Below are 230,686 nucleotides of genomic sequence, written 5' to 3' on the forward strand. Positions count from 1 at the left end.
TCCGATCAGGATGACATCTGGAATGACGACAAGTTGGAGCATGCGCTGTCTTGGTTGCAGACCGTGCCAGCTGACCGCCCTGGACTTTACTGTGGTCGAACTCAACTGATCGGGGAGGACGGTGCCCACATAGGTTACTCACCTCACTTTCGACTCGCGCCACGCTTCAGTAATGCGCTGGTTCAAAGTATTGCTGGTGGTAACACGATGGTCTTCAATCGGGCTGCCCATTCGCTATTGTGCGAGGCGGGCTCGGAGTTGAATGTCCCTGCGCATGATTGGTGGCTTTATCAGTTGGTGTCAGGTGTGGGCGGTGACGTTTATTACGACCCAGAGCCCAAAATGAAATATAGGCAGCATGCTGAGAATGTGGTTGGCAGCAACTCCGGTTGGCTTGCGCGCTTGATTCGGTTGCGAATGGTTTTTCAAGGGCGCTTTCACGAATGGAACGAGCAAAATATACAGGCGTTGGAGGTCATGCATCATCGGCTGCGCAGTGACAATCAGGTAACGCTTGCTCATTTCAAGGGAGCGCGCAAGCAGAGTATTGTTCGGCGAGTTTCGGGTATGTGGTTGGCGGGGTTGTATCGGCAGACGTTCCTTGGAAATCTAGGGCTTATGCTTGCAACCGTCATGAAAAAAATCTGAACCCCTATGCGCGCTTAGGGGCTCTATGCTAGGAAAAGTGGTCGCCCGCTACTTCTCCATTAGCCCATAGGCGCGTCGCTTGCTCGGCGTTCCAGTGGTGTGTCATTTACGATACATCCATTGCCCTCTGAGCAGGTTATCCAATTCGTTAAAAGGTCATCGGCCATTTTCGTCAGAATGTCAATAAGCAGAGTTCTCAATAATGTATCCAGTTGACGCGAATAAGAATGTAGTGATCGTGCTGGGTATGCATCGTAGTGGCACCAGCGCCATCGCGGCAGGCCTTGAACAGTTAGGTCTGGTGATGGGCAGTTCGTTGTTTCAAGGTGACGAATGGAACCCCAAGGGGTATTTCGAAGAGCGCCGGGTTGTCGAATTTAATAACAGATTGCTGGCCTTATATGATCGTCGCTGGGACTCGCCGCTGCCTCCTAGTCTTGAGCGAGATAGCCGATGGGATGAGTCTGTCGACGAGGCTGTCGATTTGGTTCGAGGTCTATTTGGTGATACGCCCGCTTGGGGATTTAAAGATCCTAGGATGTGTCAGCTTGCGCCGTTTTGGGGGCAAGTGTTCTCTCGATTAAGCGTCAAACCGAAGCTGATGATGGTGGTGCGCAATCCAACTGAGGTTGCGCATTCTCTGGCTCGGCGTGATGGTATTTCCGCTGAGCGAGCAGCGTGGCTGTGGATGACTCACTTGTTCGGAGCGTTGGAGTATCTGGACGTCGCTGAGGACATGAGATTTTTCGCATTTGATCATTTGCTTAATGAACCAGCGGCTTTTTTAACCGACGTTGCAGATTGGTTGAGTTTGACACCTGATCCGGACATCGTTACAAGTTTCGCGAGCGACTTCATTGCCCCTGCGCTGACCCATGGTGCTGATACGAGTCAGGAAACTCTGCCGCCGCTGGTCGTGAAGGCCTATGAGGCTTTATGCAGCGCAATAAAAGTTGGCATGTCTCCGAGGGCTTTCCGAGAGAGCGTTCAGTGGAAGGGGATAATCGGTCAGTATCAATGTGATATCATCCCGGAACTAATTTCCGTACAGAAATTCTTTCAGAATGATCGGCAGCTTTCGGTCATGGAATCACGCATTGGTGCGTTGAGCAAGGGACTGGAAGCGGCCGAAAAAATGGCGCTTGACCGTCTGGACCAGACTCAGAAGCTTGATGCTCAACTGATACAGACCAGCGATGCTCTGGCTCGAGCCGAGCAGATAGTGTTGCGTCAGCAGGAAGAGGCTAAACATAGGGATGATGCATGTTCTCGTCTTCACCGATTCGAATTACTGGCAGTTGAGCGTCTAGAGCAAATGCAAAAGCTTGATGCTCAGATGAACCAGACAAGTGATGCGCTCGCGCGTGCCGAGAAGATCGTGTTTGATCAGCAAGGTGTCATCGAGCGTCAGAACGAGGTGTGCTCGCGATTCCATGAGGTTGAGCTGTTAGCGATTGAGCGTCTGGAGCACATGCAACGGCTTGATGCTCAACTGCTCGAAACAAGTGCAGCGCTCTCCCGTGCAGAGCGGATTGTCCTAGAACAACAGGACGCGTCCCAGCGAACAAATGATGTGCTGGCGCATTTTCAAGAGACGGAACTATTAGCGATCCAGCGCTTGGAGCAAATGCAACAGCTGGATGCCCAATTACTTGAAACGAGCGCAGCACTCAACCGCGCGGAACAAATTGTCAGTGAGCAGCGCGAAGCGTTCGAGCGTACAGCAGAGGTGTCGGCGCGTTTTCGGGAGGCGGAGTTGTTAGCCATCCAGCGTTTGGAGCAAATGCAGAAGTTGGACGCCCAGTTAATGGAAACCAGCACCGCACTCGCACGTGCCGAGCAGATCGTGTTGGACCAGCATCATTTAATCGCACGTCAGGATGAAGCCTGCTCTCGATTCCGTGAAACCGAGCTGTTAGCGATTGAGCGCTTGGAGCAGATGCAAAAGCTCGATGCCCAATTGATTCAAACAAGTGCTGCACTCGCACTCGCTGAGCGGCTTGTAAGCGAACAGCAGGAAGCATCCAAGCGAAGCGATGAGATGCAGTTGCACTTCCAAGAGGCAGAGTCTCTCGCATTTGAGCGTCTGGAGCAGATGCAAAAGCTTGATGCTCAACTCATGCTGACCAGCAATGCTTTGGCTTACGCCGAACAAATCGTGGGGCAGCAGCAAGAGGCATTAGAACTGGCTAATTTACAGGCATCGAATTTCGGTGTGACGCAAGTGATTGCAGCAGAGTCGTTGCAAGACAGACCAGAGCTGGGCCCTAAACTTAAGTAGGTGACTTTGGCTCATGTCGAAGAACTTTGTGGCAATAAATCGATACTGGAACCGATATACATGGATGTAGTTGATCCCAACCTTCAGCGTCTCAAGCAACCTGAGGTACGCTCGACAACCCTAATCTGCCAAATGGATCATTTCGTTCGCCACCCCTATGGTCTGTTCGGCTTCGGGTGGGCGCTTGACCATGAGCATACGATTTTTCAGGCGCACCTTTGCATGGGGTTTGCGGATGGGCGTGTGGAGCGCGTTGCGGTGTCGTTGGGCAGAGCGCGCGAAGACGTCGCTGCAGCGTTTCCGAATAACGATCGCGCGGCCAACTCAGGTTTTATGGTGATTGCCGGTTGGGGCGCCGAGGATCCTGTAAAGGTCGAGCTGGTGTTTGAAATGGCGGCTGGCGCCGTCGGTCGCCACGAACTGGTTCTGTCGGCGCCTGACGCTACACCCAACACTGAAGTCGCGGAAAACATATATCTTGCCAAGCGAGCCTGGGCTTATTTGCGCCGTGGGAATTTTAAAACGCTGATCAGGAAGTGCCTGCGTTATCGCGGGCGCAATCCAGCGCTGCTGAGTCAGGACGAGGTCGCTCTTGCTGCCCGTTTGAAGAACCGCCCATGCCGTTTATTGATTGATCATTCGATGGGCGGCGGCGCCAATCTTTTCCGCGAACGGGTGGCTGCTGATTGGAGGGCGGCAGGTGATACCGTCATCTTGCTCAGCTTTCGCGTGTCCTCAATGCAGACGTTCGTAGAAATTCGGGATCGTAGCGGGTCTTATTCGTGCAAACTCGCGAATTTGGACAGCCTGGCCGAACTGTTAGTGCGTGCAAATCTTAAGGAAGTGTTTTTTAACTGCGCTGTCTCTTTTCCACAGCCCCAAAGCGTCAGGGCGTTCATGCTGGCGTTGAAACAGCGAACCAAGACTAACCTGGTGGTGGCGATACATGAATACTTTCTTGTCTGCCCGTCGCATTTCCTTCTGGATGATAAGGGGCAGTACTGCGGCATACCTTCAGTATCGCGTTGTAATGAGTGCCTGAGTAATCATCCTGATGGATTTGTCTCTCTGGCGGGCGAACGTTCAATTGAACGCTGGCGTGAGATGTGGGGTGAATTGCTGCGTGCAGCTGACGAGATCCGTTGTTTTTCAACTTCATCTCGAACGCTACTTGAGCGCGCTTATCCGGGCCTGGGAGCCCGTGCCAAGCTTTCTCCGCATTATGTGGAGCCGCTGCGCGAAGTTAGCCTCCCAAAACAGCCGCAAAAGTACCTGACGATTGGCGTCATTGGCGCGATTTCCCATCACAAAGGGGCAGGTGTATTGGAGGGGTTGGCCGAAGCTATTCGTCAAGCGGACGCGCCAGTTCGAATTGTCGTAATTGGAAACGTTGATGCGCCTTGTCCTGCGGATGTGGTGAAGGAAACAGGTCCCTATGCACAAGACGATTTGCCAAAGATTGTAGAAAAACATGGCATCAGCATTGCGTTCCTGCCTTCAATTTGCCCTGAAACATTTTCCTTTGTTGCGCATGAAATCCTCTCGATGAAACTTCCATTGATATGTCTCGACCTGGGAGCTCAAGCCGATTTGGTGCGCAGTCTCGACACCGGTTACATCGCAAAACGACAAGATGGGCCGGGCTTGCTCGAGGATATCTTGGCTTTCGATCGTTCTCTTCACCCTTTAAGTCTTAAGGTCATCTCTTGAAAAAAATACATGTTTATACCAGCGCGGCCTGTAATTACATTCCAAAAGTACGGGCATTGGTCGAATCGATTAAAAAATACCATCCTGACTGGGTCGTGCATTTGGCGTTATCGGATGAAGTGCCCGCCGGTTTAGACCTGTCCGCAGAGCCGTTTGATGAAATTCATCCCATCAGCAGCCTCGATATTCCGGATGCAAATGGTTGGGCGTTTTGCCATACCATCGTAGAGCTGTCGACGGCCATCAAGCCGTTCCTTCTTGCTCACCTGCTTGATCGTCCTGACTGTGCAGGGGTGATCTACCTCGACCCTGACACCGTGCTGTTTTCACCACTTAATGACGTGCTGGAAGCTATCCAGCATTCAAATATCGCGCTGACGCCTCATCAAGTGACTCCAGAGCCTAACTTGGCTGCGATCATGGATAACGAAATATCGAGCCTGAAGCACGGTATTTATAATCTGGGCTTCCTCGCGGTAGCCCCTACGGAAATTGGTAAGCAGTTTGCTCGCTGGTGGTCGGATCGCCTTTACTACTTCTGTCGTGCCGAGATTCACAACGGGTTGTTCACCGATCAGCGCTGGATTGATCTCGTGCCGGCGTTCTTTGAAGGCGTATGCATCCTTCGCACGTCGCGCCTGAACGTGGCACCGTGGAACATTACAACTCGCCAGATTACCGGTGAATTGCCAGATAAAGTGTTGGTGGACGGCCAGCCTCTTGGCTTCTATCACTTCACTGGTTTTGACAGCGGTGCGCATAAGACCATGGCTTGGAAAAATGCCGCTGACCAGCCGACCGCGCATGCGTTGATCAAATGGTACACAGAGACTATTGCTGATCTTGGCAAAGACCCTTTGAGCCAAGTGCCTTGGGCATTCTCGCGTTTTGCGGACGGTACCCCTATTCCAAAGGCCGCACGCCTCATTTATCGGGAGCGTCTGGACTTGCAACAAGCGTTTCCGGATCCTTTTGCAACCGAAGGCGGTGGCTATCTGGCTTGGTGGGAGTCCCAGGGACGTGTTGAGTTCCCTGCGTTTTTCGACGCCAAGACGTCGGCCGCTGAGACGTTGCGGGTCACGTCTGCGCTGACTCCAGGATATCAAGCGGGTGGAGTGCCGGCCGTATTCAGTTCCAGTCGCGTCCGTGAACATTTAGGCCAGGCGCTAGACGATCCAAGTCACGGTGTGAAGTTGGCTAAACGTGCGTGGGAAGTGCTGCGTACAGAAGGTGTTCCCGGTATCGTCAAACGTATTTCGCGATGACCCCGATTGCTTGAAAAGGATTAGATGTGATGCCGTTAACGGATGTTAATCAGCAGCGGGAAGGTACGCTTCAAAACAAGAGGGCAAATGCATTGGGCGCTATCAGGGCTGGCCACGTGAGCCGCCTTATCATTTTGCTCACCGCGCTGCTTGCCTGTGCAGCGATTGCTATACATGCGCCAGGGCAAATGTCGATGGACTCCAGCATACAACTGTACGAGGCCTATACAGGGCAGTCCGTGAGTTGGAGTCCGCCGTTCATGTCGGCTTTGCTCCATTGGCTCGGAGGGGGGGAACTCTCAACCGCCATGTTCGTGCTGATCAATGCGGTGCTGCTTTACGGTGCCTTTGCCGCTGTCGCATTGACGATGTTGCAAATACGCGCAGCGTGTGGCTTTGATGAAATTGCTACATGGCGAGTGGTCCTTGCATTCCTGTTGATAATGAACCCGATCATTTTCATTTACGCAGGGATCGTATGGAAGGATGTGTTGTTTGCATCTTTATTAACCGCCGCATGCGCCTGTGCGATTGCCGCCACCGTGGGGTCATCGCTACGTCGTTACTCTTGCATCGGTTTGTCCATCGTCCTGCTTGGCGCTGGCTATCAGGCTCGTCAGCAAGGGGTATTCATGGCGCCGGTACTTTTGCTGTCGCCAATCCTCGCTTATTACTCTTTCAAACCCAGTAGAAAGCTCCTGGCGGCTGCAGTGATTGTCGTGTTGTTCGTGGGCGTTGTCTGGGGTATTCAGCACCAGGTCAACTCCACGATCAAGGGCGCCGATGATCGCGCGAGCTCTGTTGGCTTCCGCGGTATCATGCAGTTTGACTTGGCGGGGATCATCAGTGATTCAAAACGCTCCCCTGGTGATTTTGTTTTCCCGATTACTGAAGAGCAGTTTACTGCGATCAAGGCTGCCTATGATCCAAGCAGAATTGATTTCCTTGATCTGAACCCGGTTGTGCACGACTGGTTGGCGGCCATTCCACCCGAAACTCTACGACAGGCCTGGTGGGCGATGGTTAAACAAAACCCAGGCGCTTATCTGGAGCATCGAGCAACTACCTTTGCAACTTTGCTAGGAATGCGTGGGCTTAATGGTACGTTGCCGGTCTTCGTTGGGGTTGAGGGTCGCCCTGACTACTTCGCAGCGGTTAGCATTAAACAAGGTACAACGCAGCGTGCTCAGAAAGTCTATGACATGGCCGCCTATTTTTTCAATTGGCCAATCTATCGACATTTTTTCTGGATGGGGTTACTAGTTGTTATTGCTGTCGTTGGTGGGCGCAAGACCTTACCCGGTGCTGTAAAGGCGATAGGCGCAAGTATTGCACTCGCTACGATCTTGATGTATGGCTCGTTCCTACCGACCAGTATTGCTTCGGATTTCAGGTACCTGTTTGGGGCAATACCCTTAATCATGGTATTAGGCTTGGTACTATTACTCGGTGTCGAAGAGAAGCGGCAAGCGTAAAGGGTGAGGTTGCAGGATGTTGTCCAGTGTCAGGCTCATTATTAGGTGCGTTGTGGATGATTCGGGCTTTTAACGGTCACACGCGAATGTATGACTGAAAGCCTTCGCTTCAGTGGCTCCTTCTATTTAGAGGAGCCCCTTGGCGGTTTCTGGGATGGCCTTTAGTATTTTACACATTGTGACACTACGACTGCCTATCCACTTTCTACTCGGAAGCAGGTGAGTCGGGTATTAGGAGAGCGGTTATCATTATTTATATTCAACGTGCTGTAACAGTGAATCCAGGAGTCAAGCTATGAACCCGCATGCTCCCCAACCCATATCGATATGGGCGTTGCTGCGTAGTCTGTGGGTGAATCGCCAGTTAATTGGCCAAATGACCAAACGTGAAGTGATAGGTCGTTACAAAGGGTCGTTTCTCGGATTAGGGTGGTCTTTTCTCAACCCTTTACTGATGCTCGCTGTCTACACTTTTGTATTTTCCGTGGTATTCCGCTCTCGTTGGGGAATGGCAGAAAATGGGGTAGAAGAAAGCAAAGCGATGTTTGCTGTCGTGCTTTTTATCGGCATGATTGTCTACGGTCTTTTTGCGGAGATTCTTAACCGTGCCCCGGGCTTGATCGTGGGAAATGTCAACTATGTGAAAAAAGTGGTTTTCCCCCTCGAGATTTTGCCCGTCGTCGCAGCCTGCGCTGCGCTATTTCACGCGTTGGTCAGCTTGACTGTTTGGCTGTTCGCGTACTCCATTCTTATTGATATGCCCGATTGGCATATGTTGTACCTTCCGTTGGTGCTTTTTCCGCTATTGGTTCTTGCACTGGGATTGGCATGGTTTCTCGCATCGCTTGGCGTTTTCCTTCGGGACGTAGGGCAAACGGTGACCATTATTACAACCATGATGATGTTTTTGGCGCCGGTGTTTTTCCCAGTAAAGAACTTGCCGCTGGAATTCCAACCACTCATCATGGCAAACCCTTTGACGTTTATCATTGAGCAAGCCCGAGATGTCTTAATTTGGGGCAAGGCGCCAGACTTTATGGGGCTTTTCCAGTACTTACTCATTGCGTTAGTCGTATTCTGGGCAGGATTTGTATGGTTCCAGAAAATGCGAAAAGGGTTCTCCGATGTGCTCTGATATTGCGATAAAAGTAAGCGGCGTCAGTAAATGCTTTCACATTTACGACAATCCTCGCGACCGGTTTTTACAAATGTTTAATGGTCGACGCAAACAATACTTTAGAGAGTTTTGGGCGCTGCGTGACGTCTCCTTTGCGGTCCGCAAAGGTGAGACCGTGGGTATTATCGGGCGCAACGGTAGCGGCAAGTCCACGTTGTTGCAAATCATCTGTGGTACGTTAACGCCAACCTCAGGGGATGTTCAAACGTCTGGGCGAGTTGCGGCATTGCTAGAGTTGGGGTCCGGCTTTAATCCAGACTTTAGTGGGCGTGAAAACGTCTATATGAATGCTGCTGTGCTCGGGCTGTCACGAGAGGAAACCGATGCACGATTTTCTGAAATAGAAGCGTTCGCTGAGATCGGCAACTTTATTGATCAGCCGGTCAAGACGTATTCAAGTGGGATGATGGTTCGCCTTGCGTTCGCTGTGGCAATTAACGTCGACCCTCAAATTCTTATCGTCGATGAAGCATTGTCGGTAGGGGATGAGCTATTTCAACGCAAATGTTTTGCACGAATCGAGGCGATCAAAGCCAACGGTGCAACAATCCTGTTTGTATCACATTCGGGCAGCGCGATTGTTGAGCTGTGTGATCGCGCCATTCTTTTGGATAATGGCGATAAGCTCACGGAAGGTACGCCTAAAAGCGTTATCGGAAAATATCAAAAACTGCTTTATGCGCCTAGCGAAAAAATTGAGAGTATCCGTGCAGCGGTCAGCAGTGAAGGCGATGTAGCGCTATTGACATTGAACTCAATGTCTGAGCCGGCACAGTCGTCGGCATCGAAGAGTCATGTTGATGAGGTGGAAGAGTTCTATGACCCTCATCTGATTTCCAAAAGTGAATTCGCCTATGAGTCCCATGGTGCGGTCATTCATTTACCGAGGATCGTCGATCTTGCCGGCGAGCCTGTTAATTGTTTGAAGCGCGGGCGTACCTATCGTTACACCTACAAAGTTGAGTTTGCAGTCGCTGCGACGGGTGTGCGCTTTGGCATGATGATCAAAACGTTAGCCGGCGTCGAACTGGGTGGTGCTGCGACCGCTCTAAATCCTCAAGATGCCATCAGTTATGTATCAGCCGGAACTGTGATCCAAGTTGAGTTCGCATTTGAGTGTAACTTGAATCCAGGTACGTATTTCGTGAATGCCGGGGTGTTGGGTGCTATCAAGGAGGGAGAGACCTACCTGCATCGGCTATTGGATGCCTGTTTATTCCGAGTGTTACCGGTTACCGAGCAATTAGCGACCGGGGTTATAGATTTTAAATGTGTTCCCGATGTATTAATCTCCAGTGGCGAAAGTATTCGACACTCGAATAAATAACTCTCATTGGATTTTGAGTGATGGGCAATAATTTGGTATTTCAGGTCTCCAGCGTCAGTTCCGACACGAGAGCCAAGATCAAAGGTCAAAAGCCACTCGTATTATGGTTGACCGGGCTTAGCGGTGCGGGGAAAACTACCGTCGCCAACGCCATTGAAGTGGCGTTGGTTGAGCGGGGTCACCACACCTTTTTGATCGATGGCGACAATGTTCGCCTTGGGTTGTGTCGAGATCTGGCGTTCAGCGATGCCGATCGTGAGGAGAATATCCGGCGTGTAGCAGAGGTATCGCGATTATTCGTTGATGCCGGTCTTATTGTGATCACCTCATTCATCTCTCCGTTCGAGCGAGATCGAACGCTCGCGCGCGAGGTCATCGGCGCTGATGCATTTATTGAGATTTTTATTGATGCACCACTTTCTGAGTGTGAGCGGCGGGACCCAAAGGGGCTTTACGTGAAAGCCCGTAAGGGGTTGATCAAAAAATTCACCGGCATCGACTCTGTTTACGAAGCCCCACGTGCCCCCGATATTCACCTTAATACGTTGGAGCACGACGTGTCGACGCTGGTCTCAAGGGTATTGGCATATCTTGATGAGCGGGAGTTAGCGTAGAAGATTTCAAGACTTTACGATAACAACGATACCCAAAATGATAATGGCAACCCCGGCGAAGTATTGTGGTTGGAAGCGCTCTCCCAATATGAAGTGACTTCCAATCGGTACTAGCACGAATGCAAGTGCCATCAATGGGTAGGCTTTGCCTAATTCAATCTTCTGCAGTACCCATATCCAGGCAATTGTAGTGATGCCATACAGTGCGAAAGCTGAAAATAATGTAATCAGTGTTTTGGTATCAAACCAGCTACCACTTTGATGCAAGGCCGCAGCGCTAAGCTTAAATAGAATTTGCCCGATGGCAATTCCGACAACACAAGCAAACGCTATCAGGTAAATCATGCTGAGTGGTCCTTGTTAGGCAGGATATGTTTTTTGCGTAACACGTGGAAAGCTTGGCGCGGGGAGGATGAAATGTCATGGCCGATGAATGCCAGTAAAAATTGAATTCCGACAATGACAGGTAAAGCGGATAGCATCACAGTGCCGGCTGGTGTCGATACATTGGATTGCATAGACTCGATCCAATGGCTAATGCCGAAGGTTGACCCCGCGACTAACAGTATTATGCCTAGCGGAAGCTCAATCGATGCCAGCGACATGCCGCGAAGGTAATAATTGTAAAAAATGCGTTTGCCGAAGTTTCGGATATGTTTGACGAGAAACTCTCCAATTACTTTGGAGATTTTCAGATTGCTGACTTCATCTTCATACTTGGCATCCATAGGGATGTCAATGACAACGCCGCCCAATGTGTTGAGGCGAAAAAGCATGTCAGTTTCAAAGAAGTAACGCTGGCTTATCTTGTTAAGGGGTAGGTGTTTGGCTATTTCACTGTGAATTGCTGTATAGCCGTTGGTCGGGTCGAATAGCTCCCAATAGCCCGAAGACAATTTCGTCATAAATGACAGGACAGCATTACCGAACAGCCGAATTTTTGGCATTTCGGATATCTTTTCCAAATTGAAAAAGCGATTGCCTTTGGTGTAGTCAGCGTTGCCGGCGATGATGGGAGAGACAAAGTCACTGATCAGGCTGGGGTCCATCTGTCCATCACCGTCGATCTTCACGATGATATCGATTCCATCCGCGATGGCGGCCTTGTAGCCAGTCATCACCGCTCCGCCGACGCCCAGGTTGACGGGGTTGCGCAATACTACTACGCGTTCGTCGGTACAGTGTTCAATAACGAAATCTCCCGATCCATCCGGGCAGCAATCGTCAACTACGTAGATTTTAGAAACTTCCGGCCCGATCAGCCGAATTACGTCTAATATGTGATTCTTCACTTTATAGCTGGGAATCAGAACCGCTATTGTCGTAGCTTGATCAGACACGCGAGTGCTCCATCTCTCATGCAAAAAAAATTGTAAGGGAGCCTAACATATTCAAGTGTAATGAAGAACAGGGATCTGCATTAAAATTCTTTCCTGCCTCACCGTAATATCCTCGGTTGACAACATTAATATTGTTGACTTTAACGTCATGCAAGCAACAAATGTGCGGGAGCCCTATGTTTACGGGCTGGCGTTGATAGCCCTCATCAAGACCCTGCTCATGAAGGTGTAAAACTAGCGCCGAAACGGGTAGCGTGTTTGAACTTGTGAGGAGGTGAAAGGTCGTTCGGGCATTTTATAAGCTCCTTGTCGCTCCCGGACGCGTGAACCAGTTGCTCAAGGGGGCCCGTGACGGTTGACTTTTGACCAGTGGTGTACGGTACCAACGGTTCGCGGGGGCCTGAATACCAGTCCAGTACTGGAGGTCGCGAACCTCTTGGTAAGTAATTCAGCGACAGTGGTATGCAGCAGGTCCGGATTGGGGTGGCGGCCTTTTCCAAAGCGGGAACCAGGTCATTTTGAGACGAGATGGTCGTTAATTAAGGCATCGCGAGTCTGGAAAGACGTCAACAGGATGATACGTTCCGCCATCCAAAATCACATTTGTTTACCAATGCAGTGAATGGTCTTCTTGGCAATCTTTAGCTTCTGAGTTGTTCCGCTAGACACACATTTTTGGCGGTTGGAAGGCAGAGCTTATTGTTTTTTAAATGTAGCGTAACCGCCCGCTCAATTAGCTCAAGCTTGATCGCTTGGGAAACTTAAAGCTCATTGTTGATGAATTGGAAAGGCTATCCAGCATGATGGAGTTTAGGCGCTCTCTTAAGGTTAGGGGGTATCAACTTTAGGGGTTTTGATGTTTTTCAGGGAATCCTTTTCATGTTTCTGTGATCGTTAAGTGCGCCGTAGTCAAAGCTGTTTCTATATGCAAAATTTATTAATCCTGTAGGCATGTATACGTGTCTACTCTGATTTTCTATACGTCTATTTTTCCATTGTTTTTATGTTGTTGTCGCATGTCGGGATTAGATTATATTCGGTTATGATGTATAAAAGTATCAACCCTAATCCACGCATATTTTAAACTCCATTTTGACGATCCCTTAGGTAGCAGGTGAGCTCAGTCTTCGGGTGGAATTCTGGTTCTAAGCAGATGGCAGCATCGTTTTGTTGTGTGCGACTACCGTGACGAGGCGTCATATAGCTAGGGTTGAGTTATAATTGACTAGGCTGAGCCCTCCAGGTATTTTGATTCGGTTCAGCTTTTCTTAAATGTCGACGCCCTGGCTTCAAGTGGTGTGCTATTTTTTATTTCGAGTCCACGTAGTGCACTAAAAGCGAACGTCTGACGGCCAAATGGCAGCTCTCGACATGACGAGTCACGTATGGCGCAAGGTGCTTATGATTGGAGAGCCTGGCACTTTTTTGCGGCCCATACATTCCATTGGAGTGTTCAAATGAGCTTGGACGCAGCGGTCGGTAATTCCCTTGCGTAAGAGACAGATGCCCAGTCTGGCCAAATTGAACTGGCGGATGGCTGCGTTTTTAGCGCAGGAACACCCCTTTGCGACCAATATATTCAGAATGAGTTGAGTTGTTCTGGTTTTGTGGTAGATTGCCGCGAAAAAATCGCTATGGAAGAATGAGAAATGGTATTCAGTTCGGTCGTGTTCATTTTTTACTTCTTGCCTGTTTTTTTGTGCCTGTATTATTTGACGGGCATCAAGAATGCGGTATTGCTGACGGCAAGCGCCATATTTTATGTGTGGGGAGAGGGACTCTATTTATTACTGCTGGTCGCGTTGTTGGCGGTAAACTTTAGTGCGGGGAAAGTAATAGGGGCAGCGGTTGGGCGAAATCGAAAATTAGCGCTGGCTGTGTTTGTTGTTGTGGATTTATTGGTTCTCGGTGTTTTCAAGTATAGCCAGTTCGTTGTTGATATTGTATCCGGGGTAATCGGTGTTGAATCCACTCATATTGGTATGCATTTACCACTGGGTATTTCATTCTTTATTTTTCAGTTAGTGTCTTACCTTGTAGAGGTGTACAGGCGGACGATTCGCCCGGAGACCAGTATTGTTCGCCTTTCCACCTATGTGATGATGTTTCCACATTTGGTTGCGGGTCCGATTGTTAGATACACCGATATCGAAGGAGAGTTGCGTCATCGAACGGTAGGGGTGGAGAAGTTTGGTCTGGGTGTTCAGTACTTTATCGTCGGGCTGTGCCAAAAGGTAATGATCGCAAACTCGGTTGCACCGGCCGCGGACCATTTATTTGGGCTCGATCCATCGGGCGTTACCTTAGCAGTCGCTTGGATTGGCACGCTGGCCTACACATTGCAAATCTACTTTGATTTCTGTGGCTACTCCAATATGGCCATTGGCCTTGCCTTTATGTTGGGGTTCAGGTTTCCCAAAAATTTTGACTATCCTTACTCTTCGAAGTCTATAACCGAATTTTGGCGTCGCTGGCATATGTCCCTATCTTTTTGGTTTAGGGACTATGTCTATATTCCGTTGGGGGGCAGCCGTGGAGGAGAGATTTCAACGGTTCGAAACCTGCTGATAGTTTTTTTTGTCACAGGCCTTTGGCATGGTGCGGCGTGGACTTTCATATTTTGGGGCATGTTTCACGGCTTGTTTGTCGTGCTGGAGAGGGTGTTCTTAAAAGGCATACTCGAAGCGGCTCCCGCTCTACTGGCTCGGGCGTACACTTTGGCTGTAGTCATGGTGGGGTGGGTGTACTTCAGAGCCGATAGTTTTGACCAGGCTTGGATCATCATCAAGGCGCTGGTGGGATTCGGAGGTGCCGTACAAGTATGGCAGCCCATGATGGTCTGGATGACGCCTGAAACAGTCTTGGCCCTCATCGCCGGAGCCATCCTTTCATTTCCTGTTATTCCTTGGTTAGGAACACAGCTTAGGTTAACCAAAGTCAATGGTTCTACGGAGCCTGGCATGCACGGTAGAGATGCGGCGGACGTTCATGCACTGCCAGCCTATTTTCTGCTAGTTGGGTGGGGATGCTGCATGTTCTTGCTTGCCAGCAGTACGCTTAACCCATTTCTTTATTTCCGATTCTAAGGCGTGCATATGAGCCATGTTTCCGAAAGTGTCGAACTGCCAACAGAGACCAAGCTTACGTACCATTGGTGGTTCTTGATTGTTGGCGTGATTCTGATAATGACCGTCGTTCATGTGTTTCCTTTATTCAAAGTTAAGGAACCCGAAATGGCGGAAAACAGGGTGCTGGCGAGCCTCCCTCCTTTTCCGAAAAGTGTTCCTGAATGGGCGGCGTTACCGGCGAAACTGGATGCGTTTGTGATTGACCAGTTTCCACTTCGCACCCAGATGATTACGCGGCTGAATTTTGTCCGATACACGGTGGGTTACTCAGGCTCGAAACGCATCATTGTGGGGCAGAATGGTTGGCTTTTTTATGACGACGGTAGTCATCTGTCTCTGATGTCGGGTAGCCTTATTTTGGACAAACCGAGTGTTGATGCTTGGGTGAGTGGGTTCAGGCAGCGGGTAGATTATCTGAAGAAAAGAGATACGAAGTTTTACTTCATGGTGGCCCCGGTCAAGGAGGATATTTATCCCGAAAATCGACCCAAATGGATGCCTGAAGTTCGCGTGACTACCGAAATCGATGAGATCATCAACGCTTCAAGAAAAGCAGGCTTCGACCAAATTATCGACCCGCGGGAAGCTATTTTCTTGGAGCGCCAAAATCAAAAACTTTATGATGAGTTCGACACGCATTGGACAGGATTGGGTGCCTATATTGCTTATCAGCAGTTAATGACAAGGATGTCTAAAGATTTCGCCGACCTGCAGCCTTTGCCGATGGCCGCCTTTACCCCGGTTCCGGTTACGAAGGCGGGTACTCCGAGAGATTTGTCGTTGATGTTGGGGATATCAGATTTTGTCCCGCACGATCGTGTGTCATTTGCGGGTATGCAGACCCATCCACCCGAAAAAACCACTTTTTTAAGCGATAACCATAGCTGGGTTGCACCGCAGGTTCTTCACACCGAGGCCAAGACTGGAAAAACCCTGCTGCTCCTGAGAGATTCATTTTCAACTGAGTTGCTGCCACTCCTGAAAAAGCATTTTGATACGATCGTGATGGCTCACGTGCAAGATGGTTTTTTTCGAACGGATCTCATTGAACAGTTCAATCCCGATGCCGTTGCAATTGTCGTTATCGAAACGGGAACTCGGCACTCGATGGGGATGATCCCTTCTTTAAGCGAGCCTTGAGAGAGCGTGTTCAACCCCGTTGATCTCCCCCCGAATAGCGATCGTTGAGGTAGTGCCTGGCGGCGGGTACTATCTGGACACTAACTGCAACTAAAATAAGCTGCAGGTGACAAAGTTACTGTACGAGTTCCCTCTGTCAGCGACCGTCGCTATTTTGGTGGTGCTGAGAAGAGGCGGGTATCCGGCGTCGAGCGGGTTCCTTGCGCACCCGTCACATCCCGCGCTTGCCAACCCTGCTCGTTCAGATGGTTGCATGCAGCCACACGATGGTTTTCAATCGGGTGACTTGTGCGTTACTCGTCGAGATGTTTTACACGACGAAGGCTGGGGGGCGGCTGGCCGATGTGGACAGAGGAACCTCGGGCCCGTTCTTGCAACCCTACAGAAAAAGATGTGACTTAATGATTATTTTAGTAACCGGTGGTTCAGGCTTTATCGATGCAGGTTTTGTATCGGGTTGCGTGGAGAATAATTACTCCGGCCAAATGGCATGAGGATTCTTCTGCTGGGCAAAAATGGCCAGGTAGGCTGGGAACTCCAACGCAGTTTGGCGCCTTTGGGTCAAGTCCTGGCGCTGGACTCAAAAAGCCAGGATTACTGCGGTGACTTGGCCGACTTGAAAGGATTGGCGGCCACTGTGCAGCGCTTTGCGCCTGACATAATTGTTAACGCCGCGGCCTACACTGCCGTTGATAAGGCCGAAAGTGAGCCTGAGCAAGCGTTGCGAGTCAACGCTGAGGCTCCGGCAGTATTGGCAGCAGAAGCCCGAAAGCTGAATGCCTTACTGGTGCATTATTCGACTGACTATGTGTTCGCCGGCGACGGCGATACGCCCTGGCAGGAAAGCGACCCGACGGGGCCTCTGAGCGTTTATGGCACTACCAAGCTACAAGGTGAGCACGCCATTCAGACATCTGGTTGCGCGCATCTTATCTTCCGTACAAGTTGGGTGTACGCAGCGCGAGGTAACAACTTCGCCAAAACCATGCTGCGCCTGGCTATCGAGTGTGACAGCCTGAATGTCATCGACGATCAGTTTGGCACGCCGACCGGCGCGGACCTTCTGGCGGATGTCACTGCTCATGCTATCCGCGCGATGCGCATGGACCCTCAACTGGGAGGCGTTTACCATCTTGCGGCTGCAGGCGAGACCACCTGGCACCGCTACGCTCGTTTTGTACTCGAGCAAGCGCAAGCGGCCGGTGTGGTACTCAAGGTTGCGCCTGCATCGATAGGTGCGATTGCGACCACTGCGTATCCGACACCTGCCAAGCGCCCGGGCAACTCTCGACTTAACACTCACAAATTGCAGAATGCCTTCTCACTTCGTTTGCCAGATTGGCAGGGCGGTGTGGCACGGATGCTGATAGAAATTCTAGAGAAATGAAAATGCTCAAACGTAAAGGAATTATTTTGGCGGGTGGTTCGGGCACACGCCTGCACCCTGCGACCCTGGCTATTTCCAAGCAGCTGCTGCCCGTTTATGACAAGCCGATGATTTATTATCCGCTGACCACATTGATGTTGGCAGGTATCCGCGACATTCTGATTATTTCCACGCCGCAGGACACCCCGCGCTTCGAACAGCTTTTGGGGGATGGCAGTAATTGGGGGTTGAATATCTCCTATGCCGTACAAGCATCACCGGACGGCCTGGCCCAAGCGTTCATTATCGGTGAGGAGTTTATTGGTAATGATCTGTCTGCCTTGGTGTTGGGTGACAATATCTACCACGGTCATCATTTTGATGAGCTGCTCAAGAGTGCGATGCTGCGTGAGGACGGCGCCAGCGTTTTTGCCTACCACGTGAACGATCCGGAGCGTTATGGCGTTGTAGATTTTGATGCGCAAGGCAAAGCCATCAGTCTTGAAGAGAAACCGCTGCAACCCAAGTCAAATTACGCGGTAACAGGCCTTTATTTCTACGACCACGACGTCGTTGAAATTGCCAAGAGCATCAAGCCATCACCTCGTGGCGAACTCGAGATTACTGATCTCAACCGTGTTTATATGGAACGCGGCAAGCTGTCGGTGGAAATCATGGGCCGCGGTTATGCATGGCTCGACACCGGCACCCACGATTCGTTGCTGGAGGCCAGTAGTTTCATCGCTACGCTCGAGCATCGTCAGGGGCTTAAAGTGGCTTGCCCCGAAGAGATTGCATTTCGTCAAAAGTGGATTGATGCAGAGCAGTTGGAGATGCTTGCGGCACCGCTTTCTAAAAGCGGTTACGGTAAATACCTGAAGCGCCTGCTGCACGAAAAGATTTTTTAAAGAGCCGACTGTAAGGCGGCATCGTGTGATGTTGCCTTAAGTTTATTTGCCCTGTACCGCCGCCAAGCCGGCTCTGATAACACCTTGGAGACATCGTAAAGATGAAAGCCACTTCCCTCGCCATTCCAGATGTTCTTCTGTTTGAACCGAACGTATTCGGGGACGAGCGCGGTTTTTTCTATGAAAGTTTCAATCAGAAAGTTTTCGAAGAGGCCGTCGGAAAACCTGTTCAATTCGTGCAAGACAACCATTCCAAGTCAGTGCGCGGCGTACTTCGCGGGCTGCATTACCAGATCAAGCAGGCCCAAGGAAAGCTAGTTCGTGTTGTACAAGGAGAAGTCTTTGACGTGGCCGTGGACTTACGTCAAAGCTCGCCTACATTCGGCAAGTGGGTGGGCGCCCACCTCAGTGCCAGTAACCGTGCGCAGCTCTGGATACCGGAAGGGTTCGCCCATGGTTTTGTGGTGCTTTCGGAATCGGCTGAGTTTCTCTACAAAACGACCGATTATTGGGCGCCGGAGCACGAGCGCAGTCTTGCGTGGAATGACGCGCATGTCGCTATTGAGTGGCCGATTTCCGAACCGCCTACACTTTCGGCTAAAGACACAAATGCCAAAAGTTTGGTGGATGCTGAAACCTTCCCTTAGTCGAATCCTCGTTTCAGTAGTCTTAACGCGTCCACTCAGGTTGGGAGTGGACACGAGGGTAATTGGCCGTTTGTTTTGACGATTGTCGGTTCAAAAAAGGGCAGCAAGCCTGCTGACTTTACAGCGCCTTAGTCAATGTGTTCGGCGCAACACCAACCACAACGCCCCCCCAATCAACACCCCCCCATACAAATGCGCCATCGACAACGGCTCCCCCAGCAACAACGCCCCCCACAACACCCCAAACGGCGGAATCATAAACGTCACCGTCATCGACTTCACCGGCCCAATGGACGACAGCAAGCGGAAGTACAGGATGTAGGCAAACGCCGTACACACCAGCCCCAACCCCAGCAACGAAGACCATACCTGCCAACCACCCCAGCTCGCTGGTGGATGGCTGATGGCGCTGTAGGCAAAGAACGGCAGTAAGAAAAGGGTAGCGCCGAGCATGCTGCCCAACGCCGCAAGCCGGCTGTCCAGGCCGCCACGTTGATCGAGCCAGCGCCGCGCAAGGAAACCGGCAAAGCCGTAGCACGTGGTGGCCAGCAGGCAGGCTAGTGCGCCCATCAACAAGTCCAGATCAAAGGCTACCGGCCCGGCACGGGTCAGGACTCCTACGCCAAACAGGCCCAAACACACACCGGCGATTTTCGAAGGGGTCAGGCGTTCACTGAAGAACAACCCGCCAATCAACACGCCCATCAACGGCGTGGTGGCGTTGAAGATCGCCGAGTATCCCGCCGGCAGCACCTGGGCGGCCACGGAATACATAGTCGCGGGAATGCCGGAGTTGATCACGCCGAGCAGCAGCACGGTCTTGAACTTGCCCTGGAAGTCCCAGTTCACGCGCATCATCGTGAGGATCACCAGCAACCCGGCGGCAGCAATCGACACGCGAAAAAACGCAGTCGGCACCGTGCCGATTTCCGGCGCAATGATGCGCATGAACAGGAAGCTGGCGCCCCAAATGGCAGCCAGCCCCAACAGGTACAGGGTGTCGACAGGTCTCACGGAACACTCCTACATCAATAAGGCGGCGAGTGTTGCCCAGTGGCCTGCGCGACACAATCGCTAATTACAGGACAAACCGCGTGACCATGCCGTTGAGGTCCACCGCCAGGCGCGACAATTCGTGGCTGGCCGCCGAGGTCTGGGTGGCACCGGCGGCGGTCTGGGTCGACAGGTCGCGGATGTTCACCAGGCTGCGGTCGACATCGCGGGCCACCAGGGCCTGTTGCTCGGCGGCGCTGGCGATCACCAGGTTGCGTTCACTGATTTGCGAGATGGCGGCGGTGATTTTTTCCAGGGCGCTGCCGGCGTTGTTGGCCCGCTGCAAGGTCTGGCCGGCGTGCTCGGCGCTGCTGTTGAGCGCTTCGACGGTGCCTTGGGTACCTTGCTGGATGCCGTTGATCATCTGCTCGATTTCTTCGGTGGAGTCCTGGGTGCGTTGCGCCAGCGAGCGCACCTCGTCGGCCACCACTGCAAACCCACGCCCGGCCTCACCTGCGCGGGCGGCTTCGATGGCGGCATTCAGCGCCAGCAGGTTGGTTTGCCCGGCGATGCCGCGGATCACTTCCAGCACTTTGCTGATGTCCTGGGCTTGTACGGCCAACCCTTCGGCCTTGTTCGAGGCGCCGAGCACTTCGTCCACCAGGTTCTGGATCGAGCTGATGGTTTCGCTGATCTGGTAATGACCGTGCTTGCTGTCTTCGTCGGAGGCCTTGGATGCCTCGGCGCTGGACACTGCATTGGCCGCGACTTCGTCCACTGCTGCGCTCATCTCGTTGACGGCGGTGGCGGCCTGTTCGATCTCATCGTTCTGCGCTTGCAAGCCACGGGTGCTCTGCTCCATCACCGAACTCATCTCTTCGGCTGCGGACGCCAGTTGCTGCGCCGACTCGCTGATGCCATGGAGGGTGGTGCGCAACTGGTCCTGCATGGTGGCCAGGGCCGTCAACAGTTGCGCCGGTTCGTCGCTGCCTTTGACCACGACGGGCTGGCTCAAATCACCACCGGCAATGGTGCGCGCCACGGCCAGGGCCTGGCCGAGCGGGGCGGTGATGCTGCGGGTCAGCAGCCAGGCGAGCAACAAGGTCGCGATCAGCGCGCACACAATGATCAGGCCGACCACCCACTGCGCGCTGGTATACATCTGCGCCGCCGTGTCTGCTGCGGTTTCCACGCCTTTTTGGTTGAAGGTAATCATGTCCTCCAGGCTTTTATTCAGGAGCGTGCCCTGCGGGCCGAGGCGCGTGCTGAGCAGGTCGATGGCGTCTTGCTGCTGGTCCTTGTCGACCAGCTCCACCATCTGGCTGACGATACTGTTGTAAGTGTTCACATTGATGTTGAGCTGCTTGAGCATGGCGCGTTCGTCGTCGCCGCTGAGCAGGTCTGCGTGGTGCTCCAGCAGGGTGTTGAGTTCGCTGCGCTGGTTGGCGATCAGGCTTTTGCTGTTGTCGCGGATCCGTGATTCGTCGGTGGTCGCCATGCGCATCGACTCCAGGCGGATGCTGGCGATGCAGGCGGCAGCGTCGTGGATATTCTCGATGCTCGGCATCCACGATTCTTCAATCACCAACGCGCTTTCGCGCAGCTTGGCCATCTGCCCCAGGCCAAACATTCCGACGATCACCAGCATGCTGGCCAACACCCCAAAACTCAGGCTGGCGCGCAGACCGATCGGCATATTCCTCAATGACATCTTAGTGCTCCTTAGGCGATTTGAACCGGTTCCCGGGTCGGTCTTCAGACCTTGTTAGGTTGGGAAGGGCGCGCTATATATCAAAGTGCCATCAAGGTGGTAATCGGGGTTTCCCCTAAGTGGTATCAAGGGTGTTACATACGTTGAGAACTCACAGGTTTGCGCGGTTTCCTGGCAATGAGCGTCAAGCCCCGCAGCTCCAGGCCTGTAGCGGTGGGCGGCGCGACTTTATGGTGTTTTTGCTGACCGTACGGTCGATTGGTGAAAACTGAAAATAAATGTACAAATTGCATGAAGTTGTACAGTTCGGATGTGCAAATCATCCTTCTCCTGCCTCGATTCACTGGCTAAGCTCAGGCATCCAGATACCCGTTCGAGGTTTCCCGCATGTCGCCATCCGCCCCTGCCATCGCCCGCATGATCCTCGATGGCTTCGACGATTACCGTGAGCACTTTCGCCAGATCACCGACGGCGCTCGCGAGCGTTTCGAAAAGGCTCAGTGGCAACAAGGGCAGGCGGCGTCGGCGGCGCGGATCAATTTGTATGAAGAGAAGGTCGCTGAAGTCACGGCGCGTCTGCGTGCCCACTTCGATGAGGCGGCGTTGCTGGCAGTGGACGAGTGGCCATTGGTCAAAAGCGCGTACATCGGCCTGATCGACCTGCGCTTTGACGATGAGCTGTCCGAGACCTGGTACAACTCGATCTTTTGCGGGCTGTTCAGCCATGACCTGATCAGCGACGGCTGCATGTTCATCCACACCACGCGGCCCAGCCTGCGCCGGGCACGTGCGGCGCAAACGCGTACCTATAAGCCTGCGGGCGACCTGGCGGCGACGCTGGCGCAGATCTTCGCCGATTACCGCTTCAGCGAAGCCTACGCCGACCTCGACGGCGACCTGCGCCGCCTCCAGGCGCAGTTGCGCGAAAACCTGCCGGATTGGGTGTGCAAAGACCCGCAGCTGAGCATCGAGCTGTTTTCGTCAGTGCTTTACCGGAATAAAGGCGCCTACCTTGTTGGTCGTATTTTTACCCGTGACGAGCAATGGCCCCTGGTGATTCCGTTGTTGCACCGCGAAGGGCGCGGCATCCAGATCGATGCGCTGATCACCGACGAAGCCGATGTGTCGATCATCTTCTCCTTCACGCGCTCCTACTTCATGGTCGATGTGCCGGTGCCGGCCGAGTTTATCGGCTTTCTCAAGCGCATCCTGCCTGGCAAGCATATTGCCGAGCTGTACACCTCGATCGGTTTCTACAAGCACGGCAAGTCGGAGTTCTACCGCGCGTTGATCAACCACCTGGCGACCACCGATGATCAATTCATCATGGCGCCCGGCGTGCGCGGCATGGTTATGAGTGTGTTTACGCTGCCGGGTTTTAACACCGTGTTCAAGATCATCAAGGACCGTTTTTCGCCGTCGAAGAACGTCAACCGCGCCACGGTGATCGAGAAGTACCGGCTGGTTAAAAGCGTTGATCGCGTGGGGCGCATGGCCGACACCCAGGAGTTCGCCGACTTCCGTTTTCCCTTGAGCAAATTCGAGCCCGAATGCCTGGCCGAACTGCTCGAAGTGGCCGCTGGTACGGTGCAAGTGGAGGGCGATACGGTATTGATTCGCCACTGCTGGACCGAGCGGCGCATGACCCCGCTCAACCTCTACCTCGACAACGCCAACCCCGCCCAAGTGCGTGAAGCCCTGGAAGACTACGGCCTGGCGATCAAGCAACTGGCGGCGGCGAACATCTTTCCCGGCGACATGCTGCTGAAGAACTTCGGCGTCACCCGCCACGGTCGTGTGGTGTTCTATGACTATGACGAGATCTGCTTTCTCACCGAAGCCAACTTCCGCCACATCCCCGCACCGCGCACGCCCGAAGATGAAATGGCCTCGGAGCCTTGGTACTCCATCGGCCCACTGGACGTATTCCCGGAAGAGTTCCCGCCGTTCCTGTTTGCCGATGCCGGCCAGCGCAAGCTGTTCGACGAGTTGCATGGCGAGTTGTACAACGCCGACTACTGGAAAGGCCTGCAGGAAGCGATTCGCGCGGGCAAGGTGATTGATGTGTTTCCGTATCGGCGCAAAGACCCGCTGTAAACGCATATACCGTTTGGGAGGAGGCTTGCTCCAATTTAACAACGTCTGTGCGAAGTGGGCTGTTGTGGCGAGCAGGCTTGCCCTGCGTTGGGCTGCGCAGCGGCCCCAAAAACAGACTCAGAGTTCTTTCAGGAGTATCTCGGTGTCTACAATGAGGCTGCTGCGCAGCCCAACGCAGGGCAAGCCTGCTCGCCACAGAGGAGCGTGGGTTAAGACAGTTGCTCCCACATTTGATCCGGTTTACTTAGCCGTCTGCCAGATCAGCTGCTTTTCTGCCACACTTGCCGGCCGTGCATAAATAGACGACCTGCAAAGTACCTGATGACTGACCAAGCGCCCGCTATCGACCAACTGCTCAAAAACCTCGATCACGCCATGCTCGCCGACCGCCACCGCTTGCGGCGCCAGTTGCTTGAGCTGCGCAAGAAGCCCGACGAGGAGAAGCTGGCGCAGTGGGTCACGCGTATGCAGGCGTCCTGCGCCCAAGTCACCGCGCGGCGTGCCAGCCTGCCAGTGATTCGCTATGACGACAGCCTGCCGATCGCGGCCAAGCGTGACGAGATCAAAGAGGCGCTAAACAAGCATCAGGTGCTGATCATTGCCGGCGAAACCGGTTCGGGTAAAACCACCCAGTTGCCGAAGATCTGCCTGGAGATTGGGCGCGGCCAGTACGGCCTGATCGGCCACACCCAGCCGCGCCGGATTGCTGCGCGCAGCGTCGCCAGCCGGGTTGCCGAAGAGCTGGCCACGCCATTGGGCGCGCTGGTCGGCTATCAGGTGCGTTTTGAAGACCAGAGCGATTCCAACACGCTGATCAAGCTGATGACCGACGGCATTTTGCTGGCGGAAACCCAGAACGACCGTTATCTGGAACGCTACGACACCATCATCGTCGACGAAGCCCACGAACGCAGCCTGAACATCGACTTCCTGCTCGGTTACCTGAAAACCCTGTTGCCGCGCCGCCCGGACCTTAAAGTCATCATCACCTCGGCGACCATCGACCTGGAGCGCTTTTCCAAGCACTTCGACGATGCGCCGATTGTCGAGGTCTCGGGCCGCACCTTCCCGGTCGACACCTGGTATCGCCCGTTGACGCTTGAGCAGGACGAGGAGGGTAACCGTGTCGAGGATGACTTGACCGTCGACCAGGCGATTCTCGCCACCCTCGACGAAATTGCCGCCTATGAGCGCAGTGAGCGCCGCAGCCCCGGCGATGTGCTGGTGTTTTTGCCCGGCGAACGCGAGATTCGCGACGCCGCCGACATGCTGCGCAAGGCCCAGCTCAAACACACTGAAATTCTGCCGCTGTACGCGCGCCTGTCGCCGGCCGAACAGCAGCGGATTTTCCAGTCCCACCCAGGTCGCCGCGTGGTGTTGGCGACCAACGTTGCGGAAACCTCGCTGACCGTGCCGGGCATCCGTTATGTGATCGACAGCGGCACCGCGCGCATCAGCCGCTACAGCTACCGCGCCAAGGTGCAGCGCCTGCCGATCGAGGCGATTTCCCAGGCCAGTGCCAACCAGCGTAAAGGCCGCTGCGGCCGGGTTGAGCCGGGCATTTGCATTCGCTTGTACAGCGAAGAAGATTTTATCGGCCGTCCGGAATTTACCGACCCGGAGATCCTGCGCACCAACCTCGCCGCGGTGATCCTGCAGATGCTGCACCTGCGCCTGGGCGAAATCACCGACTTCCCGTTTATCGAACCGCCGGATGGCAAGGCGATCAGCGACGGTTTCAACCTGTTGCAAGAACTCTCGGCAGTCGACCGCAACAGCCAGCTCACGCCGCTGGGCCGCCAACTGGCGCGCTTGCCGGTGGACCCGCGCATGGGCCGCATGCTGCTCGAAGCGGCCAAGCTCGGCAGTTTGCAGGAAGTGTTGATTGTGGCCAGTGCCATGTCGATCCAGGACCCTCGCGAGCGTCCGCCGGAGCGCCAGCAAGCCGCCGATCAGGCCCACGCACAGTGGAAAGATGCAGACTCGGACTTCGCCGGGCTGGTTAATCTGTGGCGCGGCTTTGAAGAACAGCGCCAGGCGTTGACCGCCAGCCCGTTGCGTAACTGGTGCCGCAAGAACTTCCTGAATTACCTGCGCCTGCGCGAGTGGCGTGACTCCCATCGCCAGTTGAGCCTGATCTGCCGCGATATGCAGCTGACCCTCAACAAGGAACCGGCCGACTTTGCGAAACTGCACAAGGCGGTGCTGTCCGGTTTGCTCAGCCAGATCGGGCAAAAAACCGAAGACGGCGATTACCTCGGCGCACGGCAGCGGCGCTTCTGGATTCACCCGTCCTCGGGCATCGGCAAAAAACGTCCGCAATGGCTGATGACCGCCGAACTGGTGGAAACCACCAAGCTGTATGCGCGCATGGTCGCCAAGATCGATGCCGACTGGATCGAGCCGCTGGCCGGGCACCTGATCAAGAAAAACCACTTCGAACCGCACTGGGAAAAGAAGCGCGGCCAAGTGGTGGCGTTTGAGCAGATCACCCTGTTCGGGCTGATTGTGGTCGGGCGCCGGCCGGTACATTACGGGCCGATTGACCCGGTGGTGTCCCGCGAGTTGTTTATTCGTGAAGGTTTGGTACGCGGCGAGATTCAATCCCGCGCCAAGTGCCTCACGGCCAACCAGCAACTGCTGGAACAGCTCGATGAACTGGAGGCCAAGGCCCGTCGTCGCGACATTCTGGCGGATGAAGAAACCCTGTACGCCTTTTATGACGCGCGCTTGCCGGCAGAGATCCACCAGACCGCCACGTTTGACAGTTGGTACAAGGTCAACAGCCAGAAAGACCCGCAACTGCTGATCATGCGTGAAGAAGACGTGCTGGCCCGCGAGGCCAGTGAAGTCACGGCCGCGCATTACCCCGACACCCTGCACCTGGGCGACCTGGAACTGGCCCTGAGTTACCACTTTGAACCCAACCACCCCCGCGACGGCGTAACCCTGCGCGTACCGGCGCCATTGCTGCCGGCGTTGCCGCCCGAGCGCCTGGAGTGGTTGGTGCCGGGTGTGATCGAAGCCAAGTGCATTGCGCTGGTGCGCAACTTGCCCAAGGCGCTGCGCAAGAACTTTGTGCCGGTGCCGGATTTCGTCAAGGCCGCCCTGCAACGTATCGAATTTGGCCAGGGCTCGTTGCCCCAGGCGCTGGGCCGCGAATTGCTGCGCATGACCGGCGCGCGGGTCAGCGATGAAGCCTGGGCCGAGGCGGCGCAGCAGGTGGAAAGCCACCTGAAGATGAACCTGGAGGTGGTTGACGGCCAGGGCAAGTTCCTGGGCGAAGGCCGCGACCTGGCCGAGCTGACCGCACGTTTCGCCGAGGCCAGCCAGGCCGCATTGGCTGTACCGCAAACCGCGAAAAGCCAACAGCCGGTGGAAGCCAAGGTGTTTGCCGCCGTGGCGGAAAAGACCCAGCAAAAGATTGCTGGCCTGTCGATGACGGTGTATCCGGCACTGGTCGAAGAAAACGGCACGGTCAAGGAAGGGCGTTTCTCCACTGCCGCCGAAGCCGAGTTTCAGCACCGCCGCGCCTTGCAGCGCCTGCTCATGCAGCAACTGGCGGAACCGGCAAAATTCCTGCGCGGCAAATTGCCTGGGTTGACTGAGCTGGGCCTGATGTACCGCGAGCTGGGGCGCATTGATGCGCTGGTGGAAGATATTCTGTTGGCCAGCCTCGACACCTGCGTGCTCGAAGGCGAAGCCAGCCTGCCGCGTGACGGCGCGGGTCTGGCTGCGTTGGCCGAACGCAAGCGCGGCAGTTGGACCGAACACGCCGAACGCCTGGCGCGCTTGACCCTGGACGTGCTGAAACTCTGGCATGGCTTGCAGAAACGCTTCAAAGGCAAGATCGACCTGGCCCAGGCGGTGGCGTTGAACGACATCAAACAGCAACTCAGCAACCTGGTGTATCCCGGTTTTGTGCGCGAAACCCCGGCGCAGTGGTTCAAGGAATTGCCGCGCTTTCTCAAGGCCATCGAGCTGCGCTTGGAGAAGTTGCCAAGCCAGGTGCAAAAGGATCGGGTCTGGAGCTCGGAATTGGGCGGCTTGTGGGCGCAGTACCAGAACCGCCTGAACAAACACGCCCAGGAAGGCAAGCGCGACCCGCAGTTGGAACTTTACCGCTGGTGGTTGGAGGAATACAGGGTGTCGCTGTTTGCCCAGCAGTTGGGCACCAAGGTGCCGATTTCCGATAAGCGTTTGAGCAAACAGTGGAGCCTGGTCGAGGCCTGAGTTCTTCCTCGATCCTCCAGGCAACGCCCAACCCCTGTGGGAGCTGGCTTGCCTGCGATGGCATCACCACCGTTTGGCTGATACACCGCAGTGTCTGCATCGCAGGCAAGCCAGCTCCCACAGTGGATTGCGGGGGTTAATCCTGGGGATGGCGCCAAATGCGCGAGGTTGTGGCAAACTTCGCAGTCATAAAGACCGGTAACGCCGCGAAACACTGTGGTGCGATGGGATAAAGCGTTGCCAGTTTGATGCCCGCTGGAGGGTATCGAACGAATTAAAGTTTGGTACGACGGTACCAATATCTTCTCTGCCTGACAGATTTAGAGGAACGACCGTGCATAACGTCGTCATCAGCGGCACTGGCCTGTACACCCCGGCCAACAGCATCTCCAACGAAGAGCTGGTGCAGTCTTTCAATGCTTACGTGCAACAGTTCAATTCAGACAACGCTGCCGCCATCGAGCGCGGTGACGTGCAGGCATTGACCGAGTCCAGCGCCGCCTTTATCGAGAAAGCGTCGGGCATCAAGAGCCGCTTTGTGATGGACAAGGACGGCATCCTTGACCCACAGCGCATGGCCCCGTGCTTGCCCGAGCGCAGCAACGACGAGTGGTCGGTACTCTGCCAGATGGCCGTCGGCGCCGCCGAACAAGCCCTGCAGCGCGCCGGCAAGACCGCCGCCGACATCGATGGCGTGATCGTCGCCTGCTCCAACCTGCAGCGCGCCTACCCGGCCATCGCCATTGAAGTCCAGGAAGCCCTGGGCATTCAGGGTTTCGGCTTCGACATGAACGTAGCGTGTTCCTCGGCCACCTTCGGCATCCAGAACGCGGCCAACAGCATCCAACTGGGCCAGGCCCGGGCGATCCTGATGGTCAACCCGGAAGTCTGCACCGGCCACTTGAATTTTCGCGACCGCGACAGCCATTTCATCTTCGGTGATGCGGCCACGGCGGTGATTCTTGAGCGTGCTGATCTGGCGACCTCCGAGCACCAGTTCGACGTGGTCAGCACCAAGCTGCTGACCAAGTTTTCCAATAACATCCGCAACAATTTCGGTTTCCTCAACCGTACCGCCGAAGAAGGCATCGGCGCGCCGGACAAGCTGTTCGTGCAGGAAGGCCGCAAAGTCTTCCGTGATGTCTGCCCGATGGTTGCCGAGTTGATCGGTGTACACCTGCAAGAAAACCAACTGAGCGTGACCGACGTGAAGCGCTTCTGGCTGCACCAGGCCAACCTGAGCATGAACCACCTGATTGTGAAGAAGCTGCTGGGCCGCGAAGCCTCGGTGGAAGAAGCGCCGGTGATCCTTGATACATACGCCAATACCAGCTCGGCGGGCTCGGTGATCGCGTTTCACACCTATCAGGACGATCTGCCCAAGGGCTCGGTTGCAGTGCTCAGCTCGTTCGGTGCGGGTTACTCGATCGGCAGCGTGATCCTGCGCAAGCGCTAATCTTGTGGGAGCTGGCTTGCCTGCGATGGCATCACTGTGGTGTGACTGATCCACCGAGGTGCCTGCATCGCAGGCAAGCCAGCTCCCACATTGATCCTATTTCCAAGGCAAGATCGAGGTTTGAATGGCAGCAGCGGACGACGCGCACCTGCTTGAACGGCTGCTCAAGGGCGAGCAGCGGGCCTACAAGGAACTGGTCACTACCTATCAGAGCGCCATGCGCGCGGTTGCCTATGCCATTGTCGGCCAGCGCCACGCCGATGAAGTGGTGCAAGACGCCTGGTTGTCAGTGGTACGCAACCTGGCCAAGTTCGAAGGGCGCTCCAGCCTCAAAACCTGGCTGCTGACCATCACCGCCAATTCTGCCAAGGGCCGCTACAAACAGAATCGCCGGGAAGTATTGCTCGACGATTTGCCTTCGCCCCACGGCACCATTGGCGATGACCGCTTCGTCCCCGACGACGGCCACTGGGCCGTTGCGCCTTACGCCTGGCACCAGGACACCCCGGAAGCCTTGCTGACCCAGGATGAACTGCGCAAATGCCTGGAGCATACAATCCTGAGCTTGTCGGAGCTGCAAAGCAGCGTACTGGTGTTGCGTGAACGTCAGGGCCTGGAGTTGGAGGAGATTTGTAATCTTCTGACCCTCTCGCTCTCCAATGTCCGTGTGCTGTTGCATCGAGCACGGCTTAAAGTCTTCGCCACGGTGGAGCATTTTGAGGAAACGGGCGAATGTTGACCTGTAAGGAACAAGTGGCGCGGTCCAGTGACTACCTCGATGGGCAATTGACCTTTCGAGAGCGTTTGCTGGTGCGTCATCACTTGATGTTCTGCCCCAACTGCCGGCGATTTATTCGTCAGATGCGCCTGATGCAGGCGACTTTGAAGATCATGCCGGAGGAGCCGGTAAAGGACGCTGATGCACTGGCTGATCGGCTGGTGGCCGAAAGGCTCAAAGATCAGTAACGGTGGGAAAGAGGCAGGCTCGCGTGGGTGAGTCTAACGGATGATGGGGATCGACCCACCCACGCAAGGCTGTTGAAACCCCCTCGGGCCGTCCTGGCCCAAGGGTTATTGCATGCACATTTAGAACTTGGCTTCAGCATCCAACTGCAAGGTGTTGGTGTTGGCATCACGCTGCGTGCGGCTGGCGTAGTCAGCCTTGGTCAGGAAGTACGTGGCGCCGAGGGCGAAGTTCTTGTCGATGTCGTAGCTGACTTTGAGCTTGTGACCGCGCGAACCGGTGGTGCCGTTGGCGAAGTCCGAATCGGTGAAGGCGCCAACCACTGCATCACGTTGCGTATCGCGGTAGTTGTAGTCCAGGTTGAAACCGAACACCTTGGATTTGGCACCGATCAACCAGGCGGTGTCCTGGTCGGTCACCGCATCGTTGTTTTTCACGTACTGGCCGTAGAACGCCAAAGGCACGGCCAGGCCGCCGATGTCGGCTTGGGCAAAGCCTTCATACAGACGGAATTCGTTGTTGGCCGAGTTGCCGTTGACCGCCAGCGCGCATGGCGTGGTGGTGGTTGTGCAGCGGCTGTCCTTGTCGTTCTGGTAGGCGTAGACGCTGCCGCCCAGGGTCATTTTCAGGTTGTCGGTGAGCGAGAAGCGCGTGCCCAACTGGCCGGAGGTCAGGCGCAGGTCGTGGCGAAATTGCACGCCGTCGCCGTCTACGTTGTCCTTGAGGTTGTAGTTACCCAGGCTGCCGAACAGCTCGGCGCTGCCGCCCAATGGGTACTTGTAGGTGACGGCCAGGCCTTCAGGGTTGATGTCGCTATCCCAGATCACGTCGCCCATGTTTACCCACGGCTGCAGCATCTTGCCGCCGATCACGTGCAGGTTCTTGATCTGGTCCGGGTGGTAGTCGATGTAGCCCAGGTCCAGCCAGATCGACTTCTTGTCGAAGTAGTTGTCCTGGTCCTGGTTGGTGGAGCGCGCGTCGTCGCTGCTGCCGGTGGCTACGCGGATGCCGGTGTCGACCTGGGAGTTGATTTCGGTGTAGGCACCCAGGCGGGCACGGATGCGCTGACGGTCTTTGTCGCGGCCGCCGTTGTTGGATTCGCCCTGGATCTTCACGGTTTCCTGACGGAAGCGCACATCACCCTTGAGCTGAGTGCGTGCGGCCCAGGCCAGCTTCTGATCGAAGACGCTGAGGTCGTTGGTTTTTTTCGCGGTGGCCGCGATCTGCTCGTTGGTCTCTTGTTGAGCTTGCTGTGCGATCTGCTTTTCTTTCTGGTCCTTGGCTAATTCCGTTTGCAGTTCGGTGTACTGCGCAGCGGTGATCTGGCCGTTGGCCTTGAGCATGTCGAGCAATTTAGCGTCGACTGCAGCGCTGGCCGGAACGCTCAGGGCCAGCAACAGGCCGCCACACAGGGCCGCCGCAGTTTTAGTGGAAGCAAGACGCATATCAATCTCCGAAAGTGAGGAGGGATGGCAAACCATCCAGGACACAACCGACCGATGACGGACGGAAAATAGCCGCCTGGTAGAACCAGGCGCTCTAAAAACAGGCGTCAGTATCGCGATCGTTTATGACGGAGTAGTGGCTAAGTGATTTCACCTAGATGACAAATTATTTAATCTGGAACTAATTGTTTCGAGGTTTGTCGCGCTCGTTTCGAGGTGTGCCTGGCGCCGCGATAGGCGATACTCGCCAGGCTTTCACGCCAAGAAACAGTGAGGATGCCGATGCCGCTGCAACGCCTGGACAAGCTGTCTGCAATTGCCCCGCAAGTCTGGGATGCCCTGGTGCCGCAGGCCCAACCCTTTGTGCGGCACGCCTTTCTGAGTGCCCTGGAAGACAGCGCCAGCCTGGGCCCGCAGTCCGGTTGGCAGCCCGAGCATTTGCTGCATTGGGAAGGCGAGCGGCTGGTGGCGGCCTTGCCCAGCTACCGCAAGTGGCACTCCTACGGCGAGTACGTGTTTGATCACGGCTGGGCGGATGCGTGCGCGCGCGCGGGCATCGAGTACTACCCCAAGTTGCTGACGGCGGTGCCGTTCAGTCCGGTGAGTGGCCCACGTTTGTTGGCCAGGAATGCCGAGGACGGGGTTGAACTGCTGGGTAGCTTGCCCGGGTATCTGGAAATCGAAGGGCTCTCCAGTGCCCATATCAACTTCACCGACCCGTTGGCCGATGCCGCATTGGCTGGGCAGGCGGGTTGGTTGCAGCGCCTGGGCTGCCAGTTCCACTGGCAAAACCGCGGCTATCGCGACTTCCAGGACTTCCTCGATGCCTTGAGTTCACGCAAGCGCAAACAAATGCGCAAAGAGCGCGAGCAAGTGGCGGGGCAGGGCATCGATTTTGAATGGTTGCAAGGCCACGAGTTAAGCGAGGCGCAGTGGGATTTTGTTTACGCCTGTTACGCCAACACCTACGCGGTGCGTCGCCAGTCACCCTACCTGACCCGCGCCTTTTTCAGCCTGCTGGCCGAACGCATGCCCGAGGCGATCCGCGTGGTGCTGGCCAAACAAGGCGCACGCCCGGTGGCCATGGCCTTCAGCCTGATCGGTGGCGACAGTTTCTATGGCCGCTACTGGGGCTGCCTCGCGGAGTTCGACCGCCTGCACTTCGAAACCTGCTTCTACCAAGGCATGGACTACGCCATCGCCCACGGCCTGCAACGTTTTGACGCTGGCGCCCAGGGCGAACACAAGTTGATTCGCGGCTTTGAACCGGTGATCACACGGTCATGGCACTACCTGCGCCATCCGGGTTTGAAGAATGCCGTGGAAGACTTCCTGGAGCGCGAGCGGGTTGGGATTCTGGCGTATGCCGAAGAGGCAAGGGCAGCCCTGCCTTATCGGCAGGGCTGAACCCGTTTGCCTCAGGCTGGCTGCTCCTTGCCCAGCCATCGATAGGTCACGCCGCCGATTACAGCACCGAGGATCGGCGCCAGCCAGAACATCCACAACTGCTGGATCGCCCATCCGCCGACGATCAGTGCCGGGCCGGTACTGCGGGCCGGGTTGACCGAAGTGTTGGTCACGGGAATGGAGATCAAGTGGATCAAGGTCAAGGCCAGGCCGATGGCGATGGGTGCAAGACCCGGCGGAGCACGACGGTCGGTGGCGCCGAGGATGATCAGCACGAACATCGCCGTCATCACCAGCTCACAGACAAACCCCGCAGCCATCGAGTAGCCACCCGGCGAATGCTCGCCGTAGCCGTTGGAGGCCAGGCCCGACGCCAGTTCGAACCCCGGCTTGCCACTGGCAATGAAGTACAACAGCGCAGCGGCGACAGTGGCGCCGATTACCTGCGCGACGATGTAAGCCGGTAACTCCCTGGCCGGAAACCGCCCGCCCACGACCAGCCCCACTGACACTGCCGGGTTGAGGTGGCACCCGCTGATATGCCCGATGGCAAACGCCATGGTCAGCACCGTCAGCCCGAAGGCCAGGGCCACACCGAGGAACCCGATCCCGACGGCGGGAAACGCTGCGGCCAACACCGCACTCCCGCAACCGCCCAACACCAGCCAAAACGTACCTAACCCCTCTGTGATTGAACGTTTGAACAAAGACATGCGACACGTCCTTGATAGATAGCTCTACCGAATCAGCAAATCAGTGATGCTCCCTGCAGATTTACTTCAGCGCCCCTCTAGGCACTGCACTGATTACAGCACGCTTTTGATACAAATCCAGGCCATAAAAAAAGCGCCAGGGGCCCGTGGATTAGGGGCTTGGCGCTGATTAAAGGTGGGAGCTGGCTTGCCTGCGATTGCGGTGTGCCAGATAACCAATTCGGTACTGACAGTGCGCTATCGCAGGCAAGCCAGCTCCCACACTGTTTTGCGGTGTGTTTTTAATCGATGCCGACGAACCCACCCGTTTGGTGCTGCCACAACCTGGCATACAAGCCGCCATGGGCCAGCAGTTCGGCATGGCTGCCGGTCTCGGCAATCTGGCCTTTCTCCAGCACTACCAGCCGGTCCATGCGCGCAATGGTCGACAACCGGTGCGCAATCGCAATCACCGTCTTGCCTTGCATTAAGGTCTCCAGGCTTTCCTGAATCGCCGCTTCCACTTCCGAATCGAGTGCCGAGGTGGCCTCGTCCATGATCAGAAGCGGCGCGTCCTTGAGCAGCACCCGCGCAATGGCAATGCGCTGACGTTGCCCGCCCGAGAGTTTCACCCCGCGCTCGCCCACGTGCGCATCCAGCCCTGTGCGCCCTTCGGCATCCGACAGCAGCGGGATGAATTCATCGGCGCGGGCTTTGTGGATGGCGGCGTTGAGTTCCTCATCGGTGGCATCCGGCTTGCCGTACAGCAAGTTGTCACGGATCGAGCGGTGCAGCAGCGAGGTGTCCTGGGTGATCATGCCGATCTGTGCACGCAAGGACTCCTGGGCGACTTCGGCGATGTTCTGGCCGTCGATCAGGATGCGCCCGCCTTGCAGGTCGTACAGGCGCAGCAGCAAGTTGACCAGGGTTGATTTGCCCGCACCGGAGGGGCCGATCAGGCCGATTTTCTCACCGGCCTTGATCTGAAGGTTCAGGCCGCCAATGATCCCGCTCTTTTTGCCATAGTGGAAATCCACCTGCTCGAAACGCACTTCGCCGTGCGGCACGTTCAGGCGCGGGGCATTGTCGCGGTCGGTCACTGCCAGCGGTGCAGCGATGGTTTTCAGGCCGTCCTGCACCATGCCGATGTTTTCGAAGATGCCGTTGACCACCCACATGATCCAGCCGGACATGTTGACGATACGGATCACCAGGCCTGTGGCGAGGGCGATGGCGCCCACCGAAATCAGTGACTGCGTCCACAGCCACAACGCCAGGCCGGTGGTGGTGACGATCAGCACGCCGTTCAAGGTGCAGATCACCACGTCCATGCTGGTGAGCACGCGCGCGGCCAACTGGGTTTTTTCGGTCTGCTCGATGATCGCTTCCTTGGCGTATTCCTGCTCATTTTGCGTATGGGCGAACAGCTTCAAGGTGGTGATGTTGGTGTAGCCGTCGACAATGCGGCCCATCAATTTGGAGCGCGCCTCGGAGGAAATCACCGAGCGTTCTTTCACGCGAGGCACGAAGTAACGCAACGCCAGGCTGTAAAGAATGATCCAGGTGATCAGCGGGATCATCAGGCGCCAGTCCGCCTCGGCAAACAGCACCAGGGCGCTGATGGCGTAGATCGACACATGCCAGATGGCTTCCGCGGTCGCCACTGCCGAATCGCGCAAGGAGTTGCCGGTTTGCATGATGCGCTGGGCAATGCGCCCGGCGAAATCGTTCTGGAAGAAGTTCAAGCTCTGCTTGAGTACGTAGCTATGGTTCTGCCAGCGGATCAGGCTGGTCATGCCGGGGTTGATGGTCTGGTGCACCAGTAAGTCATGCAGGCCATTGAAGATCGGGCGCAGCAGCAGGGCAACCACGGCCATCCAGATCAGCTCGGCGCTGTGAATCTGGAAGAAGTTGGCGGGCGGCGTGCCTTGGGCCAAATCGATAATGCGGCTCAGGTAGCTGAACAATGCCACTTCGATCAACGCGCCGATCAGGCCGACCACCAGCAAGGCGGCAAAACTTGGCCACACCTGGCGCAGGTAGTAGAGGTAGAAGGGCAGGACTTTATCAGGAGGGGCGGCGCTGGGAGCGTCGCGGAAAATGTCGATCAGTTGTTCAAAGCGACGATAGAGCATTCAGTCTGACGCCCGCGTTGCGGGCTCTCCTTTCAAATGCGCACGCGGCGTTGTGGGCCGCGTGCGGAGCTTGCTGCGGACCTCAGTCGATGCGCTTGGCCGACTTGATCACAACAGGATCGATTGGCACGTTCTGCATGCCTTGCTTGGTAGTGGTTTGCGAGTTGACGATGACGTCGACGACGTCCATGCCCTTGACCACCTTGGCGAACACGGCATAACCCGCATCGCGGCCAGGGTCGAGGAAGGCATTGTCAGCCACGTTGATGAAGAATTGGCTGGTGGCCGAATTTGGATCGTTGGTGCGTGCCATCGACAAGGTGCCACGAACGTTATGCAGGCCGTTGCTGGCTTCGTTCTTGATCGGTGCTTCGGTCGGCTTCTGCGACATCTGCGCGGTGAAACCGCCGCCCTGGACCATGAAACCCGGGATCACGCGGTGGAAAATGGTGTTGGTGTAGAAGCCTTTGTCGACATAGGCCAGGAAGTTCTTGGTACTGATCGGCGCCTTGACCGGGTCCAGTTCGATTTCAATGTCGCCATTGGTGGTGGTGATCAGGACGTGAGGGGCCTTGGCAGGCTCAGCAGCCATCAGGTTGGCTGCGAACAATACGGAGCCGGCAAAGAAGGCGATTTTTTTCAGCATGGGTCAGTGATCCTGGGTAGTGGTTTCGACTGTCTTTAGAAAATCGAGCAAGGTAGCGTTAAAGACTTCGGGTTGATCCAAGGGCGTGGCATGGCGGGAATCTTCGATTACCACCAGCCGCGCATCGGGCAGCAGTTTTACATAGTTTTCTTTCTGCGCCACGGGGGTGTAGTCGTGGTCGGCGCTGATGACCAGGGTAGGACAGGTAATTCTGGAAAGTTGTTCCTGCACGCCCCAGCCGACAATCGCATCGAAGCTGGCGAGATAAGCACGTTTGTCGTTTTTTGCCCAGCGTTCGGCCATTTTGCGCCGCAGGTCGGCTTGCTCGGGTTTGGGGAACAGCCGATCGCCCAGCGCTTTGCCGATGGTGGCAAGGCTAAGCACGCGCGCCAGGCTCCAGCGCTTGGCCCATTGCCAGTAATCATCGGCGCTGCGCACCTTGACCTCGGGCGCGCTGTTGACGATGCACAGGCTCTTGACCTGAGCGGGGTCGTCCACGGCCAGCTGGAATGCGATCATGCCGCCCATGGATAAACCCACCACATGGGCGGGCGGCAGGTTCAGGTGTTCGATCAACGCCACCAGATCGAAGGTAAAACCCTGGATGCTGTAGCGTTCGCGGGGTTTGTCGGAGCGACCGTGACCGCGTATATCCACCACGATCAGGCGGTAATGCCGGGCCAGGACCGGAATCTGCAGTTCCCAATCCTGGCTGCTGGAGCCCAGGCCGTGGATCAGGATCAGCGGAGCGCCGTGACCGTATTCCTCGTAATGCAGGCTGCAGCCTTCGTGGTCGAACCAGGCCATGGGTGAACTCCGTCTCAGGCTTGCTGGGGGGCGGCGAAAGGTGCGTCCAGGGGAGCGGTGTCGAAGGTGCGCAACAAATCGATAAGAATCTGCGTGGCCGGCCCCAGGGGTTTGTCTTTGTTCGAGTACAGGTAGAACGTCGGGTTGCGGCTGCCGCCCTTTTCCAATGGCAGCTGCTTGAGCAGGCCATCCTTGAGTTCGCGTTCGATCAGGTGTCGGGGCAACCAGGCGAAGCCCAGGCCGCTGCTGACGAAGGTGGCGGCGGTGGGCAAGCTGCCGACGGTCCAGCGCTGTTCGGCGCCGAGCCAGCCGACGTCGCGCGGCTGCTGGCGGCCAGAGTCACGGATCACCACTTGCATCTGGCTTTCCAGGTCCTGGAAGCTCAACTCGCGGTTCAGGCGATGCAGTGAGTGGTCGGGGTGGGCCACAGCGATAAATTCCACGTCGCTCATTTCGGTGCCCAGGTAGCCTGGAATGATGAAGCCGCTGATGGCCAGGTCCGCCATGCCATCCATCAACAGCTCTTCAACGCCCGACAGCACCTCCTCACGCAGGCGCACGCGGCAGCCACGGCTCTGCGGCATAAAGGCGGTGAGGGCGCGCACCAGGCGTGCATTCGGGTAGGCGGCGTCCACCACCAGGCGTACTTCGGCTTCCCAGCCCTGTTCCATATGGTGGGCGAGGTCTTCCAGCTGGCTGGCGTTTTTGACCAGTTGCCGCGAGCGGCGCAACAGCACTTCACCGGCCTCGGTGAGCACGGCCTTGCGCCCATCGATGCGCAGCAATGGCACGCCGAGCTGGTCTTGCATGCGGGCCACGGTGTAGCTCACCGAGGACTGCGAACGGTGCAGTGCTTCAGCCGCCTGGGCGAAGCCACCGTGGTCGACCACAGCCTGCAGCGTGCGCCATTGATCGAGGGTAACGCGGGGCGCTTTCAAGATGAGCTCCTCTTGTCCTAAGCTGGCGGTCCTTATTGGAGACTGCCGAATGAGAAAATTCTGTTGTGTGTTGCTGGCGCTGCTGCCGATGAGCGCGTTTGCCTATTCCACCGACGTTACTAAAAAGATCGAGGGCGTGAGCATTGACTACAAGGCGTCCGACGTCGACAACGACATCAGTTCGATACAGCTGAATAATTACGGCACCAATGACGCGGTGTGCTCGGTAACCTTCACCAACGGCCCGGAATCGCCGCGTCGCCGAACGGTCACGGTGCCGGCAGGTAAAAGCACCAACACCACGGTCAAATTCACCCGCTCGATTATTAAGATGCGTATCGCCCTGGCATGCGCCCCAAAATAACGCCGCAGCGGAGCATGCCCACAGCAATACTCCGCTTATAAACAAATTTATAGATGGGTTATAGCAGTTTTTTACGCTTTTTTATCGAATTGGCTCTGTTTAATCTTCACTCCATCGTCTTACAGCATTTACAGATGGAGCCTACCCAGCCATGTCCAATGTTCTGATCATCGAAAGCAGCGCCCGCCAGCAGGATTCGATCTCCCGCCAGCTGACTCAACAGTTCATCAGCCAATGGCAGGCCGCCCACCCGGCGGATCAGATCACTGTGCGTGATGTGGCCCTCAACCCGGTTCCGCACCTGGACGCCAACCTGCTCGGCGGCTGGATGAAACCCGCCGACCAGCGCAGCCGCGTCGAGCAGGCGTCCCTGGACCGCTCCAACGAACTGACCGACGAATTGCTCGCCGCCGATGTGCTGGTGATGGCCGCGCCGATGTACAACTTCGCCATTCCCAGCACCCTCAAAGCCTGGCTGGACCACGTGTTGCGTGCCGGTGTGACCTTCAAGTACACCGCCACCGGCCCGCAGGGTTTGCTGACCGGCAAGCGCGCTATTGTGCTGACCGCACGCGGTGGCATCCACACCGGCGCCAGCTCCGACCATCAGGAGCCGTACCTGCGCCAGGTCATGGCCTTTATCGGGATTCATGACGTCACCTTCATTCATGCCGAAGGCGTGAACTTGAGCGGTGACTTCCAGGAGAAGGGCATCAACCACGCCAAAGCGCTGCTGGCACAGGTCGCCTGACGTTTTAATCGTCACATAATCGCGTGGTGTTTATATCGCTCCACGCAAACCCTTCAAGTACGCGTATCGAACCTCCCTTTGCACTTGTTGCTCCTGAGTGCTCCTGCCCGACTGCCGCTTTAGCGAGGTCGGGTTTTTTTTGCCTTGAGTTTCAGTAAACGGCGAAAACCTTTAATGTCCCGCCCATTCGAAACGAGGCGCGCATGGGCTACTTACTGGTTGTCACCCTGATTCAGGCATTTTCCTTCAGCTTGATCGGCGAATACCTCGCCGGTCACGTCGACAGCTACTTCGCCGTGCTGGTGCGCGTGGTATTGGCCGGGTTGATCTTCATCCCGCTGACCCGTTGGCGTTCGGTGGCGCCACCCTTCATGCGCGGCATGTTGCTGATCGGTGCGCTGCAGTTCGGCGTGACCTATGTATGCCTTTACTTGAGCTTTCGCGTACTTACGGTGCCGGAAGTGTTGCTGTTCACCATCCTCACGCCGTTGCACGTGACCCTGATCGAAGACGCGCTTAACCGCCGATTCAACTCTTGGGCGCTGATTGCTGCGCTGGTTGCCGTGGGCGGCGCGGCGGTGATTCGCTTCGACCAGATCACGCCGAACTTCCTGATGGGCTTCTTGCTGCTGCAACTGGCCAACTTCACCTACGCCGCCGGGCAGGTGATGTACAAGCACCTGGTGGCGCGTTATCCGAGCGACCTGCCGCACTACCGGCGCTTCGGCTACTTCTACCTGGGCGCCTTGATCGTGGTGTTGCCGGCATTTCTGCTGTTCGGGAAAAGCAACTTTTTGCCCGAAGCGCCGCTGCAATGGGGCGTGCTGGTGTTCCTTGGGCTGGTCAGCACTGCGCTGGGCATGTACTGGTGGAACAAAGGCGCCTGCCTGGTCAACGGCGGTACATTGGCGGTGATGAACAACCTGCATGTGCCGGTGGGGTTGTTGCTGAACCTGCTGATCTGGAATCAGCACGAGCCGCTGGGGCGCTTGGCGTTGGGAGGTTTGGTGATTCTGGGGGCGGTGTGGATCAGTCGCTTGGGTGTGCGCAAGGTGCCGGTCATAAGCTGATCCAGATGTGGGAGCGGCCCGCGATAGGGGGTGTCAGTCGGCAAATATTTCGACTGGTACACCGCTATCGCGGGCAAGCCCGCTCCCACAGGGAATGGATGGCGTCAGGCAGATTCGTTTTCCAGGGCTGGCAAATGGCTGGCCCCCAACACCGCCGGCACCATCCCCGCGCGCAAATCATTGCCACTCGGCTGCTGATACAGGCTCAAGCCAAACTCCGGCAGCACCGCCAGCAAATAATCAAAGATATCGCCCTGGATGCGCTCGTAATCGGCCCACGCCGTGGTGCGGGTGAAGCAGTAGATTTCCAGCGGCACGCCTTGGGCGGTGGTTTGCATCTGGCGCACCATGCAGGTCATGTTCGGCTGGATGTCCGGGTGGCTTTTCAGGTACGCCAGGGCGTAGGCGCGGAAGGTGCCGAGGTTGGTCATGCGGCGGCGGTTGGCCGACAGTTGCGCACTATGGCCCTGAGCTGCGTTCCAGGCCTTGAGTTCGGCCTGCTTGCGGCTGATGTAGTCGGTGAGCAGGTGTACCTGGGTCATGCGCACTTCTTCGTCGTCGCGCAAAAAGCGCACGCCGCTGGCGTCGATATACAGGCTGCGTTTGATGCGGCGCCCGCCGGAAGCCTGCATGCCGCGCCAGTTTTTGAACGACTCGGACATCAGGCGCCAAGTGGGGATCGAGACAATGGTTTTGTCGAAGTTCTGCACCTTGACCGTGTGCAGGGTGATATCCACCACGTCACCGTCGGCGCCGACCTGAGGCATCTCGATCCAGTCGCCGACCCGCAGCATGTCGTTGCTGGTCAGCTGCACGCTGGCCACAAACGACAGCAGCGTGTCCTTGTACACCAACAAAATCACCGCTGACATTGCACCCAGACCCGAGAGCAGCAACAGCGGCGAACGGTCGATCAAGGTAGCGACGATGATGATCGCGGCGAACACGAACAGCACCATCTTTGCCAACTGCACATAGCCCTTGATCGAGCGGGTGCGGGCATGTTCGGTGCGCGCGTAGATATCCAGCAAGGCGTTGAGCAGGGCGCTCACGGCCAGCGTCATGAACAGGATGGTGAACGCCAGCGCCACATTGCCGATAAACAGGGTGGCGGTCTTGCTCAGGTCGGGTACCAGGTACAGGCCGAACTGGATCACCAGCGAGGGCGTCATTTGCGCCAGGCGGTGGAAGACTTTGTTATGCCGCAGGTCATTGAGCCAGTGCAGCGCCGGTTGCCGGCCGAGCAGTTTGACGGCGTGGAGGATGAGGTAGCGTGCTACCCGTCCGACCAATAGGGCGACTACCAGCAATATCAGCAAACCCAGGCTGGCATGCAGCAGCGGGTGTTCATCGAGGGCGCCCCAAAGGTCTTGGACGTTGAGCCAGAGCTGTTTGATATCCATGGGTAAAACCGATTCTTCTGTAAGACAACACGGGTCGATTAGAGCATTTATGTGCAACAAAGTTGGTTTTGCGGACAAATCTGCTGACAAAAAAGCAGCTGATTAGCCTCGTTCGCGTAAAGAAACTCGGTTTGAGCGCCCGAAACCGTTACCCTATGCAGCTGATATTTTGTATTTCTTCGAGGTAGCACCCGTGTTTTCCCAATTCGCCCTGCACGAACGCCTGCTCAAAGCCGTGGCCGAGCTTAAATTTGTCGAGCCTACGCCTGTGCAAGCAGCGGCCATCCCGCTCGCGCTCCAAGGGCGTGACCTGCGGGTGACGGCACAAACCGGCAGCGGTAAAACCGCCGCTTTCGTCCTGCCGGTGCTGAACCGCCTGATCGGCCCGGCCAAAGTCCGCGTGAGCATCAAGACCCTGATCCTGCTGCCAACCCGCGAACTGGCCCAGCAGACCTTGAAAGAAGTGGAGCGCTTTTCGCAGTTCACCTTCATCAAGTCCGGCATCATCACCGGCGGTGAAGACTTCAAGGTCCAGGCCGCCATGCTGCGCAAGGTGCCCGACATCCTGATCGGCACCCCAGGCCGGATGATCGAGCAACTCAACGCCGGCAACCTCGACCTCAAGGAAGTCGAAGTGCTGGTGCTCGACGAAGCCGACCGCATGCTCGACATGGGCTTTGCCGACGATGTGCAGCGCCTTGTGGCCGAGTGCGTCAATCGCCAGCAGACCATGCTGTTCTCCGCCACCACCGGCGGTTCGACCCTGCGCGATATGGTTGCCAAGGTGCTGAACAACCCTGAGCACTTGCAGGTCAATAACGTCAGCGACCTGAACGCGACCACGCGTCAGCAGATCGTGATGGCCGACCACAACGTACACAAAGAACAGATCCTGAACTGGCTGCTGGCCAACGAGACCTATCAGAAGGCCATCGTCTTCACCAACACCCGTGCAGCAGCCGACCGTATCTACGGTCGCCTGGTGGCTCAGGAATACAAGGCGTTCGTGCTGCACGGCGAGAAAGACCAGAAGGATCGCAAACTGGCCATCGACCGCCTCAAGGCCGGCGGCGTGAAGATCCTGGTCGCCACCGATGTTGCCGCCCGCGGCCTGGACGTGGATGGCCTGGACATGGTCATCAACTTCGACATGCCGCGCAGCGGCGACGAATACGTGCACCGTATTGGTCGTACCGGGCGCGCCGGCAATGATGGTCTGGCGATCTCGCTGATCTGCCACGGCGACTGGAACCTGATGTCGAGTATCGAACGCTACCTCAAGCAGTCGTTCGAGCGCCGCACCATCAAGGAAGTCAAAGGCACCTACACCGGGCCGAAGAAGGTCAAGGCGTCGGGCAAAGCCGTTGGCGTGAAGAAGAAAAAGACCGACGCCAAGGGTGACAAGAAGAAAACCAGCGCCAAGTCGCCAACCAAGCGCAAGATTGCCAACCGGCCGAAGACCGACAACCTGTCGCTCGTCAGCAAGGACGGCATGGCGCCGCTCAAGCGCCGCAAGCCAGAAGCGCCAGCTGCCGAATAAGGCCGCTGATATAAAAAAACCGGACGCTGTCCGGTTTTTTTATGCCCTCAGTTGATCGTTCCTACGCTCTGCGTGGGAATGCCGCCAGGGGCGCTCCGCGTCCCGTTGTGGTGGTTAATTCTTTGCTTTGTCGGCCGCCTCATCCAGCTCCTTGAGGCGCTGGTCAATCAGTTGGCACTTGTCCGGCAGATCCGCGCTGGCAGTCTCCAGGTTCATGTGTTGCAACTCATCGTTGATTTCCTTGGCCCTGGCCGGGTTTTGCTGGGTCAGTTTGGTCACTTCCCTGGCCAGTTGTTCGCGTTTGGCCGTGGCCTCTTCCGGCGTGCAGGCCCAGGCGGGCAGGGCGCTCAGCAGGGCGGCGGCGATGGCCAGGTTCATCAGGGTTTTCATGGTCGGACCTCCTTGGCAGTGGTGTTCAGTTGAGGGCGCGAACGTCTGGAAAGTTCAGAGAAATGACGCTCGTCTATTGGGATGAACGGCCAGTGTCAGGTCATGTCACTACCTATGACGGGCCACTTTTTTAATCTGCCCGCGGGAGTAATCAGGATGACGACTTACAACTGGGATCTGATCGAACGTCTACTGCATGAAGTGCAGAACGGCGAAGGCAGCTTTGCGCCGCGCAAATACGCCGAGCAGGAAGCGGCCGAGAAGGCCACGGCGGGCGAATCCACCGGTAACCTGGACGCGTTGAAAAAGACCGCCGCCGATTACGAAGCGCTGTTGTTCAAACGCGGTTTCATTGAATCGCGCCCGGAAGAAGAGGGCGGCAATGGTGAGAACTTCATCCTCACAGCGCTAGGTGCGCAACTGCTGGCCCTGATCGACAGCTCAATCCCCGGCAACGACCACCCGCGCCAGGTGCTGGACGAGCAGGCCGACGCGCTGGACCCGGCGACGTTCGCCGAGGTGGCTTCCAAGGCGCAGATTGCCTGAAAGAGCACACCCCAAATCAAAATGTGGGAGCGGGCTTGCTCGCGAATACAGTGTGTCAGTCAATAGATTCATCGACTGATTCACCGCATTCGCGAGCAAGCCCGCTTCCACATTTTTAAATCGAGGCTGCCTTGAGGCATTTGAGGGCCTGGAAGTCACTGCGAACCTTGCGGATTTTTTGTGTGAGTATCTGGCGCTGCTGCGCCGTGCTTTCGGCCATCAGGTCGATGATGAGGCTGCGCGCAGCGGCTTCGGTCTGTGCATAGGCGGTGCGGTATTGCGGGGTCCACAGGCTCTCGCGATCCACCAGCAGCTGTTGGATTTTCTGTGGGAAGTCAGCGCTGTGACGCTGCTGCAAGGCGACGATAAATTGCGCCTGCCAATGGGCGCGATTACCGATCCATTCCTGATTCTGTTCACCCAGCGCGATTGACCACGCCGTCACCCGGCTCTGCTGGCGGGGACTCAACGGCCCCATCCACGCATCCAGGCGTTTGCTCATGCGCTCGGCCCGCTCCTTGATCTGCTGGGCCAGTGGCGGTTTGAGGTATTCGTCCTGGCGCTTGCGCAGGTCTTTGGCCAGCGCATCCCCCATGTCTTTGACTTGTTGATCATCCAGGCCCTGCAGCAACTGGATGGCTGACGGGGTGATCTCACGAGCCACCTCGGCGATGGCCTGTTTGGCTTCCACGGTGCGCGCTTGTAGTGCCGCGTCGGTAACCTGGTTGTTGTCGACCATCTGTTGCAGGCGATCAAGCCAGTCAAGGTAACCCGGTAATTGGGTGGTGCAGTGCCAGGCCAGATGTTCCTTGAGGGTGTCATTGAACCAGCTCTTTTGCCCGGCGTTCATGTCCAGGTAGTCGTTGAGCGTCCAGGGGATGATCACATCAAGGTTGCGGTAGGCCAGGCCCACGCGATTGCAGCCGGCGAGCACCAGGCTCAACGTCAGTAATACCACCAGTAATTTGATCCGACGCAGCATGGGCGTGTCCTTTCGCAGGGAGGGTTCATGCATGTGAGCCTGTGCGAGGCGCGACAGTTCAGCCCATCAATAAAACGACCGCGCGGCCTTCAAGGTCAACAGGCCGTCGCATTGCGAATTGTGTCCGGAGTAGGCCGAGCAGTCTCCACCGCTGAGGCTGGAGCCGCTATAGATCAGGTCCAGGTCAACGCCTTTCCATGCGCGGGAGAACTGCACTGACCAGTCGCTGAAGCTGCTGATGTAGCCGCCTTCCACCGCAGTTGGAGTGCCGAGCTGGTGAGTGGTGTACTTCATGCTGACGCCGATGCCGAAGGGCTGTGTACCGCCGAGGTCGGCAAACAGCGTGCTGTCCTGGCGATCCGGATCGTTGCTGAACGACACGCCGAAGCGATTGCCCAGCAGGTTCAAGCCGCCGTAGAACTCCTGGCTGTCGAGCGGGCTGAGCTTGGGGTAGCTGTAGTGGATCATACCGACTTCGTAGCCGAGGGTCTGGTCGAAGGGGCGCTTGAAGCCCATGTAGGAGTCGACTTCGAGGTTGTTGGCCGAGGACAGGCCCATATTGGGCGAAAACTGGCCGAAATACAGGCCGCTGTCGTGGCTCAGGTCCAGGCCGCCGTGGAAGGAATCGCTGCCCGGCGAGGTGGGCTTGACCAGGCCCTGGGCCATGCTGCGGCTGGGCGTGGTGCCTAATTTGAGGTCGAAGTCACCCAGTTCACGCTGAAAAATCTGCGCGTATGCGAGGGGACTTGCTGTAAGGGCTGCGATGAGAAACAAGCAGGGCTTGAGCATGCTTCACTCCATGAAAAGCGAGGAGCAGTAATGAAAAAATCGGACAGATGCCCGTGCTAGACGGGTGCAAGCATACCGGCGAATGCTTCGCGGTGAGCCCCGTTCGTCGATTAGCACATCAAGATAAGTAGCAGGAGGGTGTTTCAGACTCTAGTCCTGGCGCCTTGGAAGGCAAGACGCTTAGGAGCTAGATGCGACGCGCGGGTATTACTTTTTGCCCAGGCTGATCTGCTTGGACGGGCCGAAAGTCTGGCCGCTCACGCCCTTGGCAATTTGCTGGATTTCGCCGCCGGACTTGAGGAAAGCAGCAATTTGGCTGTTGATCGATTCGCTGGTTTCAACGGCGGGAGCTGGCTTTGCTTTGCTGTTGGATGCTTTTACGCGCATGGCGGCCACTAACCTGTAGAAAATTAACTTGGCCAGGCATCGTACAGGAAATACTTGACAATTGCTTGGCAAATATCCTCTGGGAATAACCAAAGCCGATGTAATCGGCCAAAATGTGACCTTGAAATAAGCCCCTAACTTACTGTTTTAACTCGAAACCACAGGGTTTATTCGGCTGCTGCCCGCGGGTAAAATTCGATCGATTGATCAGACGAGCGGGGCGGTGCCATTACGAGGCCACGCCAGCCCGCGATTTTTCAGGCGCACGCGCGTGGCGGGCGCAACTCGGGTAGAATGCCGCCCACGTAACGAAGGTATCTGGAAATGGCTTTAGTCGGGCGCTACAACAGCTTGCAAGTGGTTAAACACACTAACTTTGGTTTGTACCTGGATGGTGCGCAAGATGGCGAAATCCTCTTGCCTAATCGGTATATCCCCAAAGATATTCCCAGTGAAGATGAAGACTGGCTTAACGTTTTCATTTATCTGGATAGCGATGACAAACTTATCGCGACGACTGAAAAGCCGAAAGTTCAAGTCGGCGAATTCGCCAGTTTGAAAGTCGTCGAAGTCAACAGCATCGGCGTATTCCTCGACTGGGGTTTGCCAAAAGACCTGTTGCTGCCGTATTCGGAAGAAAAACGCCAGCTGACTGCGGGTGAATACTGCGTGGTGCACGTCTACCTCGACAAGCACACCAAACGCATCACCGCCACCGCGCGACTTGACCGCTACCTGGATAAGACACCTGCCAACTACCAGGTGGGCCAGGAAGTCGACCTGCTGGTGGCCGAAGCCACCGACATGGGTTTTAAGGCGATCATCAACAACAAGCACTGGGGCCTGATCCACAAGAACGAAGTGTTCAAGTTCCTGCGCCCGGGCAAGGAAGAGAAAGGCTTCATTAAAGAGATTCGCGCCGATGGCAACATCAGCCTGAGCCTGCAACCGGTTGGCCAGGAAGCGGCCTCGAGCCTGAACTCGAAGATCCTCGCCAAGTTGCGTGAAAACAACGGCACCCTGCCGGTCAGCGACAAGAGCGACCCGGCGGTGATCAGCAATTTGTTCGGTGTCAGCAAAGGCAACTTCAAGAAAGCCATTGGTGCGCTCTACAAGCAGGGCCAGATTGTGATTCACGCCGATCGCATTGAACTAAGCTGATCGCGTTTTGCTCTTCTGTAGGTGCCGCTCGGCGCCTATGGAGGCTGCAACCATGACCCGCAAAATACGCTTCGCTTACCTCGGCACCTTACTCGCGTTTCTGGTGCTCGACGGCCTCTGGCTCGGCGTTTTCACGGGCCAGACCTACAGATCCCTGCTCGGCTCGCTGATGCTTGATCAGCCTCGCTTGCTGCCTGCTGTGCTGTTTTATCTGCTGTATGCCCTCGGTTGTGTGGTGTTCGTGGTTTTGCCCAGCGGCAGCTGGCAACGTGCAGCAGGCCTTGGCGCTCTGCTCGGCCTGGTGGCCTACGGCACGTATGACCTGAGCAACTGGGCCACATTGCAAGGTTGGTCAGCCGGGCTGGCCCTGATGGACATGGCCTGGGGCACCTTCCTGACGGCCGTCTGTTGCAGTGTCGGTTATTTGTGTGCACATCGGGTGCGGCATTGATTGTGTACAGGATTGACGTGCACCGTTGCTGAGCATAACCCCCGCCAACAAGCCTTCATAAATCTCTTTGGAACACCGTTTCAGAGGGATTGTGTGCCATTGGCACATATTCTGCTGAATACCTCGTATACAAACCAGGCCGCCTCCCGTATGCACACCGTTACGGCAGCGCAGGCCGGTATTTCGAGGAGCCAAGCGATGACCGAACAATTGCCCAAAGGCTACAGCCCGCGCCTGTATAACCAGGACCTCGGGCCGCTGCCGCAGAAATGGACCTGGTACAACATTTTCGCCTTCTGGATGAGCGACGTGCACAGCGTCGGCGGCTACGTGTTCGCCGCCAGCCTGTTTGCCCTCGGGTTGGCCAGTTGGCAGGTGTTGATCGCCTTGCTCACCGGCATTTGCATCGTGCAGTTGATTGCCAACCTGGTGGCCAAGCCGAGCCAGCAAGCGGCGGTGCCATACCCGGTCATCTGCCGGCTGGCATTTGGCGTGTTTGGGGCGAATATTCCGGCGGTGATTCGCGGCTTGATTGCCGTGGCCTGGTACGGCATCCAGACGTACTTGGCGTCGAGTGCCTTGATTATCGTAGTGCTGCGCTTTTTCCCACAGATGGCGGTGTATGCAGAGCCGCACTTTGCGGGCCTGTCCTACCTGGGCTGGTTTGGCTTCCTCAGCTTATGGACGCTGCAGGCAGCCGTATTCTGGGCCGGCATGGAGTCCATCCGCCGCTTTATCGACTGGGCGGGGCCAGTGGTCTATGCGGTAATGTTTGCCCTGGCCGGCTGGATCGTGTGGAAGGCGGGTTGGGCGAACATCAGTTTCACCCTGGCGGAAAAATCCCTGTCGGGCTGGCAGGCATTTGGCCAAGTGATTGTGGCGACGGCGCTGGTGGTGTCGTACTTCTCCGGGCCTACGCTCAATTTCGGTGATTTCAGCCGCTATTGCCGCAGCATGCACGACGTGCGACGCGGCAATTTCTGGGGGTTGCCGGTTAACTTCCTGGCGTTCTCGCTGGTGACTGTCGTCATCGTTTCGGGCACTTTGCCGGTGTTTGGCGAAATGTTGCATGACCCAATCGCTACGGTTTCGCGCATCGACAACAGCATGGCCGTGCTGCTCGGCGCCTTTGCCTTCGTGACCGCCACCATCGGCATCAACATTGTCGCCAACTTCGTGTCACCCGCGTTTGATTTCGCCAACGTCGCGCCGAGCAAGATCAGTTGGCGCGCAGGTGGCATGATCGCGGCTGTGGCCTCAATCTTTATCACGCCGTGGAACCTGTTCAACAACCCGCTGATGATCCACTACACCCTGGACATTCTCGCTGCGTTTATCGGCCCGCTGTTCGGGATTTTGATTGTGGATTTTTACCTGATCAAAAAGCAGAAAATCGACGTGGATGCCCTGTTCGACGACAGCCCCAACGGCCGTTATTACTACGACGGCGGCGTGAACTGGACCGCCGTCAAAGCCTTGGTGCCTGCGACGCTGGTGGGCGTCGCTATCACCTTCACGCCCGCGTTGCAGGGCATGGCCAACTTTGCCTGGTTTACCGGGTGCTTCCTGGGAGGGCTGTTTTTCCTGGTGCTGGCGCGGCGCGAGCAGGTTCGTGCGCCAACGTCGCTGGTTGCCGGTTGACCAACACCGCGCCCGCCAACACCAAGCCACAGCCGGCGATCACCAGCGCCGGTTGCAGGCCGCCGCTTAAGTGGCTGCTCACCGAGGCCAGCAACGGGCCGCACAATTGGCCAATGGCAAAGCTGGCGGTGAGCAACCCGGTGCTGCGCTGGTAGCCGTGGGGCGCCACCTCGCGCAAACGCGCCATCACCAGTTGCATGCATGCCAGGAACGGCGCACCACACAGCAACACTCCCAGGGCCAGGCCCCAGCCATTGCCCAGCAGGCAGGCGAATACCCCGGCCGCTTGCAGCCACAAAGTCGTCATCAACCAGCGGCGGGTGGTGTTCGGGTCCTTGCGACGCAGGCTCGCCACCACCACACCCAGCGCCGCCGCCAGGCCAAAGCACGGCCAGAACAGGTCGGCTTGCCACGCGCCGTGGAACTGCGCGCTGGCCATCTGCGACAAGAAGGTTGCGGGGATGATGTAGCCCAGGCCATACAAGAAGTAGATCCAGCACAGGTGCGCGATGCTGGCGTTGCTGCCCGCGCTAGTGGCATGGGTCACCGTCACGGTCGGTTTCGGTAAAAAGGGCAGGATGGCCAGCAACATCACCAATGCCACCACGCCATAGACCAGCCACAAGGTCGCAGAGTCTTCGCCCAGTAGATTGGAGCCCAGTGCCAGCAATCCTGTCAGCAGAATCCCCAGGCCAGGCCCGGCAAACACCAATGCTCCCAAACGCGGACGCTCGGCGGCTATTGCCAGCGGCTGGCTCAAACTGGTGATCATTACCAGCGCCCAGGCGCTCGCCACGCCGGTACCAAAGCGCAGCAGCAAATGCGGCCAGAAGCCATGCGCCCAGTACGACCCCAGGGTCAGCAGCACGCACAGCCACAGCCCGCCATACAAACGCGCTTTTATGTGGTGATGGCTGCGGGCGAAGATCGAGTCCACCGCGCCGACGAAATAGCCCAGGTAGTTGGCGGCGGCAATCAGGCCCGCGCCCGTCAGGTCAATCTGCCCCTCGCTGAGCAAATGCGGCATCTGCGGGGTGAGGGCGAAGCGGCCAATGCCCATGGCCATCATCAGGGCGATAAAGCTGGCGGTTAAGCGAATCAGCGGTGACATGTGCAGGTTTCCTACGGGGAAGCGAATGACCTGTAGGCTAAAGCGGATTGACTTTCTGTAAAAATGAATAATAGTGAGTAACTTGTTCAGTTTTGGAGAAAGGTATGGAGTTCAGTCAATTGCGCATCTTCCAGGCCGTGGCGGAAGAGGGCTCCATCACCCGCGCGGCTGAGCGCCTGCATCGCGTGCCCTCGAATCTGTCGACACGGCTCAAGCAAATGGAGGAGCAACTGGGCGTCGAGTTGTTCGTGCGCGAACGCCAGCGCTTGCAGCTTTCTCCCGCAGGCAAAGTGTTGCTGGACTACAGCACTCGACTGCTGGCGCTGCATGATGAAGCCCACGGCGCGGTGCAAGGAGGGCAGCCGGCGGGCGATTTTGTATTGGGCAGCATGTACAGCACGGCCGCAGTGCATTTGCCCAAACTGTTGGCGCGCTATCACAAGGCGTATCCGATGGTGAACCTCCAGGTGCAATCGGCGCCCAGCGGCGAGTTGCTAGAGGGCTTGATCACCGGGCGTCTGGACGCGGCCTTTGTGGATGGCCCGATAACGATCGCGACGCTGGACGGCGTGCCGCTGTGCGAAGAGCGCCTGGTGATCATTTGCGAGGCGGATCACCCGCCCGTGCGTGGCCCCCAGGACGTCGCCGGCCGCTCGGTGTTCACCTTCCGACGCAGTTGCGCCTACCGTGCGCGCCTGGAAACCTGGTTTTCCCACGAGCGTGTGGCCATGGGGCGTGCCATCGAGATCGAGTCTTACCAAGGCATGCTCGCCTGCGTGATCGCCGGTTCCGGCGTGGCATTGATGTCAGAATCGATGCTCGACAGCCTGCCAGGCAAGGACAGCGTGTCCGTTCATCCGTTGACCGGGCCTTTTGCCACTGCTACTACCTGGTTAATGTGGCGCAAGGGCATGCTCGGCGCTAACCTCAATGCATGGATCGATCTGCAACAAGAGGGCAAGGCCGATTTCCTGCAAGACGCGCGCGCGATTGCTTGAACGATCTGTCAGGATTCAGATCAATCCTGTAATAGTTCGTTGTGGTTTCGTTCAAGCATTACGTAAGACTTAGAGCTACTATCACTGTAGGAAAAGGCGACAGAACTCCCGCCTAGCCGCATTACCCTCAAAGGGGGCAACCATGAAAGAGAAAATTCAAAACTGGCTCCACGACCTCGGCGTTGCGCTGGGCCTGATTGAACCGCCACTGCAGCCGATACCGATTCGCACGGATGACGAGCAGCGTCGTCCGCGTCGCCGCTAAGCTCAGTTAGCAACAGGTTTTAGAATGTGGGAGCGGGCTTGCCCGCGATAGCGGTGTATCAGTCGATTTAAAGTTGACTGACACACAGTTATCGCGGGCAAGCCCGCTCCCACAGTCGTTTTGTGCAAGGCAAAAAAACGGGCGCGACATCCGACGTCGCGCCCGCTGAAGAAACCGCTTTAAATCCTGTTACCTGTCAAATGGCCCTGGCCACCGAAGCCTCTGGCCGACGTGACAACAAGCTCACCAATACAAAACTCACCAGCCCAACCGCCAGGCTGTAGTAGATCGGCGTATTCGCGTCCAAGCCGTCTTTGAACATAAACACCAGCGCCGTCACAAAGCCCAATGTCATGGATGCAATGGCGCCGGAGGTGGTGGCGCGCTTCCAGAAAATTGCGCCCATCAGCGGGATCAGCATGCCGCCCACCAGCAGGTTGTAGGCCAGGGTCAGGGCGCTGATCACGTCGTTGACCACCAGCGCGATACCCAGCACGGCGATACCGGTCAGCATCGTAAACAGACGGTTGATGCTCAGGCTCGACTGCTTGCCGCCACGCAGGCGTGGCAGCAGGTCTTCGGTCAGTACGGTGGAAGCGGCGAGCAGGCCGGCGCTGGCGGTGGACATCATCGCGGCCAGTGCGGCGGCGATCACCAGGCCACGGATGCCGTCTGGCAGCGAGGCTTTGACGATGGCGGCGAAGGCGTTGTTGACGTTGTCCAGGTTCGGCAGCAGCACATGCGCGGCCATGCCGATCAGGGCACAGGCCAGGCCGTAGAGGATGCAGTAGAAACCGGCGAACGTGCCTGCGTACTGGGCGACTTTTTCGTCACGGGCGGTGAACACGCGTTGCCAGATGTCCTGGCCGATCAGGATGCCGAAGAAGTAGATCATGAAGTAGGTGATGATCGTGTCCCAGCCGATTTCGGTGAAGCTGAAATTCGACGCCGGCAGCTTGGCCACCAGTTGATCCCAGCCGCCGACGCGGTACAGGCAGATCGGCAGCAGAATAAACATCAGGCCGACGGTCTTGATCACGAACTGCACGATATCGGTAAGGGTCAGCGACCACATGCCGCCGATGGTCGAATACACCACCACCACGCCACCGCCGAGCAGCACCGACACCCAGAACGGCAGGCCGAACAGCACTTGCAGCACGGTGCCGATGGCCAGGATCGAGGTCACGCCGATCATCAGCGCGTAGGCCAGCATGATCACCGCACTCGCTTGGCGGGCCATCGGGTTGTAACGTTTTTCCAGCACCTGGGTGACGGTGAAGATCTTCAACTTGAGCAGCGGCTTGGCCAGGAACAGGTTCAGCGCAATGATCCCTGCGCCCAGTGCGGCGCACAGCCAGAAGCCGGAAATGCCATGCACATAACCCAGGCGCACGGTGCCGACGGTGGATGCACCGCCCAATACGGTGGCGGCCATGGTGCCCATGTACAGCGACGGGCCCAGGTTACGACCGGCCACCAGGTAGTCTTCGTGGGTCTTGGCACGGCGCATGCCGTAATAGCCGAGCACGAGCATGCCGGCGGCGTAGATGAGTACGACGAATAAATCCAAAGCCATGACGGCGGTTCTCCGTTTATTTTTTTAGGCTATTGAGAGGTTTTCTGCAGGAAGGGCACTTGCTGTGGCGAGGGAGCTTGCTCCCGTTCGACAGCGAAGCTGGAGCCGGCTTTTTTAGGGCCGCTCCGCACCCCATCGGGAGCAAGCACCCCAGCGGGAGCAAGCTCCCTCGCCACTACGGCCGGGCCATAGACTTCGGCCGGCTCCGGGAACACACGAAGCAAGGTCAGGTACACCACCGACGCCAGCCCCAGCGTCACCGGCAGGCTGATATCGATGCCATCGGCCAGGTTGCCCAGCGGCCCGACAAACTGCCCCGGCAGGTTGACGAAGCACAGGCCCACCAGTGCGCTCGGGACCCAGGCGCCCAGGCCGCGCCAGTTCCAGCCGTGGCTGAACCAGTAGCGCCCGCCGGTCTCACCGCGAGTGAATACCTGCAAGTCATCCGGGCAGTAGAAACCGCGGCGCACGATCAGGCCGATGATCATCATCACCATCCACGGCGTGGTGCAGGTGATGATCAGCACGGCGAAGGTCGACACGCTCTGCACCAGGTTGGCGGCGAAACGTCCGATAAAGATGAAGGCAATCGACATCACCCCGATCAGCAACGTGGCCTTGACCCGCGACAGCAAGCGCGGGAACACGCTGGACATGTCCAGCCCGGTGCCATACAGCGAGGTGGTGCCGGTGGACATGCCGCCGATCACCGCGATCAGGCACACCGGCAGGAAGAACCAGCTCGGTGATACGGCCAGCAAACCGCCGACATAGTTGTTGGCCGCGATATAGTCCGACGCCTTGATCGCCACGATGGTCGCGGTGGCGAGGCCGAACAGGAACGGAATCAAGGTGGCGATCTGCGCCAGCACGACCGCCAGCATGATGCGCATTTTCGGCGTCTCACGCGGGATGTAGCGCGACCAGTCACCCAGGAACGCGCCGAAGGAAATCGGGTTGCTCATGGCCACCAGCGCCGAGCCGATGAAGGCAGCCCAGAAACCAGCCTGGCCCATGGCGACGCTGCCGGCGAAGTGGCTGTCGAACGCCGGTGCGAACGCGAAGATGCCCAGCAGAAACAGCAGGCTCGCCGCCCACACCGCAATGCGGTTGACCCACAGCATGAAGCGAAAGCCGTAGATGCACACGGTCAGCACCAGCAAGGCAAACAGGCCGTAGGCCAAGCCCAGCGTCAGGTCGGTTTCCGGCAGGCCAATCAGGCGTTTCGCACCACCGACCAGCGCATCACCCGAACTCCACACCGACAGTGAGAAGAAGGCAATCGCCGTCAGCAGCGACAGAAACGAGCCGACAATCCGCCCATGCACACCAAAGTGCGCGCCGGAAGACACGGCGTTGTTGGTGCCATTGATCGGCCCGAACAAGCCCATGGGCGCCAGGATCAGCGCGCCCACCAACACGCCCAGCACAATCGCCCAGACCCCAGCCTGGAACGACAAACCGAACAGCACCGGAAACGAGCCCAGCACGGCGGTGGCAAAGGTGTTGGCACCGCCGAAGATCAGGCGAAACAGATCCTTGGGTCTGGCGGTACGTTCGTGGTCCGGGATCTGTTCGACCCCGTTGGTTTCTATTCTGCGAATACTGTTTTCGTTGTTTTTATTATTCATGATCAGCTCCGATCACATTGGCTAAGGGGGCGGCAGCCCTTCCGGCATAGCGGACAAATGTTCGTGACAGGCCAGCCACAGGCCTTGTTGTTTTAGGTGAGACGCTTGCCGTTTGAAGACAATGGTCTCGCGCTCCTGGCTAAAAAATTGCTCCCCGTTCATGCGCAGCTCGGTGGCCACGTCATGAATAAATATCGCCACGTCACCCTGCAGGCTGACCACGGCATTGCTTGAGCTGCAGGACAGCACTTCAAACCCCTCGTCCGCGCGCCAGCTGTCCCACAACGCCTGGTAGGCATCGCGACTGAGCAGAGGCTGGGGCAGGGTGTAAAACACGAAGCTGGCATCGGCCGTGAACGCGCCAAAGTAAGCCTCGCGGTCATTAGCGGCGAAGGCTGCCACCAGGTCGGCGGCGGCTTTCAGCACCTCTTGGGCGCTCATCAGCGGTGCGCCACGCCGGGCAGTACGCAGAGCATCTCGTACAGCAGGTTGGCGCCGAGCAGCGAGGTGTTGCCGGTGGTGTCGTAAGGCGGCGAAACTTCTACCAGATCACAACCAACCAGGTCGAGGCCCTGGCAACCACGGATGATCTCGATCGCCTGAATAGTGGTCAGCCCGCCGATTTCCGGTGTGCCGGTGCCGGGCGCCCAGGCGGGGTCGATGCCGTCGATATCAAAGCTCAGGTACACCGGGCCGCCACCGACTTTTTCGCGCACTTCGGCCATCAAGGGGGCGAGGGAGTGGTGCCAGCATTCTTCGGCCTGGACCACACGGAAGCCCTGTTTGCGGCTCCAGTTGAAGTCTTCGGCCGTGTAGCCCTGGGCACGCAGGCCGATTTGTACAACACGATCGCAATCGAGCAGGCCTTCTTCCACGGCGCGGCGGAAGGTGGTGCCGTGGGCAATTTTCTCGCCGAACATATGGTCGTTGACGTCAGCGTGGGCATCGATGTGCACCAGCCCGACCTTGCCGTGCTTTTTGTGGATAGCACGCAGGATCGGCAGGGTGATGGTGTGGTCACCGCCCAATGTCATCGGGATTACGTCGTGCTCGAGGATCTCGTCGTAGGCCTCTTCGATGATGCGCACAGCGTCGAGCAGGTTGAAGGTGTTGATCGCCACATCGCCAATGTCCGCAACCGACAGCGAGTCGAACGGTGCGGCGCCGGTGGCCATGTTGTAAGGGCGGATCATCACTGATTCAGCGCGGATTTCACGCGGCCCGAAGCGGGTGCCGGCGCGCAGCGACGTGCCGATATCCAGAGGCACGCCGATAAAGGCAGCATCCAGGCCTTTGGCCGTTTGCAGGTGGGGAAGTCGCATCATGGTGGCGATGCCGGCGAAGCGCGGCATTTCGTTGCCGCCCAGTGGTTGGTGGAAAATCTTGTCCACGGGAGTGCCTCATCGTTGTTTTGTTTATTAGGGGCCGATTCTGCGAAAAGCCCGTGGCGGGAAGAATCGGCAGAGGCAAATACTTAGTTCAGATTTTTCTAAACTAATGCTTGAGTTAAACTCGGCCCAAATGTGGGAGCTGGCTTGCCTGCGATGGCGGCGTTGAATTCACTGTTGCGATCGCAGGCAAGCCAGCCCCCACAGGATTTTTGTGTTCCGCGGAGAACAAATGGCCAACGCCTTGCCCGACCTGAAACTCCTGCGCATCTTCGTCAGCGTCGTGCGCCACCAGGGTTTTGCCAATGCCCAGCACGAACTCAACCTGTCGACGTCGGCCATCAGCACCTACATGAGCCAACTCGAATCGGCCTTGGGCCTGGTGCTGTGCCATCGCGGCCGGGGCGGATTCAGCCTGACCAGCAAAGGCGAGCTGTTCCATCAGGAAACCTTGCGTCTCTTAGGTGAACTCGAAGGCTTCGAGCAATACGCCGCCGCCCTCAAAGGCGAGCTGCGCGGCACCCTCAAGCTGGGCGTGCTGGACTCCACCGTCAGCGACAAGGCCTTGCCGTTCGCCGAAGTGATCGGCGCCTACAGCCTCGAACACCCGGCCGTGCATCTGCATCTGTCGGTGATGAGCCCTTACGAGCTGCAACTGGGCGTGCAGGACAATCGCCTGGACCTGGCCATCGGCGCGTTCTCCAACCGCATGAGCGGGCTGATCTACATGCCGCTGTATCGCGAACAGCACTGGCTGTATTGCAGCACGCGCCACCCGCTGTTCAACGAGCGGCGTATCCCCGAACAAGTGATCACCCAGCAACGCATGGTCGGCCGTGGCTATTGGAGCCAGGCCGAACTGGCGCGGCATGGTTTCAAACACAGCGCGGCCACCGTGGAAAGTATGGAAGCCCAGTTGATCCTGGTGCTGTCCGGCGCCTATATCGGCTACCTGCCCGAGCACTACGCCCAAGCCTGGGCCGACAAGGGTGACTTGCGCGTTTTGTTGCCGGCAACCTTCGGCTACCAGGCGCCGTTTTCCATGATCATGCGCCGTGGCCGCAGTCGCGAACCGCTGATCCAGACTTTCCGCGATCTGCTCAAAGCGCAGCTCAACCAGGCCTGATAAACCATGTCCAGACCCCAATGCCCTCGCTGCCTCAGGCCCGTTACCCACTGTCTGTGCGCGCTGATCCCCAGCCTCGACAGCCGCACACGCATCTTGCTGTTGCAGCACCCGAGTGAGGTCAATCACGCGCTCAATACTGCGCGCTTGGCGGCACTGGGCTTGAACAATGCGCAGTTGGTGGTGGGCGAGGTGTTTGATGACCTGGCCATGCTGTTGAGCCCGCCGGGTTATCAGGCACGCCTGCTGTTCCCGGCGGACGATGCTGAGCCGTTGCAAACCTATACGCCGAGCGATCAACCGCTGTTGCTGGTGGTGCCCGATGGCACTTGGCGCAAGGCGCGCAAGCTGCTGCACCTCAACCCGCTGTTGGCGGCTTTGCCGCGCGTGGCCCTGGCGGGCGAGCGCGTGTCGCGTTATCGGTTACGCAAGGCACCCGGCCCGGGCGCTTTGTCGACGGTGGAAGCAATCGTGCAAGCGTTGCAGGTACTCGAAGCCCCGGCTTCATTTGACGCGTTGCTCAAGCCTTTCGATGCGTTGATCGAAGGCCAGATTGCCGCCATGGGCGAGGCGGTCTACCAGCGTAATCACGTAGAGGCTACATAGCTACCGCCTGGCGTAAGCGCCGCTGATTAGGCTCGTCATTTATCACACCCTTTGAGGGAAAAATGACAGAGCCTGAAGAGACACTCCCACTTCGACCCATGGATACGTTGTCTGCGTATATCCAGGAACAACAAGCCCAAGGGCCGTTGATGACTGGCGCAGAGTGGTCCATAACACGCGTCTTGTTACCTTTGCGCAAGACACTTGAGCGCTTTTTCGGCGGCCTTGATGAGCAAGAGCAGCAAGACTACATACGTTTGCAAAAGGCCTACGTCAGCGCACAAACCACATTCGAAGCGGCTATTAAGCAACTCGGCGCGGACCTTGAAACCACCTTGTTGGCGAGCCTGACTGCAAGGCTGAAAGCACTGGCCGGCAAAGAGGTTGATCCCAAGGTTGCGCGTATCCATACCCGCTATGTGAAACCGGCTGATACATCGACGCCAAACAACCCAACCCTGCGAGTTCCACGCGCGATAGATGACCGCGTGGACAGCGAGGGCCTGTCCAGCGTCACCCTGTGGGAGGCCGCCTGCATGAACTACAGCGGTTTGTCGGGGTGGGGCTTTCCGGGGCATGTCAGCCTGAAGGAGGCCAGCTATCTGGATTCGAATGTCGGAATCAGCGCGGCGGATTTCATCGAGCTGGTGCGCGAACTCAATCTTGGCACCCAATTGCGCACGCGCCTGGACAGCGCGCTGCAGAGCTCCACGCTATTGGGCGCGCAGGTGTTGGCGCTGGCAACTGCAGAACTTGAATTCGCGTTGATAGAGGCCTTGAGGACCACCGACCGGAGCCGGGTTGACCGGGAAAAATACCACGCTGTGGTGGGTGCGTTTTCAGGCGAGTCGCCTTGGGATGTCACTCAAGAAGTGAAACTGTTCATTCCCTATGGCCCGAACAATATCAATGGGACCGAACGCTATGGCCTGTTTGGCGTATACACGGACCTGCCAAGAGGTGACTACCTGAGCATTCCTTATGTGATTTTCTCGGTCAAAGGATGCAAAGGCGCGTTCAGCTATTTCCCCGACCGGCCTGGCGGTGCCCTCAAGCACTACGACAAGTTTTCGGAGGCTGCCAACGAATTTTATGTCGGCTTCAAGGCGTTTCATGCGCGAAAGGAAATGGGGTGGTTGTATCAGTCCATGTCGCTGTCAGACTACGCGCGCTTGAACGCCAGGCCGGCGAAAGAAAGCAGGCCGGAGGAGCTCAATGCATTTGCGCAGTTCTTATACCGGTTGTGCGGGCGTGCAAGCAGGCTTACCCAGGTCAACCACATCGGCTACAAGCGCGATAGCGTTTACAACGCGCCGACAGTCAGCCTCTATCGTTTTTACATCGAGCGTTGCCGAGCCAACCTCAAGGTATTGGCGCATGAAACGCCGGGCGCCATGGCCACCTTGCTTGAGTTTTCCCAGACGCTGTTCGGTGAAATCATCAACCTGCTGTTGATCCCGGTGCCAGGGCCTTTGAAAGGCCTGGGGCGGTTGAGAGCGTTCGCCCTGTTCACTTCAATAGGGCTGACATTTTTACAGGCGCTGCAAGAGGATAGCCGCGCAAACTTGGTGCAATTGGCGATAGATATCGCTGACTTGCTCAGCAGCAGGTTTTTGCACCGACGTTTGGCCCCGACGGTCAGGCGCCGGCATCAAGCGTTGTATAGCCGGCTGGCCCAGCAAAGCAGACTGATGACGACCACTGAGCGCAAGAGTCAGACAGGCGGCCAACTGGTTGAAAAAATGATGGGCGCCACCGACGTACCCACACAAACGTTAGAGCGGATCGTCAGCCTCAGTAATAGCTCGCGAGCCGACCTGGACCAGGTATGGGATGGAGCACCGCCCTCGGCATCGCTGGTTGAGGCGGTGAATCGGTTTAACGTCGACAAGCTGATCGACTGGGCTGCCAAGGGGGCCGACGCTAACCTTCCCGAGGCGGTCGGTGCCGTTGAGATTCTCGCTCCGCTACTCACCCAGCATAAGGATTGGCCGAAAAGCACATCCTTGAGCATTCAAAACCCGCAAGGCGTGGAAGTACGGCGCTATAGCAAACGTGCGGATCACAAGACCACGGCAGTGGTCACGGTCACCGTGTTGGAAAGCGGACTGTTCGCTTATTCAACGCCACGCCGGATCAGCGCTCATTTGCCCCAGGCTATTGTCGATTTGCTACCCGACGTTTTTTTATCGCGCAGGTCGACGTTGGTCGAGCAACTTGCCGATAAAGCCGACGCGTTGCGCATTGATCTGTTTGAGGCACTCACGGTGTATGCCGATACCAGTCGATCCGCGGCCACGGGCGCACCAGCATCAGTGCTTCGATTACTGCCTGACAGCGTTGCCAGCGCTACCCCGCCGCACCCCGTGATTGAGCAGTTACATACCTTGCACCCCGGATTGAGCCGGGCACGGTTGCTGGAAGTGCTGCGCCGAAATCCGTTGTCGGAACATCAGCAGGCACAACTCCTGCAATCGCAACTGCAACCCGAAGCGCTTTACACCGCGCTGCGCTCTGCCCGTCAGGTGGCACGCGCAGAAACCATGGTTGACGGCGTACTCCATCCTCGGCGCTTCAGTCAGAAAATTCAGAACTGGGCTACGGAGTTTGCCGTCCAAGCACTGCGCGACCTGACCGGCCAGGTACTCGTCATCAGCCCTGAAGCGCAAGCGATACCTTATGTTTCACGGGGACCGCTGGACAAAACCATCGTCGTGATCGATCACGGGCGCGGACAGTTCTCGTTGTTTGACATTCAATCCCCCAAACCAAGGTCGACCGAAACCGATGATTTATATCAAACGGTCGTGAGCCAAATCTCTGAAACCGACCTGTTACGGTTGGGGTGGGACGAGCAGGGCGCTGCCTCTCAGTTCCGGCACACAGTCGCCCAGGCCTTGCTCAATAACCGTACGGCCGATGGCAGGTTCTATCCGGCACGCCGTGAGATCGGGCAATACGCCAGCGTTGTCGAGACGTCAAATATGGTGCCCGAGCCTGACGCGCTCGGCCTTTACAGCCCGGGCAACGATCGCTTCGTGTTTATCGAGGGAAATTATTTCAAAGTCATCCAGGGGCAAGGGCTGGTCCCCTGGCGTATTCAACACCCATTGCTGGAGCAGGCCTATGCACCCGTGCTGACCCACAATGGCGCGGGCGCCTGGCGCCACGAATGGGAGAACCCGCTGACCTGGGACGGGCAGAAGCCGTTTTATCGCCTCGGGCCATCGTTTCGTGCGTTGACGCCGGATGCCATTGTGCAGATCCAGCAGATAAGTGGAGTGACGCCGGACATCCTGCGCCGGATGCACGCACGTAATGAACGGCCTCCCGCTATCCTGAGAGAGACCGTCGAGCGCTTCACGATTCATCAGCGGCTCAAGACGCACCTGGAAGGCATGGAGACGCTTGAGGGCACCGCGTTGGGGCGCGATTTCCTTGATGAACTGCTGGGAGAGATTGGGCCGGCCAATGCCGATGCACTGGTCGGGCGCGCCGGAGTCAGCAGGGCGGACCAGGTGTCCGTGCTGGAGGCCAAGGTTATGACCAATAAACCCAGGATGGAGCGGCTTTTTTTCAAGGCGTTGTGTCATAAAAGCGCGCAGTCGTCCGACCCTCTGGCGCAAGTGCTGCAGCGCGACTTTCCCGGTTTGACTGCGGTCATTGCCCAAGACTTGGTGAGTCAGTCCACGCCTGCTGAGCGAAGTAGTCTGGAGGCCGGTCGCGTGCCGTTGACGCTTACGCCACTCGTGCGTTGGTGGTTGCATTCTCTGCGCAAGGCGCGCGCCTTGGAGGGGGTACATATGCCTATCACCGGTGATGAAGACAGCGCGAAATTAATCCTGCGGACACTGTCGGACATCAATGGATGGCCAAAGAACCTGCGGGTCGAGGTGTGGGAAAGAGGGCGTCTGATTGACAGCATCGGCGCCACTGACTCGCCGCATAAGCGTGTGCTGGAGGTGCAGGACGGTCAGTACCAGGCGTACACGGTGCAAATCAACGGCGGGCGCCAACCGATAGGCGGCTACGGTGAGTTTCTGGTGGTTTTGTTAAATGCACTGCCGACGGCGGAGCGCCAGGCCTTGGGCTACACCCATGTGACGGGTGTTGAAGAACTGACACAGGAGATTGCGCGGCGACTGGAAACCCAGCCAGCGCTCGGCGACTCCCGGTTTAATATTGAAAAGCTGCTCGGTATGGAGCCACGCCCCTGGTTTAACCCGCCGCAACGGCTCAGTGATGGGCGTATTGGTTATCCGCTGAGCGGCGATGGCGGTTCAGGTGGCGTAGCGGCTGCGCAGGTGGCGCAGTGGCGCAAGTTGTTTCCGACCAAGACCGATGCAGAGGCGAGTGAGAGAGTCCTCAACCTGGGGGAATCCTTCGCGGAGCGACAGTCCGCCATCAATCAACTTTTTTCTGAACAGGAGGCCTTGAATGCCAGCCTGGAGCGATGGTGCTTGCTGGGCGATAGTGTGAACTTGAGCGCACACCTTCAAGCCTCTGAACGTATTCGACGTTGCTGGAGCCGACAGGAGTCCGTACGTGGTATGCCCTATGAGCTTTACCTCGACGACCTCGCCCTGAATGACCTGCCTGAGACGACTGCGAGCTTTTCCCACGTCGATCTGCTGAGCTTGAGGAACAATCAGTTGCAAACACTGCCGACAGAGTTCCTCCGGTGCTTTGGGTTTCTGCGCGGTCTCTCTGTTGATGGCAACCTGTTGGATCATCTGCCTCAAGGGCTGTCAGAGCTGCGGTATTTGCAACAACTGAATTTGTCGAACAATCGTATTCGGCCCAATTTGCAGGATGTTCTGGGTCTGAAAGAGTTGACACGCCTGACCTGGCTGGACCTGTCCTATAACCCTCTGGGGCAAGGCAGCCGGCTGAACCTGTATCGTCTGAAGGCGTTGGAAGTCCTCAACCTCAAGAATACACACATCCATCAGTTGCCCCGGGGCGCGGTGACTCTGCGACGTCTGAGTACCTTCGATCTGCGCGACAATCAGCTTCATGTACTGACCGAAATGGATCTGGGCCTGAACCTCAATGTCCATCGTGCAATGGATTTGCAGGGCAACGAGTTGGCTGCGAGCACATTGGAGGTGATCCGCCAATACCAACAAAGACCGGGTTACCAGAATGTTCATTTCGGCGTGTCGGACGCTCCACTCACGGTGTTGTCTTCCGTTGACCCCTGGTTGATATCGATTCCCGCCGGCGAGACAGCGCAACGTCGAGCGCTTTGGTCTTTGATCGATGCGAATCGTAATTCCCAGAGCTTTCGCGTGCTGCTAGGGTTTTTTGCCGCCTATCCGCCATTTTTAGCTGCCAAGTATCGAGCATTGCGCGAGGACATCAGCCGCAGAGTCTGGCAATTGATTGACTGCGCCACCCATGACACACACATTGAACGGGTTTTGTTTGAGCAGCCCTTGGAGTACATCCGGGCCCAGGCTGATGGCTGGCTGCTGTGCCTGAATGATCTGGAGCTTGCAGTGTTGCCGTTGCAGATGCTGGCACCAGGCAGTCAAGCCGTGGCAGCAGACTTTTTGAATTATTACCGAGGATCTAATCGGATCGCGTCCATCAAGCAGCGAGCCACTTTAGACTATCCAGCCCATTCAGGCGTTGAACACAGTATGTTCTTGCTGGGTTGTCGGCTCGCCCTGGCGCAGGATCTGAATCTACCCCTGCCGCTCACGATGCGTTTTTCTACACCCGTCGTGGAAATTGATCCGCAGGTGTTGAATGAATATCGCCTGGCCATTATTCGTGATGAGGCTCGAATCAATTGGCCGGATTTACTCAAGGATAAAGAATATTGGGTGACGTTTCTGGAGCTCAAATACCCTTTAATGTTTGAGGCGGCGCGAAGCCCGTACGATGAGCGGTATCAGCAGGCTTTAGAGCAAGTCCAAGTCGGGGATTTGAGCGAAAATGCTTACTTTATCAAGGGGGGCGAGATTGCTGTGGCAATGCTCTCAGCCAAGAATGACCTCGTTCTGCAGTTGACGGCGCAGGAATGGGCGGCATTTGTCGGCAGCGACTGACTGCGCTTATATCTGTATTGAATAAGCACCACACTTTGCGTGATATGGCCCGCCGGCCTTTCCCGGTATGATGTTCGCCCCCGCAGTCTGGATTGCGAATACGCCATGACCTTGCAGTACCCTACAATCGCCGATTGCGTCGGCAACACGCCCCTGGTCCGCTTGCAACGCATGGCGGGTGAAACCAGCAATACCTTGCTGCTCAAGCTCGAAGGCAACAACCCGGCCGGTTCCGTCAAGGACCGCCCGGCGTTGTCGATGATCACCCGCGCCGAGCTGCGTGGGCAGATCAAGCCGGGCGACACCCTGATCGAAGCCACCTCGGGTAACACCGGCATCGCCCTGGCCATGGCCGCGGCGATCAAGGGTTACAAGATGGTCTTGATCATGCCCGACAACGGCAGTGCCGAGCGCAAGGCGGCGATGACCGCCTATGGCGCCCAACTCATCCTGGTCACCCAGGAAGAAGGCATGGAAGGCGCGCGTGACCTCGCTGAGCGCATGGTCGCCGAAGGCCGTGGCGTGGTGCTCGACCAGTTCGCCAACGGCGATAACCCCGAGGCACACTACACCAGCACCGGCCCGGAAATCTGGCGCCAGACCCAAGGCAGCATCACCCATTTCGTCAGTTCCATGGGCACCACCGGCACCATCATGGGTAACTCGCGCTACCTCAAGGAGCAGAACCCGGCGATCCAGATCGTCGGCCTGCAACCGATGGAAGGCGCGGCCATTCCCGGTATCCGTCGTTGGCCTGAAGAGTACCTGCCCAAGATCTACAACGCGACGCGCGTGGACCGCATCATCGACATGGCCCAACGTGAAGCCGAAGACACCACCCGCCGTCTGGCGCGTGAAGAAGGCATCTTCTGTGGCGTGTCCTCCGGTGGCGCTGTGGCCGGTATGTTGCGTCTGTCCAAAGAAGTTGAAAACGCGGTGATCGTCGCGATCATCTGTGACCGAGGCGACCGCTACCTGTCGACCGGCATCTTCGACGAACCCAACTGATGGCCAAGCACGAGAGAGGCCTGCGCTTTCAGCCGACGGGCGGCAGCCGCGCCCCGCAGATTCCGGTGGGCAAGAAGCAACGCCTGACCATCGAGCGCCTGGCTAACGATGGCCGCGGCATTGTGTTCTTTGAAGGCCGCACCTGGTTCGTCAATGGCGCGCTGGCCGGCGAAGAAGTCGAAGCGCGGGTGTTGGGCGCCCACGGCAAAATCGTCGAGGCGCGTACCGAGCGTGTGTTCAAGGCCAGCGAACTGCGTCGCCCGGCACCGTGCGCGCACTTCGGCCGCTGTGGCGGTTGCAGCGTGCAGCACCTGCCCCATGACGAACAACTTGCCCTGAAACAGCGCATGCTCGCCGAGCAACTGACCCGTGTGGCCGGTGTCGAACCGCAAGAGTGGGCGGCACCGTTGAGCGGGCCGGAGTTCGGCTACCGTCGCCGCGCCCGTGTGGCGGTGCGCTGGGATGCCAAGGCCAAACAGCTTGAGGTGGGTTTTCGCGCCGTGGCCAGCCAGGATATCGTCGCTATCGATGATTGCCCGGTGCTGGTACAAGCCTTGCAGCCGATCATGCAGCGTTTGCCGAACATGCTGCGCCGCCTGAGCAAACCACAGGCGTTGGGGCATGTGGAGTTGTTCAGTGGTTCGTCAATTGCCGTGTTGCTGCGGCACATGGCGCCGCTGTCCGAAGCGGACCTGCAGGTATTGAAAGAATTTTGCACCTTCCATGACGCCCAATTGTGGCTGCATGGCGAGGGCCAGCCGGAGCCGGTAGAGCCGGGTCAGGCGCTTGGTTTTAGACTGGCGGCGTGGGATCTGGAACTGGCTTACCGTCCGGGAGATTTTGTCCAGGTCAACGCCGGAGTCAACGATGCGATGGTCGCCCAGGCCCTGGAGTGGTTGGCGCCAAAGGCCGAAGAGCGGGTGCTGGACCTGTTTTGCGGGCTGGGCAACTTTGCCCTGCCACTGGCCAAACAGGTGCGCGAAGTGGTGGCGGTAGAGGGCGTGCAAGCCATGGTCGAGCGGGCAGCGCAGAACGCCGTCAGCAACAATTTGCATAATGTGCAGTTTTTTCAGGCCGATCTGTCCCAACCTTTGACCGACGCGGAGTGGGCCAAACAGGGCTTTTCTGCGGTACTCTTGGACCCACCCCGTGACGGTGCCCTGGAGGTTGTGCGCAAGCTCGCCACCCTGGGGGCCAAGCGCTTGGTGTATGTGTCCTGCAACCCGGCCACGCTGGCGCGGGACACGGTTGAGTTGGTCAAGCAAGGCTACCGGCTAAAACGTGCCGGGATCCTCGACATGTTTCCGCAAACAGCGCATGTCGAGGCCATGGCGTTATTTGAAGCGGGCTAGGATGCCCGTTTAATCCGACTGGCCTGTCGTCTCCTGGGCCGTGACCTGTCAGGGAGTGGTACCTAGCCTAATGGTTGCACCGCTAGGGTTACGCAGCAGGTCAGCGATGATTTTTGGCGCATCCAAGGTGCGTCGTAGGGAAGGTAAGCAAGATGGTACAGGTGAGAGCACACCAGCCGATCAACACCGACGGCAGTATCAATCTCGAGGCATGGCTGGATCATGCCGTCAGTGTCGACCCGGCACTGGACCGTGAAGCCTTGAAAGCAGCCTGCGAGTTCGCTCGTGAGTCTGAACAGCAAGACAATGCGGCCAAGAACCTGTGGGCCGAAGGCACTTCAAGCTTTCGCACCGGGTTGGAAATCGCCGAGATCCTCGCCGATCTCAAGCTGGACCAGGATTCGCTGATCGCCGCCGTGCTTTATCGTGGCGTGCGTGAAGGGCATATCCCGTTGCCGACGGTCAGCCAGCGTTTCGGCGCGGTGGTGGCCAAGCTGATCGACGGCGTGCTGCGCATGGCCGCCATCAGCGCCAGCCTCAGCCCGCGTCAGTCCATGGTGCTGGGCACCCAGGGCCAGGTCGAAAACCTGCGCAAAATGCTGGTGGCCATGGTCGACGACGTGCGCGTCGCGCTGATCAAGCTGGCCGAACGTACCTGCGCGATCCGTGCGGTCAAGACCGCCGACGACGAAAAGCGCAACCGCGTGGCCCGCGAGGTGTTCGACATCTACGCGCCGCTGGCGCACCGCTTGGGCATCGGCCATATCAAGTGGGAGCTGGAGGATTTGTCCTTCCGCTACCTCGAACCCGACCAATACAAACAAATTGCCACGCTGTTGCACGAGCGGCGGCTCGACCGTGAGCGTTTTATCACCGACGTGATGGGCCAACTGCGTTCCGAGTTGCAAGCCACCGGCGTCGACGCCGACATCAGCGGCCGCGCCAAGCACATCTATTCCATTTGGCGCAAAATGCAGCGCAAGGGCCTGGCCTTCAGCCAGATCTACGACGTGCGCGCCGTGCGCGTACTGGTGCCGGAAATGCGCGACTGCTACACCGCGCTGGGCATCGTGCACACGTTGTGGCGGCACATCCCCAAGGAATTCGACGACTACATCGCCAACCCCAAGGAAAACGGCTATCGCTCGCTGCACACCGCCGTGATCGGTCCCGAGGGCAAGGTGCTGGAAGTGCAGATCCGCACCCACGCCATGCACGAAGAGGCCGAGCTTGGAGTTTGCGCGCACTGGCGCTACAAGGGCACCGACGTCAAGGCCGGGTCCAACCAGTACGAAGAGAAGATCTCCTGGTTGCGCCAAGTGCTGGAATGGCACGAAGAACTGGGCGATATCGGCGGCCTGGCCGAGCAACTGCGGGTGGATATCGAGCCGGACCGGGTCTATATCTTCACCCCCGACGGCCACGCCATCGACCTGCCCAAGGGCGCCACGCCGCTGGACTTCGCCTACCGCGTGCACACCGAAATCGGCCACAACTGCCGGGGCGCCAAGATCAACGGGCGCATCGTGCCGCTCAACTACAGCCTGCAAACCGGTGAACAGGTCGAGATCATCACCAGCAAGCACGGCACACCGAGCCGCGACTGGCTGAACCCGAACCTGGGCTACATCACCACATCGCGGGCACGGGCGAAGATCGTTCATTGGTTCAAATTGCAGGCGCGCGACCAGAACGTCGCGGCCGGCAAGACCTTGCTTGAACGCGAATTGGCGCGCCTGGGCCTGCCACAGGTGGACTTCGACAAATTGGCCGAAAAAGCCAACATGAAGATCGCCGAAGACATGTTCGCCGCCCTCGGTGCTGGCGACTTGCGCCTGGCGCAATTGGTCAATCTGGCCCAGCAACTGGTCGAGCCGGAGCGCGGCAGCGAGCAGTTGGAACTGATTCCGCGCAAAGCCACCGGCTACAAGCCTGGCAAGCGCGGTGATATCCAGATCCAGGGCGTGGGCAACCTGATGACGCAAATGGCCGGCTGCTGCCAGCCATTGCCGGGCGATGCCATCGTCGGCTACATCACCCAGGGGCGTGGCGTGAGCATTCACCGCCAGGATTGCGCCTCGGTGCTGCAACTGGGAGGGCGCGAGCCCGAGCGCATCATCCAGGTCAGTTGGGGCCCGGTGCCGGTGCTCACGTATCCGGTGGACATCATCATCCGTGCCTACGACCGTTCCGGTTTGCTGCGTGACGTGTCGCAAGTGCTGCTCAACGAGCGCATCAACGTGCTGGCGGTCAACACCCGCTCGAACAAAGAGGACAACACCGCGTTGATGTCCCTGACCATCGAGATCCCGGGGCTGGACGCGTTGGGGCGGTTGCTGGGGCGGATTTCCCAGTTGCCGAACATCATCGAGACTCGGCGTAATCGCACACCTTGATGCGGTCTGAAAATATCTGTGGGCTGCTTTCTGTGGGAGCCGGGCTTGCCCGCGATGCAGGCGACTCGGTCTGTCTGATAGACCGAGTCGAGGCTGTCGCAGGCAAGCCAGCTCCCACATTAGATCTTCAGCGGTTCCAGACAATGGGCAGAGATTGACCGATGTATTCACTTGAAGACCTGCTGCACCTGATGAATCGCCTGCGCGACCCGCAATACGGGTGCCCGTGGGACATCAAGCAAACCTACGCGACCATCGTGCCGCACACCCTTGAAGAAGCCTACGAGGTTGCCGATGCCATCGAGCGCGGCGACTTTGATCATCTGCAAGGCGAGTTGGGCGACCTGTTGTTCCAGGTGGTGTATTACAGCCAGCTGGCGCGGGAAGAAGGGCGCTTTGAATTTGCCGGGGTAATCGACAGCATTACGCGCAAGCTGGTTCGTCGCCATCCGCACGTATTCCCGACGGGTGATTTGTACGCGCCGCTGGATATTCCCCAGTTAAGCGAAGAACAGGTTAAAGAACGCTGGGAGCAGATCAAGGCCGAGGAGCGCGCAGAAAAATCCGACGCACCCGAGCAATTGTCCCTGCTCGATGACGTACCTGCGGCCTTGCCCGCGTTATCCCGCGCCGCCAAATTGCAAAAGCGCGCCAGCCAGGTAGGTTTCGACTGGCCGGCTGCCTTGCCGGTGGTCGACAACGTGCGTGAAGAGCTGGATGAAGTGCTCGAAGCCATGGCTGATAACGATTCGGTGGCGATCGCCGATGAGGTCGGTGACCTGTTGTTTGCGGCGGTCAACCTGGCCCGTCACCTCAAGGTCGACCCGGAAACCGCGCTGCGTGGCGCCAACGCCAAGTTCGAACGACGTTTCCGATTTATCGAACAGGCATTGCGCGATACGCACAAACCCATAGAAGATTGCACCCTCGAAGAGTTGGACGCCCTGTGGGGCGAAGCCAAACGCCAGGAAAAGAATGTGTCCAGCTGCGGTTGAGCAGTTGCCTAAGTGAGTAAGCACCATGAGCCTTTCCCTTCGCGACCAGTTGCTCAAAGCAGGTCTGGTCAACCAAAAGCAGGCCAAGCAGGTCGGCAAAGACAAACAGAAGCAGCAGCGCCTGGTCCACAAGGGCCAGATCGAGGCTGATGACACCCAGGCGCGCCTGGCCGCCGAAGCGCATGCCGAAAAGGTCAAGCGCGACCAGGAACTGAACCGCCAGCAGCAGGAAAAAGCCGAGGCCAAGGCCCGCACGGCCCAGGTTAAACAACTGATCGAAACCTCGCGCCTGCCCAAGCTGACTACCGAGGACTACTACAACTTCGTGGATGACAAGAAGGTCAAGCGCCTGTCGGTCAACACGTTGATGCGCAACAAACTGAGCAACGGCTCCCTGGCGATCGTGCACCACGGTGGCGGCTACGAGGTGATCCCGCGTGAAGCGGCGCTGAAGATCCAGGAGCGCGCACCAGAGCGTATCGTGCAGCTCAATATCCTCACCGAAAGCCAGGTGCCGGATGAGGACGATCCATACGCGGCCTACCAGATCCCGGATGATCTGATGTGGTAAGGCGTTAAAAACAACAAACCCCGCTCAAAAGGCGGGGTTTGTGTTTTTAACCTGCAGCTTCAGCCGATCACCAATCCACTGCATAACTCACGCTGAAGGTACGCCCTTCAGCGTTCGGGTACGGCGCACGGGCGTTGGCCTGGGCAAACATGTTCTGGTAATTGCGGTTACTGAGGTTGTAGATCGCGCCTTCCAGGCGACCGACTGGCAACCTGACCGAACCGAGCAGATCGACCAGCGTATAACCTTTGATATCGCGGCCGTTGTTGTCTTTGGCCGCGGCGTCATAGTCGGCCAGTTGCATGCCTTGCAGGCGCAGGCTGTAGTCGCCACGGTCATAGCCGACAAAGGCGGTGGTCTTGGCAGGCGAGATACGCGTGGCGGGCAGGTCGATCCATTTGCCGTTTTGCTGGGTCTCGCCTTTGGCGTAGGCGTACGTGCCGCCTACCGACCATTGATCGGTGACGTTGTAGGTCAGGCTGGTTTCGATGCCGCGCACGCGCTCTTTCTGGTTGATCAGGCGCAACACACGGTCATTGGCATCATAGAACTGGGTGACGTCCGAAGTGTTCTCATACGCGGTGACGTTGGCCAGCCACTTGTCCCAGTTGCCACGCCAGCCCAGCTCGTAACTGTCGACCTTGAGGGCTTGGGCGTTCAGGTCCTGGATGTCGTATTTGCTGTTGACGTCCCGCAGGAAGCGCTGGATATCCGGCAGGGAAAACCCCTGGCTGAAATTGACGAACACATCCTGGTTTTCATTCAGGTGGTACACCGCACCCAGGTTATAGAGCGTGTCATCGTATTTGAGGGTGCCGCCCGGCAGCGTGGCGCGGTTGCCGGTCTGCACGATCTCGCCGTAGGCAATGCTGTCGGACACTTCGCTTTCAATCCACTCACGACGTATGCCGCCACGTAAGGTCCAGTCATCGATATCGTAGGACAGCTGACCAAAAATGGCTTTGGTGGCGGTTGCGATGTCCGGGCCCATCTCAAAGGTGGTGCCGGTCTTGGTATAGCTCAGGCCGTTGACCCGGTATTGGTCGCCGCGTTGGCGCGAGGTTTCATGGTCATAGTCGGCGCCCCAGACCAGGTTACCGGTCGCCGAGCCGATGTCCGGCATTTGTGTATCAATCGCTGCCCGCACACCATAGACGTCTTGCACACTGTTGTTGTCGGACACCCCGGCACGACCGCGAGACAGGTCCGGGAAGAACAGTGCATCGGCACGCCGCCAGTAACTTTCGACCTGCAAGCCCTGGCCGTAGAAGTCCTTGTCGGCGTAATTGAGGTTGACCGCCTGGTTGTGGGTGAAGGGTTGGTCATCCAGGTCCAGGCCTTTTACCGCGACGGCAGTGCTGGTGATGCGTGGGTTCTTGGTGTAGCGGGTGTCCTGTTCATCTTTATAGTCTTGCAGCGACAGACTGATCTTCTTGTCGTCATCCAGCTCGTAGCCGAAGCGACCTTGCAGGTCGTAGGTGTCGGTGTCCATGTTGCTGCCCTGGGACGTGTCCTGGGGAATGCGTTTGCCGTTACCGTCGAACTGGTCGTTGCGTTGCACCGTATTGCCCGACACGTACCAGTCCACCGGGCCTTTGCGGCCGGTGGCACTTTGGAAGGCTTCGTAGGAAAACCCCTTGTGGCTGAAATTGTTACCGGCGGTCATGCCGATCTTGCTGCTGAAGGCCAGGTCTTCGCCTTTGTTGCGCTTGGTAATGATGTTTATGATGCCGCCTGAGGCGCCGGCGCCGTAGACGCTGCTGGCGCCGGAAATCACTTCGATGCGCTCGATGCTTTCCGGTGCCACGCTGTTGAGCTGGCGGAAGTTGTCACGCGTGGCGTTCTGGGACACGCCATCAATCAGGATCAGCGTGTTGCGCCCGCGCAGCGTTTGGCCGAAGTTGCTCATGCCACCGCTGGAGGGCGCTATGCCCGGGACCAGTTGCCCGAGGATATCGGCAACCCGGCGTCCTGCTGCTGTCTGCTGGCGGATCTGTGCTTCGTCGATGACCTGCACCGAGCCTGGGATCGCGGCAATGCTGGTTTCACTGCGAGTGGCCGAAACGACCGTCGCCTGCAATTGCAGGTTGGTAGCCGCCGCTGGCGCGTCTTCAGGTTGATCGGCCCAGACAGGCGCGCTTATCGAACCGAGCAGGGGCAGCAGGACGGCCCATTGTGATTTGTTCATGATCTTGCCTTTGAGTTATTAGAAGTATTGACAGAAAAATCGGTAGTCTCAGGTGTTCGGGTGAACGAACGGATGGCGCGGATACCCAGGGCCGCCAAGGCATAGGTCAGTGCCACCAGCCAAAAGCTGTGCGCCAAGCCCACCATTGCCATGCCGACGCCACCCAACAGTGCACCGCACAACGCGCCACCTTTTGCGGCGCTATTGCCCAGGCCCAAGGCAAACCCCTGCTGGCTGGGTGCGACGGTATTGGCGATCAACGTGTAGGCGACCGGTAGCAGCGCGCCTTGCCACACGCCCCACAGCAGCCGGCTGGCGAGGAACCCCAGCCATTCGCCGGCCATCGCCGTGAAGGCCAGCGTCAAGGCGCAAAACCACGTGACCCATTCGATGATGCGTAATGTTTGCGCCGCGGGGTGTCGGTCAAACAGGCGGCCCCACAGCGGCGCGGACAGCGCGAGCGTCAGTGCGCTGGCGGCGTAGCTGGCGCCGATCAGCCAGGCAGGAGCGTGTAGAACATCGGCGACGTACAGGGCATAAAACGGTTGGGGCATCATCTTGGCGGCCTGGATCAGCACGATGATGGCGAGCATTGCGCCGAGCCAGCCTTTGGGCAGTGCCGTAGGCGTTGAGGCGCGTACCGGTCTTGAGCGCGGCGCATCGCTGGGTAGAAACAGGCTGATCAGCGCGCACAGCAGGCAGACCGCCGTGGCGCTGTAGCACAGCAACGCGAAACCGGAAATATCCATCAGCCAGCCACCCAGCACCGGCCCGGCCAGCGAGCCCACGGCGGTGGCCGATTGCAACCGCGCCAGAATGTGCCCGCGCCCACCTTCGGCGCAGTACGCCAGCGCATAGGCTTGGGCTGCTGCAATAAAACCTGCCAGCGCACCTTGCGCCACGCGGATGACCACCAGCAGCCACGGGTCGGTGGTGACAGCGGCCAGCGCCTGGCATACCGCCAGGGCCAGCAGCGCGCGAATGATCATCGGCTTGTGGCCGGTACGATCACCCAGGCGCCCCCACATTGGCGTGAGGATCATCGCCGCCATCATCGGCCCGGCATACACCAGCGATGACAGCAGGCCGGTGTACTGGGCGTTGGCAACGCCCAGCAGTTTCTGGATCTGCAACGGCCAGAAGGGGCCGCTCATCTCCATGGCGCCCATCGACACCAACTGAATCACCACCAACAGGCGCAATGCAGTGTTGTTAGCCGACATTGGCGGCAGTGCTCAGCGGGTTCGGCAGGCGTCCGACGATATCGGCGTGGCTTTCCATCAGGCGCATGCGCATAAACGACTTGGCTGGCCAGTCCTGCTCCAGCAGCGCGGCACGTTCGGTCTGCCAACGTTGGGGTTCGACCTGGCTGCGCAAATCATCGAAACACTCGCGGACCTGGGCTGACAGCTCGTCCCACAGCAGCCCCTCCGGAATATCGAAATGGCGCGCACTGAGCAATACCAGTTCGCCCAAGTGACACATGAACACGGTGTGCAGCAACTTGTCGCGCACGAAGCCGGCATCGTCGTACAAGGTCATCTTCGGGTCGTGCAGTTCGATGTCGAGGCCATGGGCATGCAAGGTCTTGCGGTCGATGCGGATATCACCGAAATCACGCAGCAACAGGCGGTTTGCTTGCCCGTTTGTGCCCATGACCATAAAGGAGTTCTGCTGATGAGCCTCGAAGGCCACGCCATAACGCAAGTACATGCCCAGCAGTGCCGGCACTGCAATCGATGCATAGTCTTTAAAAAACGCCTGCATGGCCTGCGCGTCATCAGCGCCTTTGCTCAGGCGTACCCACTGCTTGAGCAAGGGGTGCCCATGCTGATCAATGGCAAACAGGCTGCCTACCGGAATGGCCATTTCGCCCGGTTCGAGCAGGCTCTGCGGGTTGTCACGGTACAGGACGGCCAGGTGCCGGGAGTGCTCGTCATTGGCAGGTTGTGGTTGGAAATGCACGCCGAGTCGTTCGGGCACGATGCTCAGGATTTTTTGAATGTGTGGCTCGCGTGCCAGGATGGTTTGCAGTAAATGGCTGATCCGTGGCCCCATGCGCGCGGAGCGTGGCGACACTGTGCGCTGCACACTGGTCAAGCGCAGCGACACGGGAAGTTTAACCATTGGCGCGTCGCACCGGCCTTCAGGCAACACGGTCCTGAATGACATGGTGGGGTGGGCGGTGAACGCGACGATGTCGCTCAGCACCAGCAGCCTGTCACCGATTTCATTGGCGAACAGTTGCGGCAGCTCTTGGCGAGCTTGCCAAGGGTGAGCGGGCATCGGCAGGTAGTCGCCAGCCTCAAGGCCTTGAGCGCTTAAGTGCGCTGTCAGTTGGCGGGCGGCCTGCGGGAAGTGGTTTTGCCACCACTGCCAGTAATCTGCAGTACCGGCCAGGCTTTCGACATGGGCGAACTGGCGGTGCAGCGCGCAGAGCAATACCGGAAAGCGCGCCTCGAACTCCGGCGAGAATTCAATAACCTGCTCTGTACCCAAGCCCAACTTCGTCTTGTAGTTGGGGTGCCATGGATGGCCCAAGGTGCCCCACTGCTCGAGTACTGATGTCGGGTTGGAAACGCTTGGGTTGTTCTTGAGGTAGCTGAGCAAATTGTTTTGATGCGCGGGGGCCATTGCGGCGTGCAGCTCGAGGGTCCACTGCTCGTGGAAGGCGAGGCACAGCGTATCGTTGATAAAGCTGTCGTCTATCTCCCGGTTGAGGCGGCTCAAGACGTCTGGGGCGGCAGATGATTCGTGGCTGCTGTTGAGTAATGTCAGCAACTGCGAGGGGAATCGGATTTTTTGTTCGGGCTGGCCAGCGCGCAGGACACTCACCGTGCCGCGCAAATCCCAGCTGGCCATGCGGCCTGGGCGCAGGTGATCAAAACATAGGCGGGTGTGGTCGGGTAGCTCCAGCCAGCAGCGATTGTGTTCGTCATAAGTGCGTGTGGTGGGGTTGAGCAGGCCTTCACGGAACAGGGCTTGGATCAGGCGCTGGAAGCTGCGTTCGGCGGCAGGTGCGAGGGTGTCGATCAGGGCATCAAGCGTGACGTGCTTAGCCAGGAATTGGCGAGTGGAGAGTGCTTCACCCCAGCGTTCCAGCAGTAGTTTTTCCGGTGTGGCGACCTGTCCGTGCATCAAATCGAACTCCTTATCCGTAGGGCTGAGTGAAAAGCGAACGGATACTATCGAGAATCATTACCAAATGTCTATTTGTTGTTACGCTTTTTGCGGAAACGATTATTCAGGGGCGAAAGGAGGGCGGTTCGAAGCCGGAGAGAGCGACCATGCAGGTCTGGAATCAGGGTTGAAGGGGCTAAGTCAGGCTGGTTCAGTGTCTTTGAGGTGACTTGTAGTACGAAGCCTGAGGTTCTGTAGGGTGTATCTGCTTTCATGCGGTCGTGGCAGAACACAGGAAAACGGTGGCTGTTAGAAACGAAAAACCCCGCTCAAAGGCGGGGTTTTTGTGTGTAGGCACACCAGCTGCTGTGTGGGGCTGGGTGACTGGCAGATTTCAGAGTTTCAGGAGCCGTCGGCTTGGCGTTTCATCTCAAGAGATTCGAGCTCGTTTTTATAATTGTGGGCTTCGTTCTCGTTGTGGAACATGCCGACCAGTTGGTCTTGTTGATGTACATCCCAGATGTGAATCCCATGGCCCAGTGCTTCGTGAGACATGTGTGCATCGTCGCGTTCAGTTACTTTTACAGTCATCTGCTTGCTCCAATCTCTGGTTGATCTGCGGCAAGTCGTCGCAGGCCTCTTTTATATGTTTTGTTAGCTTGCTAAGTAAACCGATTTTGCGCGCAACTATTTATTGCAGGAAATGCAACAGTGCTGCAGGCCACGCAAATCGCGACATTGCGTCGCAGGGTGCTGAGTTTTATGACAAAAGTTTCATGTTCGGATGGGCTTAAAGTCTTGTGGTGACCGTGTTGGCCCTATCGCAGGCAAGCCAGCTCCCACATTTGAAATGCATTCACCTGTGGGAGCTGGCTTGCCTGCGATAGCGGTAGTGGTTTCAACACAAAACCTCCAGGCGAAAAAAAGCCCCGCATTCAGCGAGGCTCTTTTTAATCACATCACGGTATCAGCTACCTTTGATAGCCTGGCCATCAACGGTACCGTCCTGCAGCATGATGTTGTATTCCTTGCCGTCGGTTTCCACCTGGCGCAAGGCTACCAAAATGCCGCCCAGGTCCTTGGCAAACCACATCTGGGTGATGCGCTTGCTTTGCGTCGGGTCACGTACACGTTCAACCTTGATCGCATCGATGGCGCCGACCTTGGTCTGGACCTTTTCCGGGCCGATTACGCGGAAGTCGTAGGTGTCGGTGTCGGTGCCTTCAACGACGATGTAGCTCATGCTCTTCTTGCCGGCCGCCACATCGCGTTGCAGTGCCAACTGGTAAGTCGACTTGTCGAGCATGCCGCTTTGCAGGGCGACGTTGACCGGGTCTTTGTTTTCAAAGCCGGTGACTTTCTTGGCCGTCTGGTCGAAGTCCAGGTTGATCTTCTTCGACTTGCCCAGGCCGCCACGCTCGAAGCTGTAGCTCACGGGCTGCAGGGCATCTTTGTCGAGACGGATAACGCTGGTCTCGGTGAGGCTGGCGATCATCATGGACGCCTTGAAATTCAAGGTCCACGAGCCATTGTCATTCTTGACCAGGCTGCGCTCGGCCGAGCCGCTCATGGGCAACTGCTTCCAGTCGGCGGTGTAGCTGGCGGAGAACGGGTGAAGGTCTGCTGCTTGCACAGCGGGCAAGGCGAACAGCGCAAAAGCGAAGAGCAGGGCGCGACGCATAAAATCTCCTAGGTTCGAATCAAGTGGCCGCTGGCCGCGAGTAACTGACCGTCCAATAATGCACCCTGTTCGCCGAGAATCAATCGTCCCTCGGCAAACCAGCGAACAGCCAGCGGGTAAATCCTGTGTTCCTGGGTGTGAACCCGTTGCGCAAGTGTCTGCGCCGAATCTGCAGACTCTACCGGAACCACTGCCTGTACGACCAGAGGCCCGCCATCGAGTTCCTCGGTGACAAAGTGCACGCTGCAGCCATGCTCCGTGTCGCCGGCCTCAAGGGCGCGTTGGTGTGTGTGTAACCCTTTGTATTTGGGCAGCAGGGACGGGTGAATATTGAGCAGGCGCCCTTGGTAGTGCCGCACGAAATCGGCGCTGAGGATGCGCATGAAACCGGCAAGCACCACGAGTTTGGGATTGAAGGCGTCGATCAGTTCGATCAAGGCGCTGTCGAAGGCCTCGCGACCTTCGAAAGCCTTGTGATCCAGGGAGCGGGTGTCGATACCCGCGTCCCTGGCGCGTTGCAGGCCGTAGGCGTCGCTGCGGTTGGAGATCACCGCAGCGATGCGCACCGGGCTATCGCCGGTGCGCGTGCTGTCGATCAGGGCCTGCAAGTTACTGCCGGTGCCGGAGAGCAGCACCACGACATCACAGGTCTCAGGCATCAGTGAGCCTTGAGGTTCTTCAGTTCAACCTGGGCCGCGCCTTCTGGAGCGGTTGCGATCTGGCCGATAACCCAAGGCTGCTCGCCCGCTTCACGCAGTACGTTCAGCGCGGTTTCAACGTGCTCTTGAGCCACGCAGATAACCATGCCTACGCCGCAGTTCAGCACGCGGTGCATTTCGGTTTCGTTGACATTGCCTTGCGCTTGCAGCCAGTCGAACACGGCAGGACGCGTCCAGCTTGCCACGTCGACAATCGCCTGTGCGCCTTTAGGCAGCACGCGCGGGATGTTGTCCAGCAGGCCACCACCGGTGATGTGGGCCATGGCTTTGACGGCGCCGGTGTCCTTGATCAGCTTGAGCAAAGGCTTCACGTAGATGCGGGTCGGGGCCATCAGCAGGTCGGTCAGCGGCTGGCCGTCGAGCTGGGTATTCTCGATGTCGGCGCCGGACACTTCGATGATCTTGCGGATCAGCGAGTAGCCGTTGGAGTGCGGGCCGGACGATGGCAGGGCGAGCAGGGCGTCACCGGCTGCGACTTTGGAACCGTCGATGATTTCAGCTTTTTCGACAACACCGACGCAGAAACCGGCCAGGTCGTAGTCTTCGCCTTCGTACATGCCTGGCATTTCAGCGGTTTCGCCGCCGACCAGAGAGCAACCCGACAGCTCGCAGCCGGCGCCGATGCCGGTGACCACTTGAGCAGCGGTGTCCACGTTCAGCTTGCCGGTGGCGTAGTAGTCGAGGAAGAACAGCGGCTCTGCGCCACACACCACCAGGTCGTTGACGCACATGGCAACCAGGTCAATACCGATGGTGTCGTGCTTGTTCAAGTTCAGCGCCAGGCGCAGCTTGGTGCCCACGCCGTCGGTGCCGGACACCAGCACAGGCTGCTTGTAGCCGGCCGGGATTTCGCAGAGGGCGCCAAAACCGCCCAGGCCGCCCATGACTTCGGGGCGCGCAGTGCGCTTGGCGACGCTCTTGATGCGTTCGACCAATGCTTCACCGGCGTCGATGTCTACACCGGCGTCCTTGTAGCTCAGGGAGGGTTGCTTGCTCATGATCCAGGCCTTTAGGGGGGATTTCTGGGTAACGACCGAGCCGGCAGGCGCTTTTGGTAAAAGGCCCAGCCGCTGACGGTCTGCGAAGGCGCGCGATTTTATCAGGCTTGAGGGGCAGCGGCCATCCTCGGGCCGACGGGCAGGGCCATATAGGTTAAAAAAGCCGGTTAAAAAAATGCTAAACGTGCCGGTAATGGCGTGTATTAAGGTATAGCCTTTAACCCGCTATCGTTATGACAGTACAAAAACTGCCATGACCCTGTGAATGTTTTACCGGCTGCTGTGGTCACAGCCTTGCCAAGCCGAGTTCACGCGGTCTGTTCCAGCCGCTAAATTTGTCGTTCGGGAATCTTCCATGCGTCTGTGTAATTTCTTCTTTGTAGGCTGCTTGTCGTTGGTCAGCCTGGCGAGTCATGCCGAAACCCTCAATGGCCTTTATCAAGTACTTGAACCGGTTGCCAGCCAGTCGCCCCAAGAGCGTGACCAGGCCACCCAGCGCGCGGTGCAAACCCTGGTTATCCGCCTGACCGGCGATGCCAAGGCTGCCGACGGCCCAGGCCTGGCGGCGATTCGCAAAGACCCGCAGCAAATCATCAGCCAATACGGCTACGACGCCGGCCCGCCGGAAAGCCTGCAAGTAGACTTCGACCCTGTGAGCACTGATCGCGCATTGCGTGAGGCCGGCCTGTCGATCTGGGGCAGCAATCGGCCGTCGATCCTCGGCTGGTGGCTCAACGATTCCACTGACGGCAGCAGCCTGGTCGGTGATGGCCAGGCGATAGCCGGTGCACTGCGCCGTGCCGCACAACACCGCGGCTTGCCGTTGCGTTTGCCCTTGGGTGACCTGGATGAGCAGGTCGTCGCCACTGCACCGAATCTGGAAAGTGCCGATGCCACGCCCTTGCGCGCCGCCTCCGAACGCTACGGCGCCGACGCGTTGCTGGCCGTGCACGCGCGCCAGGAAGGCAGCCAGTGGCAGGCCAAATGGCGCCTGTGGCTGGGCGACAAAAGCGAGCAGGGCACCGCCCAGGGCGCTGACACTGGCGCGGTGGCCGATGCCGTGATGTTGGCGGTCAGTCAAAAACTGGCACCGCGTTTTGCCGTCAAGCCAGGTGTGAGCACCGAACAGTTGCTCGAAGTGCAGGGCATGAATCTGGAGCGCTATGCCGCTTTGGGCCATCTGCTCGAACCCTTCGGCGCTCAACCGCAGTTGGTAGATGGCAATCGCATTGTGTACCGGGTCAACGGCAGTGCCGATCAGTTGCGCACTCAGTTGAGCCTGGCCAAGTTGCAGGAAGTGCCTGCGGGCGAAGCGCCGGTTCAACCGCCGGTAGCCGATGGTACGCAGCCGCCGGCTGCCCCGGAGCCCCAGGCGCAGTTACGTTTTCGTTGGTAGGTGATCTTCCTTCTATATAGATAGAAGGAAACAAATGATAGATGGAGTGGTTTATGGCGGATACGCGTCGTTGGGTGTGGCTTGGTGGGGTTGTCCTGCTGTGCGTTTTTGTGTTCTTGCTGCATTCGATCCTGACGCCGTTCCTGGTGGCGTTGCTGCTCGCCTATCTGTTCGATCCCGTGGTGGATCGACTGGAGAAAATCGGCATGTCGCGCACCTGGGGTGTGGTGACGGTGTTTGCGCTGTTCACATTGATCATCACGGTGCTGGTGTTGGTGTTGGTGCCGATGCTGGCCAAGCAGCTGTTCCGTCTCTATGAGCTGGCGCCGCAAATGCTCGACTGGTTGCAGCACACTGCGATGCCGTGGGCTCAGGCCAAGCTGGGGCTGGCGGATGGCTTCTGGAAGTTCGACAAGGTCAAGGCCGCGATCAGTGAGCATATGGGCCAGACCACCGACATTGTCGGTGTGGTGCTCAGCCAGGCCACGGCCTCCAGCCTTGCATTGATCGGCTGGCTGACCAACCTGGTGCTGATCCCGGTGGTGGCGTTCTACCTGCTGCGTGACTGGGACATCATGATGGCCAAGATCCGCAGCCTGCTGCCACGCAATAACGAAGAGCGCATCGTTTCCCTGGCACAAGAGTGCCATGAGGTGCTCGGCGCGTTTGTACGCGGTCAGTTGCTGGTAATGCTGGCGCTGGGGATCATCTATGCCGCCGGCTTGATGGCGATTGGTTTGGAGCTGGGACTGTTGATCGGCTTGATCGCCGGCTTGGCCGCCATCGTGCCGTACATGGGCTTTGTGATTGGCATCGGCGCCGCGCTGGTGGCCGGGCTGTTCCAGTTTGGCGGCGACCTGTACCCGATGCTTGGGATCGTGGCGGTATTCATGGTCGGCCAGGCTTTGGAAGGCATGGTACTGACGCCGTTGCTGGTGGGTGACCGCATTGGCTTGCACCCGGTAGCGGTGATCTTTGCGATCCTGGCGGGTGGTGAGCTGTTTGGCTTTACTGGCATCTTGCTTGCGCTGCCGGTGGCGGCGGTGATCATGGTGTTGGTGCGCCACGTCCATGATCTATATAAGGATTCGGATGCGTATACCGGGGTTGAAGACCCGGACCTGTAACCGTTTCGCAACAAACCCGGCCTAAGCCGGGTTTGTTGTTTCTGGGGCGGGGTGTCAAACAAATTGCGCAAATCGCCCCAAGTTAACGCAAACCTTTGATTTTGCTTGTGGTCTGCTGCATTGTGCGCCCGGCTTCACGGGTATAAACTTTGCAAACTTTACACAGAGGCCACTAACGGTTCGTTTGGAGCCGTTCAGTCAGCATGAAACCGATTCAGCTGCCCTTGGGTGTGCGTCTGCGTGACGACGCCACCTTTATCAATTACTACCCAGGCGCCAATGCCGCTGCACTCGGCTATGTCGAGCGGCTCTGCGAAGCCGACGCCGGGTGGACTGAAAGCCTGATCTATCTGTGGGGCAAACACGGCGTGGGGCGTACCCACCTGTTGCAGGCCGCGTGCCTGCGCTTCGAGCAGATGGGCGAGCCGGCGGTTTACTTGCCGCTGGCTGAGCTGATGGACCGTGGCATCGGCATCTTCGACCACCTTGAGCAATACGAACTGGTGTGTCTGGATGACCTGCAGGCCATCGCCGGCAAGGCAGATTGGGAAGAGGCGCTGTTTCACCTGTTCAACCGCCTGCGTGACAGCGGCCGGCGCTTGTTGATTGCTGCGTCCACCTCGCCGCGTGAGCTGCCGGTGAAACTGGCTGATCTCAAGTCACGCCTGACCCTGGCGCTCATCTTTCAAATGCGCCCACTCTCCGACGAAGACAAGCTGCGTGCCCTGCAATTGCGTGCATCGCGTCGTGGCCTGCACCTGACCGATGAGGTCGGGCACTTTATCCTTACCCGTGGCACCCGCAGCATGAGCGCGTTGTTCGATTTGCTCGAACAGCTCGATCAGGCCTCGCTGCAGGCCCAGCGCAAGCTGACCATTCCGTTTCTCAAGGAAACCCTCGGCTGGTAGCCAGCCCTTGTCCAGTGGGGTTTTCGGCAACTTCCAGGCGCCAGAAAACCTGCGTTTGGGCCGGTTTGGCCACGCAACAGGCATGAATAGGGTGTTAAGGGCTTAGATGTCATAGTCCAAACCAGAAGTCACATAGATCACGATTGAATTTGCAAATCGATGTGATAGAGGGCATAGTCTCGACTTCTTTACACATCAGCCACGGTCGTGCCCATGCTAAATCGCTTTGCACCCCTCGTGCCTCTCGCACTCGTTACCCTGTTGTTTGGTTGCGCCACCCACACTCAAAACGTGGCTGAGCAGCAAAAACCACAGGTTCAAAATCAGGCAAAGTTCGTTGCAGCGCAGTCTTCTACTGTCTATGAAGAAGCTCTTTATAAAGAAGAGCAGGCTACTGAGAAAGAACTGGCTGCCTTCGCCGGCAACAAGCCTTACCAGCTTCCCGTTCTGGCCGACAGCATCCTCGAACGCGGCATGTCCCTGATCGGTACCCGTTACCGTTTCGGCGGTACCTCTGAAGCCGGTTTCGACTGCAGCGGCTTTATCGGCTACCTGTTCCGTGAAGAAGCCGGCATGAACTTGCCACGCTCGACACGCGAAATGATCAACGTGGATGCACCGTTGGTCGCACGCAACAACCTCAAGCCCGGTGATCTGCTTTTCTTTAGTACGGCAGGCCGTGGTCGTGTAAGCCACGCCGGTATCTACTTGGGCGATAACCAGTTTATCCACTCCAGCAGCCGTCGCAGTGGCGGTGTTCGAGTCGACAACCTGGGTGACAGCTACTGGAGCAAAACCTTCATCGAAGCCAAGCGCGCCCTCGCCATGGCCCCGACTACGGTTACCGCTAGTAAGTAAAGTTAAAGTGATACTTGAAGTTTGACGCGTAAGCGCTAGAATCCCTGGACATTGTTGTAATCCGTTCGCGCGAGCTTTGCTTGCGCGTTCTGGTTTTCAGCGTTCGGCAGCGAAAGCCGCATCCAGATCAGGATTGTTCTGCCCATGTCGACCTCAGCCCGCCTCATTCTTCTTGTTTGCGCCGCGCTCCTCAGCGCCTGCGCAAGCCGTCCACCGCCGCCTGCGCCTGTCGCGGTCAAGCCCAGGCCGGTGTTCAACTATTCGACCCAAAATTTCTCGCCAGCTGCCGAAGACGTGCTCTTCCGTGCGCTGGGCCTGGTCGGCACGCCTTACCGTTGGGGCGGCAACACCCCGGACTCCGGGTTCGATTGCAGCGGCCTGATCGGCTTTGTGTACCGTGACGCCGCCGGCATCAGCCTGCCGCGCACCACCCGCGAACTGATCGTGATGCGCGCTCAGGATGTGAGCGAAAACAACCTGCAAACCGGCGACCTGATCTTCTTCGCCACCGGCGGCGGCTCGCGAGTAAGCCACGCAGGTATCTACGTGGGTGAAGGGCGATTCGTACACGCCCCGCAAACGGGCGGTACGGTGAAGTTGGACACCTTGTCCAAGGCCTATTGGCAGAATGCCTACCTGAGCGCCAAGCGCGTGTTGCCGGCAAGCCTGGCGCGTAATCCTTAAGCCACTCGGGCCCAAGTGTCTGAGCCGGCTTGTGTGGGAGCTGGCTTGCCTGCGATTCAGGCGGCTCGGTCTGTCAGTTAAACCGAGGCGATTCCATCGCAGGCAAGCCAGCTCCCACATGGGCCCCATACAAGGCAGTTACTTAACCGCCGACACCCGCCACACCTTATTCCCCACATCATCGGCCACCAGCAAATCCCCTTGCTGATCAATCACCACGCCCACCGGCCGGCCCATGGCTTTTTCGTCTTTATTGAGAAACCCGGTCAGCACGTCCACCGGCTGCCCCTTGGGTTGCCCACCCTCGAACGGCACGAAGATCACCTTGTAGCCACTGTGCGGTTTGCGGTTCCACGAACCATGCTGGCCAATAAAAGCGCCGTTGCTGAACTGTGCCGGGAGTTTACTGCCCTCGGCAAACGTCAACCCAAGGGACGCGGTATGCGGCCCCACGGCATAGTCCGGGGCGATGGCCTTGGCGACCAGGTCGGGGTTTTGCGGTGAGACCCGCACGTCCACATGTTGGCCGTAGTAACTGAAGGGCCAGCCATAAAACGCGCCATCCTTGACCGAGGTGATGTAGTCCGGCACCAGGTCGCTGCCGATTTCGTCGCGCTCGTTGACCGCCGTCCACAGCTTGCCGCTCTGCGGTTCCCAGGCCATGCCATTGGGGTTGCGCAAACCGGAGGCAAAGATACGGTGCTGGCCCGTGGCGCGGTCGACCTCCCAGATCGCCGCTCGGCCTTCCTCCGCCGCCAGGCCATTCTCACCGACATTGCTGTTGGAGCCGACACTCACATACAACCTGCTGCCGTCCTTGCTGGCCACCACATTTTTGGTCCAGTGGTGGTTGATACTGCCGCCCGGCAGGTCGATCACCTTGGTGCCGGCCTCCTTGATCGCGGTTTCACCCGGCTGGTAAGGGAAGCGCAGCAGCTTGTCCGAATCGGCGACGTACAGGTCGTTACCCACCAGGGTCATGCCAAACGGTGAATTGAGGTTCTCCAGAAACACCGTGCGCGTCTCGGCCACGCCATCATGGTCGGCATCGCGCAGCAGTGTGATGCGGTTCGGGCTCGGCACGCCCGCGCCCGCGCGGCCCATGACCTTCTCCATCACCCAGCCACGAATGCCCGTGGCGTCTTCCGGTTTGGGTGGCGAATTGGTTTCGGCTACCAGCACATCCCCGTTAGGCAAAACGTAGAGCCAGCGCGGGTGATCCAGGCCTTCGGCAAATGCCGCTACTTGAGTCCCGGCAGCGGCTGTCGGCTTGGCACCCTCCGGCCAGCCGATCGCCGGGGCGATGTTTACGGTGGGGATCAGGGTTTTGTTCGGCTCCGGCAGGTTGGGCGATGGCCCGGTGCCGTCCGAGACCTGCAGGGTAGAGCTTTCACCGCAGGCGGCGAGGGTGCCTGCCAGCATGATCAGTAAGGCGAGTCTGGTTTTGTACATGGTTTTCTCCTTAATACCTGTAAAGGTAGAGAAGCGCGGCAGTCGGATGGTTCAAGTGCAAGGCCAGCTTTAATTGACGCTCCACCCCCAACCCACTAACCTTCGCGGCTTGTTCCAGGTGCTCTGTGGCCCATGTGCCGACAGAGTGAAACAGGGAAGCCGGTGAGTGAGCGCGTTTGTACACAGCGCAGCCGCAATTCCGGCGCTGCCCCCGCAACGGTAAATGAGTCAAAACGGTGCCTTTTGCCACTGTATCCGCGTGATATGGGAAGGCGCGCCGTTGGCCTGCTCGCGCTATCAGCAGAGCGCCACTCATGAGCCCGGAGACCGGCCTGGATCATCCAACAGCATCACGGTGGGCGATGCTTGGCTGTCTGTTTTTCTTTTTCCTGCCCGCCGTTTTTGTCCAGCCCCAACGGAGAGCTGCCATGACTGATTCCCCCGACCGCGACGAACGCCACCTGGCGCGCATGCTGCGCAAAAAAGCCGTGATCGACGAGCGTATCGCCAATTCCCCAAACGAATGCGGCTTGCTGCTGGTGCTGACCGGTAACGGCAAAGGCAAAAGCAGCTCGGCATTCGGCATGCTCGCCCGCGCCATGGGCCACGGCATGCAGTGCGGCGTGGTGCAGTTCATCAAGGGGCGTAACAGCACCGGCGAAGAGTTGTTCTTCCGGCGTTTCCCCGAGCAAGTGCGTTTCCATGTAATGGGCGAAGGCTTCACCTGGGAAACCCAGGACCGCCAGCGCGACATCGCCGCCGCCGAAGCCGCCTGGGCAGTTTCCCGCGAATTGCTGCAAGACCCGTCCATCGGCCTGGTGGTGCTGGACGAGTTGAACATCGCCCTCAAGCACGGCTACCTCGATCTGGACCAGGTGCTCAGCGACCTGCAGGCCCGCCCACCCATGCAGCACGTTGTGGTGACTGGCCGTGGCGCCAAGCCTGAACTGATCGAAATGGGCGACACCGTCACCGAAATGGGCATGCTCAAGCACGCGTTCCAAGCCGGTATCAAGGCACAGAAGGGCGTCGAACTTTGAATCAGCCCCGTCATTGCCCAGCCGTATTGATCGCCGCACCGGCGTCCGGCCAGGGCAAAACCACCGTCACCGCCGCGCTCGCCCGCTTGCACCGCAACCTGGGGCGCAAGGTGCGCGTGTTCAAATGCGGGCCGGATTTTCTCGACCCGATGATCCACGAGCGCGCCAGCGGTGCGCCGGTGTATCAGTTGGACATGTGGATGGTGGGCGAGCAAGAAAGTCGCCGCTTGCTGTGGGAAGCAGCCGGCGAGGCTGACCTTATTCTCATCGAAGGCGTAATGGGGCTGTTTGACGGCACACCGTCGAGCGCCGACCTGGCGCGGCACTTTGGTGTGCCGGTGCTCGGGGTCATTGATGGCACCGCCATGGCCCAGACCTTTGGTGCCTTGGCCTTGGGCCTGGCGCGCTACCAGCCGGACTTGCCATTCGCCGGTGTGCTGGCCAATCGCGTTGGCACCCTGCGTCATGCGCAGCTGCTCGAGGGCAGCCTCACCGAAGGCCTGCGCTGGTATGGCGCGTTGTCCCGTGAAACCGGGATTGAATTACCGAGTCGTCACCTGGGCCTGGTGCAAGCCAGTGAACTCAATGACCTCGATGCGCGCCTGGACGCCGCAGCCCAGGCGCTGGGCAGCAGCTGCGAAGTGGCGCTGCCGCCGCCGGTGACGTTCGCCGCGCCGCAACTGACTGAGGCTGAGCCGCTGTTGGCCGGTGTGCGTATTGCCGTAGCCCGTGATGAAGCCTTCGCTTTTACCTACGGCGCCAGCCTGGATCTGTTGCGGGCAATGGGCGCTGAGCTGAAGTTTTTCTCGCCGATCCATGATCACCAATTGCCCGACGCCGACAGCCTGTACTTGCCCGGCGGCTATCCCGAATTGCATCACCAGGCACTGTCTGAAAACACCCGGATGCTTGCGGCTATTCGCACCCATCATGCGGCTGGCAAACCACTGTTGGCTGAATGTGGCGGCATGCTCTACCTGCTGGATTCGCTCACCGATGTGGACGGCGCCCGTGCCGAACTGGTCGGCCTGCTGCAAGGCGATGCGGTGATGCAAAAGAAACTTGCCGCCCTGGCCCTGCAAAGTGTCGAGTTGCCCGAAGGCGTGCTGCGCGGCCATACCTATCACCATTCCCTGACCAGCACCGAATGGCAGCCGATTGCCCGCGGCCTGAGCCCCAATGGCGGGCGCGGGGCGGAGGCGGTGTATCGGCAGGGGCGGATGACGGCTTCTTATGTGCACTTTTATTTTCCGTCGAATCCAACGGCGGTGGCCGCACTCTTCGCGCCGAGCATTGAGACCGCTATCGCAGCGATGCGGCGACCCGATAAGCCAGCTCCCACAGGGGAATGCATTGCAAATGTGGGAGCGGGCTTGCCCGCGATAGGGCCATGACGGACAACGCCTATCCCCAAGCCGACCGCGACGCCGTCTACCGCGCCATCGCCGAACGCCGCGACATGCGCCACTTCACCGGCGGCACGGTCGCGCCCGAATTGCTGCACCGCCTGCTCCAGGCCGCACACCAGGCGCCCAGCGTGGGCTTGATGCAACCCTGGCGGTTTATCCGCATCAGCGACCGTCAACTGCGTGGGAATATTCAGCAATTGGTGGAGGAAGAACGCGTGCGCACCGCCGAAGCCCTGGGCGAGCGCTCCGACGAATTCATGAAGCTCAAGGTCGAAGGCATCCACGACTGCGCCGAAGTATTGGTGGCCGCATTGATGGACGACCGCGAGCGCCATATTTTTGGCCGGCGCACCTTGCCGGAGATGGACATGGCGTCGCTGTCCTGCGCGATCCAGAATCTCTGGCTGGCCGCCCGTGTCGAGGGCATTGGTATGGGCTGGGTCTCGCTGTTTGAGCCACAAGCCCTGGCCGACCTGCTGGGCCTGCCGCCCGGCGCCAAACCCCTGGCCGTGTTGTGCCTGGGCCCGGTGGCCGAGTTCTACCCGGCACCGATGTTGCAACTCGAAGGCTGGACCGAACCACGGCCGCTGAGTGACATGTTGTATGAGAATGTGTGGGGAGTGAGTCAATGAGTGTGGCCTTGCTGTGTGTCGCTGCGGTGGCGCTGGATGCGCTACTGGGTGAACCCAGGCGCTGGCATCCGCTGGTGGCGTTCGGCAATTTCGCCGGGCGCATCGAGCAACGTTTCAACACCGGTGGCCGTGGCTGGCGCAGCCACGGCGTGACCGCATGGTTTATCGCCGTGGTGCCGCTGACACTGCTGGCGACCGCGTTATCGTGGGCGCCCTATATCGGCTGGGTCCTGGAAATCCTGGCGCTGTACCTGGCGCTCGGCATGCGCAGCCTGGGTGAACATGTGATCCCGGTTGCGCAGGCGTTGCGCAGCGGTGACCTGGATGAAGCGCGCAAACGTGTGAGTTATCTGGTCAGCCGCCAGACCAGCGAGCTGGACAGCACCGAAGTCGCCCGCGCCGCCACCGAGTCAGTGCTGGAGAACGGCAGCGACGCAGTATTTGCCGCGTTGTTCTGGTTTGTGGTCGCCGGTGTGCCGGGCGTGGTGCTGTACCGCCTGAGCAACACTCTCGACGCCATGTGGGGCTATCGCAACGAACGCTTCGAGCGCTTCGGCTGGGCAGCGGCCAAGATCGACGATGTGCTCAACTATATTCCTGCACGGCTGGTGGCGCTGACCTACGCCGTTTTAGGCAAAACTCGCTTGGCGCTCAGATGCTGGCGCACCCAAGGCCCCACCTGGGACAGTCCCAACGCGGGTCCGGTGATGGCGGCCGGGGCGGGCGCCCTGGGCGTCGAGCTGGGTGGCGCGGCGATCTATCACGGCGAGCTGCATCAGCGTCCGCAGTTGGGCGAAGGCCCGGCCGCCGATGCCGACGCCATCGACCGTGGCTGGCAACTGGTGCAGCGTGGCGTTTGGTTATGGCTGTTGATCCTCTGCGCGGGGGCGCAATTGTATGCTTGAGCACGGTGGGCGCCTGCGTAAGGCGGTGATTGAATACGGGATTGCCGAGGCCGATTGGCTTGACCTGTCCAGCGGCCTCGCGCCCTGGCCCTGGTCGATCCCGGACATCCCGCTGCGCGCCTGGGCGCGTTTGCCGGAAGCCGACGACGGCCTGGAAAAGGCCGCCTGCGACTATTACGGTGCCGCCCACCTGCTGCCGGTGCCGGGCTCCCAGGCCGCGATCCAGCTGCTGCCGCGTCTGCGCCGCTCCGGCAAGGTTGGCGTGTTGTCGCCCTGTTACGCCGAGCACGCCGAAGCCTGGCGCCGCGCCGGGTATGTGGTGCGCGAAGTGCAGGAGCAGGAAGTCGACTTCTTTCTCGACAGCCTTGACGTGCTGGTGGTGGTTAACCCCAACAACCCCACCGGCCTTAGCCTGAGCCCGCAACGCCTGCTGGACTGGCACGCGCGGCTGGCCCAACGCGGCGGTTGGCTGGTGGTGGACGAGGCATTCATGGACGTCACACCAGAGCTCAGCCTGGCCAGCCACACCCATCATGTCGGCCTGATTGTATTGCGCTCGTTCGGCAAATTTTTCGGCCTGGCCGGTGTGCGCCTGGGCTTCGTGCTGGCTGAGCGCCGGTTGCTGCGGCTGTTGGCCGAGCAGGTTGGGCCGTGGGCCGTCAGCGGGCCGACCCGCGTGCTCGGGCAAGTGTGCCTGCGTGATACCGCCGGGCAGGTTCGTCAGCGTGAGCGCTGTGTCGAAGCGGGCCGGCGCTTGTTTGACCTGCTCGAACGCCACGGCTTTCAACCCCACGGTGGCTGCGCCCTGTTCCAGTGGCTGATCACCCCGCACGCCGAACGCATGCATGAATTCATGGCCCAGCGCGGCATTCTGCTGCGCCTGTTTGTCCACGACAGCAGCCTGCGCTTTGGCTTGCCCGATACCGAGGCAGATTGGCTGCGACTCGACGAAGCCCTGGCTGTCTACAAGGAAGCACCATGAGTACGCTGATGGTGCAAGGCACCACCTCCGACGCGGGCAAAAGTACCCTGGTGACCGCGCTGTGTCGCTGGCTGGTGCGCCAAGGCATCGCGGTGGCGCCGTTCAAGCCGCAGAACATGGCGCTCAACAGTGCCGTGACCGCTGAAGGTGGCGAGATCGGCCGCGCCCAGGCGGTGCAAGCCCAGGCCGCCAACCTGGCGCCACACACTGACATGAACCCGGTGCTGCTCAAACCCAACAGCGACACCGGCTCCCAAGTCATCATCCATGGCCGCGCCGTGACCAGCATGAACGCCGTGGCCTATCACGACTATAAAGCCATCGCGATGCAGGCGGTGCTGGCCTCTCACACACGCCTGAGCGCGGCTTACCCGGTGGTGATGGTGGAAGGCGCGGGGTCGCCCGCCGAGATCAATCTGCGCGCCAATGACATTGCCAATATGGGTTTTGCCGAGGCTGTGGATTGCCCGGTGCTACTGATTGCCGACATCAATCGCGGCGGCGTGTTCGCCCACCTGGTCGGCACTCTGGAATTGCTTTCGCCAACCGAACAGGCGCGGGTCAAGGGCTTCATTATCAACCGTTTTCGCGGCGATATCGCCTTGCTGCAGCCTGGCCTCGACTGGTTGGAAGCGCGCACCGGCAAGCCCGTGGTGGGCGTACTGCCCTACGTGATGGACCTGCACCTGGAAGCCGAAGACGGCATCGACCAGCGCCAGATCGACAAGGCCGCCCAAGTGCTCAAGGTGGTGGTGCCGGTATTGCCGCGCATCAGCAACCACACCGATTTCGACCCGCTGCGCCTGCACCCGCAGGTGGATTTGCAGTTTGTCGGGCCGGGCCAGCCGATTCCGCCTGCCGACCTGATTATCCTGCCGGGCTCCAAAAGCGTGCGCAGTGACTTGGCCTATTTGCGCGCCAACGGCTGGGACACTGCCGTGGCGCGGCACTTGCGTTATGGCGGCAAGGTGCTGGGGATTTGCGGCGGCTTGCAGATGCTCGGCGAGCAGCTGCATGACCCGCTCGGGCTGGAAGGGCCGGCTGGCTCCAGTGAAGGCTTGGGGCTGTTGGCGTTCAGTACGACGCTGGAGGAAGAGAAGCAGCTGCGCAATGTGCGTGGGCGCTTGTTGCTGGAAGATGCCGAGGTCAGTGGTTATGAGATCCACGCCGGCGTGACTTGCGGTGAAGCGCTGGCGAACGCCGCCGTGCGGTTGGATGACGGCCGCAGTGACGGCGCCCAGAGTGCCGACGGGCAGATTCTCGGCACCTACCTGCATGGCCTGTTCGAAAGCCCCGCGGCGTGCAGCGCCTTGTTGCGCTGGGCTGGGTTGCAGGATGTGCAGGAGGTGGATTACCACGCCTTGCGCGAGCGCGATATCGAGCGTTTGGCGGACCTGGTGGAAAATCATCTGGATACCGCGTTGTTGCGCAAGCTATGCGGGCTCTGACGGTGTACACCCAGTCCAAATGTGGGAGCTGGCTTGCCTGCGATGGCGGTTTGTCGGTGTACATATCCCTCAGCTGGGTAACGGCCACTTATGGTTCCGCTCTTACAGCGGGTCACTTTTGTAAAGACACAAAAGTAACCAAAAAGTCTTCGCCCCACCACTCGGCACCTCGCCTGGGCTCGGTGTACCCGAACGCAGGCTTGAATCCGTGGGCCGCCGCGATGGGCCATCCTTGGCCCAGCGCGGCTAACCCGGCGTCCTGCCGGGTTACCCACGGATTCAAACCTGCGTTCGGCCAGCGTGGTTTAACGGGGCGACTGAGATCAAAATCAAAAGCCAGATCAAAAGCAGATCTGCCTTTCTGTGGGAGCTGGCTTGCCTGCGATGGCCATGGCTCAGCCACTGCATGCCTACCTGACTCACCCCACTTGCCGCGGCACACCTCAACCTCTCCACCCGCCGAACAAGGTGCCACCCCATGCATCAATTAATCCTCGGCGGTGCCCGCTCCGGCAAAAGCCGCCTGGCCGAAAAACTTGCCAGCGACAGCACCTTGCCCGTCATCTACATCGCCACCAGCCAGCCGCTGGATGGCGAGATGAGCGCGCGCGTCGCGCATCACCGTGCGCGGCGTCCCGATCATTGGGGCCTGATTGAAGAACCCATCGAGCTGGCCCGCGTACTGCGCGAAAACGCTGCTGCCGATCGCTGCCTGCTAGTGGACTGCCTGACCCTGTGGCTCACCAACCTGCTGATGCTCGAAGACCCGGCGCGCCTGGCGCTGGAGCGCGATCAATTGCTGCAAACCCTGGCTGCACTGCCGGGTGAAATCATTTTTGTCAGCAACGAGACCGGAATGGGTGTCGTGCCGCTGGGCGAATTGACTCGCCGCTATGTGGATGAAGCCGGTTGGCTGCATCAAGCCTTGGCCGAGCGGTGTCAGCGTGTTGTCCTGACGGTTGCCGGCCTGCCCCTGACTTTGAAAGGTACTGCGTTATGACTGACACCTGGTGGCTCAACCCTTGTAAGGCTGTCGACGCCTCAGCGTACGAACAAGCGCTGGCGCGCCAGCAACAGCTGACCAAACCGGCCGGTTCGCTCGGCCAGCTCGAAGCTGTAGCGGTGCAACTGGCCGGCCTGCAAGGCCAGGTCAAACCGTTGGTGGACCAAGTGTGGATCGCCATTTTTGCCGGTGACCATGGCGTCGTCGCAGAAGGCGTGTCGGCGTTTCCCCAGGAAGTGACCGGGCAGATGCTGCACAACTTCGTCACTGGCGGCGCAGCCATCAGTGTGTTGGCACGTCAGCTGGATGCGCAGCTGGAAGTGGTCGACCTCGGCACGGTGACGCCCTCGCTGAACCTGCCCGGAGTGCGTCACCTGAACATCGGCGCGGGCACGGCGAATTTCGTCAACGGCCCGGCCATGACTGAAGCTCAGGGCTGCCTGGCGCTACAAGCCGGTCGCGATAGCGCACGCCGTGCATTGGAACGCGGCGCCCAGCTGTTTATCGGTGGTGAAATGGGCATCGGTAATACCACCGCCGCCAGTGCCTTGGCCTGTGCGCTGCTCGATTGCAAGGTCAGCGACCTCACAGGCCCGGGCACCGGTTTGAACGCCCTGGGCGTCAGCCACAAAGTGGCAGTTATCGAGCGCGCACTGGCGCTGCATGCCGGACAGCGCGATGACGCATTGCACACCCTGTTCAACCTCGGCGGGTTTGAAATCGCCGCGCTGGTCGGTGCCTATCTGGCCTGCGCACAAGAAGGCATCGTCGTGCTGGTGGACGGGTTTATCTGCACCGTCGCCGCACTGGTCGCCACGCGCCTGAACCCGGCGTGTCGAGAGTGGCTGGTATTCGGCCATGGTGGCGCCGAGCCGGGCCATCGTCACGTACTGCAAAGCCTCAACGCCGAACCCTTGCTGCAACTCGGCCTGCGCCTGGGCGAGGGCAGTGGTGCGGCGCTGGCGGTGCCGTTGCTGCGCCTTGCGTGTGCGCTGCACGGGCAAATGGCGACATTCGCCGAAGCGGCCGTGGCAGACCGCCCGGCATGACCTTGCACCTGGACCTGTTGCGCCACGGCGAAACCGAGCTGGGCGGCGGCCTGCGCGGCAGCCTCGACGACGCGCTCACCGACAAGGGCTGGGCGCAGATGCGCGCCGCCGTAGCGGAGCAGGGGCCGTGGAATCGCGTGATCAGTTCGCCGTTGCAGCGTTGCGCGCTATTCGCCCAAGAGTTGGGCGCACGCCTGAGTGTGCCGGTGAATCTGGAAAAAGACCTGCAGGAGCTGCACTTCGGCGCGTGGGAAGGGCATAGCGCAGCGGCGCTGATGGAAACCGACGCTGAAGGGTTGGGGCTGTTCTGGGCCGATCCCTACAGCTTCACCCCCCCTGAGGGTGAGCCGGTCAGCGACTTTTCACACCGTGTCCTCAGCGCCGTCTCGCGCTTGCACCAGGCTTATGCTGGTGAGCGCGTGTTGCTGATCAGCCACGGTGGCGTGATGCGTCTGCTATTGGCGCGAGCGCGAGGTTTGCCGCGCGAGCAGTTGTTGAATGTCGAGGTCGGCCATGGTGGGCTGTTCAGCCTGCACGTGGCTGCCGATGGTGTGTTGAAAGAAGGAACCTGACGATGCTGCCGTTCTGGATTGCCCTGCAATTTCTCAGCAGCCTGCCGATTCGTTTGCCGGGCATGCCGCAGCCTCAAGAGCTGGGGCGTTCGCTGCTGTTTTATCCCGTGGTCGGGCTGTTGTTCGGCGTGCTGTTATGGGCGCTGAACAGCGTATTGGCGGGCGCGCCGTTGTTGCTGCATGCCGCCTTATTGCTGACCGCGTGGGTGTTGCTTAGCGGTGGTTTGCACCTGGACGGCCTGGCGGACAGCGCCGATGCCTGGCTCGGTGGTTTTGGCGACCGCGAGCGCACCCTGACCATCATGAAAGACCCGCGCAGCGGGCCGATTGCGGTGGTTACCCTGGGCTTGGTGCTGTTGCTCAAGTTCACCGCGCTGGTGGCGTTGATCGAGCAACGTAATGGCGCGGCATTGATCCTGGCGCCATTGATCGGGCGGGCGTCGATGCTGGCGCTGTTCCTTACCACGCGCTATGTGCGTGCAGGCGGTTTGGGTCAGGCGCTGTCGGACCATTTACCGCGGGTTGTCGGCCAACAGGTGCTGATCCTCAGTGGCCTGGCCTGCATCCTGATCGGCGGTTTCAGCGGCGGCATGGCTGTTCTGCTGGCGGCGCTGTGTTTTATCGGCCTGCGCCAATTGATGGTCAACCGGCTGGGTGGCACCACCGGCGACACAGCTGGCGCACTCCTGGAGTTGCTGGAAGTCGCGGTGTTGATCGGTTTGGCTCTGTAACACTTTCTTGCATTTCCTTAATCGCGGGTATATACACGTTCCATGCTTGCCTCCCAATGTTTATGCACCAACCTGCGACGTGCCGCCCGTGGCGTCAGCAGGCATTACGACGGCGCTCTCGACGGCTTCGGGATCAACGTCGCCCAGTATTCTTTGCTGTGCAACTTGCAGCGTCTCGACCAACCGAGCATTTCCAGCCTGGCCGACGCCATGGGCCTGGATCGCAGCACCTTGGGGCGCAACTTGCGGGTGCTGGAAGGCGAAGGCCTGGTGCAGTTGGTCGAGGGTGATGACTTGCGCAACCGCCTGGTGCTGTTGACGCAAGCCGGCGAAGAACGGCTGGCTGCGGCGTTGCCGGCGTGGGAAGCGGCGCAGCAAAAATTGATTGATCAGTTAGGCGCCGAAAAGCGCGAAACCTTGCTGGCCTTGCTGGATGAACTCGCCTGAGCGCGGGTTTGTTCGATTACAAGCGGGTATATACCCGCGAGCGGAGAATAAGAACATGACCTCGATGTGGCGCACCAGTGGTTGGATCCTTGTGGGGAGTGCGCTGATCCTGGCGTTGTCCTTGGGCGTGCGGCACGGTTTCGGCCTGTTCCTGGCGCCGATGAGCAACGAATTTGGCTGGGGGCGCGAGACGTTTGCCTTCGCCATCGCGCTGCAGAATCTGATTTGGGGCCTTGCGCAGCCGTTCACCGGCGCCCTGGCCGACCGTTTCGGCGCGACCAAAACGGTGTTCGTCGGCGGCGTACTGTACGCCGTGGGCCTGGTGTTGATGGGCATGTCCGATTCGGCGTGGTCATTGTCACTAAGTGCCGGCTTGCTGATTGGTATCGGCCTGTCGGGCACCTCGTTTTCGGTGATTCTCGGCGTGGTGGGCCGCACCGTACCGCCGGAAAAACGCAGCATGGCCATGGGCATCGCCAGCGCCGCAGGCTCTTTTGGTCAGTTCGCCATGGTGCCCGGCACATTGGGCTTGATCGGCTGGCTGGGCTGGTCGGCCGCCTTGTTGGCGCTGGGGCTGATGGTGGCGCTGATTCTGCCGCTGGTGGCGATGCTCAAGGACAAGCCGCTGCCGGTGGTGACTGGCCAGCAAACCTTGCGTGAAGCCTTGAAGGAAGCCTGTTCCCATTCCGGCTTCTGGTTGCTGGCATTCGGCTTTTTTGTGTGCGGTTTCCAGGTGGTGTTTATCGGCGTGCACCTGCCGGCGTATCTGGTCGACCAGCATTTGCCGGCCACGGTGGGCACCACGGTGCTGGCCTTGATCGGTCTGTTTAATGTATTCGGCACCTACACCGCCGGCTGGCTCGGCGGGCGCATGTCCAAGCCGCGCTTGCTTACCGGCCTGTACCTGCTGCGTGCGGTCGTCATTGTGTTGTTCCTGTGGGCGCCGGTCACCGAAATCACGGCCTACCTGTTTGGCATGGCCATGGGCTTTTTGTGGCTGTCTACGGTGCCGCTGACTAATGGCACCGTCGCAACCTTGTTTGGTGTGCGAAACCTCTCGATGCTCGGTGGGATCGTGTTCCTGTTCCACCAAATCGGGTCGTTCCTCGGCGGCTGGTTGGGCGGGGTGGTCTATGATCGAACCGGCAACTACGATTTGATCTGGCAGGTGGCGATTCTGCTGAGCGTGCTCGCCGCCGCGCTGAACTGGCCGGTGCGCGAGCGGCCGGTGGCGCGCTTGCAGGCGCAGATGGAGGCGGCATGAGTGTGACGGCACGGTGTTTGACGGTAGCGGCGCTGGTCGTGCTGATGCTGCTGGCCTGGTGGGGCTGGCAGCGTGGTGGGCTGGCGTTGATGCAACTGGGTATGTCGATCTGTTAAGTTCGTGGTCTGGAAATGTTAAGGACTCACGACATGCAGATGCGCTGGCTTGCAGTACCCGTCCTGATGGCCATTGGCAGTGTTGCCATGGCCGCTGATTGCCCACCGTTGCTTGAGGGCCAATTGCCCAAGCTGCGCGCCAAGGAATCCATCGATTTGTGCCAGCGCTTTGCCGGCAAACCCCTGGTTATCGTCAACACCGCCAGCTTCTGCGGGTTCGCGCCACAGTTCAAAGGCCTCGAAGCCTTGTACCAGCGCTACAAGGGCCAGGGGCTGGAAGTGATTGGCGTGCCGTCCGATGACTTCAAGCAGGAAGCCAAGACCGGTGAAGAGACCGCCAAGGTCTGTTACGTGAATTACGGCGTGACCTTCACCATGACCGAACCGCAAAAAGTCAAAGGACCGGATGCGGTACACCTGTTCAAGGTGCTGGCGCAGCAGACCAGCGCGCCGAAATGGAATTTCTACAAGTACGTGGTCGACCGCCAAGGCAAGGTAATTGCCAACTTCTCCAGTTTGACCAAGCCGGACAGCCCGGACTTGATCAAGGCAGTGGAAGAAGCCTTGGCTTCCAAACCCTGATCGTCGGCGATTAAAAAGCCCCGCCTCCTGTGCAGGAGAGCGGGGCTTTTTTAGATTCAGCTGGCGAGCCGGTCAGGCTCGCAGTGAATCAGAACTTGTAAGTCGCACCCAGGCCGTAACCCCAAGCGCTGTTTTTGTACTCGGCGTTGTAGGCGTTGCCCTTGCCGGTACGGTTGACGTTGACTTCTTCTTCCCACAGGTAGGAGACGGCAGCGTCGATCGTCCAGTCTTCAGTAGGGCTGAAGCCGGCACCAAAGCTGACAGCCTTACGGTCGCCAGTCGGGATACGCACCGAACGGTCGGTGTTGTTGGTAGGCGATTGGTCAACCGAGAAGCCGGTGCGCAGTACCCACTGTTTGTTGACCTGGAACGAAGCACCGATGGCCGAGGCCCAGGTGTCATGCCAGTTCTGTGGCTCGTTGATGCGACCGATCGGGCCAGCCGCGCCACCCAGTGCAGGCGAAACGCCCGAGTTGTTGACGGTGATTTCTTTCAGGCGGCTCCAACGGGTCCATGTGGTACCCGCATACAACGTCCATTGGTCATCCAGCTTGTGGGTGATGGACATGTCGTAGGATTCTGGGGTGGTGATGTTCAACTTGGCGTCAAAACGCCCGCCGTTGAACGGACCAAAACCACGGCCGGAAATATCGGTGTGACCCGACAGGTTGTAGGAAACCTTGGAGGTGTACGTCAGGCCGATGTTGGTGCTCGCCCATGGCGTCACCAGGATACCGACTTTGTAGCCCCATGCGGTGTCATCGCCCTTGATGTCCACCAGGCCATCATTGCGGCCGAAGGTTTGCGCCAGCGGCGTCGACGAGGTCAGGTTACCGCTGATCTTGTTGAACGTCGGGCCGATACCCACGGACACGTATTCGTTGAAGGCGTAGCTGACAGTCGGCTGGAGGGTGACGACTTTAACGTCACTCTTCTTGCCGTAGTAACGGCCGCCGAAGCTGTCTTCGTAGTTGGTGATCAGGCCGAACGGCGCATACACACCCAGGCCGAACGCCAGGTCATCGGTCGCTTTTTTCACGGCAAACAACATCGGGACTTTGGTAAAAGGAACCATGTCACCGTCGTTGCTGCTGCCGGGTGGGCCACCGCTGGTGTTTTTGATATCGGTCTTGGCGTCGATAGCTGCGACACCGGCAGTGATTTGATCGCGCTTGAGGCGTGACATGCCGGCAGGGTTGCCAGCGACAGTGCTTGCATCATCGGCAGATGAGGAGCGGCCGGCGAAACCTGTACCCATCCCACTGATGCTTTGCTCGTTGAGGGCAAAGCCGCTCGCGAACAGTTGGGTGGAGGCCATGGCAACGGCGAGGCTAAGTGTGGTCTTGAGCATTACTTTTTTCATTATTAGAACTCCGTGGTGATCACCGCTGCGGAAAGTAACAATAAATTTAGGTTAGCGCTATAGGCTGTAATGCAGGAGATAGAGCGGTTTTGTAGGACAATCCGACCAGAATCGGGGTTTTTAGCCGAATCTTGCAAAACGCCTGGTCAACAAGTGACCTGATTCATGGATGAAACACAGGTCTGCCAGGCTTGGGTGAAGTCCCGCAGCCGACCTTGTGGGTGAAAAATTTCTTTCCAGATACGTGCCATTGCCAGTACATCGCCCGGCTGCGGCAGGGCAGGGCTGTGCTGCTCCACCAGCAGCCAGGCGATGGCGGTGGCGTAACGCAGATTGACGGTTAACTCAAGCTGGGGCGCACTGAGGAATGCGTGCTGACTGGCCAGGCCGCGTACCAGGCTGGCGCGCTCGGGGTCGCGCGCCAGGTAATGGTCCCAAAGGGCGCGGTGGCGCGGTTCGGTGATGCTGTATAGGCCGTGGCCACGCCGGTCGTGCAGGGCCGAGCCGAGTTCCGACTGGCTGGCAGCAATGCCCAGCAGCAGGGCTTCGGCTGTCGCATCATGGCGGCCGAGGTAAATCAACGTCGGCCGGATCACATAACGACACAATTCGCTGGCGGCGATACCCATACAAGCCTCGGTCCATGAAAGTGGTCGACGGTGCCTGAGAGGGGGCTTGGCAGCTGTGAATCGGATCTCAGGCCCGTCGCAAGCGGATCAAGCCGCTTGAGTTGAAGTGTAGTGTCATATTTACGATGTAAAGGACTGTTTTTAAAACATCTTCTTCATTTAGTTATAACGTTTATATCTATTTGAACTTAGCGAAAATGTTTCAATGCCGAATTTCAGGCAATAAAAAACCCTGCTTTTTAAACAGGGTTTTTGTGTTTCAGCGACTCGGGTCGATCAGGCAGTCAGTGCCTGACGGGTACGCTCGATCACGGCCTGCAGCGGCTCTGCGCTGGAGTATTGATCGGGGTACAGGCGTTCGCTGTGACGAGCGATGCCGTGTTCGTTGACCAGGGTGAAGCTGAAGCAGCCTTTGCGAGCGGCCATGATCAGGCAGTTCATTGGTGCAAAAGCGTTGGTGAGGGTGCGAATGGCATCCTGAGTGTGGATTTGAGCGTTCATATTATTGGTGTTCCTACAAATGACACGGATAAGAACCGTGCAGCGTTAAAACGTTCCAGTAACGTTGATCACCATTGATCAAACGAAGAACCGACTGGAACAAAGCAGCCAGTTTGAAGCGCTATTAAGTTGGCGCGCTTGGGCTGGCAGGTAGGTACTTAGGAGGGCAGGCAGCACAACAGGGGCAAAGGTTCTGGGCCCGGGGTGAAGATCCTGATCAATTTGCAGGTTGGTTCGGTCAGAGTATTGAGACTTCGCGGCACCCTTTGCATGTTCAAAGGTAGTGTCGTCGCAAGTGATACCTGGAAACCATCGAGGTGGTCGGTCCCGTGTTGTTCAGGGGAGTTGTTCGACCAGAATTGACTTTCAGCTTGGTACTAACGCCGCGGATAGTAACGGATCGAAACCGGGAAGGGAAGCGGCTGAGCAAAAAACTTTTATCAGCTGCCTAGAAAACCACGATAGACCAGCACTGTTACGGCGGCCGCCAGCGAGCAGCCCAGCACGTAGGCCGCGAGGGTCAGGCGCCAGGAGCGGCCGGTTTCGATCACCTTCATCACGTCGCGCATGTCATTGATCCGGCCTTCACCCAGCTCGATGCACAGGCTTACCGCAGTAAAGGCCGCTGATAACAGGATGGCGATGGCAAACAACGCCCCGTCAGGCGAGGGCAAAGCTGCATTGATTCCCAATGATGTCGCGCAGATGGCGAGCAGCAACACGGCGAACAACAGGATTCCTTTCATCTGCGCCTACAGGAGAGTGACATCGTTGGTGCAGCAGTGTGGCGAGCGCGGGCGGTTTTGAAAAGTGCTCTGTTTTGCAGGCCGGTTGCTCTGTGGCGGTAACATTTTCGGACAGATTGAAGCAAAAAGTGTCGGCGATATAACCAGTGGATGGGTACTTGTGCACATTCGTTGCGCGGTGTGTAACCACTCTGTCAACTGCCCGCAAGTGCCGTCGTTTGCCTGCAACGAAAATTTAAGTCAATGAAAAACATCGCTTTTTTTTATTGGTGAAAAAATCGTCAGTTTGACTGCGGCCCCCGTTTCATGGGGCTTTGAGCGGGTTCAAGGTGGGTTGTCCACTGAGTTATCCACAGCTTCTGTGGATTGTCCCGAGCGCTTGCTCTAGAACGGGCGTGTAGGATTTATCCAGCTTTACCTGCGCGAAAAAAAGAGTAGAGTGGCGCGCCTTCCAATCTGTCCCACAGTGCTTTATGAAGTTTCGCTCAGTATCACCCTCTGTTACCGATACCCCTCAAACTGTTACCACACCCAAGCGATTTTCGTTGAAGGTTGCCTTGTGGCTGCTCGACAGCCCGCGGCTGGGGCATAACGCCAACATCAAGCACTTCGCCGGACGCTTGCTCAAGCAGCCGGCCCGCGATGGCGTGGTCGCCGCTCAAAGTCGGCTGGGCCAGTTGATGTGCCGCGAGTGCGGCAACGCCCGCGACCGCCGCATAGGCCACGACCTGCTGCGCCTGGCGGCTCGCGCTGGCGACCGCCGCGCCCTGCGCGAGTTGGGGCAGGTCGAAGACTGAGCTGTCCTCAAGCCCCATGCTTGGTTAACCTTGCTCCTTTTCGGTGATGGCAGAAATGGCTATGGTTTTTGACTGGACCAGTATTGCCTTGGGTCTGGCGGGTGCAGCAGTGCCTTTATTGGCCCTGTGCTGGCAGATTCAACGTCGACTGACCGCGCGCATGACCGGTTGGGAGCTGCTCGAAGAGCGCCTGGCAACCGCGCAACTGGCCCAGGAAGGGCTGGCCGCGCAACTGGACGCCAGCCGCGATGAAATCAGCGACCTCAGCCAGGCCAATGCCGCGAAACAGGCCGACCTGGCCGCCATGCGCCGCGAAGTCGAACTGCTGCAAATCGACCGCGATAACGCCCGCGATGCCGCCCATGCCTGGAACCTCGACCGTAGCGCCAAGGAAACCGAGCTGCGCCGCCTCGATGCGCTGTCAGCTGCCTTGCGCGCCGAATTGCGTGAACAACAGGACAGTCATCAACAACGCCTCGCCGACCTGCAAGGTTCGCGCGATGAGTTGCGCGCGCAGTTTGCCGAGCTGGCCGGGAAGATCTTCGATGAGCGTGAGCAGCGTTTCGCCGAAACCAGCCAGGAACGCCTGGGCCAGTTGCTTGACCCACTGAAGGAACGCATCCAGTCCTTCGAAAAGCGTGTGGAAGAAAGCTATCAGAACGAAGCCCGCGAGCGTTTTTCCCTGGCTAAAGAGCTTGAGCGTCTGCAGCAATTGAACCTGCGCCTGTCAGACGAAGCCACCAACCTGACCCGTGCCCTCAAAGGCCAGAAGACCCAGGGCAACTGGGGCGAGCTGATTCTTGAACGGGTACTGGAACATGCCGGGCTGGAGAAGGGCCGCGAGTACCAGACCCAGGTGAGCCTCAAAGGGCCGGACGGCGAGCGCTTCCAGCCGGACGTGCTGATCATGTTGCCGGGCGACAAGCAGGTGGTGGTCGACTCCAAGGTCAGCCTCACGGCCTATCAGCAATACGTCGCGGCAGATGATGAGGTGATTGGCCAGGCGGCCCTCAAGCAGCATGTGCTGTCCCTGCGTAACCACGTCAAAGGCTTGGCCGGCAAGGATTACAAGCGTCTGGAAGGGCTGCACAGCCTGGATTTCGTGTTGCTGTTCGTGCCCATCGAGGCCGCATTTTCCGCCGCCCTGCAGGCCGAGCCGAACCTGTTTCAGGAGGCGTTTGACCGCCATATCGTGATTGTCAGCCCCACGACCTTGCTGGCTACCCTGCGAGTGATCGACAGCCTGTGGAAGCAGGAGCGCCAAAGCCAGAATGCGCGGGAAATTGCCGAACGGGCCGGCTGGCTGTACGACAAATTCGTGCTGTTCATCCAGGACCTGGATGAAGTGGGCAACCGCCTACAACAGTTGGATAAGGCTTACAGCGCGGCGCGTAACAAGCTGACAGATGGGCGTGGGAATCTGGTCAGCCGTACCGAGCAATTGCGGTTGCTGGGTGCGCGTGCGAGTAAAAGTCTGCCAGCGGATTTGCTTGAACGGGCGATGACCGATTCAGACGGTGTGGCGCATCTGCCTGAGTAAATGCAATCCATAATGTGGGGCCGAGTACACTCTGTTTAAAGCGGCAAATGCCGACTCAACAGCGCCCGCAACGCCGCCGGCTTCACCGGCTTGGCCAAGTAATCCAACCCTGCCGCATGCACCTCGGCCACCATCTCCGGTCGCCCATCGGCACTGATCACCACCCCGGGAATCGGTTCTGCCAACTGCGCCCGCAGCCAGCCCATCAGCTCCGTGCCCGTCTCGCCGTGGTCCAGGTGGTAATCCACCAACGCCAGTTGCGGGCGCACGCCCTCGGCCAGCAGTGCCGCGCACTGCGCCTGGTCGGTGGCCGTCCACACTTCGCAGCCCCAGCGCGTCAGCAGGCTGCGCATGCCGATCAGGATGCTTTCCTCGTTATCCACACACAGCACCTGCGCGCCGCTTAATGGCAGTCCATTGTCTGGCGCGATCTTGGCCTGCGGGCTGGCCTGGTTACGCGCCAGCGGCACGCGCACGCTGAACACGCTGCCTTTGCCCGGCCACGAGCGCACGCTCAACGTATGCCCGAGCACGCGGCACAGGCCGTCAGCGATTGCCAAACCCAGGCCCAGACCCTTCTCGGCGCGGGTCTGGTGGCTGTCCAGGCGCTTGAACTCTTCAAAGATGACCTTCTGTTTATCCAGCGGGATGCCAGGGCCACGGTCCCACACTTCCAGGCACAATTCGTCCTTGCGCCTGCGCACGCCCAAAAGCACGGGGCCGTCGGCATAGCGGAACGCGTTGGTGAGAAAATTCTGCAGAATCCGCCTGAGCAACTTGATGTCACTGTCTATCCGCAACCGGCTGCCGCGCAGGCGGAAGCGCAGGTTCTGCTCCTGAGCCAGCGCCTTGAATTCGGCGCCGAGGGTGTCGAACAGCTCGTTGAGCACAAAGGGCTGCCGCTGCGGGTTGATCTTGCCGTTTTCCAGGCGTGAAATATCCAACAAGTCGCTGATCAAGTCTTCGGCCGAGCGCAGCGAGCTGTCCAAATGTTGCACCAATTGCCGCGCGTCGGCAGACAGGCCGTCGTGCTGGTGGGAAAGGGCTGCGGAGAACAGGCGTGCAGCGTTCAAGGGTTGCATCAGGTCGTGGCTGACAGCCGCAAGGAAGCGGGTCTTCGACTGGCTGGCGGATTCGGCCACGCCCTTGGCGTCGGTCAAAGCGACATTGAGCTGGGAAAGCTCATGGGTACGCTCGGTCACCCGTTGCTCAAGGCCTTCGTTGGCCTCGGTCAGCGCCTGCTCGGCCTCCCGGAACGCAGTGATGTCGGTAAAACTCATGACAAACCCACCGCCGGGCATCGGGTTGCCGATCAGCTCAATCACGCGGCCATTCGGGAATAAACGTTCGGAGGTGTGCGCGCGGCCTTGGCGCATCCAATGCAGGCGGCGCGCTACGTGCACCTGGGCCTCACCCGGCCCACACAGGCCGCGCTCGGCGTTGTAGCGAATAATGTCGGCAATCGGCCGGCCCACGCTGATCAGGCCTTCAGGGTAGTTGAACAGCTCCAGGTAGCGGCGGTTCCAGGCCACCAGCTTGAGGGACTGGTCGACCACACTGATGCCTTGGGTGATGTTTTCGATCGCGCCTTGCAGTAATGCGCGGTTGAATTGCAACACCTCGGAGGCTTCGTCGGCGATGCGTACTACGTCCTCCAGCTGCATCTCCCGGCCTTCAATCGCGGCTTTTACCACTGCGCGTGTCGAAGAGGCGCCGAGCACGCCGGCCAGCAGGCGTTCGGTGTGGGCGATCCAGTCGTTATCGGCATTCTGGTTGGGGTTGAAACCTTTGCCTTGGCGATAGGCAAATCGGATAAAGCTCTGCTCGGCGCGTTCCTTGCCGACAAAACGTGCCGCGAGGCTGAGCAGGTCGCTGATTTGCACCGACAGCATCGAGCGCGCATTGGCGCGCTGGCTGATTTCCTGGCCGATAAAGCGCCCGGCCTGCCAATGCTCGGATACCCGTGTGCGCGACAGCATCGAGACCCACACAAACAGCGTGAAATTGCCCGCAAGAGAAAACACAGTACCCAGGGTTAACGAGGTGACGGTGAAACCAAAGGGGTGCGAATGCATCCACGTCAGGCCGGGGAAAAGGCTCAACGACCACCCCAGGCTTTTCGCCGTCACCGGCAGGACCAAGGTGTAGAACCACAAGAAAGTGCCAGCCGCCAAGCCGGCAAATACGCCTCGTCGGTTGGCCTGCTTCCAATACAGCGCGCCAAGCATCGCTGGCGCCAGTTGGGTAACGGCGGCGAACGCGATCTGGCCGATGGTTGCCAGGCTCGCGCTGGAGCCGAGCAGGCGGTAACTCACGTAGGCCAGCAACAGGATGATCACAATGCTGACGCGGCGCACCGACAGCATCCAGTGGCGGAACACTTCGAACGGCCGCTCTGCGCTGGAGCGGCGCAACAGCCACGGCAGCAACATGTCGTTGGAGACCATGGTCGACAAGGCAATGCTCGCCACAATCACCATGCCGGTGGCAGCCGAAGCGCCGCCGATAAACGCCAGCACGGCAAGGGCCGGGTGCGCTTCGGCCATGGGTAGGCTGATCACGTAGGAGTCCGGCAATACCGAGGCGGGCAAGAGCATTTTGCCGCCGAGGGCGATAGGGATGACGAACAGCGCGGCGAGAATCAGGTACGCCGGGAACACCCACTTGGCCAGGCGTAAATCCTGCGGGTCGATGTTCTCTACCACGGTGACGTGAAACTGCCGGGGCAGGCAGATAATCGCCATCATCGCTACGCCGGTCTGCACCACCATCGATGGCCAGTTAATGGTTTCTGTCCAGTATTCCTCAAGGCGCGGGGCGAGCATGGCCTGGCTGAACAGATCGCCAAAACCATCGTATAGGCCGAAGGTCACGAATGCGCCTACCGCCAGAAAGGCGAACAGCTTGACCAGGGATTCAAACGCAATCGCCAGCACCATGCCACGGTGGTGTTCGGTGGCATCGAGGTTGCGGGTACCGAACACAATGGTGAACAGCGCCAATACCAGCGACACGATCAACGCGGTGTCCTGGGCGCGGGTGCCGGTGGTGTCGGGGCCGGAACCGATCAACAGGTTCACGCCCAGCACGATGCCTTTGAGTTGCAGAGCGATATAGGGCAGCACGCCGACCAGGCAGATCAGCGCCACCACCACCGCCAACGATTGGGATTTGCCGTAGCGTGCGGCGATAAAGTCGGCAATGGAGGTGATGTTTTCCTGTTTGCTGATCAGAATCATCTTCTGCAACACCCAAGGTGCCAGCACCAGCAGCAGGACAGGTCCCAGGTAGATTGGTAAAAACGCCCACAGTTGTTCGGCGGCCTGGCCTACGGCGCCGAAGAAGGTCCAACTGGTGCAGTAAACGGCCAGCGACAGGCTGTATACCCAGGCACGTATTCGTGGCGGTAGCGGCGCGTGGCGGCGATCACCGTAAAAGGCGATGGCAAACATAATGGCCATATAGGCCAGGGCAACGGCGGCGATCAGCCCGCTGGACAGCGTCATGGTAACTCCGAGCATAAGAACACCCGGGCATTCCGAGCCCGGTGGGACAGTCTCGCATGATGCTGGGGGTTAGTCAGTGTCGACCAAGGTCGTGTGGGATCGAATGTCGCAGCGCGTGTTCAACGCGGTGGCAGGGTTTTCTGACGCAAGATGTAAATGCTCACCAGCACTGCACTGGTCAGCATAAACCCACGTGCCCAAGGCAGCGGCACCAGGTAGCAGGAAAAACCAATGCTCAGCCACATCAGGCCGATGGCGTAGACCTTGCCCTTGAGCGGAATGCCATTGCCGTCCAGATAGTCTTTGATCCACGGCCCCAGGCGCGGGTGTTCCACCAGCCATTGGTAGAAGCGCGGGGAGCTTCGGGCGAAGCAGGCGGCTGCGAGTAGCAGGAAGGGCGTGGTCGGCAATACCGGCAGGAAGATACCGATCACTCCCAGCGCTACGCTCAGCCAGCCGATGGCCAGCAGCACGTAGCGCAGGAGCAGTGAGCGCTTGCCCATGGGCGTCATGGGCAACCGACTCAGTGGTGACGTGGCTTGAGGATCGCCGGTTTTTCGTCAGGCGCATTGCACAGCAGGTACAAGGCGGTGAGGGCTTCCGGGATCTGTACGATCATGTCGTCCATCAGGTTGGCATCGGCGGCGATGTCGGAGAATTCCGGCTGGTCGTCGAACAGGCCCGAACCGACCATGATCGGCAGCAGCATTTCGCTGACTTCTTCCTCGGCAGTTTCGAACCAGGCGGCTTCGCGCAGGAACACACCTTCCATGAAGCCGATGCACCAGCCGCGCAGGTCGGAGTCATCCGGCTCCTCGCCCAGGTCCAGCTCGCACGGCAGCTCGAATTCCTCATCGGAAGCCAGTTGGCGACCAATGTGGGCCTTGAGGGCCAGCAGGGTGGATTCGATTTCTTCGCGTTGGGCGGCGTCGGCGTAGTGCGGTTCTTCGGCGAACAGCGCGTCGATCCATTCACGGTCGGGCACGACGTCGGCGCAGATCGACAGGGCGGTCAGGTAGCCGTGAGCGGCCACGTAGTCCAGCGCCTCGTCATGCAGCTCATCGGCGTCGAGGAAGGCTTGCAGGCGGGTTAGTTGCTCAGCGAAGGACATTGAAGGGCTACCTTGGGAATAAACGATGCGCAATTCTAGGCTTTCTTGAGCGTCCAGGCCAGCTGCAAGGCATATTTGCCGGGTACTGGAGCGGGGTGACTATTCGTCAGTGGCGCCCTTTGCCAGGTAACGCTCGGGTATACTGCCGCGTTTTGTGATGCCCCTGCAGGCCAAGCGCCAATCCGCGAAAACTTCGCTTACGGATTATTTCCCGTGAAGCGGTGTTTTTTCGGCCAGCCTGTACAGAGGGATTTCGGCACCATTTTGGAGTTTTACATGCTCGAACAGGCTCAACGCGTCCTCAAGGACATCTTCGGCTACGACAGTTTTCGTGGCCGCCAGGGTGCGATCATTGAGCGCGTGGCCAGTGGCGGTGATGCCCTGGTCCTGATGCCTACCGGCGGCGGCAAGTCGCTGTGCTTTCAGGTGCCGGCGCTGTTGCGCAATGGCTTGGCCGTGGTGGTGTCGCCGCTGATCGCGTTAATGGACGATCAGGTCGCCACCCTTGAAGAACTCGGTGTTGCCGCCGCCGCCTTGAACTCCACCTTGAGTGCCGAACAGCAGCGCGAGCTGGCTGCGCGCATCAAGCGCGGTGAAGTGAAGATGCTCTACCTGGCGCCAGAACGGCTGGTGCAGCCACGCATGCTGGCCTTCCTGCAAAGTCTGGAAATTGCGCTGTTCGCCATCGACGAAGCCCACTGCGTGTCGCAATGGGGCCACGATTTCCGTCGCGAATACCTGCAACTGGGCCAACTGGCGGAATTGTTCCCCGACGTGCCGCGCATCGCCCTGACTGCTACCGCCGACAAACGCACCCGCGAAGAAATCGTCGAGCGCCTGCATCTGCAGAACGCCGAGCGCTTTCTGTCGAGCTTCGACCGGCCGAATATTTTTTACCGCATCGTGCCCAAGGAACAACCGCGCAAGCAGTTGCTGGCGTTCCTGTCCGAGCGGCGCAGCGACGCAGGCATCGTGTATTGCCTGTCGCGCAAGAAGGTCGATGAAGTGGCCGCGTTTCTCTGCGAGCAAGGCTACCCGGCGCTGCCGTATCACGCGGGGCTGCCCAATGACACGCGCTCTGCCCATCAGAAGCGCTTCCTCAACGAGGAAGGCCTGATCATGGTGGCCACCATCGCGTTCGGCATGGGCATCGACAAATCCAACGTGCGTTTTGTTGCTCACATGGACCTGCCAAAGTCCCTTGAGGCCTACTACCAGGAAACCGGTCGCGCCGGCCGTGATGGCCTGCCGGCGGATGCCTGGATGGTCTACGGCCTGCAAGACGTGGTGATGCTCAAGCAGATGTTGCAGAACTCCGAAGGCGATGAGCGCCACAAACGCCTGGAACAACACAAGCTCGATGCCATGCTCTCGCTGTGCGAGGAGACCCGCTGCCGCCGTCAGACGCTGCTGGCGTATTTCGACGAGGACATGCCCGAGCCATGCGGGCACTGTGACAATTGCACCGATGGCGTACAGACCTGGGACGCTACCGAGCCTGCGCGCCAGGCGTTGTCGACCATCTACCGTACCGGCCAGCGCTACGGCGTGGGGCATCTGGTGGACGTATTGCTGGGCAAGGACAACGAGAAAGTGCGCAGCTTCGGCCACGAAAAACTCTCGGTGTACGGCGTCGGCAAGGCGCGCGCCGAAGGCGAATGGCGTTCGTTGTTCCGGCAGATGGTCGCGCGCAACCTGGTGGACATCGACATCGAAGGCTACGGCGGCTTGCGCCTGAACGACAGTTGCCGGCCATTGCTCAAGGGCGAGGTGAGCCTGGAGCTGCGCCGCGACCTTAAGCCGCAAACCACCGCAAAAAGCAGCAGCACCAGCCCGGCCAGCCAATTGGTGCGTGGCGAAGAACGCGAACAGTGGGAAGCCTTGCGCACCCTGCGGCGCAAACTGGCGCAGGAACACAGCGTGCCGCCTTACGTCATCTTTCCCGACTCCACGTTGCTGGAGATGTTGCGCGAGCAACCGACCAGCATGGCCGAGATGGCCAAGGTCAGCGGCGTGGGTGCGCGCAAGCTGGAACGCTACGGCCAGGCCTTCCTCGAGGTGCTCGGCGGCCAGGCCGAGGCGCCCAAGGAAGTCGCCGACATCCGCCATGAACTGATCAGCCTGGCACGTGCCGGCATGACCCCGATCCAGATCGCCGGCCAGCTGCAATGCTCGGAAAAAAACGTCTACACCTTGCTGGCTGAATCCATCGGCAAGCAACAGTTGTCGTTGGAGCAGGCCCTTGATTTACCGGAAGATTTGCTCGGTGAAATCCAGGATGCCTTCCTCGACGGAGAAGGCGAATTGCCACCTGTCACGGAGATCGCACCGCTGTTTACCGGGCGTGTTCCTGAGGGGGTTTTGTATTGCGTACGTGCCGCTTTGCAGTCTGAATTCGAAATTTAATGTGCCAATTACGACAATGTAACGAATCAGTACATAGCACCACTTGCCTCCTGGCATGGCTCATGCTTAGCTGACTAATAATTAGCCACATTCTATTTTCAGTCTAAATCATGAGTTTTTTATGCCGTTAACCGAACAACACCGCTTTGGCATGCAGTTGGCGCAAATGTCCCGAGGCTGGCGCGCCGAACTCGACCGCCGTTTGGCGGGGCTGGGCTTGTCCCAGGCGCGTTGGCTGGTGCTGTTGCACCTGGCCCGTTTTGTAGATGCGCCCACCCAGCGTGAACTGGCGCAAAGCGTCGGCGTAGAAGGTCCGACCCTGGCGCGCCTGCTCGACAGCCTTGAAGGCCAGGGCCTGGTGCAGCGCCAGGCGGTACTGGAGGATCGTCGCGCCAAACGCATTCTGTTGTGCGACACCGCCCGTCCGTTGATTGATCAGATCGAAACCATCGCCACGGCCTTGCGCCATGAGTTGTTCGTGGGCGTGGATGAAGAAGATTTGCGCGTGTGCATGCGCGTGCATGGGCACATTCTGGCGAACCTGGAAAAGTCCTGAGGTGTGGCGAGGGAGCTTGCTCCCGCTGGGCTGCGTAGCAGCCCCAAAGCCATCAACCTCGTTGCACCTGAATGATCGCATTCACCGCATTGGGGGCGCTTCGCACCCCAGCGGGAGCAAGCTCCCTCGCCACAGTAGCCTGGCATCCAGCTAGAACGTCTGCCCCAGGTTCAGGTACACCGCCTGCTGCTTGTCATCATTGAACCCATAGCTGAAATTCAGCGGTCCTAACGGCGTATCAAAACCGAGGAAAATACTCGCGGCATTGATATAGCCACTGTCGAACTGATTGTCGTTGTTCCATGCCCGGCCGCGCTCCAGCGAAGCCCCCAGGTACAGCGGGAAATCCAGCGGCAGGTATGAGCGCGGCGTCAGGCGGCGGTAGTACACAGCACGCATCAGGGCGATGTTCTGCCCCGAGATTGAGTCTTCGCGAAAGCCTGATAATTGCCGCGCACCGCCGAGCAGAAAGCTGGAAACCACCACGTCGGATTTATCCAGCGTGCGCCCATAACGACCGCCGAGTATCAAGGTGTCCGGGCCGTGGCTCATGGCCTTGTCCAGCTTGAACTCCCACTGTCGGTAGCGCTGGTCCGAACCCAGGCCGGGCTCGAACTCTCGGAAGGCCAGGCCGATGTCTTCGCCGGTATGGGGGAAGTACACGTTATCCAGCGAATCGAACGAGTACTTGAGCTCATAGAAACCCTCATTGAAGCTCACACTCGGCAAGTCGCGCTCGCCAACACGCACATCTGCCTTGCCCCAGGCTTCACCGACGCCGAAGCGGATCTCGCCGCTATTGCCAATCTGGCGCCCCACGTTCAAACCAAAACCGTAGCGCTCCAGGCGATATTCGGCGATAGGGTCGCTGTCCAGCACCAGGTCGACGTTCTGCGCCTGGGCACTGATATAAGGCGCGACGAAATAGCGCGAGCCCACATCCAGTGGCTGGTAGAACTCGCTGTACAGCTCTTGGCGATCACCAATCTGCACGCGCGTCAGCCATTCGGCGCCAAGGCGGTTGATGCCGTTCATGCGGTAACTGGCGCCGAGGTTGTAAGCGCTGGCGCCGCGCATGTCATCCGACAGGTTCAGGCCCAGGCGCAAATAGTCGGTGCCGCTGCGTTTGCCGCGCGCGCTGATGACCAGGGTATTGTCCTGGCCCTTTTTCACCACGCGGTATTGCACCTGCTCGAAGTAATCCAGGCCGTACAACGTGCCCATGTCGGTTTGCAGGCGGCCCAGGTTCAGCGGCTCGCCCAGGGTTTGGCGGATGTAGTAGCGAATCACGTCGTCACTGACTTTCGAGTCGTTCTCCACCTTGATGGCGGTGATCACCGGCGTGCGTTCGCCCGGGGTGCGGGCCTCAACCAATTGTGGGTCGATCGGTTCGGCGGGGCGCAAATGCGCCAGGCGCACGTCGAGGGCGCGGGTGGCGCGGTAGCCGGCGTCGATCATGTCCTTGGCGCGGCCGAAGTCCGTCACGCCGTAGGCGGCCAGCGGTGGCTGGATCAGCACATCCTTGGGATGCAGGGCCTTGAGTTGTTCTTCTGAGTTGCGCCGGGTCATCAGGGTGATGGACTGGTTGAGCACGTCCACGACCGTCGCCAGTTGCTTGCGTGAGCGCAGCGGCGTGCCGATGTCCACGACGATAGCGATGTCGACGCCCATTTCGCGCGCCACATCCAGTGGGATGTTGTCGGTCATGCCGCCGTCCACCAACAGCCGTCCGTCCAGTTCCACCGGAGCGAACACTGCCGGGATCGACATGCTCGCACGGATCACCTGGGGCAAGTGACCCTTGCTGAACACCACTTTTTCGCCGGTGGTGATGTCGGTGGCCACAGCGCGGAACGGGATTGGCAGCTTGTCGAAGTTACGCGTATTGCTGGAGTGGGCGAACATGCTTTCCAGCAGCAGCGCCAGGTTCTGGCCCTGGATCACGCCGAGCGGCAGGCCAAGGCTGCCGTCATCGCGAAAGCTGAGTTTTTGTTTGACGAGGAAATCGCGGTCATCCTGTTTGCGCCGAAACGGCACATCTTCGCGCGGCGGGGCGTCGGACAATGCCTGCTGCCAGTCGATATTGAGCGCGAGCTTTTCCAGTTCATCGATCTTGTAGCCCGAGGCGTACAGGCCGCCAATCACCGCGCCCATGCTGGTGCCGGCGATAGCATCGATATGGATACCTTGCTCCTCCAGGGCCTTGAGCACGCCAATATGCGCAAGGCCACGGGCGGCACCGCCGGACAGCACCAGGCCGATTTTGGGGCGTGGGCTTTCGACGGCATCGGCGATCAGGGGAAGCAGGCACAGAAACAGGCAGGACAACAGGCGGCGCATCATGAATCTCGAGGCTGGGCGATAAAGGCCGGTATTATAGTCACTCGATCGTCCGTGCCCGATATGTCAGGAACTTCTCTAATTATGTCTGCCAGCAAACCCGAGATCGTCATCACCTATTGCACCCAATGCCAATGGTTGTTGCGCGCGGCGTGGCTGGCCCAGGAATTGTTGAGTACATTTGCCGATGACTTGGGCCGTGTGGCGCTTGAGCCAGCCACCGGCGGGGCGTTTCGCATCACCTGCGACGGTGTGCAGATTTGGGAGCGCAAGGCCGACGGCGGCTTTCCAGAGGCCAAGGTACTCAAGCAGCGCGTGCGCGACCAGATCGACCCGCAGCGCGACCTGGGCCACAACGACCGCCAAGCCTGAAGGCTACGCGGTGGCTGCCGGCTGTTTGGCCTGGCTGGCACTGCCCATCAAGCCTGAGAGCACGATGGCGACAATGATCAGCGCGCCGCCCAGCAGCATGCGCAAGGTCGGGGTTTCGGCAAACAGCAGCCAGGCCACGGTGATGCCGTAGACCGGCTCCATGGCGAACACCACCGAGGCGGTGCGCGCCTTGATCACCGCGAGGCTGGCGACAAACAAGCTATGGGCCAGGCCGGTGCAGAACACCCCGAGCAGACCGATCCACAGCCAGTCAATCGCACGTACATCCGCCAGGCCCGGTGCTGCGACTGGCAGCAGGCACGCCGCGACCACCACGTTCTGGCACAGCGCAGCCTGCACCGCCGGAATGCGCCCGGAGCTGGCGCGGTTGTTCAGCGACAGCAGCGAGAACAACAGGCCCGAGAGAATCCCCCACAGCAGGCCGCCCGTGGCCTGGCTGGCGAGGTCGAAGTCTGGCGTGACCAACACCAGGCCCACCGTGACCAGCGCCACCAGCAACACTTCGTTGGCGCGAATGCGCTCACGGAAGATCAGCCCTTCAAGCATCACGGTAAAGGCCGGGAACGCGGTGAAGCCAAGGGTGGCGACGGCCACCCCGGCGACTTTGACGGCAATGAAGAAGGTCACCCAATGCGCCGCCAGCAGCACGCCACTGACCACGAGGCGACGCCAGTCGCGCATCTCCAGGGTTTTCCAGGTGGTGTTGCTGGCAAATCGCGCAAAGATCGCCAGGGCGATTACGGCAAAGGCGGCGCGGCCAAACACAATGATGGCCGGCGAGGCGGCTGCCAGCTTGCCGAAAACACCAGTGAGGCCAAACATCAGTGCGCCGATATGCAGGGCGCCAAGGGCTGAGCGGGGAGTCATTGCGATCCTTGAAACAACGGGGGTGACAGAATCGCAGTCTAGAGGTTCGAGGGCGCCGGTGTCTGTCGCCGGCCTCGCGAATCTTAGCGCCAGGCTCTCACTACGATCATGCCTTTGGGCAACGAATAACCTGTGGCGAGCAGGCTTGCCCTGCGTTGGGTTGCGAAGCGACCGCAAAAATGGGACTGCTGCGCAGTCCAACGCGGGGCAAGCCCGCTCGCCACCGTGACGGTATTCGCGGTTGGGATCAGCCGCCTGGGCGGTCAGCGTTGATGATTACGATGAGCGGCGTAAGGTGCCCGGTGAGGCGCCAAACTCACGCAACATGGCGGCAGAGAAGGCACTTTGCGAGGCGTAACCGACGCGTTCGGCAATTTCGCCAACAGGCAGCGGCGTCTCGCGCAAAAGTTTCAACGCCATGTGCAGGCGACGGCTACGCAGGTAGTCCATCGGTGTTTGCCCGCACTCGGCCATAAAACGTGCATGCAAGCGCGCCACCGAGAGGTCGGCAATACGCGCCAGATCGGCCACCTGCAACGGGCGCGCAGCGTGGCGTTCGATATGCGCATTGAACGCGGCATACGGCAAACGCTTGCCCGGTAGCGGTTGGGCCAGCGGATGATTGAGACTGGCCAGCAACAACACCGCGCCTTGCTGGGCGATCAGCGGGTCATCCACCGGGCTGTGTGCCAGCCATTGCACCAACTGGCTTTGCCGGGCGTCCAGTGTCAGTCGCGCCGGTTGATCGAGCAGGCGGCGACTGGTGTCGGCGTGCTCGCCCAAGGACTGCGCCACCCAGTGTTCGTCGGGCACATCCAGCACCAGGCAGCGGCTGCCGTCGCGACTGCCGCAGGCATGGTGGGCCGAGAAGGGCAGCACCATCACGCTGCTGGCGTGCACCTGGCTGCCAAGGCCATCGACTTCCAGGTCCAGGTGCCCCGACAACCCGAACACCAGTTGGGCGTGGTCATGGCTGTGGGCGAGCGGCTCTTCAATGTAGTGGCGCAGCGTGAGGGTCGGTCTCATCGCGGTCTCCTGGGCAGCAGGCCCGCAGTCTACAACGCTTCAAGGGCTTTGATCGCTGTCATCAGAATGACGCACAGTTGTCATGGGCTATTAACCGCCTGGGCGCAAGCTCGCGAAAACACCGTCGAGGGATGCCCATGACCAGTGCCGAGTTCGCCAAACCCAGCCGCAAACAACGGGTTCGTACCCTGTGGATCTCCGACGTGCACTTGGGCACCCGGGATTGCCAGGCCGAGCACCTGTCACAGTTCCTCAAGGGCTACCACGCCGACAAGGTCTACCTGGTCGGCGATATCATCGACGGCTGGAAAATGCGCGGCGGCATGTACTGGCCTCAGGCTCATACTAATGTGATCCGCCGCCTGCTGACCATGGCCAAGCGCGGCACCGAGGTGATCTACGTCACCGGCAACCACGACGAATTCCTGCGCCGCTACTCCAAGCTGATCCTGGGCAATATCCAGCTGGTGGACGAGGCCGTGCACGTCACTGCCGATGGCCGCCATCTCCTGGTGATTCATGGTGATCAATTTGATGTGATCACCCGATACCACCGTTGGCTGGCGTTCCTGGGCGATTCGGCCTATGAGTTCACCCTCACGCTCAACCGCTGGCTCAATCACTGGCGTGCACGGTATGGCTATGGCTACTGGTCGTTGTCGGCGTACCTGAAACACAAGGTCAAGACGGCGGTGAGTTTTATCAGCGATTTCGAAGAAGCGATCGCCCACGAAGTGACCAAGCGCGAGCTGCATGGCGTGGTGTGCGGGCATATTCACCATGCCGAGATTCGCAAGGTGGGCGAGGTGGACTACCTTAATTGCGGGGATTGGGTGGAGTCGTGCACCGCGTTGATCGAGCACTGGGATGGCAGTATCGAGTTGTATCGGTTGGCGGATGCGCAGGCTAAAGAGGCGCTGCTCAAGGCTGAGATGGTTGCGGGCTAGAAGGTTCGCACGGTCAAAAATGTGGGAGCTGGCTTGCCTGCGATGGCGGTTGTTCAGTCAACTTATTCAGTGACTGACACACCGTAATCGCAGGCAAGCCAGCTCCCACAATTTGATTGGATTTCTTCAGTTATTTCGAGACGTCGGCGATGGCCTCGGCCAGTAATGCCAGGCGTGTCGCGTCAATACCCGCCACATTCGCCCGCCCCGAACTGACCATATACACGCTGTGCTTCTCGCGCAGTTGCTTGACCTGCTCAGCACTCAAACCGGTATAGGAAAACATCCCGCGCTGCGCACCAATATGCGCAAACTTCTCGGCCAGCCCGTGGGGCGCCAGCGCCTCCACCAGCCCGGAGCGCAGTTGGGCAATGCGTGAACGCATGGCCTCGACTTCATCGCTCCAGCGCTTTTTCAGCTCGGCGTCGCCCAGGATGGTCGCTACCACTGCGGCGCCATGATCCGGCGGCGTCGACCACAGGTTGCGCGCGATATTCGCCAGTTGGCTGCGCACGTCCGTGAGCTTCTCGGCGTCTGCCGCGCACACGATCAGCGCGCCGACACGGTCGCTGTACAGGCCGAAGTTCTTCGAGCAGGAACTGGTGACCAGCACTTCCGGCAGCTCGGCGGCAAACAACCGTACCGCCCAGGCGTCCTGCTCCAGGCCGTCGCCAAAGCCCTGGTAGGCGAAGTCGATCAATGGCAGCAATTGCCGTTCGCGCACGATGTGCAACACCTGGCGCCAGTCGTCCTGGGACAAGTCAAAACCGGTCGGGTTATGACAGCAGGCATGCAACAACACCACGTCGCCTTTGGGCACGGTGGCCAGTGTTGCGAGCATCGCGGCCACGTCCAGGCGGTTATCCGCGCCCACATACGGGTAATGGCTGACCTTGAGCCCGGCCTTGGCGAAGATGGTTTCGTGGATCGGCCAGGTCGGGTTGCTCAGCCACACGCCGCGGCCGGGCAGGTTTTGCGCGATAAAGTCGGCACCCAGGCGTAGCGCGCCGGTGCCGCCAGGGGTTTGTGTAGCACCGGCGCGACGTTCGCGAATCAGCGCTGAATCGGCGCCCAGCACCAGCTCACTGATCAGCGAACCGAAGGCCGCATTGCCATGGCCGCCGATATAGGTCTTGGTGGTTTGCGTGTCCACCAGACGCTGTTCGGCCAGTTTTACCGAGTGCGGAATCGGCGTCAGGCCCTGGTCGTCCTTATACACACCCACGCCCAGGTCGAACTTGTTCGGGTTGGCGTCCTGAGCATACAGGTCCATCAGCCCGAGGATCGGGTCCCCGGGCACGCGGCCAATGGCATCAAAATGCATTACTTGCGGCCCTCGGCGTCCTTGGCCACTTCGTCGGTGCGCGCGGCCATGATGAAGTCGTTGCGGTGCAGGCCTTTGATCGAGTGGCTCCACCAGGTCACGGTGACTTTGCCCCACTCGGTGAGCAGGCCCGGGTGATGGCCTTCGGCTTCGGAGATTTCACCCATGGCGTTGGTGAAGGCCAGGGCGAATTTGAAGTTCTTGAACAGGAAAACCTTTTCCAGCTGCATCACGCCGTCGCGTACTTCGATGTTCCAGTCGGGAATCTGCTTGATCAGTACCGGCAGCTCTTCGTCGCTGACTTGTGGGGCATCGGCGCGGCAGGCTTCGCAGTGGGCTTGGTTCAAGGTGGTCATGGGGGTGTCCTGAATTCGAAAGATTGAGATCAGTGGGCGTTACCCTAAAGCAACGCGCGGCCAGGGAACAGATTCACCTGGCCTCAAAATGTAAGGTTCAAGCAGCTTCGGGTTTGGGCGGCACTGCCTTTGGGGTGAAGAGCGGCGCATGCAGACCCAACTGCATACCGCGCTCGACCATGCCCATGATGTCTTCCTGCGCCACTTCAAACAGGCGCTTAAGCTCGGGCAGTACGAAGTACAGCGGTTGCAGGATGTCGATGCGATACGGCGTACGCATTGCTTCCAGCGGGTCGAAGGCCTGGTGTTCGGGTTCATCCGACAGGCAATACACGCTTTCTTTAGGCGACGACAAGATGCCGCCACCGTAGATGCGTCGACCTTGCGGCGTGTCCACCAAACCGAATTCGATGGTCATCCAGTACAGGCGCGCCAGGTACACGCGTTGCTCTTTGGTGGCCGCGAGGCCGAGCTTGCCGTAAGTGTGGGTGAACTCGGCAAACCATGGGTTGGTCAGCAGCGGGCAGTGGCCAAAGATCTCGTGGAAAATATCCGGCTCTTGCAGGTAGTCCAGTTCTTCGCGGGTGCGAATAAAGGTCGCCACCGGAAATTGCTTGCTGGCGAGCAATTCAAAGAAGGTCTGGAAGGGGATCAGTGCGGGGACGCGGGCAACTTGCCAGCCGGTGGTTTCGGCCAACACCTTGTTGATCTCACCCAGTTGCGGGATGCGGTCCAGGGGCAGGCCGAGCTTGTCGATGCCGTCCAGGTATTCCTGGCAGGCGCGCCCCTCGATCACTTTCAATTGGCGCGTGATCAGGGTGTTCCACACCGCGTGTTCTTCCGGCGGGTAGTGGATAAAACCTTGCGCATCGGGCTCGCGGGCCACGTAGTGCGTCTGCTTCATACGGCTCTCCTGCTAGGCATTCGTTCTTGTTATGTCCTGCGATGAGCCTATTGATAACGCGGAAGGCGACGGATTCCATCGGGCTCCGGTGCTTGTGCGTAGGAAAAGTTACCGTTATTCGTAAAGTTTTCGTTACGGTATGCCGGCCTCTCGTTGTCTTGGGCTGGGAAAAGGTCACAAGCTGTCACATAATCTTGACGACTATCTGCGCCCAGCGGCAAAAAGACCCGGCGCTTTCCCACCATTTGGGCTTTTTCATGCGTATTAAAGTGCACTGCCAGAACCGTATCGGCATCCTGCGGGACATTCTCAACCTGCTGGTGGAATACGGCGTCAACGTCGCTAAAGGCGAGGTAGGCGGTGAACATGGCAACGCCATTTACCTGTTTTGCCCCAACCTTGTGAACATGCAGTTCCAGGCGCTGCGCCCGCAATTCGAAGCAATTGCCGGGGTATTTGGCGTTAAAAGGGTAGGGCTGATGCCCAGCGAACGTCGGCATATGGAGCTCAATGCGCTGCTCGGCGCTCTGGAGTTTCCGGTGTTGTCGATTGATATGGGCGGCTCCATCGTCGCCGCCAACCGCGCGGCGGCGCAGTTGCTCGGGGTGCGGGTGGACGAGGTGCCGGGCATTCCGCTGTCGCGTTATGCCGAGGATTTCGACCTGCCGGAGTTGGTGCGTGCGAGCAAATCGCGCATCAACGGCTTGCGGGTCAAGGTCAAGGGTGACGTGTTTTTGGCGGACATCGCGCCGCTGCAGTCTTCCGAACACGACGACAGCGAGGCCATGGCCGGTGCCGTGCTGACCCTGCACCGTGCCGACCGTGTGGGCGAGCGTATCTACAATGTGCGCAAGCAAGAGCTGCGCGGCTTCGACAGTATTTTCCAAAGCTCCAGGGTCATGGCCGCGGTGGTGCGCGAAGCCCGGCGCATGGCGCCGCTGGATGCGCCGCTATTAATAGAAGGCGAAACCGGCACCGGCAAAGAGTTGCTGGCACGCGCTTGCCACTTGGCCAGTCCGCGCGGGCAATCGCCCTTGATGGCGCTCAATTGCGCGGGCCTGCCGGAGTCGATGGCCGAGACCGAGCTGTTCGGCTACGGCCCCGGCGCATTTGAAGGGGCGCGGGCCGAGGGCAAGTTGGGCCTGCTGGAGCTGACGGCGGGCGGTACGTTGTTTCTCGATGGCGTGGGGGAAATGAGCGCACGCTTGCAGGTGAAATTGCTGCGCTTTTTGCAGGACGGCTGCTTTCGCCGGGTGGGCAGTGATGAAGAGGTGTACCTCGATGTGCGGGTGATCTGTGCCACCCAGGTGGACCTGTCGGAACTCTGCGCCCGTGGCGAATTCCGTCAGGACCTGTATCACCGGCTCAACGTGCTGTCGCTGCATATCCCGCCGCTGCGTGAATGCCTGGATGGCCTGGCGCCGCTGGTTGAGCACTTTCTTGACCAGGCCAGCCGACAGATTGGTTGCCCGCTGCCCAAGCTGGCGCCGGCGGCGATGGACCGGCTCAGTCACTACCATTGGCCGGGCAATGTGCGGCAGTTGGAAAACGTGTTGTTTCAGGCGGTGTCGTTGTGCGACGGCGGCATGGTCAAGGCTGAGCATATTCGCCTGCCGGATTATGGGGTGCGCCAGCCCCTTGGGGATTTTTCCCTGGAAGGCGGGTTGGAGAACATCGTTGGGCGGTTTGAAAAGGCGGTGCTGGAGGCTTTGTACGCCGAGCACCCGAGCAGTCGGCAGTTGGGTAAGCGCCTAGGCGTGTCGCACACCACGATCGCGAATAAGTTGCGTGATTACGAAATTCTGAAGAATGAACGCGGTTAAACCTGTGGGAGCTGGCTTGCCTGCGATGACGGTGGGTCAGTTGGCTCATGTGTCGCTGATACACCGCTATCGCAGGCAAGCCAGCTCCCACAGTTGATCTTTGTCGTCCTTAAGACCGGTGCTTGCCGCAGGCGGCAGTAGTCCGCCGTTTTTTCGACTCTATCCCTGCCACCTAATCTCTAAGCCTGCCCGCAAACCCCCGCCGTACATGGACTTCAATCTATTTTCAAAAGTTGGTTCGCAAATTGCTTAAGCCTCATCAGAGCAACGGTGGGCGGCAAGCGTCCGTCAGAAAGAGGATAGAGCGTGGACAAGTACCTTTATGTGGCAATGACCGGCGCCAGCCAGAATGCACTGGCGCAAAAGGCCCATGCCAACAATCTGGCGAACATTTCCACCAACGGTTTTCAACGGGACCTGGAGCAGGCGCGCTCGATGCCGGTGTTCGGTGACAGCTTTCCGGCGCGGGCATTTGCCATGACCGAACGGCCGGGCACCGACTTCTCCCAGGGCGCCATGATTGAAACCGGTCGCGACCTCGATGTGGCGGTCAGCGGTGACGGCTGGATGGCCGTGCAAACCCCGGATGGCGGCGAAGCCTACGTGCGCAGCGCCAGCATGAATGTGGATGCGTTGGGCGTGTTGCGTGCCGGCAACGGCATGCCGGTGATGGGCAACGGTGGCCCGATTGCCGTGCCGCCCGAGCAGAAAATCGAAGTGGGCGCCGACGGCACCATCAGCATCCGCGCCATGGGCGAAGGCCCGCGCGTGATGGCTGAAGTGGACCGCATCAAGCTGGTCCAGCCCGACCTCAAGAACATGACCAAGGGCCTGGATGGCGCCATCCATACCAAGGATGGCAAACCGGCCCAGGCCGACGCGAACGTGCGGCTGACCTCGGGTTTCCTGCAGGCGAGCAACGTCAATGCGGTGGAAGAAATGACCGCCGTGCTGTCGCTCTCCAAGCAGTTCGAGCTGCACATCAAGATGATGAACAGCGCTAAAGAAGACGACCAGGCCATGACCCGCGTTCTGTCGATGAGCTGATTGCCGGTTTACTGAAGACTAATTTTGCAGCACAGCGCCAACAAACAGGCGCACGAAGGAGAACACTATGCTTCCGGCTCTATGGGTTGCCAAAACAGGTTTGGCCGCGCAGGACACCAACCTGACCACCATCTCCAACAACTTGGCGAACGTGTCGACCACGGGTTTCAAACGTGATCGCGCCGAGTTCCAGGACTTGCTTTATCAGATCAAGCGCCAGCCAGGCGCCCAGTCGACCCAGGACAGCGAACTGCCGTCGGGCCTGCAACTGGGTACCGGTGTGCAGATCGTCGGCACCCAGAAGAACTTCAGCGCCGGTAACCTGCAGCAAACCAACCAGCCGCTGGACATGGCCATCAACGGCCGGGGTTTCTTCCAGATCCTGCAGCCGGATGGCACTACTTCCTACACCCGTGACGGTACTTTTCACCTCGACTCCAATGGCCAGATCGTCACCGCCAACGGCTTCGCGCTGGAGCCGGCTGTGGTGGTTCCAGCCGATGCCAAGACCTTTACCGTCGGCACCGACGGCACCGTGTCTATCACCGTGGCCGGCAACCCGGCGTCGCAAGTGATCGGCAACCTGCAAACCGCCGACTTCATCAACCCGGCCGGCCTGCAGGCCATGGGTAACAACCTGTTCCTGGAAACAGCCTCCAGCGGCGCGCCGCAAATCGGCACCCCAGGTCTCAACGGCTTCGGTACCACCCTGCAGCAAACCCTGGAAACCTCCAACGTCAGCACGGTTGAGGAGATGGTCAACATGATCACCACCCAACGCGCCTACGAGATGAACTCCAAGGTGATTTCCACCGCCGACCAGATGCTTTCGTTCGTAACGCAGAATCTGTAATCAAGTCTATGGGGCGCCTTTTGCGGCGCCTGCAACACCGTGAGGTAAGGGTCATGAATCGCTATGTTTCTGTTCTGGCATTGAGTGGGATCGCCGTGCTCGCGGGCTGTGTCGCCCCGACGCCAAAACCCAATGATCCGTACTACGCGCCGGTGTTGCCGCGCACGCCGTTGCCGGCGGCGGCCAACAATGGCTCGATTTACCAGGCCGGTTTCGAACAGAACCTGTACAGCGACCGCAAGGCCTTCCGTGTGGGTGACATCATCACTATCACGTTGAACGAGAAGACCCAGGCCAGCAAGAATGCCAACTCGCAGATCGGCAAGACCAGCAAGACCGGCATCGGCCTGACCTCGCTGTTTGGTGGCGGCCTGACCACCAATAACCCTTTGGGCGATGGCGACCTGAGCCTCAACGCCGGTTACAGCGGCGACCGTGCCACCAATGGCAAGAGCGCGGCGGGGCAGGGCAACAGCCTGACCGGTTCGATCACCGTAACGGTGGCGGATGTATTGCCCAACGGCATCATCGCCGTACGCGGTGAAAAGTGGATGACCCTCAACACCGGCGACGAGCTGGTGCGTATCGCGGGCATGGTGCGTGCCGATGATATTTCCACCGACAACACCGTGCCGTCCACGCGCATTGCCGATGCACGCATTACCTACTCGGGTACGGGTTCGTTTGCTGATGCGAGTCAGCCGGGCTGGTTCGACCGTTTCTTCCTTAGCCCGCTGTTCCCTTTCTAGGTGGCCATTTTGAACCTCAAACAGCTGATGGCTGCCGCGTTATTGCTGGCCTTGAGCGCAGGAGCACACGCCGAGCGGTTGAAAGACATCGCCAGTATTTCCGGCGTGCGCTCCAACCAATTGATCGGCTACGGGCTGGTGGTGGGGCTTAACGGTACGGGTGACCAGACCACCCAGACGCCGTTCACCCTGCAGACCTTCAACAACATGCTCTCGCAGTTCGGCATCAAGGTGCCGCCTGGGTCGGGCAACGTGCAGCTCAAGAACGTCGCGGCCGTGTCGATCAGTGCCGACTTGCCGGCGTTCTCCAAGCCGGGCCAGGTGGTGGATATCACCGTGTCCTCCATCGGTAACTCGAAAAGCCTGCGCGGCGGCACCTTGCTGATGACGCCGCTCAAAGGTATCGACGGCAACGTCTACGCCATTGCCCAGGGCAACCTGGTGGTCGGCGGTTTTGACGCCGAGGGCCGTGACGGCTCGAAAATCACCGTGAACGTGCCATCGGCCGGTCGCATTCCCGGTGGCGCCACGGTTGAGCGCACCGTGCCCAGCGGTTTCAACCAGGGCAACAGCCTGACCCTGAACCTCAACCGCTCGGACTTCACCACCGCCAAGCGTGTGGTCGACAAGATCAACGACATGCTCGGCCCTGGCGTAGCACAAGCCATCGACGGCGGCTCGATCCGTGTGACGGCGCCGCTCGACCCAAGCCAGCGTGTCGACTACCTGTCGATCCTGGAAAACCTTGAAGTCGACCCGGGCCAGGCAGTTGCCAAAGTCATCATCAACTCGCGCACCGGCACCATCGTGATCGGCCAGAACGTCAAGGTGTCGCCAGCAGCGGTCACCCACGGCAGCCTGACCGTGACCATCACCGAAGACCCGATCGTCAGCCAGCCTGGGCCGCTGTCCAATGGCCAGACGGCAGTGGTACCGCGCTCGCGGGTCAATGCCCAGCAAGAAGCCAAGCCGATGTTCAAATTCGGCCCCGGTACCACCCTGGATGAGATTGTCCGCGCGGTGAACCAGGTGGGCGCAGCGCCCGGCGACTTGATGGCGATTCTCGAAGCTTTGAAACAGGCCGGCGCCTTGCAAGCCGACCTGATCGTGATCTAAGGCCATGGCCATGGATATGCACAAAAGCGGGTTCACCAGCACGGCGGATTCGGGGTCTTACTCCGACCTCAACCGGCTGAACCAGCTCAAGGTCGGCGCCGACAAGAACAGCGAAGGCAACATGCGCAAAGTGGCGCAGGAGTTCGAGTCGCTGTTCCTGAGCGAGATGCTCAAGTCCATGCGTTCGGCCACCGAGGCGCTGGGCAAGGACAACCCGCTGAACACCCCGGCTGCCAAGCAGTACCAGGAAATGTACGACCAGCAGTTGGCGGTCTCGATGTCTCGCGAAGGCGGTGGTATCGGTTTGGCTGACGTGCTGATGCGCCAGATGCAGAAGAACAAGCCGGTCGAGGCGCAGTCCTCGACCTTGCAAGGCCCGGCGGCGGCCGAGCCGGTCAAGGCCAAGAAGGTTGATGTGCCGACTGAAATCGGCGCCGGCACCCTGGCTAATGGCCCGTTGGGGCGCTCCAATGGCCAGCGGCCGTTGTGGGCTTACCGCGTTGCAGAGCCGCAAGGCGCCAGTGCGCACACCAACGACATGGAACTGATGAACCAGCGCCGCATGGCGTTGCCGAGCAAGCTGACCGACCGCCTGCTGGCCGGCATCGTGCCGAGCACTCAGCCCGCCACGCAGGCCGCGAGTGCGCCACTGCGTAACAGCGCCGCCACCGATAACGTGGTCAACAGCACCGCGCGCAACTTTGCCGTGCCGAGCGGGCGCATGCAGGTTTATGGCCGAGCGATTGCCCAGCCACCGCTGGCGCCGGCGAAAAAAGCCTTCAGCTCGCAGGATGAATTTGTCGCCACCATGCTGCCGATGGCCAAGGCGGCCGCCGCGCGCATCGGCGTGGATCCCAAGTACCTGGTGGCCCAGGCCGCGCTGGAAACCGGCTGGGGTAAATCGGTGATGCGCGCCGAGGACGGCAGCAGCAGCCACAACCTGTTCGGCATCAAGGCCGGGCAGAGCTGGCAGGGCGGCCAGGCGCGTGCAATCACCAGCGAGTTTCGTGATGGGTCGATGGTCAAGGAAACGGCGCAATTTCGCTCCTACAACTCCTACCAGGACAGCTTCCACGACCTCGTGACATTGCTGCAAAGCAATGATCGCTATAAAGAAGTTGTGAAATCAGCCGACAACCCGGAACAGTTTGTACGCGAGTTGCAAAAAGCCGGATATGCAACCGACCCGGACTACGCCAGCAAGATTTCGCAGATCGCCAAAACGATGAACAGTTACCAGAATTTCGCTGCCGCTGGCGCAACCACACATTTATAAGGTCTGAATCATGAGTTTGCTCAGTATCGGGATGTCAGGACTCAATGCCGCTCAAGGCTCGTTGTCGGTCTTGAGTAACAACATTGCCAACGTCAATACCCCGGGATACTCGCGCCAGCAGACCACCCAGAACGCCAGCGCCAGCAACCAGTATGGCGGCGTGTTTATCGGCAGTGGTACAACGCTTGCGGATGTGCGCCGCATTTATAACGACTTCTTGGGCGCTGCCTACCAGAGCAGCACCGCTCTTAACAGCGATGCCAACGCCTACGCGGGCCAGGCCGCCGCCATCGACAAGACCCTGTCGGACAAGTCCACGGGTATGTCGGCCGTGCTCAGCGCGTTTTTTGCCTCTTTGCAGAACGCCGCGGCCACGCCCAGCGACGTGTCCGCGCGGCAGTTGCTGATCACCAACGCCCAAACGTTGAGCAACCGCTTCAACGCGATTTCCACGCAGTTGACCCAGCAGAAAGAAAGCATCAACGGTCAGTTGCAGACCATGAGTGACCAGGTCAACAAACTGACTTCGTCGATTGCCTCGCTCAACAGCCAAATTGCCACGGCCCAGGGTTCTTCGACCAGTGCGCCGGCCAACCTGCTGGATGCGCGCAATGAGGCGGTGCGTTCGCTCAATGAGCTGATCGGCGTGACGGCCACCGAAAAGAACGGCCAGTTCAGCATCACCACCGGCACCGGCCAATCGCTGGTAGAAGGCAGCGTTGCCAATACCATTTCGGCGGTGCCGAGCAAGAACGACAACAGCCAGTACACCATTCAGCTGAACATGGGCGACACGCCGATGGACATCGGCAATGTGGTCAGTGGCGGCAGCATTGGCGGCCTGTTGCGTTATCGCAGTGATGCGCTGATGCCCGCCATCAACGACCTGGGACGCATCGCCATTGCCACGGCCGACAGCGTTAACAGCCAGTTGGGCCAGGGCCTGGACCTGAACAGCGATTTCGGCTCCTCGCTGTTTGGCGACATCAACAGCGCTGCGGCGATTTCCCAGCGTAGCCAGGCGGCCGCCGGTAACAGTGCAGGCTCGGGCAACCTGAACGTGACGATTGCCGACAGCAGCAAGCTGTCGACCTTCGACTACAAGGTGACCTTCACCAGCGGCAATCAATACAACGTGGTGCGCTCCGACGGCAAAGCCATGGGCTCGTTCGACACCACCACCACGCCACCGCCGGTGATTGACGGCTTCACCCTGGCCTTGAACGGCAAGGGACCGGTGGCGGCCGGCGACAGCTTCAAGGTCAGCCCGACGGCCAATGGCGCCAGCGGCATCAGTGTCGACCTCAAAGACCCGAACAAACTCGCCTTCGCCGCGCCCTTGGCCGGCAATGCCAGCAAGACCAATACCGGCACCGGTACGTTCACCCAGCCGACCTTGACCGTGCCGATCGATATCGACGGCGGCGCCGCGACTGCGCAATTGCGCACCGGGATCGAAAACTCGATGCCGGTGAAAATGGTGTTCGGCAAGCCGGCGGCGGACGGCACCCAGTCCTATGCGATCAGTGATGCCCAGGGCAACCCGATCGGCACCGGCACCATCATTCCGGGCCAGGGCAACAAGATCAGTGTGAACGTGCCGATGCGTGATGCCGGCGGTGCGTTGATCCCCGGCAAAAGCTTCAGCTTTGACACCACCGTGTCCGGTTCGCCGGCCAACGGCGACAGCACCACCTTTTCGTTCAACAGCGGCGCCACCTCCGATGGCCGTAACGCCCAGGAACTGCTGGGGTTGCAGACCAAGGCCACGGTGGGTGCGGTGGACGGGAATGCGGGTGTCAGCCTGGTCAGTGCCAACAGCCGGCTGGTGTCCCAGGTTGGCTCCAAGGCCGCCCAGGCCAACACCGACAGCACCGCCACCGGCGCCTTGCTGGCGGCGAACAAGGCGGCCAGCAACTCGGTGTCCCAGGTCAACCTGGATGAGGAAGCGGGCGACATGATCAAGTTCCAGCAGTACTACACCGCGTCGTCGCAGATCATCAAGGCTGCGCAGGAAACCTTCAGCACACTGATCAACGCCCTTTAAAGGAGTCTGGAACGATGCGTATCTCTACACAGCAGTATTTCGACACCAGCTCCAGCAAGTATCAGGACAACTATTCGGGTGTGGTGAAGGCCCAGGACCAGGCGAGTTCCGGTGTGCGTGTGCAAACCGCGTCCGATGACCCGGTGGCTGCCGCCCAATTGCTGATGTTGCAGCAGCAGAAAGACATGCTGGGGCAGTACAACGGCAACATTACGACTTTGCAGAACTCGCTGAATAATGAAGAAAGCGTGCTTGCCAGCATCAGCCTGGCTATGCAAACCGCCAGCGGTCTGGCGTTGCAGGCCGGTAACCTTAAGCTCAGCAATGATGATCGCAAGGCGATTGCCGCCCAGGTCGGTGCGCTTGAGGACCATGTGTTGGGCCTGCTCAACTCCAAGGATTCCAGTGGCAACTACATGTTCTCTGGGGCCAAGACCGATACGCCGCCCTACAGTCGCAATAACGATGGTACCTACACTTATCAGGGCGACGAAACACCGCTGAGCCTGCAGGTCTCGAGCAACCTGACGGTCGCCATGGGTGATACCGGCAAGACCCTGCTGGAGAGCTCCTCCAATACCGGTCGCACGCAGACCTCGATTTTGCCACCGGCTGTGAATGACGGCAAAGTCGCGATCTCGGCAGGCCTGGTCACGTCCGGCACCGCGTACACCAAGAGTTTTGCCGACGGCCAGCCGTATAAGCTGACCTTCGCCAGCAGCACCCAGTACAGCGTGACCGACAAGGACGGCAATGACGTTACCTCGGAGATCACCGGTAACGGCACCTTTGATGCCACCAAGGAAGGCGCTTCCAGCGTTAACCTGCGCGGCGTGAAGTTCGATATCAGCCTGAACCTGGGGCCGGATGTTGCCACGGGTGCGCCGTCTGATGCGTTGGTGGCGGGCAAGGCGTTTACGCTGGAAAGCAAGCCGGACACCTTCAGCAGTTCGCGTACGGCGAGCAATCCGTCCACGGCGCAGCTGACCGGTGGCCGCGTCACGGATCAGGCGGCCTACGCCAGTACCTTTCCCAACTCGGGGGCGGTGATCAAGTTCACCAGCGGCAATGCCTACGAGGTTTATGCCCAGCCCTATACGGCCGACAGCAAATCGATTGCCACAGGTACCATGGCCACCGGCGCGACATCGATCACCGCCGCCGGGGTAACTTTCGATGTAAGCGGTACGCCGGGGGCCGGTGATCAGTTTTCGCTCAGTGCCACCAGCAACAAGAACATGAACGCCCTGGATACCTTGGGCCAGCTGCGCAAGGCGCTGGAGACCCCGGCCGATGGCGACCCGGTGGCTATGAACAAGCTCAAGGATGTGCTTAACACCACCATCGGCAACCTGTCGAATGCCGACGCACAGATCAACCAGGTGCGCGGCTCCATCGGTGCGCGCCAGAATGCCCTGGATATCCAAGGCCAGGAAAACACCAGCCTGGGCCTGGCCAACACATCGACCATGTCCTCATTGGCCAACGTCGATATGGGGCAGGCCGCCATTGACCTGACCTTGCAGCAAACCATGCTGCAAGCCTCGCAACTGGCCTTTGTGAAAATCTCCCAGTTGAGCCTGTTCAGCCGCATGTAATCGGCAGTCCTACACACGGCCCACCCTGGCAACAGGGTGGGCCGTTGTCGTTTCTGGTGCCGTGAATGTTGCCGGGTTTTGCATAAAGCGCACAAAATTGAGTGACCTGTGAGTCATAAAGGGCATCTTCACTGTATCGTGTGAAAAGGATAAGTCGCTTGCGAGTCTTTACGCGGCGGCTTTCAGCGATATTTTCATGGGGTTATCCCCTTTATTGTCAGCGCTCCCGGCCAAGCCCGAGGGGTGTTATCCAGCTATTTAGTATTGGGAAGCCACAATGATTGGCATAAAAAGCATCGCCAGTTACGTGCCGGCAGACGGGGTTGATAACTACGCCCAGGGCGCCAAATTCGCCAAGGATGAAGATTTCATCATCGGCAAGATCGGTTCGGCGTTCCTGCCGCGCAAGGATGCTGCGCAGGAAACCTCTGATCTGTGTGTCGAGGCAGTCAACGCCTTGTTTGCGGCCAACCCGGATTTGAAGCGCGAATCCATCGACGCGCTAATCGTTGTGACGCAAAACGGCGACGAAGAGGGTTTGCCCCACACCGCCGCCATCGTCCAGGACAAGCTGGGCCTGCCCACCCACGTGGCTGCGTTTGATATTTCCCTGGGCTGCTCGGGCTACGTCTACGGCATCTATGCGATGAAGGGCTTCATGGAAGCCACCGGCCTGAAAAATGGCCTGTTGATCACCGCCGACCCGTATTCGAAGATCGTCGACCCGGAAGATCGCAACACCACCATGCTGTTCGGCGATGCCGCCACCGCCACCTGGATGGGTGAAGACGCGCCGTGGTTGCTGGGCAAGTCCAAGTTCGGCACCGACGGTTCCGGCGCGCCGCATTTGAAGGTAAGTGATGGCGTGTTTTTCATGAACGGCCGCCAGGTGTTCAACTTTGCCTTGCTCAAGGTGCCGGCACATTTGCACGAGCTGCTCAATGAGTCGGACCTCAAAGCTGACGAAATCGACGCATTCTGCATCCACCAGGGCAGTGCGGCGATTGTCGACGCGGTTGCCCGGCGTTTCGAAGAGGCCCCGGTAGAGAAGTTCATCAAGGACATGGTCGAGACCGGCAACACCGTGTCGTCGAGCATTCCGTTGCTGCTGGAAAAGCACATGATGGACGCCGACTGGAAGCGCGTTGCCATCAGCGGTTTCGGCGTGGGCCTGTCGTGGGGCTCGGCGATTCTCTATCGCCCGTAACGCTCTAATAGGCTGCGCACAAAAACGCCCAGGCTCAAAAAGCCTGGGCGTTTTTTATTGTGGCGAGCGGGCTTGCCCCGCGTTGGGCTGCGCAGCAGCCCCAAGATGTCAGCGGCCCATGAATTCAGGACTTTTCAGCCGCTTTAAGCCCTTGAATTACAAAGGGTGGCCCCGTGCTAGTAAAAAAAATCAAAAAAGTCCTCAAGCAACCTGCTTTCACGACGATAACTATTACGAAGGTTCTCTAGGCCACACCCGGCGGTTGCCAGGGCCGGAAGCCGCAGTACACCACCCACGAGGATTTCGTCATGGCTTTAACAGTAAACACCAACCTTGCTTCGTTGACCGTTCAGAACAACCTGAACAAGGCTTCCGGCGCCCTGCAAACCTCCATGCAGCGTCTGTCCTCCGGCCTGCGTATCAACAGCGCCAAAGACGATGCGGCCGGCCTGCAAATCTCCAACCGTCTGACCAGCCAGATCAACGGCCTGGGCGTTGCAATCAAAAACGCCAACGACGGCAGCTCGATTGCTCAGACCGCTGAAGGCGCAATGCAGCAGTCCACCAACATCCTGCAAAGCATGCGTACCCTGGCACTGCAATCCGCTAACGGCTCGCCAAGCGCTGAAGACCGTAAGTCGAACCAGGCTCAATACGCAGCCCTGACTGCTGAATTGACCCGTATCGCTACCACCACCACCTTCGGTGGCAAGAACCTGCTGGACGGTTCTTTCGGTACTACGTCGTTCCAGGTCGGCGCCAACGCCAACCAGACCATCGACATGAGCATCGGTAACGTTGCAGCCAACAACATTGGTTCGCAGCAGCTGAAAAGCCAAGGCGTTGCTCCAAGTGCAACAGGCGTTGCCGGCGGCGCAATCACCGTTACCGGTGGTGGCCAGTCCAAGGCCCTGACCATCGCTGCCGGCGCTTCCGCCAAGCAGATCGCTGCTCAGATGAACGGCGCTGTAGGCGGCCTGGCTGCTACTGCCAGCACCACTGCACAGTTCACCGTTGACGCCACTGCCATTGCTGCTGCTACTCCGGCCAGCGCCAACTTCACCCTGCAAGTGGGCAGCGGTACTGCAGTGCAGTTCACTGGTGTGACCAGCACTTCCGACCTGGCTGACCAACTGAAGTCCAACGCTGCCAAGCTGGGCATCAGCGTCAACTACGATTCGACCACCCAAGCCTTGTCGGTCAAGTCCGACACCGGTGAGAACCTGACCTTCAACGCTGGTGACGCCGGTGCTATCGCAGGTGTCAAGGTTGCTACCCTGGACGGTACTGGTACCGCCGGTACTGCCGTTGCTCTGGCTAACACCGCGATCATCGCTACTGGTGCTGTTTCCCTGAACTCCTCCAGCAGCTACTCGCTGAGCGGTGCAGGTGTGACCGGTCTGTTCGCAGCCGCTGGTACTGCTGCCAACTCCACCAAAACCACCGTTAACAACACTGACATCACCACTGCTGCCAACGCACAGAACTCGATCGACGTGATCACTCAAGCGATCTCCGACATCGACTCCCAGCGTGCCGGCCTGGGTGCTGTTCAGAACCGTTTCGACAACACCGTTGCCAACCTGCAGAGCATTGCCGACAACTCCAGCGCCGCTCGCGGTCAGATCCAGGACGTTGACTACGCTGCTGAAACTGCTCAGCTGACCAAGCAACAAACCCTGCAACAGGCTTCCACTGCGATCCTGTCCCAGGCCAACCAACTGCCATCCGCTGTACTGAAGCTGCTTCAGTAATAGCCATCGGCAGATGAATGACGGAAGGGCGCGTTTACGTGCCCTTTCGTCTTTTGCGTGATGAGGAGATTGGACATGGACATGAGTGTGAAGCTGAACCTGTCTTATCCGGCAGTGGCGCCGCAGAGCGCGCCTGCCCCCGTGAACAACGGCCTGCAGAAAACCAAGGTAGACCCCGCGCTGGCCACGGTTCAACCCCAGCAAGACTCGAAACCGTCCGACCTCGAACAGGCCGTTACGGATATTCGCAACTTCGTTCAGGCTGCCCAGCGCAACCTGGAATTTTCCATCGATGACTCCACCCATCAGGTGGTGGTCAAGGTGATTGCAACCGACAGTGGCGAAGTCATTCGTCAGATCCCGTCGGAAACTGCATTGAAACTCGCACAAAGCCTTCACGACGCCAGCAACGTGTTGTTTGACGCGAAAGTCTGAGCTGGCATGAATTTTGTTGCTGTAGCTGCTTGAGGCGTCGTCCGTCAATAAAGCGCCAGCCCCGATCAGGAGAAGTGTCATGGGTGATATCACGGTAAGCGGCCCGGTTACGGGGATTAATACCGAGTCGATCGTTACGGCCTTGGTGAACGCTGAACAAGCGCCCAAGCAGTCGCAGATCAACAAACAGACGCAGACGCAGACCGCCCAACTGTCCTCGATCGGCAAGATTCAAGCGGCATTGGATGCGTTTCGTGGCGCCATGGATAACATGGCCAAGGACGCCAGTATTGGTGGCCTGACGGCGACCACCTCGGATGCCAACGTGTCCACGGTCACTTTGGGCGCTGGTGCTTCGGCCGGCAGTTATCAGCTGGTGGTCAACCAGTTGGCGACTGCCTCGAAGATCGCTACCCAAAATTACCCAGGCGGGGCCAAGACTGTCGTCAATGCCGGCACTGCCGCTACGACCCTGGAAATTTCCCAGTCTGGTCAGAGTTACGGGGTGAGTGTTCCACCGGGCGCAACCTTGCAGCAGGTGCGTGACTCGATCAACGCGCAGTACAGCAGCGCGGGCCTGAGTGCCAACATCCTGACTGACTCCACCGGTTCACGTCTGGTCGTGACCTCGACCAATACCGGCGCTGGTACCGACATTACCTTGGGCGGTAACTCTGGCCTGCAAGCTGGGGCCGCGGTGGTGGGTGACCCACCGCAAAACGCGAAGTACACCATTGACGGTACTTCACAAGAGTCCAAGAGCAATACCCTGACTGAAGCAATCAGTGGTGTGAGCATCAAGCTGACGGCTGTGTCGCCGTTGCCAACTGGTGTCACCGACCCGTCCAAGCGTATCGCCTCGACCATCACGGTCACCCGCAGCAACGACACCCTCAAAAGTTCGGTTAAAGGCTTCGTCGACACTTATAACGCCTTGATGACCGCGATCGGCACCGAAACCAAAGTCACCACCAATGCCGACGGCTCGACCACGCCTTCTGCGCTGACCGGCGATGCCACCATGCGCTCCCTGCAGCAGGCGCTGCGTAGCGAGCTGAACGCGTTGGGCGGCTCGGGTACGTTGAAGTCCCTGGCTCAGTTTGGTGTAAACACCGATCAGACCACCGGCAAGCTGAGCATTGACGACAAAATCTTCAGCGCGGCCGTCGCCACCAACCCCACCGATATCGGCGGTATCTTCAACGGTGACAAAGGCCTGCTCGCCCGCATGAAAACCGCGACCGACAGCTTTGCCCTGAGCAACACCGGTGTACTGGCTACCCGTTCGACCACGCTGTCGAACAACCTCAAGGACCTGCAAAACCAGCAGGACACCCTGACCGCGCGTATGGCTGCCCTCAAGACCAGCCTGACCGCCAAGTACACCACCATGAACAACCTGGTCGCCCAGCTCACCAGCCAGCGCTCCAGTGTCATGACCACGCTCAACGCGCTGAACAAGTCGAATTCGGACAGTTGATTCCGGCTGGCGCCGCCCGGTGCTCCTGCACCGGGCACGGCCTTGAGCAGATCGCCGGATTAAAGTTTTTTGTCATCCCGTCGACATATTAGTCAGAGCCCATCCTAATTTAGCTGTTGCCTGTCACGAGGTAGAAACATGAATCCCATGAGAGCCCTTCGCCAATACCAGAAGGTCAATTCCCATGCCCAGGTCTCCGAAGCCAGCCCACACCGTCTGGTGCAGATGCTGATGGAAGGCGCGCTGGACCGCATGGCTCAGGCCAAGGGCGCCATGGCTCGTGGTGATATCGCGCAGAAGGGTTTGCTGCTGGGCAAGGCGATCGACATCCTGATCGGCCTGCGTGATGGCCTGAACCCGGAAAAAACCGATGATCCGGCCGCGTTGCAGCAACTCGATAACCTGTATGCCTACATGACCACGCGTTTGCTTGAAGCCAACAGCAAGAGCGATGTCAGCATGATTGACGAAGTGGCCGGCTTGATGATTACGCTCAAGGAAGGCTGGGACGGTATTGCAACACTGTAGGCCTTTGGCCTGAGGATGATGTCATGAGCCACGCCCTGCAACGGATTGACGAGACCCGCGAAGCCTTGGTCGACGCATTGGCGCAACGTAACTGGGACGCCATCGGCGAACTGGACATGGGGTGCCGCGCGGTCATCGACGAGGCGCTCAATAACGCGCCGGTGGACGAGGATGCGCTGCGGGAGAAGCTGGAGAGTTTGCTGGCGGTGTATCAGCAGTTGCTGGAGGTCACGACCGGCGAGCGCCAGGCGATTTTCGAAGAGATGTCGCAGATCAACCGCGCGCAAAGTGCGTCAAAGGTTTACCATCTGTTCGGCTGAACTGGCTCAGTTAATCCGAACAGCGCGTCATATATTTGACTGTGCTCGTATTTTTGACTTAACTAGTGCTGTTTTCAGATTTCAGGCGTCAGTAAGGTATGAAGTCCTACAGGCGTCTCGATTGCCCTCACTCTGGGGCAGGAAGTTTTACTAGGGAAGTTGCTATTGCATGTGGCGTGAAACCAAAATTCTGCTGATTGATGACGATAGCGTCCGCCGCCGCGATTTAGCGGTGATTTTAAATTTTCTCGGTGAAGAAAATTTACCCTGCGGCAGCCATGACTGGCAGCAGGCGGTCAGCTCTTTGTCGTCGAGCCGTGAAGTTATCTGTGTGCTGATCGGGACGGTAAATGCTCCTGGCGCCATTTTGGGCCTGTTAAAGACACTGTCGACCTGGGATGAGTTCCTTCCGGTGTTGCTGATGGGCGATATTTCTTCCGTGGACCTGCCGGAAGACCAGCGCCGCCGCGTGCTTTCAACCCTGGAAATGCCGCCCAGCTACAGCAAATTGCTCGATTCGCTGCACCGTGCCCAGGTCTATCGCGAGATGTACGACCAGGCCCGCGAGCGCGGCCGTCACCGTGAACCCAACCTGTTCCGCAGCCTCGTCGGCACCAGCCGTGCGATCCAGCACGTGCGCCAGATGATGCAGCAAGTCGCCGACACCGACGCCAGCGTGCTGATCCTTGGCGAATCCGGCACCGGCAAGGAAGTGGTCGCCCGCAACCTGCACTACCACTCCAAGCGCCGCGACGGGCCTTTCGTGCCGGTCAACTGCGGGGCGATCCCGGCAGAGCTGCTCGAAAGCGAACTGTTCGGCCACGAGAAGGGCGCCTTTACCGGGGCGATCACCAGCCGTGCCGGGCGTTTTGAGCTGGCCAACGGCGGCACCTTGTTCCTCGACGAAATCGGCGACATGCCGCTGCCGATGCAGGTCAAGCTGTTGCGCGTGTTGCAGGAGCGCACCTTCGAGCGCGTGGGTAGCAACAAGACCCAAAGCGTCGACGTGCGCATCATCGCGGCCACCCACAAGAACCTCGAAAGCATGATCGAGGTCGGCAGCTTCCGCGAAGACCTGTACTACCGCCTCAACGTATTCCCCATCGAGATGGCCCCGCTGCGCGAACGCGTGGAAGACATCCCGTTGCTGATGAACGAGTTGATCTCGCGCATGGAGCACGAAAAGCGCGGTTCGATTCGCTTCAACTCCGCGGCGATCATGTCCCTGTGCCGCCACGGCTGGCCGGGCAACGTGCGTGAGTTGGCCAACCTGGTGGAGCGCATGGCGATCATGCACCCCTACGGTGTGATCGGCGTGGTCGAGTTGCCGAAGAAATTTCGCTACGTCGACGACGAAGACGAACAACTGGTCGACAGCCTGCGCACCGACCTGGAAGAACGCGTAGCCATCAACGGCCACACGCCGGACTTCGGCTCCACCGCCATGCTGCCGCCCGAAGGCCTGGACTTGAAGGACTACCTCGGTAGCCTCGAACAAGGCCTGATCCAGCAGGCGCTGGACGATGCCAACGGCATTGTCGCCCGTGCCGCCGAGCGCTTGCGTATCCGTCGAACCACCTTGGTTGAGAAGATGCGCAAGTACGGTATGAGCCGCCGGGAAGGTGATGAACAGGCGGATGATTGACGCCTGTTTTTTAAGCTACTGAAATATCAGTAGTTTTTTTTCGGCACGGGTATTGCTATAGCCCTCGCAACGTTCCGTTTAACTGACGGTCAGCCAAGCGAGAGAGCATGATGCCCCACGCCGCCCAACTTTCTACAGCCCCTGCTATCCCGGGGCTCGTTCCGTCTGCAGAGCCGCTTACCCGGCAGGGTCTTGAGCAGGCGTTCTCGCAGTTCAGCCAGATGTCGAGCCAACTGACTGACTCTTACAGCTTGCTGGAGGCGCGGGTTTCCGAGCTTAAAGGCGAGCTGGCGGTGGTCAGTGCCCAGCGCATGCAAGAGCTGGCCGAGAAAGAGCGCCTGGCCAACCGTCTGCAAAACCTGCTGTCGCTGCTGCCCGGTGGCGTGATCGTCATTGATGATCAGGGCCGCGTGCGTGAAGCCAACCCGGCTGCCGTCGACATGCTCGGCCTGCCGCTGGAAGGCGAGTTGTGGCGCGAAGTCATCGCCCGTTGCTTCGCCCCACGTGAAGACGACGGCCACGAAATCTCCCTCAAGGACGGCCGGCGTTTGTCCATCGCCACCCGTTCCCTGGACGCCGAGCCCGGCCAACTGGTGCTGCTTAACGACCTGACGGAAACCCGTCACCTGCAAGACCAGCTGGCGCGCCATGAGCGCTTGTCATCGTTGGGGCGGATGGTCGCGTCTTTGGCGCATCAGATCCGCACGCCGTTGTCGGCGGCGCTGATCTACGCCAGTCATTTGACTGATGAGCAATTGCCGGCCGCCACCCACCAACGTTTTGCTGGCCGCCTCAAAGAGCGTCTGCACGAGTTGGAGCACCAGGTACGCGACATGCTGGTGTTTGCCCGCGGCGAATTGCCGCTGACCGACCGCGTTACGCCCGCTATGTTGATGCAGTCGCTGCAAGCGGCGGCGGCCACCCATATCCAGGACGCCCAGGTGCGTTGGCAGTGCGACAGCCACCAGGGCGAGTTGCTGTGCAACCGCGACACCCTGGTCGGCGCTTTGCTCAACCTGATCGAAAACGCCACCCAGGCAAGCCTGCCCGGGGCGCGGCTCAAGGTGCACCTGTACACCCGCGAGCAAACCCTGCGCCTGTGTATCAGCGACAGCGGCAGCGGCATTGAGCCGCGTGTGCTGCAACGCCTGGGCGAACCGTTTTTTACCACCAAGACCAACGGCACCGGCCTCGGCCTGACCGTGGTCAAGGCCGTGGCACGCGCGCATCAGGGAGAATTGCAGCTGCACTCCCGGTTGGGGCGTGGCACCTGTGCATTGATGACCTTGCCGCTGTTTTCCAGCACGGTAAGCGCGGAGTAAAAGGACTATGGCTATCAAGGTTTTATTGGTCGAAGACGATCGCGCCCTGCGTGAAGCATTGGCTGACACGCTGCTGTTGGCGGGCCATGACTACCGGGCGGTCGGTTCTGCCGAGGAAGCCTTGGAGGCGGTCGAGCAGGAGTCTTTCAGCCTGGTGGTCAGTGACGTCAACATGCCCGGCATGGACGGCCACCAGTTGCTCGGCCTGCTGCGCGCGCGCCAGCCACAACTGCCGGTGTTGCTGATGACCGCCCATGGCGCCGTGGAGCGGGCGGTGGACGCCATGCGCCAGGGCGCGGCGGATTACCTGGTCAAACCCTTTGAACCCAAAGCCCTGATCGAGCTGGTTGCCCGGCATGCACTCGGCGTTGTTTCGAATGCTGAAGGCGAAGGCCCTATTGCCTTTGAGCCGGCCAGCGCACAGTTGCTGGAACTGGCAGCGCGTGTGGCGCGTAGCGATTCCACCGTGCTGATCTCCGGCGAGTCCGGCACCGGTAAAGAAGTGCTGGCGCGGTATATCCACCAGCAATCGAGCCGCGCCAAACAACCCTTTATCGCGATCAACTGTGCGGCCATCCCCGACAACATGCTTGAAGCCACCTTGTTCGGCCATGAAAAAGGCTCGTTCACCGGCGCCATCGCGGCCCAGGCCGGCAAGTTCGAACAGGCCGACGGCGGCACCATCCTGCTCGACGAAATCTCGGAAATGCCCCTGGGCCTGCAAGCCAAGCTGCTGCGGGTATTGCAGGAGCGTGAGGTTGAGCGTGTGGGCGCACGCAAGCCGATCCAGCTGGATATCCGCGTGGTTGCCACCACCAACCGCGACCTCGCGGGCGAAGTGGCGGCGGGGCGCTTTCGTGAAGACCTGTTCTACCGGCTATCCGTATTCCCGCTGGCCTGGCGCCCGTTGCGCGAGCGCCCGGCGGATATCATCCCGCTGGCCGAGCGCCTGCTGAACAACCACGTCAAAAAAATGAAGCACGCCCAGGCGCGGTTGTCGGCTGAGGCCCAGGCTTGCCTGATCAGCTACCCATGGCCCGGCAACGTGCGCGAATTGGACAACGCCATCCAGCGCGCGCTGATTTTGCAGCAGGGCGGCTTGATCCAGCCGCAAGACTTCTGCCTGGCCATGGGCAATGGCAGCGCGCCGTTGCCGAGCCTGGCGCCCGCACCTGTGGCGGCTGCCGAAACCGAGTCCGGCGGTGCCCTGGGCGACGACCTGCGCCGCCGCGAATTCCAGATGATCATCGACACCTTGCGTGCCGAGCGCGGCCGCCGCAAAGAGGCCGCTGAGCGCCTGGGCATCAGCCCGCGCACCCTGCGCTACAAGCTGGCGCAGATGCGCGACGCCGGGATGGACGTGGAAGCCTACCTTTTCGCCACCTGAAAAATTCTTGGGCTGACAGGGTTTGTCGCCTTTTCTTACGAATTGCCACGGAGCTGGCACCCTTGTTGCTACCACCCGTAGTAACCGCTGCGTAGTGTCAAAAAATTGCGGGTCGTCGGAGAGAGAAGGTCATGAGCCAGGGTATTGAGTTCAATCGGTTGATGTTGGATATGCGCTCCATGCAAATGGATGCCATGGCTCAACCGAAATCCGTCGCGCCAGCGCCGGAATTGGGCCAAAGCAGTTTTGCCGACATGCTCGGTCAGGCAATCAACAAAGTCAGCGACACCCAGCAAGCCTCCAGTCAGTTGTCCACCGCCTTCGAGATCGGCAAGAGCGGCGTGGACCTCACCGATGTGATGGTCGCCTCGCAAAAGGCCAGCGTTTCCTTTCAAGCCTTGACCCAAGTGCGTAACAAGCTGGTTCAGGCTTATCAAGACATCATGCAGATGCCGGTTTAAGGACGAGATTTAAGTCATGGCAGAAGCAGTCTCCGACAACGTACCCGCCAAGGCAGACGGCAAGCCGCCGCTGTTTGGCCTGTCGTTCCTGGAAAACCTCTCGGAAATGACCATGCTGCGTCAGGTGGGCCTGATGGTCGGCCTGGCCGCCAGTGTGGCGATTGGTTTTGCCGTGGTGTTGTGGTCGCAACAACCTGATTACCGCCCGCTGTACGGCAGCCTGGCCGGCATGGATTCCAAGCAGATCATGGAAACCCTGGCCGCCGCCGACATCGCCTACACCGTGGAGCCCAACTCCGGCGCCTTGCTGGTCAAGGCTGATGACGTGGCCCGTGCGCGCATGAAGCTGGCTGCAGCCGGCGTAACGCCGTCTGACAGCAATATCGGTTTTGAAATCCTCGACAAGGACCAGGGCCTGGGCACCAGCCAGTTCATGGAAGCCACCCGTTATCGGCGTGGCCTGGAAGGCGAGCTGGCGCGCACCATCAGCAGCCTGAACAACGTCAAGGGCGCCCGCGTGCACCTGGCGATCCCGAAAAGCTCGGTGTTCGTGCGTGACGAACGCAAGCCCAGTGCTTCGGTGTTGGTTGAACTGTTTTCCGGCCGCTCCCTGGAGCCTGGCCAGGTACTGGCGATCATCAACCTGGTGGCCACCAGCGTTCCCGAATTGAGCAAGTCGCAAATCACCGTGGTCGACCAGAAGGGCAACCTGCTGTCTGACCAGGCCGAGAACTCCGCGCTGACCCAGGCCGGCAAGCAGTTCGACTACAGCCGTCGCATGGAAAGCATGCTGACCCAACGCGTGCACAACATCCTGCAACCGGTGTTGGGCAACGATCGCTACAAGGCTGAAGTGTCCGCCGACGTAGATTTCAGCGCGGTCGAGTCGACCTCCGAACAGTTCAACCCCGACCAACCGGCGCTGCGCAGCGAGCAGTCCACCAGCGAACAACGCACCGCCAGCAATGGCCCGCAAGGTGTGCCGGGTGCCCTCAGCAACCAGCCACCGGCTCCGGCGACTGCACCACAAACCACCGGTGGCGCGGCCGCTACGGCTGGCGCGATCCAGCCTGGGCAGCCATTGTTGGACGCCAACGGCCAGCAGATCATGGACCCGGCCACCGGCCAGCCAATGCTCGCACCGTACCCGGCGGACAAGCGTAACCAGTCGACCAAGAACTTCGAACTCGACCGTTCCATCAGCCACACCAAACAGCAGCAGGGCAAGATCAATCGCCTGTCGGTGTCGGTGGTGGTCGATGATCAGGTCAAGGTCAACCCGGCTGACGGTGCCGTCACCCGTGCGCCGTGGAGCACTGATGAATTGGCCCGTTTCACGCGCCTGGTGCAGGACGCCGTCGGCTTCGACGCCAGCCGGGGTGACAGCGTCAGCGTGATCAACATGCCGTTCTCCGCCGAGCGCGCCGAAGTGATCGCCGACCCTGCGTTCTACACGCAGCCGTGGTTCTGGGACATCGTTAAACAAGTGCTGGGTGTGTTGTTCATTCTGGTGCTGGTGTTCGGCGTGCTGCGTCCGGTGCTCAACAACATCACCGGCAACGGCAAGAAACAGCTGGCCTTGGCCGGTGGCGACGTCGAGTTGGGTGGCATGGGCGGCCTGGACGGCGAACTGGCCAACGACCGCGTCAGCCTCGGCGGCCCGCAAAGCATCCTGTTGCCAAGCCCGAGCGAAGGCTATGACGCTCAGCTGAACGCAATCAAGAGTCTGGTAGCAGAAGACCCGGGCCGTGTGGCCCAGGTCGTGAAAGAGTGGATCAACGCAGATGAGTGATAATCGAGCCGCTGTTGCCAAGCTCACCAAGGTCGACAAAGCCGCAGTCCTGTTGCTGTCCCTGGGTGAAACCGACGCTGCCCAAGTGCTGCGCCACATGGGGCCTAAAGAGGTCCAGCGCGTGGGCGTGGCCATGGCGCAGATGCGCAATGTGCACCGCGAGCAAGTCGAGCAGGTGATGAGTGAGTTCGTCGAGATCGTCGGCGACCAGACCAGCCTGGGCGTCGGCTCCGACAGCTATATCCGCAAGATGCTCACCTCGGCACTCGGCGAAGACAAGGCCAACGGCCTGATCGACCGCATCCTGCTGGGTGGCAACACCAGTGGCCTGGACAGCCTCAAGTGGATGGAGCCGCGCGCGGTGGCCGACGTGATCCGCTACGAGCACCCGCAGATCCAGGCCATCGTCGTCGCTTACCTCGACCCGGACCAGGCCGGTGAAGTGCTCGGCCACTTCGACCATAAAGTACGCCTGGATATCATCCTGCGCGTGTCGTCGCTGAACACCGTGCAGCCGGCGGCCCTGAAAGAACTCAACACGATTCTGGAGAAGCAGTTCTCTGGCAACTCGAACGCTTCGCGCACCACCTTGGGCGGCATCAAGCGTGCGGCCGACATCATGAACTTCCTCGACAGCTCGGTCGAAGGCCAGTTGATGGACTCGATCCGCGAGATCGACGACACCCTGTCCGGCCAGATCGAAGACCTCATGTTCGTGTTCAACAACCTCTCCGATGTCGATGACCGTGGCATCCAGGCGTTGCTGCGCGAAGTCTCCTCCGACGTGCTGGTGCTGGCCCTCAAAGGCTCGGACGAAAACGTCAAAGAGAAGATTTTCAAGAACATGTCCAAGCGTGCGTCCGAGCTGTTGCGCGACGACCTCGAAGCCAAAGGCCCGGTGCGCGTCAGCGACGTCGAAACCGCGCAGAAAGAAATCCTCACCATTGCCCGCCGTATGGCCGAAGCCGGAGAAATCGTTCTCGGTGGGAAGGGCGGCGAAGAAATGATCTAAGGCGCGTCCCATGTCGAACAAAGATGAGACGCCCAGCGATCTGATTCGCGCGCGGGATGTCGGCGGGTTCGACATCTGGTCGCTGCCCAGCTTCGATCCACATGTGCCGGAACCTGAGCCCGAGCCGTTGGTTGAAACGCCGGTAGAGATGGAAGAAGTGCCACTGGATGAAGTCCAGCCACTGACCCTTGAAGAGTTGGAAGCCATCCGCCAGGAAGCCTACAACGAAGGCTTTGCGGCCGGCGAAAAAGACGGCTTTCGCAGCACTACCCTCAAAGTACGCCAGGAAGCCGAAGAGGCGCTCGGCGTCAAACTCGCCAGCCTTGAGCGGCTGATGGGTACGCTGTTCGACCCGATTGCCGAGCAGGATACGCAGATCGAAAAAGCCATGGTCGGCCTGGTCGAGCACATTGCCCGGCAGGTCATCCAGCGCGAGCTGGTGCTCGATTCCAGCCATATCGAAAGCGTCATGCGCGAAGCCCTCAAGCTGCTGCCGTTGGGCGTGGGCAATGTGCGCCTGTACATCAACCCGCAGGATTTCGAACAGGTCAAAGCCCTGCGCGAGCGCCATGAAGAAACCTGGCGCATCGTCGAGGACGCGGCGTTGTTGCCCGGTGGTTGCCGCGTGGAAACCGAACACAGCCGCATCGATGCCACGGTGGAAACCCGCATCAGCCAGATCATGGCCAAGCTGTTGGATCAGGTGCATGAGCAGGTGTTGAACCCCGCCGAACCTGACCTGAGCGTTGATCTGGACGCCACCGATGCGCCTTGATCGCACCAGCTTCGCCAAGCGCCTGGGTGGCTACGCCGAGGCCACGGAGTTGCCCGGCCAGCCGATCCTCGAAGGGCGCCTGCTGCGCATGGTCGGCCTGACCCTCGAAGCCGAAGGCCTGCGCGCCGCCATGGGCAGCCGCTGCCTGGTGATCAACGACGACAGCTACCACCCGGTGCAGGTCGAAGCCGAGGTGATGGGCTTTTCCGGCAGCAAGATTTTCCTCATGCCGGTCGGCAGCCTGGCGGGCATCGCCCCTGGCGCCCGCGTGGTGCCGTTGGCCGACACCGGCCGCCTGCCCATGGGCATGAGCATGCTCGGCCGCGTGCTCGATGGCGCCGGCCGCGCACTCGACGGCAAGGGCGGCATGAAGGCCGAAGACTGGGTGCCGATGGACGGCCCGACCATCAACCCGCTCAACCGCAACCCCATTAGTGTGCCGCTGGACGTGGGCATTCGCAGCATCAACGGTTTATTGACGGTCGGTCGTGGCCAGCGTCTGGGCCTGTTTGCCGGTACCGGCGTGGGTAAGTCAGTGTTGCTGGGCATGATGACGCGCTTTACCGAGGCCGACATTATTGTGGTCGGGCTGATCGGCGAGCGCGGCCGTGAAGTGAAAGAGTTCATCGAGCACAGCCTCGGTGAAGAAGGCCTCAAGCGCTCGGTGGTAGTCGCGTCGCCTGCGGATGATGCGCCGCTGATGCGCCTGCGCGCTGCCATGTACTGCACGCGTATCGCCGAATATTTTCGCGACAAGGGCAAGAATGTCCTGTTGCTGATGGACTCGCTCACACGTTTCGCCCAGGCCCAGCGGGAAATCGCCCTGGCCATCGGCGAGCCGCCCGCCACCAAAGGTTACCCGCCGTCAGTGTTCGCCAAGCTGCCCAAGCTGGTGGAGCGCGCCGGTAATGCCGAGGCCGGTGGTGGTTCGATCACCGCGTTCTATACGGTGTTGTCCGAAGGCGATGACCAGCAAGACCCGATTGCCGACTCGGCGCGGGGCGTGCTCGACGGCCACATTGTGCTGTCGCGGCGCCTGGCCGAGGAAGGGCACTACCCGGCCATCGACATCGAAGCCTCGATCAGCCGGGTGATGCCGGCGGTGGTCACCCCGGAGCACATGGCGCGTGCGCAGCACTTCAAACAACTGTGGTCGCGCTACCAGCAGAGCCGCGACCTGATCAGCGTCGGCGCCTACGTGGCCGGTGGTGATCGCGAAACCGACCTGGCCATCGCGCTGCAACCGCAACTGGTGAGCTACCTGCGCCAGGGGCTCAACGACAAGATCAGCATGGGCGAAAGCGAAGCTCACCTGGGCTCGATCTTCGCTCCGGCGCCGGGCGGTTAAGCCATGGCCAGCACCCGTTCTTCACGCCTGGCCCCAGTGGTGGACATGGCCGAAAAGGCCGAAAAAACCGCCGTGCAACGCCTGGGTTACTTCCAGGGTCAGGTGCGCCTGGCGGAAAGCAAGCTGGGCGACCTGGAGCGCTTTCGCGGCGAATATCAGCAGCAGTGGATCGAGCGTGGCAGCAAGGGCGTCTCCGGCCAGTGGTTGATGGGCTACCAGGGCTTTCTCAACCAGTTGGAAACCGCTGTGGGCCAGCAGCGCCAGAGCCTGGCCTGGCACCAGAACAATCTTGATAAAGCCCGTGAAAGTTGGCAGGCGGCGTTTGCCCGCGTTGAAGGCTTGCGCAAGCTGGTGCAGCGTTATATCGACGAAGCGCGGGCGATTGAGGACAAGCGTGAGCAGAAGCTGCTCGATGAGCTGTCACAGCGCCTTCCCCGCCAGTCACAGTACTAACAGTTTCCACTTGCCTACTGTGGGAGCTGGCTTGCCTGCGATAGCATCACCGCTGTATCACTGATACACCTCGTCGCCTGCATCGCAGGCAAGCCAGCTCCCACATTGAGTGCTCGGTGTTGCCCAGATCCGGTTCAGCTGCTAAACCTTGTTGCACATTGCCAATGACAAGGAAGCAGTCACATGTCAGTCGAGTCAGAAGTATCCCTGGATGGGACGAAGTTGACGATTAAAGTAAGAGGCCGATTCGATTTCGGAAGCCACCAGACCTTTCGCGATGCCTACGAGCGGTTCTACAAGGTGCCCGACATCTACGTGGTAGATCTGAAAGAAGCCACCTATCTGGACAGCTCGGCGCTCGGCATGCTCCTGCTGCTGCGGGACCATGCCGGCGGCGATGACGCTGAAGTGCAGGTGATCAACAGCAACTCCGATGTGCGCAAGATCCTCGGCATCTCCAACTTCGACAAACTGTTCGACATCAGTTGAGCACCTTGGCCCCGGTCCTTGAACCACTGACGATCCTGATCGCCGAAGACAGCGCCGCCGATTTGCTGTTGCTGTCGACCATCATTCGGCGTCAGGGCCACCAAGTGCTCACCGCCACCAATGGCGCGCAAGCCGTCGAGGTGTTTACCCGCGAGCGCCCGCAATTGGTGTTGATGGACGCCCTTATGCCGGTGATGGACGGTTTTGAAGCGGCGCGGCGGATCAAACAGTTGGCGGGTGAGGCGCTGGTGCCGATCATCTTCCTCACCTCGCTGCGCGAAAGCGAAGCCCTGGCCCAATGCCTGGATGCCGGTGGCGATGATTTCCTGCCCAAACCCTACAACCCGCTGATCCTGGCCGCCAAGATCAATGCCATGGACCGTCTGCGGCGCCTGCAGGCCACGGTGCTGCGCCAGCGCGACCAGATCGCCCGGCACCACGATTACCTGTTGCATGAGCAACGCGCGGCCAAGGCGGTGTTCGACAAGGTAGCGCATTCGGGTTGCATCAATGCGGCGCCGAACATTCGTTACCTGCAATCGCCCTATGCGCTGTTCAACGGCGACCTGTTGTTGGCGGCGTATACGCCGTCCGGCGACATGCATGTGCTGCTCGGTGACTTCACCGGCCATGGCCTGCCGGCCGCGGTGGGCGCCATGCCGCTGGCGGAAGTCTTCTACGGCATGACCGCCAAGGGCTACGGCCTGGCGCAGACCCTGCGTGAGATGAATGCCAAGCTCAAGCGCATCTTGCCGGTGGACATGTTCTGCTGCGCCACGCTGGTGTGCCTGAGTACCCAGCGGCGCGTGGTGGAGGTATGGAACGGCGGCATGCCCGACGGCTATGTGCATGAGATCGCCACCGGCAAGCGTACGCCTTTGTTATCCCGGCACCTGCCGCTGGGTGTGCTTTCGGCACAGGCGTTTGATGACAGCACCGAAGTCTGGCCCATGGCCTTGGGCGACCGGGTGTTCTTGTTGTCCGATGGGGTGCTGGATACCGCCAACGCCAGTGAACAGTTATTTGGCGCGGCGCGTTTGCAGCAGGTATTTGCCAGTAATCGCAAGCCTGACCGCTTGTTTGAGGAGATTGAGCAGGCCCTGGCGGCGTTCCGGGGTGAGGCGCGCGATGATGTCAGCATGGTGGAGATCACCTTGCAGCCTGGCCAGCCGTCGCGGGCGGCTGAGCCGCTGTATGCCGACAGTGGCCAGTCGTGCCCGTTGGATTGGTCGGTGAGCTTCGAGTTTCGTGCGCGAACGCTCAAAAGCTACAACCCGTTGCCGTACCTGTTGCAATTGCTGCTGGAGATTCATGGCCTGCGTGGGCAAAGCGGGGCGCTGTACAGCGTGATGGCCGAGTTGTATTCCAATGCGCTGGAGCATGGCGTGCTGGGCCTGGATTCGCGACTCAAGCGCGATGCCCAAGGATTTGCCGAGTATTACCGCCAGCGCAATGAGCGCCTGACGCAGTTGAACAGCGGTTATGTGCGGGTACATGTGCAGGTGGTGCCGACTGCCACGGGCGGCAAAATGACGCTGCGCATCGAAGACAGTGGCCCAGGGTTTGACGTGGAACAGGTGCTGGCGCGGCCGCTGGATATCGACCGTTTGTCTGGCCGGGGGCTGAGCCTGGTACGGCAACTGAGCAGCGATGTACGCTGGACCGATGGCGGGCGCAGTGTGTGCGTGGAGTTTTGCTGGGGGGCTCTGGCATAATCCGCCGATTCTTGATCAAGGAGCGAACAAGTGCTTGAGATTCATCTGGACCCTGATGTGCTGACGGGCCTGCAGGAAGTGATGGAAAGCGAATATCCGAAATTGCTGGATACCTTTCTGGACGATTCGCAAAAGCGTATCGATGCGTTGCGCAAGTCGCGTGGTGACGCCAAGGCGTTGGGCCGGATTGCCCATAGCTTCAAGGGCAGCAGTGGCAACCTTGGGGCGGTGCGGTTGGCGCAGTTGTGTCAGCGGCTGGAGGTGGAGTCCGTCGAGTTGTCGGCGGACTTGGGTGCGCTGGTTGATCAGATTGATCATGAGTTTGCGTTGGTGCGGCCGCTGTATGAGTCGGAAAGGCAGCGCTTTCAGCTTTGAATTGAGTCGCCAAGCCGGTCTCGGCCAAATGTGGGAGCTGGCTTGCCTGCGATGGCATCGACTGGTTTTGCCTGATACACCGAGGTGTCTGCATCGCAGGCAAGCCAGCTCCCACAGAGCACAATGGATCTACCGTCAAAAAACCAAACCTGGCCCGACTCTTGCTCTATCTCCCGATACTGCATCCCCGACCCCCAATGCAGTGGAGACCTTTAACTATGCCAGTCGCCCCCAATTCGCTCCTTCAGGCTGCCGCTGCGGCCAAGCCTCAAGCGCCGGCCGCCACACCGCCTGTAGCGGCCGCGGACCCACGGGACAAGGGCCCTGGTTTCGCTCAAGTGTTTGCCAACCAAAGCCCCAAGCCCACGCTGAAGACCGATGACACTCCGGTCAAAGTCTCGCGTGACAAGCCTTCGGATACCAACACCAAGCCGGTCGCCAACAACGATAAGCCTGCCGCCAGCACGCCAGCGGTTGCCGATAGCGGCAATCCCTTGCCTGCCAAGCCGGCCAAGGCTGACGACAGCGCCAGCAGTGATGACGACAAGCCCGCCGACCCGGCCGTGGCGCAGCAGCCCCCGGCTGATCCGGTGGTCGACCCGGCATTGGTCGCCGTTGTTACGCCGGTGCCTGTTCCGGTGCCAACGCCCGCGCCGGTAGCCACCCATGACGACACGGCCCAGCCGGTGGTCGCGGCGCCGCTTGCAGGCACCGATGACGGCAAGCAACCGGCCTTCGACCCCGAAGCCGATCCGCTGGATTCGATGCCGGCCGTGCGCTTGGCCATGGAGCAGGGCGGCCATGTGTCGGCCAGCAGCCAGACGCCTCAGAAAGCCGCGCCGACCTCCACTCAGGACCAGCCAACCGCCGCGCAGAACTTTGCCGCAGGTCTTGCCAACATGGTCGACCAGCAAGCCACCAAAGACAGCACTGACCAGGGCGGCGACAAGGCCTTCAGTGGGCTGATCGAAGGTGGCCTCAAGGATTTGAAAGACGCCGGCAGCGACACGCGGGTGGATGATTTCGCCAACCGCCTGGCCGCGCTGACCCAGGCTGCCACGCCGAAAACCGCGAACGCCTTGCCGCCCGTGGCCAATGCGCCATTGGCCATGCACCAGAGCGGCTGGACCGAAGAGGTGGTCAACCGCGTGATGTACCTGTCCAGCGCCAACCTCAAGTCGGCGGAGATTCAGTTGCAACCGGCTGAACTGGGGCGCCTGGATATCAAGGTCAATATGACCGCCGACCAGCAAGCCCAGGTCAACTTCATGAGCGGCCACGCCGTGGTACGTGAAGCACTGGAAAGCCAGTCCGGCCGTTTGCGCGAGATGTTTGCCCAGCAAGGCATGGGGCAGGTCGACGTCAACGTCTCCGACCAGTCGCGTGGCTGGCAGGGTCAGGGCCAGGAGCAACAGCAGCAGAACCAGGCGCGCGGCATAAGCGGCAGTGGTGGGCGCGGTGATGGCGGCGATGCGGGTGACGCTGCTGAAGTGGCAGCGGCGGTCGCGCCGGTGAGCCAGACGATAGTTGGCTCCAGCGCCGTCGATTACTACGCCTGACTTGAGCCAAAAAACGCGGTCAATGTGGGAGCTGGCTTGCCTGCGATAGCGGTGCATCAGTTACAGAAGTATTAACTGACCCACCGCTATCGCAGGCAAGCCAGCTCCCACATTTGGTTTGTGGTGTTAGTTCTCTCCCCAACTGCCAGACAACTCTGGCATAACACTTGCTCTTGCCTTCCCGTAGATCTATGAATCCCCGAATAGTGACGGATTATTGGCATGGCGAAGAGTGACGACGCAGCAGCAACCCCACCCGCAGGCAAAGGCAAGCTCAAGCTGATCCTGCTGATTGTGCTGGGCCTGCTCCTGGCCATTGGCGCCTCGATTGGCGGCACGTGGTACATCATGCACAGCAGCGCGAGCAAACCGGCTCCCGCCGCCGAAACCGCCACTAACGTCAAGCAACCGGCAATCTTCGAGCCGATGCTGCCGGCCTTTGTCGCCAACTACAATCAGAACGGTCGCCAACGCTACCTGCAGGTGAGCATCACCTTGCTGGCGCGTAACCAGGCGGACCTGGATGCGCTTAAAGTGCATATGCCGGTGATCCGCAACAACCTGGTGATGCTGTTCTCCGGGCAGAGCTTCGACAGCCTGGCCACCCCGGTCGGCCAGGAAATGCTGCGCCAGAAGGTCACTGCCAGTGTGCAGGAAGTGGCCCAGAAAGAGCTCGGCAAAGTCGTGGTCGAGCAGGCGCTCTTCACTAACTTCGTATTGCAGTAGGATCACGACATGGCCGTGCAAGACCTGCTGTCCCAGGATGAAATCGACGCGCTGTTGCATGGCGTCGACGATGGTCTGGTACAGACCGAAATGGCTGCCGAACCCGGCAGCGTAAAAAGTTATGACCTCACCAGCCAGGATCGCATCGTCCGTGGGCGCATGCCGACCCTGGAGATGATCAATGAGCGTTTCGCCCGTTACACCCGTATCAGCATGTTCAACATGCTGCGCCGCTCGGCAGACGTAGCGGTAGGCGGCGTGCAGGTGATGAAGTTCGGCGAGTACGTGCATTCGCTGTATGTGCCCACCAGCCTCAACCTGGTCAAGATCAAACCGTTGCGCGGTACCGCGCTGTTCATCCTCGACGCCAAGCTGGTGTTCAAGCTGGTGGACAACTTCTTCGGCGGCGACGGCCGCCACGCCAAGATCGAAGGGCGTGAATTCACCCCTACCGAATTGCGTGTGGTGCGCATGGTGCTGGAGCAAGCCTTCATCGACTTGAAGGAAGCCTGGCAGGCGATCATGGAAGTCAATTTCGAGTACATCAACTCGGAAGTGAACCCGGCCATGGCCAACATCGTCGGCCCCAGCGAAGCCATTGTGGTCTCCACCTTCCACATCGAGCTTGATGGCGGTGGCGGCGACCTGCACGTGACCATGCCGTACTCGATGATCGAGCCGGTGCGCGAAATGCTCGACGCCGGTTTCCAGTCCGACCTCGACGACCAGGACGAACGCTGGGTCAAGGCCCTGCGCGAAGACCTGCTGGACGTCGACGTGCCTTTGAGCGCCACTGTGGCCCGTCGCCAGCTGCGTTTGCGCGATATTTTGCACATGCAACCGGGGGACGTGATCCCCGTGGAGTTGCCGGAAGAGCTGATCATGCGCGCCAATGGCGTGCCGTCGTTCAAGGTCAAGCTCGGTTCCCACAAGGGCAACCTGGCGTTGCAAGTGATCGAACCGATCAACCGTCGCTGATCTGCCCCTTCTATCGATGAATTTTTGCTGCGCCGAGGACATGTAATGGCTACCGAACACGAAAACACTTCCGCCGAAGACCAGGCCCTGGCTGACGAATGGGCCGCGGCTCTGGAAGAAACCGGCGATGTCGGCCAGGACGACATCGACGCGCTGCTGGCCGCCGACGCCGCCATGGCGCCGGCCGGCAAACGCCTGCCGATGGAAGAATTCGGCAGCGTGCCGAAAAACAACGACCCGGTGACCCTCGACGGCCCGAACCTGGATGTGATTCTCGACATTCCGGTGTCGATCTCCATGGAAGTCGGCAGCACCGAAATCAACATCCGCAACCTGCTGCAACTCAACCAGGGTTCGGTGATCGAGCTCGACCGCCTGGCCGGTGAGCCGCTGGACGTGCTGGTCAACGGCACCCTGATCGCCCATGGCGAGGTGGTGGTGGTCAACGAGAAGTTCGGCATCCGCCTGACGGACGTGATCAGCCCAAGCGAACGCATCAAGAAGTTGCGCTGAGATGAAGTATTCGATGGTGGGACTGTTCCTGGCGCTGCCATTGAGCGCCCTGGCGGCTGAGCCGGTCGCCCAAGTGGCGGCTGCGGCACCTGTGGTCAGCAGTGGTATCGGCGGCCAGTTGACCCAGCTGGTGCTTGGATTGTTGCTGGTAGTCGGTCTGATCTTCGTGCTCGCCTGGCTGATGCGCCGCGTGCAGCGCATCGGGCCGGGCAATGGCCAGGTGATCGAGATGATCGGCTCGCGCGCCCTCGGCCCGCGTGATCGGCTGGTGCTGGTGCAGGTGGGCGAAGAGCAAATCCTGCTGGGTATCACGCCCGGCCGCATCACCCCGTTGCACGTACTCAAGACGCCGGTGGAAGCGACCAGGACCGAGACCGCCACGCCGGAATTCGCCCAGCGCCTGATGGAGTTGCTGGGCAAGGATCAGAAGGATAAGAAGTAATGCGCGTTTTATTGACGCTCATGCTGTTGCTGGCCGCGCCGCTGGCGTTGGCAGCCGACCCGTTGTCGATCCCGGCGATCACCCTGGGCACCAACGCGGCCGGCGCGCAGGAATACTCGGTCAGCCTGCAGATTTTGCTGATCATGACTGCGCTGAGTTTTATCCCGGCGTTTGTCATGCTGATGACCAGCTTTACGCGGATCATCATCGTGTTCTCGATTTTGCGTCAGGCCCTGGGCCTGCAGCAGACGCCGTCGAACCAGATCCTCACCGGCATGGCGCTGTTCTTGACGCTTTTCATCATGGCGCCAGTGTTCGACAAGGTGAACCAGCAAGCCTTGCAGCCCTATCTGGCCGAGAAACTTACGGCCCAGGATGCGATCGACAAAGCCCAAGGCCCGATCAAGGACTTCATGCTGTCGCAAACCCGCTCCAGCGACCTGGAGCTGTTTATGCGCCTGTCCAAGCGCACCGACATTGCCACGCCGGATCAGGCGCCGCTGACCATCCTGGTGCCGGCCTTCGTCACTTCCGAATTGAAAACCGCGTTCCAGATCGGCTTCATGATCTTTATCCCGTTCCTGATCATCGACCTGGTGGTGGCGAGCGTGCTGATGGCCATGGGCATGATGATGCTGTCGCCGCTGATTATTTCGTTGCCGTTCAAGATCATGCTGTTTGTGCTGGTGGACGGCTGGGCGCTGATTATCGGCACCCTGGCCAGCAGTTTCGGCGGGGTGTAGTGACATGACGCCAGAAGTAGCGGTCGACCTGTTCCGTGAAGCGCTGTGGCTGACCACCATGATGGTCGCCGTGCTGGTGGTGCCGAGCCTGTTGGTGGGCCTGCTGGTGGCGATGTTCCAGGCCGCAACCCAGATCAACGAACAGACCTTGAGCTTCCTCCCGCGTTTGCTGGTGATGCTGATCACCCTGATCGTCGCCGGCCCGTGGCTGGTGCAAACCTTTATGGAATACATCCTGCAGCTGTACGGCAGTATTCCGCAGTTGATCGGCTGACCGATGCAATCTGTGCTGGCCTTGACCGACACCCAGATCAGCACCTGGGTGGCGTCTTTCATTTTGCCGATGTTTCGCGTCACGGCAGTGCTGATGACCATGCCGGTGTTCGGGACTACCTTGGTGCCGAGGCGCATCCGCCTGTATTTTGCCTTCGCCATTACCATCGTCATCGTGCCCGGCTTGCCGCCGATGCCGCCGGTGAATGCCCTGGACCTCAGTGCGTTGTTGCTGATTGCCGAGCAGATATTGATCGGCGCGCTGATGGGCTTCTCGCTGACGTTGTTCTTCCAGGCCTTTGTAATCGCCGGGCAAATCATCTCGATCCAGATGGGCATGGGCTTCGCGTCCATGGTCGACCCTACCAACGGCGTGTCGGTGGCAGTGATCGGGCAGTTCCTGACCATGCTGGTGACCTTGATTTTCCTGGCGATGAACGGCCATCTGGTGGTGTTCGAGGTCATGACCGAAAGCTTCACCACCTTGCCGGTGGGCTCGGGGCTGGTGGTCAATCACTTCTGGGAATTGGTCGGCCGCATGAGTTGGGTATTGGGCGCCTCGTTGTTGCTGGTGTTGCCGGCGATTACTGCGCTGCTGGTGGTCAACATCGCGTTTGGCGTGATGACTCGCGCGGCGCCGCAGCTGAACATTTTCTCGATTGGTTTCCCGCTGACCCTGGTGTTGGGCATGGGGATTTTCTGGATCGGCATGGCCGACATTCTCAATCAGTATCAACCGCTGGCCACCGACGCCTTGCAGTTTTTACGTGATCTGGCACGGGCGCGTTGAGCCATGGCCGAGAGCGAGAGTGGCCAGGACAAAACAGAAGACCCCACGGAGAAACGTAAAAAGGACTCCAGGGAAAAGGGCGAGATTGCCCGCTCCAAAGAACTCAATACCTTGGCGGTGATGCTCGCCGGTGCCGGGGGCCTGCTGATCTACGGCGGTGGCCTGGCGCTGGACCTGATGGAGTTGATGAAGCTCAACTTTTCGCTGCCGCGCGAAGTGCTGCTGAGCCCCGGCGCCATGGGCCAGTACCTGTTGCACTCGGGCAAGATCGCGATTCTGGCAGTGCAGCCGGTGCTTATCACCCTGTTGCTGGCGGCGCTGATCGGGCCGGTTTCCTTGGGTGGCTGGCTGTTTGCCGCCGGCAGCATGGCGCCCAAGTTCAGCCGCATGAACCCTGGGCCTGGGCTTAAGCGTATGTTTTCCACCAAGGCGCTGGTGGAACTGCTCAAGGCGTTGGCGAAATTTATCCTGATCCTGTTTGTGGCGTTGACGGTGTTGTCCTCCGACATCGACGATTTGCTGCGCATCGCCCATGAGCCGCTGGAATCCGCGATTATTCACAGCGTGCAGGTGGTGGGCTGGAGTGCGCTGTGGATGGCCTGCGGGCTGATCATCATCGCCGCCGTGGACGCGCCGATTCAGCTGTGGGAAAGCCACAAGAAACTGCTGATGACCAAGCAGGAAGTGCGTGACGAGCACAAGGACCAGGAAGGTCGCCCCGAGGTCAAACAGCGGATTCGCCAACTGCAACGCGAAATGTCCCAGCGCAAGATGATGGCGGCGGTGCCGGATGCCGACGTGGTCATCACCAACCCGACCCACTACGCCGTGGCGCTCAAGTACGACCCGGAGAAGGGCGGCGCGCCGATGTTGCTGGCCAAGGGCAGCGACTTTACCGCGCTGAAGATTCGCGAAATCGCCGTGGCCAACGACATTCTGCTGCTGGAATCGCCGGAGCTGGCGCGGTCGATCTTCTACTCCACCGACCTCGACCAGGAGATCCCCGCTGGCCTGTACCTGGCCGTGGCGCAGGTGTTGGCCTACGTGTACCAGATCCGCCAATACCGCGCGGGCAAGGGCAAGCGGCCCGACCCGCTCAAGGACCTGCCGATTCCGCCGGAGCTGCGCCGCGATTCCTGAGTCGTCCTGCACCGACGCCATCGCAGGCAAGCCCGGCTCCGACCTCGCGTTTTTTCCTGCCCGTGCGCCGAGCTTGCAGCGCGCCGTTCGGCGCATGATCTAAACCCCAATGGATAGGGAGCCTCACGGACAACCAAAGTTTGAGTTGTGCGCAGGGAAAATATAATTAGTCATAACTGACCTATTAAAGCGAATTTTTCCATATAAATAGTCATATCTGACTGTTAGCAAGGTATATGATTTTTCCTCGCGCACGCCAATAGCACTATAATGGTCAAAACTGACTAATAATGCTGATTTTATGCCCTTAATAAGTCAGATTTAGCCATTAGTAAAAATTAAACGAGGCCTGCCATGTCCTTCATGCATTTGCTCAGCTCCCCCGCAGAGATCGCTCGCGATGTGGGGAAAAATGCAAAAAAGCTACGGCTATCGAAAAACCTCACGAGGAAGACCTTGGCAGAGCTTTCAGGGGTATCGGAGTCGTCGATCCAGCGGTTCGAGACTGCAGGTTCTATTACTCTCGAATCGATGATTCTGCTCGCCACCGCGCTCGATGAGCTGACTCCGCTAACGACTCTGTTTAAACCTTCGCAGCCGAACTCCCTCACAGAGCTGAAAAACTCAAAGCGCAAACGGGGTTCTAAATGAAACCGCGCCAGGATTATCCGAAGCTGAAGCGTTTCGAATCCCTTGAGGTCACCAAAAGCGGTGTGAAAGTCGGTGATCTGTACAGGGAGGAGGGGGTTGGGATTTTTTTCACTTACGACCCGGTATGGCTCGCTACAGGCTTCAACCTGTCGCCGTTCACGATGAAGTTTGACGACAAGCCCCAGCTTGCTCGTGCTCCTGAACTGTTCGAAGGATTGCACGGCCCCTTTGCGGACTCTCTTCCAGACGGCTGGGGCATGCTGCTGATGGACAGATTCCTTAATGCCACATTCGGTGAGGGAACTGCTTACACAGTTACTGCCCTGGATCGGCTCGCTTACATGGGCGACAGAGCCATGGGAGCGTTTGAGTACCATCCAAAAGCGGAAAGAGGAGAGCTGAGGGGGGCAATTAACCTTGCAGAGCTCTTCGAGAATTCCGTGGAAGTCCTGTCAGGAGACACTTCGGCAGTGCTTACCAAGCTCAGGCTTGCAGGGGGATCGCCTGGTGGTGCCCGCCCTAAAGCGATTGTCGCAATGTCTCCTGATGGGCAGCATGCAACGTCCGCTTTTGGGCCAATTCTGCCGGGCTATGATCACTGGATGGTCAAATTCAGGGCACCAGATGAGCCGGTTGAAACCGGCGCAATTGAGTATGCTTACTACCTGATGGCCAGGGACGCAGGTGTCGAAATGGCTGAGTCGACTGTCCTGAACATGACCATGCATGACGGTAGTCGCGAGGGCTTCTTCGCAACAAAGCGCTTTGACCGGCAGGGCGATAAAAAGCTTCACATGATCACGGTTTCTGCGCTTATGTACGCTGCGTACAAACTGCCATCCATGGACTACAGCGGGCTACTGAAGCTCACAAACATGCTGACGCGTAGTGCCGCAGAGGTCGAAAAAATGGCCAGGGTGATGGTTTTCAATGCACTGTTTCACAACTACGACGATCACACCAAGAACTTCGCGTTCATCGGGCGTGAGCCAGAGAAGCCTGGCGACGAAGCAAGGTGGACGCTCGCGCCGGCATACGACCTGACTTTCTCGGAGGCTCGGGGTGAACACACAACGGCATATAACGGTCGAGGGAAGGCAACCCGGAGGCTGATTCAGGAGCTGTGCGCAGACTACAAGTACCTCAAGCCGAACGACTACATTGAGCAAACGCTAGCCGCATTTGCCCAATGGGATGACATTTTCAAAAGTGTAAGGATTCCCCTCAAAGCAGGCGCCGGTTACAAAGCTGTTCTGGAACAAGACCATGACTACTTCAAACTGATACGACCTACCAAGCGCTGACACCTCGTAGATGAGAATCGGAACGTTTGAACACCAGCCTTGAAGCTCCGCACCCTGCTTGGGCAACCCCTTCGGTTGCTCCCTTGTCCGAACTTGCCGGACTGGCTGCGGGGCAGGCACGGCGGGCGGAGCCCTTGGCGGCATAACAACCAGCGCTGCCATCTGTCTAAAGTTCAGCGTTACCTGTCAACTTTGACAGTATCCATTGCACCGCCTTCACTGTTACATAGAGCGGCGAGGTGCGCCGTCATGCGCGGCTCGGGAGAGCGGTCATGGACAGGGCTACGGTCAGGTGGTTTGACGCCGTCAAGGGCATTGGTTTTGTCGCCCGCGACCGCGAAGGCAATGCAGTACCCGTTCAGGCAACGGGCAATCCCTGCAGCGAAATCGATGCGCCGCCCAAGGCGCGCAAATCCCGCAAACGAAAAAAATAACCCCCCGCCTGCTCAGCAAACAATCACTACCACTGGTCGTTAATCCCCGTCTACCTGTCAACTCTGACAGTAGTCAGCTCTGCGTTCTCGCGGTTTGATGGTGCCAGGCACTGTACGCAAGTAGTAACGAGATGCAGGGGAAGGGTGATGGAAGCGGTGACGGGGACGATCAAGGTTTATAACCGCAAGACCGGTGAAGGGCTGATTGCGTTGGATGGCGATGATGAACCGGTGTGTTTGGACCGCTTGAGTTCAGCGTGTACCCGGTGGAGAGAAGGCCAGCGGGTACAGTTCGCCAGGATTCACCGGCCAAAGGGTGTGTTTGCGTTTTGTATCAGGCTTATCTAGCGGGATTTTTTGCGCGCAATGTCAGGAGAAGGGTTATGGCGACGGGTACTGTGAAGTGGTTTAACGAAACAAAAGGGTTCGGTTTTATTACTCCAGATGATGGTAGCGAGGATCTTTTTGCGCATTTTTCAGCGATTCAGAGTGCTGGGTTCAAATCTCTGCAAGAGAACCAAAAAGTCAGCTATGACGTAACGACAGGGCCCAAAGGCAAGCAAGCGTCCAACATCCAACCCTTATGAAGATCGTTCCCACGCTCCCGCGTGGGAATGCCTCCTGTGACGCTCTGCGTCACCGTTGCGCAAGGCTCAAGTCGGGACGCGGAGCGTCCCTGGCTGCATTCCCACGCAGAGCGTCACTAGTGTCCGGTAAACATGTTTCATAGCTGAAGGCTGCCTTGGGCAGCCTTCAGCTTTTCTCGCTCCTGCCTTCGTCGATCCCTCAATTCTGGCGTCGCGGGCCGTTCGTGCAGGACATGAGATATGCGAACCGTCAGCTCAAACAACGAACCGGTAAATTCTGAGCGACGATGGTAAAGGTGCAATAACAAGTAGCTGATCAAGGCACTGTAAATCTGCAGACGCACGGCGTTTTCAGAGAATGCGTAGAAGCGTTTGAGTTTCAGATGTTGCTTGACCCACTTGAAAAACAGCTCGATCTTCCAGCGATCTTTATACAATCCCGCGATTTCTTCGGCTGATCTTACGAAGTCATTGGTCACCAGGATTAACGGCGTGGCATGTCCCTCGCGTTCTACCACCACGCGTCTTGCCGGCGTTTCTCGGTAGTCATTAAGACGCTTGCCGCCTAGATGCTTTTTTCCGAACAGGATGACTTCGTCGGTCATGACGGGGCTTTGCTCGGCTGCGATCGAGTGCTTGTGCAGCACTTTGATATTGGCGTTTTTTTTCAGGCGGGTGACGAAAAAGGCTCCTTTGGTCTGCAACTGGTGCCACCAGTTGTAATCGCAATATCCCTTGTCAAAGACATACGTCATGCCGACCTGAATCGGCATTTCCAGCGCATCGCTCAGGTCGTTGACGTTGGCAGGAGTGATGTTGACGTACACCGGGGCCAACTGCGCCAAATCTAGTCCGACATGTACTTTCAGGCCCTGCGTGATGCGGGTTTTCGTGGAGGCTGTCCAGTCATCAAAGTGAGGTCCGCGCAAAGTGATTGACGTGGAATCAAGCAGGCTAATCATGGCACCGACTTCTTTGCGCTGTTGGCGGCTGATGCCGCTCAACAGCAATTGGCAAAGATCCTGGAATGGCCGGTAGTTTCGCTTGTTCAAAGCATCTGACAGGGTCGATCGGGCGACGGGCCCCGCTTTAAGATGGTAACTATGCGGACTTAGCGTTTCGGAAAAAGTGGCCAAGGACCGCAGGCTTAAGGCTTGGGTTATATGGCCGCTGACCAGTGTCACCAGCAATTGCCAGCTCGTGCAGCGTTTGACGTAGCGATCAGCCTGGTGCTTTTCGGTGGATTGCCGAAAGAACTGGCGCGGGATCGCACTGAGTAGGTGGGCTAAACGGGTACTGGTAAACATGGGTCAAAATCGAGTCTGAAAAATCCGATTATGACTGACAGTCGCGAACAACAAGGGGGAGCAAGCTCCCCCTTTGGTTTTTACCGGACACTAGTGACGCAGAGCGTGGGAACGATCTTTACAACAGGTACACCCCCATTCAGCTGTGGGAGCGGGCTTGCTCGCGAAAGCGGTGTGTCAGCCAAAACTGTTCTAACTGAACCACCGCCTTCGCGAGCAAGCCCGCTGAAGATCGTTCCCACGCTCCCGCGTGGGAATGCCTCCTGTGACGCTCTGCGTCACCGTTGCGCAAGGCTCAAGTCGGGACGCGGAGCGTCCCTGGCTGCATTCCCACGCAGAGCGTCACTAGTGTCCGGTAAACATGTTTCATAGCTGAAGGCTGCCTTGGGCAGCCTTCAGCTTTTCTCGCTCCTGCCTTCGTCGATCCCTCAACTCTGGCGTCGCGGGCCGTTCGTGCAGGACATGAGATATGCGAACCGTCAGCTCAAACAACGAACCGGTAAATTCTGAGCGACGATGGTAAAGGTGCAATAACAAGTAGCTGATCAAGGCACTGTAAATCTGCAGACGCACGGCGTTTTCAGAGAATGCGTAGAAGCGTTTGAGTTTCAGATGTTGCTTGACCCACTTGAAAAACAGCTCGATCTTCCAGCGATCTTTATACAATCCCGCGATTTCTTCGGCTGATCTTACGAAGTCATTGGTCACCAGGATTAACGGCGTGGCGTGTCCCTCGCGTTCTACCACCACGCGTCTTGCCGGCGTTTCTCGGTAGTCATTAAGACGCTTGCCGCCTAGATGCTTTTTTCCGAACAGGATGACTTCGTCGGTCATGACGGGGCTTTGCTCGGCTGCGATCGAGTGCTTGTGCAGCACTTTGATATTGGCGTTTTTTTTCAGGCGGGTGACGAAAAAGGCTCCTTTGGTCTGCAACTGGTGCCACCAGTTGTAATCGCAATATCCCTTGTCAAAGACATACGTCATGCCGACCTGAATCGGCATTTCCAGCGCATCGCTCAGGTCGTTGACGTTGGCAGGAGTGATGTTGACGTACACCGGGGCCAACTGCGCCAAATCTAGTCCGACATGTACTTTCAGGCCCTGCGTGATGCGGGTTTTCGTGGAGGCTGTCCAGTCATCAAAGTGAGGTCCGCGCAAAGTGATTGACGTGGAATCAAGCAGGCTAATCATGGCACCGACTTCTTTGCGCTGTTGGCGGCTGATGCCGCTCAACAGCAATTGGCAAAGATCCTGGAATGGCCGGTAGTTTCGCTTGTTCAAAGCATCTGACAGGGTCGATCGGGCGACGGGCCCCGCTTTAAGATGGTAACTATGCGGACTTAGCGTTTCGGAAAAAGTGGCCAAGGACCGCAGGCTTAAGGCTTGGGTTATATGGCCGCTGACCAGTGTCACCAGCAATTGCCAGCTCGTGCAGCGTTTGACGTAGCGATCAGCCTGGTGCTTTTCGGTGGATTGCCGAAAGAACTGGCGCGGGATCGCACTGAGTAGGTGGGCTAAACGGGTACTGGTAAACATGGGTCAAAATCGAGTCTGAAAAATCCGATTATGACTGACAGTCGCGAACAACAAGGGGGAGCAAGCTCCCCCTTTGGTTTTTACCGGACACTAGTGACGCAGAGCGTGGGAACGATCACTCAGGCAGGTTCTGTCGCTGGTGACGGCGCTCTGTCATCCAGCAGTCGCTCAGCCAGCAATCGGCCGACCTCAAGCAGCTGCGCAATACCCAGCGCACCTTCTCGCTGTGTTCCCTCCAGGTCAAAGGCGAAATCGCAGATCAGGGCGTGGGCGGATGCCAGGGTTTCGGTGAGGTTGACCAGCAGGTCTTCGGTGCTGATGCCGTCGATAAGGGTGAGGATTACGCTGGGTGGGGGATTTGGGGTGGGTTTGATCATTGTGAAGCTCCTTGCGAAAGTGGAGCCGCCACTGATCGCCGCGACGCGATTGAAGGTGGCAGCTGTACGCAGGTTCGCGGACCGGTCTAGGAGCAACCCGGCATACCCGAAGGTATCCCGCGCACAGCCGCCATAGCGCCGCACAGTAGACGATAAAAAAGCGTCGACTGAAAGGGAGATGGTGCTTTTACTCCGTAGTAAACCGGGCCGCGACGCCCGACCACTGCATTTGCAGCGGTGTACGGAGACTAGGGAGCCCGGTTCCTAGGGGCAACCCGAAAACCTTGTCGGAAATTTCCTCAGTAACAACAGGTACACACCCATCCAACTGTGGGAGCTGGCTTGCCTGCGATGGCTGACTCATGGCTGGCCCTTCAGTGCCTGACCCACCGCAATCGCAGGCAAGCCAGCTCCCACACTGGAACCGGTTGAAGATCGTTCCCACGCTCCCGCGTGGGAATGCCTCCTGTGACGCTCTGCGTCACCGTTGCGCAAGGCTCAAGTCGGGACGCGGAGCGTCCCTGGCTGCATTCCCACGCAGAGCGTGGGAACGATCTTTACAACAGGTACACCCCCATCCAGCTGTGGGAGCGGGCTTGCTCGCGAAAGCGGTGTGTCAGCCAAAACTGTTCTAACTGAACCACCGCCTTCGCGAGCAAGCCCGCTGAAGATCGTTCCCACGCTCCCGCGTGGGAATGCCTCCCGTGACGCTCTGCGTCACCGTTGCGCCGGGCTCAAGTCGGGACGCGGAGCGTCCCTGGCTGCATTCCTTTGCTGCGCGTGGGAACGATCATCACACCCCCATCCAGCTCCCACATTTGAACCGGTGACCGCTCGACGATCGTCGCCCTGAAACCAAAGTTGGAAGGCTTCTTGCAATACCGCCTCCAGGACGCTCTCCCGCGTCAAAACTTTGCTTCAAGGAACACGAGGAATACCGGTGGTAGATCGCTCTCAAATGCTCAACACGGCCCGTGGCACCCTGACTGATTTGTCGCGGGGCAACCTGGGTGTGCCGTTGTTGTTGCTGGTGATGCTGGCAATGATGATGTTGCCAATGCCGCCGTTCCTGCTCGACGTGTTTTTCACCTTCAACATTGCGCTGTCGGTGGTGGTGCTGCTGGTCTGCGTGTATGCCCTGCGGCCGCTGGATTTCGCCGTATTCCCGACCATTTTGCTGATCGCGACCCTGCTGCGCCTGGCGCTGAACGTGGCATCCACGCGGGTGGTGATGCTCCACGGCCAGGACGGCCACGCCGCCGCCGGTAAGGTGATCCAGGCCTTTGGTGAGGTGGTGATCGGCGGTAACTATGTGGTTGGTATCGTGGTGTTCGCGATTTTGATGATCATCAACTTCGTGGTGGTGACCAAGGGCGCCGGGCGGATTTCCGAGGTGAGCGCGCGTTTTACCCTCGACGCCATGCCCGGCAAGCAAATGGCGATCGACGCTGACCTCAACGCCGGCCTGATCGACCAGAACCAAGCCAAATCCCGTCGCCTGGAAGTCGCCCAGGAAGCCGAATTCTATGGCTCCATGGACGGCGCGAGTAAATTCGTGCGCGGCGACGCCATCGCCGGCCTGTTGATCCTGTTTATCAACCTGATCGGTGGCATCGCGGTCGGGATCTTCCAGCACGGCATGACCTTCGGCGATGCGGGCAAGGTCTACGCCTTGCTGACCATTGGTGACGGTTTAGTGGCGCAATTGCCATCACTGTTGTTATCCACAGCTGCAGCCATCATGGTTACCCGTGCTTCGGGCTCCGAAGACATGGGCAAGCAGATCAGCCGCCAGATGTTCGCCTCGCCCAAGGCGCTGGCCGTAGCCGCCGGCATCATGGCGATCATGGGCATCGTGCCGGGCATGCCGCACGTGTCGTTCCTGAGCATGGCGGCCATGGCCGCCGGTGGTGCCTACCTGTTCTGGCGCAAGCAAAATGCCGTCAAGGTCCAGGCCCAGCAGGAAATCGCCCGCCAGCAAGACTTGCTGCCATCCCCGGCCCGCGCCCAGGAAACCAAGGAGCTGGGCTGGGATGACGTGACCCCGATCGACATGATCGGCCTGGAAGTCGGCTACCGCCTGATTCCGCTGGTGGACCGCAACCAGGGTGGCCAACTGCTCGCGCGGATCAAGGGTGTGCGCAAGAAGCTGTCCCAGGACCTGGGCTTCTTGATGCCCACCGTGCACATCCGCGACAACCTTGATTTGGCCCCCAGCGCCTACCGCCTGACCCTGATGGGCGTGATCCTGGCCGAAGCCGAGATCTACCCGGATCGTGAGTTGGCGATCAACCCTGGCCAGGTGTTCGGCACGCTTAATGGCATTACCGCCAAAGATCCGGCTTTTGGCCTGGAAGCGGTATGGATCGAAGTCAGCCAGCGCAGCCAGGCACAATCGCTCGGTTACACCGTGGTCGACGCCAGCACCGTGGTCGCTACCCACCTCAACCAGATCCTCTACAAGCACTCCCATGAGCTGATCGGCCACGAGGAAGTCCAGCAATTGATGGGTTTGCTGGCCAAAGCCTCGCCGAAACTGGCCGAAGAACTGGTACCCGGCGTGCTGTCGCTGTCGCAGTTGCTCAAGGTGCTGCAAGCCTTGCTCGCCGAACAGGTGCCGGTGCGCGACATTCGCAGCATTGCCGAGGCCATCGCCAACAATGCCGCCAAGAGTCAAGATACTGCCGCTTTGGTGGCCGCGGTGCGTGTCGGGTTGTCCCGCGCCATCGTGCAAAGCATTGTAGGCATTGAGTCTGAGCTGCCTGTGATCACCTTGGAACCAAGGTTGGAACAAATATTGCTCAATAGTATTCAGAAGGCCGGACTTGGCCAGGAAGAGGGCGTTCTGCTGGAGCCAAGCATGGCTGAGAAACTGCAGCGTTCGTTGATCGAAGCCGCCCAGCGTCAGGAAATGGCGGGCCACCCGGTGATTCTGCTGGTGGCAGGCCCGGTTCGAGCGATGTTGTCGCGGTTTGGTCGCCTGGCAGTTCCGAATTTGCACGTTTTGGCTTATCAGGAAATTCCTGACAATAAGCAAGTGACTATCGTCGCGACAGTAGGGCCCAACGGCTGAGGTAGTGGGTTATGCAAGTTAAGCGTTTTTTCGCCGCCGATATGCGTCAGGCCATGAAACTGGTACGTGATGAGCTGGGCGCCGATGCCGCGATTATTGGAAACCGTCGCATTGCCGGCGGTGTCGAGCTGACGGCTGCCCTGGATTACACCCCGTCGGCGCTGGCGCCGCGCGTGCCGAACATGGAACTCGAAGACGAACTGCGCAAGACCGCTTCGCGCATTGTCTCGGCCCAGGCTGAATTGAGCATGCGTGGCGACAGCGATGCCAGCACCAATCGCCAATTGTTCGCCGGCTTGCCGCTGACCGCCGCCGAGCCGTTGGTAGAACCGACCTTCAAAGAACCGCCGCGTCCTGCAGCGCCAGCCCCGGCCGCCGCTGTCGACCAGCGCGCGCTCGACTCGATGCGTTTTGAACTCAATGGCCTGCGTGAGCTGCTCGAAGTGCAGCTGGGCTCGCTGGCGTGGACGCAGCTGCAAGGCAGTAAACCGCACCAGGCCAACCTGTGGCGTCGCCTGCAACGCATCGGCCTGTCCGGCCCGTTGTCGCGCGATTTGCTTGCACTGACGGCTGAAGTCGAAGAACCGCGCCAAGCCTGGCGCATGTTGCTGGCGCACCTGGCGCGCATGATCGCCACGCCGGAAATCGAACCGCTGGAAGAGGGCGGTGTGATTGCCATGGTCGGCCCCGCCGGCATGGGCAAGACCACCACCCTGGCCAAGCTGGCCGCGCGTTATGTGCTCAAGTACGGCGCGCAGAACATCGCGCTGGTGAGCATGGACAGCTATCGCATCGGCGCCCAGGAGCAGCTCAAGACCTTGGGCCGCATCCTCAATGTGACGGTGACCCACGTCGACCCGGGCCAGTCGCTGGCCAATGCACTCGACCCACTGCTGCGCAAGCGCGTGGTGTTGATCGACACGGCCGGCCTGCAAGCCAGCGACCCGGCACTGCGCATGCAGCTTGAAAGCCTGGCCGGGCGTGGCATCAAGTCGAAAAATTACCTGGTGCTTGCAACCACCAGCCAGAAACAGGTTCTTACCGCTGCCTACCACAGCTACAAACGCTGTGGCCTGGCCGGTTGCATCCTCACCAAGCTCGACGAAACTGCGAGCCTGGGCGAGGTGTTGAGCCTGGCTATCAGTCATGAGTTACCGGTTGCCTACCTGACCGACGGGCCGCGGATCCCGGATGATTTGCATCTGCCGCGCCGTCATCAGTTGGTCAGCCGTGCTGTCAGCGTGCAAATGCAAGAAGAGCCTAGCGAGGAAGCGATGGCCGATATGTTCGCCGACCTTTACCACAACCCGGCTAAGCGGGTGGGGTGAGGCAGGATGAACACCGTGAAATGTATCTACATCGATGGTCTGCAAGCGATTCACGCGGCCAAGCCATGTAGCCTGCGTCTAAGCAAGACAAGGTAAAGAAATAAAATGGGCAGCATGCATCCCGTACAGGTGATCGCGGTGACCGGCGGCAAAGGTGGCGTCGGGAAAACTAACGTGTCAGTGAATTTGTCCCTGGCCCTGGCAGAGCTTGGCCGTCGCGTCATGCTGCTGGATGCTGACCTGGGCCTGGCGAACGTGGACGTTCTGCTGGGGCTGACACCCAAACACACCCTTGCCGATGTGATCGAAGGCCGTTGTGAGCTGCGCGATGTGCTGCTGCAAGGCCCCGGTGGCATTCGCATCGTGCCGGCTGCCTCAGGCACCCAGAGCATGGTGCACCTGAGCCCGGCGCAGCATGCCGGCCTGATTCAGGCGTTCAGCGACATCGGCGACAACCTCGATGTGCTGGTGATCGACACCGCCGCCGGGATCGGCGAGTCCGTGGTCAGCTTCGTGCGCGCCGCGCAAGAAGTGCTGCTGGTGGTGTGCGACGAACCCACGTCGATCACCGACGCCTATGCCCTGATCAAACTGCTTAACCGTGACTACGGCATGAACCGCTTCCGCGTGCTGGCCAACATGGCCCAAAGCCCGCAGGAAGGGCGAAATCTGTTTGCCAAGTTGACCAAGGTCACGGATCGCTTCCTCGATGTCGCCTTACAATACGTGGGCGCAGTTCCTTATGACGAGTGTGTGCGCAAGGCTGTGCAAAAGCAGCGTGCAGTCTATGAAGCGTTCCCTCGTTCGAAGTGCGCATTGGCGTTCAAGGCTATTGCTCAGAAGGTCGATACTTGGCCGTTGCCTGCCAACCCTCGGGGGCATCTGGAGTTTTTCGTCGAGCGATTGGTGCATCAGACGAGCGCGGGACCTGTGCTATGACATCCAGCGGCTACAACCTTTACAAAAAGTCGGCACGTGACAGTCAGGGCGAACTGATTGAGCGCTATGCGCCCTTGGTCAAGCGCATTGCCTATCACTTGCTGGCACGCCTGCCTGCCAGTGTGCAGGTTGAGGACTTGATCCAGGCCGGCATGATCGGCCTGCTCGAAGTGTCGACCAAATACGACGCGAGCAAGGGCGCGAGTTTCGAGACGTATGCGGGTATTCGCATACGCGGTGCGATGCTCGATGAAGTGCGTAAAGGGGATTGGGCGCCGCGTTCGGTACACCGCAATACGCGTATGGTCAGTGACGCAATTCGTGCAATTGAAGCAAAAACCGGTCGTGACGCTAAAGATCATGAAGTTGCGGCCGAACTCCAATTGAGTCTCGACGATTACTACGGGATTTTGAACGATACCTTGGGCAGCCGCCTGTTCAGTTTCGACGACCTTTTGCAGGACGGCGAACACGAAGGGCTGCACGAGGACGGCGCGAGTGCACATCTGGAACCGTCGCGCGACCTGGAAGACGAACGTTTCCAGAGCGCGTTGGCGGAGGCGATTGCCAATTTGCCGGAGCGTGAGCGACTGGTGTTGGCGCTGTACTACGACGAAGAGTTGAACCTCAAGGAAATCGGTGAGGTCCTGGGGGTCAGCGAATCGCGTGTCAGCCAGCTGCATAGCCAGTGCGCCGCCCGCTTGCGGGGGCGATTGGGAGAGTGGCGCGCGCGCTGACAGGCAGTGTGGGGACACTGCAGACGCTACCGCAAAGGCTCTACGCTTTTGCGGGTTCGTGCCGTGGTGCCCTGGGCAGTCCTTTTTGTGTAACGCCTGTTGATTGAAATGGCGCGTCCAGGTGCTGGGCGCGTTTAAGACTGCTTGGAGGTCGAATTGGACAAGAACATGAAAATCCTCATCGTTGATGACTTCTCAACGATGCGGCGGATCATAAAAAACCTGTTGCGTGACCTTGGGTTCACCAACACGGTCGAGGCGGATGACGGCCTGACGGCGATTCCGATCCTCAACAGCGGGAGCATCGACTTTCTGGTAACCGACTGGAACATGCCGGGCATGACCGGTATCGACTTGCTGCGTCACGTGCGCGCCGATGAAAAACTGCGCAGCTTGCCTGTGTTGATGGTGACCGCCGAAGCCAAGCGTGAACAGATCATCGAAGCCGCCCAAGCCGGGGTTAACGGTTACGTGGTCAAGCCATTCACTGCATTGGCCTTGAAAGAGAAGATCGAAAAAATCTTCGAACGCATCCACGGCTGATGTCACCACGGGGGAGCTATGGAGCATAAAGAAACGTCACAGGGCGATTTTGAATCGACCCTGAAAAAGCATGCTCACCAGTTGGTCGACAGCCTTGAAAAAGGCCAGTTCGGCGACGCGGTGCAGTTGATCCATGAGCTTAACCAGACCCGTGACCGCGGCCTGTATCAGGAAGTGGGCAAGCTCACACGCGAGCTGCACAGTGCAATCGTCAATTTTCAGATTGACCCGCACATGCCCCAGGCCGAAGAAATCTCGCAGATCACCGATGCCACCGAACGCCTGTCCTATGTGGTCCGGCTGACTGAGGCAGCGGCCAACCGCACCATGGACCTGGTGGAAAACGCCACGCCCTTGGTCAATGGTATGGCCACCGAAGCTCAGGCGCTCAGCGTTGACTGGGGCCGCTTCATGCGCCGGGAAGTGGGGGCTGAGGAGTTTCGTGAGTTGGCGCGTCGGGTCGAGGGCTTTCTGTCGCGCACCGAACAGGAAAACCGCACGGTGGCCAGCAACCTCAATGACATTCTGCTGGCCCAGGATTACCAGGACCTCACCGGTCAAGTGATCAAGCGCGTGACCCAACTGGTCACCGAAGTGGAAAGCAACTTGCTCAAATTGGTGCTGATGGCCGGCCAGGTCGACCGTTTTGCCGGCATCGAACATGACCGCGCAGCGATCCTCTCGGAAAAAGATCCACAAAAACATCTCGCCAAGGGTGAAGGTCCGCAGATTCATGCCGATAAACGTGAAGACGTTGTGTCAGGTCAGGATGACGTAGATGACCTGTTATCCAGTTTAGGCTTCTAAGGAGCACCCACATGAGCTTCGGCGCCGATGAAGAAATCCTTCAGGATTTCCTTGTAGAGGCCGGCGAAATTTTAGAGCAACTGTCCGAACAACTGGTCGAGCTGGAAAGCCGACCGGATGATGCGAACCTGCTCAATGCAATTTTTCGCGGTTTTCACACTGTAAAAGGGGGCGCCGGCTTCCTCCAGCTCCATGAGCTGGTGGAGTGCTGTCACATCGCCGAGAACGTGTTCGACATCCTGCGCAAGGGTGAGCGTCACGTCGACTCGGAACTGATGGACGTGATTCTCGAAGCATTGGATGCGGTCAACGGCATGTTCAGCGAGGTGCGCGAGCGTGCGCCGATCACGGCTGCCACGCCGGAGCTGCTGGCTGCGCTGGCACGCCTGGCCGAACCTGCCGATACCTCGGTTGCGCCGGTCGCCGCGCCTGAGCCTGAGGTTGAAGCCGAGCCGGATGTGACCGACAGCGAGTTCGAACAGCTGCTCAACTCCCTGAGCGCGGTGAAAGCCGAAGCTGAAGCACCGCAAGCGGTGGCTGCGCCTGCCGTGCCGACCAGCGAAGACATTACCGACGCAGAGTTCGAATCCCTGCTCGACCAGTTGCACGGTAAAGGCCAGTTTGCGCCGGACGCCGTGGCACCTGCTGCTGAGTCGGCAGCGCCTGCTGCGTCTGCCACATCTACAAGCGCCACCGACATTACCGACGACGAATTCGAAGCACTGCTCGACCAATTGCATGGCAAGGGCACGTTTGCTGCCGAAGCCTTGCCGGAAGTCGCCGCCATCGCGGCCGCACCTGCCGCCAGCGCTGCGCCTGCCAGCGTTGAGCCTGCCACTGACGGCCTGATCTCCGATCACGAATTCGAAGCGCTGCTCGACGAGTTGCATGGCAAAGGCAAGTTCTCTGAAGTGGCCCCGGCTGCAGCAGCGACTGCAACGCCTGTGGCTGCCAAACCTGCGCCTGCCAAAGCCGCCGCGCCTGTGGCTGCCAAGCCCGCACCGGCACCGGCTGCCGCACCTGCGCGTGCCGCAGCGGCGCCGGTAGCCGAAAAGCCTGCCAGTGAAGCCGAAACCACCGTGCGGGTTGATACCGCGCGCCTGGACGACATCATGAACATGGTCGGCGAACTGGTGCTGGTGCGTAACCGCCTGGTGCGCCTGGGCCTGAACAGCGGCGATGAAGCCATGCAAAAGGCCGTGTCGAACCTCGACGTGGTCACCGCAGACTTGCAGACCGCCGTAATGAAAACGCGCATGCAGCCGATCAAGAAAGTCTTCGGCCGTTTCCCGCGCCTGGTTCGCGACCTCGCGCGCCAGCTCAAGAAAGAAATCAACCTGGAACTGGTGGGTGAAGAAACCGACCTCGACAAAAACCTTGTCGAGGCCCTGGCCGACCCGCTGGTCCACTTGGTGCGCAACGCCGTCGACCATGGCGTCGAAACCCCGGAAGAACGCGAAGCCTCGGGCAAGTCGCGTAACGGCAAGGTGATTCTGGCGGCCGAGCAGGAAGGCGACCATATCCTGCTGTCGATTACCGATGACGGCAAAGGCATGGATCCGGCGATTCTGCGTAATATCGCGGTCAAGCGCGGCGTGATGGACAAGGACGCCGCCGACCGCCTGACCGACACCGAATGCTACAACCTGATCTTCGCGCCGGGCTTCTCGACCAAAACCGAGATTTCCGATGTGTCCGGCCGTGGCGTGGGCATGGACGTGGTGAAGACCAAGATCAGCCAGCTCAACGGCTCGATCAACATCTACTCGACCAAGGGCCAGGGCTCCAAGATCGTGATCAAGGTGCCGTTGACCTTGGCGATCATGCCGACCCTGATGGTGATGCTGGGCAACCAGGCGTTCGCCTTCCCGCTGGTCAACGTCAACGAGATCTTCCACCTCGACCTGTCACGCACCAACGTGGTGGACGGCCAGGAAGTGGTGATCGTGCGCGACAAGGCGTTGCCACTGTTCTACCTCAAGCGCTGGCTGGTGGCTTCGGCCAAGCATGAAGAGCAGCGCGAAGGCCATGTGGTGATTCTGTCCGTGGGCACCCAGCGCATTGGCTTTGTGGTCGATCAACTGGTGGGCCAGGAAGAAGTGGTCATCAAGCCTTTGGGCAAAATGCTGCAGGGAACCCCAGGCATGTCGGGTGCGACCATCACCGGTGACGGTCGGATCGCGCTGATTCTTGATGTTCCGAGCATGCTCAAGCGTTACGCCGCTCGGCGTATTTGATTCTGGTGGGGCAGGGCGGTAGTGCCCGCCCCGCCTAACGGAGTGTTTATGGCAGTCAAGGTCCTGGTGGTGGACGATTCGGGTTTCTTCCGCCGCCGCGTCTCGGAAATTCTTTCCGCCGATCCAACCATCCAGGTGGTCGGCACGGCCACCAACGGTAAAGAGGCGATTGATCAAGCCATTGCGTTGAAACCAGACGTGATCACCATGGACTACGAGATGCCGATGATGGATGGCATCACCGCAGTCCGGCACATCATGCAGCGCTGCCCGACCCCGGTGTTGATGTTCTCCTCGCTGACCCACGAAGGCGCCCGGGTGACCCTCGACGCGCTGGACGCGGGTGCGGTGGACTTCCTGCCGAAGAATTTCGAAGACATCTCGCGCAACCCCGACAAGGTCAAGCAGATGCTGTGCGAGAAGGTGCACAGCATTTCGCGCAGTAACCGTCGCAGCCTGTTCAGTGCGCCGGCCCCCGCGCCAGTTGCCGCGCCGACGCCGAGCACCTCGACGTTTGCTCGCCCGGCCCCGGCCCCGATAGCCCGGCCCGCAGTGGCGCCGGTGCGTGCCCCGGCACCGAGCGCGCATTCGCCTGCGCCCAAGCGCAAAGCCTACAAGCTGGTCGCCATTGGTACATCCACTGGCGGCCCGGTGGCCTTGCAGCGCGTATTGACCCAACTGCCGGCCAACTTCCCGGCGCCGATCGTGTTGATCCAGCACATGCCCGCCGCCTTCACCAAGGCCTTCGCCGAGCGCCTCGACAAGCTGTGCCGCATCAGCGTCAAGGAGGCCGAGGATGGTGACATCCTGCGACCTGGCCTGGCGCTGCTGGCACCGGGCGGCAAGCAGATGATGGTCGACGGCCGTGGCGCGATCAAAATCCTGCCGGGCGACGAGCGCTTGAACTACAAGCCGTGCGTGGATATCACCTTCGGCTCGGCGGCCAAGTCCTACGGCGACAAAGTTCTGGCGGTGGTACTCACCGGCATGGGCGCCGACGGCCGTGAAGGCGCACGCCTGCTCAAGCAGGGTGGCAGCGCGATCTGGGCGCAGGACGAAGCCAGCTGTGTGATTTATGGCATGCCCATGGCCATCGTCAAGGCGGACCTGGCTGACGCTGTTTATAGCCTGGACGACATTGGCAAACATCTGGTGGAGGCCTGCCTCTGATGGATGTCTTGAGCCTGATTGGCATCACCATGGCGTTTGTCGCGATTATCGGCGGCAACTACCTGGAAGGCGGCCACCTCGGCGCCTTGGCCAATGGCCCGGCGGCGCTGATCGTGATTGGCGGTACTGTGGGCGCGGCGCTGTTGCAGTCGCCGCTGAGTTCGTTCAAGCGCGCCATGCAGATTCTGGTGTGGATTATCTTCCCGCCGCGCGTGGACCTGCCCGGCGGCATCGACCGTGTGGTCAACTGGAGCCTCACCGCGCGCAAGGAAGGCCTGCTGGGCCTGGAAGGCGTGGCCGATGCCGAGCCCGACAGCTATGCGCGCAAAGGCCTGCAACTGCTGGTCGATGGCGCCGAACCCGAGGCGATTCGCAGCATCCTTGAGGTGGATTTCTACACCCAGGAAAGCCGCGACATCAACGCCGCCAAAGTCTTTGAAAGCATGGGCGGCTACGCGCCGACCATCGGCATCATCGGTGCCGTGATGGGCCTGATCCACGTGATGGGCAACCTGGCCGACCCGTCGCAGCTGGGCAGCGGCATTGCCGTGGCGTTTGTCGCCACCATTTACGGCGTGGCGAGTGCCAACCTGGTGTTGTTGCCGGTGGCCAGCAAGCTCAAGTCGATCGCCATGCGCCAATCGCGTTACCGCGAAATGCTGCTGGAAGGCATCTTGTCGATTGCCGAGGGCGAGAACCCGCGCTCCATCGAATTGAAGCTCCAGGGCTTCATGGATTAATGCCCATGCACATCGACCTGTGGCCAGTGAGCGTTATGTGGCGAGCGAACTCGATGTGGCGAGCGAGCTTGTTGTGGCGAGTGAGCTTGCTCACGCTGGGCTGCGAAGCAGCCCCAAAACCATACACCGCAACCTGCCTGAACAAACGCATTGCCTGGAGTGGGTCCGCTTCGCGCCCCAGCGCGAGCAAGCTCGCTCGCCACAATGAAGCGGGCACCAGTGAAGCGCTCAATAGGGGTCAGGGAGGTATCTGCCTGTGAGCCGTCGCCGCCGCGAGCCTGAAGAGCACGTCAACCATGAACGCTGGCTGGTGTCTTACGCCGACTTCATCACCTTGCTGTTCGCGTTTTTTGTGGTGATGTACTCCATTTCGTCGATCAACGAAGGCAAGTACAAGATTATTTCCCAGGCGCTGGTGGGCGTGTTCAACGACACCGACCGCTCGCTCAAGCCGATCCCGATTGGCGAGGAGCGGCCCAAGACCGTGACGCCGGCCAAGCCGCTGGTCAATGACAGTGACGAAACCGCCGCCGGCATCGGTGGCACCAGCGACCCGCTCAAAAGCATCGCCGATGACATCAGTGCCGCGTTTGGCGACTTGATCAAATCCAACCAGATGACCGTGCGCGGTAATGAGTTGTGGGTGGAGATCGAGCTTAATTCGAGCCTGCTGTTCGCCAGCGCCGATGCGTTGCCGAGCGATCAGGCGTTTACCATCATCGACAAGGTGGCGGCGATTCTCAAACCGTTTGAGAACCCGATCCACGTCGAAGGCTTTACCGATAATTTCCCGATTAGCACCGCGCAATACCCGACCAATTGGGAGCTGTCATCGGCACGGGCCTCAAGCATCGTGCGCATGCTCGCGATGCAGGGCGTGAACCCTGGGCGCCTGGCGTCGGTGGGTTACGGTGAGTTCCAACCGGTGGCCAATAACGCCACTGCCGAAGGCCGCGCGCGCAACCGCCGTGTGGTGCTGGTGGTGTCACGTAACCTGGATGTGCGCCGCAGCCTGACCGGCACCGGTACTGCCAACGCAACACCGGATGCAGCCTTGAAGCGGGCTGGCACACAAACTGCACCGCCAACCGTTAAGCCGCCGGTTCGTCAGAGCGCCGTCAATTCTCCGTCACCGGCTCAATAATGTTATGTAATGTCTCGGTCGCGCCTTAGCCTACCGGGAGGAACCAACTGAATGAGAGTCTGGGCAGTTGCCAATCAAAAGGGTGGAGTCGGCAAGACCACCACGTCCATCGCCTTGGCCGGCTTGCTGGCCGAGGCGGGCAAGCGTGTGGTCGTGGTCGACCTGGACCCGCACGGCTCGATGACCAGTTATTTCGGCTATGACCCGGATGCGCTGGAGCACAGCTGTTACGACCTGTTCCTGCACAAGGGCAGCGTACCGGCAGATTTGCCCGGGCAATTGCTGCTGCCCACCAGCAACGAGAGCATTTCGCTGTTGCCGTCGAGTACCGCGCTGGCGACCCTTGAGCGCCAGTCGCCGGGGCAGAGCGGCCTGGGCCTGGTGATCGCCAAGACCCTGGCGCAACTGTGGCAGGACTTCGACTACGCGATCATCGACAGCCCACCGTTGCTGGGCGTGCTGATGGTCAATGCCTTGGCGGCCAGCCAGCAGTTGGTGATCCCGGTACAGACCGAACACCTGGCGGTCAAAGGCCTGGAGCGTATGGTCAGCACCTTGGCGATGATCAACCGTTCGCGCAAACAGGCGCTGCCGTTCAGCATCGTGCCTACACTGTTCGACCGTCGTACCCAAGCGTCGCTGGGCACCTTGCGGGTGTTGCGCGATGCTTACCCGGAAACGATCTGGAACGGCTACATTCCGGTGGACACGCGCTTGCGTGACGCCAGCCGCGCCGGGCTCACGCCGTCGCAGTTCGACGGCAAGAGCCGTGGCGTACTGGCTTACCGTGCGTTGCTTAAACATCTGCTGTCCCAGCAACTTGTGGCGCAGGTGGCGTGATGAACCGTCCCGTTGAGCTTAAGACCCGGCCGCAACTGGCACTGGAATCCTACCTGGACGCCTTGTTGCAGGATGCGACGGCAGAAGAATTGCCCGAGCCGATTCTGGTCCTTGAACCGGTCGTAGTCGAACCCGAAAGCACCCTGGATGAATTTCAGTTAGCGGTGCTGGAAGAACAGGCTCGTGATGCCCACGTGGTGGTGCCGATTGTGCCTGCGCCCGTGGTGGTCACGCCCGTGGTGGTTGAACCGGTGGTCGATGTGCACCTGCCGCCGAGCATCACGCCGCCGCCGGTCACGGGTGACGGTCGCCCATCGTGGGCGGCCGAGCCGTTCGAGTGCCTGCTGTTCGACGTCGCCGGGTTGACCCTGGCGGTGCCGCTGGTGTGCCTGGGGTCGATCTACTCGCTGGAAGGCCAGGAGCTGACGCCGCTGTTCGGGCAACCGGAGTGGTTCCTCGGCATCCTGCCCAGCCAGGCCGGCAACCTCAAGGTGCTGGATACGGCGCGCTGGGTGATGCCCGACCGCTACCGCGATGATTTTCGCCAGGGCTTGCAATACGTGATCTCGGTGCAGGGCTACGAGTGGGGGCTGGCGGTGCATCAAGTCAGCCGCTCGTTGCGCCTGGACCCGAATGAAATCAAGTGGCGCAGCCACCGGGGCCAGCGGCCTTGGCTGGCGGGCACCGTGATTGAACATATGTGCGCGTTGCTCGACGTCGCCGAACTGGCCGAGTTGATCGCCAGTGGGGCGGTCAAGACGATGCCACAGAACAAACGCAGTTGATTGAACAATAAGGGCCGTGCGGTTGCGCGGTCGAAGAAGCACACACTGAAGGGGTCAGGGGTATGAACAAGTCAGCATCCGCACAAGGTTTGGATGATCCGATCCTGCAATGGGTTACCTTCAAACTGGACAATGAAACCTACGGCATTAACGTGATGCGCGTGCAGGAAGTGCTGCGCTACACCGAAATCGCCCCGGTTCCAGGCGCGCCGAGCTACGTGCTGGGCATCATCAACCTGCGTGGCAACGTGGTGACGGTGATCGATACCCGCCAGCGTTTTGGCCTGATGCCTACTGAAGTCAACGACAACACGCGTATCGTGATCATCGAAGCCGACAAGCAAGTGGTCGGTATCATGGTCGACAGCGTGGCTGAAGTGGTTTACCTGCGCCAATCGGAAGTGGAAACCGCGCCGAACGTCGGTAACGAAGAGTCGGCCAAGTTCATCCAGGGCGTGTGCAACAAGAACAACGAGCTGTTGATTCTGGTTGAGCTGGACAAGATGATGAGCGAAGAAGAATGGTCGGAACTGGAGAGCATCTGATTGTTCCTTGATGCGGCGGTGATTGTCCTGGCCCTGTTGTGGGCCGGGACGTTGGCATTCCTGCTGCGCTATATGCGCCAGCAACGGGAACTGGCCGTGCAGCAGGCCGAGCGCGATGCTGTGCGTGACCGACGGATTCTGGATTTGGTCAAGCGTGTGGATCACTTCCAGCAGAGTGCGGTGAAGGTCGGGGATGAAGTGCATGAACTGCGCGCGATTCTTGGGCCGTTGCCGGATAAGTTGGCGCAGATTGAGCAGCGTGATCCTTCAAGCCTGTCGTTTGCCCAGGCGGCCAAATTGGTCGGCATGGGGGCGACGGTGGATGAGCTGACGCAGTCGTGTGGGTTGACCCAGGCTGAGGCGCAGTTGATGAGCAAGTTGCACAAGAGCTGATTGCGGCGATCCTCTGAGACACCGCGGTCGAAATGTGGGAGCTGGCTTGCCTGCGATGGCATCAACTCGGTGTACCTGATGTACCCAAGTGCCTGCATCGCAGGCAAGCCAGCTCCCACAGTTGACCGAGTATTGTTCTGTTGCTCTGGCCATTACATCCTTTTCGCTGGCAAAATCAGCGGTCTTTTGATCTGCGCTTGAGATCGAAAGCCGACCGGAGTGGTTGGATCAAAAGCGCATCAATGTGCTTTCGGGCTGCCGATACATTCCTTATAGCAAGGCTCCACACGCACATCCGGCCTGTCGTCGACGTAGAAGCCGTCGCGATTGGGCATTTTCAGATGAGTGAGGGTGGCAGCATCCACCGTGGCGTTCGCTTCCACTATCTCGTTTTTGTTCAGGATATAACCCACCACTGCGTACACCTGATCATTGCTCAACGACTGTGGTTGCTGAAAGGGCATGGTGCGCCTGACATAGTCGAACAGGGTGGTTGCGTAGGGCCAATAACTGCCGACAGTTTTGACCGGTTTGGATGTGGGGAGCGAGCCTGCGCCGCCCATTAGTGCCGGGCCGGTGCCGCCCTCCAGGTTGGCGCCGTGGCAGCCAAGGCAGCTGGTTTGATAGACCTTTTCGCCTTCCATGACCGTGCCTTGTCCGGCGGGCAGGCTCTTGCCATCGGGAGCGACGTCGATGTTCCAGCGGGCGATGTAGTGCTCTGTCACCGGCTGCCCCAAGCCGGATTGCGCAGCCGTCGATGCGCATGCGACCACGCCCATGCTCAGTAGCCCCAATGCCATGGCGGTAAGGTTATGCACGGCCATTGCTCACCTCCCCATTGGCGTTGATGCGCCAGGGCTGGACTGCATTGTTGTGGTAGAACGAGAAGTCCCCGCGCACGGCTTTCAGTTGTTCCAGGCTGGGTTGCACGTAGCCGGTCTCGTCGATGGCGCGGCTCATGATGAGCATTTCTTTGCCCTGCCATTGGAAGGGCGCGCGAAACACCGTCAGGCATTTGTTCAGCACCGGCTCCTGCAGCGTGGCCGCATACCAGTTGTTCCCGCCGTCGACGGACACGTCCACGCGGGTGATTTTGCCGTTGCCGCTCCAGGCGATCCCGCGTATTTCATGCGGGCCTTTGCGGGTGAGTGTCTGGGTGCCGGACGGGGCCGTGATGAGTGACTTGCACTCCATCACGAAGGAGAACTTCCTGGCTCGCCCATCTGGCATCAAGTCGGTGTATTTGGCCGTTTCTTCACGGCTGTACGCCGGGGCATCGGTGACATGCAGGCGGCGCAGCCACTTGATGTGGGTATTGCCTTCATAACCCGGAACGATAAGACGCAGGGGGTAACCTTGCTCGGGGCGCAGCCTTTCGCCGTTTTGGCTGTAGGCGACCAACACGTCATCCAGGCATTTTTCGAGCGGCAGGCTGCGGGTCATGGCGGCGCCATCGGCGCCTTCAGCCACAACCCATTTCGCCCCTGGCTTAAGGCCAGCCGCGTGCAGCAAGGTTTTCAGCGGCACGCCGATCCACTCGGCACAGCTGACCAGGCCCGCGACTTCAGCGGCGGTTTTGCCCCAGGGCGGCAGGAATGAAGGGTTGCCCGAGCATTCGATGAAGTGGATGCGCGAGACGGCGGGAAACTGGCGTAGCTCATCGAGGGTGAATAGCAAGGCTGTGTCGGTCAGCCCATGAATCACCAGGAAGTGCCTGGCCGGATCAATCGCTGGCACGCCGGCGTGATGGCGTTCAAAAAACAGCCCGTTGGGCGTAATGATGCCGTCCAGTTCCTGCAGGGGCGAAGTACTGTAGGCCGACATGCGCTCGGTAAGCCCGGGGTAGAGATTGCGCACCGCATCCGTCTCAAAGCTGGACGGTTTACCGTAGGGCACACCGGTGGGACCGCCCAAGGTTTTTGTCCAGGCCGGCACTTCCAGTTGTTCATCGGCTGATCCGGGAGACTGTGCCGCGCGCGCCAACGGGCCAAAAGCAACCCCGAGCGCGGCGCTGCCAACCAGCAGGCTGGTTTTGCCGAGGAAGTCCCGGCGAGCCAGGGGCGCGGCGATTGCGGGTTTATCGTCTGTTGAGTCGTCTTTCATTCTGGCTCTCCTGAGCAAAAATTTTGGCGACTCACCAGCGGTTAACGCTGCACCATGGGTTTTAATGTAGTCGGTTTTTAATCGCAGGCTTTGAAATTGATGTAACCCGGCGACGAATTAATTTTCAAGCGGATGGCTTTTTTCTCCTCCTCAAAGGTCCACATCCTTCAGGAACCCTTGAACCCAGGAGAATGCCCCCATGACCACCCCCAAAGCACTGTTGATCCTGCACGGCAAGCAAGCCCTCAATGAGGACGTGCGCGCTGCCGTGCAGGCCCGGCGCGAGCAGGGTTGGGAGCTGGCGGTACGGGTGACGTGGGAGGGCGGCGATGCCCAGCGCCTGGTCAATGAAGCCTTGGCCGACGGTTATACCCACTTGATCGCCGGTGGTGGCGACGGCACGTTGCGTGATGTAGCCGAGGCCATGGCCTTGGCCAAGACCGACGCCAGCCTGGTGTTGATGCCGCTGGGCACCGCCAACGACTTTGCCCGCGCCGCCGGTGTGCCGCTGGAGCCTGAACGCGCGCTGGCGCTGCTGGATGTGCCGCCCAGGGCCATCGACCTCGGTCAGGCCGGTGGGCAGATGTTCCTCAATATGGCCACCGGCGGCTTTGGCAGCCAGGTCACCGCAAATACCTCTGAAGACCTGAAAAAAGTGCTGGGCGGCGCGGCGTATCTGTTCACCGGGCTGTCGCGTTTCAGCGAGTTGAAGGCGGCGTATGGCGAGCTGGAAGGGCCTGGCTTTCACTGGAAGGGCGATTTGCTTGCACTGGGCATCGGCAACGGCCGCCAGGCGGGCGGTGGGCATGTGCTGTGCCCTGGCGCGCTGGCCGATGATGGCTTGCTTGATATCAGTATTTTGCCGGCGCCCCAGGAAGTGGTCGGCACGCTGATGACCCTGATGAGTGACGGCTGGGGCCTGGACAATATGTTTGTCCGCGCGCGCCTGCCATGGGTCGAGATCAAAGTGGCCGAAGGGCTGTATATCAACCTTGATGGCGAGCCATTGAAAGGCGATGACCTGCGTTTTTCCGCGCTGCCCAAGGCCCTGCGCGTGCACTTGCCGGCGGGCTCGCCGTTAGTCGTCCAGGCTGATGATCTGCTCGCGAACGGCGAATAACACCAGGCCCGCCACGTCGAAGATCTGCAGGCGTTTCATGATCTGCGAGCGATGCGCTTCCACTGTCTTGATACTCAAGCCCAGGCCATGGGCGATTTCCCGGGTGGACTTGCCGCGCACGATCAAACGCAGGATCTCCAGCTGGCGCGCCGTAAGGTTATGGCTGTCGGCGGCGGAGGAGACAGGCCCCTGGCTGCGGATCAGCGCCTGGTTGATCACCGTGTGGGCAATCGCAGGGCTCAGGTAGCGCTCGTTGTTACGCAAGGCCAGCAGGGCATGTTCCAGCTCGCTGGCGGTGGTGTCCTTGAGCAGGTAGCCATGGGCGCCGGACTCCAGCGCGCGCATGATCAGCTCCGGGTCGGTGTGCATCGACAGGATCAGCACCTTGCTTTTGGGGTAGGCCGCCTTGAGTTGCTGAAGGGCGTCGAGGCCGCCGGTGTATTTCATCGACAGGTCGAGCAGCACGATATCTGGCTGCAGCGCGCTGAATGTCTCCAGCAATTGCGCGCCATCGCTGGCCTCGCCGATCACGCTGTAGCCTTGGATATCCTGGATCAGCGCGCGTACGCCGGCCCGGATCAGTGCGTGGTCATCCACCAGGAGTAAGTTGCAAGTCACTCGAGAACCTTAGGGGAATTGGCCCGTTCGAGGGCGCGGGGCGCCCAGGGAAAAAGCGCGTCGATGCGCGTGCCTTTGCCTGGCTGGCTGCTGACAGACAATGCACCGCCCAGTTGGTCGATGCGCTCGGTCATGCCGGCCATGCCTCGTTGGCCTTCAAGGCCTGGGTTGGTCGCCGGTGAAAAGCCCAGGCCGTCATCGCAGATCATCAGCGACAGGCCTTCGGGCAGGCGTTGCAGGCGTACCAGCAAATTCTGCGCCTGGGCATGGCGCAACATATTGGTCACCGCTTCCTGGGTGATGCGAAAGGCGGCCACGGCCATTTCTTCCGGGATGCCGGTCAGGCGCTGCTGGCATTCCAGGCTCCAGTGCACCGAGGTGTTTTCCAGGGTCTTGAGCAAGTGCGCGCGCAGGCTCGCCTCAAGGCCCAGGCTGGCCAACTGGCGGGGGTTGAGGATGGCGGACACGTCGCGCACTTTGGCCAGGGTTTCGTTCAAGGTATTGCATAACACCGTGCATTGGCTTTGCAGGTCGTCGGGCAGGCGACGCTTGAGCCATTCGCTTTGCAGTTTGGCGGCGGTCAGCAGTTGGCCGATATCGTCATGCAGTTCGCGGCTGAGGCGGTGGCGTTCGTTTTCCTGGACCTGTAGCAGGCGGTCGGCCAGTTCCTGCGGCTGGAATTTTATCGACTTGCGCGAGCGCCACTGCTGCAGCCCCACCACCACCAGGGTGGCCAGGTTGAGCAGCACTATCAACAAAGGCAGGGGAGCTGAGCGTGTGTAGGCCCACAGACTGACCAACAGCGAGCAAAGGCACAGGGCGAGGGCCAGGCGGCGAGCATTGCTGCGGGACACGGACCTTGCGATGAGTGACTTTAGGCTGGCGTACATAGCGGATGGAGCCAATGAAGGTTCGCTGCGGGAAGACCGGTCACTGCGGCTGACAGGGCTCTGTGTAGAATACGGTGCTGGAACGTTTTTTTATACATGATGAAGTTGAGTCACTTCGAACGGGGCATAGTACCACCACTATTACCGTCGGTCGCCTGGCGCCTTACCCGGTGCCGCCTAATCTGCGCCAAACGCCGAGGAACCTGACTCCGTAGTTCAAAGAGCCAGCGGTTTACTCAGCATAGTTATATTAATTTGGTTTGTTTGTATCGATATTGCGTTGATGGCTAATTGATATATATCGCCCACGCATCATTGTCGACCGTTTAATGTACGGTCGTTTTTAGATAACTCGACGATCAAATACGACCTGTCAGTACTCAGGACGCGTGATGTACGCGCTGTTGTGGTTTATGCGTGAAGTCTTTCTGCGGGATCTGCAAAGTGACGGTCGCGATCAGTGTGGTTTGTTCGCTGTCATCCAGCGTCAGTTCGCCGGTGCGGATGTCGATCAGCTCCAGTTGCCAGGCCAGCAGCGTCAGGCAGTCATGCAGGGCACTCAGCGCCTGGTCGTGCAGCTCCATGGGGCTTGCGGCGTTGGCGATCAGGTATTGGATATGTCGGGAAAACTCGCTGATCGCCTGCAGGGCCAGGCCTTCGGCTTTTTCCGCCAGCTTGGCCAGGCTGGTTTTCATGCAGTCGATGGCATCGCTGTCGTTGCGAATCAGATGTAAATGGTGCAGGCACTCTTCTGACTTGGCCAAAAGCTTTTCGGCTTCCAGCAGAAACTCGGGAAGTGCAGTCTGCCATTCGTTTGCGCTATTCATCATGCAAGTCTCCGCAACATAAGGTCGGGTGATGAGATGTCGCACCGGGTGAATGGCGTAAAACTACCGCTGAAATATGACTGAGATCTGTAGCCTGCTTCTGAAATTTCAGTAGGACCGTTACTTGAATGATCAGAGTAGCCGTGGAAGGCCCTGGTCATTCGGGTCATTTGCACAACTTTGGTTGCCGCCACGTATAAGTCTGGAAGACCCGTGGGCCGAGGGCTTGGGATGGCAAACAAAAGCCTGACTCCATTCATGCAATGAGAATGGCGTCACATTAATGGCTATTAGATATCGCGAATATCAGGTCGGGCCTGATTGTGCATAGGGGAATCCCTTACACAGCGGAACCCTACGTCGATTTGAATGTCGCGCAAGGTCGCTGTACTGCCGTCTGGAGAGCGGATTGCAGTAAACCATGATGTCAGTGTGACATCAATGTATTTACATGGCATTTTACCGGGGTCAAGGTCTGGCGCTTGCCGCCGATAACCACCCTTAAGTGAGCTGCACAATCCCACATCAGGAGCTTTTAATGGCCGGCATTCTCGACACGGTAGATCAACGCACGCAACTGGTGGGTGAGAATCGCCTGGAGATCCTCATGTTTCGCCTGGCCGGGCGGCAATTGTTTGCGATCAACGTGTTCAAGGTTCAGGAAGTCCTGCAACTGCCCAAGTTGACCCTGATGCCCCAGCGTCACCCGTTTGTATGCGGCGTGGTCAACCTGCGTGGCCAGACCCTGCCGGTCATCGACCTGTCACAGGCCATCGGCATGCGCCCGCTGGTGCCGGGGCCGAACAGCACGATTATCGTCACCGAGTACAACCGCTCGGTGCAGGCCTTCCTGGTGGGCGGTGTGGACCGTATCGTCAACATGAACTGGGAAGCCATCCTGCCGCCACCGGCCAGCGCCGGGCGCCAGCATTACCTCACGGCCATCAGCAAGGTCGATGACCAGTTGGTGGAAATCATCGACGTGGAAAAAGTCCTCGCCGAAATCGTGCCCTATAACGCCAAAGTCTCCCGCGAAAAACTCGAAGACCCGGTGCTGGAACGTGCCCGTGGCCGCGAAGTGCTGCTGGTGGACGATTCCAACGTGGCCCTCTCGCAACTGCGCGACACCCTGGGGCAACTCGGCGTGAAGATGCACATTGCCAGCGACGGCCTCAAGGCGCTGAACATGCTCAAGGCCTGGGCCGACAGCGGCCAGGTCATGACCGACAAATTGCTGATGATCTTCACCGACGCCGAAATGCCCGAGATGGACGGCTACCGCCTGACCACCGAAATCCGCAACGACCCGCGCCTGCGTGGCCTTTATGTGGTGCTGCACACCTCGCTGTCGGGCAGCTTCAACGACTCAATGGTCAAGAAGGTCGGTTGCGACAACTTCCTGTCCAAATTCCAGCCCGACAAGCTGGTGGATGTGGTGCGCCAACGCTTGATGTTGGACGAAGTGCCCGCCTGAGCAGGCGGCCTATTGTGGCAGGCAGTCTCGTGATGGCAGGCAGGCTTGCTGTGGCAAGCAGGCTTGTTGTGGCGAGCAGGCTTGCCCTGCGTTGGGCTGCGAAGCAGCCCCTATAAAGGCGCCGCGTACTTCCAGGCAAAACCAAAGCGCCTGGTTTCAGGGCCGCTTCGCCCCCCAACGCCGGGCAAGCCTGTTCGCCACAGTAAGCTTACCGGTCACAAGAGCTCCAGCGACCTTTGATTCTGGAAGTCCCGTCCTATAGGGTGGCGCTTTGTCCCCCTCAGGAATGCAGGCCCATGCTTCGTCTCAGCGCGCTGTACCGTTACCCCTTGAAGTCTGGCAAGGCCGAAGCCTTGCAGCACATCGGCCTGGATAAACTCGGGCTGGATGGGGATCGACGCTGGATGCTGGTGGACGAAGCCAGTGGCCGATTCCTGACCCAGCGGGCGGTGGCGAAGATGAGCCAGTTGTCGGCGTTGTGGAACAGCGCCGGTGGCCTGACCCTTAATTCGCCTGGCTTTGCCACGCTGGACGTGGCGCTGCCGGGCAGCGATGCCGAGTTGCGCGGCGTGACGATATGGCGCGACACACTGCGTGTGCCGGATGCCGGCGATGCGGCGGCGGCCTGGGTCAGCGACTTTATCGGCAAGCCCACGCGGCTGGTGCAGGTGCCGCTGGCACGTGCACGTACTACCGAGGCCGGTTATGGCAAGGACGACGATCAGGTCGGTTTTGCCGATGGTTTCCCCTTGCTGCTGATCGGCCAGGCCTCGTTGGACGACCTGTCCCAGCGCATCGGCCGGCCGATGGAAATGCTGCGTTTCCGTCCCAATCTAGTGATTGAAGGCAGCGAGGCCTTCGCCGAAGACGGTTGGAAGCGCGTGCGTATCGGCGACGTGGAGTTTCGCGTGGTCAAGTCGTGCTCGCGCTGCATCCTCACCACCATCGACCCGGCCAGCGGCGAGCGCAGCGCCGACCGTGAGCCGCTGGCGACACTCAAGACCTACCGTGAGCAGGGCGGTGACGTGATGTTCGGCCAGAACCTGGTCAACGATGGCAGCGGTGAATTAGCCGTCGGAATGCCCGTGACGATCCTGGAATAAAAAATGCCCGTCTCCTGCGAGACGGGCATTTTTTTGCGCTGTAACCCTTAGCCGCGGTATTCGCACAGGTAAGCGGTGTCTACGGCAACCTTCAGTTGGAACTTGCTGTTGGCCGGCACGTTGAACTGGCTGCCGGCCGCGAAGGTTTCCCAGGCGTTGGCATCTGGCAGCTTGACGGACAGGGCGCCGGACACCACGTGCATGATTTCACGCTGGGCGGTGCCGAATTCGTATTCACCCGGTGCCATCACGCCGATGGTCGCAGGGCCCTCTGCGGTGCCGAAAGCGATCGACTTGACGGTGCCGTCGAAGTACTCGTTGACTTTGAACATGGGTGAATCCTCGGAAAAGGGTCTGGAAAGGTCGGCCAGTATGCCCAAGGCCGGGGGTGCTGCCTAGACCGGCAAAATCAACGGCAGCAGGCGTGCGGTGTTGCGCGCGTCTTCCAATGCCCGATGTTGCTGGCCATGGAACTGCATCCCCGCCAATTGCAGCGCACCGTTGAGCCCCAAGGGCTTGTCCAGCCGCCGGGCCTTGGCGAAACGCTGCTTGAGGTTCACATGCGCGGTCTGGGCGAGCGCGCTGGTCAGGCCATGGCGTTGCCATTCAAGTTCAAGCTGCGCGCGGTCGTAGTCGCCCCAGCTGGCCCAGCCTTCCAGGCGCGCTTGATGTTGGCCCAGCCAACGCTCAAACAAGGGCCACACCTCGGTGATCGGCGCCGCCGCGTCGATGTTGGCCTGGGTGATATGCGTGAGTTGGCGACAGAACGGCGTCAGCAAGGGGCGACGCAGCGGCCGCACAAAGCGCTGGAAGTGATCCAGTTCGCGGCCCTGGCGGTTCACGAGGCTGGCGCCGATCTCGATGACTTCCATCTCCGTCACGGGCCAGCCGCCTTCATCCGTTGTGGCTTCAAGGTCAATAATCAGCCAATGGGGCATCGTGCAGGTTCCCGTACTCGTCCTTTCCTGATGGGGATAGAGCGTAGCTGGGCCGTGTAGTTCCGCCTAGGGTGTTATTCGATCTCCAGCAAAACCTGGCGATTGCGCACTTGATCACCTGCGACGACCTGCACACCCTTGATCACACCGTCGATGCCGGCCGTCAGCGGATGTTCCATTTTCATGGCTTCGAGCACCAGCAGCAGTTGGCCTTTGCTGACGCTTTCACCGGCGCTCACGCGGATATCGACAATCGCGCCGTCCATCGGTGCCTTGACGATGCCGGTGCTGGCGTCGGCCTGGCGGCTGGCGACGTGTTGGGTGCGGTTGATGATCTTCACGCCCTGCAGCCAGAGCTGAGTGTCGTCCAGATGGTAGGGCAGGCGACGGCGAATGCCGTCGATCACCAGTGTGGCCCAGCGGCCGTCGGTGCTCAGGTCATGGATCTCGATGCCGTTGGCTTGCAGATGGTTGCCGTCCAATACGTTGACGTCGAGGTCCTGCACCTCGTCGTTCACCGCCAGGCGATAGCGCCAGGTGGCCTTGTTGCGCCATCCCGACAAGCCTTGGCGGTGGGTGTTGGCGCTGTGTTGGTAAAACAGTGCGGCGGCCAGCGCGACCTGCTCCTTTGTCGCGGCGTGACGTGGGATGTCATTGAAGTGTTTGGCGATAAACCCGGTACTGAACTCGCCTGCGATAAAGTCCGCTTGCCCGAGCAGGTCCATCAGCAAACCCTGGTTGGTGGTGACGCCCAGTAACACGGTGTCTTGCACTGCGCGCAGCAATTTGCGCCGGGCCTCTTCGCGGGTGGCGCCGTGGGCGATGATTTTGCCCAGCATGGCGTCATAGAACGGGCTGATGCGCTGGCCCTCGAGCACGCCGTGGTCGATGCGTACCCGGGCAGCCGGCTCCCAGCGCAGCACATCGCCGGTTTGCGGCAAAAAGCCCTGGGCCGGGTCTTCGGCGTACAGGCGCACTTCCATGGCGTGGCCGGTCAGGGTCACGTCGGCCTGTTGCAAGGGCAGCGGTTCGCCAGCGGCGATGTTCAGTTGCAACTCAACCAAGTCCAACCCCGTGATCAGTTCGGTGACCGGGTGCTCCACTTGCAGGCGGGTGTTCATCTCCAGGAAGTAGAAGTGGCCGTTGCGGTCGAGCAGAAATTCGACGGTGCCGGCGCCGACGTAATTGACCGCACGCCCAGCCTTCAGCGCAGCTTCGCCCATGGCTTGGCGCAGCGCAGGTGTCATCACCGGGCAGGGCGCTTCTTCGATGACTTTCTGGTGGCGGCGCTGGATCGAGCAGTCGCGTTCGCCCAGGTAAATGAGGTTGTTGTGGTTGTCGCCGAACAGTTGGATTTCAACGTGGCGCGGGTCGATCAAAGCTTGTTCGAGGATCAGTTCGTCGCTGCCAAACGCGTTGAGGGCTTCGGAGCGTGCGGTACGCAGTTGATCGAGCAGTTGGCTGCCGTCGTGGACCAGGCGCATGCCACGCCCGCCACCGCCGGCACTGGCTTTGATCATCAGCGGGTAGCCGATACGGTTGGCTTCTTGCTGCAAGGTCGCGTCATCCTGGGCATTGCCTTGGTAACCGGCGATGCACGGCACACCCGCGTCGAGCATGGCGAGTTTGGACTGGCGTTTGCTGCCCATCAGCTCGATGGCGGCAACGCTGGGGCCGATGAAGGTGAGGCCGGCGTCCAGGCAGGCTTGGGCGAATCCAGCGTTTTCGGAGAGGAAGCCGTAGCCGGGGTGGATGGCGTCGGCGCCTGTGCGTCTGGCGGCGTCGAGGATGGCCGGGATGTTGAGGTACGACTGGTTAACCGGCGCGGGGCCGATGTGGACGGCTTCGTCGGCCATTTGCACGTGCAGGGCCTGGGCGTCGGCGTCGCTGAAGACGGCGACGGTGCGGTAGCCCAGGGTTTGGGCGGTGCGCTGTATGCGGCAGGCGATTTCGCCGCGGTTGGCGATCAGGATTTTGGTGAATGCAGGCATGGGTTTATCCCTTGGCACATTGGGTGAATGTTCGGCCCCTATCGCAGCGATGCGGCGACCCGACAAGCCAGCTCCCACAGTTTGAAATGCATTCCCCTTGTGGGAGCTGGCTTGCCTGCGATGGCGTCATCGAGACCACCCAGGCTTACGCTTCTGCACAAACGCCTGCGTCCCCTCAATCCCTTCCTCACTCGTCACCGCCTCGGCAAACCATTCTGCGGCCTGATCCAACAGCGGGCCGACCGGCTGTTCCACACTGGCGAGCAACAGCGCTTTAGTCCGCGCATTCGCCCCCGGCGCACAGCGCAACACCTGCCCCAGCACCTCATCCAATCGTTCCGCCAAGGCTTGTGCATCGCGCTCGACGTAATGCACCACGCCCAACCGCTCAGCCTCAACCCCATCAAAGCGCGCCGCCGTCAGCGCCAGTCGGCGTGCCTGGGTCAAGCCAATGCGCTTGACCACAAACGGCGCAATCTGCGCCGGCAACAAGCCCAGGCTGGTCTCAGGTAACCCGAACTGCGCCTGGTGGTCGGCAATCGCGATATCACTCACGCACGCCAGCCCAAAGCCGCCGCCCAGCACCGCGCCTTGCAGCACCACGATCACCACTTGCGGCACGGCTTCGACGGCTTGCAGCAGGGTGCCGAAGGCGCGGTTCAGCGCCGGCAACTGCCCGCCCGCCATGACCATGTCTTTCACATCCGCCCCGGCACAGAAGTGCCCACCGGCGCCGCTGATCACCACGGCGCGCACCTGGCTGTCCAATTGTGCCAATACCGACCGCAGTTCGTTGACCATCTCCAGGCTCATCGCATTGCGGCTGGCGGGGCGGTTAAGGGTGATGTGCAGCACGCCGTTGTGCGGCTCGAGCAGCAGGGTGTTCATGATTTTTTCCCGGGCAGGGTGCCCATCAATTTGCAGATGATGCCCAGCATGATTTCGTCGGCGCCGCCGCCAATCGACACCAGCCGCACATCACGGTAGGCGCGGGCCACCGGGTTGTCCCACATAAAGCCCATGCCGCCCCAGTATTGCAGGCAGCTGTCGCTGACCTCACGGCCCAGGCGCCCGGCCTTGAGTTTGGCCATGGAGGCCAGGCGCGTCACATCCTGGCCTTTGATGTATTGCTCGGTGGCCTGGTAGACCAGCGCGCGCAGGCATTCGATTTCGGTGGACAGCTCGGCCAGGCGAAAGTGGATCACCTGGTTGTCGATCAGCGCCTTGCCGAAGGTCTGGCGCTCTTTGCAGTATTCGATGGTGCTGTCGATGCAATGCTCCAGGCCCTTGATCATATTGGCTGCGCCGAACAGGCGTTCTTCCTGGAACTGCAGCATTTGCATCATGAACCCTGCGCCTTCGTGGCCGATGCGGTTGCGTTGCGGCACGCGCACACCGTCGAAAAATACTTGGGCGGTCTCGGAGCTGTGCATGCCGAGCTTTTCCAGCGGCGGGCTGACGCTGATGCCTGGGGTGGTCATTGGCACCATGATCAATGATTTGTTGATATGCGGCTTGTCGTCGGAGGTGTTGGCCAGCAGGCAGATAAAGTCGGCGCTGGGCGAGTTGGTGATCCACATTTTGCTGCCGTTGATCACGTAGTCGCCGCCGTCCTTGCGCGCGTGGGTTTTAAGCCCCGCCACGTCGGAGCCGGCGCCGGTTTCCGAGACGCCGATGCAACCCACTTGCTCGCCGCTGATGGCCGGGCGCAGGAATTCGTCGCGCAGTTCATCGGAGCCGAAGCGGGCGAGGGCGGGCGTGCACATGTCGGTTTGCACGCCGATGGACATGGGGATGCCGCCGCAACGGATGGTGCCAAATTCTTCAGCGGCGACAATGGAGTAGCTGTAGTCCAGGCCCATGCCGCCGAATTGTTCCGGCTTGGAAATGCCCAGCAGGCCGAGGTCGCCGGCCTTGCGGAAAATTTCGTGAATGGGAAAACGCCCGGCTTTTTCCCACTCGTCCACGTGCGGGTTGATCTCGCGGTCGACGAAGGCACGCACGGTGCGGCGCAGTTCCTGGTGTTCCTGGGTGAAGATCATTGTTGTTGTTCTCCTTATTGGGACGCGGAGCGTCCTTGGCTGCGTTACCACGCGGAGCGTGGGCACGATCAGCGCGCTACACCAAAGCTGTTGGGCTGCAGTTGGCGCACCTCGGCCTCGTGGCAGATATCCAGCAAGAACCCCAATAGCGTGCGGGTATCGCGTGGATCTATCAGCCCGTCGTCCCACAGGTTGGCGCTGCCATAGAGGGCGGTGGACTGGCTGTCGAGTTTCTGCGCGGTGACCTGTTCGAGCATGTCCAGCACCTTGGGGTCGGGCACCAGACCGTCCTTCAATTGCTTGGCCTCAGTCACGATGCGCAGCACCTTGCCCGCTTGCGCGCCGCCCATCACCGCCGTGCGGCTGTTGGGCCAGGCGAAGATAAAACGCGGGTCCAGGCCACGGCCGCACATTGCATAGTTGCCCGCGCCATAAGAGCCGCCGACCACCACCGTGAGTTTAGGCACCCGCGCATTGGCCACCGCCTGAATCATCTTCGCGCCGTGCTTGATCACGCCTTGTTGCTCCGATTCGGTGCCGACCATAAAGCCGGTGGTGTTGTGCAGGAACAGCAGCGGCGTGCGGCTCTGGTCGCACAGTTGGATAAATTGCGCCGCCTTGCTCGCACCCTTGGGGGTGATGGGGCCGTTGTTGCCGATCACACCGACGGCGCGGCCCTGGATATGCAAGTGGCCGCAGACGGTGTGGGCGTCGAACTCGCCTTTGAACTCCAGAAAGTGCGAGCCGTCGGCCAGGCGTGCGAGGATTTCGCGCACGTCGTAGGGCTTTTTCGGGTCATCGGGGATCAACCCCAGCAACTCGTCTATAGGATACAGCGGCTCCTTGTAAGCCCGTTGTGGAGCGGGTGGCAGGCGATCATCCCACGGCAGCAGGCTGACGATTTCGCGCACGATGCGCACGCCATCGGCATCGTTTTCCGCCAGGTACTCGGCCGTGCCGGCGGTTTGCGCGTGCATCTCGGCGCCGCCCAGCTCTTCATCAGTCGCGACTTCGCCGGTGGCGGCCTTGAGCAGCGGCGGCCCGGCCAAAAACAGTTTGGCCTTGCCGCGCACCACCACCACGTAATCCGACAGCCCCGGTTGATACGCGCCGCCCGCCGTGGCCGAGCCGTGTACCACGGTGATCTGCGGCAAGCCCATGGCCGACATGCGCGCCTGGTTGGCGAAGCTGCGTGCGCCTTCGACGAAAATCTCGGCGGCGTAATTGAGGTTGGCACCGCCGCTTTCCGCCAGGGTCACCACCGGCAGTTTGTTTTCCATGGCGATCTGTTGCAGACGCAGGGATTTTTTCAGGCCGGACGGCGAAATGGTGCCGCCCTTGATCGCGCTGTTGTTGGCCACCACCAGCATGCGTACGCCGCTGACGTAGCCGATACCGGCGATCAAGCCGCCTCCGGCCGCGCTGCCGTCTTTGTCATCGTGGAGTTTGTAGCCGGCCAGGCTGGCCAATTCCAGAAACGGCGCGCCGGGGTCCAGCAGCAGGTTGAGGCGCTCGCGGGGCAACAACTGGCCGCGTTTGTCGAACTTGGGTTTGGCTTCCTGTGCTTTGGCGAGCAGGTTGTGCTCCAGTTGGCGCAACTGTTGGATGCTTGCCAGCATGGCTTCACGGTTGTGCGCGAACTGTGGGCTGTGGGCGTCGATCAGGCTTTCAATCACCGGCATGGTTCAGTGCTCCGTCTTCAGCACATCGGGTAAATAGGCGCGGTGGAAACCGTTGAACGGCTCGCTCGGCGGCTGCGCCTTGTGCAGCGGCCAGGCGCGGCTGCCCAGGCTGGCAGCGCCGTCGATGCGCAAGGTACTACCGCTGATAAACGCGGCGGCGGGGCTGAGCAAAAACACGATGGCCGCGCTGACTTCCGATTCGGTGCCGATGCGCTTGAGCGGCACGTGCTCACGCAGGGTGGGGATCACTGCCTTGAACGCGCCTTCGTAGGTGTCCATGCCGCTGGACGCAATCCAGCCCGGCGCCACGGCGTTGACGCGTACACCGGCGTAACCCCATTCGAAAGCGGCGGTCTTGGTAAAGTTGTCCATGCCTGAGCGTGCAGCACCCGAGTGGCCCATGCCGGGCATGCCGCCCCACATGTCGGCGAGCATGTTGACGATGGCGCCGCCGTGCTTGTTCATCGACTGGTTGAACACTTCACGGGCCATCAGGAAACCGCCGACCAGGTTGGTGCGCAGTACGGTTTCAAAGCCTTTTTGATTGATCGAAGCCAGTGGCGACGGGTATTGACCGCCGGCGTTGTTCACCAACCCATGGATCGGCCCATGCTCGCGGATGATCTGCGTGACCAGCGCTGTCACTGCTTCTTCATCGCGAATATCACAGGCCTGCCAATGCGCGGTGCCGCCGTCTTCGGCGATTTCGGCGGCCACCTGTTGCAGCTTTTGCGGCTTGCGCCCCACCAGTATCACACTGGCACCAAGGGCCGCCAGTTCATGGGCGGTGCAGCGGCCAATGCCACTGCCGCCGCCGGTGACTATCACGGTTTGCCCCTGGAACAGGTCGGCTTTGAAGATCGAGTCGAAGGCCACGGCGACGGTCCTTTAGGAGAGTTGATTGGCTATGTGTTGCGGCACGGCGATGGGGATTTCCAGCAACTGTTGGGCGAAGGCCTTGCCTTGCGGGTCGATGCGCAGGCTGGCGATGCCGCCGCCGCCCAAGGCGTTTTCCAGCAGGAAATTCAAGCTGTGGCTGCCGGGCAAGTACCAGCGCTCGACACGGCCGTGAAGTGGGTCTAGCACGTGGCTCATCCAGTCGACGATCACCTCCGGGGTCAGCGCTTCGGCGATCCAAGGCAGGTAGTTGGGGTGGCGGGCGATTACGCCGATATTGCTGTGGTTGCCCTTGTCGCCGGAGCGCGCCACGGCCAGTTTCACCAGGGGCACACTGGCGTCCGCGCGGCCTTCGGGTTTGGGTGGATCAATCGGCGCGGCGGGTGTGCGCATCGGGGCTGATGAAGGCAATACAACGGCGTGACGCGCGCCTTGGAAGTCGACCTGCGGTGCGCAGGATGATTTGTCGATCAGGAATGAAAACAGCCGAATCAGCGGGTACACGGTCGGTCGCCCGCCGACAATGCCGGTCAAGCCGGGTGCCATGCCGGTCGCCGCCTGGGCAATCTCGCGGGCGAACAGCACCAAGGCCTGCTTGCTGGGGTGGCGTACCGCCAATTTCACCACCACCTCGCGGCAATCCTGACGCTGGGCGTGGGCACCGTAGGTGGCTTCGCTGCCGAGCAGTTCAATGTTTACCTCGGTGTAAGGCGCCCAGCCGCGTTGGCTGAACAGTTCCGAGGTCTTGTTGATGATCGCCTGGCTGACTCGCTCGGCCTTGGCCACCGCGTCGATCCCGGCAATCAGGCAGCTGGCGGTGCAGCGGAAACCGTCGGGGTAAGTCGCGCTGACCTTGTACTGGTCGGTGGGCGGTAAACCCTTGGCGCCGTGCAGGCGCACGCAGTTTTGGCCTTGCTGCTGCAGCTTGACCTGGCTGAAATCGCAGATCACATCGGGCAGTAAATACGCGCGCGGGTCGCCGATTTCATACAGCAACTGTTCGGCCACGCTGAGTTCGCTGATCAGCCCACCGGTGCCGGCGACTTTATTCACGGTAAATTGGCCGTCGGCGCTGACTTCGACGATGGGAAAGCCGATGTGCTCGTAGTCCGGTACATCGCGCCAATCGGTGAAGTTACCGCCGCTGCACTGCGCGCCGCATTCGATGATATGCCCGGCGAGCGCAGCTTGAGCGAGGCGGTCGTAGTCCTGCCACGACCAGTTGAATTCATGCACCAAGGCGGCGCTGACCACGGCGCTGTCGACCACGCGCCCGGTAATCACAATATCGGCGCCCAGCGCCAGTGCCTGGGCAATGCCGGGTGCGCCGAGGTAGGCGTTGGCCGAAACGCACATCGGCGGCAGGGGCGCGCCGTTGAACATATCGGTAATGTTGTGCAGTTGCTTGAGTTGAGGTTGCAGGTCGTCGCCCAGCAGTACGGCGATTTTCAGCGGCACACTGGCCTTGTCGCAGGCCGCTTGCAGGGCGGCGGCGCAGGCGTGCGGGTGGATGCCGCCGGCGTTGCTGATCACACGGATGCCCTGGCGCTGGATCTCCCCCAGCAACGGCGTGAGCACCTCGACAAAATCCGTGGCGTAACCGGCCTGGGGATCTTTCATCCGCGCACCGGCGAGGATCGACATGGTGACCTCCGCCAGGTAGTCGAACACCAGGTAATCCAGGGCGCCGCCGTGCACCAATTGGGCGGCGGCCGTGCAGGTGTCGCCCCAGAAGGCGCTGGCGCAGCCAATACGAACCGTCTTGCTCATGAGAAATCCTTCCTCCGATGGCTGGTGTCGAGACTACCAAGCAAGCGCTTGGTTTGTAAACGGTTGATATAAGTTTTGCCCAAGCGCTTGCTTGGCTGGCGGCCACGGCCTAAATTGCCGCCCAAGACGTCAGTAGAGATGAAGGAGAGCAGCATGGATGAGCAAAAAGCCCTGCGGGTGATGCGCACCATGGTCGACGGCGGCCAGTTGACCGACCCCGACAGTGCCCGGGGCAAGTTGCTGCAAACCGCGGCTCACCTGTTTCGCAACAAGGGTTTCGAGCGCACGACCGTGCGTGATTTGGCCAGTGCCGTGGGCATTCAGTCCGGCAGTATCTTTCATCACTTCAAGAGCAAGGACGAGATCCTGCGTGCCGTGATGGAGGAAACCATCCACTACAACACCGCGATGATGCGCGCTTCACTTGAAGAGGCCAGCAACGTGCGTGAGCGCGTGCTGGCGCTGATCCGCTGCGAGTTGCAGTCGATCATGGGTGGCAGTGGCGAGGCGATGGCAGTGCTGGTCTATGAATGGCGTTCGCTGTCGGCTGAAGGCCAGGCTCAGGTGCTGGCGCTGCGCGATGTGTATGAGGACATCTGGCTGCAGGTGCTGGGCGAGGCCAAGGCGGCGGGTTACATCCGGGGCGATGTGTTTATCACTCGACGCTTCCTGACCGGCGCCTTGTCCTGGACCACCACCTGGTTTCGCGCCGAAGGCAGCCTGACCCTCGAGCAGTTGGCCGAGGAGGCGCTGTTGATGGTGCTTAAAGCTGATTGAGGCGCAAGCTATTAATTTGCCGACGGAAAGTTGTCTCCCCTGACAAAAACGCCTAGCTTATTGCCATCAGAGTGTTAAACGGTGTGTGCCTCAATGTTTTCGCCATGGCGGCTGGCTGCAGGACTGACTATATGGGCACTGGGCACCGCGTGGTGGCTGCCGGCGTCGGCCGCGCAATTGGTCAGGATCGGCGCCGCGCACTTCCCGCCCTACACCGTTCGGCCCGAGCAGGGCGCCGATACCGGTTTGTTGCCGCAACTGGTCGAAGCCCTGAACGCTGCGCAAACCGACTACCAGTTTGTGTTGGTGCCGACGTCGATTCCACGGCGCTTTCGTGATTTCGAGCAAGGTCGGGTCGACATGGCCATCTTCGAAAACCCCGACTGGGGTTGGCAGGATATTTCCCACACCAGTGTCGACATGGGGTTGGAAGATGCAGAAATCTTCGTCGCCCAACGTAAGCCCGGCCGCGACCAAAGCTATTTCACCGACCTCGCCGGTAAGCGCCTTGCAGTGTTCAGCGGTTATCACTACGCCTTTGCCGGTTTCAACCCCGACCCCAAGAACATGGCCGAACACTTCAACGCCACATTGACCTACTCCCATGACAGCAACCTGCTGATGGTGGCGCGCGGGCGTGCCGATATTGCGCTGGTCACGCGTTCGTACCTGAGCGACTTCATGGTGCGTAATGCGGACATGGCCGGGCAGTTCCTGGTCTCGGAGCGGATTGACCAGGTGTATCACCACTACGCGCTGGTACGGCCCAAAGCGCCGATCACCGGCGCGGCGTTCGCCGAGCTGCTCAAGCACCTGCGTGAGAGCGGGGAGATGTTGAAGATCTTCGAGCCGTATCGCATTGATGTGAGGCCGGTGCCCTGATTATCTGCGTTGAGCAGGCCTGTTGTGGCCACCTGGCTTGTTGTGGCAAGCAGGCTTGTTGTGGCGAGCAGGCTTGCCCTGCGTTGGGCTGCGAAGCGGCCCCAGTAAGGCCACCGCGCTCTTCCAATTAGGACCGAGTGTCCGGTTTTAGGGCCGCTTCGCGCCCCAACGCAGGGCAAGCCTGCTCGCCACATATCTCTACAGCTTCACACCCTGCGTGCAAACGTATCGCTATGGCTGCCCGACACCTTGCGGCAATGCACCAGCGCATCACGAATCATGAAGTTCACCAGGGTTGGGGAAACGCCCAGCTCCTTGGCGATGTCCTTTTGCGGCACGCCGTGCAGGCGGTACATCTCGAACGCATAGCGGGTGCGCTGGGGCAACTCCGTCAGGGCGTCAGCGATGTTTTCCAGGGTGTTGAAGTTGATATGCGAAGTTTCCGGTGAAGCGCCGTGAATGACCACATTCAAGCCTTCCTCTTCCGTCCCCGAATATTTGAGCTCCAGGGCCTGCTTGCGGTAGTGGTCGATCGCCAGGTTGCGCACGATCTGGAACAGATAACTCAATTGAGCCTTGAACGACGAGGTGATGGTCGGCGCTGATTGCAGCCGAAAGTAGGCGTCCTGCACGACGTCTTCGGCGCGCGAGCGGCAACCGGTAATCCGGGCGGCGATCTTCACCAAAATAAGTCGATTGTCGACGAATGCCTGCAAAAGGGGTGAGTCGCACCTGCCTGTGGATACTTGTTCCGTCATGGAAATCACCTTGTCGCGAAAGAGTTAGGGGAGGGCGTCCTTGCTGAGGCCTCCTACACATCGGGCAACAAATTATGCTTAATGATAATGATTGTCAAATGAGAAGACGAACTAATCTTATGCTTTCTTGTTCGCTATGAACTACGCCTCCCTCGCTCCCGGCGACTAATTATTTGCCCGGGCCGTCCGTTCTTCTGGGTGACAGGCCCGTTAGCCAACGGCCAAGGATCAGCACCCGCAGGAGGGCGAAATGGGTTTTTATCGTGCAGGCAGCGTTTTTCAGTTTGGAGACCGCGATCAATGAGCGTTTCCACGCGATTGCGCCTGTTCTGCCTGCCCTATTCGGGGGCCAGCGCGATGGTCTATGCACGCTGGCGCCGGGCTCTGCCTGACTGGTTGCAGGTGTGCCCGCTGGAATTGCCGGGCCGCGGCATGCGCATGGATGAGCCGTTGCAGCGCGATATCAAAACCTTGGCCGCGCAGCTTGCCGACGAGATCGGTCGTGACCTGGGCAGCCCCTATGCCTTGTTCGGCCACAGCCTGGGCGGCCTGCTGGCATTTGAACTGGCGCATGCATTGAAAGCACGCAATCTGCCTGCGCCGCTGGCGTTGTTTGCTTCCGGTACCGCCGGCCCGGCGCGCCGCGATGTGAGCGAATACGCCATCGAAAAGACCGATGAACAACTGATCGCCCGCCTGCGCGAACTGCAGGGCACCGCCGAAGAGGCGCTGTGCAACCCGGAATTGATGCAGTTGATGCTGCCGATTCTGCGCGCCGACTTCCTGCTGTGCGGCAGCTTCACCTATGGCGAGCGCGCGCCACTGGGCATGCCGATCCATGTGTTTGGCGGCAAGCAGGACAGTGTGCGCGCCGACCAGTTGCTCGACTGGCAACTGGATGCCGCCAGCGGCTTCTCCCTGGATATGTTCGACGGCCACCACTTCTTCCTCGTGCAGCACGAAAGCGCGGTGCTGCGCTGCCTGCGTCGCTATGCCGACGAGCACTTGGCCCGCTGGCGCAATGATGCGGCGCGCCAACTGGCTGCCGTTTAGCACGGCCCTAATTCCCGATTTTCCCGTAAGCCGATTTCAGGCAGGAACCCCATGATGGACGCCTTCGAACTTCCCCGCACCCTGGTCCAGTCCCTTCAACACCGCGCCGCGCAGACCCCTGACCAGGTGGCCCTGCGCTTCCTTGCCGAATCCGCCGCCGACAGCGTTGTGCTCAGTTACCGCGACCTAGACCAGCGCGCCCGCACCATCGCCGCCGCCTTGCAGGCCAATGCGGCATTGGGCGACCGTGCGGTGCTGCTGTTCCCCAGCGGCCCGGATTACGTCGCGGCGTTCTTTGGTTGCCTGTACGCCGGGGTCATCGCGGTGCCGGCCTATCCGCCGGAGTCGACCAAGCGCCATCATCAGGAGCGGCTGCTGTCGATCATCAGCGATGCCGAGCCGCGCCTGCTGCTGACCATCGCCAGCCTCGCCGACGGCCTGGCGCAGATCGAGAACGCGCCGCCGGTATTGAGCGTCGATACCCTGCAGACCGCCGGCAATTGGGTCGAGCCCGCGCTGCAAGCAGACGACATCGCCTTCCTGCAATACACCTCCGGCTCCACCGCGCTACCCAAGGGCGTGCAAGTCAGCCACGGCAACCTGGTGGCCAACGAAGTGCTGATCCGTCGCGGCTTCGGCATTGATCTGCACCCGGATGATGTGATCGTCAGCTGGCTGCCGCTGTACCACGACATGGGCCTGATCGGCGGCTTGCTGCAACCGATCTTCAGTGGCGTGCCCTGTGTGTTGATGTCGCCGGCGTACTTCCTCGGCCGCCCATTGCGCTGGCTGGAAGCGATCAGCGAATACGGTGGCACCATCAGCGGCGGGCCGGATTTCGCCTATCGCCTGTGCAGCGAGCGGGTCAGTGAAACCGCGCTGGAACGCCTGGACTTGAGCAAGTGGCGCGTGGCGTATTCGGGCTCCGAGCCGATCCGCCTCGACACCCTGGAACGTTTCGCCGAGAAGTTTGCCGTTTGTGGTTTCACCTCGAATAATTTCTTCGCCTCCTACGGGCTGGCCGAGGCGACGTTGTTTGTCGCCGGTGGCACCCGTGGTCAAGGCATCCCCGCGTTGCGTGTGGATGAGCAGGCGCTGGCCGCCAACCGCGCTGAACCGGGGCAGGGCAGCGCGATCATGAGTTGCGGCACGAGCCAGCCGGAACACGCGGTGCTGATCGCCGATCCGCACACCCTCACCGAATTGCCCGACAACCGTGTCGGCGAACTCTGGGCCGCCGGCCCCAGCATCGCCCACGGCTACTGGCGCAACCCCGAGGCCAGCGCCAAGACCTTTGTACAACACGCGGGGCGCACCTGGCTGCGCACCGGCGACCTGGGCTTTATCCGCCACGGCGAGGTGTACATCACCGGCCGCCTCAAAGACCTGCTGATCGTGCGCGGCCACAACCTGTATCCGCAGGACATCGAGCAGACCGTCGAGCGCGAAGTCGAAGTGGTGCGCAAGGGTCGGGTAGCGGCGTTCGCCGTGAATCACCAAGGCCTGGAAGGCATCGGTATCGCCGCAGAAATCAGCCGCAGCGTGCAGAAAATCCTGCCGCCGGAGGCCTTGATCAAGGCGATTCGCCAGGCGGTGGCCGAGGCTTATCAAGAAGCCCCGAGCGTGGTGGTGTTGCTCAACCCCGGTGGCTTGCCCAAGACCTCCAGCGGCAAGGTGCAGCGTTCGGCGTGCGCGCTTCGTTATGCCGATGGCAGCCTCGACAGCTATGCGCAGTTCCCGAGTCTGCAAGCCCAGGCCAGTGATGCGCTGCTTGAATCCGAGCTGCAAAAACAGATTGCAGCGATCTGGTGCGAGCAGTTGCAGGTCGCAACCGTGGCGGCCGATGACCACTTCTTCCTGCTCGGCGGCAACTCCATCACCGCCACCCAGGTGGTCGCGCGCCTGCGTGAAAGCCTGGGCCTGGAGCTGAACCTGCGCCTGCTGTTCGAGGCGCCGACGCTTTCGGCGTTCGCCGCCAATGTGGCGCAATTGAAGCAAGACGGCGGCATTGCCCAAGGCGCGATCCAGGCCTTGTCACGCCAGGCAGACTTGCCGCAATCCCTGGCACAGAACCGCCTGTGGATCACCTGGCAACTGGACCCGCACAGCAGCGCCTACACCATCCCCGGCGCCCTGCGGTTGCGCGGCGAGCTGGACGAAGATGCGGTGCGCACGAGCTTCCAGCAGTTGATCCTGCGCCACGAAGCCCTGCGCACGCGCTTCTATGAACGCGATGGCCAAGCCTTCCAGCGCGTCGAGGCCAACACCGGTTTCGATCTGGAAGTGATCGACCTCAGCGACCTGCCAAGCGCCGAACGCGAAGCCCGCGCGCAGCAGATCCGTGAAGACGAAGCGCGCACCCAGTTCGACCTGGAAAAAGGCCCGTTGCTGTGGGTGACGCTGGTGCGCCTGGACGATGAAGATCACCAACTGCTGGTGACCTTGCATCACATCATCGCCGACGGTTGGTCGCTGAACATTCTGATCGACGAATTCTCGCGTTTGTATGCCGCCGCAACCCAAGGCCGAACCCTGGAACTGCCGCCACTGGCCCTGCAATACGCCGACTACGGCAGTTGGCAGCGTCAATGGCTGGCCGAAGGCGAAGGCCAGCGGCAATTGGCCTATTGGCAGGCGCAATTGGGTGATGAGCACCCGGCCCTGAGCCTGGCCACCGACCATCCACGCTCTGCGCAGCATTCCCACAGTGCCTCGCGCCATAGCGTGCGCTTGAACGCGACGCTCAGCGAAGCCATTCGCCAGGCCGCGCAAGCTCACGATTCCACACCGTTCATGTTGTTGCTGGCGGCGTTCCAGAGCCTGCTCTACCGCTACAGCGGCCAGCGCGATATTCGTATCGGCGTGCCCAACGCCAATCGCCCACGCCAGGAAACCCAAGGCCTGATTGGCTTCTTCATCAACACCTTGGTGTTGCGCGTTGAGCTGGACGGGCGCCTGCCATTCAATCAGCTGTTGGCTGCCACGCGCCAGGCTGCGCTGGGCGCCCAGGCTCACCAGGACCTGCCCTTCGAACAACTGCTGGAAGCCTTCCCCCAGGCCCGCGAACAAGGCCTGTTCCAGGTTATGTTCAACCACCAGCAGCGCGACTTGAGCGCCTTGCGCCGCTTGCCGGGCATGCTTGCCGATGAGCTGCCATGGCACAGTCGCGAAGCCAAGTTCGACCTGCAACTGCACACTGAAGAAGACCGCAACGGGCGTTTGAGCCTGGCGTTCGACTACGCCGATGAGCTGTTCGACAGCGCGACCATCCAGCGCCTCGCCGAGCACTTCATCAACCTGCTGCACGCGGTGTGCGAGCAGCCGGAGCACGCCATCGGCGACCTCAAGCTGATGCACACAGACGAGCAGCAGCCATGGAGCGAAGCCCCGTGTGCCCCGGCCCGGCAGTGGCTGCCCGAGCTGCTCAGCCAACAGATCTCTGACAACACCGCACTGGTCTGGCAAGGCGGCAGCCTGACCTTCGCCCAACTGCACACCCAGGCCAACCGCCTGGCCCACTACCTGCGTGACAAGGGCGTCGGCCCGGATGTGTGCGTGGCCATCGCCGCCGAGCGTTCGCCGCAGCTGCTGATCGGTCTGCTGGCAATCATCAAGGCCGGTGGCGCCTATGTGCCGCTCGATCCGGATTACCCCGCCGACCGCCTGGCCTACATGCTCAAGGACAGCGGCGTACACCTGTTGCTGAGCCAAACCGCAGTGCTTGAACTGCTGCCGGCCACCGAGGGCGTGTGCGTGATCGCCATGGACAGCCTGCACCTGGACAGCTGGCCGACCCAGGCGCCGGGCCTGCACTTGAATGGAGACAACCTCGCCTACGTGATCTACACCTCCGGCTCCACCGGCCAGCCCAAAGGCGTGGGCAATACCCATGCGGCCCTCGCCGAGCGCTTGCAGTGGATGCAGGCCACCTATCAACTCAACGACACCGATGTGCTGATGCAAAAGGCGCCGATCAGTTTCGACGTGTCGGTGTGGGAGTGCTTCTGGCCACTGATCAGCGGCTGCCGCCTGGTGCTGGCCGGCCCTGGCGAACATCGCGATCCGCATCGCATTGCGCAGCTGGTACAGGAACACGGCGTGACCACGCTGCACTTTGTGCCGCCGCTGCTGCAGCTGTTTATCGATGAGCCGTTGGTGACTGAGTGCACCAGCCTGCGGCGTCTGTTCTCCGGCGGTGAAGCCTTGCCTGCCGAGCTGCGTAACCGCGTATTGGCGCAGCTGCCGGCGGTGCAACTGCACAACCGGTATGGCCCGACTGAAACCGCGATCAACGTGACCCACTGGCATTGCCAGGTTGCGGATGGCGAACGCTCGCCCATCGGCCGGCCGCTGGGCAATGTGATCTGCCGCGTGCTGGATGAGCAACTCAACCCATTACCGGCCGGTGTGCCGGGCGAACTGTGCATCGGCGGCATCGGCCTGGCGCGCGGTTACCTGGGCCGCGCCGGGCTGACCGCCGAACGCTTTGTGGCTGACCCGTTGGGCGCACCCGGCACACGCCTGTATCGCACCGGTGACCGTGTGCGTTGGGGCGCCGAGGGTGTACTCGAATACCTCGGCCGCCTTGATCAACAGGTCAAACTGCGTGGGTTCCGTGTGGAGCCTGAAGAAATCGAAGCACGGATGCTGGCGCTGGACGGCATCGCCCAAGCCGTGGTGCTGGTGCGTGATGCGCAGTTGATCGGTTACTACACCGCGCCTGCGAAGCTTACCGAGCAGGAGGTAAAAACCGCCCTGGCCGCCGAGCTGCCGGAGTACATGGTGCCCACCTTGCTGATGCGTCTGGACGCCATGCCCCTGAGCCCCAGCGGCAAACTCGACCGCCGCGCATTACCAGAGCCTGTGTGGCAAACCCGCGAGCACATCGAGCCTGCAACGCCGTTGCAGCAGCAGATTGCCGCGATCTGGCGCGAAGTGCTGGGTTTGCCACGTATCGGCCTGCGCGACGACTTTTTTGCCCTCGGCGGCCACTCGTTGCTGGCCACGCAAATCATCTCCCGCACCCGCCAGGCCTGCGACGTCGAGTTGCCGTTGCGCAGCTTGTTCGAAGCCAGCGAGCTGGGTGCGTTTGCCGAGCAAGTGGGCGCGATCCAGGCTTCGGGCCAACGCAATCAGCAAACCGCTATCGCCCGGGTCGACCGCAGCGCGCGGGTGCCGCTGTCCTATTCCCAGCAGCGCATGTGGTTCCTCTGGCAGATGGAGCCCGACAGCCCGGCCTACAACGTCGGCGGCATGGCGCGTCTGCGCGGCGTGCTGGATGTGGGGCGTTTTGAGGCGGCGTTGCAAGCCTTGATCATGCGTCACGAAACCCTGCGCACCACCTTCCCGAGCGTCGATGGCGTGGCGTACCAAAAGGTCTCACCGCAAACCGGTATGCGCATGGGCTGGCAGGATTTCTCCGCGCTCAATGAAACCGAGCGTCAGCAGCGCCTGCAAGATTTCGCCGATCAGGAAGCTCACACGCCGTTCAACCTGGAAACCGGGCCGCTGTTGCGGGCCTGCGTGGTCAAGGCCGGCGAGCAAGAGCACTACTTCGTGCTGACCCTGCACCATATCGTCACCGAAGGCTGGGCCATGGACATCTTCGCCCGTGAGCTCGGCGCGCTGTACGAGGCGTTTATCGACGAACGCGACTCGCCGCTGGCGCCGCTGGCGGTGCAATACCTCGACTACAGCGTGTGGCAGCGCCAGTGGCTGGAGGCTGGCGAGCGCCAACGCCAACTGGACTACTGGACTGCGCAACTGGGCCATGAGCATCCTTTGCTCGAACTGCCCGCCGACCGCCCACGGCCACCGGTGCAAAGCCATCAGGGCGAGTTGTACCGTTTTGATCTGAGCGATGACTTGGCCGCTCGCGTGCGCGCCTTTAACGCCGAACGTGGCCTGACGTTGTTCATGACCATGACCGCCACCCTGGCGGTGCTGCTCTATCGCTACAGCGGCCAGACCGACCTGCGCATCGGCGCGCCGGTGGCCAACCGCATTCGCCCGGAAAGCGAAGGGCTGATCGGCGCATTCCTCAACACCCAGGTGCTGCGTTGCCAGCTCAATGGGCAGATGAATGTGGCCGAGTTGTTAGAGCAGGTGCGCCATACCGTGATCGAAGGCCAGTCTCACCAGGACCTGCCATTCGATCATCTGGTGGAAGCCCTGCAACCATCGCGCAGCGCGGCATATAACCCGCTGTTCCAGGTGATGTGCAACGTGCAGCGCTGGGAATTCCAGCAGAGCCGCCAACTGGCGGGCATGACCGTCGAATACCTGGTCAACGATGCGCGGGCGACCAAGTTCGATCTCAACCTGGAAGTCACCGACCTCGACCATCGGCTGGGTTGCTGCCTGACCTACAGCACCGACTTGTTCGACCAGCCGCGTATTGCGCGGATGGCCGCACATTGGCAAAACCTGTTGGAAGCGTTGATCGCCAACCCGCAACAGCGTCTGAGCGAGTTGCCCTTGCTGACGGCCACTGAGCAGCGCGCCTTGCAGAGCAGCCTGGGTATCGAGGCGGGTGAACACCGCCTGGATCAGTGCATTCACCCGCTGTTCAGCCAACAAGCATTGGCCCGCCCCGATGCAGCGGCGTTGACCTTTGCCGGGGTCACGCTCAGTTATCGCGAACTGGATGAGCGCGCCAACCGCCTGGCCTGGATGCTGCGTGAGCGCGGCGTTGGCCCGCAGGTGCGGGTCGGCCTGGCGCTGCCGCGCTCGCTGGAAATGGTCATCGGCCTGCTGGCGATCCTCAAGGCTGGCGGCGCTTATGTGCCGCTGGACCCGGAATACCCGCTCGACCGCCTGCACTACATGATCGAAGACAGTGGCATCGGCCTGCTGCTCAGTGATGCGGCGATGTTCGAAGCCCTTGGCGAATTGCCGGCGACGGTCGCGTGCTGGTGCCTGGAAGATGACTTGCCGGTGTTGGCCAATTACCCTGCCGCCGAGCCGCCCTTTATCAGCCTGCCGCAACATCAGGCGTACCTGATCTACACCTCCGGCTCCACGGGCAAGCCGAAGGGCGTGGTGGTGTCCCACGGTGAAATCGCCATGCATTGCCAGGCGGTGATCGAGCGCTTTGGCATGCGCGCGGATGATTGCGAGCTGCACTTCTACTCCATCAACTTCGACGCCGCCACCGAGCGTCTACTGGTGCCGCTGCTCAGCGGTGCGCAGGTGGTGTTGCGCGCCCAAGGCCAATGGGATGCCGAAGAAATCTGCGCACTGATCCGTGCCCATGGCATCAATATCCTCGGCTTCACGCCAAGCTACGGCAGCCAATTGGCGCAATGGCTGGCGACCCGGCAACAGACTTTGCCGGTGCGCATGTGCATCACCGGCGGCGAGGCGCTGACCGGCGAACACTTGCAGCGGATTCGTGCGGTGTTCCAGCCCGAGCTATTTTTCAACGCCTATGGCCCGACCGAAACCGTGGTGATGCCGCTGGCCAGCCTGGCGCCGCACGTGTTGGAAGAAGGCGCCGCCAGCGTGCCGATCGGCAGCATCATCGGCGCTCGCGTGGCCTATATTCTCGACGCCGACCTGGCGCTGGTGCCCCAAGGCGCGACCGGTGAGCTGTATGTCGGCGGGGCCGGTCTGGCCCAGGGTTATCACGAACGTCCTGGCATGACGGCCGAGCGGTTTGTCGCCGATCCGTTTGCTGCCGATGGCGGCCGTTTGTACCGCACCGGCGACCTGGTGCGCCAACGCGCCGATGGGTTGGTGGAGTACCTGGGCCGTATCGACCATCAAGTGAAGATTCGCGGTTTCCGCATCGAGCTGGGTGAAATCGAAACGCGCTTGCTGGAGCACGCAGCCGTGCGCGAAGCAGTGGTGCTGGCGCTGGATTCACCCAGTGGTAAACAGCTGGCGACGTATCTGGTCAGCGACGCCGACCCTGCCACCTTGCGTGATGCACTCAAGGCGCACCTCAAGGCGCAACTGCCGGACTACATGGTGCCCGCGCACCTGATCGTGCTCGACAGCATGCCGCTGACCGCCAACGGCAAGCTCGACCGCCGCGCCTTGCCGCAGCCGGATCCTGCGGCCAATCGCCAAACCTATGTGGCGCCACGCAATGAGCTGGAGCAAAACCTGGCGGCCATTTGGTGCGCGGTATTGAACGTGCAGCAAGTCGGCCTGGACGATAACTTCTTTGAATTGGGCGGTGACTCGATCCTGTCGATCCAGGTGGTCAGCCGTGCGCGGCAGGCCGGGATTCATTTCAGCCCACGGGATTTGTTCCAGCACCAGACCGTGCAAACCCTGGCCGCCGTGGCTACGCGCTCCGAGCAAGTGACAGCCGAGCAGGGGCTGCTCACCGGCAGCTCGGGCCTGACGCCGATCCAGCATTGGTTCTTCGATACCGAGATCCCCCACCGTCAGCACTGGAACCAGGCATTGCTGCTTAAGCCACTGCAATTGCTGGAGCCCCATCGCCTGGAGCAAGCGCTGCTGGCGGTGCTGGAGCATCACGACGCCTTGCGCCTGAGCTTCTCCACGCGCGACGCACACTGGCATGCCGAGCACCTGGCCGTGCCCCAAGGCGGCGTGCTGATGCAGGCGCAAGTGCGCGATATGCAGGCCTGCACTGAGCTGTTCACTGACACCCAACGCAGCCTCGACCTTGAGCATGGCCCGCTGTTGCGCGCCTTGCTGGTGGACGGCCCGCAAGGCCAGCAACGCCTGCTGATTGTGATTCATCACCTGGTGGTAGACGGCGTGTCGTGGCGCGTACTGCTGGAGGACCTGCAAACGGTTTACCGCCAGTTGAGCGAGGGCCAGTCCGTCAGCCTGCCGGCCAAGACCAGCGCATTGCGCGATTGGGCCGCGCGTCTGCGCGCTTATGCCGGCAGCGAATCCCTGCGCGAAGAGTTGAGCCTGTGGCAAGACCAACTGGCCGGTCCTGCGGTGGAATTGCCAGTGGCGCGTCCACAGGGTTCACTGCGCAATGGCGAGGCTGAAACCGTCAGCGTGCGCCTGGGTGCCGACCATACCCGACAGTTGCTGCAACAGGCGCCGAGCGCGTATCGCACCCAAGTCAACGACCTGCTGCTGACCGCCTTGGCCCGCGTGCTGTGCCGCTGGACGGGGCACGCCTCGACCTTGATCCAACTGGAAGGCCATGGCCGTGAAACCCTGTTCGATGAAATCGACCTGACCCGCAGCGTCGGCTGGTTCACCAGTGCTTACCCGTTGCGCCTGACACCGCAAGCCGGGCAGGGCGACTCGATCAAGGCCATCAAGGAACAACTGCGCGGCGTGCCGCACAAAGGCCTGGGTTATGGCGTGCTGCGTTACCTGGCGGACGATCAGTGCAAGCAGGCCATGGCCGCATTGCCAACGGCGCAGATCACCTTCAACTACCTCGGCCAGTTCGACCAGAGCTTCGGCGCCGATGCACTGTTCCACCCGCTGGATGAATCGGCGGGCCTGGCCCACGACCCGGATGCGCCGCTGCCCAACGAGCTGAGTGTCGACAGCCAGGTGTACGGCGGTGAGTTGCTGCTGCGCTGGACCTTCAGCCGTGAGCGCCATGAGCCACAGACCATCCGTGAACTGGCGGATGGGTACTTGAGCGAGCTGCAAAGCCTGATCGCGCATTGCCTCAACGACGAGGCGGGTGGCCTTACGCCGTCCGACTTCCCGTTGGCGCACCTGACTCAATCGCAGCTCGACAGCCTGCCGGTGCCGGCAAACGTCATCGAAGACGTCTACCCGCTGACGCCAATGCAGGAAGGCCTGCTGCTGCACACCTTGCTGGAGCCGGGCACCGGCCTCTACTACATGCAGGACCGCTACCGCATCAACAGCGCCCTCGACCCCGAGCGTTTCGCCCAGGCCTGGCAGGCGGTGATCGCCCGGCATGAAGCCTTGCGTGCGTCGTTCTGCTGGAACGTCGGCGAGGACATGCTGCAGGTGATCCACAAGCCGGGCAGCACGCCGATTGAGTATCTGGATTGGAGCCATGACCCCGAAGCCGAGCAGGAGCCGCGCCTGCAAGCCTTGCTCAAGGCCGAGCGCGAGGCCGGTTTTGATCTGCTCAACCAGGCGCCGTTCCACCTGCGGCTGATCCGCGTGGGCGAGGCGCGCTACTGGTTCATGATGAGCAACCACCACATCCTGATCGATGCCTGGTGCCGCTCGTTGCTGATGAATGATTTCTTCGACATCTACATGGCCTTGGGCGAGGGCCGCGATACACAATTGGCCACGCCGCCGCGCTACCGCGATTACATCGCCTGGCTGCAACGCCAGAACCTCAATGAAGCGCGCCAGTGGTGGCAACAGAACCTGCAAGGGTTCGAGCGCACCACGCCGATCCCGAGCGACCGGCCATTCCTGCGTGAACACGCAGGCCACAGCGGCGGCATGGTGGTAGGCGATTGCTACACCCGCCTGGATGCCCGCGACGGTGCGCAATTGCGCGAATTGGCCCAGGCCCATCAACTCACCGTCAACACCTTCGCTCAAGCGGCGTGGGCCTTGGTGCTGCGGCGTTTGAGCGGTGATCGTGATGTGCTGTTTGGCGTCACCGTCGCCGGGCGGCCGGTGGAGATGCCCGAGATGCAACGCACTGTCGGCCTGTTCATCAACAGCATCGCGCTGCGGGTGAAACTGCCGGAAGACGACCAGACTTGCAGTGTGCGTCAGTGGCTGAGCGGCTTGCTCGACAGCAATATGCAACTGCGCGAATACGAATACCTGCCGCTGGTGACTATCCAGGAACACAGCGAATTGCCTAAAGGCCAACCGCTGTTCGACAGCCTGTTCGTGTTTGAAAACGCACCGGTGGAAGTCTCGGTGCTGGACCGTGCGCAAAGCCTGAATGCCACCTCGGACTCCGGCCGCACCCACACCAACTTCCCGCTGACGGCCGTGTGTTATCCGGGCGATGACCTCGGCTTGCACCTGTCCTACGACCAGCGTTATTTCGATGAAACCACCGTGCAAGGCATGCTGGGCGAGTTCAAGCGCCTGCTGCTGGCGTTGGTGCAGGGCTTCCATGGCGACATGGCGGACTTGCCGCTGATCGGCGAGCAGGAGCGTGCGTTCCTGGTCGACGGCTGTAACCAGAGTGAGCATGACTACCCGCTGGAACGCAGCTATGTCGAGTTGTTCGAAGTGCAGGTGGCGCAACATCCGCAGCGCATCGCCGCCAGTTGCCTCGACCAGCAATGGACCTACGATGAATTGAACCGCCGCAGCAACGGCCTGGGCTACGCGCTGATCGAGGCCGGTGTCGGGCTGGATCAGCCGGTGGCGCTGCTGGCCGAGCGTAACCTGGATTTGCTCGGCATGATCATCGGCAGCTTCAAGGCCGGTGCCGGTTACCTGCCGCTGGACCCAGGCCTGCCAAGCCAGCGGCTGAACCGCATCATCGACCTGAGCCGCACACCGTTGCTGGTGTGCACCGAGGCGTGCCGCGAGCAGGCGATTGAATTGCTGGACGGCACTGACTGCCAGTTGCTGGTATGGGAAGAAGTGCCCGGCCGTGGCGAAAACCCCGGCATCTACAGCACGCCGGATAACCTCGCCTATGTGATCTACACCTCCGGCTCCACGGGGTTGCCCAAAGGTGTGATGGTGGAACAGCGCGGCATGCTCAATAACCAGTTGAGCAAGGTGCCGTATCTGCAACTGAGCGAGACAGATGTGATCGCGCAGACCGCTTCGCAGAGTTTCGATATTTCTGTGTGGCAGTTCCTCACCGCGCCGCTGTTTGGCGCGCGGGTGGATATTGTGCCGAACACCATCGCCCATGACCCGCAGGGTTTGTTGGCGCACGTGCAGGCCCAAGGTATTACCGTGCTGGAGAGCGTGCCGTCGCTGATCCAGGGCATGCTGACCCAGGAACGCATGAGCCTGGACGACTTGCGCTGGATGTTGCCGACGGGTGAAGCGATGCCGCCGGAGCTGGCGCACCAGTGGTTGCTGCGTTACCCGCAGATTGGTTTGGTCAATGCTTATGGCCCGGCGGAGTGTTCGGATGACGTGGCGTTCTTCCGTGTTGACCTGGCGTCGACCCGTGGCACGTATCTGCCGATTGGCACGCCAACCGATAACAACCGCTTGTACCTGCTTGATGGTGCGCTGGCGCTGGTGCCGCAAGGTGCGGTGGGCGAGTTGTGTGTGGCAGGCAGGGGCGTAGGGCGTGGTTATGTCAGCGACCCATTGCGCACCGCCCAGGTGTTTGTACCGAACCCGTTCGGCGCGCCGGGCGAGCGGCTATACCGCACCGGCGACCTGGCGCGTCGGCGCAGTGATGGTGTGCTGGAATATGTCGGGCGTATCGACCATCAGGTGAAGATTCGCGGTTACCGCATCGAACTGGGTGAAATCGAAGCGCGCCTGCATGAGCAGCCGGATGTGCGGGATGCGGCGGTGGGTGTGCAGGAAGGCGTCAACGGCAAGCATTTGGTGGGTTACTTGGTGGCGACGGATGCAGCGCTGAATCCAGGCGAGCGCCTGGACCGCATCAAGCAACGCCTGCGCGCGGAGCTGCCGGAATACATGGTGCCGCTGCACTGGTTATGGCTTGACCGCCTGCCGCTGAACGCCAATGGCAAGCTGGACCGCAACGCTCTGCCGGCTCTGGAGATTGGCCAGTTGCACAGTCAGGATTACCTGGCGCCACGCAACGAACTGGAAGCTACCCTGGCAGCGATTTGGGCTGAGGTGTTGAAGGTCGAAAGGGTAGGCGTGCAGGACAACTTCTTCGAGCTGGGGGGGCATTCATTGCTGGCCACGCAGATTGCTTCGCGGGTGCAGAAAACCCTGCAACGGGATGTGCCGCTGCGGGCGATGTTCGAATGCAGCACGGTGGCGGAGTTGGCCGAGTATATCGACGGCCTGGCGGCCAATGAGATCAGTGCAGAGAAGGTCGATCGGTTGAGTGATCTGATGGCGGAGCTGGAGGGTTTGTAACTGATCGTTCCCACGCTCTGCGTGTGAATGCAGCCCAGGACGCTCTGCGTCCCAAAGCGTGACGCAGAGCGTCACCTGAGGCATTCCCACGCAGAGCGTAGGGAACGATCTGATGGGCTATTTAGGGCCGAGAATCTTCACCAGCTTATCCGGCGACGGCGCGCCTTGCTGTTGCTGCAAGCCACCCTTGTCATCCAGACTGATCGTTCCCACGCAGAGCGTAGGGAACGATCTGATGGGCTATTTAGGGCCGAGAATCTTCACCAGCTTGTCCGGCGACGGCGCGCCTTGCTGTTGCTGCAAGCCACCCTTGTCATCCAGATAGAAAATCGCTGGCGTTGCCGACAGAGCTTCACTGATCGTTCCCACGCTCTGCGTGGGAATGCAGCCCACGACGCTCTGCGTCCCAAAGCGTGACGCAGAGCGTCACCTGAGGCATTCCCACGCAGAGCGTAGGGAGCGATCTGATGGGCTATTTAGGGCCGAGAATCTTCACCAGCTTGTCCGGCGACGGCGCGCCTTGCTGTTGCTGCAAGCCACCCTTGTCATCCAGATAGAAAATCGCTGGCGTTGCCGACAGTTCCAGCTCTTCCATCAACTTCATGTTGGCATCGAGCTTGGCTTCGATATCCGCCGGAATCTTGTCCAATGCCTGCAATTTGCTGCCCTTGCCGGCGGCTTCGTGTTCTTCCAAGGCTTTTTGCGGGTCTTTGGCGGCCAGCAGCGCGGCGGATTTGCCTGGGCTGTCTTCGCGAATGATGCCGACCATGATGTGGCGCAATTGCACCTTGCCGGCCTTGACCCACGGGCGTGCCTGTTCCCAGAACATGTTGCAGTACGGGCAGTTGGGGTCACTGAACAGGTAGACGGTGCGCGGCGCGTTTTTGTCGCCGTCCTGGATCCAGTTGCTGTGTTCCATCTTGGCCCAGACTTCCTTGGCCATCGGCGCGTACACCAGTTTCTCCAGTGGCGCGTTGCTCAGGTCATTGCCCTGGGCGTCGTACAGGTTGCCGGCCAGCACACTTTTGCCGTCGGCGGTCAGGTACAGGGCCATGCCACGGTTCTGGTATTGCGCGGCGTAGCCGGTGAGGCCGCTGGGCGCGTCGAACTTGCCGAGGATCTTGGCACCCTTGGCTTCGATCTGTTTGATCGGCGCCGGCCAGTCTTCGGCCTGGGCCAGTGTGGCCGCAAGCGTCAGCGGCAGCAGGGTCAGCAGGTGGCGGAGTCTTGGCATGTCGGTTTCCTTGTGGCAGCAGGGGCAGTGTCGAAGGGTTCCATGGCTCGGGCCAGGCTGGCCTGGGACAACTCGCCCAGGTGGCTGTTGATCAGGCGCCCATCGGCTTGGTAGAACAGGGTTGTCGGCAAGGCCATCGAACCCACGGCCTGGCCAAGGCGGCCACTCGCATCAAACAGCACGTTGTCGAGGGTCAGGCCCTGGGTGGCGAGAAAGGTGCTGACGCTTTGCATGCTTTCGGCCTGGTTGACGAACAGGAAGGTCACGTCCGGGCGTTGGTGTTGCGCACGCTCCAGCACCGGCATTTCACGGCGGCACGGCGGGCACCAGGTGGCCCAGAGGTTGATCACCAGCGGCCCGCCTTTGTAGTCGGCCAGTTGCACCACGTCGCCATTGGCGTTGCGCAAGGTAATGTCCGGCAATTGTGCGCCCTTGTCGTAGAGGCTCAGGGACACACTGGTCAGGCCCCAGAACACCAGGCCCGTGACTACCCCGGCACTCAGCGGTGTGCGCATGGCCGGACGGCGCCAGCCGTAGAACACGGCGCCCAGCACCAGTGCAATCACGCCGGGCCAGGGCAGGAAGCCGCCGTCGCGCAGGTCGACTATCTGCAATGGGTCGTGGCTGTAGTCGCTCCAGTACATCAGTACAAAGCTTAAGCGTGCCACCAGCATGCCCAGCAAAAACAGGCTGAACAGCACCGATTCGGGGTTTTCACCGCCACGCTTGGCCACGCGCCAACCCACCAGCGTGGCGAGAATCAGCGCGCTGATCAGCAGGATGTGATTCAGGGCGATGGCGAACGTACCGATGGTCAGGGTCAGCATCAGCGCGCGTCTCGGGTTTGCGTCCAGCGTTGCAGGAAGGCGGCGGCATCCACTTCGCCGGTGATGCGTTGGGCGCGACGTTCTTCACCGTCCGGGCCGATCCACACGAAGCTCGGTGGCCCCGGCACCTTGTAGCGCCCGAGCAGCTCGCGGCTGGCGGCGTTGTCGGCGGTGACGTCCAGGCGCAACAGGCGCACGTCTTTAAGCGCGTCCATCACCTGGGGTTGGCCGAAAACTTGTTTTTCCATGATCTTGCATGACACGCACCAGTCGGCGTAGTAGTCCACCAGCACCCACTGGCCCTGGGCCTTGGCGCTGTCGAGCTGGCTTTGCAGCACGGCTGGGTCGTTGATGGTCATGAACGCATCGTGGGCGCTGGGTGCAGCGCCAACCTTGGAGCCGCTGTAAACCTTCAACGGTTGCCACAGGTCGTCACTGCCACCGGCCGCGCCCACTACCAGCAGCGCACCCCACAGGCCCAGCACCAGCGAGCCTGCGCCGAATACCTTGGCCGCCAGCCCGTATTCGCGGGCAAGTGTCCAGCCGCAGTAGGCCATCACCAGCGCCAAGGCGCCCCACAGGCCGAGCCACAGGCTTTCGCCGACCACCGGGCGGATCATCAGCACGGCAGTGCCGAGGAACAGGAAGCCGAAGATGCCCTTGAGCACGTTCATCCAGGTGCCCGGCTTGGGCAGGAAACGGTTGCCTACGGTCACCAGCAGCAACAGCGGAATACCGATGCCGATGCCCATGGCGAACAGGATCAGGCCGCCGTGCAGCGCGTTGCCGCTCTGGGCGATATACAGCAGGGCACCCGCCAGTGGCGCGGTCATGCACGGGCCGACCAACAGGCCGGACAGCGCACCGAGAATACCGGCGCCGACCAGGCTGCCACCGCTTTGCTGGCGGCTGACGTTGTCCAGGCGATCACGCAGGAAGGTCGGCAGTTGCAGTTCAAAGAAGCCGAACATCGGTAGGGCCAGGATCACAAACAGCGCGGCGAAGCTGCCAAGGATCCACGGCGTTTGCAGGAGGGCGGCAAGGTTGCCGCCCAGCAGCGCGGCCAGTACGCCGAGCGCCGCATACACCAGCGCCATGCACACCACATAGCTGCTGGCCAGGGCAAAGCCACGGCGGGGGCTGGCGCCGCTGCCGACCACCAAACCCGCGAGGATCGGCAGCATCGGCAGCGAGCACGGGGCAAATGCCAGCAGCAGGCCCAGGCCGAAGAACACCAGCAGGCTCCAACCCAGGCTGCGCTGTTGCAGGCCGCTGGCCAGGCTTTGGTCCTGGGCTTGTGCGGTCGCCGCAACAGCCGGGTTGCCGCCCAGGTCTACAGTGATCGATTGCGGCGGGTAGCACAGGCCGGCATCGGCGCAGCCCTGCCAACCCAGCTTGAGCTGGCCGGTGGCGCCCGCCGGGATCTTCACTTCCAGGCCCTGGCGGTACACTTGCTGTTCGCCGAAGAATTCATCGCTGTGGGCTTCGCCTTGCGGCAGCACGGGTTTTTCCGCCAGCCCGTCGAACTTCATGCGTTGCTGATAAAGGTAATAACCATCGGCAATCTGCCAATACAGCTGGGTTTCGCCGCTTTCAAGGCGCTCGGAGGTAAAGGTGAACGCTTTGCCCACCGGCAGGAAGTCGGGTTTGCTCTCGAATGGATTGCCCGGCGCGGCCTGGGCGAGCCCTGCGAATAACACCAGCAGAAAGGTAAACAGATACCGCATGGTCAAGCCTTAGTTTGATGCAAGTTAGGCACACAATGTGTGGCGTTGATTAACCGATGATTAACCGGGCGCTATTCTAAACTGAGCCTGCCGGTTTTCACGGCATAATCGGCGCTTAATCCGCCCAACCTTTAATTCCCCCATCTTTCATGAAGGGTTAACCATGCACGTACTGGTCTGTGAAGACGACGAACTGATCGCCAGCGGCATCGTGGCCGGGCTTGGCGCCCAGGGCTTTACCGTCGAGCGTGTGGCCTCGGCCGCCGCCGCACGCGCGATGCTCAAGGCCGCCACGTTCGACATCATGGTGCTCGACCTCGGCCTGCCCGATGAAGACGGCCTCAAGTTGTTGCAACAACAGCGCAGCCAGGGCCTGGAAATCCCGGTGCTGATCCTTACCGCGCGCGATTCAGTCACCAACCGTGTCGACGGCCTGCAAGCCGGTGCCGACGACTACCTGCTCAAACCCTTCGACCTGCGTGAACTTGCCGCACGCCTGCAAACCCTGTTGCGCCGCGTGGCGGGGCGCCGGGTCAACCTGATCGAACATGGCCAACTGGCCTACGACCCCAGCAGCCGCGAGACCTTCCTGGCCGGCCAGCCGGTCGACCTGTCGCGCCGCGAGCAAGCCTTGTTGCAAGCCCTGTTGCATAACAAGGGCCGTGTGCTGTCCAGCGAACAGCTTAAAGACAGCGTCTACGGCTTCAACGACGAACTGGAAAGCAACGCTCTCAACGTGCATATCCACCACCTGCGGCGCAAATTGGGCAACGGCATCGTCGAAACCGTGCGCGGCCTGGGTTATCGCCTGGGCACGGCGGATGGGGGAGAGGACGCGTCGTGATGAGTTTGCGCCTGCGCCTGACGTTCAAGTTGGGCGCCGCTTTTGTGCTGATCTGGATTCTGGCAGCCGCCTGGATGCTCAACGATCTGCGCAACCAGATGATGTTTTCCCTCGACCAGCGTCTGGTGGCATCGGCGCGCATGGTGGCCGGGCTGACCGAGCAGATGCCGGGCCTGGCCAGTGTGAGCGGCGCGCCTACGCATTTGCGCACTGAACAACTGAACGTGCCAGGCGGCATGGCCTGCCAGGTCAGCTCCCTGCGCGGGGAAATCCTGGCGCGCAGCCACATGACCCCGGATGAAGGCCTGGAGTCGCGCAAAAGTGGCTTTCGCGACCAGATTATCGACGGTGTGGGCTGGCGCAGCTTCACGTTGTCCCGTGGCGACCTGCTGATCACCACCGCTGACCGCCAGGTGGAGCGTGAGGCGCTGAACCTGTCGATCCTGTTGGCGGCCTCGGTGCCGGTGGGCGTAGCCCTGCTGGGCTGCCTGTGCCTGCTGTGGCTGGGCATCGGCCAAAGCCTGTTGCCACTTAACCGCATGCGCGATGCCCTGATGCGCCGCAGTGCCGACTCCCTCGAACCGCTGCAGATTCACCCACTGCCCAGCGAGTTGAAGCCGCTGCTCGACACCCAGAACCAACTGTTGCAGCGCATTGCCAAGACCATCGAGCGCGAGCGCCGACTCACCGGCGATGCCGCCCACGAACTGCGCAGCCCGCTGACGGCGATCAAGACCCACCTGCAAGTGGCCCGCATGACCGACGGCGCCGCCCGCGACCAGTCCCTGGCCCACGCCGAAGAGGGCGCCGACCGCTTGCATCGCACCCTGGAGCAATTGCTGCTGCTGGCGCGGGTCGAGGGCAGCTTGTCGTTTGACGATGGCTTGCAATCAAGCGCCGAACAAGTGGCGCGGCTGGCGATTCAGGATGCCAATGCCGGCGATAACCGCCGCATCGACCTGATCCTGGCGGACAACCTCACGCAAGCGCCGGTGGAAATGCCGGTGGCCCTGGCGGTAGCGGCCTTGCGTAACCTGTTGGATAACGCGCTGCGCCATACGCCGGGTGACACTCGCGTTGAGCTGAGCGTGTTCACCAGCGCCGACACCGTGGTATTTCGCGTGCGCGACCATGGCAAGCAGATTTCTGCCGAAGACTTGCAATACCTGACCCAACGTTTCTGGCGCAATGGCAGCAGCGAGGGTTGTGGCTTGGGCCTGGCGATCGTGCAGGCCATCGTGCAGCGCTGCTCCTGCTCGCTGAAATTCGACAGCCAACCGGATGGCCTGCGGGTCGATCTGGGGATGCCGTTGCGACGCTGAGGACTTTTCTTCAAGCACTGAATAATTACCGCCCGCCTGACATTGATCCCTTCAGGATGGCGGTAATTTTTTTGCGTTTGAACGGGCTGAATGACTCAGCCTGTATTGAAAAGGACGGTTCTTATGTTGGTGATCGACAGCAGTTTCCCCGCTAAAGATTTTAATCAACGCAATGGCGAGGCTGTGCGGCAGGTGATCCTGCATTACACCGCGGCGCCCTTTGCGTCGTCTTTGCGTACCCTGACACAAGGTGGCGTCAGCGCTCACTATTTGCTTCCTGACCCTGATGAGCCCAGCTATGGCGCTGCCGGTTATGACGAACTGCGGGTGTTTCGCCTGGTGGATGAGGACAAACGGGCCTGGCATGCCGGGGTTAGCCATTGGGGCGGGCTGGATAACCTCAACAGCCGTGCGATCGGCATCGAAATTGTCAATTTGGCGCGCGATGATGCCGGGGTCTTTACCTTCCCCGAATATGGCCGGGAGCAGGTTGATACGTTGATCGCGTTGGTTCGCGACATGCTTGGGCGTTATCCGCAGGTGGGGCCTCTGGATGTGCTCGGGCATTCGGATGTGGCGTATTGGCGCAAGAGTGATCCGGGGCCTCGGTTGCCTTGGCGGTACTTGTTCGAGGCCGGGATCGGCGCCTGGTTTGATGAGACTACGCGCAGGATGTACCAGCGACGGTTTTGTCTTGGGTTGCCGCCGGAAGTAGAGGTGGAGCGGGCATTTCAGCGGTGCGGGTATAAACCGGCCTGGAACCGGCAGGCGTTTGAATGGAGGACGCGGGCGTTTCAGATGCACTTTCGGCCGCGCGATTATTGCGGGGTGCTGGATGGGGAGACGTGTGCGATTTTGTATGCGTTGAATGATCGCTATCGAGGGATTTGATCCTTCCCACGCTCTGCGTGGGAATGCCGCCCTGGACGCTCTGCGTCCCGCAGTCGACCAAAAACCACAACAAGCCTAAATCCCCCCAGCGCTGGTGCGTCTCCAGAACATGAAATCCGCACATACGCGGATCGCCCGTTTGGTCACCCCTACCCGCGTATTGAGGGATCGAGAGATGTCAGTCGTTACCAGCCGTATCGAAGACGCACCGGTGCATGCAGGCGCAGCACCGGTGGAAACGCTCTACCACTTCGAAGAAACCCCACTGCTGGCCCGCCAGCGTCAGCAAGAGTCCAACGCCCGCAGCTACCCTCGGCGTATCCCGCTGGCGCTCAAGCGGGCCAAGGGCATCTACGTGGAAGACGTCGAAGGCCGTAGCTTTATCGACTGCCTGGCCGGTGCTGGCACCTTGGCATTGGGTCACAACCATCCGGTGGTGATCGCAGCCATCCAGCAGGTGCTGAGTGACGAGCTGCCACTGCATACGCTCGACCTCACTACGCCGGTCAAGGACCAGTTCGTCCAAGACCTGTTCGGCCTGCTGCCGGCAAAGCTTGCGCAAGAAGCGAAAATTCAGTTTTGCGGCCCCACCGGCACTGACGCGGTGGAAGCCGCGCTGAAGCTGGTGCGCACTGCCACGGGTCGCAGCACGGTGCTGTCGTTCCAGGGCGGTTACCACGGCATGAGCCAGGGCGCGCTGAGCCTGATGGGCAGCCTGGGGCCGAAAAAACCCTTGGGCGCTCTGCTGGGTAATGGCGTGCAATTCTTGCCGTACCCCTATGACTACCGCTGCCCATTCGGGCTGGGCGGCGCAGAAGGCGTGCGGGTCAACCTGCATTACCTGGAAAACCTGCTCAACGACCCGGAAGCCGGCGTGCTGTTGCCGGCGGCGGTGATTGTCGAGGTGGTGCAGGGCGAGGGCGGTGTGATCCCGGCCGATCTCGACTGGTTGCGCGGTCTGCGCCGCATCACCGACCAGGCCGGTGTGGCCTTGATCGTGGATGAAATCCAGAGCGGTTTCGGTCGTACCGGCAAGATGTTTGCCTTTGAACACGCCGGCATCATCCCGGACGTTGTGGTGATGTCCAAGGCCATTGGCGGCAGCTTGCCGCTGGCGGTGGTGGTGTATCGCGACTGGCTCGACACTTGGTTGCCGGGTGCGCATGCCGGAACGTTCCGTGGTAACCAGATGGCGATGGCGGCGGGCTCGGCGGTGATGCGCTACCTCAAGGAACACGACCTGGCCGGCCACGCGGTGGCCATGGGCGAGCGCCTGGCGGAGCACCTGCGCATCCTGCAGCGCGACTTCCCGCACCTGGGCGATATTCGTGGGCGTGGGCTGATGCTGGGCGTTGAGCTGGTCGACCCCAACGGCACGCCCGATATCCAGGGCCACCCGCCGGTGCATCGCCAACTGGCACCGCTGGTGCAGCGCGAATGCCTCAAGCGTGGCCTGATCCTGGAGCTGGGCGGCCGGCACGGCAGCGTGGTGCGCTTCCTGCCGCCGCTGGTGATCACCGCCGCCGAAGTCGACCGCGTGGCCGAGATCTTCGGGCGCGCGCTGGTGGCAGCCGTCGCCAGCCTCTAATTTTTAGCGGGCCTGGTACGTTTCTACAGATATCAGTGCTGCGCGTGGTGCGCAGCCAGTTTTTTAGCGATGGAGAACAGCAATGACCTCAGTATTTGACCGCGACGACATCCTGTTTCAGGTAGTGGTCAACCACGAAGAACAGTATTCCATCTGGCCCGACTACAAAGTGGTGCCCGAAGGCTGGCGCACCGTGGGCAAGAGCGGCCTGAAGAAAGAATGCCTGGCTTACATTGAGGAAGTCTGGACTGACATGCGCCCGTTGAGCCTGCGCCAGAAGATGGATGGCGCTGCGCTGGCTGGCTGATGCGTCGGAGCACTGTGAGCGGGCTTCCTGTGGCGAGGGAGCTTGCTCCCGCTGGGCTGCGGAGCAGCCCCAAAAAACGCGAGCGCTTCGCACTGGAGCGCCAGCCCGGTCCAGCGCGAGCAAGCTCGCTCGCCACAGAAAGCGCTTCGCTACTGCTTTGTGTTGGTATACAGATAATCCGTCGCCAACGACGCCAGCGTCCGCACCCCCACCACCAACGCCGACTCATCCACAAAGAACCCCGGATTATGGTTCGGCGCCGCTTTGCTCATGTCCTGATCCCTCGGCGTCACCCCCAGAAACACAAACAACCCCGGCGCTTCCTTGGCGTAAAACGAGAAGTCCTCGGCGCCACCCACCAGTGGGCCTTGCACCACATCATCCTTGGCTGCCCAACGCAGGCTTGGCAGCATTTTTTCGGTGAGTGCCGGGTTGTTGATGGTCGGGTCGTATTTTTCGATGATCGTGACTTCGGCCTTGGCGCCACCGCTTTCGGCGATTTTCTCCACCGTCTGGCGCACGTCCGCGTGCAGTTTCTGGCGAATACCGTAGTCGTAGGAACGGATGGTGCCGCTCATGTCCACCGACTCGGGGATGATGTTGTAGCGGGTGCCGCCGTTGATGGTGCCGATGCTCACCACCGACGGAAACGACGAGATGTCGGTGCGCCGACTCACCACGGTCTGCAAACCGACAATGGTCTGCGCGCCGACGGTGATCGGGTCGATGCCGTCCCACGGGCGGCCGGCGTGGGTCTGTTTGCCGAGGATCTTGATGCGCAGGTCATCGGAGCTGGCCAGGGTCGGGCCGGGGCGATAGGCGATCTGCCCGGCAGGCACACCGGCCCAGATATGCAGGCCGAACACCGCGTCCGGCTTGGGCGCTTTCATCACACCTTCCTGCACCATCATTTTCGCGCCCCAGGTGTTTTTGCCGTCGGGGATAAAGTCGCTCGGGCCTTCTTCGGCCGGCTGGAAATAAAACACCACGGTGCCGGGCAGGCGCTCACGCATGCCGCTGAGGATTTTCGCGGTGCTCAGTAGGATTGCCGTGTGAGCATCGTGGCCGCAGGCGTGCATCACGTCGACTTCCTTGCCCAGGTAAGTGCCTTTGGCTTTGGAGGCGAAGGGCAGGTCGGCGACTTCCTTGACCGGCAGCGCATCCATGTCGGCACGCAGGGCCACGGTCGGGCCGGGCAGCGCGCCTTTCAAGATGGCGACCACGCCGGTGCGGGCCACGCCGGTTTTGACGTCAAGGCCCAGGTCGCGCAGTTGTTTGGCGACCAGTTCGGCGGTGCGGGTTTCGGTATTGCCCAACTCGGGGTGGGCGTGAATATCGCGGCGGGTTTGCAGCAACGCCGGTTCGAGGATTTTGGCCTGGGCGGCGATTTCTTCCCGGGCACTCTCCAGGTCATTGCCCTGGCCACTGCTGGCGGCAATCACCGCGCTGCTGGCGAGCCCGCACAGCATGCCGAAAACCCATTGGTGTGTCAGACCGTTTAAACGCATACAGACCTCTCCTTGTTTATTGTTGTTGATCTTTCTCCTGCACCGTACCGGCGGTCACCACCTGCACGCTCAAGCGCGGTGTTGCCAGGTCCAGCCCGGCTTCATCCAGATGACGCTTGAGTGACAGGTTGAACGCCCGCGACACTTCCCACTGCTTGATCGGCGCGGTCTTGAAGCGCGCCCGCAGGATCGCGCTGCCGGACTCAAAGCTTTCCACACCTTGAATCTCCAGCGGCGACCAGATGTTGCGGCGTTGCAGCGGGTCGTTGCGCATTTTCTGGCCGACATCACGCATCAGCTTGATGGCGTCGTCGATCTCCATGTTGAAGGGGATCGCCACCCGGAAGATCGCGTAGCCGAACTCCCGCGAGTAGTTCTTGATGCTCTTGATTTCACTGAACGGGATGGTGTGCACGATGCCGTCGATGTCGCGCAGGCGCACGGTGCGGATGGTCAGGCCTTCGACAGTGCCGAGGTGGCCGCCGACATCCACGTAGTCATCAATCGCCAGGGAGTCTTCGATGATGATGAACAGGCCGGTGATCAAGTCCGCGACCAGCGACTGTGCGCCAAAACCGATGGCGATACCGATCACACCGGCACCGGCCAGCAGCGGCGTGACGTTCATGCCCATGTTCGCCAGGGCGACGATGGCGGCGATGATAAAAATGGTCACGAACAGCACGTTGCGGATCAGCGGCATCATGGTCTGCGCACGCGCATTGGCCAGGCCTTTGCGCGAGCGGGTGAGGGCATGGTGGATCGCGGTGTCGCTGAGGATCCAGATCAGCCAGGCAAACAGCAGCGTGCCGCCCAGGCCGAACAGCTTGACGCTGACTTCATGGCCGTCACCTTCGGTGAAGCGAATCATCGACAAGCCCCACACGCGCAGGCCCAGCTCGATGAATACCAGCCACACCACCAGATGGGCCAGGGTGTAGACGAAGCTTTTCAGGCGCTCGGAGTACAGCGCGTGGCGCTTGTGCCCACGTTGCGGCTTGAGCGCATGGCGGCGCACCAACCCGTTGATCACCATGCACAACACCAGCAATACCGTGCACAGCAGCGACTGGCGCAGCGCGGTGCTGGTGTCGCCGGCCGACAGGAAGGTGGCGAACAGCGAGATGCCCACCAGCAACAACGCCGGGATGTACCAGAAGGAGCCGATGATCGAGAGCGTGTCGGTGAGGGCACGGCGTGTAAGGCGGCGCGACAGCGGTTGGTTGCGGATCAGGTGCGCGATCGGGCGGCGGAAGCGCAGGATAAACACGCCGGTGGACAGCGCGGCCATCACATTGGCGACGGTCGCGGCGGTGTGGGCCAGATGCTGGCCAAGCGCCGCAACCAGCCTTGGGTCGCTCAAGGCTTCACCGAAGGCGGCAAAACTGCCGATCCACCACAGCGGACGGAAGGCCTGGTGGCGCAGGATATACAAGGCCCGGTGACGGTGTGGGCCGTCGAGAACCGAGAAGGCAATCACGCAGATTGCCGAGAAACAGGTGCCGATCACCAGCGCATAGGCCAGCACCATCGCCAGGGATTTGCCCAGGGACGAAGGCAGTGCATAGCTGAGGTAAACCGTGATGATCAACGCAATCAGCCACGGCCCCAGTTTACGCAGGGCGAAGCGCACCATGTCCCAGGTACGCGGGTGTTGCGGCAGTTCTTCGGGCAGGCCGAAACGTTCTCGCACACGGTGGCTGAGCCAGATCAGCGCGGCGGCCAGCAGGCTCCACACTGCCAGGATCACGGCAAAACCGAAAATGATCGGCAGCCATTCTGTGGCCGGCAGCATCAGTGCCGTGAGTTCTTCCTGGGCCAGGTCGATCTCGTTGGACCAGCGCCCCAACGGGCTGTCGGCCCCGGAAAACTGGGCTTCAAGCTCGGCCAGGGTGCTACCGATCAAGCCGAGCACGCCTTGTTCGGCAGCGGGCTGGGCTTTTTGCGTGGCTTCGCGCAGCTTCTTCAGGTCGCTCAGCAGTTGGGTGCGCTGCTGGTCGTTTTCCAGGGTCTTGATCACCTCGTCCAGCGACTGGCCCAGCGGCACATCGGCCTGAGGCTGGGTCTTGTTGGTGCTGCCCAGCAGGCCGGGCAGGCTCACGGCTTGCGCTGGCGCAAGGGGCAGCAGCGTGAGCAGGGCGATCAGAAAATAGCAGGGCAGGGCAAAGAGACGGGAAAGCACGAGGCGGTCAACCTTGAAAACGACGAATTGACCGAGTGTACGAGGCCGCTATGCCCAATGCGAGTGCATTTGTTATTCCGCCAGTTTGGCAAGGATCTTGTAAACCACAGTGCCGAGGATCAACAGCATACCGACCCACATACCAAACACACCCACCGGCTTGTCGCGAAAGTTGAAGCCGGTCGCGAGCAGGATCATGCCGATGATGATGGGAATGAGCATGGCGTGGAACGAAGACATGGAGATCATGGGGCGACGGCCTTGTCGGAGTGGGAATACTGACAAGTCTAGGCCGGATTGTGGGAAGTTGGAGTGATATGGGTCAGGTTTATGCAAAACCAACTGTGGGAGCGGGCTTGCTCGCGAATGCGGTGTGCCAGTTACAGATGAATTGACTGACACTCCGCTTTCGCGAGCAAGCCCGCTCCCACAGTTTTGACCGCATTCAGCCCCTGAGGTCAGGGCAAATCGCGGCTCGCATAAAACGCGCCCAACACCTTCACCAGGTGCGCCAGATCATGGCTGCCACACAGCTCACGAATCGAGTGCATGGCAAACGTCGGCAAGCCGATATCCACGGTGCGCACGCCCAGGTGGCTGGCGGTGATCGGGCCGATGGTCGAGCCGCAGCCCATGTCGCTGCGCACTACAAAGCTCTGCACCGGCACTTCCTGGGCCATGCACAGGTGGCGGAAGAACCCGGCGGTTTCGCTGTTGGTGGCGTAGCGCTGGTTGCTGTTGACCTTGATCACCGGGCCGGCGTTGAGTTTGGGGCCGTGGTTGGCGTCGTGTTTCTCGGCGTAGTTAGGGTGCACGCCGTGGGCATTGTCTGCCGAGACCAACAGTGATTTCTGAATGGTGCGTACGAATTCCTCACCTTCCGGTAGAAGACGGCGCAGGGTCTGTTCCAGCATCGGGCCATCCGCGCCGCAGGCCGAACAGGAGCCGACTTCTTCGTGGTCGTTGCACACCAGCACGCAGGTTTCGTCGTTTTCGCTGGTGAGCAAGGCTTGCAGGCCGGCGTAGCACGACAACAGGTTGTCGAGGCGCGCACCGGCGATGAAGTCGCCATTGAGGCCGATCACCGCAGCGCTTTGCGTATCGTAGAAGCTCAACTCGTAGTCGAGCACCACATCGGCGTTCAGGCCGTGTTCGCGGGCGAGTTGCTCAGTGAGCACGGCGCGGAAGTCCACCCGCTCGTCACCGGCAAACTGCGCAAGGATCGGCGGCAGCTCGGTCTGTGCATTGATCGCCCAGCCCTGGTTGGCTTCACGGTTCAGGTGAATAGCCAGGTTGGGGATGATGGCAATCGGCAACTTGAAGTCGATCAGTTGGCTCTCGACCTTGCCGTCGCGGCGGAAGGTCACGCGGCCGGCCAGCGACAGGTCGCGGTCGAACCACGGCGCCAGCAGCGCGCCGCCGTAGACTTCCACGCCCAACTGCCAGAAGCCCTGGCGTTGCAGCTCCGGCTGGGGCTTGACCCGCAGGCAGGGGCTGTCGGTGTGGGCGCCGACCATACGGATACCGTCTTGCAGCGGCGAATGCTTACCGAGCTTGAAGGCGATGATCGAGGAATCGTTACGGGTGACGTAATAGCGCCCGTTGGCCTCGGTGGCCCAGGTTTCACGCTCGTCGAGACGCTGGTAACCGGCCGCTTCCAGGCGCTGGGCGAGGGCGGCAGTGGCATGAAAAGGAGTAGGGGAGGCCTTGAGGAAGTCGATCAGGCCTTGATTCAACGCTTCGCGCATAAATAGCTCCAGACAGCAATGCGCGGAGTTTACCGTATTGGCTCCACATTTGAAGTGAAGCTACTCGCTTGAAAACCCTGCAAGGCCAATGTGGGAGCTGGCTTGCCTGCGATAGCGGTGTGTAAGCCAATATATTTGGCACAGACAGATCGCTATCGCAGGCAAGCCAGCTCCCACATTTGACTGTGTTTTCAGTTTAGAAGGGGGCGGGGCACTCAAAGCGCAGCCGCTCGCCGCTTTGCGGGTGCGTAAAGCTCAACATGCTCGCATGCAGGCACAGGCGTGGCCAGGCGGCCAGGGCTTGTTCATGGGCGTACAAGCCATCACCGAGCAGCGGATGGCCGATCGACAGCATATGCACCCGCAACTGGTGCGAACGCCCGGTGATCGGCGTGAGTTCCACGCGGCACCAATCGCCACAACGCTCCAGCACTTTCCAGAAGGTCAGTGCGTTTTTGCCAAACTCATAGTCGACTACGTGGCGCGGCTTGGTCGGCGGGTCGTAGCGCAAAGGCAGGTCAATGCTGCCGCTGTCCAGCTCCGGCTGGCCCCAGGCCAAGGCGGTGTAGGCTTTTTCGGTTTCGCGGTCATGAAACTGCCGCGACAGTTCGCGGTGACTGTCGGCGTCCCGCGCGAGCAGGATGATCCCCGAGGTTTCCCAGTCCAGGCGATGCACGATGCGGGCTTCGGGGTAGCCGTTTTCCTGCAGGCGGGTGATCAGGCAGTCTTTGTTGTCATCGGCGCGGCCAGGCACCGAGAGCAACAGGGTCGGCTTGTTCACCACCAGGACGGCGGCGTCCTGATGCAGGATATGAATAGTGGACAGCGGCATTAAACAGCCTCGTAACAAACGCCAACGGCGGCTCGGCCACCCGGTTCCCAAACGGGATCAAGGTGATCGAGCCGCCGTGGCGGCCGCCTTTTCGATTAACGATCAGGCAGGGTGATATTGAGTTCCAGAATCGAGCAGCTGCCGTCGTTTTCCAGGGCGACATGCACGTCATCGTTGCCGATATTGACGTACTTGCGGATCACCTCGACCAGTTCCTTCTGCAAGGCTGGCAGGTAGTCCGGGGTACTGCGTTGGCCGCGTTCGTGCGCCACGATGATCTGTAGACGCTCTTTCGCTACCGACGCGGTACTTGGCTTTTTGTTGGCGCGAAAGAAGTCGAGAAATTTCATTATTTAGTTGCCTCCAAAGATACGCTCGAAGAATCCCTTCTTCTTAACATCGAGGAAGCGATGTTCCACGGTCTTGCCCAGCAAGCGATCAACTGCATCGCTGTACGCCTGGCCGGCGTCGCTCTGGTCGTCAAGAATCACCGGAACACCTTGGTTGGAAGCCTTGAGGACCGCCTGGGATTCGGGGATCACGCCCAGCAGGGTCACTGCGAGGATTTCCTTCACGTCTTCAACGCCGAGCATTTCGCCGTTGCTGACGCGCTCAGGGTTGTAACGGGTGAGCAGCAAGTGCTCCTTGATCGGGTCTTCACCTTTTTCGGCACGCTGGGACTTGCTGGCCAACAGGCCGAGCATGCGGTCCGAGTCACGTACCGAGGAGACTTCCGGGTTGGTGACGACGATGGCTTCATCGGCAAAGTACATCGCCAGGTGAGCACCGGTTTCGATACCGGCCGGCGAGTCGCACACCACGTATTCGAAGGTTTCTTTAAGCTCGGCCAGGACTTTGCCTACGCCTTCTTTGGTCAGCGCGTCTTTGTCACGGGTCTGGCTGGCGGCCAGCACGTACAGGTTCTCAAGGCGCTTGTCCTTGATCAGGGCCTGTTGCAGGTTGGCTTCGCCGTTCACCACGTTGACGAAGTCGTACACCACGCGGCGTTCGCAGCCCATGATCAGGTCGAGGTTACGCAAACCGACGTCGAAGTCGACGATGACTGTTTTGTGGCCGCGCAGAGCGAGGCCGGTACCGATAGCGGCGCTGGTGGTGGTCTTACCCACACCACCCTTGCCGGATGTAACCACGAGAATCTTGGCCAAGGTGTTTCACCCCTAAGGAAAAAGGACTTTTCAGCCCCTGAAAAACATCTCTTGGAACTCGCTGCAGGCGGACAGCCTTTGTAGGAAAAAGATGTGATTTCCGCAGGGAAACGCCAACTTCCAATATTCCTACACAAGTCTTGCCGGTTTCGCTTTGCTATCAGAGTCTAGAGATGCTTGGAAAATGCGGCAGTATCCGTTAAAGACGGATGATGTTCAACACATCGCCCGACAGGCTGACCTGCACCCCGGCCCCCCACAGCGGATCACGGCGCAAATCTTCTGAAACCTTGTACTGGCCTGCGATGGACACTAGCTCAGCGCTCAACTGCTGGCAAAAAATCCGCGCCTTGGTATCGCCCTTGATGCCGGCGAGGGCACGTCCGCGCATAGGGCCGTATACATGGATGTTGCCATCGGCCAGAAGTTCCGCCCCGGGGCTAACCGAGGAGATCACCACCAGATCGCCACCCTGGGCGTAAATCTGCTGCCCGCCGCGTACGGGGGAGGTGATGATCTTTGTAGGCTTGACCGCAGGTTCCGGCGGTTTTTCCGGTTTTTTCTTCACTTCACCTTCCAGCGGTTCGAGCGGGCGCTCGCGGGCACCGGAGGGTGGCAATACGGGCAGTTCAATTGCGATGGCCGCGGCAATGTCTTCGATACGGCTGGCGCGTATGGCCAGGGTGCGCAAGCCGTGGGAGCGGCAGACGCGCATCAAGCCGGGCAAATCAATCGCGCCTTGGCCGGCCGGGAGTTTGTCCAGGGCCAGTACCAGCGGGGCATTGTTGAAGAAGTTCGGCGCCAGGGCGACCTTGGCGGCGAGCTGGCGGTCCAGGGCGTCGAGGTCGTTGCGGGCCAGTTCCAGCACGGTGATGGCGAGCATGCTGCCTTTCAGCTGGAACACGGGATCTTGGTCTAGCGGTTCGGTTTGGCTCATGGTCGGCAAAAGCGGCTTGTCACGAAAAGTGTCGAGACTTATAACGATAACAACCACGGGCCGCAAGCCGAGTCGAACGTTGTAGAATGCGCGGCCCTTGTCTTTACCGGAATCTGTAATGGATCGCCCGCGTTTTCGAGCTGTATTTTTTCACCCGCGCTTTTGGCTGTTATGGCTGGGACTCGGCCTGCTGTGGCTGATTACCCAGTTGCCCTACCGTGCATTGCTGACCATTGGTCGATTACTTGGTGCCGGCATGTACCGTGTGGCTGCTGATCGCCGCCGCATCGCCGCGCGCAACCTCGAGCTGTGCTTCCCGGAAAAATCCGCCAAGGAGCGTAAACGGCTGCTCAAGGAAAACTTCGCGTCCACCGGCATCGCCTTCTTCGAGATGGCCATGAGCTGGTGGTGGCCCAAATCGCGCCTGGCACGCCTGGCCCATGTCGAAGGGCTTGAGCATTTGAAGCAGGCGCATCTGGATGGCAAGGGTGTGATCCTGATGGCGTTGCACTTCACCACCCTGGAAATTGGCGCGGCCCTGCTCGGGCAGAAGCACACCATTGATGGCATGTACCGCGAGCATGGCAACCCGCTGTTCGACTTCATTCAGCGCCGTGGCCGTGAGCGGCACAACCTCGATTCCCTGGCGGTAGAGCGCGACGACGTGCGCGGCATGCTCAAGCTGCTGCGTTCGGGCCGCGCCATCTGGTATGCGCCGGATCAAGACTACGGCGCCAAGCAAAGCATTTTTGTTCCGCTGTTCGGCATCCAGGCCGCTACCGTGACCGCCACCAGCAAGTTTGCGCGGCTGGGCAAGGCGCTGGTGATGCCCTTCACCCAGGAGCGCCTGGCCGATGGCAGCGGTTATCGCCTGGTGATCCACCCGCCGCTGACCGACTTCCCCGGTGAGAGCGACGAGGTTGACTGCCTGCGCATCAACCAGTGGGTCGAAGCCTCGGTGCGCGAATGCCCCGAGCAGTACCTGTGGACGCACCGGCGCTTCAAGAGCCGCCCGCCCGGCGAGGCTAAGCTGTACGAACCGCGCCGCCGGTAACCGCTACTTTTCTTCCAGGGAGTGACGCAATGCGCCCAGCTGAACCGGTCACAGGCTTGATTCTTTCCGGTGGCGGGGCGCGAGCGGCGTATCAGGTGGGCGTACTGGCGGCGATTGCCGAGTTGCTGCCGCCGGGGGCGCCGAATCCTTTTCCGGTGATTGTCGGCACCTCCGCCGGCGCAATCAATGCGGTGAGCCTGGCCAGTGGCGCCACGGATTTCACTGCGGCCATCCAACGCCTTACCGCCTTTTGGCAGGGCTTTCGCAGCCATCTGGTGCTGCGCAGCGATTGGCCGGGCGTGGTGCACCAGGCCAGCCGTTTCTTTATCCATAGCCTGTTGGGCCTGGGTGCCCAGGTGCCGGTGGCGTTGCTCAACAGTGCGCCGTTGCGCGACTTGCTCAACGACAAACTGCACCTGCACGGCATTGATGAGGCGATCCGCAACAAGCATCTGCATGCAGTCGCGGTCACGGCCTTTGGTTATGAGTCCGGGCAAGCGGTGACCTTCTATCAGGGCGGCGGTAAGATCGATGCCTGGCTGCGCCATCGGCGCATCGGTGTGCCGACCCAACTGACGGTTGAGCACTTGCTGGCCAGCTCCGCGATCCCCTTGCTGTTTGCGCCGGTCAAACTCGACCAGGAATATTTTGGTGACGGTGCCGTGCGCCAATCCGCGCCCATCAGCCCGGCCTTGCACCTGGGTGCCAGCCGGGTGCTGGTGGTGGGCGTGAGCGGCAACCCGCGTGGCAATGAACCTTCGGTGCAACGTACTTACACTGGCCAGGAGCCGACCTTGGCGCAGATTGGTGGGCATATGCTTAACAGCACGTTTATTGACAGCCTGGAAAGCGATATTGAGCTGTTGGAGCGTCTGAACCAATTCAGCCATGTTGCGCCGGGGCTGGCGCCGGTAGAGGTGCTGGTGATTGCGCCCAGCCAGCCGATCGATGAAATCGCGGCGCGGCATCGGCAGGAATTGCCGGCGGCGTTGCGTCTGTTCTTGCGCGGTCCGGGGGCGACCAAGACCAGTGGGGCGGGGGTGTTGAGTTACTTGTTGTTCGAGGCGGGGTATTGCAGCGAGTTGATTGAGCTGGGGCGCAAGGACGCACTTGCCAAGCGCGAGGAATTGTCCAAATTCCTTGGGCTGACAGTGAACTAAATGTGGGAGCTGGCTTGCCTGCGATAGCGGTATTCCTGTGCCAACTATGTTGGCTGACAGATCGCTATCGCAGGCAAGCCAGCTCCCACAGGGGATTGGTGTTGCTCAATCAGA

General features: G+C 59.8%; 199 protein-coding genes and 1 riboswitch (2 of these 200 cut by a window edge). Of the genes, 128 read left to right on the top strand and 71 right to left on the bottom strand.

Going from position 1 to position 230,686, the window contains the following annotated elements:
- The 8 genes from AB4P96_RS10080 to cysC form a co-directional block, all read left to right on the top strand.
- A protein-coding gene (locus AB4P96_RS10080) for a glycosyltransferase (protein ID WP_026013507.1) crosses the window boundary here: on the top strand, positions 1-648 show its 3' portion. Its footprint begins 327 nt before the window's first position; 648 of the gene's 975 nt are visible here — the last part of the coding sequence; its start codon lies off the left edge, out of view; its stop codon occupies positions 646-648.
- A gap of 202 nt (positions 649-850) precedes the next feature.
- Entirely contained in the window at positions 851-2,929 is a 2,079-nt protein-coding gene (locus AB4P96_RS10085; RefSeq protein WP_017134822.1) for a sulfotransferase family protein, read from the top strand.
- 60 nt (positions 2,930-2,989) lie between these two features.
- Positions 2,990-4,639 (top strand): glycosyltransferase, encoded by a 1,650-nt coding sequence (locus tag AB4P96_RS10090; RefSeq protein WP_176991418.1) that lies wholly within the window; start codon positions 2,990-2,992, stop codon positions 4,637-4,639.
- Positions 4,636-5,904: a hypothetical protein gene (locus AB4P96_RS10095; RefSeq protein WP_026013508.1), complete on the top strand. Its 1,269-nt coding sequence runs from the start codon at positions 4,636-4,638 to the stop codon at positions 5,902-5,904. The genes AB4P96_RS10090 and AB4P96_RS10095 overlap by 4 nt, the downstream gene beginning before the upstream one ends.
- Before the next feature lie 29 nt (positions 5,905-5,933).
- A complete protein-coding gene (locus AB4P96_RS10100; RefSeq protein ID WP_017134825.1) occupies positions 5,934-7,379 on the top strand; it encodes a hypothetical protein in 1,446 nt (481 codons plus the stop codon).
- 295 nt (positions 7,380-7,674) lie between these two features.
- Complete coding sequence (locus tag AB4P96_RS10105; protein ID WP_017134826.1) at positions 7,675-8,514, top strand: ABC transporter permease; 840 nt, start codon at positions 7,675-7,677, stop codon at positions 8,512-8,514.
- Complete coding sequence (locus AB4P96_RS10110) at positions 8,504-9,883, top strand: ABC transporter ATP-binding protein (protein WP_017134827.1); 1,380 nt, start codon at positions 8,504-8,506, stop codon at positions 9,881-9,883. Before AB4P96_RS10105 ends, AB4P96_RS10110 begins: the two co-directional genes overlap by 11 nt.
- A 20-nt stretch (positions 9,884-9,903) precedes the next feature.
- The gene (cysC, locus tag AB4P96_RS10115; RefSeq protein ID WP_017134828.1) at positions 9,904-10,497 is read left to right on the top strand and encodes an adenylyl-sulfate kinase; all 594 of its coding nucleotides are present in this window, start codon (positions 9,904-9,906) and stop codon (positions 10,495-10,497) included.
- 6 nt (positions 10,498-10,503) lie between these two features.
- Here the strand turns inward: cysC and AB4P96_RS10120 are convergent, their stop codons facing one another.
- Together AB4P96_RS10120 and AB4P96_RS10125 are read right to left on the bottom strand one after the other, a co-directional pair.
- A complete protein-coding gene (locus tag AB4P96_RS10120) occupies positions 10,504-10,842 on the bottom strand; it encodes an EamA family transporter (protein ID WP_017134829.1) in 339 nt (112 codons plus the stop codon).
- Positions 10,839-11,837 (bottom strand): glycosyltransferase family 2 protein, encoded by a 999-nt coding sequence (locus tag AB4P96_RS10125; RefSeq protein ID WP_017134830.1) that lies wholly within the window; start codon positions 11,835-11,837, stop codon positions 10,839-10,841. The genes AB4P96_RS10120 and AB4P96_RS10125 overlap by 4 nt, the downstream gene beginning before the upstream one ends.
- A 1,649-nt stretch (positions 11,838-13,486) precedes the next feature.
- On the opposite strand from AB4P96_RS10125, the gene AB4P96_RS10130 reads away from it, so the two are divergent.
- The 5 genes from AB4P96_RS10130 to rfbC all read left to right on the top strand — a co-directional run bounded on the left by AB4P96_RS10130 (position 13,487) and on the right by rfbC (position 19,026).
- Complete coding sequence (locus tag AB4P96_RS10130) at positions 13,487-14,923, top strand: MBOAT family O-acyltransferase (protein ID WP_395600735.1); 1,437 nt, start codon at positions 13,487-13,489, stop codon at positions 14,921-14,923.
- 9 nt (positions 14,924-14,932) lie between these two features.
- Positions 14,933-16,105 (top strand): hypothetical protein, encoded by a 1,173-nt coding sequence (locus AB4P96_RS10135; protein ID WP_176991415.1) that lies wholly within the window; start codon positions 14,933-14,935, stop codon positions 16,103-16,105.
- A gap of 490 nt (positions 16,106-16,595) precedes the next feature.
- Positions 16,596-17,492, top strand: coding sequence for a dTDP-4-dehydrorhamnose reductase (rfbD, locus tag AB4P96_RS10140; protein ID WP_017134833.1), 897 nt, complete (start codon positions 16,596-16,598; stop codon positions 17,490-17,492).
- Positions 17,493-17,494: 2 nt separating this feature from the next.
- Positions 17,495-18,379: a glucose-1-phosphate thymidylyltransferase RfbA gene (rfbA, locus tag AB4P96_RS10145; protein WP_032865395.1), complete on the top strand. Its 885-nt coding sequence runs from the start codon at positions 17,495-17,497 to the stop codon at positions 18,377-18,379.
- A 101-nt stretch (positions 18,380-18,480) separates the two neighbouring features.
- On the top strand, positions 18,481-19,026 hold the full coding sequence (rfbC, locus tag AB4P96_RS10150; RefSeq protein WP_236460288.1) for a dTDP-4-dehydrorhamnose 3,5-epimerase: 546 nt from the start codon (positions 18,481-18,483) through the stop codon (positions 19,024-19,026).
- 132 nt (positions 19,027-19,158) lie between these two features.
- On the opposite strand, the gene AB4P96_RS10155 is transcribed toward rfbC, so the two are convergent.
- The gene (locus tag AB4P96_RS10155) at positions 19,159-20,040 is read right to left on the bottom strand and encodes a DMT family transporter (protein ID WP_176991413.1); all 882 of its coding nucleotides are present in this window, start codon (positions 20,038-20,040) and stop codon (positions 19,159-19,161) included.
- Positions 20,041-20,104: 64 nt separating this feature from the next.
- The gene (locus AB4P96_RS10160) at positions 20,105-21,730 is read right to left on the bottom strand and encodes a methyl-accepting chemotaxis protein (RefSeq protein ID WP_017134837.1); all 1,626 of its coding nucleotides are present in this window, start codon (positions 21,728-21,730) and stop codon (positions 20,105-20,107) included.
- A 387-nt stretch (positions 21,731-22,117) separates the two neighbouring features.
- On the opposite strand from AB4P96_RS10160, the gene aceK reads away from it, so the two are divergent.
- The 5 genes from aceK (at position 22,118) to AB4P96_RS10185 (ending at position 30,482) form a co-directional block, all read left to right on the top strand.
- Positions 22,118-23,827 (top strand): bifunctional isocitrate dehydrogenase kinase/phosphatase, encoded by a 1,710-nt coding sequence (gene aceK, locus AB4P96_RS10165; protein ID WP_099548841.1) that lies wholly within the window; start codon positions 22,118-22,120, stop codon positions 23,825-23,827.
- A gap of 321 nt (positions 23,828-24,148) precedes the next feature.
- Positions 24,149-28,060: an ATP-dependent RNA helicase HrpA gene (hrpA, locus tag AB4P96_RS10170; RefSeq protein ID WP_170039192.1), complete on the top strand. Its 3,912-nt coding sequence runs from the start codon at positions 24,149-24,151 to the stop codon at positions 28,058-28,060.
- A gap of 334 nt (positions 28,061-28,394) precedes the next feature.
- A complete protein-coding gene (locus AB4P96_RS10175; RefSeq protein WP_176991410.1) occupies positions 28,395-29,516 on the top strand; it encodes a beta-ketoacyl-ACP synthase III in 1,122 nt (373 codons plus the stop codon).
- A 124-nt stretch (positions 29,517-29,640) separates the two neighbouring features.
- Entirely contained in the window at positions 29,641-30,255 is a 615-nt protein-coding gene (locus AB4P96_RS10180; RefSeq protein ID WP_395600736.1) for an RNA polymerase sigma factor, read from the top strand.
- Positions 30,249-30,482: an anti-sigma factor gene (locus AB4P96_RS10185; RefSeq protein ID WP_017134841.1), complete on the top strand. Its 234-nt coding sequence runs from the start codon at positions 30,249-30,251 to the stop codon at positions 30,480-30,482. The genes AB4P96_RS10180 and AB4P96_RS10185 overlap by 7 nt, the downstream gene beginning before the upstream one ends.
- Positions 30,483-30,602: 120 nt before the next feature.
- On the opposite strand, the gene AB4P96_RS10190 is transcribed toward AB4P96_RS10185, so the two are convergent.
- The gene (locus tag AB4P96_RS10190; protein ID WP_017134842.1) at positions 30,603-31,925 is read right to left on the bottom strand and encodes a putative porin; all 1,323 of its coding nucleotides are present in this window, start codon (positions 31,923-31,925) and stop codon (positions 30,603-30,605) included.
- A gap of 282 nt (positions 31,926-32,207) precedes the next feature.
- On the opposite strand from AB4P96_RS10190, the gene AB4P96_RS10195 reads away from it, so the two are divergent.
- Positions 32,208-33,332 carry a GNAT family N-acetyltransferase gene (locus AB4P96_RS10195; protein WP_026013510.1) on the top strand — a complete coding sequence of 375 codons (1,125 nt, stop codon included), beginning with the start codon at positions 32,208-32,210 and terminating at the stop codon, positions 33,330-33,332.
- A gap of 11 nt (positions 33,333-33,343) precedes the next feature.
- Here AB4P96_RS10195 and aqpZ read toward each other — a convergent pair whose 3' ends face one another.
- The 5 genes from aqpZ to AB4P96_RS10220 all read right to left on the bottom strand — a co-directional run bounded on the left by aqpZ (position 33,344) and on the right by AB4P96_RS10220 (position 38,550).
- On the bottom strand, positions 33,344-34,045 hold the full coding sequence (gene aqpZ / locus AB4P96_RS10200) for an aquaporin Z (RefSeq protein WP_017134844.1): 702 nt from the start codon (positions 34,043-34,045) through the stop codon (positions 33,344-33,346).
- 281 nt (positions 34,046-34,326) lie between these two features.
- Positions 34,327-36,159, bottom strand: a complete 1,833-nt coding sequence (locus AB4P96_RS10205; protein WP_017134845.1) for an ABC transporter ATP-binding protein — start codon at positions 36,157-36,159, stop codon at positions 34,327-34,329.
- Positions 36,160-36,241: 82 nt separating this feature from the next.
- Positions 36,242-36,805 (bottom strand): peptidylprolyl isomerase A, encoded by a 564-nt coding sequence (locus tag AB4P96_RS10210; RefSeq protein ID WP_016979352.1) that lies wholly within the window; start codon positions 36,803-36,805, stop codon positions 36,242-36,244.
- Positions 36,806-36,808: 3 nt separating this feature from the next.
- Positions 36,809-37,612 carry an alpha/beta fold hydrolase gene (locus AB4P96_RS10215; protein ID WP_017134846.1) on the bottom strand — a complete coding sequence of 268 codons (804 nt, stop codon included), beginning with the start codon at positions 37,610-37,612 and terminating at the stop codon, positions 36,809-36,811.
- 14 nt (positions 37,613-37,626) lie between these two features.
- On the bottom strand, positions 37,627-38,550 hold the full coding sequence (locus AB4P96_RS10220) for a LysR family transcriptional regulator (protein ID WP_017134847.1): 924 nt from the start codon (positions 38,548-38,550) through the stop codon (positions 37,627-37,629).
- Positions 38,551-38,599: 49 nt separating this feature from the next.
- Between AB4P96_RS10220 and AB4P96_RS10225 the strand changes: the two genes are divergently transcribed.
- The 3 genes from AB4P96_RS10225 (at position 38,600) to AB4P96_RS10235 (ending at position 40,735) form a co-directional block, all read left to right on the top strand.
- Positions 38,600-38,914: a 3-phosphoglycerate kinase gene (locus AB4P96_RS10225; RefSeq protein WP_395600737.1), complete on the top strand. Its 315-nt coding sequence runs from the start codon at positions 38,600-38,602 to the stop codon at positions 38,912-38,914.
- Between the two features lie 151 nt (positions 38,915-39,065).
- Positions 39,066-39,665, top strand: coding sequence for an FMN-dependent NADH-azoreductase (locus AB4P96_RS10230; protein ID WP_017134849.1), 600 nt, complete (start codon positions 39,066-39,068; stop codon positions 39,663-39,665).
- A 203-nt stretch (positions 39,666-39,868) separates the two neighbouring features.
- A complete protein-coding gene (locus AB4P96_RS10235; protein ID WP_017134850.1) occupies positions 39,869-40,735 on the top strand; it encodes a carboxylate/amino acid/amine transporter in 867 nt (288 codons plus the stop codon).
- A 104-nt stretch (positions 40,736-40,839) separates the two neighbouring features.
- Here AB4P96_RS10235 and AB4P96_RS10240 read toward each other — a convergent pair whose 3' ends face one another.
- Complete coding sequence (locus AB4P96_RS10240; RefSeq protein WP_138453987.1) at positions 40,840-42,138, bottom strand: mechanosensitive ion channel family protein; 1,299 nt, start codon at positions 42,136-42,138, stop codon at positions 40,840-40,842.
- A 193-nt stretch (positions 42,139-42,331) separates the two neighbouring features.
- Here AB4P96_RS10240 and AB4P96_RS10245 point away from each other — a divergent pair, with 193 nt between their 5' ends.
- Entirely contained in the window at positions 42,332-43,678 is a 1,347-nt protein-coding gene (locus AB4P96_RS10245; RefSeq protein WP_395600738.1) for a DEAD/DEAH box helicase, read from the top strand.
- Positions 43,679-43,792: 114 nt separating this feature from the next.
- Here the strand turns inward: AB4P96_RS10245 and AB4P96_RS10250 are convergent, their stop codons facing one another.
- On the bottom strand, positions 43,793-44,068 hold the full coding sequence (locus AB4P96_RS10250; protein ID WP_176991409.1) for a hypothetical protein: 276 nt from the start codon (positions 44,066-44,068) through the stop codon (positions 43,793-43,795).
- 156 nt (positions 44,069-44,224) lie between these two features.
- On the opposite strand from AB4P96_RS10250, the gene AB4P96_RS10255 reads away from it, so the two are divergent.
- Complete coding sequence (locus AB4P96_RS10255) at positions 44,225-44,614, top strand: hypothetical protein (RefSeq protein ID WP_017134854.1); 390 nt, start codon at positions 44,225-44,227, stop codon at positions 44,612-44,614.
- Between the two features lie 115 nt (positions 44,615-44,729).
- Here AB4P96_RS10255 and AB4P96_RS10260 read toward each other — a convergent pair whose 3' ends face one another.
- From AB4P96_RS10260 to AB4P96_RS10270, 3 genes are all read right to left on the bottom strand, one after another.
- Complete coding sequence (locus tag AB4P96_RS10260; RefSeq protein ID WP_395600739.1) at positions 44,730-45,596, bottom strand: DUF6279 family lipoprotein; 867 nt, start codon at positions 45,594-45,596, stop codon at positions 44,730-44,732.
- Positions 45,597-45,662: 66 nt separating this feature from the next.
- Positions 45,663-46,385 (bottom strand): TorF family putative porin, encoded by a 723-nt coding sequence (locus AB4P96_RS10265; RefSeq protein WP_017134856.1) that lies wholly within the window; start codon positions 46,383-46,385, stop codon positions 45,663-45,665.
- 207 nt (positions 46,386-46,592) lie between these two features.
- Positions 46,593-46,772 (bottom strand): hypothetical protein, encoded by a 180-nt coding sequence (locus AB4P96_RS10270; protein WP_003193095.1) that lies wholly within the window; start codon positions 46,770-46,772, stop codon positions 46,593-46,595.
- Between the two features lie 324 nt (positions 46,773-47,096).
- Between AB4P96_RS10270 and AB4P96_RS10275 the strand changes: the two genes are divergently transcribed.
- The 3 genes from AB4P96_RS10275 to AB4P96_RS10285 all read left to right on the top strand — a co-directional run bounded on the left by AB4P96_RS10275 (position 47,097) and on the right by AB4P96_RS10285 (position 50,025).
- Positions 47,097-47,933, top strand: coding sequence for a S1 RNA-binding domain-containing protein (locus AB4P96_RS10275; protein WP_017134857.1), 837 nt, complete (start codon positions 47,097-47,099; stop codon positions 47,931-47,933).
- A 52-nt stretch (positions 47,934-47,985) separates the two neighbouring features.
- On the top strand, positions 47,986-48,384 hold the full coding sequence (locus AB4P96_RS10280) for a DUF2177 family protein (RefSeq protein ID WP_395600740.1): 399 nt from the start codon (positions 47,986-47,988) through the stop codon (positions 48,382-48,384).
- 198 nt (positions 48,385-48,582) lie between these two features.
- Positions 48,583-50,025: an NCS1 family nucleobase:cation symporter-1 gene (locus AB4P96_RS10285; RefSeq protein ID WP_017134859.1), complete on the top strand. Its 1,443-nt coding sequence runs from the start codon at positions 48,583-48,585 to the stop codon at positions 50,023-50,025.
- On the opposite strand, the gene AB4P96_RS10290 is transcribed toward AB4P96_RS10285, so the two are convergent.
- The gene (locus tag AB4P96_RS10290; RefSeq protein WP_017134860.1) at positions 49,937-51,136 is read right to left on the bottom strand and encodes an MFS transporter; all 1,200 of its coding nucleotides are present in this window, start codon (positions 51,134-51,136) and stop codon (positions 49,937-49,939) included. The genes AB4P96_RS10285 and AB4P96_RS10290 overlap by 89 nt on opposite strands.
- A gap of 104 nt (positions 51,137-51,240) precedes the next feature.
- Here AB4P96_RS10290 and AB4P96_RS10295 point away from each other — a divergent pair, with 104 nt between their 5' ends.
- Positions 51,241-52,134: a LysR family transcriptional regulator gene (locus AB4P96_RS10295; RefSeq protein WP_017134861.1), complete on the top strand. Its 894-nt coding sequence runs from the start codon at positions 51,241-51,243 to the stop codon at positions 52,132-52,134.
- A gap of 142 nt (positions 52,135-52,276) precedes the next feature.
- The gene (locus tag AB4P96_RS10300; protein WP_017134862.1) at positions 52,277-52,399 is read left to right on the top strand and encodes a PA1414 family protein; all 123 of its coding nucleotides are present in this window, start codon (positions 52,277-52,279) and stop codon (positions 52,397-52,399) included.
- Between the two features lie 196 nt (positions 52,400-52,595).
- On the opposite strand, the gene AB4P96_RS10305 is transcribed toward AB4P96_RS10300, so the two are convergent.
- Genes AB4P96_RS10305 through speB form a run of 4 tightly spaced genes read right to left on the bottom strand, consistent with a single transcriptional unit; the run spans position 52,596 to position 57,000 of the window.
- A complete protein-coding gene (locus tag AB4P96_RS10305; protein ID WP_017134863.1) occupies positions 52,596-53,978 on the bottom strand; it encodes a sodium:solute symporter in 1,383 nt (460 codons plus the stop codon).
- A gap of 29 nt (positions 53,979-54,007) precedes the next feature.
- On the bottom strand, positions 54,008-55,609 hold the full coding sequence (locus AB4P96_RS10310; protein ID WP_395600741.1) for a purine-cytosine permease family protein: 1,602 nt from the start codon (positions 55,607-55,609) through the stop codon (positions 54,008-54,010).
- Positions 55,610-55,630: 21 nt separating this feature from the next.
- Positions 55,631-56,050 carry a nuclear transport factor 2 family protein gene (locus tag AB4P96_RS10315; protein ID WP_017134865.1) on the bottom strand — a complete coding sequence of 140 codons (420 nt, stop codon included), beginning with the start codon at positions 56,048-56,050 and terminating at the stop codon, positions 55,631-55,633.
- A complete protein-coding gene (gene speB / locus AB4P96_RS10320) occupies positions 56,050-57,000 on the bottom strand; it encodes an agmatinase (RefSeq protein WP_017134866.1) in 951 nt (316 codons plus the stop codon). Before speB ends, AB4P96_RS10315 begins: the two co-directional genes overlap by 1 nt.
- Before the next feature lie 229 nt (positions 57,001-57,229).
- On the opposite strand from speB, the gene AB4P96_RS10325 reads away from it, so the two are divergent.
- The 8 genes from AB4P96_RS10325 (at position 57,230) to AB4P96_RS10360 (ending at position 71,107) form a co-directional block, all read left to right on the top strand.
- Positions 57,230-58,123, top strand: coding sequence for a LysR family transcriptional regulator (locus AB4P96_RS10325; RefSeq protein ID WP_017134867.1), 894 nt, complete (start codon positions 57,230-57,232; stop codon positions 58,121-58,123).
- A gap of 6 nt (positions 58,124-58,129) precedes the next feature.
- Positions 58,130-58,729, top strand: coding sequence for a tRNA-uridine aminocarboxypropyltransferase (locus tag AB4P96_RS10330; protein WP_017134868.1), 600 nt, complete (start codon positions 58,130-58,132; stop codon positions 58,727-58,729).
- 62 nt (positions 58,730-58,791) lie between these two features.
- Positions 58,792-64,785, top strand: a complete 5,994-nt coding sequence (locus AB4P96_RS10335; RefSeq protein ID WP_395600742.1) for an NEL-type E3 ubiquitin ligase domain-containing protein — start codon at positions 58,792-58,794, stop codon at positions 64,783-64,785.
- A 105-nt stretch (positions 64,786-64,890) separates the two neighbouring features.
- The gene (gene cysM / locus AB4P96_RS10340) at positions 64,891-65,793 is read left to right on the top strand and encodes a cysteine synthase CysM (RefSeq protein WP_395600743.1); all 903 of its coding nucleotides are present in this window, start codon (positions 64,891-64,893) and stop codon (positions 65,791-65,793) included.
- The gene (gene rlmD, locus AB4P96_RS10345) at positions 65,793-67,145 is read left to right on the top strand and encodes a 23S rRNA (uracil(1939)-C(5))-methyltransferase RlmD (RefSeq protein ID WP_099548853.1); all 1,353 of its coding nucleotides are present in this window, start codon (positions 65,793-65,795) and stop codon (positions 67,143-67,145) included. Before cysM ends, rlmD begins: the two co-directional genes overlap by 1 nt.
- Before the next feature lie 152 nt (positions 67,146-67,297).
- Positions 67,298-69,541 carry a GTP diphosphokinase gene (relA, locus tag AB4P96_RS10350; protein WP_017134872.1) on the top strand — a complete coding sequence of 748 codons (2,244 nt, stop codon included), beginning with the start codon at positions 67,298-67,300 and terminating at the stop codon, positions 69,539-69,541.
- A gap of 161 nt (positions 69,542-69,702) precedes the next feature.
- Positions 69,703-70,536 carry a nucleoside triphosphate pyrophosphohydrolase gene (gene mazG, locus AB4P96_RS10355; protein ID WP_017134873.1) on the top strand — a complete coding sequence of 278 codons (834 nt, stop codon included), beginning with the start codon at positions 69,703-69,705 and terminating at the stop codon, positions 70,534-70,536.
- A 25-nt stretch (positions 70,537-70,561) separates the two neighbouring features.
- Positions 70,562-71,107 (top strand): DUF2058 domain-containing protein, encoded by a 546-nt coding sequence (locus AB4P96_RS10360; protein ID WP_017134874.1) that lies wholly within the window; start codon positions 70,562-70,564, stop codon positions 71,105-71,107.
- A 67-nt stretch (positions 71,108-71,174) separates the two neighbouring features.
- Here the strand turns inward: AB4P96_RS10360 and AB4P96_RS10365 are convergent, their stop codons facing one another.
- The 7 genes from AB4P96_RS10365 to purM form a co-directional block, all read right to left on the bottom strand.
- On the bottom strand, positions 71,175-73,295 hold the full coding sequence (locus AB4P96_RS10365) for a TonB-dependent receptor (RefSeq protein ID WP_138448996.1): 2,121 nt from the start codon (positions 73,293-73,295) through the stop codon (positions 71,175-71,177).
- On the bottom strand, positions 73,292-74,518 hold the full coding sequence (locus AB4P96_RS10370) for an MFS transporter (protein ID WP_099548855.1): 1,227 nt from the start codon (positions 74,516-74,518) through the stop codon (positions 73,292-73,294). Before AB4P96_RS10370 ends, AB4P96_RS10365 begins: the two co-directional genes overlap by 4 nt.
- On the bottom strand, positions 74,508-76,433 hold the full coding sequence (locus AB4P96_RS10375; RefSeq protein ID WP_395600744.1) for an IucA/IucC family protein: 1,926 nt from the start codon (positions 76,431-76,433) through the stop codon (positions 74,508-74,510). The genes AB4P96_RS10370 and AB4P96_RS10375 overlap by 11 nt, the downstream gene beginning before the upstream one ends.
- Before the next feature lie 384 nt (positions 76,434-76,817).
- Complete coding sequence (locus AB4P96_RS10380; RefSeq protein ID WP_138449000.1) at positions 76,818-77,006, bottom strand: hypothetical protein; 189 nt, start codon at positions 77,004-77,006, stop codon at positions 76,818-76,820.
- 376 nt (positions 77,007-77,382) lie between these two features.
- Positions 77,383-78,096: a DUF3108 domain-containing protein gene (locus tag AB4P96_RS10385; protein ID WP_017134879.1), complete on the bottom strand. Its 714-nt coding sequence runs from the start codon at positions 78,094-78,096 to the stop codon at positions 77,383-77,385.
- 8 nt (positions 78,097-78,104) lie between these two features.
- Positions 78,105-78,755: a phosphoribosylglycinamide formyltransferase gene (purN, locus tag AB4P96_RS10390; RefSeq protein WP_017134880.1), complete on the bottom strand. Its 651-nt coding sequence runs from the start codon at positions 78,753-78,755 to the stop codon at positions 78,105-78,107.
- Positions 78,755-79,813: a phosphoribosylformylglycinamidine cyclo-ligase gene (gene purM, locus AB4P96_RS10395; protein ID WP_017134881.1), complete on the bottom strand. Its 1,059-nt coding sequence runs from the start codon at positions 79,811-79,813 to the stop codon at positions 78,755-78,757. The genes purN and purM overlap by 1 nt, the downstream gene beginning before the upstream one ends.
- A 355-nt stretch (positions 79,814-80,168) precedes the next feature.
- Here purM and AB4P96_RS10400 point away from each other — a divergent pair, with 355 nt between their 5' ends.
- From AB4P96_RS10400 to AB4P96_RS10420, 5 genes are all read left to right on the top strand, one after another.
- The gene (locus AB4P96_RS10400; protein ID WP_170039162.1) at positions 80,169-81,209 is read left to right on the top strand and encodes a DUF2066 domain-containing protein; all 1,041 of its coding nucleotides are present in this window, start codon (positions 80,169-80,171) and stop codon (positions 81,207-81,209) included.
- Positions 81,210-81,262: 53 nt separating this feature from the next.
- Complete coding sequence (locus AB4P96_RS10405; protein ID WP_026013513.1) at positions 81,263-82,336, top strand: AI-2E family transporter; 1,074 nt, start codon at positions 81,263-81,265, stop codon at positions 82,334-82,336.
- Between the two features lie 203 nt (positions 82,337-82,539).
- Positions 82,540-83,244 (top strand): DnaA regulatory inactivator Hda, encoded by a 705-nt coding sequence (hda, locus tag AB4P96_RS10410; RefSeq protein WP_017134884.1) that lies wholly within the window; start codon positions 82,540-82,542, stop codon positions 83,242-83,244.
- A 213-nt stretch (positions 83,245-83,457) separates the two neighbouring features.
- Entirely contained in the window at positions 83,458-84,102 is a 645-nt protein-coding gene (locus tag AB4P96_RS10415) for a C40 family peptidase (protein WP_017134885.1), read from the top strand.
- Between the two features lie 144 nt (positions 84,103-84,246).
- Positions 84,247-84,786 carry a C40 family peptidase gene (locus AB4P96_RS10420; protein ID WP_017134887.1) on the top strand — a complete coding sequence of 180 codons (540 nt, stop codon included), beginning with the start codon at positions 84,247-84,249 and terminating at the stop codon, positions 84,784-84,786.
- A 138-nt stretch (positions 84,787-84,924) separates the two neighbouring features.
- Here the strand turns inward: AB4P96_RS10420 and AB4P96_RS10425 are convergent, their stop codons facing one another.
- Entirely contained in the window at positions 84,925-86,238 is a 1,314-nt protein-coding gene (locus AB4P96_RS10425) for a sorbosone dehydrogenase family protein (protein WP_176991400.1), read from the bottom strand.
- A gap of 99 nt (positions 86,239-86,337) precedes the next feature.
- Positions 86,338-86,589, top strand: a riboswitch (cobalamin riboswitch).
- A gap of 77 nt (positions 86,590-86,666) precedes the next feature.
- Between AB4P96_RS10425 and cobO the strand changes: the two genes are divergently transcribed.
- From cobO to AB4P96_RS10490, 13 genes are all read left to right on the top strand, one after another.
- A complete protein-coding gene (cobO, locus tag AB4P96_RS10430; protein ID WP_010208674.1) occupies positions 86,667-87,278 on the top strand; it encodes a cob(I)yrinic acid a,c-diamide adenosyltransferase in 612 nt (203 codons plus the stop codon).
- Positions 87,275-88,672 carry a cobyrinate a,c-diamide synthase gene (locus tag AB4P96_RS10435; RefSeq protein WP_186617154.1) on the top strand — a complete coding sequence of 466 codons (1,398 nt, stop codon included), beginning with the start codon at positions 87,275-87,277 and terminating at the stop codon, positions 88,670-88,672. The genes cobO and AB4P96_RS10435 overlap by 4 nt, the downstream gene beginning before the upstream one ends.
- Positions 88,669-89,319, top strand: coding sequence for a 5,6-dimethylbenzimidazole synthase (bluB, locus tag AB4P96_RS10440; RefSeq protein ID WP_169984844.1), 651 nt, complete (start codon positions 88,669-88,671; stop codon positions 89,317-89,319). Before AB4P96_RS10435 ends, bluB begins: the two co-directional genes overlap by 4 nt.
- Positions 89,316-90,224 carry an adenosylcobinamide-phosphate synthase CbiB gene (cbiB, locus tag AB4P96_RS10445; protein ID WP_017134891.1) on the top strand — a complete coding sequence of 303 codons (909 nt, stop codon included), beginning with the start codon at positions 89,316-89,318 and terminating at the stop codon, positions 90,222-90,224. Before bluB ends, cbiB begins: the two co-directional genes overlap by 4 nt.
- Positions 90,217-91,206 (top strand): threonine-phosphate decarboxylase CobD, encoded by a 990-nt coding sequence (gene cobD, locus AB4P96_RS10450; RefSeq protein ID WP_017134892.1) that lies wholly within the window; start codon positions 90,217-90,219, stop codon positions 91,204-91,206. The genes cbiB and cobD overlap by 8 nt, the downstream gene beginning before the upstream one ends.
- Positions 91,203-92,654, top strand: coding sequence for a cobyric acid synthase (locus tag AB4P96_RS10455; RefSeq protein WP_170039154.1), 1,452 nt, complete (start codon positions 91,203-91,205; stop codon positions 92,652-92,654). The genes cobD and AB4P96_RS10455 overlap by 4 nt, the downstream gene beginning before the upstream one ends.
- 478 nt (positions 92,655-93,132) lie before the next feature.
- Complete coding sequence (gene cobU, locus AB4P96_RS10460; RefSeq protein WP_099548861.1) at positions 93,133-93,654, top strand: bifunctional adenosylcobinamide kinase/adenosylcobinamide-phosphate guanylyltransferase; 522 nt, start codon at positions 93,133-93,135, stop codon at positions 93,652-93,654.
- Complete coding sequence (cobT, locus tag AB4P96_RS10465; protein WP_395600745.1) at positions 93,651-94,706, top strand: nicotinate-nucleotide--dimethylbenzimidazole phosphoribosyltransferase; 1,056 nt, start codon at positions 93,651-93,653, stop codon at positions 94,704-94,706. The genes cobU and cobT overlap by 4 nt, the downstream gene beginning before the upstream one ends.
- The gene (gene cobC / locus AB4P96_RS10470) at positions 94,703-95,278 is read left to right on the top strand and encodes an alpha-ribazole phosphatase family protein (RefSeq protein ID WP_017134896.1); all 576 of its coding nucleotides are present in this window, start codon (positions 94,703-94,705) and stop codon (positions 95,276-95,278) included. Before cobT ends, cobC begins: the two co-directional genes overlap by 4 nt.
- 2 nt (positions 95,279-95,280) lie before the next feature.
- Positions 95,281-96,009, top strand: coding sequence for an adenosylcobinamide-GDP ribazoletransferase (locus AB4P96_RS10475; protein ID WP_395600746.1), 729 nt, complete (start codon positions 95,281-95,283; stop codon positions 96,007-96,009).
- A 42-nt stretch (positions 96,010-96,051) separates the two neighbouring features.
- On the top strand, positions 96,052-96,456 hold the full coding sequence (locus tag AB4P96_RS10480) for a MarR family winged helix-turn-helix transcriptional regulator (RefSeq protein ID WP_017134898.1): 405 nt from the start codon (positions 96,052-96,054) through the stop codon (positions 96,454-96,456).
- Between the two features lie 64 nt (positions 96,457-96,520).
- Positions 96,521-97,720 carry an MFS transporter gene (locus AB4P96_RS10485; RefSeq protein ID WP_169985254.1) on the top strand — a complete coding sequence of 400 codons (1,200 nt, stop codon included), beginning with the start codon at positions 96,521-96,523 and terminating at the stop codon, positions 97,718-97,720.
- Between the two features lie 149 nt (positions 97,721-97,869).
- On the top strand, positions 97,870-98,418 hold the full coding sequence (locus tag AB4P96_RS10490; protein ID WP_017134901.1) for a glutathione peroxidase: 549 nt from the start codon (positions 97,870-97,872) through the stop codon (positions 98,416-98,418).
- Between the two features lie 88 nt (positions 98,419-98,506).
- On the opposite strand, the gene AB4P96_RS10495 is transcribed toward AB4P96_RS10490, so the two are convergent.
- The 4 genes from AB4P96_RS10495 to AB4P96_RS10510 all read right to left on the bottom strand — a co-directional run bounded on the left by AB4P96_RS10495 (position 98,507) and on the right by AB4P96_RS10510 (position 101,657).
- Positions 98,507-99,781: an OmpP1/FadL family transporter gene (locus AB4P96_RS10495; RefSeq protein WP_017134902.1), complete on the bottom strand. Its 1,275-nt coding sequence runs from the start codon at positions 99,779-99,781 to the stop codon at positions 98,507-98,509.
- Between the two features lie 146 nt (positions 99,782-99,927).
- Positions 99,928-100,410 (bottom strand): hypothetical protein, encoded by a 483-nt coding sequence (locus tag AB4P96_RS10500; protein ID WP_395600747.1) that lies wholly within the window; start codon positions 100,408-100,410, stop codon positions 99,928-99,930.
- A 276-nt stretch (positions 100,411-100,686) separates the two neighbouring features.
- Entirely contained in the window at positions 100,687-100,911 is a 225-nt protein-coding gene (locus AB4P96_RS10505; RefSeq protein ID WP_005790139.1) for a hypothetical protein, read from the bottom strand.
- A 440-nt stretch (positions 100,912-101,351) separates the two neighbouring features.
- A complete protein-coding gene (locus AB4P96_RS10510) occupies positions 101,352-101,657 on the bottom strand; it encodes a hypothetical protein (RefSeq protein WP_099548862.1) in 306 nt (101 codons plus the stop codon).
- Between the two features lie 473 nt (positions 101,658-102,130).
- Here AB4P96_RS10510 and AB4P96_RS10515 point away from each other — a divergent pair, with 473 nt between their 5' ends.
- A complete protein-coding gene (locus AB4P96_RS10515) occupies positions 102,131-102,454 on the top strand; it encodes a hypothetical protein (protein WP_099548863.1) in 324 nt (107 codons plus the stop codon).
- 175 nt (positions 102,455-102,629) lie between these two features.
- Positions 102,630-103,994, top strand: a complete 1,365-nt coding sequence (gene rmuC / locus AB4P96_RS10520; protein ID WP_163005473.1) for a DNA recombination protein RmuC — start codon at positions 102,630-102,632, stop codon at positions 103,992-103,994.
- A gap of 35 nt (positions 103,995-104,029) precedes the next feature.
- Here rmuC and AB4P96_RS10525 read toward each other — a convergent pair whose 3' ends face one another.
- The 3 genes from AB4P96_RS10525 to AB4P96_RS10535 form a co-directional block, all read right to left on the bottom strand.
- On the bottom strand, positions 104,030-107,500 hold the full coding sequence (locus AB4P96_RS10525; protein ID WP_017134907.1) for a PAS domain-containing hybrid sensor histidine kinase/response regulator: 3,471 nt from the start codon (positions 107,498-107,500) through the stop codon (positions 104,030-104,032).
- Positions 107,501-107,619: 119 nt separating this feature from the next.
- Positions 107,620-108,012: a YbaN family protein gene (locus AB4P96_RS10530; protein ID WP_169984834.1), complete on the bottom strand. Its 393-nt coding sequence runs from the start codon at positions 108,010-108,012 to the stop codon at positions 107,620-107,622.
- Between the two features lie 11 nt (positions 108,013-108,023).
- Positions 108,024-108,611, bottom strand: a complete 588-nt coding sequence (locus tag AB4P96_RS10535; RefSeq protein ID WP_017134909.1) for a YecA family protein — start codon at positions 108,609-108,611, stop codon at positions 108,024-108,026.
- Between the two features lie 276 nt (positions 108,612-108,887).
- Between AB4P96_RS10535 and recQ the strand changes: the two genes are divergently transcribed.
- Complete coding sequence (recQ, locus tag AB4P96_RS10540) at positions 108,888-111,017, top strand: DNA helicase RecQ (protein ID WP_058422156.1); 2,130 nt, start codon at positions 108,888-108,890, stop codon at positions 111,015-111,017.
- Positions 111,018-111,138: 121 nt separating this feature from the next.
- Positions 111,139-111,573, top strand: a complete 435-nt coding sequence (locus AB4P96_RS10545; protein ID WP_017134911.1) for a MarR family transcriptional regulator — start codon at positions 111,139-111,141, stop codon at positions 111,571-111,573.
- A gap of 150 nt (positions 111,574-111,723) precedes the next feature.
- Here the strand turns inward: AB4P96_RS10545 and AB4P96_RS10550 are convergent, their stop codons facing one another.
- Positions 111,724-113,913: a patatin-like phospholipase family protein gene (locus AB4P96_RS10550; RefSeq protein WP_395600974.1), complete on the bottom strand. Its 2,190-nt coding sequence runs from the start codon at positions 113,911-113,913 to the stop codon at positions 111,724-111,726.
- A gap of 84 nt (positions 113,914-113,997) precedes the next feature.
- Here AB4P96_RS10550 and AB4P96_RS10555 point away from each other — a divergent pair, with 84 nt between their 5' ends.
- Positions 113,998-114,285 carry a SelT/SelW/SelH family protein gene (locus AB4P96_RS10555; protein ID WP_099548866.1) on the top strand — a complete coding sequence of 96 codons (288 nt, stop codon included), beginning with the start codon at positions 113,998-114,000 and terminating at the stop codon, positions 114,283-114,285.
- Between the two features lie 3 nt (positions 114,286-114,288).
- On the opposite strand, the gene AB4P96_RS10560 is transcribed toward AB4P96_RS10555, so the two are convergent.
- Together AB4P96_RS10560 and AB4P96_RS10565 are read right to left on the bottom strand one after the other, a co-directional pair.
- Complete coding sequence (locus tag AB4P96_RS10560) at positions 114,289-115,173, bottom strand: DMT family transporter (protein ID WP_099548867.1); 885 nt, start codon at positions 115,171-115,173, stop codon at positions 114,289-114,291.
- Between the two features lie 276 nt (positions 115,174-115,449).
- Complete coding sequence (locus tag AB4P96_RS10565; RefSeq protein ID WP_395600748.1) at positions 115,450-116,199, bottom strand: AraC family transcriptional regulator; 750 nt, start codon at positions 116,197-116,199, stop codon at positions 115,450-115,452.
- A gap of 137 nt (positions 116,200-116,336) precedes the next feature.
- Here AB4P96_RS10565 and AB4P96_RS10570 point away from each other — a divergent pair, with 137 nt between their 5' ends.
- Positions 116,337-117,146 carry a UDP-2,3-diacylglucosamine diphosphatase gene (locus AB4P96_RS10570; protein WP_017134916.1) on the top strand — a complete coding sequence of 270 codons (810 nt, stop codon included), beginning with the start codon at positions 116,337-116,339 and terminating at the stop codon, positions 117,144-117,146.
- Between the two features lie 130 nt (positions 117,147-117,276).
- Here the strand turns inward: AB4P96_RS10570 and AB4P96_RS10575 are convergent, their stop codons facing one another.
- From AB4P96_RS10575 to phhA, 3 genes are all read right to left on the bottom strand, one after another.
- Positions 117,277-118,470, bottom strand: a complete 1,194-nt coding sequence (locus AB4P96_RS10575; protein ID WP_395600749.1) for an amino acid aminotransferase — start codon at positions 118,468-118,470, stop codon at positions 117,277-117,279.
- Positions 118,470-118,826 carry a 4a-hydroxytetrahydrobiopterin dehydratase gene (locus AB4P96_RS10580; RefSeq protein ID WP_017134918.1) on the bottom strand — a complete coding sequence of 119 codons (357 nt, stop codon included), beginning with the start codon at positions 118,824-118,826 and terminating at the stop codon, positions 118,470-118,472. Before AB4P96_RS10580 ends, AB4P96_RS10575 begins: the two co-directional genes overlap by 1 nt.
- Positions 118,827-118,923: 97 nt before the next feature.
- Positions 118,924-119,730 (bottom strand): phenylalanine 4-monooxygenase, encoded by an 807-nt coding sequence (gene phhA / locus AB4P96_RS10585; RefSeq protein ID WP_017134919.1) that lies wholly within the window; start codon positions 119,728-119,730, stop codon positions 118,924-118,926.
- A 257-nt stretch (positions 119,731-119,987) separates the two neighbouring features.
- Here phhA and AB4P96_RS10590 point away from each other — a divergent pair, with 257 nt between their 5' ends.
- The 39 genes from AB4P96_RS10590 to AB4P96_RS10780 all read left to right on the top strand — a co-directional run bounded on the left by AB4P96_RS10590 (position 119,988) and on the right by AB4P96_RS10780 (position 158,877).
- Positions 119,988-121,553 carry a sigma-54-dependent phenylalanine hydroxylase transcriptional regulator PhhR gene (locus tag AB4P96_RS10590; protein ID WP_017134920.1) on the top strand — a complete coding sequence of 522 codons (1,566 nt, stop codon included), beginning with the start codon at positions 119,988-119,990 and terminating at the stop codon, positions 121,551-121,553.
- Positions 121,554-121,859: 306 nt separating this feature from the next.
- Positions 121,860-122,600, top strand: coding sequence for a flagellar basal body rod protein FlgF (locus AB4P96_RS10595; RefSeq protein WP_017134921.1), 741 nt, complete (start codon positions 121,860-121,862; stop codon positions 122,598-122,600).
- A 67-nt stretch (positions 122,601-122,667) separates the two neighbouring features.
- Positions 122,668-123,453: a flagellar basal-body rod protein FlgG gene (flgG, locus tag AB4P96_RS10600; protein WP_056859743.1), complete on the top strand. Its 786-nt coding sequence runs from the start codon at positions 122,668-122,670 to the stop codon at positions 123,451-123,453.
- A gap of 53 nt (positions 123,454-123,506) precedes the next feature.
- Positions 123,507-124,202: a flagellar basal body L-ring protein FlgH gene (gene flgH / locus AB4P96_RS10605; RefSeq protein ID WP_017134923.1), complete on the top strand. Its 696-nt coding sequence runs from the start codon at positions 123,507-123,509 to the stop codon at positions 124,200-124,202.
- A 27-nt stretch (positions 124,203-124,229) separates the two neighbouring features.
- Complete coding sequence (locus AB4P96_RS10610; RefSeq protein WP_225933067.1) at positions 124,230-125,318, top strand: flagellar basal body P-ring protein FlgI; 1,089 nt, start codon at positions 124,230-124,232, stop codon at positions 125,316-125,318.
- A gap of 4 nt (positions 125,319-125,322) precedes the next feature.
- The gene (gene flgJ, locus AB4P96_RS10615) at positions 125,323-126,594 is read left to right on the top strand and encodes a flagellar assembly peptidoglycan hydrolase FlgJ (RefSeq protein WP_032865398.1); all 1,272 of its coding nucleotides are present in this window, start codon (positions 125,323-125,325) and stop codon (positions 126,592-126,594) included.
- Between the two features lie 10 nt (positions 126,595-126,604).
- A complete protein-coding gene (gene flgK, locus AB4P96_RS10620) occupies positions 126,605-128,641 on the top strand; it encodes a flagellar hook-associated protein FlgK (protein WP_017134926.1) in 2,037 nt (678 codons plus the stop codon).
- A 14-nt stretch (positions 128,642-128,655) separates the two neighbouring features.
- On the top strand, positions 128,656-130,239 hold the full coding sequence (locus tag AB4P96_RS10625) for a flagellar hook-associated protein 3 (RefSeq protein ID WP_017134927.1): 1,584 nt from the start codon (positions 128,656-128,658) through the stop codon (positions 130,237-130,239).
- Between the two features lie 277 nt (positions 130,240-130,516).
- A complete protein-coding gene (locus AB4P96_RS10630) occupies positions 130,517-131,446 on the top strand; it encodes a ketoacyl-ACP synthase III (protein ID WP_017134928.1) in 930 nt (309 codons plus the stop codon).
- Between the two features lie 308 nt (positions 131,447-131,754).
- Positions 131,755-133,200 carry a flagellin gene (locus AB4P96_RS10635; RefSeq protein ID WP_017134929.1) on the top strand — a complete coding sequence of 482 codons (1,446 nt, stop codon included), beginning with the start codon at positions 131,755-131,757 and terminating at the stop codon, positions 133,198-133,200.
- A gap of 75 nt (positions 133,201-133,275) precedes the next feature.
- Positions 133,276-133,635: a flagellar protein FlaG gene (locus AB4P96_RS10640; protein ID WP_017134930.1), complete on the top strand. Its 360-nt coding sequence runs from the start codon at positions 133,276-133,278 to the stop codon at positions 133,633-133,635.
- A 79-nt stretch (positions 133,636-133,714) separates the two neighbouring features.
- Positions 133,715-135,115: a flagellar filament capping protein FliD gene (fliD, locus tag AB4P96_RS10645; protein ID WP_017134931.1), complete on the top strand. Its 1,401-nt coding sequence runs from the start codon at positions 133,715-133,717 to the stop codon at positions 135,113-135,115.
- Positions 135,116-135,253: 138 nt separating this feature from the next.
- Positions 135,254-135,643 (top strand): flagellar export chaperone FliS, encoded by a 390-nt coding sequence (gene fliS / locus AB4P96_RS10650; protein ID WP_017134932.1) that lies wholly within the window; start codon positions 135,254-135,256, stop codon positions 135,641-135,643.
- A 23-nt stretch (positions 135,644-135,666) separates the two neighbouring features.
- The gene (gene fliT / locus AB4P96_RS10655) at positions 135,667-135,963 is read left to right on the top strand and encodes a flagellar protein FliT (RefSeq protein ID WP_017134933.1); all 297 of its coding nucleotides are present in this window, start codon (positions 135,667-135,669) and stop codon (positions 135,961-135,963) included.
- Between the two features lie 169 nt (positions 135,964-136,132).
- Positions 136,133-137,608 carry a sigma-54 dependent transcriptional regulator gene (locus AB4P96_RS10660; RefSeq protein ID WP_017134934.1) on the top strand — a complete coding sequence of 492 codons (1,476 nt, stop codon included), beginning with the start codon at positions 136,133-136,135 and terminating at the stop codon, positions 137,606-137,608.
- 110 nt (positions 137,609-137,718) lie between these two features.
- Positions 137,719-138,930: a PAS domain-containing sensor histidine kinase gene (locus AB4P96_RS10665; protein ID WP_176991503.1), complete on the top strand. Its 1,212-nt coding sequence runs from the start codon at positions 137,719-137,721 to the stop codon at positions 138,928-138,930.
- Positions 138,931-138,937: 7 nt separating this feature from the next.
- Positions 138,938-140,317: a sigma-54 dependent transcriptional regulator gene (locus AB4P96_RS10670; protein WP_099548873.1), complete on the top strand. Its 1,380-nt coding sequence runs from the start codon at positions 138,938-138,940 to the stop codon at positions 140,315-140,317.
- 131 nt (positions 140,318-140,448) lie between these two features.
- Entirely contained in the window at positions 140,449-140,778 is a 330-nt protein-coding gene (gene fliE / locus AB4P96_RS10675) for a flagellar hook-basal body complex protein FliE (protein ID WP_065884546.1), read from the top strand.
- A 16-nt stretch (positions 140,779-140,794) separates the two neighbouring features.
- Positions 140,795-142,570: a flagellar basal-body MS-ring/collar protein FliF gene (gene fliF / locus AB4P96_RS10680; protein WP_017134938.1), complete on the top strand. Its 1,776-nt coding sequence runs from the start codon at positions 140,795-140,797 to the stop codon at positions 142,568-142,570.
- Positions 142,563-143,582, top strand: coding sequence for a flagellar motor switch protein FliG (fliG, locus tag AB4P96_RS10685; RefSeq protein ID WP_010208743.1), 1,020 nt, complete (start codon positions 142,563-142,565; stop codon positions 143,580-143,582). Before fliF ends, fliG begins: the two co-directional genes overlap by 8 nt.
- 10 nt (positions 143,583-143,592) lie before the next feature.
- A complete protein-coding gene (gene fliH, locus AB4P96_RS10690) occupies positions 143,593-144,357 on the top strand; it encodes a flagellar assembly protein FliH (protein ID WP_395600750.1) in 765 nt (254 codons plus the stop codon).
- The gene (gene fliI, locus AB4P96_RS10695; protein ID WP_017134940.1) at positions 144,347-145,705 is read left to right on the top strand and encodes a flagellar protein export ATPase FliI; all 1,359 of its coding nucleotides are present in this window, start codon (positions 144,347-144,349) and stop codon (positions 145,703-145,705) included. The genes fliH and fliI overlap by 11 nt, the downstream gene beginning before the upstream one ends.
- A gap of 3 nt (positions 145,706-145,708) precedes the next feature.
- Entirely contained in the window at positions 145,709-146,158 is a 450-nt protein-coding gene (gene fliJ / locus AB4P96_RS10700) for a flagellar export protein FliJ (protein WP_016972024.1), read from the top strand.
- Between the two features lie 183 nt (positions 146,159-146,341).
- Complete coding sequence (locus AB4P96_RS10705; protein WP_099548877.1) at positions 146,342-146,647, top strand: STAS domain-containing protein; 306 nt, start codon at positions 146,342-146,344, stop codon at positions 146,645-146,647.
- Positions 146,644-148,362: a fused response regulator/phosphatase gene (locus AB4P96_RS10710; RefSeq protein ID WP_177034564.1), complete on the top strand. Its 1,719-nt coding sequence runs from the start codon at positions 146,644-146,646 to the stop codon at positions 148,360-148,362. Before AB4P96_RS10705 ends, AB4P96_RS10710 begins: the two co-directional genes overlap by 4 nt.
- Before the next feature lie 30 nt (positions 148,363-148,392).
- Positions 148,393-148,737, top strand: coding sequence for an Hpt domain-containing protein (locus tag AB4P96_RS10715; RefSeq protein WP_099548879.1), 345 nt, complete (start codon positions 148,393-148,395; stop codon positions 148,735-148,737).
- A 218-nt stretch (positions 148,738-148,955) separates the two neighbouring features.
- Positions 148,956-150,296: a flagellar hook-length control protein FliK gene (locus tag AB4P96_RS10720; protein WP_395600751.1), complete on the top strand. Its 1,341-nt coding sequence runs from the start codon at positions 148,956-148,958 to the stop codon at positions 150,294-150,296.
- Positions 150,297-150,518: 222 nt separating this feature from the next.
- Positions 150,519-151,022, top strand: a complete 504-nt coding sequence (gene fliL, locus AB4P96_RS10725) for a flagellar basal body-associated protein FliL (protein WP_017134945.1) — start codon at positions 150,519-150,521, stop codon at positions 151,020-151,022.
- A 9-nt stretch (positions 151,023-151,031) separates the two neighbouring features.
- Positions 151,032-152,000, top strand: coding sequence for a flagellar motor switch protein FliM (gene fliM, locus AB4P96_RS10730; protein WP_010166091.1), 969 nt, complete (start codon positions 151,032-151,034; stop codon positions 151,998-152,000).
- Between the two features lie 45 nt (positions 152,001-152,045).
- Positions 152,046-152,513 carry a flagellar motor switch protein FliN gene (gene fliN / locus AB4P96_RS10735; protein ID WP_017134946.1) on the top strand — a complete coding sequence of 156 codons (468 nt, stop codon included), beginning with the start codon at positions 152,046-152,048 and terminating at the stop codon, positions 152,511-152,513.
- A gap of 1 nt (position 152,514) precedes the next feature.
- A complete protein-coding gene (gene fliO, locus AB4P96_RS10740) occupies positions 152,515-152,955 on the top strand; it encodes a flagellar biosynthetic protein FliO (protein WP_395600752.1) in 441 nt (146 codons plus the stop codon).
- On the top strand, positions 152,955-153,698 hold the full coding sequence (gene fliP / locus AB4P96_RS10745; protein ID WP_017134948.1) for a flagellar type III secretion system pore protein FliP: 744 nt from the start codon (positions 152,955-152,957) through the stop codon (positions 153,696-153,698). The genes fliO and fliP overlap by 1 nt, the downstream gene beginning before the upstream one ends.
- Before the next feature lie 4 nt (positions 153,699-153,702).
- On the top strand, positions 153,703-153,972 hold the full coding sequence (fliQ, locus tag AB4P96_RS10750) for a flagellar biosynthesis protein FliQ (RefSeq protein WP_003214552.1): 270 nt from the start codon (positions 153,703-153,705) through the stop codon (positions 153,970-153,972).
- Between the two features lie 3 nt (positions 153,973-153,975).
- A complete protein-coding gene (gene fliR, locus AB4P96_RS10755) occupies positions 153,976-154,761 on the top strand; it encodes a flagellar biosynthetic protein FliR (protein WP_099548882.1) in 786 nt (261 codons plus the stop codon).
- Between the two features lie 3 nt (positions 154,762-154,764).
- Positions 154,765-155,901: a flagellar biosynthesis protein FlhB gene (flhB, locus tag AB4P96_RS10760; protein ID WP_056859763.1), complete on the top strand. Its 1,137-nt coding sequence runs from the start codon at positions 154,765-154,767 to the stop codon at positions 155,899-155,901.
- A 354-nt stretch (positions 155,902-156,255) separates the two neighbouring features.
- Positions 156,256-156,552 carry a helix-turn-helix domain-containing protein gene (locus AB4P96_RS10765; protein WP_099548883.1) on the top strand — a complete coding sequence of 99 codons (297 nt, stop codon included), beginning with the start codon at positions 156,256-156,258 and terminating at the stop codon, positions 156,550-156,552.
- Positions 156,549-157,856, top strand: a complete 1,308-nt coding sequence (locus AB4P96_RS10770) for a type II toxin-antitoxin system HipA family toxin (protein WP_395600753.1) — start codon at positions 156,549-156,551, stop codon at positions 157,854-157,856. The genes AB4P96_RS10765 and AB4P96_RS10770 overlap by 4 nt, the downstream gene beginning before the upstream one ends.
- Before the next feature lie 272 nt (positions 157,857-158,128).
- On the top strand, positions 158,129-158,290 hold the full coding sequence (locus AB4P96_RS10775) for a hypothetical protein (RefSeq protein ID WP_017134952.1): 162 nt from the start codon (positions 158,129-158,131) through the stop codon (positions 158,288-158,290).
- A gap of 383 nt (positions 158,291-158,673) precedes the next feature.
- Complete coding sequence (locus AB4P96_RS10780) at positions 158,674-158,877, top strand: cold-shock protein (protein ID WP_099548885.1); 204 nt, start codon at positions 158,674-158,676, stop codon at positions 158,875-158,877.
- 137 nt (positions 158,878-159,014) lie between these two features.
- Here AB4P96_RS10780 and AB4P96_RS10785 read toward each other — a convergent pair whose 3' ends face one another.
- The 3 genes from AB4P96_RS10785 to AB4P96_RS10795 all read right to left on the bottom strand — a co-directional run bounded on the left by AB4P96_RS10785 (position 159,015) and on the right by AB4P96_RS10795 (position 162,097).
- Positions 159,015-160,184, bottom strand: coding sequence for an IS4 family transposase (locus tag AB4P96_RS10785; protein ID WP_099549335.1), 1,170 nt, complete (start codon positions 160,182-160,184; stop codon positions 159,015-159,017).
- Between the two features lie 366 nt (positions 160,185-160,550).
- Positions 160,551-161,720: an IS4 family transposase gene (locus tag AB4P96_RS10790; protein WP_099549335.1), complete on the bottom strand. Its 1,170-nt coding sequence runs from the start codon at positions 161,718-161,720 to the stop codon at positions 160,551-160,553.
- Positions 161,721-161,839: 119 nt separating this feature from the next.
- Positions 161,840-162,097 carry a DUF6124 family protein gene (locus AB4P96_RS10795; protein WP_395600754.1) on the bottom strand — a complete coding sequence of 86 codons (258 nt, stop codon included), beginning with the start codon at positions 162,095-162,097 and terminating at the stop codon, positions 161,840-161,842.
- Positions 162,098-163,055: 958 nt separating this feature from the next.
- On the opposite strand from AB4P96_RS10795, the gene flhA reads away from it, so the two are divergent.
- The 14 genes from flhA (at position 163,056) to AB4P96_RS10865 (ending at position 177,378) form a co-directional block, all read left to right on the top strand.
- Complete coding sequence (gene flhA / locus AB4P96_RS10800) at positions 163,056-165,170, top strand: flagellar biosynthesis protein FlhA (RefSeq protein ID WP_032865399.1); 2,115 nt, start codon at positions 163,056-163,058, stop codon at positions 165,168-165,170.
- Between the two features lie 11 nt (positions 165,171-165,181).
- On the top strand, positions 165,182-166,498 hold the full coding sequence (flhF, locus tag AB4P96_RS10805; RefSeq protein ID WP_017134956.1) for a flagellar biosynthesis protein FlhF: 1,317 nt from the start codon (positions 165,182-165,184) through the stop codon (positions 166,496-166,498).
- Between the two features lie 105 nt (positions 166,499-166,603).
- Positions 166,604-167,437, top strand: a complete 834-nt coding sequence (gene fleN, locus AB4P96_RS10810; RefSeq protein WP_003192912.1) for a flagellar synthesis regulator FleN — start codon at positions 166,604-166,606, stop codon at positions 167,435-167,437.
- Positions 167,434-168,174, top strand: coding sequence for an RNA polymerase sigma factor FliA (gene fliA / locus AB4P96_RS10815; RefSeq protein ID WP_017134957.1), 741 nt, complete (start codon positions 167,434-167,436; stop codon positions 168,172-168,174). Before fleN ends, fliA begins: the two co-directional genes overlap by 4 nt.
- A gap of 168 nt (positions 168,175-168,342) precedes the next feature.
- On the top strand, positions 168,343-168,717 hold the full coding sequence (locus tag AB4P96_RS10820) for a chemotaxis response regulator CheY (protein ID WP_003192908.1): 375 nt from the start codon (positions 168,343-168,345) through the stop codon (positions 168,715-168,717).
- 18 nt (positions 168,718-168,735) lie between these two features.
- The gene (locus AB4P96_RS10825; RefSeq protein WP_099548887.1) at positions 168,736-169,524 is read left to right on the top strand and encodes a protein phosphatase CheZ; all 789 of its coding nucleotides are present in this window, start codon (positions 168,736-168,738) and stop codon (positions 169,522-169,524) included.
- An 11-nt stretch (positions 169,525-169,535) separates the two neighbouring features.
- A complete protein-coding gene (locus tag AB4P96_RS10830) occupies positions 169,536-171,761 on the top strand; it encodes a chemotaxis protein CheA (protein WP_170040644.1) in 2,226 nt (741 codons plus the stop codon).
- A 48-nt stretch (positions 171,762-171,809) separates the two neighbouring features.
- The gene (locus AB4P96_RS10835; protein WP_169984811.1) at positions 171,810-172,931 is read left to right on the top strand and encodes a chemotaxis response regulator protein-glutamate methylesterase; all 1,122 of its coding nucleotides are present in this window, start codon (positions 171,810-171,812) and stop codon (positions 172,929-172,931) included.
- The gene (locus tag AB4P96_RS10840) at positions 172,931-173,671 is read left to right on the top strand and encodes a flagellar motor protein (protein ID WP_005790033.1); all 741 of its coding nucleotides are present in this window, start codon (positions 172,931-172,933) and stop codon (positions 173,669-173,671) included. Before AB4P96_RS10835 ends, AB4P96_RS10840 begins: the two co-directional genes overlap by 1 nt.
- Before the next feature lie 256 nt (positions 173,672-173,927).
- Positions 173,928-174,815 (top strand): flagellar motor protein MotD, encoded by an 888-nt coding sequence (motD, locus tag AB4P96_RS10845; RefSeq protein WP_017134960.1) that lies wholly within the window; start codon positions 173,928-173,930, stop codon positions 174,813-174,815.
- Positions 174,816-174,866: 51 nt separating this feature from the next.
- On the top strand, positions 174,867-175,655 hold the full coding sequence (locus AB4P96_RS10850) for a ParA family protein (RefSeq protein ID WP_017134961.1): 789 nt from the start codon (positions 174,867-174,869) through the stop codon (positions 175,653-175,655).
- Positions 175,655-176,440, top strand: a complete 786-nt coding sequence (locus AB4P96_RS10855) for a CheW domain-containing protein (RefSeq protein WP_017134962.1) — start codon at positions 175,655-175,657, stop codon at positions 176,438-176,440. The genes AB4P96_RS10850 and AB4P96_RS10855 overlap by 1 nt, the downstream gene beginning before the upstream one ends.
- Before the next feature lie 62 nt (positions 176,441-176,502).
- Positions 176,503-176,985, top strand: coding sequence for a chemotaxis protein CheW (locus AB4P96_RS10860; protein WP_017134963.1), 483 nt, complete (start codon positions 176,503-176,505; stop codon positions 176,983-176,985).
- Positions 176,986-177,378, top strand: a complete 393-nt coding sequence (locus tag AB4P96_RS10865; protein ID WP_017134964.1) for a DUF2802 domain-containing protein — start codon at positions 176,986-176,988, stop codon at positions 177,376-177,378.
- A gap of 239 nt (positions 177,379-177,617) precedes the next feature.
- On the opposite strand, the gene AB4P96_RS10870 is transcribed toward AB4P96_RS10865, so the two are convergent.
- Together AB4P96_RS10870 and soxC are read right to left on the bottom strand one after the other, a co-directional pair.
- The gene (locus AB4P96_RS10870) at positions 177,618-178,202 is read right to left on the bottom strand and encodes a c-type cytochrome (RefSeq protein WP_017134965.1); all 585 of its coding nucleotides are present in this window, start codon (positions 178,200-178,202) and stop codon (positions 177,618-177,620) included.
- The gene (gene soxC / locus AB4P96_RS10875; protein ID WP_017134966.1) at positions 178,189-179,481 is read right to left on the bottom strand and encodes a sulfite dehydrogenase; all 1,293 of its coding nucleotides are present in this window, start codon (positions 179,479-179,481) and stop codon (positions 178,189-178,191) included. Before soxC ends, AB4P96_RS10870 begins: the two co-directional genes overlap by 14 nt.
- Before the next feature lie 199 nt (positions 179,482-179,680).
- Between soxC and yegS the strand changes: the two genes are divergently transcribed.
- Positions 179,681-180,601: a lipid kinase YegS gene (gene yegS, locus AB4P96_RS10880; protein WP_017134967.1), complete on the top strand. Its 921-nt coding sequence runs from the start codon at positions 179,681-179,683 to the stop codon at positions 180,599-180,601.
- Here the strand turns inward: yegS and AB4P96_RS10885 are convergent.
- The 3 genes from AB4P96_RS10885 to AB4P96_RS10895 all read right to left on the bottom strand — a co-directional run bounded on the left by AB4P96_RS10885 (position 180,560) and on the right by AB4P96_RS10895 (position 182,939).
- Entirely contained in the window at positions 180,560-181,219 is a 660-nt protein-coding gene (locus AB4P96_RS10885) for a response regulator transcription factor (RefSeq protein ID WP_017134968.1), read from the bottom strand. The genes yegS and AB4P96_RS10885 overlap by 42 nt on opposite strands.
- Positions 181,216-182,109 carry a sensor histidine kinase gene (locus AB4P96_RS10890; RefSeq protein WP_026013517.1) on the bottom strand — a complete coding sequence of 298 codons (894 nt, stop codon included), beginning with the start codon at positions 182,107-182,109 and terminating at the stop codon, positions 181,216-181,218. Before AB4P96_RS10890 ends, AB4P96_RS10885 begins: the two co-directional genes overlap by 4 nt.
- A 380-nt stretch (positions 182,110-182,489) precedes the next feature.
- Positions 182,490-182,939, bottom strand: coding sequence for a hypothetical protein (locus AB4P96_RS10895; protein WP_169984806.1), 450 nt, complete (start codon positions 182,937-182,939; stop codon positions 182,490-182,492).
- A gap of 535 nt (positions 182,940-183,474) precedes the next feature.
- Between AB4P96_RS10895 and AB4P96_RS10900 the strand changes: the two genes are divergently transcribed.
- Both AB4P96_RS10900 and AB4P96_RS10905 read left to right on the top strand, forming a co-directional pair.
- Positions 183,475-184,410 carry a chemotaxis protein CheV gene (locus tag AB4P96_RS10900; RefSeq protein WP_017134971.1) on the top strand — a complete coding sequence of 312 codons (936 nt, stop codon included), beginning with the start codon at positions 183,475-183,477 and terminating at the stop codon, positions 184,408-184,410.
- 296 nt (positions 184,411-184,706) lie between these two features.
- A complete protein-coding gene (locus AB4P96_RS10905) occupies positions 184,707-185,513 on the top strand; it encodes an MOSC domain-containing protein (protein WP_017134972.1) in 807 nt (268 codons plus the stop codon).
- 47 nt (positions 185,514-185,560) lie between these two features.
- On the opposite strand, the gene AB4P96_RS10910 is transcribed toward AB4P96_RS10905, so the two are convergent.
- From AB4P96_RS10910 to AB4P96_RS10945, 8 genes are all read right to left on the bottom strand, one after another.
- On the bottom strand, positions 185,561-185,845 hold the full coding sequence (locus AB4P96_RS10910) for a pyrimidine/purine nucleoside phosphorylase (RefSeq protein ID WP_010566373.1): 285 nt from the start codon (positions 185,843-185,845) through the stop codon (positions 185,561-185,563).
- 63 nt (positions 185,846-185,908) lie between these two features.
- On the bottom strand, positions 185,909-186,451 hold the full coding sequence (locus AB4P96_RS10915; RefSeq protein ID WP_017134973.1) for an exonuclease domain-containing protein: 543 nt from the start codon (positions 186,449-186,451) through the stop codon (positions 185,909-185,911).
- A 74-nt stretch (positions 186,452-186,525) separates the two neighbouring features.
- A complete protein-coding gene (locus AB4P96_RS10920; protein ID WP_395600755.1) occupies positions 186,526-188,442 on the bottom strand; it encodes an acetyl/propionyl/methylcrotonyl-CoA carboxylase subunit alpha in 1,917 nt (638 codons plus the stop codon).
- A 126-nt stretch (positions 188,443-188,568) separates the two neighbouring features.
- Positions 188,569-189,330, bottom strand: coding sequence for an enoyl-CoA hydratase/isomerase family protein (locus AB4P96_RS10925; protein WP_138448967.1), 762 nt, complete (start codon positions 189,328-189,330; stop codon positions 188,569-188,571).
- Positions 189,327-190,484, bottom strand: a complete 1,158-nt coding sequence (gene atuD, locus AB4P96_RS10930) for a citronellyl-CoA dehydrogenase (protein WP_017134976.1) — start codon at positions 190,482-190,484, stop codon at positions 189,327-189,329. Before atuD ends, AB4P96_RS10925 begins: the two co-directional genes overlap by 4 nt.
- Before the next feature lie 68 nt (positions 190,485-190,552).
- Entirely contained in the window at positions 190,553-192,166 is a 1,614-nt protein-coding gene (gene atuC, locus AB4P96_RS10935) for a geranyl-CoA carboxylase subunit beta (RefSeq protein WP_017134977.1), read from the bottom strand.
- Positions 192,167-192,169: 3 nt separating this feature from the next.
- Positions 192,170-193,042, bottom strand: coding sequence for an SDR family oxidoreductase (locus tag AB4P96_RS10940; protein ID WP_017134978.1), 873 nt, complete (start codon positions 193,040-193,042; stop codon positions 192,170-192,172).
- Between the two features lie 12 nt (positions 193,043-193,054).
- Entirely contained in the window at positions 193,055-194,833 is a 1,779-nt protein-coding gene (locus AB4P96_RS10945) for an acyclic terpene utilization AtuA family protein (protein WP_395600756.1), read from the bottom strand.
- A gap of 153 nt (positions 194,834-194,986) precedes the next feature.
- Between AB4P96_RS10945 and AB4P96_RS10950 the strand changes: the two genes are divergently transcribed.
- Together AB4P96_RS10950 and AB4P96_RS10955 are read left to right on the top strand one after the other, a co-directional pair.
- Complete coding sequence (locus AB4P96_RS10950; protein WP_017134980.1) at positions 194,987-195,610, top strand: TetR/AcrR family transcriptional regulator; 624 nt, start codon at positions 194,987-194,989, stop codon at positions 195,608-195,610.
- A 93-nt stretch (positions 195,611-195,703) separates the two neighbouring features.
- Positions 195,704-196,492, top strand: coding sequence for an ABC transporter substrate-binding protein (locus AB4P96_RS10955; protein WP_017134981.1), 789 nt, complete (start codon positions 195,704-195,706; stop codon positions 196,490-196,492).
- A 206-nt stretch (positions 196,493-196,698) separates the two neighbouring features.
- Here AB4P96_RS10955 and AB4P96_RS10960 read toward each other — a convergent pair whose 3' ends face one another.
- Positions 196,699-197,250 carry an RNA polymerase factor sigma-70 gene (locus tag AB4P96_RS10960; RefSeq protein WP_005789991.1) on the bottom strand — a complete coding sequence of 184 codons (552 nt, stop codon included), beginning with the start codon at positions 197,248-197,250 and terminating at the stop codon, positions 196,699-196,701.
- A 300-nt stretch (positions 197,251-197,550) separates the two neighbouring features.
- Between AB4P96_RS10960 and AB4P96_RS10965 the strand changes: the two genes are divergently transcribed.
- A complete protein-coding gene (locus AB4P96_RS10965; RefSeq protein WP_017134982.1) occupies positions 197,551-198,303 on the top strand; it encodes a thioesterase II family protein in 753 nt (250 codons plus the stop codon).
- A gap of 51 nt (positions 198,304-198,354) precedes the next feature.
- A complete protein-coding gene (locus AB4P96_RS10970) occupies positions 198,355-211,245 on the top strand; it encodes a non-ribosomal peptide synthetase (protein WP_395600757.1) in 12,891 nt (4,296 codons plus the stop codon).
- 240 nt (positions 211,246-211,485) lie between these two features.
- On the opposite strand, the gene AB4P96_RS10975 is transcribed toward AB4P96_RS10970, so the two are convergent.
- The 4 genes from AB4P96_RS10975 to dsbD form a co-directional block, all read right to left on the bottom strand.
- Entirely contained in the window at positions 211,486-211,614 is a 129-nt protein-coding gene (locus tag AB4P96_RS10975) for a hypothetical protein (protein ID WP_395600758.1), read from the bottom strand.
- A gap of 103 nt (positions 211,615-211,717) precedes the next feature.
- Entirely contained in the window at positions 211,718-212,479 is a 762-nt protein-coding gene (gene dsbG, locus AB4P96_RS10980; RefSeq protein ID WP_017134984.1) for a thiol:disulfide interchange protein DsbG, read from the bottom strand.
- Positions 212,455-213,306, bottom strand: coding sequence for a TlpA disulfide reductase family protein (locus AB4P96_RS10985; protein ID WP_017134985.1), 852 nt, complete (start codon positions 213,304-213,306; stop codon positions 212,455-212,457). Before AB4P96_RS10985 ends, dsbG begins: the two co-directional genes overlap by 25 nt.
- Entirely contained in the window at positions 213,306-215,033 is a 1,728-nt protein-coding gene (gene dsbD / locus AB4P96_RS10990; protein ID WP_395600759.1) for a protein-disulfide reductase DsbD, read from the bottom strand. The genes AB4P96_RS10985 and dsbD overlap by 1 nt, the downstream gene beginning before the upstream one ends.
- A gap of 163 nt (positions 215,034-215,196) precedes the next feature.
- Between dsbD and AB4P96_RS10995 the strand changes: the two genes are divergently transcribed.
- The 5 genes from AB4P96_RS10995 (at position 215,197) to AB4P96_RS11015 (ending at position 219,985) form a co-directional block, all read left to right on the top strand.
- Positions 215,197-215,877: a response regulator transcription factor gene (locus AB4P96_RS10995; RefSeq protein WP_017134987.1), complete on the top strand. Its 681-nt coding sequence runs from the start codon at positions 215,197-215,199 to the stop codon at positions 215,875-215,877.
- A complete protein-coding gene (locus AB4P96_RS11000) occupies positions 215,877-217,199 on the top strand; it encodes an ATP-binding protein (protein ID WP_017134988.1) in 1,323 nt (440 codons plus the stop codon). Before AB4P96_RS10995 ends, AB4P96_RS11000 begins: the two co-directional genes overlap by 1 nt.
- Before the next feature lie 123 nt (positions 217,200-217,322).
- Positions 217,323-218,090 (top strand): N-acetylmuramoyl-L-alanine amidase, encoded by a 768-nt coding sequence (locus AB4P96_RS11005; protein ID WP_017134989.1) that lies wholly within the window; start codon positions 217,323-217,325, stop codon positions 218,088-218,090.
- 175 nt (positions 218,091-218,265) lie between these two features.
- Positions 218,266-219,678, top strand: coding sequence for an aspartate aminotransferase family protein (locus AB4P96_RS11010; RefSeq protein WP_395600760.1), 1,413 nt, complete (start codon positions 218,266-218,268; stop codon positions 219,676-219,678).
- A gap of 82 nt (positions 219,679-219,760) precedes the next feature.
- Positions 219,761-219,985, top strand: coding sequence for an MbtH family protein (locus tag AB4P96_RS11015; RefSeq protein ID WP_017137860.1), 225 nt, complete (start codon positions 219,761-219,763; stop codon positions 219,983-219,985).
- A 149-nt stretch (positions 219,986-220,134) separates the two neighbouring features.
- Here AB4P96_RS11015 and AB4P96_RS11020 read toward each other — a convergent pair whose 3' ends face one another.
- The 8 genes from AB4P96_RS11020 to minC form a co-directional block, all read right to left on the bottom strand.
- Positions 220,135-221,493, bottom strand: a complete 1,359-nt coding sequence (locus tag AB4P96_RS11020) for an amidohydrolase (RefSeq protein ID WP_395600761.1) — start codon at positions 221,491-221,493, stop codon at positions 220,135-220,137.
- Between the two features lie 16 nt (positions 221,494-221,509).
- Positions 221,510-223,675, bottom strand: coding sequence for a mechanosensitive ion channel family protein (locus tag AB4P96_RS11025; protein WP_017137859.1), 2,166 nt, complete (start codon positions 223,673-223,675; stop codon positions 221,510-221,512).
- A gap of 72 nt (positions 223,676-223,747) precedes the next feature.
- Positions 223,748-223,924 (bottom strand): hypothetical protein, encoded by a 177-nt coding sequence (locus AB4P96_RS11030; RefSeq protein ID WP_017137858.1) that lies wholly within the window; start codon positions 223,922-223,924, stop codon positions 223,748-223,750.
- A 209-nt stretch (positions 223,925-224,133) separates the two neighbouring features.
- Positions 224,134-225,423, bottom strand: coding sequence for a M18 family aminopeptidase (locus tag AB4P96_RS11035; RefSeq protein WP_017137857.1), 1,290 nt, complete (start codon positions 225,421-225,423; stop codon positions 224,134-224,136).
- Between the two features lie 196 nt (positions 225,424-225,619).
- Positions 225,620-226,255, bottom strand: coding sequence for a pseudouridine synthase (locus AB4P96_RS11040; RefSeq protein WP_099487231.1), 636 nt, complete (start codon positions 226,253-226,255; stop codon positions 225,620-225,622).
- Between the two features lie 95 nt (positions 226,256-226,350).
- A complete protein-coding gene (gene minE, locus AB4P96_RS11045) occupies positions 226,351-226,605 on the bottom strand; it encodes a cell division topological specificity factor MinE (protein WP_003175252.1) in 255 nt (84 codons plus the stop codon).
- 3 nt (positions 226,606-226,608) lie between these two features.
- The gene (gene minD / locus AB4P96_RS11050) at positions 226,609-227,421 is read right to left on the bottom strand and encodes a septum site-determining protein MinD (protein ID WP_003209098.1); all 813 of its coding nucleotides are present in this window, start codon (positions 227,419-227,421) and stop codon (positions 226,609-226,611) included.
- A 199-nt stretch (positions 227,422-227,620) separates the two neighbouring features.
- Positions 227,621-228,358: a septum site-determining protein MinC gene (minC, locus tag AB4P96_RS11055; RefSeq protein WP_017137855.1), complete on the bottom strand. Its 738-nt coding sequence runs from the start codon at positions 228,356-228,358 to the stop codon at positions 227,621-227,623.
- Positions 228,359-228,476: 118 nt separating this feature from the next.
- On the opposite strand from minC, the gene AB4P96_RS11060 reads away from it, so the two are divergent.
- Positions 228,477-229,412, top strand: a complete 936-nt coding sequence (locus AB4P96_RS11060; protein WP_017137854.1) for a lipid A biosynthesis lauroyl acyltransferase — start codon at positions 228,477-228,479, stop codon at positions 229,410-229,412.
- A gap of 29 nt (positions 229,413-229,441) precedes the next feature.
- Positions 229,442-230,572 carry a patatin-like phospholipase family protein gene (locus tag AB4P96_RS11065; protein ID WP_017137853.1) on the top strand — a complete coding sequence of 377 codons (1,131 nt, stop codon included), beginning with the start codon at positions 229,442-229,444 and terminating at the stop codon, positions 230,570-230,572.
- Positions 230,573-230,681: 109 nt separating this feature from the next.
- On the opposite strand, the gene AB4P96_RS11070 is transcribed toward AB4P96_RS11065, so the two are convergent.
- Positions 230,682-230,686: the final stretch of an outer membrane protein OmpK gene (locus AB4P96_RS11070; protein WP_017137852.1), read on the bottom strand. The gene runs 781 nt beyond the window's last position; the window shows 5 of its 786 coding nt (coding positions 782-786); its start codon lies off the right edge, out of view; the stop codon is at positions 230,682-230,684.

The organism is Pseudomonas sp. B19125 (assembly GCF_044218855.1).
GTDB lineage: Bacteria > Pseudomonadota > Gammaproteobacteria > Pseudomonadales > Pseudomonadaceae > Aquipseudomonas > Aquipseudomonas edaphica.

What these genes read in the sequence shown, in the direction of transcription:
- AB4P96_RS10325 (WP_017134867.1), top strand. Translation starts at nt 57,230, where the DNA reads ATGGCCAACGCCTTGCCCGACCTGAAACTCCTGCGCATCTTCGTCAGC.
- AB4P96_RS11040 (WP_099487231.1), bottom strand. Translation starts at nt 226,255, where the DNA reads ATGCCGCTGTCCACTATTCATATCCTGCATCAGGACGCCGCCGTCCTG.
- AB4P96_RS10110 (WP_017134827.1), top strand. Translation starts at nt 8,504, where the DNA reads ATGTGCTCTGATATTGCGATAAAAGTAAGCGGCGTCAGTAAATGCTTT.
- fliQ (WP_003214552.1), top strand. Translation starts at nt 153,703, where the DNA reads ATGACGCCAGAAGTAGCGGTCGACCTGTTCCGTGAAGCGCTGTGGCTG.
- rfbC (WP_236460288.1), top strand. Translation starts at nt 18,481, where the DNA reads ATGAAAGCCACTTCCCTCGCCATTCCAGATGTTCTTCTGTTTGAACCG.
- AB4P96_RS10160 (WP_017134837.1), bottom strand. Translation starts at nt 21,730, where the DNA reads ATGTCATTGAGGAATATGCCGATCGGTCTGCGCGCCAGCCTGAGTTTT.
- fliT (WP_017134933.1), top strand. Translation starts at nt 135,667, where the DNA reads ATGAGCCACGCCCTGCAACGGATTGACGAGACCCGCGAAGCCTTGGTC.
- AB4P96_RS10130 (WP_395600735.1), top strand. Translation starts at nt 13,487, where the DNA reads ATGGTATTCAGTTCGGTCGTGTTCATTTTTTACTTCTTGCCTGTTTTT.
- AB4P96_RS10765 (WP_099548883.1), top strand. Translation starts at nt 156,256, where the DNA reads ATGTCCTTCATGCATTTGCTCAGCTCCCCCGCAGAGATCGCTCGCGAT.
- AB4P96_RS10955 (WP_017134981.1), top strand. Translation starts at nt 195,704, where the DNA reads ATGTTTTCGCCATGGCGGCTGGCTGCAGGACTGACTATATGGGCACTG.
- AB4P96_RS10425 (WP_176991400.1), bottom strand. Translation starts at nt 86,238, where the DNA reads ATGTACAAAACCAGACTCGCCTTACTGATCATGCTGGCAGGCACCCTC.
- flgJ (WP_032865398.1), top strand. Translation starts at nt 125,323, where the DNA reads ATGGCCATGGATATGCACAAAAGCGGGTTCACCAGCACGGCGGATTCG.
- flhF (WP_017134956.1), top strand. Translation starts at nt 165,182, where the DNA reads ATGCAAGTTAAGCGTTTTTTCGCCGCCGATATGCGTCAGGCCATGAAA.
- cobD (WP_017134892.1), top strand. Translation starts at nt 90,217, where the DNA reads ATGCTTGAGCACGGTGGGCGCCTGCGTAAGGCGGTGATTGAATACGGG.
- AB4P96_RS10535 (WP_017134909.1), bottom strand. Translation starts at nt 108,611, where the DNA reads ATGTCCTTCGCTGAGCAACTAACCCGCCTGCAAGCCTTCCTCGACGCC.
- AB4P96_RS10790 (WP_099549335.1), bottom strand. Translation starts at nt 161,720, where the DNA reads ATGTTTACCAGTACCCGTTTAGCCCACCTACTCAGTGCGATCCCGCGC.
- phhA (WP_017134919.1), bottom strand. Translation starts at nt 119,730, where the DNA reads ATGAAGCAGACGCACTACGTGGCCCGCGAGCCCGATGCGCAAGGTTTT.
- fliP (WP_017134948.1), top strand. Translation starts at nt 152,955, where the DNA reads ATGCGCGTTTTATTGACGCTCATGCTGTTGCTGGCCGCGCCGCTGGCG.
- flhA (WP_032865399.1), top strand. Translation starts at nt 163,056, where the DNA reads ATGCTCAACACGGCCCGTGGCACCCTGACTGATTTGTCGCGGGGCAAC.
- AB4P96_RS10630 (WP_017134928.1), top strand. Translation starts at nt 130,517, where the DNA reads ATGATTGGCATAAAAAGCATCGCCAGTTACGTGCCGGCAGACGGGGTT.
- flhB (WP_056859763.1), top strand. Translation starts at nt 154,765, where the DNA reads ATGGCCGAGAGCGAGAGTGGCCAGGACAAAACAGAAGACCCCACGGAG.
- cysC (WP_017134828.1), top strand. Translation starts at nt 9,904, where the DNA reads ATGGGCAATAATTTGGTATTTCAGGTCTCCAGCGTCAGTTCCGACACG.
- AB4P96_RS10305 (WP_017134863.1), bottom strand. Translation starts at nt 53,978, where the DNA reads ATGGCTTTGGATTTATTCGTCGTACTCATCTACGCCGCCGGCATGCTC.
- AB4P96_RS10090 (WP_176991418.1), top strand. Translation starts at nt 2,990, where the DNA reads ATGGATGTAGTTGATCCCAACCTTCAGCGTCTCAAGCAACCTGAGGTA.
- AB4P96_RS10560 (WP_099548867.1), bottom strand. Translation starts at nt 115,173, where the DNA reads ATGACTCCCCGCTCAGCCCTTGGCGCCCTGCATATCGGCGCACTGATG.
- fliO (WP_395600752.1), top strand. Translation starts at nt 152,515, where the DNA reads ATGAAGTATTCGATGGTGGGACTGTTCCTGGCGCTGCCATTGAGCGCC.
- AB4P96_RS10590 (WP_017134920.1), top strand. Translation starts at nt 119,988, where the DNA reads ATGCGTATTAAAGTGCACTGCCAGAACCGTATCGGCATCCTGCGGGAC.
- AB4P96_RS10105 (WP_017134826.1), top strand. Translation starts at nt 7,675, where the DNA reads ATGAACCCGCATGCTCCCCAACCCATATCGATATGGGCGTTGCTGCGT.
- AB4P96_RS10405 (WP_026013513.1), top strand. Translation starts at nt 81,263, where the DNA reads ATGGCGGATACGCGTCGTTGGGTGTGGCTTGGTGGGGTTGTCCTGCTG.
- AB4P96_RS10900 (WP_017134971.1), top strand. Translation starts at nt 183,475, where the DNA reads ATGGCCGGCATTCTCGACACGGTAGATCAACGCACGCAACTGGTGGGT.
- AB4P96_RS10260 (WP_395600739.1), bottom strand. Translation starts at nt 45,596, where the DNA reads ATGCTGCGTCGGATCAAATTACTGGTGGTATTACTGACGTTGAGCCTG.
- AB4P96_RS11060 (WP_017137854.1), top strand. Translation starts at nt 228,477, where the DNA reads ATGGATCGCCCGCGTTTTCGAGCTGTATTTTTTCACCCGCGCTTTTGG.
- fleN (WP_003192912.1), top strand. Translation starts at nt 166,604, where the DNA reads ATGGGCAGCATGCATCCCGTACAGGTGATCGCGGTGACCGGCGGCAAA.
- bluB (WP_169984844.1), top strand. Translation starts at nt 88,669, where the DNA reads ATGACGGACAACGCCTATCCCCAAGCCGACCGCGACGCCGTCTACCGC.
- AB4P96_RS10950 (WP_017134980.1), top strand. Translation starts at nt 194,987, where the DNA reads ATGGATGAGCAAAAAGCCCTGCGGGTGATGCGCACCATGGTCGACGGC.
- rlmD (WP_099548853.1), top strand. Translation starts at nt 65,793, where the DNA reads ATGGCCAAGCACGAGAGAGGCCTGCGCTTTCAGCCGACGGGCGGCAGC.
- AB4P96_RS10780 (WP_099548885.1), top strand. Translation starts at nt 158,674, where the DNA reads ATGGCGACGGGTACTGTGAAGTGGTTTAACGAAACAAAAGGGTTCGGT.
- AB4P96_RS10475 (WP_395600746.1), top strand. Translation starts at nt 95,281, where the DNA reads ATGCTGCCGTTCTGGATTGCCCTGCAATTTCTCAGCAGCCTGCCGATT.
- AB4P96_RS10625 (WP_017134927.1), top strand. Translation starts at nt 128,656, where the DNA reads ATGCGTATCTCTACACAGCAGTATTTCGACACCAGCTCCAGCAAGTAT.
- AB4P96_RS11035 (WP_017137857.1), bottom strand. Translation starts at nt 225,423, where the DNA reads ATGCGCGAAGCGTTGAATCAAGGCCTGATCGACTTCCTCAAGGCCTCC.
- cobT (WP_395600745.1), top strand. Translation starts at nt 93,651, where the DNA reads ATGACTGACACCTGGTGGCTCAACCCTTGTAAGGCTGTCGACGCCTCA.
- AB4P96_RS10255 (WP_017134854.1), top strand. Translation starts at nt 44,225, where the DNA reads ATGACGACTTACAACTGGGATCTGATCGAACGTCTACTGCATGAAGTG.
- AB4P96_RS10290 (WP_017134860.1), bottom strand. Translation starts at nt 51,136, where the DNA reads ATGTCACCGCTGATTCGCTTAACCGCCAGCTTTATCGCCCTGATGATG.
- fliG (WP_010208743.1), top strand. Translation starts at nt 142,563, where the DNA reads ATGAGTGATAATCGAGCCGCTGTTGCCAAGCTCACCAAGGTCGACAAA.
- AB4P96_RS10510 (WP_099548862.1), bottom strand. Translation starts at nt 101,657, where the DNA reads ATGAAAGGAATCCTGTTGTTCGCCGTGTTGCTGCTCGCCATCTGCGCG.
- AB4P96_RS10215 (WP_017134846.1), bottom strand. Translation starts at nt 37,612, where the DNA reads ATGGCCTGGTTCGACCACGAAGGCTGCAGCCTGCATTACGAGGAATAC.
- AB4P96_RS10500 (WP_395600747.1), bottom strand. Translation starts at nt 100,410, where the DNA reads ATGGGTATCGCCGCCAGCGAATTGTGTCGTTATGTGATCCGGCCGACG.
- AB4P96_RS10925 (WP_138448967.1), bottom strand. Translation starts at nt 189,330, where the DNA reads ATGAACACCCTGCTGCTCGAGCCGCACAACGGCGTGCTGCACATCACC.
- fliE (WP_065884546.1), top strand. Translation starts at nt 140,449, where the DNA reads ATGAGCCAGGGTATTGAGTTCAATCGGTTGATGTTGGATATGCGCTCC.
- AB4P96_RS10385 (WP_017134879.1), bottom strand. Translation starts at nt 78,096, where the DNA reads ATGCGTCGCGCCCTGCTCTTCGCTTTTGCGCTGTTCGCCTTGCCCGCT.
- rfbA (WP_032865395.1), top strand. Translation starts at nt 17,495, where the DNA reads ATGCTCAAACGTAAAGGAATTATTTTGGCGGGTGGTTCGGGCACACGC.
- AB4P96_RS10705 (WP_099548877.1), top strand. Translation starts at nt 146,342, where the DNA reads ATGTCAGTCGAGTCAGAAGTATCCCTGGATGGGACGAAGTTGACGATT.
- AB4P96_RS10920 (WP_395600755.1), bottom strand. Translation starts at nt 188,442, where the DNA reads ATGCCTGCATTCACCAAAATCCTGATCGCCAACCGCGGCGAAATCGCC.
- minE (WP_003175252.1), bottom strand. Translation starts at nt 226,605, where the DNA reads ATGAAATTTCTCGACTTCTTTCGCGCCAACAAAAAGCCAAGTACCGCG.
- fliM (WP_010166091.1), top strand. Translation starts at nt 151,032, where the DNA reads ATGGCCGTGCAAGACCTGCTGTCCCAGGATGAAATCGACGCGCTGTTG.
- dsbD (WP_395600759.1), bottom strand. Translation starts at nt 215,033, where the DNA reads ATGCGGTATCTGTTTACCTTTCTGCTGGTGTTATTCGCAGGGCTCGCC.
- soxC (WP_017134966.1), bottom strand. Translation starts at nt 179,481, where the DNA reads ATGAAAGACGACTCAACAGACGATAAACCCGCAATCGCCGCGCCCCTG.
- AB4P96_RS10960 (WP_005789991.1), bottom strand. Translation starts at nt 197,250, where the DNA reads ATGACGGAACAAGTATCCACAGGCAGGTGCGACTCACCCCTTTTGCAG.
- relA (WP_017134872.1), top strand. Translation starts at nt 67,298, where the DNA reads ATGGTACAGGTGAGAGCACACCAGCCGATCAACACCGACGGCAGTATC.
- AB4P96_RS10565 (WP_395600748.1), bottom strand. Translation starts at nt 116,199, where the DNA reads ATGAGACCGACCCTCACGCTGCGCCACTACATTGAAGAGCCGCTCGCC.
- AB4P96_RS10100 (WP_017134825.1), top strand. Translation starts at nt 5,934, where the DNA reads ATGCCGTTAACGGATGTTAATCAGCAGCGGGAAGGTACGCTTCAAAAC.
- AB4P96_RS10135 (WP_176991415.1), top strand. Translation starts at nt 14,933, where the DNA reads ATGAGCCATGTTTCCGAAAGTGTCGAACTGCCAACAGAGACCAAGCTT.
- AB4P96_RS10360 (WP_017134874.1), top strand. Translation starts at nt 70,562, where the DNA reads ATGAGCCTTTCCCTTCGCGACCAGTTGCTCAAAGCAGGTCTGGTCAAC.
- cysM (WP_395600743.1), top strand. Translation starts at nt 64,891, where the DNA reads ATGACCTTGCAGTACCCTACAATCGCCGATTGCGTCGGCAACACGCCC.
- AB4P96_RS10315 (WP_017134865.1), bottom strand. Translation starts at nt 56,050, where the DNA reads ATGAGCGCCCAAGAGGTGCTGAAAGCCGCCGCCGACCTGGTGGCAGCC.
- fliR (WP_099548882.1), top strand. Translation starts at nt 153,976, where the DNA reads ATGCAATCTGTGCTGGCCTTGACCGACACCCAGATCAGCACCTGGGTG.
- AB4P96_RS10210 (WP_016979352.1), bottom strand. Translation starts at nt 36,805, where the DNA reads ATGCTGAAAAAAATCGCCTTCTTTGCCGGCTCCGTATTGTTCGCAGCC.
- AB4P96_RS10635 (WP_017134929.1), top strand. Translation starts at nt 131,755, where the DNA reads ATGGCTTTAACAGTAAACACCAACCTTGCTTCGTTGACCGTTCAGAAC.
- AB4P96_RS10665 (WP_176991503.1), top strand. Translation starts at nt 137,719, where the DNA reads ATGCCCCACGCCGCCCAACTTTCTACAGCCCCTGCTATCCCGGGGCTC.
- AB4P96_RS10190 (WP_017134842.1), bottom strand. Translation starts at nt 31,925, where the DNA reads ATGCGTCTTGCTTCCACTAAAACTGCGGCGGCCCTGTGTGGCGGCCTG.
- AB4P96_RS10370 (WP_099548855.1), bottom strand. Translation starts at nt 74,518, where the DNA reads ATGTCGGCTAACAACACTGCATTGCGCCTGTTGGTGGTGATTCAGTTG.
- AB4P96_RS11030 (WP_017137858.1), bottom strand. Translation starts at nt 223,924, where the DNA reads ATGATCTCCATGTCTTCGTTCCACGCCATGCTCATTCCCATCATCATC.
- AB4P96_RS10570 (WP_017134916.1), top strand. Translation starts at nt 116,337, where the DNA reads ATGACCAGTGCCGAGTTCGCCAAACCCAGCCGCAAACAACGGGTTCGT.
- AB4P96_RS10480 (WP_017134898.1), top strand. Translation starts at nt 96,052, where the DNA reads ATGCTTGCCTCCCAATGTTTATGCACCAACCTGCGACGTGCCGCCCGT.
- AB4P96_RS10610 (WP_225933067.1), top strand. Translation starts at nt 124,230, where the DNA reads ATGGCTGCCGCGTTATTGCTGGCCTTGAGCGCAGGAGCACACGCCGAG.
- AB4P96_RS10970 (WP_395600757.1), top strand. Translation starts at nt 198,355, where the DNA reads ATGATGGACGCCTTCGAACTTCCCCGCACCCTGGTCCAGTCCCTTCAA.
- AB4P96_RS10995 (WP_017134987.1), top strand. Translation starts at nt 215,197, where the DNA reads ATGCACGTACTGGTCTGTGAAGACGACGAACTGATCGCCAGCGGCATC.
- AB4P96_RS10185 (WP_017134841.1), top strand. Translation starts at nt 30,249, where the DNA reads ATGTTGACCTGTAAGGAACAAGTGGCGCGGTCCAGTGACTACCTCGAT.
- AB4P96_RS10380 (WP_138449000.1), bottom strand. Translation starts at nt 77,006, where the DNA reads ATGACTGTAAAAGTAACTGAACGCGACGATGCACACATGTCTCACGAA.
- AB4P96_RS10840 (WP_005790033.1), top strand. Translation starts at nt 172,931, where the DNA reads ATGGATGTCTTGAGCCTGATTGGCATCACCATGGCGTTTGTCGCGATT.
- AB4P96_RS10265 (WP_017134856.1), bottom strand. Translation starts at nt 46,385, where the DNA reads ATGCTCAAGCCCTGCTTGTTTCTCATCGCAGCCCTTACAGCAAGTCCC.
- AB4P96_RS10330 (WP_017134868.1), top strand. Translation starts at nt 58,130, where the DNA reads ATGTCCAGACCCCAATGCCCTCGCTGCCTCAGGCCCGTTACCCACTGT.
- AB4P96_RS10895 (WP_169984806.1), bottom strand. Translation starts at nt 182,939, where the DNA reads ATGATGAATAGCGCAAACGAATGGCAGACTGCACTTCCCGAGTTTCTG.
- AB4P96_RS10495 (WP_017134902.1), bottom strand. Translation starts at nt 99,781, where the DNA reads ATGAAAAAAGTAATGCTCAAGACCACACTTAGCCTCGCCGTTGCCATG.
- cobO (WP_010208674.1), top strand. Translation starts at nt 86,667, where the DNA reads ATGACTGATTCCCCCGACCGCGACGAACGCCACCTGGCGCGCATGCTG.
- minC (WP_017137855.1), bottom strand. Translation starts at nt 228,358, where the DNA reads ATGAGCCAAACCGAACCGCTAGACCAAGATCCCGTGTTCCAGCTGAAA.
- AB4P96_RS10225 (WP_395600737.1), top strand. Translation starts at nt 38,600, where the DNA reads ATGAGAAAATTCTGTTGTGTGTTGCTGGCGCTGCTGCCGATGAGCGCG.
- AB4P96_RS10180 (WP_395600736.1), top strand. Translation starts at nt 29,641, where the DNA reads ATGGCAGCAGCGGACGACGCGCACCTGCTTGAACGGCTGCTCAAGGGC.
- AB4P96_RS10860 (WP_017134963.1), top strand. Translation starts at nt 176,503, where the DNA reads ATGAACAAGTCAGCATCCGCACAAGGTTTGGATGATCCGATCCTGCAA.
- AB4P96_RS10250 (WP_176991409.1), bottom strand. Translation starts at nt 44,068, where the DNA reads ATGAAAACCCTGATGAACCTGGCCATCGCCGCCGCCCTGCTGAGCGCC.
- AB4P96_RS10795 (WP_395600754.1), bottom strand. Translation starts at nt 162,097, where the DNA reads ATGATCAAACCCACCCCAAATCCCCCACCCAGCGTAATCCTCACCCTT.
- AB4P96_RS10770 (WP_395600753.1), top strand. Translation starts at nt 156,549, where the DNA reads ATGAAACCGCGCCAGGATTATCCGAAGCTGAAGCGTTTCGAATCCCTT.
- mazG (WP_017134873.1), top strand. Translation starts at nt 69,703, where the DNA reads ATGTATTCACTTGAAGACCTGCTGCACCTGATGAATCGCCTGCGCGAC.
- flgH (WP_017134923.1), top strand. Translation starts at nt 123,507, where the DNA reads ATGAATCGCTATGTTTCTGTTCTGGCATTGAGTGGGATCGCCGTGCTC.
- AB4P96_RS11020 (WP_395600761.1), bottom strand. Translation starts at nt 221,493, where the DNA reads ATGCGTTTAAACGGTCTGACACACCAATGGGTTTTCGGCATGCTGTGC.
- AB4P96_RS10300 (WP_017134862.1), top strand. Translation starts at nt 52,277, where the DNA reads ATGAAAGAGAAAATTCAAAACTGGCTCCACGACCTCGGCGTTGCGCTG.
- AB4P96_RS10830 (WP_170040644.1), top strand. Translation starts at nt 169,536, where the DNA reads ATGAGCTTCGGCGCCGATGAAGAAATCCTTCAGGATTTCCTTGTAGAG.
- AB4P96_RS10280 (WP_395600740.1), top strand. Translation starts at nt 47,986, where the DNA reads ATGACCCGCAAAATACGCTTCGCTTACCTCGGCACCTTACTCGCGTTT.
- AB4P96_RS10230 (WP_017134849.1), top strand. Translation starts at nt 39,066, where the DNA reads ATGTCCAATGTTCTGATCATCGAAAGCAGCGCCCGCCAGCAGGATTCG.
- cobU (WP_099548861.1), top strand. Translation starts at nt 93,133, where the DNA reads ATGCATCAATTAATCCTCGGCGGTGCCCGCTCCGGCAAAAGCCGCCTG.
- AB4P96_RS10910 (WP_010566373.1), bottom strand. Translation starts at nt 185,845, where the DNA reads ATGTTCAAAGTCAACGAGTACTTCGACGGCACCGTCAAGTCGATCGCT.
- recQ (WP_058422156.1), top strand. Translation starts at nt 108,888, where the DNA reads ATGCTCGAACAGGCTCAACGCGTCCTCAAGGACATCTTCGGCTACGAC.
- AB4P96_RS10890 (WP_026013517.1), bottom strand. Translation starts at nt 182,109, where the DNA reads ATGTACGCCAGCCTAAAGTCACTCATCGCAAGGTCCGTGTCCCGCAGC.
- AB4P96_RS10820 (WP_003192908.1), top strand. Translation starts at nt 168,343, where the DNA reads ATGAAAATCCTCATCGTTGATGACTTCTCAACGATGCGGCGGATCATA.
- AB4P96_RS10365 (WP_138448996.1), bottom strand. Translation starts at nt 73,295, where the DNA reads ATGAACAAATCACAATGGGCCGTCCTGCTGCCCCTGCTCGGTTCGATA.
- AB4P96_RS11005 (WP_017134989.1), top strand. Translation starts at nt 217,323, where the DNA reads ATGTTGGTGATCGACAGCAGTTTCCCCGCTAAAGATTTTAATCAACGC.
- fliN (WP_017134946.1), top strand. Translation starts at nt 152,046, where the DNA reads ATGGCTACCGAACACGAAAACACTTCCGCCGAAGACCAGGCCCTGGCT.
- AB4P96_RS10915 (WP_017134973.1), bottom strand. Translation starts at nt 186,451, where the DNA reads ATGCCCCATTGGCTGATTATTGACCTTGAAGCCACAACGGATGAAGGC.
- AB4P96_RS10455 (WP_170039154.1), top strand. Translation starts at nt 91,203, where the DNA reads ATGAGTACGCTGATGGTGCAAGGCACCACCTCCGACGCGGGCAAAAGT.
- fliI (WP_017134940.1), top strand. Translation starts at nt 144,347, where the DNA reads ATGCGCCTTGATCGCACCAGCTTCGCCAAGCGCCTGGGTGGCTACGCC.
- AB4P96_RS10965 (WP_017134982.1), top strand. Translation starts at nt 197,551, where the DNA reads ATGAGCGTTTCCACGCGATTGCGCCTGTTCTGCCTGCCCTATTCGGGG.
- fliA (WP_017134957.1), top strand. Translation starts at nt 167,434, where the DNA reads ATGACATCCAGCGGCTACAACCTTTACAAAAAGTCGGCACGTGACAGT.
- fliJ (WP_016972024.1), top strand. Translation starts at nt 145,709, where the DNA reads ATGGCCAGCACCCGTTCTTCACGCCTGGCCCCAGTGGTGGACATGGCC.
- AB4P96_RS10855 (WP_017134962.1), top strand. Translation starts at nt 175,655, where the DNA reads ATGAACCGTCCCGTTGAGCTTAAGACCCGGCCGCAACTGGCACTGGAA.
- AB4P96_RS10515 (WP_099548863.1), top strand. Translation starts at nt 102,131, where the DNA reads ATGAAGTTTCGCTCAGTATCACCCTCTGTTACCGATACCCCTCAAACT.
- AB4P96_RS10275 (WP_017134857.1), top strand. Translation starts at nt 47,097, where the DNA reads ATGGCTTTAGTCGGGCGCTACAACAGCTTGCAAGTGGTTAAACACACT.
- AB4P96_RS10205 (WP_017134845.1), bottom strand. Translation starts at nt 36,159, where the DNA reads ATGCTCTATCGTCGCTTTGAACAACTGATCGACATTTTCCGCGACGCT.
- fliL (WP_017134945.1), top strand. Translation starts at nt 150,519, where the DNA reads ATGGCGAAGAGTGACGACGCAGCAGCAACCCCACCCGCAGGCAAAGGC.
- AB4P96_RS10530 (WP_169984834.1), bottom strand. Translation starts at nt 108,012, where the DNA reads ATGACGCCCATGGGCAAGCGCTCACTGCTCCTGCGCTACGTGCTGCTG.
- AB4P96_RS10415 (WP_017134885.1), top strand. Translation starts at nt 83,458, where the DNA reads ATGCTAAATCGCTTTGCACCCCTCGTGCCTCTCGCACTCGTTACCCTG.
- AB4P96_RS10420 (WP_017134887.1), top strand. Translation starts at nt 84,247, where the DNA reads ATGTCGACCTCAGCCCGCCTCATTCTTCTTGTTTGCGCCGCGCTCCTC.
- AB4P96_RS10580 (WP_017134918.1), bottom strand. Translation starts at nt 118,826, where the DNA reads ATGACCACCTTGAACCAAGCCCACTGCGAAGCCTGCCGCGCCGATGCC.
- aceK (WP_099548841.1), top strand. Translation starts at nt 22,118, where the DNA reads ATGTCGCCATCCGCCCCTGCCATCGCCCGCATGATCCTCGATGGCTTC.
- AB4P96_RS10905 (WP_017134972.1), top strand. Translation starts at nt 184,707, where the DNA reads ATGCTTCGTCTCAGCGCGCTGTACCGTTACCCCTTGAAGTCTGGCAAG.
- atuD (WP_017134976.1), bottom strand. Translation starts at nt 190,484, where the DNA reads ATGATCTTCACCCAGGAACACCAGGAACTGCGCCGCACCGTGCGTGCC.
- AB4P96_RS10375 (WP_395600744.1), bottom strand. Translation starts at nt 76,433, where the DNA reads ATGCACGGACAGGTCGCCACACCGGAAAAACTACTGCTGGAACGCTGG.
- AB4P96_RS10985 (WP_017134985.1), bottom strand. Translation starts at nt 213,306, where the DNA reads ATGCTGACCCTGACCATCGGTACGTTCGCCATCGCCCTGAATCACATC.
- AB4P96_RS10335 (WP_395600742.1), top strand. Translation starts at nt 58,792, where the DNA reads ATGACAGAGCCTGAAGAGACACTCCCACTTCGACCCATGGATACGTTG.
- AB4P96_RS10285 (WP_017134859.1), top strand. Translation starts at nt 48,583, where the DNA reads ATGACCGAACAATTGCCCAAAGGCTACAGCCCGCGCCTGTATAACCAG.
- AB4P96_RS10490 (WP_017134901.1), top strand. Translation starts at nt 97,870, where the DNA reads ATGCAGATGCGCTGGCTTGCAGTACCCGTCCTGATGGCCATTGGCAGT.
- AB4P96_RS10085 (WP_017134822.1), top strand. Translation starts at nt 851, where the DNA reads ATGTATCCAGTTGACGCGAATAAGAATGTAGTGATCGTGCTGGGTATG.
- fliF (WP_017134938.1), top strand. Translation starts at nt 140,795, where the DNA reads ATGGCAGAAGCAGTCTCCGACAACGTACCCGCCAAGGCAGACGGCAAG.
- fliD (WP_017134931.1), top strand. Translation starts at nt 133,715, where the DNA reads ATGGGTGATATCACGGTAAGCGGCCCGGTTACGGGGATTAATACCGAG.
- AB4P96_RS10720 (WP_395600751.1), top strand. Translation starts at nt 148,956, where the DNA reads ATGCCAGTCGCCCCCAATTCGCTCCTTCAGGCTGCCGCTGCGGCCAAG.
- AB4P96_RS10270 (WP_003193095.1), bottom strand. Translation starts at nt 46,772, where the DNA reads ATGCGCGTAAAAGCATCCAACAGCAAAGCAAAGCCAGCTCCCGCCGTT.
- AB4P96_RS11065 (WP_017137853.1), top strand. Translation starts at nt 229,442, where the DNA reads ATGCGCCCAGCTGAACCGGTCACAGGCTTGATTCTTTCCGGTGGCGGG.
- AB4P96_RS10400 (WP_170039162.1), top strand. Translation starts at nt 80,169, where the DNA reads ATGCGTCTGTGTAATTTCTTCTTTGTAGGCTGCTTGTCGTTGGTCAGC.
- purM (WP_017134881.1), bottom strand. Translation starts at nt 79,813, where the DNA reads ATGAGCAAGCAACCCTCCCTGAGCTACAAGGACGCCGGTGTAGACATC.
- AB4P96_RS10775 (WP_017134952.1), top strand. Translation starts at nt 158,129, where the DNA reads ATGGACAGGGCTACGGTCAGGTGGTTTGACGCCGTCAAGGGCATTGGT.
- AB4P96_RS11010 (WP_395600760.1), top strand. Translation starts at nt 218,266, where the DNA reads ATGTCAGTCGTTACCAGCCGTATCGAAGACGCACCGGTGCATGCAGGC.
- AB4P96_RS10120 (WP_017134829.1), bottom strand. Translation starts at nt 10,842, where the DNA reads ATGATTTACCTGATAGCGTTTGCTTGTGTTGTCGGAATTGCCATCGGG.
- yegS (WP_017134967.1), top strand. Translation starts at nt 179,681, where the DNA reads ATGACCACCCCCAAAGCACTGTTGATCCTGCACGGCAAGCAAGCCCTC.
- AB4P96_RS10835 (WP_169984811.1), top strand. Translation starts at nt 171,810, where the DNA reads ATGGCAGTCAAGGTCCTGGTGGTGGACGATTCGGGTTTCTTCCGCCGC.
- fliS (WP_017134932.1), top strand. Translation starts at nt 135,254, where the DNA reads ATGAATCCCATGAGAGCCCTTCGCCAATACCAGAAGGTCAATTCCCAT.
- fliH (WP_395600750.1), top strand. Translation starts at nt 143,593, where the DNA reads ATGTCGAACAAAGATGAGACGCCCAGCGATCTGATTCGCGCGCGGGAT.
- AB4P96_RS10195 (WP_026013510.1), top strand. Translation starts at nt 32,208, where the DNA reads ATGCCGCTGCAACGCCTGGACAAGCTGTCTGCAATTGCCCCGCAAGTC.
- cobC (WP_017134896.1), top strand. Translation starts at nt 94,703, where the DNA reads ATGACCTTGCACCTGGACCTGTTGCGCCACGGCGAAACCGAGCTGGGC.
- AB4P96_RS10555 (WP_099548866.1), top strand. Translation starts at nt 113,998, where the DNA reads ATGTCTGCCAGCAAACCCGAGATCGTCATCACCTATTGCACCCAATGC.
- hrpA (WP_170039192.1), top strand. Translation starts at nt 24,149, where the DNA reads ATGACTGACCAAGCGCCCGCTATCGACCAACTGCTCAAAAACCTCGAT.
- hda (WP_017134884.1), top strand. Translation starts at nt 82,540, where the DNA reads ATGAAACCGATTCAGCTGCCCTTGGGTGTGCGTCTGCGTGACGACGCC.
- AB4P96_RS10660 (WP_017134934.1), top strand. Translation starts at nt 136,133, where the DNA reads ATGTGGCGTGAAACCAAAATTCTGCTGATTGATGACGATAGCGTCCGC.
- AB4P96_RS10670 (WP_099548873.1), top strand. Translation starts at nt 138,938, where the DNA reads ATGGCTATCAAGGTTTTATTGGTCGAAGACGATCGCGCCCTGCGTGAA.
- AB4P96_RS10945 (WP_395600756.1), bottom strand. Translation starts at nt 194,833, where the DNA reads ATGAGCAAGACGGTTCGTATTGGCTGCGCCAGCGCCTTCTGGGGCGAC.
- AB4P96_RS11000 (WP_017134988.1), top strand. Translation starts at nt 215,877, where the DNA reads ATGAGTTTGCGCCTGCGCCTGACGTTCAAGTTGGGCGCCGCTTTTGTG.
- AB4P96_RS10640 (WP_017134930.1), top strand. Translation starts at nt 133,276, where the DNA reads ATGGACATGAGTGTGAAGCTGAACCTGTCTTATCCGGCAGTGGCGCCG.
- dsbG (WP_017134984.1), bottom strand. Translation starts at nt 212,479, where the DNA reads ATGCCAAGACTCCGCCACCTGCTGACCCTGCTGCCGCTGACGCTTGCG.
- cbiB (WP_017134891.1), top strand. Translation starts at nt 89,316, where the DNA reads ATGAGTGTGGCCTTGCTGTGTGTCGCTGCGGTGGCGCTGGATGCGCTA.
- AB4P96_RS10310 (WP_395600741.1), bottom strand. Translation starts at nt 55,609, where the DNA reads ATGAATAATAAAAACAACGAAAACAGTATTCGCAGAATAGAAACCAAC.
- purN (WP_017134880.1), bottom strand. Translation starts at nt 78,755, where the DNA reads ATGCCTGAGACCTGTGATGTCGTGGTGCTGCTCTCCGGCACCGGCAGT.
- AB4P96_RS10575 (WP_395600749.1), bottom strand. Translation starts at nt 118,470, where the DNA reads ATGCATTTTGATGCCATTGGCCGCGTGCCCGGGGACCCGATCCTCGGG.
- AB4P96_RS10550 (WP_395600974.1), bottom strand. Translation starts at nt 113,913, where the DNA reads ATGCGCCGCCTGTTGTCCTGCCTGTTTCTGTGCCTGCTTCCCCTGATC.
- AB4P96_RS10505 (WP_005790139.1), bottom strand. Translation starts at nt 100,911, where the DNA reads ATGAACGCTCAAATCCACACTCAGGATGCCATTCGCACCCTCACCAAC.
- AB4P96_RS10525 (WP_017134907.1), bottom strand. Translation starts at nt 107,500, where the DNA reads ATGACGCTGTCCAGCGGGCTGATCGCCGCCGTTGCCCTGGCCTATATG.
- atuC (WP_017134977.1), bottom strand. Translation starts at nt 192,166, where the DNA reads ATGCCGGTGATTGAAAGCCTGATCGACGCCCACAGCCCACAGTTCGCG.
- AB4P96_RS10850 (WP_017134961.1), top strand. Translation starts at nt 174,867, where the DNA reads ATGAGAGTCTGGGCAGTTGCCAATCAAAAGGGTGGAGTCGGCAAGACC.
- AB4P96_RS10295 (WP_017134861.1), top strand. Translation starts at nt 51,241, where the DNA reads ATGGAGTTCAGTCAATTGCGCATCTTCCAGGCCGTGGCGGAAGAGGGC.
- AB4P96_RS10785 (WP_099549335.1), bottom strand. Translation starts at nt 160,184, where the DNA reads ATGTTTACCAGTACCCGTTTAGCCCACCTACTCAGTGCGATCCCGCGC.
- AB4P96_RS11015 (WP_017137860.1), top strand. Translation starts at nt 219,761, where the DNA reads ATGACCTCAGTATTTGACCGCGACGACATCCTGTTTCAGGTAGTGGTC.
- aqpZ (WP_017134844.1), bottom strand. Translation starts at nt 34,045, where the DNA reads ATGTCTTTGTTCAAACGTTCAATCACAGAGGGGTTAGGTACGTTTTGG.
- AB4P96_RS10825 (WP_099548887.1), top strand. Translation starts at nt 168,736, where the DNA reads ATGGAGCATAAAGAAACGTCACAGGGCGATTTTGAATCGACCCTGAAA.
- flgK (WP_017134926.1), top strand. Translation starts at nt 126,605, where the DNA reads ATGAGTTTGCTCAGTATCGGGATGTCAGGACTCAATGCCGCTCAAGGC.
- AB4P96_RS10870 (WP_017134965.1), bottom strand. Translation starts at nt 178,202, where the DNA reads ATGGCCGTGCATAACCTTACCGCCATGGCATTGGGGCTACTGAGCATG.
- rfbD (WP_017134833.1), top strand. Translation starts at nt 16,596, where the DNA reads ATGAGGATTCTTCTGCTGGGCAAAAATGGCCAGGTAGGCTGGGAACTC.
- AB4P96_RS10240 (WP_138453987.1), bottom strand. Translation starts at nt 42,138, where the DNA reads ATGGATATCAAACAGCTCTGGCTCAACGTCCAAGACCTTTGGGGCGCC.
- AB4P96_RS10545 (WP_017134911.1), top strand. Translation starts at nt 111,139, where the DNA reads ATGCCGTTAACCGAACAACACCGCTTTGGCATGCAGTTGGCGCAAATG.
- AB4P96_RS10485 (WP_169985254.1), top strand. Translation starts at nt 96,521, where the DNA reads ATGTGGCGCACCAGTGGTTGGATCCTTGTGGGGAGTGCGCTGATCCTG.
- AB4P96_RS10235 (WP_017134850.1), top strand. Translation starts at nt 39,869, where the DNA reads ATGGGCTACTTACTGGTTGTCACCCTGATTCAGGCATTTTCCTTCAGC.
- flgG (WP_056859743.1), top strand. Translation starts at nt 122,668, where the DNA reads ATGCTTCCGGCTCTATGGGTTGCCAAAACAGGTTTGGCCGCGCAGGAC.